This is a genomic window from Candidatus Pantoea communis, from assembly GCF_011752685.1.
GTDB lineage: Bacteria > Pseudomonadota > Gammaproteobacteria > Enterobacterales > Enterobacteriaceae > Pantoea > Pantoea communis.
Genome location: NZ_VWXC01000007.1, coordinates 1 through 230,686 on the forward strand (window position 1 = coordinate 1; position 230,686 = coordinate 230,686).

Here is a 230,686-nt window from a genome sequence, read left to right on the forward strand (position 1 = left end):
TGGCGATGGCGCCAGGGCTGGTGCTGCCGGAAAGAAGAGTGCGGCATTACCCAAGGGCGGTAAAAAAGAGGCCACAACGTTATCCGTTGCGGCCTCCATTAAGATCTTAACTGACAAGCATTACGCCCACTGGCGACCCTTTTTATGCACGCGGCAAACTTACGCCTCTGCCAGCTCACGCAGATACTGGAAGATCTGACGGGTGGCTTTCGGTGGTTTGTTAGCGGCTTTCTCTTTCTGCGCATTACGGATCATGGTACGCAGCTGCTGGCGATCGGCCTGCGGATAGAGGTTAATCACTTCTGCGATCGCATCATCGCCTTTCTCGATCATGCGATCGCGCAGTTGCTCGAGTTTATGGAACAGCGCCACCTGCTGGTTATGGCGGTTCTTCAGCTTATCCAGTGCCTGACGAATCGGATCTTCATCGCGCGCGCGCAACATCTTACCGATCAGCTGCAACTGGCGGCGACGGCCTTCCTTTTTAATACGCTGTGCCAGCTCAATGGCGGCACGCAGATCATCGTCGAGTGGAATTTTGTCGAGGGAGTTTTTCCCCAGATCAACTAACTCGGCGCCCAGGCGTTTCAGCTCTTCGGCGTCGCGTTTAATTTCGCTTTTGCTGACCCAGATAATCTCTTCGTCTTCATCTTCTTCGTTTTGATTATCTGGCACATCGTCGAGCCAGTCATCGGGCTGCTTGGTCATCTCTTGGCTCCCTAAAAAAAGAGGCTAATCCTACCAGTTTATCGGGCGACTGCGAAATTGTTCTCTGAGTCTGATAGACTCAATAAATTCATACTTAAGATTAGACGGCAGGTCGATGAACGTATCTACTCAGGTTGCAGAACAACGTAAAGTGTTAGAACAGGCTGTCGCGCAGGCGCTGGAACTGGCGAAAGCCAGCACTGATGGAGCAGAAGTCGCGGTGACCAAAACCACCGGCATCGGCGTCAGTACCCGCTATGGCGAAGTGGAAAACGTCGAATTCAACAGCGATGGTGCACTTGGCATCACCGTCTATCATCAGAACCGCAAAGGCAGTGCTTCTTCAACCGACCTCAGCCCGGATGCGATTAAACGCACCGTGCAGGCGGCGATCGACATTGCGCGTTACACCTCGGTTGATCCTTTTGGTGCCCCGGCTGATCCCGATCTGCTGGCATTTGAAGCGCCGGATCTCGATCTTTACCATCCGTGGGAGATCGATGCCGATCGCGCTATCGAATGGGCTGCACAGGCCGAACAGACGTCGCTGCAGGCTGACAAGCGCATTACCAATACCGAAGGCGGCAGCTTCAACAGCCACGTCGGCATCAAAGTGTTCGGTAACAGCCACGGCATGTTGCAGAGCTACTGCTCCAGCCGCCATTCGCTCTCCAGCTGTGTGATTGCCGAGCAGGATGGCAACATGGAGCGCGATTACGCCTACACCATCGGCCGTTCCATTGACGATCTGCAAACTGCGGATTGGGTGGGACAAGAGTGCGCACGTCGCGTGCTATCCCGTTTAGCGCCGCGCAAGCTGCCAACCATGAAAGCGCCGGTGATCTTCGCGCCGGAAGTGGCGACGGGTCTGTTTGGTCATCTGGTCGGCATGATCAGCGGCGGTAGCGTCTATCGCAAAGCGACCTTCCTGCTGGATTCACTCGGCAAACAGATTTTGCCTGAGTGGCTGACGATTGAAGAGAAGCCGCACCTGCTGAAAGGGCTGGCGTCTACGCCGTTCGACAGCGAAGGCGTGCGTACCCAGGCGCGTGACATCATCAAAGATGGCGTGCTGCAAAACTGGCTGCTGACCAGCTATTCGGCACGCAAGCTTGGCCTGCAGAGCACCGGCCATGCCGGCGGCATTCACAACTGGCGCATTGCAGGGCAGGGACATAGCTTTGAAGATATGCTGAAGCAGATGGGCCGTGGTTTAGTGGTCACCGAAATGATGGGCTCCAGTGTCAGCGCCATGACCGGTGATTACTCACGCGGTGCATCAGGCTTCTGGGTTGAGAACGGTGAAATCCAATATCCTGTGAGCGAGATCACAATTGCGGGCAACCTCAAGGATATGTGGCTCAATATGGTAACGCTCGGTAACGACATTGAAACGCGCAGCAATATACAATGCGGTTCGGTGCTGCTGCCGGAGATGAAAATCGCCGGACAATAAAGACATCGCTTCATGAAAGCAGCCCGCAAGGCTGCTTTTTTTTTAGCCCGACAATAATACCCCTAAATAATTTGCGTGACAGAAAGGCGGCAAGTGAATGAATCCTCAGGGCATTACATCAGTAAGTGACTGAGGTGAGTGAGCGTAGCCAACGTGTCTGGAACCTGAAATATGACGGGAAATAAGGAATATTTATGCGTAAGCATGTGATTGCAATGTTGTCTCTCTCACTGTTGTTCTCCTCGGCTAGCGTATTCGCCGCTGACCTGAAGAGTGATATGGATACCCTGAAAGATGGCCTGAGCGTGGTGAAGAAAACCTCTGATGCTCAGGAAATGCAAACCGCGCTCGGCAAGATGCGCCAGGCGGCGGAGGATGCTAAAAAATCCACGCCGGAAAAACTGGAAGGTCAGGCTGCCGATAGCGCCCAGATTAAGGATTATCACGCCGGTCTTGATTCTCTGATTGCGCAGATTGATGTCGTCGATCAGTTGGCGAAAGCCAACAAGCTCGACGAAGCCAAAACTGAAGCGAAGAAGTTGGAAGATATTCGTAACGCCAACCATAAGAAATTCCGCTGATAACCCGGCCAGCCCTGTGGCTGGCCTTATCTCCTCTCGCATTCCCTCCGTTTAAACGCATCGATTTCCGGCATAACCCCCATTTTTGTGACCTGTTTCGCACACTTCATGCGTAGTGCGATCTGGCGCACACACGCCCGTGGGATTTCCACTTTGAGGTGGAAAAGATGCGTCTCCACAGCCTGAAGCGGAAAGCGTAATTTCTTTCTAACGCGAATTATCTCTAATTATCCGCAGTAAACAGGAGTAGCAAGGTGAGGAGTGAAGCTGTCCCGCTGAAACCGAGTACGCCAGAAGCCATTCAGGCGTTGGCGGATAACACGTTGAAGCAGATTGCGGCGATCTACGCCGCGCACCACATCGAAGCCAATGCCGTGCAGCAGCAGATGCTGGCCTCGCATGTACGGGCGATGGCAGCGCGTTCCCTCACGGGAGAAGCCTTGCCGGAAGTGGAAGCCGAACTGTTTGAAGATATCTCGCCAGAAACCATGGCGCTGGCACAGCAGGTGGTCGATCTGTTTGGCAATCTGCCCAAAGAAGAAGCCTGGTTGTTATCGGTGCATATCGAAGTGGCGAAATCCAACGAAGCATAAATCGAGAGGAATTGAACATGGTAACAGTCGTGATTGGTGATCGTCTGGGTAAAGGTCAGAAAGTCGCAGCAGGGATTGAGAAAGCAGGCGGCCGTGCCGTGGTGGTGCCGGGCGTCGCAGCGGATATGAAGCTGGGCGATGTGATGAAAGCGGAAAACGCCGATTTCGGCATCTCCTTCTGCGGCAGCGGCGGCGCGGGTGCCATCACTGCACAGAACAAATATGGCTACAAAGCCAAACACGGTATGCGTTCGATTGATGAAGGCGTGACTGCCATTAACGAAGGCGCCACCGTGCTGGGCTTTGGCTTTATGGATAAAGAAGAGCTGGGTGAACGTCTGGTGCAGGCCTGGAATAAAAAACACGGCAGCTAAGCATGAAACAGCAATACGAGACGCAGGTCACGGTGCAGGGCAAAGGCGACAGCAAAGCGAAAGCCTTTTCCGATGCACTGAGCAAGGTGCAGCAGCAAGTGCTGCGCACCAGCCAAAAGATTCTGTTGCGCATTGAACCCATAGATGTGCGGGTGCTGCGCGCGCAGGAGAGCGTACGCACAGAGAAGTTCTTGTTCTTCTTTCTGGCGCGCGAACGACGGAATTACAGCGTCGAGCTGGAAATCACCGTCAGCGTCACCGTGATCGACACCGATAAGGTGGATTTCATCGCGACGAAATAAAAACGACAACAAAGGGTACAACAACATGTTTTTAATCATTTTGTTTAAGTCGTTGATCATTGGTGGATTGGTTGGCGTTGGGGTAGGAGCGGGCGCAGCGCGCATGTTCCACGCACCGACCACCCAGGGTATGGGCGCGTTTCGTACCTTGGGTGAACTCAATTCCTGTGAAGGCGATCCTGCATCGCACTTCTCCTTTGGTCTTGGCTTCTTCTTTAACGCCTGGGCATCGTCTGTGGCGGCAGGCTCCTTCACACAGGACGTTGACCACCGCATTCTGCCCAACTGGGGCGCGGCTGCGTTGATGGTGAAAAATCGTAACGTCGCGGAAACCCTGCACAACCCGAAACGCATGGCGATTGCCTGCGGCATCATCGGCATGATCGTGGTGGCGTTCCTCAACAGTACCGCTTCTGCGGTGCCAGCGGCATTACAGGTTACGGCGGTTAAAGTGCTGGTACCGGCGGCCAACCTGCTGGTGAACACCGTGATGCCGGTGATCTTCTGGCTGGCAGCGATTGATGCCGGTAAGAAATCCGGTTTCTGGGCGACCATCTTTGGTGGTCTGGCGCAGTTGATCATGGGCAATGCCGTACCGGGTCTGGTGCTGGGTATCCTGATTGGTAAAGGCGTGGAAGAGAGCGGCTGGAACAAAGTCACCAAAGTGATGATGTTCGCGATTGTGCTGCTGTTCGCTCTGAGCGGCTTCTTCCGTGGTTTCGACATGAAACTGCTGCAATCCTTCCAACTTGGCATTCCTGGCTGGCTGGACATGATTCACAACAGCCTGAGCGGCAAATAAGGAGCCTTGAGAATGAACGAGACCGAAAACAAAGGGTTCTGGTACGCCGACTGGTCTTTCCCGATCTTTGTTGGCCTGCTGTCCACCGGGGTGTTTGCCGGTACGCACATGTACTACCTGTACGGCATTGGCGCGTTTAACGAAGTGGCGTTTGTTTCAATGCTGCGTTCCGGCATGGAAACCGGCGTGTATGGCGCGGTGGCGGCGTTTGGTGCCAGCTTCCTGTTTGCTCGCATCATCGAGGGTTCGCTGGTCGGGATTCTGGATATTGGCGGTGCGATTCAAACCGGTGTCGGGCTGGGCGTTCCGGCTTTGCTGCTGGGCGCGGGCATTGTGTTCCCGGTGGCAAACTTTGCCGCATCACTGGCAACGGGTCTGGTGGTGGGTTTAGCGATCGGTTATCTGATTATCCTGGCGCGTAAGTTCACCATCAATCAGAGCGATTCCACCTACGGTGCGGACGTGATGATGGGCGCAGGTAATGCATCGGGTCGCTTCCTTGGGCCGTTGATTATCCTGTCTGCGATGGCGGCATCGATTCCGATTGGCATCGGTTCGCTGGTGGGTGCGTTGTTGTTTTATCTGTGGAACAAACCGATCACCGGTGGCGCGATTTTAGGTGCTATGGCGTTAGGCGCGATGTTCCCGGTTTCGCTGTAAAGCTGTTTCCGATTTAACGGTCGCCCTTCACGGCGACCCTACGATTGAACAGCGCATTCTGTGGGGGGGTATTGATGCCCCCGCACAGATGTGATGCAGATTCCGAAGGGTGCGTATTCATGTGCACCAGGCTGAATGCAGGTTGTTAAGGAGTAAATATGTTTGATCTGATTCTGCGCCGCGCGCGTTTGTGCGACGAACAGCTGGTGGATATCGCCATCCAGCACGGCAAGATTGCTGCGGTCGGCGACGTCAGCGGTTCAGCTCAGCAGGAGCGCGATTTAGCAGGGCGCTACTACGTCAGTGCGGGTTGGATCGACAGCCACGTGCACTGCTATCCCAAATCCCCGATTTATCACGATGAAGCCGATGCGATTGGGATGGCGCAGGGCGTCACTACCGTGGTTGATGCAGGCAGCACCGGCGCGGATCATATCGACGATTTCTATCAGCTCACCCGTTCCGCCACCACTGAAGTACGCGCGCTGATCAACATCTCACGCACCGGCATCATCACCCAGAACGAACTGGCGGATATGGCGCAAATCGACGGTGATGCGGTGGTGCAGGCGGTGAAACGTCGCCCGGACTTTATCGTGGGATTAAAAGCGCGCATGAGCAGCAGCGTGGTGGGTGAAAATGGCATTCAGCCGCTGATTCGCGCCAAAGCCATTCAACAGGCGGCGGGAAATCTGCCGCTGATGGTGCACATCGGCAACAACCCGCCGGTGCTGGAAGAGATCGCCGATTTGCTCACCTCCGGTGACATCATCACTCACTGCTTCAACGGCAAACCCAACCGCATTCTGTCGCCGCAGGGCGAACTGAAAGCCGCGGTGAAAAATGCCATCGCGCGCGGCGTGAAGCTGGATATCGGCCATGGTAGTGCCAGCTTCAGCTTTGAAGTGGCCCGTCAGGCCATCGCGCAGGGTATTCTGCCCGACACCATTAGCTCGGACATTTACTGTCGCAACCGCATCAACGGCCCGGTACATAGCCTGGCGCATGTGATGTCGAAATTCTTCAGCATTGGCATGACGCTGCCGCAGGTTATCGACTGCGTCACCGGTAATGCCGCTGCTGGCCTGCGCTTAGCGGGCAAAGGGCGCTTAACCGAAGGTTATGACGCCGACCTGACCATTTTTACCGTCAAAGAGGAAGCCCGCCCGTTCGTTGATGCTGAAGGCGAACGGGTTTTGGGTGAGCAACATTTGCTGCCGCTGGCCGTGGTTATCGCGGGTAAGTGGCATCTGACTGATGAAGGGAAAGCCAATCATGTCTTCGATTTATGAAAAATATGACCTGAAACAGGTCATCAATGCCTCCGGTCGTATGACCATTCTCGGTGTTTCAACCCCGTCTGCCGATGTGGTCGAGACCGTCAGCTACGGTTTGAATCACTATTTCGAGATCAAAGATCTGGTCAATAAAACCGGCGCGTATATCGCTAAACTGCTGGATGTCGAGAGCGCGGTGGTGGTCTCCTGCGCCTCTGCGGGCATCGCACAGAGCGTGGCGGCGGTGATCGTTAAAGATAACGACTGGCTGCTGGACAACCTGCATGCCGCGCCGCTGACCGTGCCGCACGATATCGTGGTGCCGAAAGGCCATAACGTGAACTTCGGTGCGCCGGTGGGGGCGATGGTGGCGCTGGGCGGCGGACGTCTGGTGGAAGCCGGCTACAGCAACGAATGTTCGCCAGAACAGCTGGCTGCGGCCATCACGCCAACCACGGCGGCGCTGCTTTACATCAAATCACACCACTGCGTGCAGAAGAGCCACCTGAGTGTGGAGCAGGCGGCGGTGGTCGCGCGTAAACACGGTATCCCGTTAATCGTGGATGCGGCAGCAGAAGAAGATCTGCAGTGCTACTACCAGATGGGCGCGGACCTGGTGATCTACAGCGGCGCCAAGGCGATCGAAGGGCCGACCAGCGGTCTGGTGATTGGCCGCACTCAGTACGTTGAGTGGGTAAAACGTCAGAGCAACGGCATTGGCCGCGCGATGAAAGTCGGTAAAGAGGGGATTCTCGGTCTGACGCAGGCGATTGAAAACTATCTGGTGCAGCCGAAAACCACCGGCGCTGAGATGGTCGCCAACATGACGCCGTTTATCGACAACCTCAATACGCTGAATGGTGTGTCCGCACGCGTGGTGTGGGATGCGGCGGGCCGCGATATCGCCCGTGCTGAGATCAAGTTCGATGAAGCCGTCACACAATGGCCAACCGGCGAGCTGGTGCAGGCGTTGAAAACCGGCGACATCGCTATCTACTTCCGTGGCTACAAGGCCAATGAAGGCATTATCGAAGCCGACGTGCGCAGCGTCAGCGCCGATCAGTTGCATATTATTTTTAGCCGTATCAAGGCGTTACTCAGCGGAGGAAAACGCGCATGAGTCTGAACCCGAATTTTTATCAGGGCCGTCTGTGCCTCAACGTGCTGGCCGGTTCTAAGCAAAACGCTAAAGAGATCTGGCAGGCCGCAGAAGGGCATGTGCTGGTGGGCGTCTTATCAAAAAATTACGCGAGCAATGAAGAAGCGATTGCCGATATGCGTGAGTACGCGGCACTGATCGACAACGCGCTGTCCGTCGGACTGGGCGCGGGCGATCCAAATCAGTCGGCGATGGTGAGTGAGATCTCAGCGGTGCTGCAACCGCAGCATGTTAACCAGGTATTTACCGGTGTCGCCACCAGCCGTGCCTTACTTGGTCAGAATCACACCGTGGTTAACGGCCTGATTTCACCAACCGGCACGCCGGGCCTGGTGAAAATCTCCACCGGACCGCGCAGCTCGCAACTGGAAGATGCGATTGTGCCGATCGACAGCGCCATCGCCATGCTGCAGGACATGGGCGGCAGCTCAGTGAAATACTTCCCGATGGGCGGCTTAAAAGCGGTGAATGAGTACCGTGCCGTTGCTGAAGCCTGTGCGCGTCACGACTTCTGGCTGGAACCGACCGGCGGCATCGATCTCAATAACTTCGAAGCCATTGTGCAGATTGCACTCGATGCGGGCGTCAGCAAAGTGATTCCACACGTCTATAGTTCGATCATCGACAGTGCCACTGGCGACACGCGCATTGACGATGTGCGTCAGCTTCTGGCAACGTGCAAGAAACTGCTGTAACAAACGAGTCACAGGTGAAGCTCCGTGAGATTTCCCAATCAGCGTCTGGCCCAACTTTTCGCTGCGCTGCAAAACGAAACGCTGCCGCAGGATGAGCTGGCGCGCCGCTTTTCTGTTTCAACGCGCACGGTGCGCACCGATATCACCGCGCTGAATGCGCTGCTGGAGCAACACGGCGCACAGTTCGTACTGGCGCGCGGCGCGGGATATCAGCTGAAGATCGACGATGTGGCGCTTTTTGACCGTCTGCAGGAAGAGAGCGCCGCGCCGCTGCGCGTGCCGCGCACTTCTCAGGATCGCGTACGCTATTTGCTCACGCGTTTTCTCACCGCCGCCTATTCACTCAAGCTGGAAGACCTGTCGGAAGAGTGGTTTGTCAGCCGCGCTACCCTGCAAAGTGATATGGCGGAAGTGCGCGAGTGGCTGGGCCGCTATCATCTGAATATCGAAACCAAGCCGCATTACGGCATGAAGTTGTTCGGCAGCGAAGCGGCGATCCGCACCTGCCTGACGGATTTGCTGTGGCAGATCGATCAGGAGATGCCGGACAGCCCGCTGTTGACGGTGGAAGCGCTGCACAGCGGTATCCTGACGCAGCTGGAGCCGCTGTTGCAGCACTGCTTTAATCAGTATGCGATTCGCCTGAGCGATGAGGGCGAGCGCTATCTGCAAATTTACTGTGCGGTGGCGGTGCGACGCATCAGTGAAGGTTTCCCGCTCAACGATCCCGGCGCAGAAGATGTCGGTGATGAGGTGCGCGAAGCCGCGCATCATCTGGTGAATCTGATGCAGCCGCTGGTCGGCAAACCGATCTCGCAGGCGGAAGAGAACTGGCTGCGCGTCAATATCGCCGCCCGGCAGATTCAGGCGCTGTCGCCCAGCACCATTAATGCTGATGACGCCGATGCGTTAGTCGATTACCTGCTGAACTACATCAACACCCATTACAACTACCGCTTGCAGCAGGATGAGCAGCTGCGGGCCGATCTGCTCACCCATATCAAAACTATGATTACCCGGGTGCGCTACCAGATTCACATCCCCAACCCGCTGCTGAGTAACATCAAACAGCACTATCCGATGGCCTATGACGTGACGCTGGCGGCGGTCACCAGCTGGGGAAAGTACACGCCGTACAGCATCAGCGAGAACGAAATCGGTTTTCTGGTGCTGCACATCGGTGTCGGGCTAGAGCGACATTACGATGTCGGCTATCAACGCCATCCGCAGGTGCTGCTGGTGTGCGACAGCGGCAACTCCACACTGCGCATGATTGAAGCGCTGCTGCTGCGTAAATACCCGCAGTTGGTGGTCACGGCACGTTTGTCGCAGCGTGATTACGAGATGCGCGAACACATTGACGAAGATTTCGTGATTTCCACCGTGCGCTTGAGTGAGAAGAATAAGCCGATTGCGGTGATGTCGCCGTTCCCGACCGAGTTCCAGCTGGAGCAGTTGGGTAAGCTGGTGCTGGTGGATCGCACACGGCCTTACATGCTGGAAAAATACTTCGATGCACAGCACTTTATGGTGCTGGATAAGCCGATGACGCAATCCGCGCTGTTCCGCGTGTTGTGCGATCAGCTGGAGTCAGAAGGCTGTGTGGATGCGGACTTTTATCCCTCCGTCGAAGAGCGAGAAGCGATTGTCAGCACCTTGCTCGGCGAAGGCATTGCGCTGCCACACTCACTGGGATTGCTGGCGAAGAAAACCGTGGTGTATACCGTGCTGGCGCCGCATGGCGTGAGCTGGGGTGATGAAACCGCTTCGGTGATTTTCCTGCTGGCGATCAGCAAAAGCGAATACGAAGAGGCGATGGCGATTTACGATCTGTTCGTCACCTTCCTGCGGGAGAGGGCGATGACCCGATTGCGCGATTGCGCGGATTTCGTCAGCTTTAAAGCGGTGGCGATCGATTGTCTGAGCCGGATGTGATCGTCAATCAGGGCGGCTTGAATATCGCCAAAACAATGTCCGGCATGAATTCCGCATTAAAATGTTTGGGATGAATGCCGCCATTACGATGTTCGGCGTTGGGGTGACATTTATCCCGTCCAGGTCTTAATCAACCGCGCTGCTTTGCCAGCAACCGCGGGATTTCACGCAGGCACCACGCCTTGGCTTCACCCATGCTATCGCGGCGCCACGCCATAATGATATCCACTTCACGGGTGTATTCGGCACTCACCACACGCAGACGGCCTTCGGCGATATCCTGTTCCACCATCGGATAAGGCATGGTAGCGACACCCAATCCTGCCAGCAGCGCTCGGCGTTTATCGTCCATGCTACTCACCGTCAGGCGTTGCTGTTTATCCAGCAGCTGCACCGTTAACACCGGGCGTTCGCGCGCGGTATCCGCCACCGCGATGCCGCGATACTTCACGCGCGTCACTTCAGACAGCGGCTCAGCTTCCTGATGAATCGGGTGATCCGGACTGGCCACGTAGACGCTCATAATGCTGTAGAGCTTACGGGTGTTGATCTCGGTTGATGCACGGAAATGCATATCAGGCGCTATCACGATGTCCGCGCGGCCCTGTTCAAGACGCTCCCAGGCACCGGCCAGCACTTCCGTCACCAGTGAAATCTGCGTGTTGGCTTTCTCCGCCAGCTTTTCAACGACAGGAAAAAGCAGATTGGTGGGGATCAGTGCTTCGGCCACAATGGTGAGATGGGTTTCCCAACCGCGAGCCAGCGCTTCGGCATCGGTGGTGAGTTTATCGGCCGCTTCCAGCAGCACGCGCCCACGCTCCAGTAGCATACGCCCGACATTGGTGAACTTGGTGCGATGGCCGGAGCGGTCAAACAGCACCACGTCCAGCTCTTCTTCCAGTTTCTGCATGGTGTAGCTCAATGCAGAGGGAACGCGGCCCAGTTCATCGGCTGCCGCAGCAAAGCTACCACGACGGTCGATAGCATCCATCACACGTAAAGCTTCGAGGGTTAACGCGCGGTCTTTTGCCATGCCGGTTCTCTGTCAGTAAATTTGAATATGCCAGGCAGATTAACTGGCTAACAATCCGGCGTCCAGCCTTTTACCATTAACGTATAAAGCCTGTGGTCGAATCTCACCGCAGTGCGTCGGAGGTAAATCATGATGACAACCCGCTGCGCGTCAGCATGTGGCCAGGCCGATTTCGGTTGGTTGCAGGCGCGATACAGTTTCTCTTTTGGCCACTATTTTGACCCGAAATTAATGGGCTACGCTTCATTGCGTGTGCTTAATCAGGAAGTGCTGGCACCCGGTGCGGCGTTCCAGCCACGCAGCTATCCGCAGGTGGATGTGCTGAACCTGGTGTTGCAGGGCGAAGCAGAGTACCGCGATAGCGAAGGTAACCACCTGATCGCGCGGGAAGGCGAAGCCATGCTGCTGTCGGCGCGGCAGGGCGTGAACTACAGTGAAATCAATATCAGCAAAGATCACCCGCTAACACGCATGCAACTGTGGCTGGCGGCCTGCCCGGATCGAGAGAATCCGCTGCTGCAGAAAATCACTGTGCCGCAGCAGACCCGTTTCTTGCTGGCCTCGCCAGACGGCGTTGATGGCAGCCTGCAACTGCGTCAGCAGGTGTGGGTGCATCAGGTCATCCTGGCACCGGGTGAACAGCATACGGTGAAGCTGAATGGCCCTCGCGCCTATCTGCAATCGATCCACGGTTCGTTGGATCTACAGGCAAGCAGCGCCAATCAGGAATTATTGAGCTGTGGTGACGGCGCGTTCTTAAGTGAAGAACAGCAGATTACGTTGCAGGCGAAAACGCCACTGCGTGCGCTGGTGATCGATTTACCGGCATAAAAAAGGCAGCCCGCTGAGGCTGCCCTTGTCTGTGGTCGGGGCGCAGCTGACTGCGCCCGTCAACTGCAGATTACTTCAGGATGGTGAACGCGGTCGTTACGTGTTTCACACCGCTCACACGACTGGCCACATCGGCCGCCGCAGTGGCTTCCTGTTGTGTCACCAGACCCAGCAGGAACACTTCACCGTTTTCCGTGGTCACTTTCACGTTCGATGATTTCACCTGATCGCTACCCAGCAGCTGTGAGCGGATTTTGGTGGTGATCCAGGTATCGGATGATGAGGTTCCGAGGCTCACTTTCTGGCCAGTGCGGATTTCGTTATACACCTCGGTGGCACCATCCACGCCCATGGCAATCTGCTTGGCGCGGCTCGCCAAATCAGCCGATGGTGATTGGCCGGTCAGCAGCACTTTGCCCTGATAAGCGGTGACCACGACGCGTGCCTGGTTTTTGATTTGTTCATCTTTAGCCAGTGCGTTACTGACACGCAGTTCCAGCGTACCATCATCCACTTGCGTACCTACGGTGCGCGGATCCGTTGCTGTTTTGGTCGCCACAGCGGCGCCGCCTGCCACAACGGCAACACAGCCTTGCAGCATCATGGCGGTTAAAAGAATGGCGACAGCGTTCAATGCTTTCATTTGAGCTCCTTCAGTCATTCCTGGTGTGGGAACAAAGTGTTATCAATCAAATCACACAGGCAGTTCAGCGTCAGCATATGCATCTCCTGAATGCGTGCGCTGCGATGTGACGGAATGCGAATTTCCACATCGTGCGGACCTAACAGGCCCGCCAGCTCACCGCCATCATGGCCGGTCAGCGCGACGATAGTCATATCGCGAGTCACCGCAGCTTCAACCGCTTTTACGATATCGCGGGTGTTGCCACGGGTTGAAATGGCCAGCAGCACATCACCGGCCTGACCAAGCGCGCGAACCTGCTTGGCATAAACTTCATCGTGGAGACGATCGTTGCCGATCGCCGTCAGCATGACATTATCGGCGCTCAGTGCCAGCGCAGGCAGGCTGGGGCGCTCGGTCTCAAAACGGTTAATCATACTGGCGGCAAAATGCTGAGCATTGGCCGATGAAGCACCGTTACCACAACTCAGGATTTTGTTACCGTTCAGCAGCGACTGCACCAGCGTCATAGCGGCGCGAGAAATCGCATCCGGCAGTGCCTCCGCAGCGGCGATTTGAGTCTGAATACTTTCGGTAAAACACGCTTTAATTCTGTCCTGCACAAGACCACCTGGTTCTATCCATCGGCATTAAAGGCATCGGGCAGCCATTCCAGCTCACGCCCGGTAATGGCAATGATGTCAAAACGGCAATTCACCGTATCAAAACTGCCGCCGCGTGCCAGCAACCACCATGCAGCGGTACGCAGCAGCTTTTGTTGTTTCTGGCGCGTCACGCTGGCGGCGGCACCGCCGTAGCGCGCATCGCGTCGATAGCGCACTTCGACAAACACCCAGCAATCGGCGTCTCGCATAATCAGGTCAATTTCCCCACTGCGGCAACGCACGTTGCTGGCAATCCATCGCAGCCCGGCGCGCTCCAGATAGCCACGCGCCTGCTGCTCCTGCTCAGCGCCAATGCGCTGGCGGTTTACTGCACCGGAACGATTTGTCCCTGACGATACTGGTTCCATGCCAACTTCCTGTTGATCACGCAATCCGTGTCGGCGCTCAGCTTGCCGGTGTTGCCGTCAATGGCAAAACCAGGCACCTGGCGCATCTGGTTAAAGTGATTCGCCAGCGTCCAGGCATCAATGCCCATCGCGTAGAGACGAACCAGCGAATAATCGTTGTTAAACGACTTCGCCGCCTGCTGCATCAGACCCGGATTGTTACCGGAGAGCAGCGGAATATCACTGAACTGCAGGCCATCCATTTCCAGACGGAAGTCTGGACCTGCACCCGCCTGCGCACTGCGGGAGCTGGCATACAGTGCGATATTGTTGCGGCTGCTGGTGCGCATCGCAATCATCGGCTTGATCAGTTGCAGCTCGTCCTGGCTGGCCACGATATACACCGCATCCACACTGCCACCGCTGGCATCGGCCGTTGGCGCTGGCGGGGTGGTTTGCGGCGCTGGAATGGTCAGGCCCGCAACAGCCACGCCGGCAGACTGCGGCTGTTCAACCGTCAGCGGCGTGCCACTCAATGCGATACCCGCTCCGCTATTAATACCTTGTTTCAGCTCAGAAACGCCACCGAAACGCTGTTGCAGTACGGTGGAACCGCCGAGTTGCTGCCACTCCTGTGCGAACGCCTTGCTGACGCGATCGCCATAGCTGCTACGCGGTACCAGCAGTAATGGCTGGCGTTTGCCTTGCTCGTAGATATGGTGCGCGGCATCGCGCGCTTCGTCTTCAGGAGAAAGCGCAAAATAACAAATATTCGGATGGTTCTGGATCTGTTCTGGCTCGTTCAGCGCCAGCACGTTGAGTGGCGTCTGGCTGTTCACCACCGATTCCACGTCGTTTTTCAACAGTGGGCCCACCACGATGGTCGCGCCATCATGCTGAGCCTGCTGCATTACCTGGGCAATCGGCTGACTGCTGGTGTCATAAACTTTAACCTGAGCGTTGCTGTCCGGCTGAGCCGCCGTAGTCGCCGGTTGTGCTGCGGGCTGCGGCTGTTCGGTCTGTGGCGGCATATTACCTGCCATGGCCGGGCTGACAACTGCGTTAGCGGCAGCGTTAGCATCGGCAGGCTGTTGTGCGTTCGCGTCGCCAGGTTGTTGTGCTGACGGCTGGCCATTGGCATCGGTTGCCGCGGTAGCAGCAGGGGCGGGTTGCGGGGCTGGTGCAGTTAACACGCCATTTTTGGCATCGTTAAAACCTTTCTGAATCGCATTGGCAAAAACCTGTGCCTGGCCATTCAGCGGCAGCAGTAGCGCGATGGTGCTGGTCGAGGCTTTGGTGAAGTTTTGCACCTGGCTAAGCTGCGTTGGTAATGTTTTCGCACCCGGGTTTTGCGGATAACGTGTCTGCCAGTCTTTGATCGCCGCTTTCAGCATCTGCGGATCCTGGCTGTTGGTGTGCCAGGTGTTGAGCAGATCCAGCCAGCCTTGCAGGGTGTTCTCATTGGCGTTAATCACCAGGCTGTTCAGCTGATCCTGCGTCATTTGCGTCAGAGCTTGCCAGGTGGCGTCAATATTGCTCTGGTGGTCGGCGCCTTGCAGCAACGGCTCCTGAGCAATATAGGCGCGTAAGAGCGCGAGTGAAGGGCGATTCTGCGCCGCAGCGATTTGCAGTGCGTAGTAGCGCACCTGCTGATCCTGAGACAGGCCATCAGTCTTCACCTGACCCAGCGTCTGCTGAGCGCCGCCGAAATCCTGCTGACCAATCTGCATCTGCGCGCGCAGTAATTGCAGCTCCTGCTGCTGCACTGCAGAGAGTTGCTGTGGCAGTTGCGAGATCTGATCGTTAGCCTGCGGATACTTTCCTTCCTTCAACAGGGCACGGATGGCAAGTAATTGCCAGTCGGTCTTGCTATCATCGCTGCTTTGCTGCACCTGCTGCAGATAATAGTCAGACCGGCCAGTAGCAGGCCCCTGAATATTGACGTTGGAGGTTTGCTGCGGTCCCTGGCCGCTACAGGCGGCTAAAATCAGTCCAGCGAGAAGAACAGGTACAAAGCGTCCTGCTTTATGACGTACGACTTTTGAAGGAAGCATACTGTATCCAGTGATGTTTTTTTCTAGATGCTCAATATTAAATCGGCAATTCGGATGAAACAATGAAACAACTCGATCGGGCAGAGATTTCTGCCAGCACGCTCTATATCGTTCCTACCCCGATCGGTAACCTGGGTGATATCACGCAGCGTGCGCTGACGGTGCTTGCGAGCGTCGATCTGGTCGCAGCGGAAGATACACGTCATACCGGGCTGTTGCTACAACATTTCGCCATCAATGCGCGACTGTTCGCACTTCACGACCACAACGAACAACAGAAAGCAGAAGTGTTGTTAGCCAAGCTGCAAGAAGGCCAGAGCATTGCGCTGGTCTCGGATGCGGGCACGCCATTAATCAACGATCCTGGCTATCATCTGGTACGTCGCTGCCGTGAAGCAGGTGTGCGCGTGGTTCCGTTGCCGGGTGCCTGCGCGGCGATTACAGCATTAAGTGCGGCGGGGTTACCGTCAGATCGTTTCTGTTACGAAGGATTTCTGCCCGCCAAGAGTAAAGGCCGCTGCGATGTGCTGCGCTCCCTTGAGAATGAACCACGTACCCTCATTTTTTATGAATCCACTCACCGTTTGATCGATAGCCTGCAAGATATGGTGAGCGTATGGGGTGCAGATCGCTATGTGGTGCTGGCGCGTGAAATCACCAAAACCTGGGAAACCATCCAGGGCGCGCCGGTGGGCGAACTGCTGGCCTGGGTACTGGAAGATGAAAACCGTCGCAAAGGCGAGATGGTGCTGATTGTTGAAGGGCACAAGGCCGATGAAGAAGCGCTGCCTGCCGAAGCGTTGCGCACCCTGGCGTTGCTGCAAACTGAGCTGCCGCTGAAAAAAGCCGCTGCGTTAACGGCGGAAATTCATGGCGTTAAGAAGAACGCCCTGTATAAGTACGCGCTGGAGCAGCAAGAGGCGTGACAAACGCGGGCGGATCGCCTATTATCCCGCGCCGAAGCTGACCAGACAGTCGCCGCTTTGTCGTCGTCCCTTTCGGGGGAGACGGGCAGAGGGGAGGAAAGTCCGGGCTCCATAGGGCAGGGTGCCAGGTAACGCCTGGGGGGCGCAAGCCTACGACCAGTGCAACAGAGAGCAAACCGCCGATGGCCCAGTAATGGGATCAGGTAAGGGTGAAAGGGTGCGGTAAGAGCGCACCGCGCGGCTGGCAACAGTTCGTGGCACGGTAAACTCCACCCGGAGCAAGGCCAAATAGGGGTTCACAAGGTACGGCCCGTACTGAACCCGGGTAGGCTGCTTGAGCCAGTGAGCGATTGCTGGCCTAGATGAATGACTGTCCACGACAGAACCCGGCTTATCGGTCAGTTTCGACTTTTTCATGTGAAAAACCCGCCTCGGCGGGTTTTTTGCTATCTGGCGTATGGCGGCGAGAGGAAGGACAACCCACTCTCAAAGAAAAGAGCGCGGCTTAGTGGAAATTAAAATAAATCTCATCCCGCGGGGAATAAATAAAGCCACAGCGTAAAGAAATGAAAATACTGGGGAACAAAATAATCCTTATGCCAGAATAGGCGCGTGTTTCACTACCGAGGACAATTTTTCATCCACATCGACGAAAAGCAACAGCGTGGATAAGTTGTAAAATTATGGATAAAATGCTCGCCCCAATGATGGCAACCTCTATTTATCTCTCTGAACACTTCCACTGCTCGATCTGCGACCAGCACTGGCGCTTCGCGCTTTAGCGTCACACTCTCCTTATTTAAAAATATTCTTAAAATTTCACATGCGTTTATTTCGCGTGATGGTTCTCTATTTCTCTTAAGGAGAGAAAGTATGCGCTATTGGCTTTTATTAGTTTTAGCTATCCTGGCTGAAATAACCGGCACGCTTTCTATGAAATGGGCCAGCGTCAATGACGACAACGCGGGTTTTATTTTTATGCTGGTGATGATCGCGCTCTCTTATATTTTCCTGTCTTTCGCCGTAAAACGTATCGCTTTAGGCGTGGCCTATGCGATGTGGGAAGGTATCGGCATTCTGTTTATCACCCTGTTCAGCGTCACGCTGTTCGATGAACCCTTATCGCTGATGAAGGTGGCGGGCTTAATCACGCTGGTGGCGGGAATTGCGCTAATCAAATCTGGCACGCTGACACGCAAGGAGCTGCAACATGGCCACGTTTAATGCGGTGCACGTTGCCTGGCTTGCACTGGCGATTGGGTTGGAGATCGTCGCGAATATCTTTCTCAAATACTCCGATGGTTTCCGCCGTGTCATTTACGGCCTGCTCTCACTGGTCGCGGTGCTGGGGGCATTCAGTGCGTTGTCACAAGCGGTGAAAGGGATCGATCTCTCAGTGGCTTATGCACTGTGGGGTGGTTTTGGTCTGGTGGCAACGGTAGCGGCTGGTTGGGTACTGTTTGGTCAACGTCTGAATCGCATCGGCTGGTTAGGGGTGGGATTGCTGATTGCTGGGATAGTGCTGATTAAGTTTGCTTAAAAGTGGGCACATCGGCCTGACTCTTAGCGGCTAACGCGCATGAAGAAATGGAGTGTCAGGCGGTTCACCTCGTATTCCACCTTTTAAAACCTGCACAACACACTCCTTAAAAAAGGAGTGTGTTGAACGCAATGATCCCCACTAACCTCAACCGCGGCCGTGTGGCTCATCCCAGTCAAACGCCGGGCCTAGCGAAATCACGCCGCTCGGGTTGATGGTCTTGTGGCTACAGTAATAGTGATGGCGAATATGTGGCAGATTCACCGTATCGGCGATGCCCGTCATCTGGTAGATATCACGCAGGAAGCCGCTCAAATTGCGGTAATCACTGATGCGGTGACGGTCGCACTTGAAATGCGTGACATACACCGGGTCGAAGCGGACTAAGGTGGTCCATAAACGCAAATCCGCTTCCGTCAGGCGATCGCCGGCCAGGTAGCGATGCTGCCCGAGGATCTGCTCAAGTCGCGCCAGCGAATGGAACAGCGCGGTGACTGATTCATCATAGGCCGCCTGCGAGGTCGCGAATCCGCTCTTATACACGCCATTGTTCACCGTGTCGTAAATCCAACCGTTCAGCTCATCGATCTTATCGCGCAACGCCGGCGGATAATAATCCCCAGCGCGGGCACCTTGTGCATCGAAGGCCGTGTTGAGCATACGGATGATATCAGCCGATTCATTACTGACGATGGTGTGCTGAGTTTTATCCCACAGCACCGGAACGGTCACGCGGCCTGTATATTGCGGGTCGGCGTGCAGGTAGAGCTGATAGAGGTATTCGTTTTGATACAGAGAGTCGCCGGTTGCGTCCGGGAAATCGTCGTCGAAGGTCCAGCCGTTTTCCAGCATCAATGGATGCACCACTGAGACGGAAATCATCTCTTCCAGCCCTTTAAGCTGGCGCATCAGCAGCGTGCGGTGTGCCCACGGACAGGCAAGAGAAACATAAAGATGATAGCGATCGCGCTCGGCAGCGAAACCCGCCTTGCCGGTGGGGCCAGCACTGCCATCTGCGGTGATCCAGTTGCGCCAGACTGCTTCTGTGCGTTTGAAGCGGCCACCGGTTGACTTCGTATCGTACCAGGTGTCATGCCATACACCGTCAATCAGTTGTCCCATAAGCCCTCCATAAAGAAAAAGGGCGAGGAAAATCCTCGCCCCTGCAAATCAGTATATGTGTTCTGGCAGCGCTTGTGTGCTTAGCGTGCGGCTGCTGGTGCGAAACGAGCACGAATCAGACGGTCGATGCTGTATGCACCCGGACCTACCAGACCCAGCACCAGGAAACCACCGGCGATGGACAGGTTCTTCATGAACATCAGCTGGTTAACGCCTTCAGCAAAGTTGCTGTGGAACAGGAACGCAGTCAGCACAGTGAAGCCCGCAGTGAACAGTGCGGTGAAACGCGTCAGGAAACCGAACAGAATTGCCAGACCGCCGCCGAACTCCAGCAGAATAACCAGCGGCAATAAGAAGCCCGGGACGCCCATCGCCTGCATGTATTGTGCGGTACCGGCATAACCGGTGATTTTGCCCCAGCCCGCAGTGATGAACAGAATGGTCATTAATACGCGTGCCAGCAACAGGCCTGAGTCTTCGAATTTTTTCATCATTTACTCCAACAAGAATTAAGAAGCAGGTTGTTGGCCTGCAAGGTTTTGATCCCGCAGAATCGCTGGTCGCAATTCGTTGGGCTGATGGAGGAAGATGATAGTCGCAGGTTGCAACAGTTGTAAGCGAGTTAAACTGTCAATGTTGTTCAGGGATTTTGATAAAGAAAAACCGAATCTTTTAGATCCGGTTTCAAATGAAGGCGTTAGCGAGGTTCGAGCGTGGATTTAATCATGCGCCAGGTACTCCAAAGCCCAAAACCGCGTTTTGCCCAACGCAAAATACGGTTAGGACTGCGGATTGACCAGATAGCCAGTGCGCTGCTGCCAATCGCCAGATAGCGGCGTAAGCTGAGAAACGTTAGCCAGCCGCGATCGTAGTGAGCGGTGCCATCCAGCCAGTCACGGCGTGCAGCACTGAGATCCAATCGCTGCTGCTGAACCTGATTCAACAGTTCATGAATGCGTGCTTCACGTTCACGACGGCTCATGAGCGATGCTCCTCCAGCAAGCTGCGATCGGTTTCCAGCTCCTTGCGGGTATGACGTAGCAACGTTGACTGGCGTGACTTATATAGCGTCCACACACCGAAGATCAGCGCCAGCGCAAACAGTACGGCGGTAGTAATGGCAATCGCCATCAGCCGATACTGCGCATCTACCGCCCAGATGATCAGCACCATCAGGCTCATTAAACCAAAAGCGGTAAACAGCATCGTCAGTCCAACCATCATCAGCATCTGAATCAGATTGGCTTTCTCCTCCTCCAGCTCGACAATCGCCAGACGGACGCGCGTTTCCACCATCCCGACCAGGGTGGTGACGATGCGCTGACCGATGTTGAAGACCCCTTTGCCTGGGCCGTGGCTCTGACTATCGCTCATATCAACGACGTGAGATCAGGATGCCGATCAGTACACCGACAGCTGCACCGATGCCTACGCCGTGCCACGGATTATCGCGCACATACTCGTCGGCCTTTTCTGCCGCTTCACGCGTGGATTGCGCGATGCGTTCACCGGAATCGCCCAGTCTCTCACGCGAACTTTCAATCGCGCCGCGCGCTTTGCTGCGCAGTTTGTCCAGTTCGGTTTTCGATTTATCCGCCGAGCTGCTCAGTACTTCTTCCAGGGTGTCAGCAAGGTTTTTCAGTTCCGCACGCAGATGTTCAGATGTGGTGTCTTTAGACATGAAGTTCTCCATTACATCATCTATTTAAGTCCGATTAGTAGGGCTCAGCCTCAAGCTTTTTCAGCTCGTGCTGTGCCTCTTCCAGCTTACGTTCGCGCTTCTCAATCTTATCTTTGTCGCCATCCTGACGCTCTTCCTTCAACTCACGCTCACGTTCCGCAATTTTGTGTTTTTGCTCTGCAATGCGTTCGCTGTGGGCTGACTTCAGTCTTTCATCAGTACAATTCGCACGTACTTCAGTGAGCGCGCGCTCCAGCCCGGTCACCCGGCGCTGGTTATCATGCTGTTTAGCCATGTCGATTTCGCGCTGAATGTCGTGCTCTTTTTGCTGACACAGCGACTCGGCTGCCATCAGAGATCCCGAGAGAGAGAACAGAATAGCACCCAGCAGTAATTGATGTTTCATCAGGTTTTACCTTCCATTGTTGATGACCTGCCGCAAACCGGGCAGGAGAAGCGTCCCAGCTTGTCTTAACTCGCGCTACCTTTAAGCATAGACAGCAGACGAAAAAATTCAACGAAGACGCGGGGATAGCGAGGATTGATTCACCGTCTTGCTTATCACCAGACGGCTAAAATCAGCTGTAAGTTGGGCGGTTGCTGTCAGGTACTTGCTGCGAAGCTTGCGGTCCGCTTGCGACGACAAAGCCCTGTGGCAGTAAGCGTTTCAGCACTTTTTGGGCGGCAAGGCTTTGTTCTTCATTTTCGAAATGAATCACCAGCGCATCGCCCGCAGGTGTAATGCTTTTGATACGCACACCTTGCGCACTAAGCTGCTGATACAGATAAAAGCCATCCGGCAGATTGGTGCCATTGTGGGCAACACGGATTTGCACCACGGTATCGTGCTGCAACATCGACGGCACAAAAATCACCGCCAGCAGCGCCAGCACAGCGCCAAGCGCCCAGGGCACGAAGCGCCTGGGGAATCCACGGAATCTGATCATGGCTGTGAATTCCCATTGCGTGAAGACTGACGTTTACGCCACAGCACCACCAGAGAGCCCACCAGACCAATCACCAGCAACACCAGCGGTAACAGCATCAGGCAGAACATCAGTTCATCTTCATAGCGGCGGAAAATCGGCGTTTTGCCCAGCGCGAAACCGAGCACCGTCAGAATCAGCACCCACAGGAAGCCGCTCATCCAGTTGAAGAACTGAAAGCGTGCATTACTCAGGCCAGAAAGCCCCGCGATGGTCGGCAGCAGGGTGCGCACAAAGGCAATGAACCGACCGATCAGCAAGGCCGAAAGACCATGGCGATGGAATAAGCTGTGCGCGCGTTGATGATATTGCGCCGGAAGGTGCGAGAGCCACTTCTGTACGGTAGGCGTATTCCCCAGCCATCGGCCCTGAATGTAGCTTACCCAGCAGCCCAGACTGGCGCCAGTGGTCAGAATCAGGATGGTCAGCGGGAAACCCATGGTGCCTTTGGCAATCAAAACACCGACTAAAATCAACAGACTATCGCCGGGCAGAAACGCGGCGGGTAGCAGGCCATTCTCAAGAAACAGGATCAAGAACAGCACGCCATAAATGGCCCAAACCAGTGTCGGGTCGGAGAGCATTTCGTAATCCTGCTGCCACAGGGCATGCAGCAATGCTTTCAAAATATCCATCAATCATTCCTGAACATCATTGTTAAACGTGCCCGTAAGGGGCTGAGGCGCAGGCTGGCTTGGTTATACATTTTTGGTATGCAGCCGTTGCGGGATTTCCGGATCCATCCAGAATTGATTGTTAAATCAGCGACTTTTTAAAGCCCTGTCGCAAAGGGTAAGAAAAGGGCGATAACTGTAACAAAAATCACGCAGGTCAGACAGTGTAAAGTGGCGCTCGCACAGGAGTTTTACCTTTTGACGCAGATGCTCAAAAGGAGCTTTACATGAGCTGACACTATTGCAGATTAACTGACTTATTCGCCTGGAAATGCAGCAGAATCAATAAGAATTATCATTACCTTCCGGCAGGATGACGGGATTTTCCGCAAACATGTAACGGTCGACATTAAATTCAAAATCGTCGGCGGTGGCGTTAAACAGCATCTGTTTAGTATTTTCCAGGTGCTGCCACATTGCCAGCTTACTGGCGGCGGGATCTTTGCGCATAAGTGCTTTCAGAATCTGGTCATGATCGTCGCACCAGCTGGTGATGTTGCGCGCATCAATATGTTCGTGCAGTTTGAGCCAATAAGGGTTGTGCAGGCGATGCAACCACATCTTCTCGACAATCGCGGCGAGCGCGCTATTTTGCGTGGATTGAGCGATGCGGACGTGGAAATGCATATCCCATTCTGAATCACGAGAATGGTCTTCCTGGCGGGCTTTTTCCTGAATCGCCATCAACGCCATGATGTCCTGGCGTGTGACCTGGGTGGCGGCAAACTCGGCCACGTTGCTTTCTATAAGCTGGCGCGCCTGTAACAGCTCAAACGGTCCGAAGCTGGCAAATTCCAGTTGGCTGGGGGTGGCCTCACGGTTTTGCTGTTGATTGCTGATGACATGGATGCCTGAGCCTTTACGTACTTCAACATACCCTTCCACTTCCAGCATAATGATGGCTTCGCGAACCACAGTGCGGCTGACTTCCATCTCTTCAGCGATCAGGCGTTCAGCAGGCAGCTTATCGCCCACGCGATAATCATCCGCCTCGATACGACGTTTGAGTTCACTGGCGAGTTGTTGGTAAAGACGACGGGATTCGTTCAGATCCATTGCGCGGTTCGCTGTGGCAGGGAAGGATGAGTTGTTATACCACTTTGACCGGGTGGAGGAAATGGGCTGACGTGCGCCAGCCCAAAGCGTGGAGATTAAGTGCGAGCTGTTGCCGGTTGTGCCACGTGCTGAACGTCCAGCTCCGATACCGGCTGATTTTTCAGCACGGTCCAGATTACACAGGCACCGAGCAGGTCAAATACTGCCAGCGCGGCAAACAGCGGACTGAAGCCCAGCGTATCAGCCAATGCACCCACCACCAGCGCAAAAAGGGTGCTGGCAGTCCACGCGGCCATGCCGGTCAGGCCATTTGCCGTGGCCACTTCATTACGGCCAAATACATCCGAGGAGAGGGTGATTAATGCACCGGACAGTGCCTGATGGGCGAAGCCACCGACGCACAGCAAACCAATCGCTACGTAAGGGCTGGTAAACAAACCAATGGTGCCCGGTGCAATCATCAGCACCGCGCCCATGGTCACCACCAGTTTGCGCGACACAATCAGGTTCACGCCAAACCAGCGCTGGAACAGCGGTGGCAGGTAACCACCGACGATACAGCCGAGGTCGGCAAACAGCATCGGCATCCAGGCGAACATGGCGATCTCTTTCAGGTTGAAGCCGTAGACCTTAAACATAAACAGCGGGATCCACGCGTTAAAGGTGCCCCATGCCGGTTCCGCGAGGAAACGTGGCAGGGCAATACCCCAGAACTGACGATTACGCAGAATCTGACGGGCTGACATTTTGCTGTTATTGCCGGTCTGATGCTGTACTTCCTGACCGGAAATAATGTAGTGACGCTCTTCATCGCTGAGCTTGGTTTGCTGTTTAGGATGTTTATAAAATATTAACCAGCACAACGCCCACGCCATGCTCAGCACGCCAGTAATGATAAAGGCCAGCTGCCAGCTGTGCGCCAGAATCGCCCATACCACCAGCGGTGGTGCCAGCATCGCACCAATCGATGAACCAACGTTGAAGTAGCCTACCGCGACGGAACGCTCTTTGGCCGGGAACCATTCGCTACTGGCTTTCAGGCCTGCAGGAATCATCGCCGCTTCGGCCGCGCCCACCGCGCCACGTGCCAGCGCAAAACCGCCCCAGCTGCCTGCCATGGCGGTGGCAGCACAGAAGATCGCCCAGAGGATGGCAAACACCGCGTAGCCAATTTTGGTGCCCAGCAAATCCAGCACATAACCCGCCACAGGTTGCATCACGGTGTAGCACGCCGAATAGGCGGCGACGATATAGGAATATTGTTGGGTGGTAATACCCAGCTGCGTTTCCAGCGTCGGCGCAGCCACGGCAATGGTATTACGCGTCAGGTAACCGAGTATGGTGCCCACTGTCACCAGCCCAATCATGTACCAGCGTAGCCCTTTGATCTTACGCATCATTAACCTCTTCCAGTCTGTCGTAACACTTGCCATTAAAGGTAGGGGAGCACTTGAGCACTCCCGCTGGCGGCGATGACGAATCAGACCTGCCGCCTTGTTGTTATGAGATGTGCCAGGAGGTTCGGCATCAACGAGGCGAGAGATTAACTTGTTATACAACTTTAAAAGTTGAATGCCATCACAAAAACCCTGCATGTGCTGTGTGATCCGCTAAACAGGCGTTATAACAGCAAGTTAGTGCAATATGGCTGACTATTTTGTCCATATACCCACAGGGAAACTGTCATTATTGTGAGGTCTATCGCAAACAATTTTGCCGATCGTCAAAATTGGTATGATAACTTTGAATCAGAAGCCAATTGGCCCCAAACATGAGGAAGCAGGTATGTCGCGTTTTATGAGTGAGGATTTTCTACTCGATAGCGAGTTCGCCCGTCGTCTGTACCATGACTACGCCAAAGACCAGCCGATTTTCGACTATCACTGCCATTTACCGCCGCAGCAGATTGCCGAAAATTACCGCTTCACCAATCTCTATGACATCTGGCTGAAGGGCGATCATTACAAATGGCGTGCGATGCGTGCTAATGGCGTACCCGAAGCGCTGTGCACCGGCGACGCCAGCGATCGCGAGAAATTCAACGCCTGGGCACGCACGGTGCCGCACACTATCGGCAATCCGCTGTATCACTGGACGCACCTTGAGCTGCGCCGTCCGTTTGGCATTACCGATGTATTGCTGAATGAGCAGAGCGCGGATCGCATCTGGCAGCAGTGCAATGAGCTGCTGGCGCAGGATGCCTTTAGCGCACGCGGCATCATGCAGCAGATGAAGGTGAAAATGGTCGGTACCACTGACGATCCACTTGACGATCTGCAACACCATCGCACGCTGGCGGACGATGCCAGCTTTAGCGTTAAAGTGCTGCCAAGCTGGCGTCCGGATAAAGCTTTCAACATTGAGCTGGATACCTTCCTGCCGTGGATTCAGCGCCTGGAACAGGTCGCCGATGTCAGCGTGCAACGTTTTGATGATCTGCGCCGCGCGTTGAGCCTGCGTCTCGATCATTTTGCCGCACACGGCTGTAAAATCTCCGACCATGCGCTGGACGTAGTGCTGTTTGCCGAGGCCGATGAAAGCACGCTGGATAGTATCCTGGCGCGTCGCCTGCAAGGTGCTGCACCGACGCAAGAAGAAGTGGCGCAGTTCAAAACAGCGGTGCTGGTGTGGCTTGGCAGCGAATATGCGCGTCGCGGCTGGGCGCAGCAGTATCACATTGGCGCGCTGCGTAATGCTAATCGTCGGCAGTTCGATATTCTCGGCCCGGATGTGGGCTTTGACTCCATTAATGATGCGCCGATGGCGATCCCTTTGGGTCGTTTGCTGGATGCGCAGAACCGTAACAACGCACTGCCGAAAACCATTCTTTACTGCGTTAACCCACGCGACAACGAAGTGCTGGCGACCATGGCGGGCAATTTCCAGGGCGAAGGTGAACCCGGCAAGATGCAGTTTGGTTCCGCATGGTGGTTTAACGATCAGCTTGATGGCATGCATCGTCAGATGACGCAGCTGGCGCAAATCGGCCTGTTGAGTCGCTTCGTCGGCATGCTCACCGACAGCCGTAGTTTCCTCTCCTATACCCGCCACGAGTATTTCCGCCGCCTGCTGTGCCAGATGATCGGCAACTGGGTTGAGCGCGGTGAAGCGCCAGCCGACGAAGCACTGCTGGGACAGATGGTGCAAAACATCTGCTTCAACAACGCGCGCGATTACTTCGGCATTGAGTTGGGAGCCTGATGATGCAGCGGCTAAACCGTCACGATTTCCCCGGCGCAAGCTATAGCGAGCGTGTGATCCAGTTTGGGGAAGGCAACTTCCTGCGGGCGTTTATTGACTGGCAGCTCGACTGGCTCAATGAGCATCAGGGCACCGATGCGGGCGTGGTGGTGGTGCGGCCGCGCAATCGCGTGGTGGAAGATTCACTGAATCAGCAGGACGGTTTGTATACCACGCTGATCCGTGGATTGAACGCGCAGGGTGAGCAGGTGAGTGAAACCCGGCTGATTCGTAGCCTCAATCGCGAGATCCAGCCCTATCAGCAGTTTGAGGATTTTCTCGCACTGGCCCGTGCGCCGCAGATGCGCTTTGTGTTCTCCAATACCACCGAAGCAGGCATTGCCTTTGTTGAGCAGGATCGGCTGGAGGATGCGCCAGCTTCCTCCTTCCCCGGCAAGTTGACACAACTGCTATGGGCGCGCTTCCGCCACTTTGCCGGTGCGGCAGAGAAAGGCTGGTTGATCGTGCCGTGCGAGTTAATCGATCACAACGGCGATGCACTGCGTGATTTGGTGCTGCGCTATATCAAGCACTGGCAGCTGCCGCCGGAATTTGCCCGCTGGGTGCTGGATCATTGTGCGTTCTATAACACGTTGGTGGATCGCATCGTTACTGGCTATCCAGCCGATGGCACCAATATCGCTGCACAACTGGGTTACGAAGATCGCTATCTGGTGGCTGGCGAAGTTTATTACCAGTTTGTGATTCAGGGACCCGATGCGCTGGCGCTGGAACTGAAGCTCGCCGCGCTGGCGCCGGAAGTGAAGTTCGTCGATGACATCACGCCCTACAAAGCCCAGAAGGTAGCGATCCTCAACGGTGCGCACACTGCGATGGTGCCGGTGGCGTTTCAGGCTGGACTGGAAAGCGTTGGCGAGGCGATGGATGACGCCGCCATTGCGAACTATGTTGATGCGCTGCTGCGTGAGGAAGTGATTCCGACGCTGGATCTGCCGCGCGATGAACTGCACGCCTTTGCCGATGCAGTACAGCGTCGCTTCCGCAATCCGTTTATCCGACATGCGCTGCTCTCCATTGCGCTCAACGGCATGACCAAATTCCGTACCCGTTTGCTGCCACAGCTGTTGTTGTCTCAGCAGCAAACCGGCCAATGGCCACCGCGCCTGACCTTCGCCTTTGCCGCGCTACTGGCGTTTTATCGCGGCAAGCAGGGCGACCAGCAGTGGCCTTTGCAAGACGACGACCACTGGTTGCAGCAGTTCGCGGAGCTATGGCCAGCGGTAAACCAGGACACATTGACCCCAGAACAGTTGGTGCAGGCGGTACTCTGCAACCGCTCACACTGGGGCGAAGATCTCACTCAGCGGCCCGGATTAGTGGCCGCAGTCAGCCAACACCTGCAAAACATCGTTGTCCACGGGATGCGGACAGCGCTGGTACAACTGAGATAACGCTATGCAAGATGCGATAAGAATCCATTCGCGCGACAACGTGGCGGTAGCGCTGCGCGATTTGCCTGCCGAAGCCAAAGTCGAAATTGATCGCCAGTTTATTACCTTGCAGCAAGAGGTTGGTCGGGGCCACAAGTTTGCGCTGGCGCCGCTGGCAACGGATGCGCTGGTGATCAAATACGGCTTGCCGATTGCCCATGCCACGCGCCCGATCGCCATTGGCGAAATCATTCACTCCAGCAACGCACGCACTAATCTGAGCGATGTGGATGAGTACGACTACCAGCCGGAGTTTCTCGATATCCCCGCTCAGGCCGGCGATCGCGAGGTGCAGATTTACCGCCGCGCCAGTGGTGAAGTCGGTATTCGTAATGAGCTGTGGATTCTGCCAACGGTGGGCTGTGTGAACGGCATCGCCCGGCAGATTCTGTCACGCTTCCTCAAGGAGACCAACGAGGCAGAAGGGATCGATGGGGTGCACCTGTTCAGCCATCCGTTTGGTTGTTCTCAGCTCGGTCAGGACCATGAAAACACCCGCACCATGCTGCAAAACATGGTGCGCCATCCCAATGCCGGTGCGGTGCTGGTGATTGGTCTGGGCTGTGAGAACAATCAGGTGGATGTGTTCCGCGAAACGCTGGGCGGCTTCGACAGTGACCGCGTGCACTTTATGGAGTGTCAGAAGCAGGACGACGAAGTCGAAGCCGGCCTTGAACGGCTGCATGCGCTGTACAACGTGATGCGTGGCGATCAGCGTCAACCGGGCAAGCTCAGCGAACTGAAGTTCGGACTGGAGTGCGGCGGATCTGACGGTTTCTCTGGCATCACCGCCAACCCGATGCTGGGCTGCTTCTCCGATCAGATGATTGCCAACGGCGGCACTACGGTGCTGACCGAAGTACCGGAAATGTTTGGCGCAGAGCGCATTTTGATGAGCCGCTGCCGTGACGAAGCTACCTTCGATAAAACCGTGGCGATGATCAACGACTTCAAGCGTTACTTTATCGACCATCAGCAGCCAATTTATGAAAACCCATCGCCGGGTAACAAGGCGGGCGGCATCACCACGCTGGAGGAGAAATCCCTCGGCTGCACGCAGAAAGCGGGGCAGAGTCAGGTGGTGGATGTACTGAAATATGGCGAGCGTCTGGTCACGCCTGGCCTCAATCTGCTGAGCGCGCCAGGAAACGATGCGGTGGCCACCAGCGCGCTGGCGGGCGCAGGTTGTCATATGGTGTTGTTCACCACCGGACGCGGCACGCCTTATGGCGGATTCGTGCCTACCGTGAAGATTGCCACCAACTCGCAGCTGGCAGAGAAGAAACCGCACTGGATTGATTTTAATGCCGGGCGTTTGATTGAGGGCATGAGTATGCCGGAGATGCTGGCCGATTTCGTCGATATGATTGTGGCGATTGCCAACGGCCAACCGGCGCGTAACGAAGCCAATGATTTCCGCGAGTTAGCGATATTTAAGAGTGGTGTCACGCTGTAAACATCAGGTGCGATCGATGTGCATCTGACAACAATCACACCTGCTTATCTTAAGGGCGGCATGAATGCCGCCCTGTGCAATGCCAATTTATTCTGTTTCAGACACCGTACGCGGTTCGCGCTCGGCTTCCGCCTGGCACACCGCTGCCGTAAACAGAATGTCGGTTGAAGAGTTCAGCGCCGTCTCGGCGGAATCCTGCAATACGCTGATGATAAAGCCGATGGCCACCACCTGCATCGCCAGGTCATTCGGAATCCCGAACATGTTACAGGCGACCGGAATCAACAGCAGCGAACCGCCGGCCACACCCGAGGCGCCACAGGCACAAATCGAGGCCACAAAACTCAGCAGGATTGCCGTCGGCACATCCACGGAAATGCCCAGCGTGTGTACCGCCGCCAGTGTCAGCACCGTGATGGTGGTCGACGCGCCCGCCATACTGATCGTCGCGCCAAGCGGAATAGACACAGAATAAGTATCTTCATCAAGATTCAGGCGTTTGGCGATCGCCATATTTACTGGAATATTTGCGGCAGAGCTGCGGGTAAAGAAGGCGGTCACGCCACTTTCACGGATGCAGGTAAACACCAGCGGATAAGGGTTACGACGAATCTTTTGGAACACCAGAATCGGATTCACCACCAATGCCATGATGGCCATGCATCCCAGCAGCAGCGCCAGCAGCGTTGCGTACTCCTCAAGTGCACCAAAGCCGGTTGAGGCCAGAATCGAGGCCACCAGACCAAAAATCCCCAGCGGCGCACAGCGAATCACGCAACGCACCACCCACGTCGCCGCATGCGAAGCATCGGTAAGAAACGCCTTGCTGCTTGGGCTGGCATGGCGGAAAGCCAGACCGAGGCCGATGGCCCACACCAAAATGCCGATGTAATTGGCGTTGAGTAACGCGTCAATCGGGTTAGCCACCATGCTCATCAACAGACCGTGCAGCACTTCGGTAATGCCAGACGGCGGTGAAATTTCGGTTGCGCCCACGTTCATTGACAGAGTTTGCGGGAACAGATGGCTCAAGGTGACCGCGACCACAGCGGCAAAGAAGGTGCTCAACAGATAGAGCATGATGATGGGACGGATGTTGGTTTTCTGCCCTTGTTGATGATTAGCAATCGAAGAAATCACCAAAACCAACACCAGCAGCGGGGCCACCGCCTTCAGGGCGCGAACGAACAGTTCACCCAGCAGACCTACGGCCAGAGCGGCATCACGTGAGAACCACGCCAGCGCTACGCCGGCAATCAGGCCAATCATGATTTGTTTTACCAGGCTTCCTGCGAACAGCGCGCCCAGACGTCCAATAAAGTTATTTAGCATAGTTCGGTCTTTTTATAGCGGTATGAGTGTTGTGCGCGGTTGCTCCGCGCCAAACGGTTTGCCCGGCGGAGTATAAGGAAAAGTCCTGGTGAGGGAAGAGATAATTCTGGACGTGCGGCGCAGATCGGTTTTTTGATCTGCTGACGATATGAAATGTGACAGAGCTATGAAAGGTGAAATTTGCAGCTGGCGAAACAAAGCAGGGGCGATTACCGCCCCTGCAGAAGATTATGATGAGATGCGTTTCTGGTCGTTTCTGTGGTTAACCCAGGCGTTAATCAGCAGGGTACCGCCCAGAATCACGCCCACCACCGACAGTGAGATGCCCACCGGGATATGGTAGAACTCGACGATCAGCATCTTGATACCGATAAACACCAGCACAATCGCCAGGCCATATTTCAGCATCGAGAAGCGCTCAGCCACGTTCGCCAGCAGGAAGTACATGGCGCGCAGACCGAGAATCGCGAACAGGTTCGAGGTCAGGACGATAAAGGGATCGGTCGTCACTGCGAAGATCGCCGGAATACTATCAACCGCGAAAATCACATCGCTTAGCTCCACCATGATCAGCACCAGCAGTAGCGGGGTGGCAAACAGCACCCCGTTTTTGCGGGTGAAGAACTTCTCGCCTTCGAGATTATCCGTCATGCGCAGATGTTTACGCAGCCAGCGCACCACCGGTTTGTCGCCCACCGCCACGTCATCGCCTTCTTTGGCAAACGCCATTTTCAGGCCGGTGAACAGCAGGAAAGCGCCGAACACGTAGAGGATCCAGCTGAACTGCGTCACCAGATAGCTGCCGGCGAAGATCATGATGGTACGCAATACGATCGCGCCCAGCACGCCATACACCAGCACGCGGCGTTGCAGGTTTGCCGGAATAGCGAAGTAGCTGAACAGCATCAGCCAGACGAAGACGTTGTCCACCGCCAGCGCTTTTTCCAGCACGTAGCCGGTGAGGAAAGCGAGGGTTTGTGCGGTCGCCACTTCTCGGCCGGCGGTGCCTTCGAGGTACCACCAGAACGCGGCGCTGAACAGCAGGGAAACGGAGATCCACACCAGCGACCAAACGGCGGCCTGCTTAAATGACATGGTTTGTGCGCCGCGACGTCCCTGTAAGAAGAGATCGATCGCCAGCATGATGAGCACAACAACAGCGAAGCTGCCCCAGAGTAACGGTGTGCCTACAGTGTGCATAGTTGTAATCCTGTCCGGAAAATAAAAAAGCGGCTAAGTCAGAAGACGTTAGCCGCTTTGATCAAGCTGCAAGCAAACCTCGCCTTCCGGCAAGGTCTCACTTACAACTCAGAATAGATTCCGGGTTGCCTGACGACCGGATGCGTTTAGCATCGTAATGACGATCAATCAGCTTACAAGTTACTCCCCTTTGCAGCGGTCAAGATACGTCCAACGGCTGAGGTATTCAATGGGGAGTTTGAAATATTCTGCAATATTTACACTTAAGCCTGGTCTGCCGGGAACACCACGCCAGTCTGGCGGCGGATTTCCGTCAGCAGTTTTGCTGTGATGCGCGAGGCTTCCAGTGCCGGATGCTCGACCTGGCGCTGCTCAACCCGTTGGGCAAAGGCCTCGGCTTCATACAGCATGGTGTTGATATGCTGCGGTTGCGTCAGATTCTGGCTCTCGCCACCGCGTGGGATAAAGCGTAACTGCTGGCATTCCGAGATTTTCTCAATCACCAGTGAGCCGGCCTCGCCCTGAATTTCGCTCGGGATCAGTGAATCGCTCACCTTGGAGTGCAGCAGCGTGACATCAAAATCGCCGTAGCTCAGCACCACCACACCGTGCGCATCAACGCCACTCTCCAGCAGCGAAGCCTGCGCTTTCACCTGCTGCGGTTCGCCCCACAATGTGACGGCAGCAGCCAGGCAGTAAAAGCCAATGTCCATAATCGAGCCGTTCGACCAGCGCGGATTAAAGGTATTGGGATTTTCGCCGTCGAGATAACGCTGATAGCGTGAGGAGTACTGGCAGTAGTTAATCAACGCTTTACGCAGCTTGCCAAGTTGCGGCAGGGTGTTCTGCAGTTGCAGGAAGGTCGGCAGGCTGGCAGTTTTAAACGCCTCGAACAGTACTACCTGATGCTGGCGCGCGCAGGCGATCATCGCCTCGGCCTCACGCAGATTCGATGCCATCGGCTTTTCGCAAATCACATGTTTGCCGTGCGACATAAACAACATCGCTTGCTCAGCGTGTAACGCATTCGGGCTGGCGATATACACCGCATCGATTTCCGGGCTGGCCGCCAAATCGTCGAGGGAAGTGAAGGTAAGTTTGCAGGGATAGTCAGCGATAAAGGCATCCGCCTGTGACTGCTGGCGCGAATAGACACCGCTTAACTTCATTTTGCCGGTCTCATGCGCGGCGTCGATAAACTGGCGGGTTATCCAGTTGGTTCCCACAATGGCAAAACGAATCACGGCTTTGTACTCCTGCAACAGTAAAGCGGCAGAGTAGCATGTTCAGCGGATCGTTCGTCAGACGAAATTTGATCATGCGATCCGCATTCCAATATGATGATGCGGCACATTTTTTTAACCAGCTAGCGGGGACGCGCGGGTGAGTGGAAGTAAACATGCATTGAACTGGACCACACTGCTGATTGCTATCCCCGTGGGATTCGTCGCGTCGCTGGTGACCTTAGCCTTTCGCGGCGTCATTGATCTGATTAACCGCCTGCTGTTTAACAGCGACAGCGAAATCACTGTGGCGATGCACGTCTGGCCATGGATCTTCTGGCCGCTGCTGGTGGGCGCGGGCGGTGTGCTGGCGGGGTTCTTCCTGCGCTATGCGGTGGCGATTGAGAAACAGGAAACGGTTAAAACCGACTATCTCGAAGTGATCAACGCGCGCCTGGATGCGGTGCCGACCAAAACTTCGCTGTTCCGCGCACTCTCCTCGATTGCCAGTATCGGCAGCGGTGCTTCGATTGGTAAAGAGGGGCCGATGGTGCAGCTCTCCGCGCTGAGTGGCAGCCTGATGGGCCGCTGGTTTCCGCAGATGCGTAACAGCGATATTGTGGCGATGGCGGCAGCGGCCGGGCTCTCTTCGGTGTACCACGCACCGCTGGCCTCGGCGATATTTGTCGCTGAGATTGCCTTTGGTATCTCAGCGCTACAGCGGCTGATCCCGCTAATTGTCGCCTCGGCGGTGGCGGTGATGACCATGTGGTCACTTGGCTTTCGTAGTGCGCTCTATCCGCTCTCCGAAGCCTTGTTCCAGATGGATATCAGCAGTTTGTTGATGACCATCGTGATTGGTTTGGTAGCCGGTTTAGCCGGTTGGTTGCTGATCAAGTTGATTGCCCGCAGCAAAATGCTATTTGGTCGTGTAAAGTCATTGCCTGCGCGTCTGGGACTTGGTGGCTTAGCGGTGGGTTTGCTGGCATTGATCTCCACCGATATTCTGGGCAACGGCTACGAAGTGATCGTGAAGATCATCGATGGTCACTATGTACTGGCCGGATTGATTGGCCTGCTGGTGCTCAAAACCCTGGCCACCACGCTGTCGGTGGGATCGAACGCGGTGGGCGGTCTGTTTACCCCTTCGCTACTGATTGGTGCGCTGCTCGGCGTGGCGCTGGCGCAGATGGGCGGGGCACTTCATCTGCCGGTTGGCGATACCCTGCTTTACGCGGCGATTGGTATGGCGGCGGTATTAGCGGCCGTGAGTCAGGCGCCGTTAATGGCGATGCTGATGGTGCTGGAGATGACGCTCAACAGCAGCCTGTTATTCCCGATCATGATCGCCTCGGTGCTGGCTTCCATGGTGGTGTACCGACTGCAATCGGCCAGCACCTATCCGGTGGTGAGCAACCACTTTAGCCGCTCAGAAGCCAAATTCGATTTCGATAATATGCGCGTAGATCAGCTGATCATTCCTGGTGCGGCGCTCCAGCCGGAAGAGTCTGTGGGGCAGGCGCTGGCTGTGAGTTCGCTGAAGCGCGAACGCTATGTGTATGTGATCAACAGTGCGGGGCAGTTTCTGGGGGTAGTATCGATCCATGACATCTCGCGCAAAGTGTTATCGCAGGAGATCACCCTGGATTCCCCGGTCAGCAGCGTGATGGATGATAACTTCCCGTGCATTTATCATAACCAGAGTATGCGTGAAGGCTGGGAGGCCTTTGCCCGCGTGACGCTGGAGCGTTTACCGGTGCTCAACAACCCGCAGGAGCGCCGCTTTATGGGCGCCTTGACCAAAACCAGTTTGATTCAGAAGGCGCAGGAGTTTCTTTAAGCCGCGTTACCGCGCATCGCCTGATCCGTCATCCACAGGCGCGCATCGAACTCCAGCTGGTGGTAATCCGGTTCCATATGGCAGCAGAGTTGGTAGAACGCTTTGTCGTGATCTTTCTCTTTCAGGTGTGCCAGTTCGTGCACCACGATCATGCGCAGGAACGGTTCCGGTGCCAGACGGAAGAAGGTGGAGATGCGAATCTCGGCTTTGGCTTTGAGATTGCCACCCTGCACGCGCGAGATGGCGGTGTGCAGGCCAAGCGCATGTTTCATCACCTTGATTTTGTTATCCCAGATCACTTTGCTCACTGGCGGCGCGCTGCGCATATAGCGGCTTTTCATTGCCTGGGTGTAATCATACAGCGCACGGTCACTGACAATATTGTGCGTGTCAGGATAGCGTTCCTGCAAAAAGCTGCCCAATCGCTGATTATCGATCAGCAACTGCACCTGTTCGAGGATGTTTTCAGGATAACCCTGCAGATAGATTAATGACATTGGGATTCCCGACGAAAGACAGTATACTGCGCCCCCTTTTTAGGGCGAAAATCGCGCAAAGTGTACCACGCCGGAGATTCCATGAGCCAACTTGAACTGACCAATCGCACGCTGACCTTGCAGCGCTTCCCGCCGATGCGTGAAGAAAGCCCGTTACAGGCGTGGGATTCCGCCGATGAATATCTGTTGCAGCAAGAACTGCCAGAAGGACCGGTGCTGGTGTTCAACGACAGCTTTGGTGCGCTGACCTGCGGACTGAACGGCCGTGAAGTGTGGCACGTCAGCGACTCGCTGCTGAGCGAGCAGGCGGCGAAGCAGAACCTGCGTCTCAATGAGATGGATGAAGATCAGGTGCACTTTATCGATAGCCTGGCGCCGCTGCCTGCTGCGCCTGCCGTCGTGCTGATTAAAATCCCGAAAGCGCTGGCCCTGCTGGAGCACCAGTTGCGCGCGCTGCGTAAAGTGGTGACGCCAGACACACTGATCCTCGGCGCGGCAAAAGCCAAAGACATCCACAACTCCACGCAGCAGTTGTTCGATCGCATTCTCGGTGAGAGCAAAACCTCACTGGCGTGGAAGAAATCGCGCCTGATTTACTGCACTTACAGCGCGCCCAAACTGCCGGAGGTGTCAGAGACCACGGTGTGGCCGCTGGACGATTCCTCTTACCAGATTCACAACCACGCTAACGTGTTCTCTCGCGGATCGCTGGACGTGGGTGCGCGTTTCTTTATGCAGCATCTGCCGTCAGATATTGAAGGGGAAATCCTCGATCTTGGCTGCGGCAACGGCGTGATTGGTTTATTGGCGCTGGAACAGAACCCGCAGGCGGACGTGCTGTTCTATGACGAATCCTACATGGCCGTGGCGTCCAGCAAGTTGAACGTGGAAGTAAACCGTCCGCAGGATCTGGCGCGCTGTCAGTTCCGCGTCAACAACGTGCTGAGTGGCTTCCCGTCGGATCGTCTGCACGCGGTACTGTGCAACCCGCCGTTCCATCAGCAGCACGCGGTGACCGATCATCTGGCCTGGCAAATGCTGCGTGATGCCAAACGTTGTCTGCAGTACGGCGGCGAGTTGCGTATTGTCGGCAACCGCCACCTCGGTTATCACGTCAAAATGAAAAAGCTGTTTGGCAACTGTGAGCTGGTGGCGTCTAACGCCAAGTTCGTGGTGCTGCGTTCGGTCAAACTGCGTTAATCACACGCTGAGCGCCAGCTCAGTGGCCTGTGCGATGGCGCGGCGAGCATCCAGCTCCTGCGCCACATCGGCTCCACCAATTATTTTTACCGCTTTGCCGCGTGCGGCTAGCTCGTCCGCCAGCTCACGCAGCGGCTCCTGCCCGGCACAAATCACCACGTTATCCACCGCCAGAGTGACGGCTTCGCCCTGATGGCGCAGGTGCAATCCTGCATCATCAATCTTCAGATACTCCACGTCGCCCCACATCTGCACGCCGTGTGCCTGCAAACTGGCGCGATGGATCCAACCAGTGGTTTTCGCCAGCCCGGCGCCGGGCTTGCCCGATTTACGCTGTAACAGCCAGATTTGCCGATCCGCTGCCAGCGGCTGTGGGCGCACTAATCCGCCGCGCGCCTGTAAGCTCTGATCGATGCCCCAGCTCTGATAGAAATCTTCGTGCGCGTTTTGATGCAGCAAAAACTCGGCGGTATCAAAGCCAATACCGCCCGCACCGATAATGGCCACGCGCTGGCCGACCGGCTTTTTATCGCGAATCACATCGAGGTAGCTGAGTACGCTGGCATGGTCGATGCCGGGAATCGATAGCTGACGCGGCGCAATCCCGGTGGCGATCACCACTTCATCCACACTTTCCAGCTCGTCAGCGCTCACGCGATGCCCGGTGCGAATCGCCACGCCCTGTGTCTCCAGCTGATGGCGGAAGTAGCGCAGCGTCTCGTTAAACTCCTCTTTACCGGGAATCTGACGCGCAATATTAAACTGGCCGCCAATCTGCGCATCGGCTTCATACAGCGTGACCTGATGGCCGCGCTCGGCTGCCTGTAGCGCGAACGCCATACCCGCCGGGCCGGCACCGACCACCGCAATCTGTTTAGGCTGTTCAGCAGGGATCACCGGCATCAGGGTTTCATGGCAGGCGCGGGGATTGACCAGACAGGAAGTGACCTTGCCGACAAAGATCTGATCGAGACAGGCCTGATTGCAGGCGATGCAGGTGTTGATGGCCTCCGGCTGCCCGGCCTGTGCTTTGCGCACAAAGGCGGCATCGGCAAGAAACGGGCGCGCCATCGACACCATATCGGCAATGCCATCGCGCAGCAGCGATTCCGCCACCTGCGGATGGTTGATACGGTTGGTGGCGATCACTGGCACTGACACCGCCTCGCGCAGATGCTGCGTCACCCACGCAAAACCGGCACGCGGAACGCAGGTGGCGATGGTGGGAATGCGCGCTTCGTGCCAGCCAATGCCGCTGTTGAACAGGGTGACGCCGCGCTGCTCCAGCGCCTTTGCCAGCGTCAGCGTCTCTTCCAGCGAACTGCCGTTGTTCACCAGATCGAGCATCGACAGGCGGAAGATGATGATAAACGCCGGGCCGACCGCTTCGCGCACCGCCTGCGTGACTTCCAGCGCAAAGCGACGACGGCGCTGCACATCGCCGCCCCACTCATCGTCGCGATGATTGGTGTGCGCTACCAGGAACTGATTAATCAGATAACCTTCGGAGCCCATGATCTCGACGCCGTCATAACCGGCCTGCTGGGCCAACCTGGCGCACCGGGCAAAGTCCGCAATGGTCTGACGAATCTCGCCATCGCTCAGTTCGCGCGGCGTGAATGGGTTAATCGGTGCCTGCAACGCTGAAGGCGCAACCAAATCGCGTTGATAGCTGTAACGCCCGGCATGCAGAATTTGCAGCGCGATTTTGCCGCCTTCTGCATGCACCGCATCGGTCAGGGTGCGATGCCAGTCGCACTGGCTCTCCTGATTGAGGATGGCGCCGCCGTGTGCCACCACGCCCTGTGGGTTGGGTGCGATGCCGCCAGTGACAATCAGTGCCACGCCTCCCCGCGCGCGTTCCGCATAAAACGCGGCTAATCGAGTGGCGCCATCAGTGTGTTCTTCCAGCCCGGTGTGCATGGAGCCCATCAGAAAGCGGTTCTTTAATTGGGTAAATCCCAGATCCAGCGGGGCAAACAGGTGGGCGTAATGCTCAGTCATGAACACAGTCTCGGAAAGTGGTCGGATGAGTTAACTTTAGCGGGAATTGGTTGGGATGGAAATTCGCGGTGTTCAGGCTGTGAGAAACCTCAAAAAAAGCAGGGCGACAGGTCGCAGGCGAAAGGTTCGGACTCCTTCGCCCGGCACGGGAAGAGACCTGTGCACCCTGAAACAGCTTGAAGATGAGGGCTAATGATTTAGCTCTATAGTTATGACTCCTGTCAGACTCAATCCAGACGACTTTCCCGGGTGAGGGTGCGGCGATAATGACATAGCTCACTGCGGTTAATCCCCAAGACGAGTCTTGGTTTTCCCCAGCAAACAGTGATCCCGCTTCCATCTTCTGTACGAGCAGTTCACGTTCCAGGTAACAGCTATTTCGTAACATGATTTAGAGTGATCTGGTTCACAGTTTTCAGCCTCTGATCCCGCTTTGATAGCCCCCATTGCAACAGCAACAAATGGGGAAACCATGAATATCGAAACGCAATCCTGCGTGATTACCGGGAAAAAACAGGTCAGCGTCGCACCGCAACAGGTGAAATGGGACGGCACAGGCACGCTGGTGCGTATTACGCGCGGCGGCATTTGTGGATCTGACCTGCATTACTATCAGGAAGGCAAAGTCGGCAGCTTCGAAGTCAAAATGCCGATGATCCTCGGTCATGAAGTGATTGGTCATGTGGTGGAGAGCGACAACCCGGACCTGAAGCCGAATCAGAAAGTGGCGGTCAATCCCTCCAAACCGTGCGGCGAGTGCAAATACTGCCAGCACGATCAGGAAAACCAGTGCACCTCCATGCGCTTCTTCGGCAGTGCGATGTATGTGCCGCATGTCGACGGCGGTTTCACCCAGTACAAAGTGGTGGACAGCAAACAGTGCGTGCCTTTCCCACAGGATGCCGATGAAACCGTGATGGTGTTTGCCGAGCCGCTGGCGGTGTGCATTCACGCCACCCATCAGGCGGGCGATCTTACCGGCAAGCACGTGTTCATTTCCGGCGTCGGTCCGATTGGCTGCTTAATTGCGGCGGCAGCGAAAGCGCGCGGTGCCGCCTCTGTGGTGTGCAGCGACATTAGCGAGCGTTCGCTGGAGATGGCGCAGCAGATGGGCGCGACCGATGTGATCCATGCCGCCGAGGGCGATTTCACGCCGTATCTGGCTGACAAAGGCTTTTTCGATGTGGCGTTTGAGGCCTCTGGCCATCCTTCCTCACTGCAGCGCTGCCTTGATGTGGTGTGCGCCAAAGGCACGCTGGTACAGGTCGGCATGGGCGGCACCATCCCGAACTTCCCGATCATGGCGCTGATTGCCAAAGAGATTCAGCTGGTCGGTTCTTTCCGCTTTACCCATGAATTCAACACCGCCGTCGAGTGGCTGGCGAACGGTGTGGTCAACCCGCTGCCGCTGTTCAGCGGTGAATACGATTTGCAGGACATCGACGCGGCCTTGCAGTTTGCTGGCGATAAAACTCGTGCGGCGAAAGTCCAGTTAACCTTTTAAGGAGCAGTGATGAGTCAGTTATTTTCCCTCGAAGGCAAGCGTGTATTACTCACCGGTTCGGCGCGCGGTATTGGTTTTCTGCTGGCGCGTGGCCTGGGTGAAGCCGGCGCAGAAGTGATCGTCAACGCCACCACCAAAGAGGGGGCAGAGCAGGGCGCGGCGAAACTGCGCGAGCTGGGCCTGCGCGCCCATGCCAAAGCCTTTGATGTGACGCAGTCTGCGCAGGTGCAGCAGGCGGTGGATGAGATTGAAGCCGAATGGGGACCGATTGATATTCTGGTCAATAACGCCGGGATCCAGCGCCGCCGTCCGTTCCTCGAATTCCCGGAGCAGGACTGGAATGACGTGATTGCCGTTAACCAGACCGCCGTGTTCCTGGTCTCTCAAACCGTGGCGAAAAGAATGGTCGATCGCCAGCGCGGTAAAATCATCAATATCGGTTCGATGCAAAGCGAACTGGGCCGCGACACCATCACGCCGTACGCCGCTTCCAAAGGCGCCGTCACCATGCTGACGCGCGGTATGTGCGTCGAGCTGGCGCGCCATAACATCCAGGTGAACGCCATCGCACCGGGCTACTTCGTCACGGAGATGACCCAGGCGCTGGCGGACGATCCGGCCTTTACCGGCTGGCTCACCAAACGCACGCCTGCCGCTCGCTGGGGTAAACCGGAAGAGCTGATTGGTGCTGCGGTGTTCCTCGCCTCGGGCGCTTCTGATTTTGTGAATGGTCACTTGCTGTTTGTTGATGGCGGTATGCGCGTCGCCGTGTAATGCCATGGCGCGGCTGGCATTTTCGCCGGGCCGCGCCTAAACCTTAATCACCCCTCTGTATTCCTAAGGATAATAAAAAATGCCAATAACCATTATTGTGCTGGGTGTGATACTGCTGCTGGTATTGATGATTGTATTTAAGGTCAACGGCTTTATTGCGTTGGTGTTTGTCTCGGCAGTGGTCGGTATTGCCGAAGGCATGACGCCGCTCAACGTGATGGCCTCAATCCAGAAAGGTATCGGTTCGACGCTCGGTGGATTAGCGATGATCCTCGGCTTCGGTGCCATGCTCGGGCGATTAGTTTCGGACACTGGTGCGGCACAACGCGTCGCCACCACCCTGATTGCCGCCTTTGGTAAAGAGCGGCTGCAATGGGCGCTGGTGGTCACCGGACTGATCGTCGGTCTGGCGATGTTCTATGAAGTGGGCTTTGTACTGTTGCTGCCGCTGGTGTTCACCATCGTCGCGGCGGCCGGTTTACCGCTGCTGTACGTCGGCGTGCCAATGGTGGCTGCACTCTCGGTGACGCACTGCTTCCTGCCGCCGCATCCCGGCCCAACCGCGATCGCCACCATCTTTGGCGCCAACCTCGGCACCACGCTGCTGTACGGCATGATCATCACCATTCCGACGGTGATCGTGGCCGGTCCGATCTTCTCGAAATTCCTTAAAAGCTTTGAGAAGTCACCGCCAGAAGGCTTGTACAACCCGAAGATCTTCACTGAAGAAGAGATGCCAGGTTTCGGTATCAGTATTTTTGCCGCCATCATCCCGGTGGTGCTGATGGCGATTGCGGCGGTGTTTGAGCTGACCACGCCAAAAGAGAACCCGCTGCGTCAGTTCTTTGAGTTCATCGGTAACCCGGCGGTGGCGCTGTTTATTGCCGTGGTGATCGCGGTGCTGACGCTGGGACTGCGCAACGGTCGCAAGATGGAAGAAGTGATGGATATGTGCGGCGAGTCGATTGCCGCCATCGCCATGATCGTCTTCATTATTGCCGGTGGTGGTGCGTTCAAGCAGGTGCTGGTGGACAGCGGCGTGGGCAACTATATCGCGGACATGATGAAGGGATCGTCACTGTCTCCGCTGCTGATGTGCTGGACAGTGGCAGCGATGCTGCGTATCGCGCTGGGATCGGCCACGGTTGCGGCGATCACCACCGCTGGGATCGTCACGCCGATCATCGCGGTGACCCATGCCGATCCGGCATTGATGGTGCTGGCGGTAGGTTCGGGCAGCGTGATCGCCTCACACGTCAACGATCCGGGCTTCTGGCTGTTTAAGGGCTACTTCAACCTGAGCGTGGTGGAGACCCTGAAAACCTGGACGGTGATGGAGACGCTGATCTCGATCCTCGGCCTGGCCGGTGTGCTGGCACTCAACGCCATCATTCACTGATGCAATCGGCTGCACAAGGACGTGCAGCCATTCAGTCGCGACGACGAATCCACGAAAATCGCGATTGATAGCCGCTGTCAAAATGGGTGTTGTAGCGATAGCTCGATCCCGACTCCGCCATGCAATAAGTGCAGACGTTTAACACCTCTATCTGTTCGGCAGGAATGCCACGCTGTAGCAGCAACCCTCGCGCCAGATGCGGCAAATCAAACCACACGCCCTGATGATGCGCTCGCGCTTGCGGACGAATCGCCGCGCTATTATGCGGTTGCTCGCTCGCCCACTGCAGCGCAGGTAAATCTGCACGTTGCTGCATCTGCGTCACCAAATCTTTGCCCAGCTCATAACAGCACGGACCAATCGCCGGTCCGATGGCGACATGCAGCGTTTCAGTGCGGGCGCCACGATTAAGCAAGCCGTCAATGGCACTGTTCAGCACTCCACTCAGCGTGCCTTTTAATCCGGCGTGCACTGCCGCCACCTGATGCTGCTCGCTATCAGCGAACAGTACCGGCAAACAGTCAGCGGTATACACCGCCACCGGCAGCTGGTTTTCCCCAATCACGCCATCGGACTCGCAGCTTTTCGGCGGCAGGTTTTGGGTTGCCAGTACCACCTGGGCGCTATGGCGCTGCTGGCCATAGGCGGCATCCGTGGGCACCGGTTGGCCCGCAGGCTGAAAGGCATAATCGAGCCACGGCAGGGCATCAAGCAGCGTTGAACGCGGTCCGGCATGTGACATAAGTGTCTCCTTTGACAGGGCGGCAGCTTTCTTCTGCCCACAGCTTACGTTAACTGCTACATTTTTAAAGCTTTACACAAACTGACCATAATCACTTAAGGATGATCTGATGAAAAACACCTCTTTGCTGGCAGCGTCCAGCATTCTTGCGTTGCTGCTAACAGGATGCGCGCAACCGGCCAAACAGCAGGCGCAGCAGCAGCTCGGCCAGCAATCGGTATTGGCAGTGAACTGGTTCCAGCAGTCCGGTGAGTATCAGGCATTAAGCTGGCAGGCATTTAACACTGCGCGCATGGCGTTTGATGCTGCGCCATCGCTGGCGGGCAAGCCGAAAGCGGTGATCGTCGATCTCGATGAAACCATGATCGATAACAGTGCCTATAGCGCATGGCAGGCGAAAAACGGCCAGCCGTTCTCTGGCAAAACCTGGTCAGCCTGGACTCAGGCGCGTCAGGCCACCGCCGTGCCGGGCGCGGTGGAGTTCGCCAACTACGTCAACAGCCACGGCGGCACCCTGTTCTACGTCTCGAACCGCGACCAGAAGGATTACGCCGCCACGGTGGACAACCTCAACAAGCTGGGCTTCAGCGGCGTGAGCGATAAAACCGTGCGTCTCAGCACCGGGAACTCCAATAAACAGGATCGCTTCGATGCGATTAAAAACGCCGGATATAACGTGGTGTTGTACGTGGGCGATAACCTGAATGATTTTGGTGGCGCGACCTGGCATCAGGGCAATGCACAGCGTCAGCAGTTCGTTAAGCTCAATCATCAGCATTTTGGTACGCAGTTTATCGTGCTGCCTAATCCGCTATACGGCGACTGGGAAAGCGGCATGGCGGAGAACTACAACAAACTGACGCCGGAACAGCAGCTTCAGGTACGTGAAGCGCGTATGAAAGCGTGGAACGGTAAATAATTCGTCAAGCGAATTAGCGCCTGTTGCGGCAGGCGCGGTGATTTTAATTCAGGACCAGTGATATTTACTTTTCATCGTCATTATTATTCTCCTTATTATTTTCCTGATCTCTTGCTTAATTACCGGTAAGTGATTGGCGGAAAATATCGTCATTCTGCTATTTACCCAGTGCATGACTCCAATCATAAACTTTATAATTAAGATTTTTCTCAACTCAAATCGTTCAATTCACCATACTAGTGCAATGGCATGAAAAGACTGCGTGTATATTTTTGTCGATTCATTCCAGATGCATAATTTAATATTCCAATTAATTGTATGATTTATATAACAAACAGTGTTTTTTAGTCAATTCTCTCTGCTTGCATTAAATTACTTTCAATCGACAATTCCTGACGTTTATTTTACAGGGAGTACGATTTTGTTGTGTGCGGAAATATTGATTGTGCAACCACAAGCATTAGCAGCTATAAACAATTTATGTGAGGAAGCTCTGCTTTCATCCTCCATCGATCGTCTTAGCGGCGTTTAAAACCCTGTGACTTAGCCTGAAATCGATATTTCTGGACGTAGAGAGAAGATAATTGTGACGACACTTAAACCCTTATTAGCGAAAAATCGCAGTTGGGCATTACAGCGCCGCGAGCGTAATCCAGATTATTTCGAACAATATCTGCATCAACAAAAACCGCATTCGCTGTGGATTGGCTGTTCCGATAGCCGCGTACCTGCCGAAGTGCTGACTGGCTCGCATCCCGGCGAACTGTTTGTGCATCGCAACATCGCCAATATGGTGGTGCCCGATGACGATAACCTGATGAGCGTGCTGCAATACGCGATTTTCTACATCGGCGTGGAGCGCATTGTCCTGTGTGGCCACTACGGCTGCGGCGGCGTGCAGGCCGCACTGGGGTTGCCCGCCAGCCCGCTGGCAAAAGAGGATTCGGCGCTGGCAAGACGCATCGCCGCGTTGCGCAGTGGTCTGCAGCAAGGATTGGTGGAATATCACGCCAGTGCTGAGGAAGAGGAGAGCAGCAAGCTCAACCGCTTAGTCGAAGCCAACGTCATCGCCCAGTTTGCTCAGTTAGTGACGTGTGAGCCAGTGCGACAGGCCTGGCAAGCCGGGCAAGCGCTGGAAGTGTTTGGTTGCGTGTATGACCTGCAGTCGGGTCATCTGAAAGAGCTTACTCAGCAATCTGCAGAGGAATCGGTGCCATGAATCTGAACACGCTGCGTCAGGATATTCCCGCCGGTCTGGTGGTGTTTTTGGTGGCGCTGCCGCTGTGCCTTGGCATCGCGCAGGCCAGCGGTTTACCGCCGTTTGCCGGATTGCTCACCGGGGTGATCGGCGGCCTGCTGGTCACTTCACTAAGTCCCTCGCGTTTTGCCGTCAGCGGCCCGGCGGCAGGTTTGGTGACTATTGTGGTGGCCTCGATCCAGACGCTTGGCAGCTTCTCCGCTTTCCTCACCGCGCTGATTCTGGCGGGCGTGTTGCAGTGCCTGCTTGGTTTGCTGCGAGCCGGTCGCTTCATTTCGCTGGTGCCGGGCAGTGTCATCAAAGGGATGCTGGCGGCGATCGGTATTTTGCTGATTATGCAGCAGATCCCGGTGGCCTTCGGTACCGCAGGTGATGCTGAGCTGGTGTCGCTGGTGAATGGCGAATTTCAGTTTTCGCTGAGTGCGATGCTGGTGGCGGGCATCGGTCTGCTGATTCTCTGGCTGTGGACTACGCCGATAGTGAAATCGGTCAAGCTGCTTGGTTGGATTCCGGGCCCACTGGTGGCGGTGTTGCTCGGCTGCATGGCGACGGTGTTTGGCGATCGCCTGTTCCCGAGCCTGGCGGAAGAGCTACCGCGCATTGCGTTACCGGCCTTTGATAGCCTGTCAGCGCTGGCGGCGGAACTGGAAACCCCGGACTGGCTGGCGTGGCAAAATCCTTCAGTCTGGGTGGTTGCCGTGACGCTGGCGCTGGTGGCAAGCCTGGAAACGTTGCTCAGTCAGGAAGCGCTGAAAAAACTGCGTCCGCAACATCCGGCACCTTCGCCAAATAAAGAGATGTTCGCACAGGGCATCGGCAACCTGACTGCTGGTTTCCTCGGTGCGATGCCGATTACGGCGGTGATCGTGCGCAGCTCGGTAAACGTTAGCGTCGGGGCGCAGACCAAACTGTCGATTCTGATCCACGGCGCGCTGTTGCTGATCTGCGGCTTGTGGTTCAGCGATCTGCTCAACGCCATTCCTTTAGCCAGCCTCGCCGCCGTCTTGCTGTATACCGGCTATAAGCTGGCAACACCGCGTCTGTTCATTGAACAGTTCCGCATGGGCGCTCAGCAGTACGTGCCGTTCCTCGCCACCATCGGCGGCATTATTGTGTTTGGCATGCTGGCGGGGATTGGTATCGGTATCGCCACACAGATTCTGTATAGCATCTACAAAAGCCACCGCAACGCGCTGCAGCTCACGCGCTATGACGATCACTACGTGCTGCGCTTCCAGCAAAACCTCACCTTTATGCACAACCCGAAACTGCAGGGGTTACTGGCGGAGATCCCGGAGAACAGCACGGTGATTGTCGATCACGATAACGCCGAGTACCTGGATCCGGACGTCAAAGCGGTGCTACAGGATTTCGGCGAAAACGCGCGCGATCGTGGTATTCGTCTGAGTCAGTGGCCCGTTGCGGTTAAATAGCAATAACGCTTTGCTGAAAAACTGGTTTTTCGCGTAAAAATCGGATATCTCGGATATCCGATTTTTTTATTTGCAGGGCATAATTGCAGCAGCTCTCATCCTTGTTTCTCGGGTTTCAACCCTGCTAGTGCGCTCACATCTCGCCGATCCGGCGCATTGAGTGCTGCCCAGTCGCAGAGTAGGATGACGAACACTCGCTTAATTGCCGAATCATCGCACAGTTATTTCAGGTTAAATGCTTGCTGATGCCCGTGGGCAAGAGGCAGCGATTTCCAGGTTACAGGGTTCAGACGTATGCGCGTTAAGCTGTTTGCTGAGAATAATTTAAAAAAGAATGCACTCTCGCTGTTCCTGATTACGCTTTTCTTCTGCTTTATTGGCAGTCATCTGCGCATTCCGGAGGAGTTCTCCCTGTTTTGGCCGGTGAACGCGCTGATTGCCGGTTTAATGGTGCGAAATCCTTTCCTGCATACCACGTCCAGCTATCTGGTGTGCTTTGCCGCGATGATTTTTAACGACACGGTGTTCTCCGGCTGGGCGCTGCCTGCGGTGACCGTGAACTTCGCCAATATCCTGTTTATCCTCGTTTCGGTCAGCATGTTGATCAAACACCTGCAGCCGCCTTCGGCCAACAGCCAGGTGTTCAACGCCATGCGCATCTTCCCGGCCTGTTTCCTCGGTGCCGCCGCCTGTGCCACTTGGGGCGCATGGGCGCAGGATATCGATTTCAATGCGCGCTTTGTGGTGGCGTGGGGCGACTGGTTTAGCGAGCAATTCTCGACTTCCCTGATGCTGTTGCCGGTGATGCTGGCGCGCTCCTTGCGCAACGTCTCACCGCGCACCTTGCTGCATCCGGGCAAGCTGTTGCCGCTGGCGGCAGTGGTGCTGTCATTGACCGTGGGAGCGATGATTGGCGGGGCAGGTAGCTTAACCTTCCCGGTACCGGCGCTGATCTGGTGCGCCATCGTGTTACCGATTCCTGTTACAAGCCTGGTGATCCTGATTACCGGCATCACTGAGATCGTTCTCGTTTCCCACGGCGTAATGAATATTCAGGGCGATGACGCACTGCTGCCGATCAGCCATCTCACCTCGGCGCGACTGGGTGTGGCAACGGTGGCCCTCAGCCCGATGCTGGTGGCAGTGAGTATGGATGCGATTCGTCAGCTCAATCATCGTCTGGCGCTGCGGGCGAACTTCGATTTCCTCACCCAGTTGCTGTCGCGTTCTGGCCTGTATGAAAGCCTGAAACAGGAGCCGTTCTCCTTACAGCGCGAAGCGGGCGTAGTGATGCTGGATGTCGACTATTTCAAAGCCATTAACGACAACTTTGGCCACGACGCCGGTGATGGCGTGCTGGAAGAGATTGCGCGCCGCATGCAACGCGTGGTGGGCAATCGCGGCATGGTGTGTCGCTTTGGTGGCGAAGAGTTTGTGGTGGTGGTGTTCGACTACAGCCATCTGCAACTTTACCAGCTGGCCGAAGCGATACGTCAGGCGATGGTCAAAGAGAAGTTCTGGATTCAGGGCAACACGGTGACGGTAACCGCCAGTTTAGGCCTGGCGCGCGGCAGTGCGCAGAGTGAGCGGGAATGGCCGGGCGTGATTAACCGTCTGGTGTCGGCAGCGGATAAAAATCTCTACCTCTCGAAACGCAATGGCCGTAACCAAACTTCTCCAGCGATGGAGCCGCGCAGCATGGTGAATGACGTGGCGTGAAGTGCGTGATGGTCGCCATGAGTGGCGACCATAGGATGGCTTGATGCTGGGTTGTTTTGGTCGCCGTGAATGGCGACCTTACGATGGCTTGGTGCTGGTTTTTTCGGTCGCCATTGATGACAACCTCACAACTGCCTGACGCTAATTTGTTTCGATCGCCATCAATGACAAACCTGTTTAACCGTTGTAGGGTGCGCATTCATGCGCACCCGGAACGTGAAGATTAAACGCTGCTTTTCAGCTGGCTGCTCTGCTGATGGCGTTGCTGCGCCAGCTCAATCAAGCGCGTAATCAAATCGCTGTAGCTTAATCCTGCCGCCTGCCACAACTTCGGATACATGCTGATATTGGTAAAGCCCGGCAGGGTATTCACCTCGTTCACCACGATCTCGCCGCTCTCGGTCAGGAACACATCGACGCGTGCCATACCAAAGCACTCCAGCGCCTGGAACGCGCGAATCGCCACGGCCCGAATTGCTTCGCTGGCTTGCTCGCTGATGGCGGCGGGCACCACCACTTGTGCACCGTCGGCGCTGATGTATTTGGTGTCGTACGAGTAGAAGGCATCATGCACCACCACTTCGCCACACGGGCTGGCTTCGGGTTCATCATTACCCAGCACCGCACACTCAATCTCGCGGCCTTTGATGCCTTGCTCAATCAGCACTTTACGATCGAAGGTAAAGGCCAGATCCAGCGCAGCCGCCAGATCGTCGATATGATCCACTTTGCTGACACCGACAGACGATCCCTGGTTGGCGGGCTTGATAAACAGCGGTAATCCGAACTGATCGATCACGGCTTGCGCATCCAGACGCGCACGCTGTGCCTGCGTCACGCTGATCCACGGCGCGACTTTTAAGCCTGCATCGCGCAGCAAACGCTTGGTGAAATCTTTGTCCATGCTCACTGCTGAGCCCAGCACATCCGATCCGACAAACGGCAGGTTCGCCATGCGCAACAAGCCCTGCAGCGATCCGTCTTCACCCAGGGTGCCGTGCACGATCGGGAAGATCACATCCAGCTGTGACAGCGGCTGTGCCTGCTGGCGAGTGATCAACTGCTGCGAAGCACTGCCCGGCACCAGCGCGACGTTTTCACCTGAGCGATTCAGGGCAATCAACGCCGGATTATCGGCATTGAGCAGGAAACCGGAAGCATCATTCAGATGCCACTCACCTTGTTTATCGATGCCCAGCAGCACCACCTCGTATTTGCTCTTATCGATGGCTTCGAGGATGTTTTTCGCTGATTGTAACGACACTTCATGCTCGGCCGATTTGCCACCAAACACGATTCCTACACGTTGTTTTGCCATTGGTCTTGATCCGATTGCGGTATAGCGAGTGGGTAAGATAGCACGGTCAGATTCAGCTCAGACAGCCTGAGTTTTACATGGCAATCAGGAGGTGATATTTTCGCCAACGGCTAATGATGGCCAACGAATTAAGGATGATTTGATGGGTATTTACGTATTCGATATTGATGGCACCATCTCAAAAGTTGGCTTAAAAGTGGAGCCTGAACTCTGCCAGAGCCTTGCCAGATTACAGCAACAACATCAGTTAATTTTTGCCTCCGCCAGACCCGTGCGCGATATGCTACCGATGCTCTCTGAAGAACTGCATACGGCAACCTTTATTGGCTGCAATGGCGGCATGGCGTATCAGGCGGGTGAAATTAAAACCAGTCATACGCTCAATCCCGCGTTTGTGAAGCAGGTTGTGCACCATCTGGTCGCTCTGGAGATCCCTTATGTGCTGGATGGCGAATGGAGTTTTTCGTTCTCCAGTCGAACGCATCCATTCCATGAATACATCCGCTCGCTCAGCAGTGAAGAGATCAGCGAACAAGCGTTGATGGAAGAGGGCGTGACGAAAATCCTGATGCTTTCAGACGCGCACAAAGCATCAGTCATGGCATTGATTGAAGCTGAAGATGTCAGTGTGCACACCCATCGTAGCGATGGTTTCTACGACATCACGCCACAGGGGAATAATAAACACCGCGCCCTGAGCGAACTGATTGGCAGCGAGAAATATACCGCGTTTGGTAACGATCAAAATGATTTCATCATGCTTAGCCATGCGGAAGTCGCCGTATTTATCGGCGAGGAAAAGGATTTTCCTCACGCCACGCATTACATCGAAATTGAGGCGATTCCTGAGCTGTTAATGCAGCTTGAGAGCGATGCAATTGCGTAAACATTTGATAAACAGAAGCGCAGTTGGATAGCAATTAACCGGCGCGAGGTTTACAATCGCGCCGAATTTTACCCAAGAGGATAACTGCATTGGACACCTGTCCCGAACGATTACAAAAGGTCCCTGCGGTAAGATAGCCCTCAACGCTGTCTTAACCGTGCGTTAAGACGGTGGATTTCCTTCCAGAATCTCCCCCTGTTTTTTTGCGTGATGCTGCTGAGTTTCAGCGGTAGCGGCACCGGCTGTAATCCATTTATTACCCCCTGAATTTCCGCCTGCCTGAAGCAGCGGAGTGAGGTTTATGATGGATTGGAAAATCTTTTTACTGCGCGTCACCGTCGCGCTGGTTCTGGGCGCGCTGATTGGCAGCGAGCGCCAGCTTCGCCAGCGTATGACCGGTTTGCGCACTAATGCGCTGGTCAGCACTGGCGCCTGTTTATTTGTCTTGATGACGCAAAGCGTACCCGGCATCGCCACTGATGCCTCCCGCGTGGCGGCCTATGTGGTCTCAGGCATCGGCTTCCTCGGCGGCGGGGTGATCATGCGCGACGGCCTCAACGTCCGTGGCCTGAATACTGCCGCAACGCTTTGGTGCACCGCCGCCGTGGGCGTGCTGTGCAGCATGGGATTGCTGCTGGAAGCGGCGATTGGTTGCATGGTGATTCTGTGTGCCAATATTCTGCTGCGCGATTTGGCGCAGGGGATTAATCGCCAGAGCCTGGTGCCTGCGGAAGAAGTGGTGCAGCACTATAAAGTGCAGATTATCTGTCTGGCGCAAGATGAAGTGCAGGTGCGCAGCCTGATGTTACACAGCCTCGGCGGTAGCGGATTGCGCCTGCAATCACTGCACAGCGAGGATATGAACCCGCCGCATCGCATGGAAGTGAATGCGGAAGTGCTGGGGAAACCGAGCATGACGGATCAGCTGGAGAGTCTTGTGGGACGGATTAGCCTGGAGAAGGGCGTCAGTTCGGTGCGGTGGCAGGTTTGCGGGTTGGAAGGGGAGTGATGGGTTAGGTTGCGACTTCGCGGCCTTCTCAAGTTGAGTGGTTTTAACATCGATGATTTAAGTTGGATGTTATAAGAGAATGCTGACAGATGGTGTTGGAAATATTCAATACCATCTGTTGTATTTGATGTAGATGAAGGAAACAACGATCACCCAGGATATGCTAAGGAAAGCCGCGTAATTTGGCATAAAGCGGACAAAAATGTAGATCCCTGCTACAACAGCTACGAGGGGAATGAGGTAGATAAATGACTGAATTAACCATAAAAGTGCTTTTTTCATTTTTTAGAAATCTTGTATAAAGCATCCGTAATTAAGGTGGTTTATCAGAAGGTACTTGTCGGGAGTTAGCCCACCATTGAGATGGGCCCAGCAGCTTAGTCTTGGTGTCTGGCTCTTGCTCTCATTTCCTGAATGTTCATTCCGTGATGTGTACGCTGATGTCCGCATATCCAGCATGAACAGGGGCATGGCGTATGGTAGACCTTCCCAATGTTCACGATAGTGGTACCTTCAGGCCAGCTGTAAGCCGCATTATTATAACGACCGCGCTTAGCTTTGAACCTTTTCATATGATGGCGGCGAAACGCTCGAGTTCTTGATTGCATGGGTAACCCCCGAAATAACCGTCGGGGCAGCCACACCTTCGTGTGACTGCCGGAACGTGTATTCGGAGTGGAGGATTTTACGCATCGTTAAGCCCTCTGATTCACTGCTTTACTGATTTATTCCAGAAAATTTAGTCCGGCTTCAACAATCCATTCCCGACCGTAAGTTACTGATTTCATTTCAAGCTGGCTGATTATAAAACTAGCTGAATATTATGAGAGCGGGATTAGGACGTCGCTATGCAACTATATCTATTGAAAGACTATAAATTATTATGAGTTATTGATTGGAATGGAGTATTTGGTGGCCCCTGCTGGGTTTGAACCAGCGACCAAGCGATTATGAGTCCCAATTTGAAGTGAGTGAAATCAGTAAGTTACTGATTTTCATGTTTTCTTTAGGCCGAATAGTGATGAAAAGTGGCACATAGCGTTGAGCTCTGCTGCCACTTTGCTGCCATTTTAATCCAACCAAAATGTAGATGACTGACGGTATAATTTCGTTGACAGTCAAAAAAACATTAAACTCCGGTTGAAATTTGCCGATATTATTATTTTACTAAGTCGTATTTAGGTATATTAGTCAAAATTGGAATTAAATAAAAGGAGTAATTATGTCAAGCCTTAGGGATATGGAAGAACTTATTAGTGATATAGTTGATGTTGAGTTGAAAGAATACATGCGGGAAGCATTAACTTGCTATATGACCGGAGCACATCGAGCATGTGTCGTACTTTCATTTATTGCTATTTTTGAAGATCTATTCAAAAAGTTAGACGGGATGGCTACAACAAATAGAGTAGCTAGAGCAATTTTCATAGAAATCTCTAAAAAAAGAGATGAGCAAAAAGTTTATGAAAGTGATTTGCTTAATAAATTGAAGGCTGAAAAAATAATTACAGAAATTGATGCGGATTTCCTTTCAGTACTAAGAACGCTCAGAAATAAAGCAGCACATCCTTCAGGCCATAAGCCCACTGCTGAAGAAGCTCGATACGTATATTCTAAAACTATACATAGATTTCTATCTAAGCCAGTTTTATCAACAACTCAGGTTGCCGACCAAATCCTATCTAAGTTGACTAACTCATATTTATTTCCGACGTCAAACATTCAAGATCATGCTACAGTAGTAAATGAAGGTGTTAAAAACCTGCATCATGATGGGTATTCATATCTCCTAAAAAAACTAATCGAGTCACTCGACAATGCAAATGAACAAATAAAATTAAATGCGAAAAGATATCTCTTGGGTTTATCCATTAAACCTCTAAATGATGATGTCCTTGAGCAGATAAAAAAGCAGCTTTTAATTGAATGTAGTACTGATGAAAGTAAAAGGCAATGCTTGATGGAGTGTATCTCAACCAATGGTAATCTACTCAAGAATATAGATGACATTGTTTATTTGAGATTGAATAAAATGTTTGAGGACACTATTTCAGCTACAAAACCCTCTGATCAACATACATACTTAAGGCATCCTGTCCAAATTGCTAATAGTATTATTGGCTTGGATGCGATGGTCATTGATAGATGCTTTAAGTCTAGCCTTGCCGAAGTTTTTGAGACATACAAATTAAGCCCCGTATTAATGAAACATGTTAAAGGGCATGTATGGGCTAAAGATAAAGTTATACAATCAATTTTTGACCAGGCAGGCTCTTCGACTTTCTCCGAGGCAAACTCTTTTGCACAGAGTGCAAGCTCATATGATGGTGATATCTCAATTTTAATGGATGATTTAAATTGTTTTGAACTTATAATTCACATCTGTACAGCAGGCGACTGGGGAGCGTTTGGGGCTGAAGGGATGATGAAAGGGAAATTTAATAATATTCCAAAAATTAAGGAAAAGGCAATTAAAGCTTTGAAAGATAATAATGATAATTGCCAGCAGGTGATTGATAGAATCAGGCCATCAATTGGTAAAGCAGGAGATTTTGAGGGGAGTTATTTTTAATTTATGCGTCAAAAACAGAGAGCGTGATTAACGCTCTCTGTTCGAAAATTAAGGTCTATTTAATTTAGAGTTTGCTGTGCTATTGAGTTTAAATAATCTGACATTAACCGTTTTTTCGCGAAAATTAATTCCATTTTTACTTTCAAGGCTTCATTTTCTAATTCGCTTATTTTAGTTTTACATTCGTAGTCAATATTTATTTTTTTAAAGCTATCCTTGTAATCATCGGTTGCTTTTTTGGATTCACACTTTTGGTTGGCAAGGGTGATTCTGTCATTTATTTTATTTAATGTATAATCATGCGCCTCTTTTTTATTAGAGTAATCTATAAATAACTTAGGGCTTTCCTTTTTGATGTTTTTCTTAAGGTTACCTTTATCTTTGATGTTGAGCTCTCGTAGGTTGTACGATTCAGCTATTTTATTAAAACACTGTGATATATTGTTGGCGCTAGACAGTGATTTATAACATTCGGAGTAAGACAGTGATGTAAATTGTGATAGTAGGTGTACTCTTAATTCTGAGTATTGTTCGGAGAATTTACCTTGTACTATTTTAAGATTTGATTTAGCTGTGAGAGCTTCGTCCTTTGCTTGGTTAACGTCCTTCGAAAGCTGACTTAGTTCCATCGTCTTCTCATTCAAAGTTTCGTTAAGCTCTAAGAGCTTTTTGTCTTTTTTTTCAAGTTCAAGAGTCTTTTTTGCTATTTCTTCATCAAGTAGTGATTTCTGATAAACAGGAAGTACGGTATAAAAATAACCAAAGGCTGCTAGTGCTAGAACTCCTATTTGTGAAAAGTTCGCAATTCTTGTTGACCAGACATCTAACTTTGACATGTAACAATCCTGATTTTTGAGAAAATTAAACTTTAAACAATGTTAATTAGTGGATTAAGATTCTTAGCTTCATATAAATGTTCTGGAGCAAAATGTGCATAACGCATAGTCACTTTGATATCCGTATGTCCCAAAATTCGCTGAAGCACGAGAATGTTGCCGCCGTTCATCATGAAATGAGAAGCGAAGGTATGTCTTAAGACATGCGTCAGTTGTCCAGCGGGTGTTTTGATCCCGGCGCGTTGCATGGCCTTTCTGAAAGCTGAATAACATGGTTTAAAGAGCACCTGCGCTTTCCTGCTGGATGGTAGATCAGCCTGTAATTTTTCTGTTATCGGCACCGCTCGGTTTTTCTTGCCTTAAGTTTTCACGTAGATGATCTGACCGGTGCGGATTTGGTTTCCCTTTAAGCCTTCTGCCTCACTCCATCTTGCGCCAGTTGCCAAGCAAATTTTCACAATGGTCGTCAGATCTTTAGATCTGCTGTTCTCACATTCGGCGAGGAGGGTTCTGATTTTGTAAGCAGACCCGTTTTAGTTCCACACACTTTTTGAGATTTCCGGTTTCTCAGCCATCAGCCGATATTCTTCCGGCGTCAGGTTATTCAGGGATTCATGAGGCCGCTCGCTGTTGTATTCCGTCACCCAGCGCTCCGTGATTTCCCGTGCTTCGTTCAGCGTTCTGAACAGGTAAAAATCCAGGATTTCTGTCCGGTACGTTCGGTTAAACCGTTCAATAAAGGCGTTCTGCGTTGGTTTACCCGGCTTAATAAATTCCAGCATCACACCGTGGTCTTCAGCCCATTGTGCCAGCGCCAGTGATATCAGTTCTGGCCCGTTATCCATCCGCATTTTCAGTGGATATCCACGGTTTGCCACTATCCTGTCCAGCACCCGAACGACCCGCTGCGCCGGGATATTCAGGTCAATTTCTATCGCCAGAGCCTCGCGGTTAAAATCATCCACGACGTTGAAAGTCCGAAAACGTCGGCCACATGTCAGGGCGTCGTGCATGAAGTCAATCGACCAGCTCTGGTTGAGTGCTTCCGGCGTGGCCAGCGGAGCCGGATTTCGCACCGGCAGACGTTGTTTACCCTTACGCCGAAAATTCAGTTTCAGCAGGCGGTAAATCCGGTGCACACGCTTGTGGTTCCAGACGTGGCCCTGCCTGCGAAGCACCTGAAACAGCTTCTTAAAGCCGTAGCGGGGATAGCGTTCAGCCAGTTCAGTCAAAGCCTGGATCACCGGTTCATCACGTCGTGTGTCCGGTTGATAGCGAAAAACCGTCCTGCTCAGCGATAACGTCCTGCATGCCTGGCGTATGCTCATCGTAAACTGCGCGATCAGATAGCTGACGAGCTCACGCTTTATCGCTGGTTTTAAAGCTTTTTTTCGATTACGTCTTTCATCGCCCGGCATTCCAGACTAAGGTCGGCAAACATCTGCTTCAGGCGGCGATTTTCGTCTTCCAGATCTTTCATCTTTTTGATATCAGAGGCTTCCATCCCACCAAACTTCGCTTTCCAGTTGTAATACGAGGCCTCGGATATTCCCGCTTCGCGACAAACATCTTTGACTGTACGTCCAGCTTCTACGGACTTCAGAACGGCAATGATCTGGTGTTCGGTGAATCGGGCTTTGCGCATGGTGATCTCCTCCGGGGACATAGTCAGTATGTCGGAAGATCTCTAAATGTGAATGGTCCGCTTTACAGTGATGCTTACACTGTGGCCGCGCGGTGAATACTGGGACGTAAGATTGAAGAAGCTCACCAATGGCAAGCTGGAATGAGAACCCATAGCAAAAGAGCCCTTCGCAAATGAAAATGCGGCATGGCATGCCGCATATCAGGATTGGGAGTACAAGCTTAAAAAACTTGGGTGGTATTCTAAATATTAAGCTGATTTCGTTTTTAAGATAAATCAGCCAAGGTATTTAAATCAGTTGTTGTCAATCATCTTTGAATGCAAGATTTGCATGATAACTACATAGGCCATTGAATTCCTGTTCATCAATGCTTAGGTAATTATGGCATACAGCGCATTCTTCATGTGTTCTAGTGTATTCACACCAGAAGCAGACGTCTTCTTCCGGTACATATGATTCAAGACCACATTCTATACATTCTAGAACTCTTGGTTCATCACCATTAAATGGGTTTATAGCATAATCATTATCGAGTGCTTCTAATAATAATGTGGATATTAATGCAGTAAAATTACACTCAAGGCATGAATATCTAAATTCTCTGTAATCTTCTGATACATTCAGCTCTAGAGGCAGTATCTCTGGTGATGGTGTTATCAAGGTAGACCCACAGACACCACAAGATGCCTCTTCAATGTATGGCATCATTCTGGCTGGGATACCGTATTTTTCCCATCTGGTAATGCAGGTTTTTTTAGTGTCTTGATAAAAGTTGCTTACTTCCAGCATTATCAACCAAGTGTCGCCAAGAAGCTGTGTTGGTGTCTGATACAAATGCTGTTCAATAAAATCGCGGATAACGGGAAATAGTTCAGCAATGATGGTTGTAAGTTCGCCCAGTGTATTACTAGGGTGTAAATGCTCTAATTCGTTTCTTCGCTCTTTTATCTTTGTAATAACCGCCCAATCAATTTCAATACCAAGCATCTGTAGCCGAGATTGAATTGCGGTTGTTTCAATAGTGTTCTTGGTTAATTGAGGTGTCCATTTAACATCGCCACTATCAAGAACTATTGGCTTAACTTCATGAGGGACATATATCAAAGCTGCTGCATCTTCAGCAGATTTTACAGATGTAGATATTCTATATTTGAAAAGTAAAAGAACACCAGAGAGTAAATTTCTAAATGAAGATAAAGCACGGGCAGGGTCGCCGTTTGGCTGAGTCGCAAACTTGTAGTCTTCAATCCCTAAGCGAACCGAGGAAAGAGCATTATCAAGCAATCTCTCTCTGTTAAGAATTTTCGGTTGGGTAACCTTTACCTGTCTGTTCTTAGCCATCCACTAACTCCGCAAGCAATCTGACTGATCTTTGAGAAGTAAGCACCGACAAAGTTTGTGCGACACTTTTGCGACACTTGTTGATTTTTACAAAAAAGCCACCTTGCTGGAGGTGGCTTAACTTAATGATTATAAAAAATAAATTTGGTGGCCCCTGCTGGGTTTGAACCAGCGACCAAGCGATTATGAGTCGCCTGCTCTAACCACTGAGCTAAGGGGCCAGCGGAGCGGGGATTATAAAGTATCTCGTAGGGGTGATCCAGCGTTCGCCAATCGGTTGGTGAAAATTAGAACAATCTCTGACTCCTTGATCTCCAAGCAAAAATCCCTTCCCACCCCCTAAGATCGCTCAATCAACCCTCAACCTCCGCAGGTTTTTGAGACAAGGCCATCCTTCTACCTCATCTCAATCATCACTCACATCTCACAAATAACGCGAAGCCGGTTTATTCAACGAGATATACGGCAGGATGGCGAAGCGCGCGCTCTCCATGCTCTGCCATAGTCCCAAATCTTCCACCGAAGGAATGGTGATCAGCTCGCCGCTATCCAGCCCGTGCAGCGCCGCTGCGACTAAATCCTCAACCTCCATCACGCTTTCTGGCGGAAGGTCATCAACCGATTTCCCTGAGCGTTCGAAGATCTCAGTACGGGTTAAGCCAGGCAATACCGCCTGAATACGCACGCCACTCTCCGCCAGCTCACGCTGCATATTGCGCGTCAGCGAGAGCACAAAGGCTTTACTGGCGTTATACGCGCCATTCGCCATTTCATTCACCAGTGCCAGTACGGAAGCGATATTCACAATCGTGCCTTCACCACGACGGCGGAATGCTTGCGCGGCTGCATGTGCCAGCTGCGTCAGAGCCACAATGTTTAACGTCAGCATGGTTTGTATTTGCGAGATATCTCCCGCGACGAACTCGCCTTCAACTGCCATCCCGGCATTGTTCACCAGCATCGTAATCCGCTCGTTGTCCGCAAGGGTTTGCGCCACGCGTTGCAAATCTTCAGTACGCGTCAGATCGGCGGCCAGCACACTCACTTCCACGCCGTGCGCGTCACGCAGCGACTGCGCCAGCTGGTTAAGACGCGATTCATCACGCGCCACCAGAATCAAATTGCTGCCGAGCGCGGCCAGCTGTTTCGCGTAAGTTGCACCAATGCCGCTGGATGCGCCGGTAATCAATGCCAGTTGTTGTGTCATGGTCGGTTCCTGTAAATGATGGTTGTCATATCTGATGGAGATTAATATGACGATCATCATATTTTTCGTCAAGCTGGAATATGATGATCGTAATAATTACACTGATTGCCATTAACGATGAGCAGGATGGTGAGAGATGGAAAAGCTGAGCCACAAGGCGCGCACGCGGCAGCGCATACTGGATGAGGCAGCAGTGGTGATGCGTGAATGCGGCACTGAAGGCATTGGCGTAGCGGCGCTGATGAAGCGCGCGGGATTAACTCACGGCGGCTTCTACGCGCACTTTGATTCGCGGGAAGCGCTGGTTGAAGCGGTGATTGCCGAGATGTTTGCCGATTCGGCACAGCGCTTTGCCGCCATCACCCAACTCGAAGATCCAGCCGAGCGATTGGCCCAACTGATCGACAACTATCTTTCTGAGCATCATCGCAATACGCCGGGAGAAGGCTGCCCGATACCTGCCCTGGTGAGTGAGATTGCCCATCTGCCGATTGAAACACGCACGCTGTTCTCGCAACGTCGTGATGCGGTGCGGCAACGGCTGGCGCAGGCACTCAATGAAATGCACCATCCTCAGGCTGATGATGTCGCCGCCAGTATGCTGGCCGAAATGGTCGGTGCGGTGGCGCTGGCGCGCGCCTGTCCGGATGATGAGGAAGCGCGCAATATGCTGGCGGTTAGCCGTCGCTCGGTGAAACAGCGCGCAGGATTGGAGAGTGCATGAGCGAGCACGATATTCAGGACATTATTGCACCGGATTTGCAGGTGCTGTTTTGTGGCATCAATCCGGGCAAGTCATCGGCGCACACCGGCTTCCACTTTGCTCATCCGGGGAATCGCTTCTGGAAGGTGATCCATCAGGCCGGTTTTACCCGCGAATTGCTGAAACCGGAACAGGAGCAGCGGCTGCTGGAAACCGGTTGTGGCATCACCATGCTGGTTGAGCGTCCGACCATTCAGGCTAACGAGTTGGCGGGTGATGAGCTGCGCGATGGCGGGGCGCGTTTGCAGGAGAAGATCTTGCGCTATCAGCCGCGTGCGCTGGCGGTGCTGGGTAAAGATGCGTTCCAGAAAGCGTTCCGACAGCGCAAAGTGGAGTGGGGCGAGCAGCCGCAAACCTTGGGCGAAACGCGTTTGTGGGTGCTGCCCAATCCCAGCGGGTTGAACCGCGCGACGATAGAGGAGATGGCGACAGCTTATCGCCAACTTCATGATTGGTTACAGAATAACGCGTGAGCGTGCTCCGCTTAACGCGGCCCTAAAGTTGTTCAATTTGCGTTTTCTGACTAAACCCAAATCTTTATGGCAAATAAAGAGAGGGAAGATGAAACGCACAATCGCGTTAGCGGCGCTGCTGGTGATGGCGCAACAGACGGCACAGGCAGAGACGCTGAAAGTATTTAGCTCCGGTGGCATGTATCCGGTGATTGAGAGCCTGAAGCAGGATTATCAGCAGCAAACTGGCAATACCCTGCAGCTGGAAGCGGCGCCCTCGATGGGCGATACGCCGCAGGCGATCCCTAATCGTCTGAAACGTCAGGATAATGCCGATGTGCTGGTGATGGTCGATTACGCCATCAAGCCGCTGGAGCAGGCCAAATTTGTGGATAGCAGCAGCCATAAGGTGCTGGCGCACTCTTATATCGCGATGGCGGTGAAGCAGGGCATGACGCCGCCTGATATCAGTACGGTAGCGAAATTCAAACAGGTTCTCACGGAAGCCTCCAGCATCGCGATATCAGACAGTGCCAGCGGCAAATATATTCAAGGCAAGATGCTGAGTAAGCTGAAGTTGGGGCCGAAGACCGCCAGCAAAGTGTCAGTGATCCCCGCCACACCGGTGGGTGAAGCGGTGGCACAAGGTAAAGCGGAGCTGGGCTTCCAGCAGAACAGTGAGCTGCAGGCGGTGAAGGGGATTACCATTGTCGGGCTGATTCCGCCAACGGTGCAGCAGGATACGCTATACGGCGCGGTGATTACGCGCAGCACCCAGCAGAAGCAGGCGGCAGCGCAGTTTGTGAAGTATTTGCAGAGCGATAACGCGCGCAAAATGATGCAGGAAAAAGGGCTAACGCCGTTTTGAAGGCAATAAAAAACCCCGGCGAGCCGGGGTTTTTCGTCTTAACGAGGATTAATCGTCAAGGAAGCTACGCAGTACTTCGGAGCGGCTTGGGTGACGCAGCTTGCGCAGCGCCTTGGCTTCGATCTGACGAATACGCTCACGGGTAACGTCAAACTGTTTGCCAACCTCTTCCAGCGTGTGGTCGGTGTTCATATCGATACCGAAACGCATACGCAGGACTTTCGCTTCACGCGCAGTCAGACCCGCCAGCACGTCGTGGGTGGCTGAACGCAGGCTTTCTGAGGTAGCAGAATCCAGCGGCAGCTCCAGCGTGGTGTCTTCGATAAAATCGCCCAGATGCGAATCTTCATCATCACCAATCGGCGTCTCCATGGAGATCGGCTCTTTAGCGATTTTCAGCACTTTGCGAATCTTATCTTCTGGCATCAGCATACGCTCAGCCAGTTCTTCCGGCGTTGGCTCACGGCCCATCTCTTGCAGCATCTGGCGCGAAATACGGTTGAGTTTGTTGATGGTCTCAATCATATGCACCGGAATACGGATGGTACGTGCCTGGTCGGCGATAGAACGGGTGATAGCCTGACGAATCCACCAGGTCGCATAAGTTGAGAACTTATAACCACGACGGTATTCAAACTTATCAACCGCTTTCATCAGGCCGATGTTACCTTCCTGAATCAGATCGAGGAACTGCAGACCACGGTTGGTGTATTTCTTCGCGATAGAAATAACCAGACGCAAGTTCGCTTCAACCATCTCTTTCTTCGCACGACGCGCTTTGGCTTCGCCGATCGACATGCGACGGTTGATGTCTTTAACCTGCTCGATGGTCAGGCCGGTCTCTTCTTCAATCTGCTGCAATTTCTGCAGTGAACGCGTCACATCATCTTCAACTTCAAGCAGTTTCTCTGACCAGGGTTTATTCATGGCCAGCGCCGCTTTGAACCAGCTTGGGCTGGTTTCATTGCCAGTGAACAGGGTGATGAAGTTCTTCTTCGGCATTTTGCAGATTTCAATACACAGCTTCATGATCAGGCGCTCTTGCGTACGCACGCGCTCCATCATGACGCGCATACTGTTCACCAGGTAGTCGAATTGCTTCGGCACCAGGCGGAACTGTTTGAACACTTCAGACAGGTTATTGATTTCTGCAACGGCATCAGCGTGGCTGCGGCCTTTAGCTTTGATCACGGTACGGGTGGTTTCGTACTGGGTGCGCAGATCGTTGAACTTCTCGCGCGCCAGTTCTGGATCGATGGAGTTATCATCGTCAGAGCTGTCGTCGTCGCCATCTTCGTCTTCTTCATCGTCGTCGTTACGGTCTTCTTCAGACAGTTCAGAACCCACGTGAGTGGCGGTTGGTGCGATATCTTCTTCCGCGTTCGGGTCAACAAAGCCGGTGATCAGGTCAGACAGGCGAGATTCGCCCGCTTCCACACGATCGTACTGATCGAGCAGATAGGTGATGGCTTCCGGGTATTCGGCAACTGAGCACTGAACCTGGTTGATACCGTCTTCGATACGCTTAGCGATGTCGATTTCGCCTTCGCGCGTCAGCAGCTCGACGGTACCCATTTCGCGCATATACATACGCACAGGGTCAGTAGTACGGCCAATTTCAGATTCAACGCTAGAGAGTACCTGCGCGGCAGCTTCTGCGGCATCTTCGTCAGTATCAGTACTGTTCTCATTCAGCATCAGATCATCGGCATCAGGTGCTTCTTCAACAACCTGAATACCCATGTCGTTAATCATCTGGATGATGTCTTCGATCTGATCGGAGTCGACGATATCTTCCGGCAGATGGTCATTGACCTCAGCATAGGTCAGATAGCCCTGCTCCTTACCACGGGTGACAAGCAGCTTAAGCTGTGACTGCGGGTTTTGCTCCATAAGACGGTATCCACACTTCTGTTAATTAGATTGGTGTCGGTCGGCAGCGAGCCAACTATAACAGTGAAGGCGTTGTTCTTTTGCCGCTGCCTTCAACGCGGCCAGGGTATCGACCCTTCATATATCGGCACTTAAGCCGCTTGAGTTCTGTTCGGGCCTGGCTTCGACGCCGACGGCCCTCGTACGGTGTGCTTAAAAAAGCGAAAACCGTACACCCAAGTCAGAATGTGTGCTTTCACAGCCTTCACAGTTCTGACCCGGTAATAATCTTATTTTTTCGCTAATGCCTGGCTTAAGGCCCAGAACTCGCGGCGTTCGGCGGCGCTCAGGCCTTCGGTACGGTCGCGTGCGATAAGCGCTTCAAGGCGCTGTTCAAGGGCTGAGTCGTAAAGACTCGCCAGTGAATCCTGGAACACGGCTTCTGCTTCTTCATCCACTATCATGTGGTTCCAGGTGGCCAGCGTTTCAAGGGGCTGGCTAAATTCTGTCCCGCGATATAACTCTAGTAGCTGTCCGGTCGTCAGGCCAGGATTCTCCGTACAACGACTGACTAACTCCACAAACAGCGGTAAACCCGCCATTTTTGACTGCTCAAGCCCGTCCAGCGTAGGAACGATGGCGGCAAATTGCGGATTCTGCACCAATAACGCAATCAACACGCGCATGGTGGTGCGCTTCAACGGGGGAGCCGTTGGCGCAGTGCCGCTTTCTGCCTGCTTTGGCATCAGCTTGTCTAACTGGTTATCGTCCAGAATGCCGAGTTTATTACCCAGATTCTGACGCATATAAATGCGTAAAGTTTCACCGGGGATCTGGCTAATCAACGGCAGCGCCAGCGTGGCCAGCTTGGTTTTACCGTCACGCGTGCTCAGATCGACCTGCGGCATCAGGCTGTCGAATAAAAACGTGGAGAGCGGTAAAGCCTGCTCCATCCGCGCTTCAAACGCCTCTTTGCCTTCTTTACGCACCAGCGTGTCCGGGTCCTCGCCATCTGGCAAAAACATAAAGCGTAGCTGACGACCGTCATTCATGTAAGGCAATGCGGTTTCCAGTGCACGCCATGCGGCTTCGCGCCCCGCGCGATCACCGTCGTAACAGCAAATCACCGTGTCGGTAGAGCGGAACAGCAGCTGAATGTGCTCAGCGGTGGTCGAGGTGCCCAGCGAGGCAACGGCATAATCAATGCCAAATTGCGCCAGCGCCACCACGTCCATATAGCCTTCTACAACCAGTAAACGCGCTGGCTGCGGATGATTCTTTTGCGCTTCATACAGGCCATATAGCTGACGGCCTTTATGGAAAATCGGTGTTTCCGGCGAGTTAAGGTACTTCGGCGTATCATTGCCCAGTACACGTCCACCAAAGCCAATGACGCGCCCACGCTTATCGCGAATCGGGAACATCACGCGATCGCGGAAACGATCATAAGTGCGGCCGGAATCGTTACTGACCAGCATGCCCGCTTCCATCAAGGATTCGCGGTCCTCTTTCTGCTGACCAAAACGTTTCAGCACGTTATCCCAGCCTGCTGGCGCATAACCAATCGCGAAGTGATCGATCACTTGCTGGCTGAGACCGCGTGTGGCGAGATAATTTTGTGCAGATGTCGCTTGCGGGTTACGCAGGCTTTGCTGATAGAAACCGTCGAGGCCTTCCAGCAGCTGATACAGACTTTGACGCTGATGACGTTCCATCGGGCTGGGGCCGTTGCCCGCTTCATACGGCACTTCTAAGCCGTGTTGCGTGGCCAGCTCCTCAACGCTTTCAACGAAATCCAGACGATCGTGATTCATCAGGAAGTCGATGGCGTTACCCTTGGCGCCACAGCCGAAGCAGTAATAGAACTGCTTCTCACCGCTTACGGTGAAAGAGGGGGTTTTCTCGTTATGAAAAGGACAGCACGCGTGATAGTTCTTACCCTGCTTTTTCAGCTTAACGCGGGCATCGATAAGATCCACGATATCCGTGCGGGCAAGTAAGTCATTGATAAATACGCGTGGAATTCGTCCAGCCATAAGCCCCGGTTTTTCAGCTCATAAACGGCAACAAGCCGCGCTTCCTTTCGGAAAGCACGGCCTCTTACTTGACTCTGTCTGCGTTTAACACGCGGCGGAAGCGAACTTCCGAAAGAAATTAGTACAGACGAGTGCGGCGTGCGTTTTCGCGAGCCAGTTTCTTGGCGTGACGCTTAACAGCAGACGCTTTAGCGCGCTTACGCTCAGTCGTTGGTTTTTCATAAAACTCACGACGACGAACTTCCGCCAGAACACCTGCTTTCTCGCAAGAACGCTTGAAGCGACGCAGTGCTACGTCGAAAGGCTCGTTTTCACGTACTTTAATTACCGGCATGTAACTCTTACCTCGATAAATTCGGTTTTGCTGCTGACTGCGGCGCCAGCACTTTTAAAATGGTGCAGCATTTTACTCCAGCCGTAGCCGAGTTGTAAAGCACCATGAACAATTTAGAACCAACAGAGACATATGCCATCGCGGCTGCCGGTTTTTTCAGGCCGTGGAGTATAGCGCACTCTTTGTGCGACAGAAACACACTTTTTCCTGGCAAAGTCGTCCAGCGTGTGATTCGCCTGTGCTACACTGCGCGCCGCAAGAAGAGGGTGATGAAAGCTATGCGAGTTCTGGGTATTGAAACGTCCTGCGATGAAACCGGCATCGCGATTTATGACGATGCGTCCGGTCTGTTGGCGAATCAATTATATAGCCAGGTCAAACTGCACGCCGATTACGGTGGCGTAGTGCCCGAACTGGCCTCACGTGACCACGTGCGTAAAACCGTTCCGCTGATTCAGGCTGCGCTGAAAGAAGCCGGATTAGCCGCAAAAGACATTGATGCCGTGGCCTATACCGCCGGTCCAGGTTTGGTCGGTGCGCTTTTAGTGGGCGCCACTATCGGCCGTGCACTGGCGTTTGCGTGGAATGTGCCTGCGGTGCCTGTGCATCATATGGAAGGCCATCTGCTGGCGCCGATGCTGGAAGAGAATCCACCGGAATTCCCGTTTGTGGCATTGCTGGTTTCGGGTGGTCACACGCAGTTGATCAGCGTCACGGGTATTGGTGAATACACTTTGCTGGGTGAATCGATTGACGATGCGGCTGGCGAAGCTTTCGATAAAACCGCCAAACTGCTCGGTCTGGATTATCCAGGCGGACCGATGCTGTCGCGCATGGCGCAGCAGGGCACGCCGGGTCGCTTCAAATTCCCGCGCCCGATGACCGATCGCCCAGGGTTGGATTTCAGCTTCTCGGGTTTGAAAACCTTCGCCGCCAACACCATTCGTGAACATAACGGCGATGAGCAGGCGCGTGCCGATATCGCGCGTGCGTTTGAGGATGCAGTGGTGGATACGCTGATGATCAAGTGCAAACGCGCGCTGGAGCAGACCGGCTTTAAACGCCTGGTGATTGCCGGTGGTGTCAGCGCCAACCGCACGTTGCGTGAGCGTATGGCCGAGATGATGCAAAAGCGCGGTGGCGAGGTGTTTTATGCACGCCCGGAGTTCTGTACTGATAACGGCGCGATGATTGCCTACGCTGGCATGGTGCGGCTGAAAGGCGGCACACGCGGTGGATTGGGCGTCAGTGTCCGGCCACGTTGGCCACTGGCCGAATTGCCCGCCATCTAAAACGAAAAAACCGGCATCGCGCCGGTTTTTTTATTTCTTCTTTTTCCGCTTCCAGATCTTATTTTCCTGCCCGCGCCACAGGCGCTGGATGTTGTCGTGATGACGCAACAGAATCAAACAGGAGAGCATCGAAACCGGGAAGGTAAACTGCGGTTTGAACCACCACACGTAGAACGGGGCAATCAGCGCACTGACAATCGCGCCCAGCGAGGAGTAGCCGCTCAGCAGCACCGTCAGCAGCCAGGTGCCGGTCATCAATCCCGTCAAATCCCAGCCAATGGGTGCGATCGCACCGAATGCGGTTGCCACGCCTTTACCACCACGAAAACGGAAAAACACCGGATAGATATGGCCGAGACAGGCGGCAATCGCGGTTAAGCCGAGATACATCGGCGTAACGTGCAGCAGATAGGCGATCCACACCGGAATCATCCCTTTTGCCACATCGAAGATCAGTACCGCAGCCGCAGCGGCTTTGCCACCAATGCGCAACACGTTGGTCGCACCAGGGTTGCCGGAGCCAGCAGTACGCGGATCGGGTAAACGCGCGAGTTTACAAACCAGGATCGCACTGGAAATCGAGCCGCAAAGATACGCGAAAATAATCATACCAAGCGCGATAGCACTCATAGCCTCGTACCGTTCCTTTTGGGTCGTTTTGTTCTCGATAAGCGTGGATAATACGTATAATCCGCCGGAAGTGGTATCCGGCTTAGCCAAAAACAGAGACTGACATCATGGATATCGTATTTATAGAACAACTCACCGTGTTCACCACCATTGGCGTTTACGACTGGGAACAGGGCATGCAGCAGAAGCTGGTGCTCGATGTCGAAATGGCGTGGGACAACCGTCGTGCTGCGGTGAGTGACGATGTGAACGACTGTCTGAGCTACGCCGATGTCACCGAGGTTATCCTCAATCATCTGCAGGGCCAGCGCTTTGCCCTGGTCGAACGCGTGGCGGAAGAAATTGCCGATCTGTTGATGAATCGTTTCAAAACGCCCGGTGTGCGCATCAAGGTCGGGAAACCTGGCGCGGTGGCCCAGGCAGCGACCGTTGGCGTGCGTATCGAGCGCGGGACTATTCCTAAATAAATCATCCGTGATTGCCATCACAATGAAACCAAACCAAATTATGGTGTGTCTCACTTGAGGCCGTTGCGCTAACGGACGCGAAGTTGCCGATTTTCTTAAGGTTTCCTTCAGCGTGGCGCAGGCATAATTTTAGGCGGTAGCACCTTGCGACCGCCTTTTTACTGTTTAAAACGGATAGAGGAAAAATTTTGATGGCAGATATTCACCAGCTTTGGGTTGCTGCAATCCTGGGGGTTGTGGAAGGCCTCACGGAATTCCTGCCGGTCTCTTCTACGGGCCATATGATCATCGTTGGCCATCTGTTGGGCTTCGAGGGCGATAAAGCTGAAACCTTTGAAGTCGTCATTCAGCTGGGTTCAATTTTAGCGGTAGTGGTGATGTTCTGGCGTCGCCTGTTCGGACTGATTGGTATTCACTTCGGTAAAGAGCCGCATGAAGGCACTGGAACCGGGAAACTGACCCTGATTCACATTTTGTTAGGTATGGTTCCGGCGGTGGTGATTGGCTTGCTGCTGCACGATCAAATCAAAAGCCTGTTTAATCCGATTAACGTGATGTACGCACTGGTCGTCGGCGGCGTGTTGCTGTTGGTGGCTGAGTACTTCAAACCTAAACAGCCTAAAGCGGTAGGTATCGATGATATCACTTACCGCCAGGCGTTTATGATTGGTTGCTTCCAGTGTCTGGCGCTGTGGCCGGGCTTCTCGCGCTCGGGTGCCACCATTTCTGGCGGTATGCTGATGGGCGTGAGCCGTTATGCTGCATCAGAGTTCTCATTCATCCTTGCGGTGCCGATGATGATTGGTGCCACCGGATTAGATCTCTACAAGAGCATGGGCTTCCTGACCATGCAGGATTTCCCAATGTTCGCCGTCGGCTTCGTGACCGCCTTTATCGTTGCTCTGCTGGCGATCAAAGTGTTCCTGGAACTGATTAAACGTATTTCGTTTGTTTCGTTCGCTATCTATCGCTTTATTGTGGCGGCAGCGGTTTACGCCATCTTCATGTAAGCGCGGCGTGCGGCCGGTTATGCTGGCCGCACGTTGATCAACCCATCCTGCACTGCCATCACCCGACGACGCGTCAACTCTTCCCGCACGGCTGGTCCTTTGAAACCTGCTGCAACCACATCCTTCGTTGGTACCGCCTGAGCCAGCGCAAACGCCTGACGCAGATAATCGCCTTGTGGATAGGCCATGCTTTCCATTCCGGTGCGACCACGCGCATCGGCTTCGCTGGTCAGTGCCATCTTCTCTACGCGATCGGGCTTGCGCCATGCATCAATGCGATCGAACAGGGCAACCAGTGATTCCGCTGACTGGCGTTCAATGGTGTGGACGATATCGTGGAATTCGGTGACCACCAGTGCCAGATCGCGCACCTGATTGGGCACGCGCAGCCGCTGGCACAGTGCTTCAACAATCGGCACGCCGGCTAAACCGTGACCATGGTGGCTCGGCCATTTTTCCGGCGGCGTCAGCGCCTTACCGACATCGTGGAACAGCGTGGCGAAGCGCACGTCCAATTCCTCTGACAGCGCGGCAGACATCGTCAGCGTCATTAACGCGTGCACGCCGGTATCAATTTCGGGATGCCATTTGATCGGCGCCGGAATGCCGTACAGGCTATCCAGCTCCGGGAACAGCACCTGCAATGCGCCGCAGTCACGCAATACCTGAAAATAGACCTGCGGATTGCGGGTCAGCAGCGCCTTCTCGGTCTCTTTCCACACGCGTTCGGCCGTGAGGTCAGCTAATTCGCCGCTCTCCGCCATCTCGCGCATTAAGGCCAGCGTTTCATCCGCGACACGGAAATTGAGGTGGGCAAAACGGGCAGCGAAACGCGCCACGCGCAGCACGCGCAGTGGATCTTCGTTAAAAGCGGATGAGACATGGCGCAGGGTGCGTTTCGCCAAATCCTGCTGTCCGCGATAAGGGTCGATTAAGCTGCCGTCGTCGGCCTGCGCAATGGCATTGATGGTGAGATCACGGCGCTGCAAATCCTGCTCCAGCGTCACGTCTGGGGCGAATTGTGTGACAAAACCGGTGTAGCCTTTGCCATTTTTGCGTTCGGTACGCGCCAGTGCATACTCTTCACGACTGCGTGGGTGCAAAAAAACCGGAAAATCCCGGCCCACCTGCTGATAACCTTGTGCCAGCATCGCTTCAGGTGTGGCACCGACCACCACCCAATCTCTATCTTTTACCGGCAAACGCAGTAAGGCATCACGCACCGCGCCACCGACCAGAAACGTCTTCACTCAACCACTCCAGAGGCAATGTATTCTGCGCGCCGTGCACGCATGTTGCGTTATTGTTGCATACTTTGGCTAAATATCGGGCACGCCAAAAGGGGCATCTTACGATCCCCTTGAAGAAAAGAACAAATCGGCGTGGCGGTTTTAGTTCATCCAGCGATCGTTTTTCTTGCGGCGCGGCACCATGTGCGGCAGCACCAAACCAAGCAGTAAGCCAACACCTAACACGCCGCCGCCATACATAAACCACTGCATGATGATGGTGCGCTGTTTGTCATCCAACTGGACGTTCGCGGCGCTGACTTTTTTCTGCGCGACAATCAGCTCATTTTTCAGCTTTTGATTTTCCGCTTTCAGGCCGTCAATGGTGCCGTCGCTGTTCGCCACTTTACTCTGCATTTCAGAAGTACGCTGATTCCAGCTGTTGTCGATATTCGCCAGCTTAGCGGTGAGATCTTTGACCTGTTGCTCCAGCTGCGGCACGCGAGTGCGCAGGCTTGGTTCGGCACTCAACTGGGACAGTGGGATCCAGTTGGTTTTCCCTTCGGCATCACGAATCTGGCCATATTGGGAATCGTTGTTGACCTGCAACAGGGTGACTTCCTCTCCGGCATTCAGCTTGCCAATCAGGCGATATTGATCGCCCGGGCCGCTGCGTACCCAAGTAGATAATTCATCGGAGATATAACGCTTTTCGTCAGCAGCATGAACGGGGGCGATGGCGCTAAATGCCAGCAAAGAAAGGGCAGCAAGTGTGATTTTTTTCATTCGATGTCGTTTTTTCTTAATGGCGTAAAATTACCGGCACAGTCTGGAGACGCTTCTCAAAAATCTGAATGAGAACTATCCTGGTCTCAATCTGGTGCGAAAAGGGTCGTAAAAGCACAAGAAAGCGGAGACAGCGGGCTTCCGGTGCATTACTCTTCGCCAGATTAAACTCGTAAGTGCCAGCAGCGTATTGAATAAAAAATTATGACCATCGAAATCGAATTAAAGTTCATTGCCACACCACAAGCCGCCGAAAAACTCGGTGAAACCCTTGCCGCGTGGCCACATCAGCACTTCGCCGCACGCGAGCTGACCAACATCTATTTTGAGACCGATGACAATCAGCTACGTCGTTGGGACATGGGCCTGCGCATCCGCGGTGTCGATCAGCGTTATGAGATGACGCTGAAGGCCGCCGGAAAAACCGTGGGCGGTCTGCATCAGCGCCCGGAATATAACGTCGACCTCACCGAGCCAACGCTGGATATCGCCCAGCTGCCGGCTGAAATCTGGCCAGAAGGCACCGATGTGGCGGCATTACAGCAGCGCCTGCAACCGCTGTTCAGCACCCATTTCCAGCGTGAAGCCTGGCTGGTGCAGTTTGGTGAGAGCGAAATTGAAGTGGCGTTTGATCGTGGAGACGTTGCCGCAGGTGAATTGAGCGAGCCGCTGTACGAAGTGGAGCTGGAGCTGAAAAGCGGCCAGCGCGCCGACATGCTGAAGTTCGCTGAAGCCTTGATCACCGCAGGCGGCCTGCGCCTGGGCAGCTTGAGCAAAGCCGCGCGCGGTTATCAGCTGGCTCAGGGCAATCCTGCCCGTCCGCTGCGTGCATTAGCGCTACAAAAAATCGGCGCTAAAGCCACGGTAGAGCAGGGCATGATCAACGCGATGACCGCCGGTCTTAACCAGTGGCAGTACCATGAAGAAGTGTGGCTGCGTGGAAATGCCGATGCCAAAGAAGCGGTGATGGATGCGCTGGAAACCCTGCGACAGGCGTTCTCGCTATTTGGTGCGCTGGTGCCGCGCAAGGCGAGCAGCGATCTGCGTCAGAAGCTGACGCGTCTCGATGAGCTGTTAGCAGATGCAGAAATTGATGCGGAAACCGCCTGTTTTTCTACGGTCTCTGTTGATGCCCAGTTAGCACTTACTCACTGGCTGGTGGAGTCACAATGGCAGAACTGGCTGGATGATAAGAGCAAAACCAAGCTGCAGGGGTCGTTCAAACGCTTCAGCGACATCATGCTCAGCCGTATTGCTGCCGATCTGCGTGAGACCTTTGTCGACGTGCAGCTGTTTAACGAATTTCAGGACAAATCCACGCGCCTGAATCGCCAGCTTTTAGCGGTGCATCTGCTGGCAGGGGCTTATCCAGCGGAAGAGGTGAATGTCTGGCTGGCAGGCTGGCAGGAGCTGCAGCATGCGATTCGCATCCAGCAGGAGCGCGGGTTGATTCAACTGGTTAATCTGGCCATTCGGCCATCGCCGTTCTGGCTGAATAGCGGAGTGAAACGCTAAGTCGGACGCACAATCGAATCAGGGAGGGAAGATGTTGTTACCGTTACCGGCGCTGATGCAGGCGCAGTTAGCTATCGTGGCCGAGCGCCTGAATATGCCGCCTTCCGCCTTTACGGCAGAGCAGGCGGGCGCGCTGACCTTTAGTGACTTTATCGTTGATAACCTGCAGCAGCATCCGGAGTGGTGGCAACAGCTCCAGCAGCAACCGCCTCTACCAGATGAGTGGCAACACTACAGTGCCTGGCTAAATCAGGCGCTGGCGGGCGTGGAAAATGAAACTTCCCTGATGCGCGAACTGCGCCTGTTCCGCCGCCATATGTTGGTGCGTATAGCGTGGATGCAGGCGCTGCAACACGCCAGTACCGAACAGAGCCTGACACAACTCAGCACGCTGGCGGAGATCCTCATCGCTGCCGCTCGTGATTGGGTGTGGCAGGATTGCAGCCGCGATTTCGGCACGCCGTGCAATGAAGCCGGTGAAGCGCAGCCCATGCTGATCCTTGGCATGGGCAAACTGGGCGGCGGCGAACTCAACTTCTCTTCCGATATCGACCTGATTTTTGCCTGGCCGGAAAACGGTGTGACGCAAGGTGGCCGTCGCGAACTCGATAACGCCCAATTCTTTACCCGCATGGGCCAGCGCCTGATAAAAGTGCTGGATCAGCCCACCGTGGATGGGTTCGTCTACCGCGTGGATATGCGCCTGCGCCCGTTTGGTGACAGTGGACCGCTGGTGCTGAGTTTTGCTGCGCTGGAAGACTATTACCAGGAGCAGGGGCGTGACTGGGAGCGCTATGCGATGGTTAAAGCGCGCCTGATGGGCGACGATCAAGGCCACTGGAGCCAGGAACTGCAGCAGATGCTGCGTCCGTTCGTCTATCGCCGCTACATCGATTTCAGTGTGATTCAGTCACTGCGTAACATGAAAGGCATGATTGCACGTGAAGTACGGCGTCGTGGCCTGAAAGACAACATCAAACTCGGCGCGGGTGGCATTCGCGAAACCGAATTTATCGTGCAGGTGTTCCAGCTCATTCGTGGTGGACGTGAGCGTTCACTTCAGCTCCGTTCCCTGCTGCCAACGCTGCAGGCCATCGGTGAACTGGCTTTGCTGAGTACGGCGCAGGTGGAACATTTGCGTGAGGCCTATCTGTTCCTGCGTCGTCTGGAAAATCTGCTGCAAAGCATCAACGATGAGCAGACGCAAACGCTGCCGGAAAACCCACTCGATCGCCAGCGTTTAGCCTGGGCGATGGGCGCGGCGGACTGGGATGCGCTGATGGCGCAGCTTGAGCAGCAGATGGCAGGCGTGCGCAGTATCTTTGATGAACTGATTGGTGATGATGCGCCAGACGTTGACGATCAACCGCAGCTGGCTGAATTCGCAGGCCTGTGGCAGGACACGCTGGAGGAGAGCGATCTCATTCCTGCTGTGCCACAGCTGAACGAAGCGCAACGTCATGCGCTGTACGAGTCGCTCAACAGTTTCCGCCAGGATGTCAGTCGTCGCACCATCGGCCCGCGTGGGCGTTTAGCGCTTGATCAACTGATGCCGCGTCTGCTGAGTGAGGTTTGTCCGCGCGAAGACGCTGATGTGGTACTGGGGCGTCTGACACCGCTGCTGCTGGGGGTGCTGACGCGTAGCACCTATCTGGAGTTGCTGACGGAATATCACGGCGCACTGCGCCATCTGATTCGCTTGTGTGCCGCCTCGCCAATGGTCGCCAGCCAGCTGGCACGTTATCCGCTGTTGCTGGATGAACTGCTCGATCCCGCCACGCTTTATCAGGCGACAGCCACCGATGCGTATCGCGATGAATTGCGCCAGTACCTGCTGCGCATTCCTACCGATGATGAAGAACAGCAGCTGGAAGCGCTGCGACAGTTCAAGCAGGCGCAGCATCTGCGTATTGCCGCCGCCGACATCGCCGAAACGCTGCCGGTAATGAAAGTGAGCGATCACTTAACCTGGCTGGCAGAAGCCATCATCGAATCGGTGGTGCAGCAAGCATGGCAGATGATGGTGCAGCGCTATGGGCGTCCTTCGCACCTCACCAGCGACAGCGAGCGTGGTTTTGCCGTGGTTGGCTACGGCAAACTGGGTGGCTGGGAGTTGGGTTACAGCTCCGATCTGGATTTGGTGTTCCTGCACGACTGCCCGGACGATGCGGAAACTGATGGCGAACGCGTGATTGATGGCCGCCAGTTTTACCTGCGGCTGGCGCAGCGCGTGATGCATCTGTTCAGCACGCGCACCTCCTCAGGCATCTTGTATGAAGTCGATGCGCGGCTGCGTCCGTCTGGCGCGGCGGGCATGCTGGTGAGTACCTTTGCCGCCTTCGATGATTATCAGCGTAATGAAGCCTGGACCTGGGAACATCAGGCGCTGGTGCGTGCGCGTATTGTGTTTGGTGAGACGTCGCTCTGCGATCGCTTCAATGACATCCGTCGCGGTATTCTTTGCCTGCCGCGTGAGCGTCCTGCACTGCAAAAAGAAGTGCGTGAAATGCGCGAGAAAATGCGTGCCCACCTCAGCAACAAACACAAAGGACGCTGGGAGATCAAAACTGATGAAGGCGGCATCACCGATATTGAATTCATCGCGCAATATCTTGTCTTAGGCTACGCGGCAGAGCAGCCTGCGTTGACGCGCTGGTCAGACAATGTGCGTATTTTTGAGCTGATGGCGCGTCAGGAGATCATGGATGCAGAAGAAGCGCAGGCGCTGACTCACGCGTACGTCACGCTGCGTGATGCATTGCACCATCTGGCATTGCAGGAGTTGCCGGGGCACGTCGCACCGGAATCTTTTGCTACTGAGCGGGCTGCCGTGCATCGCAGTTGGCAACGCTGGCTGGCTGCCACCGAATCTGATAGCGCGGAAACGTAAAATAACGCTTCGCCCCTTAGTGACCCGGCCTACAGGAAGGCGCGCTGCCCATGCACCTGTGGCTCGAAGTCTCATCGGGGTATGTTATTATCCGCGCATAATTTTGACCGTAGTCTGGAGTCTTTGGAATGAAAGTAACACTGCCCGCTTTTGGCAAAGCCGCTGTGCTGGTTGTTGGCGATGTCATGTTAGATCGCTACTGGTATGGCCCAACCAGCCGTATCTCGCCTGAAGCCCCGGTACCGGTGGTGAAAGTCGATACCATCGAAGAGCGTCCAGGCGGCGCGGCCAACGTGGCGATGAACATTGCTGCACTCGGCGCTGGCTCGCGTTTGATTGGCCTGACCGGTGAAGATGATGCGGCACGTGTGCTGAGTGAGACGCTGGAAAAGGTCAAAGTCGATTGTGATTTTGTCGCGGTGAAAAGCCATCCCACCATCACCAAACTGCGCGTGCTTTCTCGCAACCAGCAGCTGATCCGCCTCGATTTCGAAGAGGGTTTCGAGCAGGTTGATCCACAGCCTATTCACGATCGTATGCGTCAATCGCTGGCGCAGGCCGGTGCACTGGTGCTGTCAGATTACGCCAAAGGCGCGTTGAGCAGCGTGCAAACCATGATTCAGCTGGCGCGTGAAGCCAACGTGCCGGTGTTGATCGACCCGAAAGGCACGGATTTTGAGCGCTATCGCGGTGCGACTCTGCTGACGCCAAACCTGTCTGAATTCGAAGCTGTGGTGGGTAAATGCAAAACCGTGGAAGAGATTGTCAGCCGCGGCATGCAGCTCATCGCCGATTATGAGCTCTCCGCGCTGCTGGTCACCCGCTCTGAAAACGGCATGACGTTGCTGCAACCGGGCAAAGCGCCGCTGCATCTGCCGACGCAGGCGCAGGAAGTGTTTGACGTCACCGGTGCAGGTGACACGGTGATTGGCGTGCTGGCCGCCGTGCTGGCGGCCGGAGACAGTCTGGAAGAAGCCTGTTTCCTCGCCAATGCCGCAGCGGGCGTGGTCGTGGGCAAACTCGGCACATCAACCGTGAGCACCGTTGAGCTGGAAAACGCTATTCATGCACGTCCCGACAGCGGGTTTGGTGTGATGACCGAGGCCGAGCTTAAAGCAGCGGTGGCGCTGGCGCGTCAGCGCGGTGAGAAAGTGGTGATGACCAACGGCGTGTTCGACATCTTGCATGCGGGCCACGTTTCCTATCTTGCCAATGCACGTAAGCTGGGTGACCGTCTGATTGTTGCGGTAAACAGTGATGCTTCCACCAAACGTCTGAAAGGTGAAACCCGTCCGGTTAACCCGCAGGAAAACCGTATGATCGTGCTCGGTGCGCTGGAAGCGGTGGATTGGGTGGTGCTGTTTGAAGAAGATACGCCACAGCGTTTGATTGCAGGTGTGTTACCGGATCTGCTGGTGAAGGGCGGCGATTATAAGCCGGAAGATATTGCGGGCAGTAAAGAGGTCTGGGCTAACGGCGGTGACGTGCGCGTGCTGAACTTTGAAGACGGTATCTCCACTTCTAACATCATCAAGACGATTCGCAGTCACTCATGATGAGCATTGAGATCCCAGATGATTCGCTGTCATTAAAAGCGAGATCTGGGATTTTCAATGATTCGCAGCCACTCACGGCGAGCACTGAGATCTCAGGCGATTCGCAGTCGCCAACGGCGAGCGAAAAAGCAAAGGTATTCTGACTAAACAGGCGGCCAAAAGGCCGCCTGTTGTTGTTTGCGAGCAATGTACGCTCAGCAAGTGCTTGCGAGTGATATACGCCGCCGAGTCAGCTACTTACTGCGGAGTGTCGATCTTACCCGCCGGGTCCGGTGTCACCACCGCAGGTGCCGGTGCGGCTGGGCTCTCACTCTCCAGTTTTGCCAGGCGCTGTTCCAGTGCGGCCAACTTCTCGCGCGTGCGCAGCAGTACCTGCGTCTGCACATCAAACTCTTCACGATTAACTAAATCCATGCGGGTTAACTGCGCCTGCAATACCTGACGAATTTTCTTTTCGACATCGTCACCAAAGTCGCGAATCCCTTTTGGCATGGCTTCATGGACCTGGCGAGCCAGTTGTTCAATTTTTTTCGTGTCGATCATGATGATTTCCTGGTTGCGGTGGCTGATAACAGCACGTGTTCCGACTCAACAAAGGTTAAGTGTAATGCCTGAAACGAAAAGGTTAAACCTGAATTCCGCATCGCAGTAAATGCAAAAGCATTTGCGCTTTTGTCGATTGCCCGTCCAGATGATTGGCGTTATAGTGACCTCGCTTATTCTCAGGGCGGGGCGAAATTCCCCACCGGCGGTAAATCAGCTTCGGCTGAAAGCCCGCGAGCGCTTTCACTGCAAAGTGAAAGGTCAGCAGATCCGGTGTAATTCCGGGGCCGACGGTTAGAGTCCGGATGGGAGAGGGTAACGACATCAGCCGGGCTTACGCCCGCGTCACGTTTTTGCCATGTGTATTATTTGCGCACTCCTAAGCACGCCCTGGTTCTGGTAACTCATATATTTTTTATAAGGTTTTTTACCATGAATCAGACGCTTCTTTCTGAATTTGGCACGCCGGAACAGCGTGTAGAACGCGCCATCGATGCGCTGCGCAACGGTCGCGGTGTGATGGTGCTCGACGATGAAAATCGTGAAAACGAAGGTGACATGATCTTTGCCGCCGAAACCATGACCGTAGAGCAAATGGCGCTGACCATTCGCCACGGCAGCGGCATTGTCTGCCTGTGCATCACCGAAGAACGCCGCCAGCAGTTGGATCTGCCGATGATGGTCGAAACCAACACCAGCTCCTATGGCACCGGCTTCACCGTCACCATCGAAGCAGCGGAAGGCGTTACCACTGGCGTTTCTGCCGCTGACCGCGTCACCACCATTCGTGCCGCGGTTGCAGATGGCGCGAAGCCGAGCGATCTTAACCGTCCCGGCCATGTCTTCCCGCTGCGCGCGCGCGAAGGCGGTGTGCTGACTCGCGGTGGTCACACTGAAGCCACCATCGATTTGGTGACATTAGCAGGCTTCAAACCCGCCGGTGTGCTATGTGAATTGACCAATGACGACGGCAGCATGGCGCATGCGCCAGAAGCGATTGTGTTTGCCAAACAACACGATATGCCGGTCGTAACGATTGAAGATCTGGTGGCTTATCGCCGCGAGCGTGAAACGCGCCAGGCAAGCTAAACCTCAGTTATCGTCATCAAAAGATCCGCAGCTTTCCAGGCTGCGGATTTTTTATAGCGCATAAGTACATCTTAAAACCCCATTTTCACCGTCCATCCACTCCGCCATTTCTTATTCAAATTCCCTGATAGAGATCATCACAGTTATCAGCGTTAATCCCGGCACGAAAGCGCGTATCGTAGCGGCTAATAAAGCGACACTTCGTCAGAGGAACCATCATGAGCTACAACCGTATGCCCGCCCTGTTTTTAGGTCACGGCAGTCCGATGAACGTATTGGAAGACAATACCTATACCCGCGCATGGCAGCATCTGGGTGCAACATTGCCACGTCCGCGCGCCATTCTCGCGGTGTCGGCACACTGGTACACACGCGGTACGGCGGTAACGGCCATGCATAATCCTCGCACCATCCATGATTTTGGTGGCTTCCCGCAGGCGCTGTTTGATGTGCGTTATCCAGCACCGGGCTCGCCAGAACTGGCACAGCAAGTGATCGATTTGCTGGCACCGATTGACGTTCATGCCGACCAGGAGTGGGGATTTGATCACGGCTCATGGGGCGTGCTGGCAAAAATGTATCCGCAAGCCGATATCCCGGTGGTGCAGTTAAGTATCGATGGGACGCAATCGGCGCAATGGCACTTCGAATTAGGTCGCAAACTGGCGTCGCTGCGTAACGAAGGCGTGATGATCGTCGCCAGCGGTAACGTGGTGCATAACCTGCGGATGCTGCGCTGGCAGGGTGCCGCCACAAGCTATCCATGGGCTGAAAGCTTCAATGAATTCGTGCGTGAGAATTTGAGCTTTGCCGGTGAAGCAGCAGATCATCCGTTGGTGAATTATTTGCAGCACGAAGGTGCAGAGATGTCCAACCCAACGCCAGAACATTATCTGCCGTTGCTCTATATCCTCGGCGCGCGTGCAGCTGAGGAGTCGATCAGTATTCCGGTGGAAGGGATGGAGATGGGCGCAATCAGTATGCTTTCGGTGCAGGTCAGTTAATGCACTGGCCGCCCGCGTCTGACGGGCGGCACTGCATTTATTCGATAAAGGTATGCGGGTAGAAGCGTGACAGATCCTGAGTGATCAGCGCGCGATCTTCACGAATGCCGATACCAGCAGGTTGATCGTCAATCAGCCAGCTACCGATCAAGGTGTAGCTGTCGCCGAACTTTGGCAACGGATGGAATTGCTGGATGATCATTCCCTCTTCGCCGTACGGACCTTCAGCACGGGCGATCTCCTGGCCGTTTTCAATGATGCGAATATTGGCGCCTTCACGTGAAAACAGCGGTTTCACCACGTACTTGTCCATCTGCGGGGCATTTTTGTCGTAGGCAAAGTAGGCGGGCAGCAGATTGGGATGGTCAGGAAACATTTCCCACAGCAGCGGCAGCAGCGCTTTATTCGAGATAATGCTTTTCCACGCCGGTTCTAACCAACGCACACCGGCATCTGCCAGCTTGGTGGAGAACACTTCACGCAGCATAAATTCCCACGGATAAAGCTTAAACAGGTTGCTGATCACCTGATCATGCTGATCGGTAAACTGGCCTCTTTCACCCAACCCAATTTCATCGATATACAGGAATTCATTCGGCAGGCCGGCTTCGGTGGCGCAATCCTGCATGTACTGTACTGTGGCACGATCTTCTTCGGTGTCACGGCAGCAGGCAAAGTGCAGCCAGTTAAAACCGTGCTCCTGATGCAACGCGGCAAAGCGCTCAATCAACTTTTCCTGCAGGCTATTAAACTGGTCACTGCCTTGTGGCAGGTTGCCCGCATTGACTTGATCTTCCAGCCAGATCCACTGGAAAAAGGCGGCTTCATACAGAGAGGTCGGCGTGTCGGCGTTATTCTCCAGCAGCTTGGCATCGCCTTTACCGTCCCAGGCTAAATCCAGACGGGAATAGAGCGACGGCTGACGCAGCTTCCACGAGTCTCGTACGAAGTCCCAGGTGTGTTTGGGAATGCAGAAGCGGGTGAGCAGTTCATCACTGTTCACCACTTTTTCCACCGCCTGCAGACACATCTGATGCAGTTCAGCGGTGGTATCTTCTAATTGCTCAACCTGTGCGAGGGTGAACTGGTAGTAAGCGTCTTCACACCAATAAGGTTCACCGTACATGGTGTGAAACTGGAAGCCATATTCGTTGGCTTTTTCGCGCCAGTCCGGACGTTCGCTGATAGCAATACGTTGCATACTGCGGCTTAGCCTCCCATCGAGCGGCTGCTGCCAGTGCTGCTGCGATTGGTGCTGGTGGCATTGCTGCGCTGCAGGGTGTTTTGTTTCGCAACGCTCTCACCGAAGCCACCACGCGTGATGGTGGAGGTGGTCGCTGGCTTAGGTGCCATGGCGGTTTTCGGCACGTTCATGCTGCGGCCTGAGGTCGCTGCACCATAGTTTTTGCCGGAAGCATCGACAAATTGACCGTTAGCCGGGCTGTTCGGGGTTTTCGGTGAGAACAAGGGTTGCTGCGCAAAGCCCGCGCCGCCGCCCATCATGCGACCCATCATGTAACCGGCCATCAGCGGCATCCAGAAGCTACCGCTCTGCTGCGCTTCGGCATTGTTGGTGCTACCGACACCGGCCTGGGCAGGTGTTTGCTGGCACTGATTCTCACCGAACTCTGCGACGCAATCTTCGCGCGTGGCGTATTTCGGTGCGGTGCGTTCGGCTTCTTTCTTCGCATTGTTATACGCAGTGGTACATTGCGCGCTCTGGCTAGGGTTAGCTTTCGCACAATCATCCGCGTTTTGGTACAGCGATACTGTCTCATCGCTTTGTTCGCAGCCAGCCAGCATAAACACTGCGGTAACCGCGAGTGCCACTGGCGTTAAATGGCGTGCCTGCCAGCTTTTACGAAAAGCGGCATGACGAATATGTTTAGTCCGTTTCATTATTTTCATCCTGTGCCCAAAGGTGGGGCTTAGGATAGGTGATGAGTGGTGGAAAATGAAGCGAGAAGCCGGATGGCTGGGGGATCTTTACGTTGTTATACGTTTGAATGCGAAAGGGGCCGCAAGCGGCCCCTTAAGGGATTAATTACCGAAAGGATTTCCGCTGCTGTGCGCGGCAGCCGGGCGCGCTTTCGCGGCGGCTGAAGGTGCCGAAGTTTTCGGACCATTATCGACACGTGAAGCCTGCTGGCTGTTTTCCGGTGCCACCACTTCAGGTGCGGTGGTGATTTCCTTGCCCAGCGTGCTGTTCAGCTGCTGCAGGTCCTGCTCATTCAACGTACCCAGCGCATATTTGATGTTCAGCTGGTTAATCAGGTAGCTGTAACGCGCATCAGAAAGTTGCTGTTTAGAGTTGAACAGGGTTGTGGTCGCATCCAGCACATCAACGATGGTACGGGTACCCACCTGATAACCGGCTTCCATCGCATCCAATGAGCTCTGAGCAGACACAACGGCCTGTTTGTAAGCATCGATGCTGCTGATAGACGCATTGACGTTGTTGAAGGACGAACGCACGGTCTGAATCGCACTACGATGTGCGCCTTCCAGCTGTTCGCTGGCGGCAACAAAGTTGTACTGCGCTTGTTTCACCTGCGAGGTCACCGAACCACCGCTGTACAGCGGCAGGGAGAAGCTCAGGCCAACCTGGTTGGAACCCGTGATGGAGTCAGTGGTGCCAGAACTCTGGTTAGCACGGCTGCCGCCATATTTGCTGTTAGACACACCAGTAGAGGCAGTCAGATCCAGCGTTGGCATATGACCAGATTCAGCAGAGCGAATTTGCTCGCGCGCCAGGTCCTGGCTCAAACGTGCAGATAACAGGCTGAGATTGCGGCTTTCAGCCTGCTTCAGCAAGGAAGCAACGGCATCCGGGCGTGCGGTTTTGAAACGATCGATATTCAGTGAAGCCAGTGCCAGATAATCCATACCGGTAATCTGACGCAGCGATTCCACCGCGTTATCAAGGTTGTTACGCGCGGTCACTTCGCTGGCCAGCACGCTGTCGTACTGCGCACGGGCGTTCTGCACGTCAGTGATCGCCACCAGACCCACGTTGAAGCGTTGGGTGGTTTGATCCAATTCGCGGTAGATCGACTGTTTCTGCGCTTCTGTGTAAGAAAGGGTATCAATCGCCTTCAACACGTTGAAATACGCCGTAGCGGTATTCAGAATCAGATCCTGCTGTGCAACCTGATAAGTCACATCCTGAATCCCGGCGGTTTTTTCCTGCAGCGACAGCGCACGCCATTTCGACATATCGAAAATGGTTTGTGTTAATTGCAGAGAAGCGCTGGTCGTGTTGGAATGAAGACCGCTGCTGTCACGGTAACCGTTGTTATAGGTATAATCTGCGCCCAGACCGAGCTGTGGCAATAAGGGGCTACGCGCTTCGTTAATTTTCTCAAAGGCTGCATCACGGTCAGCGGCTGAAGCACGCAGATCCGGGTTGCTAAGGCGCGCCTGCTGGTAAACCTGCAACAGGTTCTCTGCCTGGCTGGCAAGGCTAAATCCGCCCAGGCTCAACCCAATAAAAAGTGGGAGCAGTTTTTTCATTTGCATTCCTTTTGTTGCAGCAAATTGCACTGGTAGTGCTGCAGGTAAGCCAAAAAATAATCGCCGATTCTACAGAGGCGGCGTCAGAGATAAGTTGGCTGAACGTGCCTTCTTCCCCTAATTTACGTAAATAATTCAGAAAGAACCACTCGGACGGAGCACAAGGGTTGGCTTTTCTTCGCTCCATCCCAATCTGCATAAGGAACCAGATGATGGCGGGTGAAAAAAAATCCCCTGTGACTTTCACAAAAAACGATGTAGAAATTATTGCACGCGATACACGCTACGATGGTTTTTTTTCCATTGTCCGCTACCGTTTCCGCCATCGCCGCTTTAATGGCGAGATGAGCGGTGAGGTGGTACGCGAAGTTTTTGAGCGCGGACACGCCGCCGTGCTGCTACCCTATGATCCCTTACGTGACGAAGTGGTGCTAATCGAACAGATTCGCATCCCGGCTTATGATTCCAGCCCAACACCCTGGCTGCTGGAAATGGTGGCCGGTATCATTGAACCCGGTGAAACGCCGGAAGATGTGGCGCGTCGCGAAGCCGTAGAAGAAGCAGGCCTCAAGGTCGGGCGTGTGAAACCGATAGTGAATTACTTAGCCAGCCCAGGCGGAACGTCTGAACGTTTGTCGGTGCTGGTGGGCGAAGTGGATGCCAGCCTGGCAGAGGGAAATCACGGGCTGGAGGAAGAGAATGAGGATATTCTTGTCCATGTGGTGAGCCGCGAACAGGCTTATCGCTGGGTGGAAGAGGGGATTATTGATAACGCGGCATCTGTCATCGCCCTGCAATGGCTGGCGTTGCACCATGAAAAACTACGACAAGAGTGGAAGCTAAAATGAAACAGCGCTATACCCCTGACTTTCCCGAAATGATGCGATTGTGCGAAACCAATTTCGCCCAACTGCGTCGCCTGCTGCCGCGTGATGACGAGGCAGGCGCGTCGGTGATCTATCAGGTGAGCGGCGCCCGTTATCAGCTGACTATTCAAGAGTCGACGCGTTATACCACGCTGGTGGAGATTCGCCAGGTGGCCCCGGCAGTAAGTTACTGGAGCCTGCCATCCATGTCCGTTCGGCTGTACCATGATGCGATGGTCGCTGAAGTGTGTTCCACTCAGCAGATCTATCGCTTCAAAGCGCGCTATGATTACCCTAATAAAAAACTGCATCAGCGCGATGAAAAACATCAGATTAACCAGTTTCTTGCAGATTGGTTGCGCTATTGTCTGGCGCACGGTGCTGTAGCAGTGCCGGTCTGCTGATAGCATACAACTATGGCGTGGAGAGAAAGGAAACGCTTTGGATAGCCTGCTTACTCTTCCTGCGGCAAATGGGGCCGATATCAGGATTTTACAAATCACGGACACCCATTTATTTGCAGGAAAACATCAATCGCTGCTTGGGGTAAATACCTGGTCGAGTTTTGATGCGGTGCTGGACGCCATCATGGCACAACAGCGCGATTATGATTTGATTATCGCCACCGGCGATCTCGCCCAGGATCACACCGTCGAAGCTTATCAACACTTTGTAGCGGGCATTTCACGCCTGCCAAAGCCGTGTGTCTGGCTGCCGGGGAATCACGATTTTCAGCCCGCGATGGTCAATACACTTGCCGATGCCGGAATCGCTTCCGATAAACATGTGCTGTTGGGTGAGCACTGGCAGTTGGTGCTGCTGGATAGTCAGGTCTTTGGTGTGCCGCATGGCATGTTAAGCGAGTACCAACTGGAGTGGCTGGATAAGGCGCTGCGCCTGCATCCTGAGCGCCATACGCTGGTGCTGCTGCACCATCATCCGCTCGCTTCCGGCTGTACCTGGCTGGATCAGCATAGCTTGCGCAATCCCCATCAATTAGAAGCGGTGCTGCAACACTTCCCGCGTGCGCGTAATCTGGTGTGTGGCCACATTCATCAGGAATTAGATCTCGACTGGCATGGTCGTCGCGTGCTGGCTTCTCCTTCGACCTGCGTGCAGTTCAAACCGCATTGCACCAACTTCACCATCGATAACGTCGCGCCAGGTTGGCGCTGGTTAACCCTGAAGGCAGATGGCGTACTGGAAACCGAAGTGAATCGTCTGCAAAGCGATCTGTTCCGCCCCGATTTAGATTCCGAGGGCTACTAAGCGATGGCGGCGCTGATCTATCTGCACGGATTCAACAGCTCTCCGCAATCGGCCAAAGCCACACAACTGCAGCAGTGGGTAGCCCAACATCATCCGCACATTAATGTTCTGGTGCCGCAACTGCCCACGTTCCCCGCCGAAGCCGCCAGCATGCTGGAAGAGCTGGTGATGCAGTATGCCGGTGAACCGCTCGGCCTGGTGGGATCTTCGCTCGGGGGCTACTTCGCGACCTGGCTCTCGCAATGCTTTATGCTGCCTGCGGTGGTGGTCAATCCAGCGGTGCGCCCGTTTGAGCTGCTGGTGGATTATCTCGGCGAGAACCGTAATCCCTACACCGGCCAGCAATATGTGTTAGAGTCACGCCACATTTACGATCTGAAAGTCATGCAGATTGACCCTCTCGAAGCGCCCGATTTACTCTGGCTGCTGCAACAGACCGGCGATGAAGTACTCGATTACCGCCAGGCGCTGGAATACTACAGCGCATGCCGCCAAACGGTCGAAGAGGGTGGCAATCATGCTTATATCGGATTCGAACGCCATTTTGCGCAGATCATTGATTTTCTGGGATTAAATGCTCCCTGATTGCTGCGAGATGGACCCCTATTCCTATTGCTAATCAGACAGTTACGATGAGCCAATCAAGTTATAATGCCGATGCCATTGAGGTCTTAACCGGCCTTGAACCGGTGCGTCGTCGTCCGGGGATGTACACCGATACTACGCGCCCAAACCATCTGGGCCAGGAAGTGATCGATAACAGTGTCGATGAGGCGCTGGCGGGTCACGCCAAGCGCGTGGAAGTGATCCTGCATGCGGATCAGTCACTGGAAGTCATCGATGACGGTCGCGGCATGCCGGTAGATATCCATCCGGAAGAGGGGGTGCCAGCGGTTGAGCTGATTCTTTGCCGTCTGCATGCGGGCGGTAAATTCTCCAACAAAAACTACCAGTTCTCCGGCGGCTTGCATGGCGTGGGGATTTCGGTGGTCAACGCCCTGTCAAAACGCGTAGAAGTCACCGTGCGCCGCAATGGCGAGATCTACGATATTGCCTTCGAAAATGGCGATAAAGTGCAGGATCTGACGGTGACCGGCACGGTCGGCAAACGTAACACTGGCACGCGCGTGCATTTCTGGCCGGATGAGAGTTTCTTCGACAGTCCACGCTTCTCAGTGTCGCGCCTGACGCATGTGTTGAAAGCCAAAGCGGTACTGTGTCCGGGCGTGGAGATCGTGTTTAAAGACAAGGTCAATGATACCGAGCAGACATGGCTCTATCATGGCGGACTCTCTGATTACTTATCAGAAGCAGTCAACGGCCTCCCCACCTTGCCGGAAAAACCCTTTGTCGGCAGCTTCGCCGGTGATGTGGAAGCGGTGGATTGGGCGTTACTATGGCTGCCAGAAGGCGGCGAACTGCTGACCGAAAGCTACGTCAACCTGATTCCCACTATGCAAGGCGGGACGCACGTCAACGGTCTGCGTCAGGGCTTGCTGGATGCGATGCGTGAGTTCTGCGAGTTCCGCAATATCCTGCCACGCGGCGTAAAACTGTCTGCGGAAGATATTTGGGATCGCTGCGCCTACGTGCTGTCGGTGAAAATGCAGGATCCGCAGTTCGCCGGTCAAACCAAAGAGCGTCTCTCTTCGCGTCAGTGTGCGGCATTTGTCTCGGCTATCGTGAAAGATGCCTTCAGCTTGTGGTTGAACCAGAACGTGCAAGCCGCCGAAATGCTGGCCGAACTGGCGATCTCCAGTGCTCAGCGTCGTATGCGCGCGGCCAAGAAAGTGGTGCGTAAAAAGCTCACCAGCGGACCGGCACTACCGGGCAAACTGGCAGACTGTAGTGCACAGGATCTGAATCGCACCGAACTCTTCCTGGTGGAAGGGGACTCCGCAGGTGGATCGGCCAAGCAGGCGCGCGATCGTGATTATCAGGCGATCATGCCGCTTAAAGGTAAGATCCTGAACACCTGGGAAGTCTCATCGGACGAAGTGCTGGCCTCGCAGGAAGTTCATGATATTTCTGTGGCGATCGGTATCGATCCCGACAGTGAAGATCTGAGCCAGCTGCGTTACGGCAAGATCTGTATCCTTGCGGATGCGGACTCCGATGGCTTACACATCGCCACCTTGTTGTGTGCGCTGTTTGTGAAGCACTTCCGCTCGCTGGTGCAACATGGCCATGTTTATGTCGCCATGCCACCGCTGTATCGCATCGATCTCGGCAAAGAAGTCTTTTACGCGTTGGATGAAGACGAGAAAGAGGGCGTGCTGGAGCAGCTGAAGCGCAAGAAAGGCAAACCGAACGTACAGCGCTTCAAAGGTCTGGGTGAGATGAACCCGCTGCAGCTGCGTGAAACCACGCTCGACCCGAACACCCGTCGACTGGTGCAGCTGACAGTCAGCGATGATGATGTCGAGCAGACGCTGCGCGTGATGGACATGCTGCTGGCGAAGAAACGTTCTGAAGATCGCCGTAACTGGCTACAGGAAAAAGGCGACCTCGCCGACCTGGAAGCTTGATGTCCCAGACTTTTATCATGGGCTCGGATTATCGGGCCCCTAATTTCCCTGCCTCAGTCCTTCGCAAAAAAAGTTTCTCCCCGTAAGGAATAAAGTGTTCTGCTGATGCTCTTATGCATCAGAACACTCACCATTAGACAAAAGTTGCTTTATGTCCAGGAACGACATTGACCATCAAATAAAGGAACTGATCCCCCGGCTGCGCCGCTTTGCTTATTGGCTGACGCGTGACGTTCACGAGGCCGATGATCTGGTGCAATCAGCGCTGGTGCGTGCGTTGACGAAGTGGTCGATGCGACGCGAAGAGGCATCGCTGAAAAGCTGGTTATTCACCATCCTTTACCGACAATTTTTGGCGGATAAACGGCGTAAGGCACGTTATTGGGGATTACTGAGCAAGTTTAAGCATGAAGAAGCTGAGTACTGGCCATCAGCGGAAGATGAAGTGGCAACACAAGGAATGCTGGCTGCTTTTAACCACCTCTCTCAAGAGCAACGAGGCTTGCTACTTCTCATCGTCATTGAGGGGTTTAGCTATCAGGAGGCGGCAGTCATGCTAGATGTGCCGATTGGCACGGTGATGTCCCGTCTGTCACGGGCACGAAAAGCCATGCACCATCTTTGTGAGGGTAACGTCCCACGAACGACGTTGAGAGTAATGAAATGAGAATTCCGCCGAACGAACACGACTTGCATGCATATGTGGACAATCAGCTTAACGATCATGAGCGTGCCATCATTGAACGTTATATTGCCCAGCAACCGCAAATTGCCAGGCAAGTTCAGACCTGGCAGTGGGAGGCGCGACACCTGCGAACTGCACTCTCTGAATTTCAGTTGCCCCTTTTGCCTGAGAGGCTTGATCCAGCATTTATTCGGGCACGTCACGTCCAGCGATCGCGCTTACGCCTTAAACTGGCCGCCTGCTTTGTGCTCTGCGTTGGGCTAAGTTCAGCGGGGGGATGGCAAATGCATGACTGGCGAAATCAAAATGTTGCGCCAATGGGTGATGCGATAGAAGCCTATAAACTGATGGTTGTCGATGGAAGTATTGGCGCTGATGTTGTTCAGCATCAGCCAGATACACTAAATAATTGGTTGAATCAGCACGTGGGCTCAGACGCACGCTTACCTGATTTACAATCGGCCGGCTTTAGTCCGGTGAGCGGACGTTTATTCGCAACTGAGCAAGGTGCAGCAGCCATGGTGCTATACCAGGATACATCAGGACACACCATCAGCTTCTATCTTCGCCAACCGGATTCACGTCATCCCTTGCTGAAAAGTGGTCAGCGCACTGATCACGGACTTCAGGCGCGATATGGATCTTGTCACGGTTTGAATTATGCAATGGTCGGCACGGTGAAAAATCTAAGTAATCCGAAGTTGGAACTAATAATTAATACGCTGACCTGAATTTTTTAAATTTAAATGAAGCATCAGGGAATAATGCATTATGTGAAGCATCTTATCATCAACGTCATCCATGAAGGTTGATGATTTACAGGAGTGAAATGAGATGCGAATTCTTCGCTATTCAACGACGGCAGTGATATTGGCTGGGGTGATATCTTTTTATTTTCCGAGCACACTTTATGCTAAGAATGACAACAAGCATGAAGTGCACAGGGTAACTTTTGATGGAGCGATAAAAAATAATACCCTCGCCATGAATCCGAATGAAAAAATGGCAGTGGTTGCCAGCAGTGAGAATTCTGAAGTTGTCATTTATGATTTAGTCAATGGCAAGGTTCAGGGCGTGTTAAAAAATTACGTGACGCCACGCAATATCATCTTTGCACCGGATGGGAAAAGTTTTTATATCTCAGACAGCAGCAAAGGTGTTGTGGATCGTATTGATAGTGAATCTTTCCAGACAATTAACCAATACGCTATTGGGCCCGGAGCGTTTGGTACGGCGCTGAACTCTGACGGTAAAGCTTTGTACGTGAACAATCAATCCAGCGACTCGGTGACAGTGATGAACACTGAAACGGGTGTTGCGCAGGCTGTGATTAAAGGTTTTGCCCAACCGAGACAAGGTGTGCAACTGAGCCCTGATGGACATCGTTTGTATGTGACGAATTTCCTCGGGGATAAGATCACTATAGTGGATACCGCAGGAAATAAAATTATTGGAGAGATTAGCGGATTCAATAAAATCCGCGCCATTTCGGTCACGGATGATGGTAAAACACTGTTCGCTGCTAATAGCGGAAGTAATACGGTGGCCGTTGTCGATATTGCAAGTCAAAAGATCATGCTTTCAATTCCCGTGGGGGAGCAACCCTATGGCGCTGCACTCTCTCCCGATGGGGGGTTTGTTTACAGTGGCAATCTCATTGATAATAGCGTCTCAGTCATTGATGTTAAGAAACTGAGTGTTATTACCACTATTACAGGCTTTGACCACCCTCGTCAGGCTCTGGTGTTCACTCGCGATAATAAATATGCCTATGTATTGAACCAGGATTTGAGTCTTTCAAAGGTAGAACGTGCTACACAAAAAATTATTGATACCCTCAAGCTGTAAAAGATAAATAATAAAACCAAGGAGCTATATATGTTGAAACTTAAACCATTATTGATTTCCACTGTATTATTCACTTTGTCAGCGGGACAAAGTTTTGCCGCTGATGCAGATAATGCGCGAGCGCATTTTCAGGCGATTGCTGCGGGTAATATGGCTGAGATAATGGCGCATTATGCCGATAACGCGCATCTGGAGTGGGTTGGAGGACCGCTGGATGGGGCCTATAACTCCAGCGATGCCATTCAGCAGGTATGGAGCAAATTCAGCACTGCCCAGGGAAATTTGCAATACACCGTGAATAACCTCACTGAAGCGAGCAATCCTAAAGGCAGCACGGTTTCAGCACAGGTGCACTTTAACGGTAAAAATGCGTTGAACGTGAGCTACATCTTGACCTACCGCGCGGGTAAAATTGTTTCTGAAATTTGGCAGGTCACGCCTAATCCCGCAAAATAATCACCATAAGTGCTGTCCTGCCGTGAGTGGCGGGGCAGCAATGGCAATTGTGTTATCCTGCCGCCTAAAACCGTACCACTGTGCCAGACGGTGCAATGCGAAAGGATAGAATGCGTGAAAATCACACTGGAAGAGCTACGCGCCTGGGTGGCGGTGGTGGATACCGGCTCAATCACGGCGGCGGCCGAGCAGCTCGATCAAACCAGTTCTGGTATCAGCCGGGCGTTGAGTCGGCTGGAAAGCAAATTACAAACCACGCTAATGCACCGCACCACGCGGCGTCTCGCGCTCACCGAAGAAGGCTTGATCTTCCTCGATCATGCGCGCCAGATCCTTTCGTCGGTAGAAAGGGCGGAAGAGCAGATCGCCCAACGTCGCGATATCCCCTCTGGCAGATTGCGCATCAATGCCAACGCACCCTTTATGCTGCATGTGATCGTGCCGCTGGTGGCGGAATTTCGACAGCGTTACCCGCTGATCCAGCTGGAGTTGAATACCGACGACATCATGATCGATCTGCTGGAACAGCAAACCGATATCGCGATCCGCGTCGGCGAGTTACGTGACTCCACATTGCGCGCCCGCGTGTTGGGCAGCAGCGCTACGCGTTTGGTGGCGAGCCCGGCTTATTTGCAACAGCATGGCGAGCCTGCCACGGTAGAGGCGTTAGCAGCTCATCAGCTGCTCGGCTTCAGTCAGTTGGATGCACACAATGTCTGGCCCGTATGGCAGCGTGAAGGTGAGTTTTTGCAAATTAAACCCACGCTGTCGGCTTCCAGCGGAGAAACCCTACGTCAGCTGGCGCTGGCAGGCCAGGGTATTGCACGTTTGTCTGATTTTGTCAGCCGTAAGGATCGTGAGCGGGGTGATTTAGTGCAGGTGCTGGAGCAGGAAACGCGTGAATGGCGTCTGCCGGTTCATGCTGTGTATTACCGCAACCAGTCACTCACCTCGCGCATTACCTGTTTTCTCGATTTTCTGCGCGAGAAGATTGAACAAGATCGCCTGCTATAAAAAAGCCCCTGCACAGGCAGAGGCTTAGACGATTAACGAACCGGCTCTAATACCAGGATCTTCACATCCACCACATCGTCTTTAATCGTGGCGCGATGCGCATCCATATGCGGCATTTGCTGATGCTGCTCAAGATGGCGCAGCGATTCCCACTGCTCCAGCATGAAAATGGAATCTGGGGAATTTTGCTTCCACGGCACCTGCGCCTGATGGTCAACCAGCGCGTCATACTGATGGCAACCCTCTTCTTCCAGCACGGTGGGGATCAGTTTATTGATGGCATCCAGCACCACATGACGGCGGCCTGGCTTGACGCAAATTTCTGCAACGACGGTTAACATAGCGCTTCCTCTTTTCCCGGTGTGCTTACAGTTAAGCAAAGATCTGGCTGAGATGAGTCCGATAACGTTCGATATCGCGTGGCACGTCCGGCATCTTGATCACATCGTTACAGATAAAGGTCGGTAAACCTTCCATGCCAAGGAACTGGTTGGCTTTGTGGAAGTGCAGATAGAGACCGTCCACGCCCACGCCTTCGAAGAACTGCTCAGGATCATTAAACGCTTCCAGCGGTGCGTTCCACGTCAGCGATAACATGTATTTTTTGCCCTGAATCAGACCGCCTGAACCGTACTTTTTGCCCGCATCGCTGCGCGTACGACCATCGCTGGCATACAGTGAACCGTGGCCTTCGGTGAACACGTCATCAATGTATTTTTTCACCGTCCACGGCTCGCCCATCCACCAGCCAGGCATCTGATAAATCACCACATCGCTGTCGAGATATTTCTGCACTTCTTCCGCCACGTTGTAATCGCTGTCTGCAAGGGTGACAACTACGTTATGGCCCAGATCGCGCAGTTGGCTGGCTGCCACGTCAGTGAGGGTGTGATTCAGTTCGCCTTTCGAGTGGGCAAAAGTTTTACCGCCGTCGATGATTAAAATATTGCTCATGGATGATTCGCTCCGTTTCCCGTTGATGGCGCACACTGTACGCGCGCAGGCGAAGCAAAAAAATGCGTGATTGATCACAAGACTTTTGCTAATAAAGCAACAATGCGCAGGGCTATGCAACAATCCGCGCGCAAACCAACATCAACATAAAAAAGAAGAAACCATGAAAACCGCGATACTGAGTGCATTACTTCTGGTGAGTGGCGCTGCGTCGGCGCAATCCCACCTCGACGAGATTCGTAGCAGTAAAACCCTGAAAGTCTGTACCACGGGAGACTACAAGCCTTACAGCTATCTGCGCAGCGATGGGCAGTATGAAGGGCTGGATATCAGCATGGCGAAGTCACTGGCGGCAAGTCTGGGCGCCAAAGTGCTGTGGGTGCCGACCACCTGGAAAACCATGAGTGACGATTTCGTGGCGAAGCAGTGTGATATCGCGCTGGGTGGCGTGTCCGTTACCTTAAAACGCCAGCAGATAGCCTGGTTTGCCGAGCCGCTGGGTGTGGATGGCAAAATCCCGCTGGTGCGCTGTGATGATAAAGACAAATACCAAACCGTCGCGCAGATCAACAAGCCGAGCGTGCGGGTGATTGAACCGGCTGGCGGCACCAATGAAGCCTTTGTGCACAGCCACTTACCGCAGTCGACGCTGCAACTGGCCGATAACGTCGGTATTTTCCAGCAGCTGGTGGATAAGAAAGCCGATGTGATGATCACGGATGCGTCCGAAGCGCTGTTCCAGATGAAGCATTACCCCACGCTGTGTGCCATCAATCCGGATAAGCCGATGCAATACGGTGAGAAAGCCTACATGATTCCGCGTGATGATATGAGCTGGAAACTGTATGTCGATCAGTGGCTACATCTCAGCACCGCCACCGGCGAATATGCGCAGATCGCCTCGCAGTGGCTGGGTGTGATTAAGTAAACTCAGGCCTGATGCATCGCGCCGCTACTGGAGCGGCGCGATTATTGCGTGGCTTAAAAGGGGCAACGTGGCCCCATTCGGGTACTCAGCGATACAAACTCGCTTTACCCAATCCACCAAACAGATTCATCTTGTAGCGGATCACTGCTTTGGCGGCGGTAATCGCTTCCGGATAAATCACATTGGGATCCCACCAGGTTTCACGTGCCAGAATCTCGCGCAGTTTGGCGAAGTAGGCGTACTTCATATCGCTGGAAATATTGATTTTGCCCACGCCGAGGGTCACCGCCTCAGCAATCTCCGCATCCGGGTTAGCAGAACCCCCGTGCAGCACCAGCGGAATATCGGTGCGTTGAGCAATATCCTTCAGAATATGCATCTGCAGTTCCGGCTTCATATCTTTTGGATAGATACCGTGCGCGGTGCCAATTGCCACTGCCAGAGTATCGACGCCGGTGCGCTGGATAAAATCTTCTGCCTGCGCCGGTTCGGTATAGATCACCTTGCTAACGCCACCTTCCACGGTGGTGCCGGTATCGCCAATGGTGCCGAGTTCACCTTCCACCGACACGCCCACCGAATGCGCCAGCTTCACCACCTCTTTGGTCAGCGCCACGTTCTCTTCGTACGGCAGCAGTGATCCATCGATCATCACCGACGTAAATCCACATTGGATGGCGCGCAGCACCTGCGCAATCGATGCACCGTGGTCGAGGTGAATGGTGAAGGGCACTTTGCTCTTCAGCGTGCGTTCCCGCACATAGCCAAAGAATTCATCGGTCACAAACTCCAGCTCACTCGGGTGAATCGAGATGATCGCCGGGGTGTTAGTGGCTTCGGCTTCCTCCACCACGGCACGGATAAAGCAGCTGTCTGCTACGTTAAATGCGCCGATGGCGTAGCGGTGTTCACGAGTCGGTGCCAACATCTCTTTCATTGAAATCAACATGTTAATATTTCCTCAACGTGAGTTTTACCAGAGCCGACGCGTGCGCCGACCCGATGATGGATAAAAGGGAAATGCTTCTGATTCCTGTCGCTGCGCGACTTATCGCGCTTTATCTTGCCGCTGCTTTAAATCGCGATGAGCAAAGCGGCGTTTCAGGTGCGTATTAATGCGTCAAATCACGTGTATTCTTTTCAACGCTATGCATAAATCCGTCTCCTACGGGGCCCCGTAGGGGTGACATTTATGGCGATCTGGCGCGTCCGCGAACTACGCTTTGCCAGCCGATCCCGACCAGCTCAGATACTCAATCACCACTTCACGGCAGGCGGATTCCATCAGCCCAAGCAGATCGGCCAGTTCCGCGTGCGGATGCTGTTTCAGCGCCTGCTCAACCGCGTTTTTACCGGCATCAAACACGGCGGCACCGACGTTAATCTTCGCCACACCATGCTGACTAACGCGGCGAATATCCTCGGCGGGTGTGCCCGAACCGCCATGCAGTGCCAATGGTCGTGTTGAGACCGCATGCAGCTCCTGCAAGCGCTGGAAATCAATCTTCGGCTTCACGCCTGCCGGATAAAGGCCGTGCGCGGTGCCCACTGAAATCGCCAGCAAATCGATATCGGTTTGCTCGATAAACGGCAGCACGTCGGCAACCTGCGTCATCTTCACGGAGGCATCGGCTAACTCGTAGGTCGGCGCATCGGCGATATGTCCCAGCTCGCCTTCAACGCAAACGCCAGCGGTGTGCGCCATCTTCACTACCGCTGCGGTCTGGCGAATATTTTCGGCCAGCGGATCGGCGGACGCATCGATCATCAGCCCGGTGAACCCGGCGCGGAATGCCTGACCAATCAGCGGAAAGGCCTTGCCGTGGTCCAGCGCCAGGGCAACCGGTACCGTGGCGTCTTTCGCCAGCGCCTGCACCAGCGGCACGGCCACAGCAGGAGGGAAGTGCGTGCTGTGACCCTGATAGACATTCAATATCAGCGGTGCACGCTGCTGTTCGGCGGCCTGAATCGCCGCCCGCGCGGTTTCAAGGTTGAAGCAGTTTATCGCCAGCACGGCATACTGCTGCTTAGCGGCGGCCTGAATCAGGTCATTCATCATGGCAAACATGGTGGCTCCTTATTCCAGTGTGAATTTGATCTCTTCGTCGCGGACGCCAGGGGCTTCCACGTCATCGAACTCTTCATCTGCCTGCGTCACTGGCTTCTTCATCAGCGACAGCATCACGCCACACACCACGGTGCCGATGCCCAGCGCCAGACAGAACATCAGCGGTTTGGTGAACAGCGGCACCACAAACATGCCGCCGTGCGGCACCGGTGCTTCCACGCCCCACACCATAATCAGCCCACCGGCGATGGCAGAGGCCACCACGCAGCTGCCGACCACACGCAGCAGGTCACGCGCCGCAATCGGAATCACCCCTTCGGTAATCATGCAGATACCCATCGGGAAGGCGGCTTTCAGCGCCTCTTTCTCCGCTTTGGTGTACTTATGGCGCGTCAGCAGATACGACAGCGTGATGCCAAACGGCGGAATCATTGAGCCGACAAACTTCACTGCTTCCGGGCCATAAATCCCGTCGACCAGCATGCCGTCGGCGAACAGCGACATGGTTTTGTTGATGGGGCCGCCGAAGTCAAAAGTCGCCATCGCACCCAGCACCGCACCCAGCACAAACTTCGATCCGCCCTGCATCGATTCCAGCAGATGAATCAGCGCCTTCTGCAGCCAGACAATCGGCTGGCCAATAAAGGTCATCATCAACAGACCGGCGATAATGGTGCTCAACACCGGCAGCACCATAATCGGCATCAACCCCTGCATCGACTGCGGCAGCTTAATGGTGCGGCGCAACAGCAATACCGTGTAACCCACCAGGAAGCCGCCGAGCATACCGCCGATAAAACCGGTGCCGATCTGCCCGCAGATAAAACCGACGATCAAACCGGGCGCAAAGCCGGGACGATCGGCGATGGAGTAGGCGATGGCCGCGCTGATCAGCGGCACGATCAAGCCCATGCCCCAGCCGCCGATCTGATTCAACATCCAGGCGATAGTGCCGGTTTGCTTGCCGACATCCGGCCCGCCAATCACCTGGCCGAGCGCGATACAGATCCCGGCGGCGACGATTAGCGGGATCATCCAGGATATCCCGGTGAGCAGATGGCCTTTGATCTCTTGTCCGTACTGACGTTTGTTGTCGTTCATGATGGATCTCCTCAGGCACGCGCCAGTGAATCCGCCACTTTTTCGAGGAATTTCACCGGTGACTTGATCACCACTTCGGTTTTCACTCGTACGATGGGTTTGCCCTGAAAGCGTTCTTCACCGTTGATCTTCACATCAATGGCGAGGATCACCACGTCAGCGGCAGCGATGTCTTCACGCGTCAACGCGGTTTCAGTGCCGATGGTGCCCTGGGTTTCAACGTGGATGGTGTGGCCCAGTGCATGAGCGCCTTTGATCAGTTTTTCACGCGCAATATAGGTATGCGCGATGCCTGCCGTGCAGGCCGCTACACAGACGATATTCATGTGTCACCTCAAAGAGTTAGGGGATTAACAGAGGTCGGTTTCGGCGTACTGGCTAAACAGCCGGATGATATTGCTGGGGTCGTTTTCCACCAGCAGTTGGGCTATCACCTCATCATCGGCCAGCGCGCTGGCCACCTGCGACAACAGGCGAATATGGGTAGTGTTCTGATCTTCCAGTCGCACCGCGAACAGGATGATGCAGCGCACCTGGCTGCCATCGAGCGTTTCCCAGGGGATATCCTGTTGGGTACGCCCAATGGCTAATGTGGTGTGTTGGACGGCGGAAGACTTGCCGTGCGGAATGGCAACGTGGTTTTCGAACCCGGTTGAGCCCTCAGCTTCACGCAGCCAGACATCTTCAATAAAGGCTGCACGATCGGTGATGGCGCCGTCCTGATACAGCAGATCGGTCAGTTCGTTGATCACTTCTTCTTTGGTGGTGGCAGTGAGTGCCAGGTTAACGCGGCGTGGCGTCAGAATGCGGGAAATGTCCATGGGTTTTACCTCATTCAATTAATGTTCAGCCAACGCGCAGTGCGCGCCGTCCGGCAGCTGGCTGCCAATCATGGCGTCAGTGACCCGCCGGATATCGTCATCGTTAAAAAATGCACTCACATACACTGCCGGAATAGGCCCGGCGTTGAGATGGATAGTGGTGATCACTAAATCCACTGTCTGGTTCTGACAAAACGCGGCGTGATTGCTGGCGGAGACCACACCCGCGATTTCCCAGTCAGGGAATGCCCGCAAGATGCGGCTTTTCAGCAGATGCGACGTCCCCACGCCGCTGGAACACACCACCAGAATGCGTTTATGGGCAATTTGCCGCTCCAGCGCGGCCTGGAAATGCACGCAGAGATAACCGATTTCATCGTCAGCCACTGGCGAAAGCCCGTAAGTGCGAGCGGTTAATTGCATCGCCTGGTGCGTTAACGAAAATATGCCTTTCATTTCCTGCTGAATATCCTCCAGCAGCGGATTGCGAATATGAATATGATATTTGAGTCGATTTAATAGTGGCTTTATATGCACCAGTAAGCCGTCAAATAATAATCGGTCCTGCGCTAAATCTTGCTGAATAAAGGCTGCGAAACGATCAATTAATTCACAGGTTATTTTTACGGACTCTGCGGTGCAGAATTGATTATGCATCGGCGCATTATCGCCGCGCTCTTCCACCACAATGCCGGATGACACGATATATTGATAAATAAAACCCACTTCATCGGCGGGCAGGGCACAGCACATCCGCTGTTCAATCTGCGTCACCATTTGCTGGGCAATCAGTAAAATGCGCTGATCGAGATCCTGCATTGTGGCCAGAGTTGCCAGTGCCAGCGCATTCCCCTGCGCCATCCGGTGCATCATGATCAGAATATGGGTGCAGAGATTCAGATACCAGGCATCGCCCAGCGGGTAACTGAGTTGCTGCTCCATCTGTTGCAGCAGTGTCTGCACAAAAGCCACATCCTCATCGCCAAAATAATGCACCAGTGCCTGCTGGCTGCCGGGATCGAGACGTGGCAACAGCGGCGTTCCAGCAACGTTTTGCTGCATCACATCATTGATCAGGGAGACCATTGCCTGACGCAGCGCCTGTTCGTTACCTTCGATATGGGTGCCACCTGGCCCACGTTGCAGCGTCAAACCCAACGGTTGTAGCCACTCTTCAATCACTTTCAGGTCATTCACAATCGAGGCGTGGCTGATAAAATAGCGTTCCGACAGCTTACTGATGGAGGTTGCACGCGGCGCGTCACTCAGCAACTGCGAGGCAATTTTTACTCGGCGGCTGTTTTGCCCCAGCGCATCGGCACTGCTTTCATCGCCGTTGAGTTGCTGCTCCAGTTGCAGGCGCTGCTGGATATCATCAACCCGCAAACGCACGCCGCGGCCTGGGGTTTTCTCCAGCGTCAGTGACCAGCTACCAAGCCAGCTTTCCAGCCACTGCAAGTCGCGCTGAATCGTCTTTTCTGACACGCCCAACTGTAGGGCTAATTCTCTGATCGGCTGCGGTGCAGCATGTTGCAACAGCAGTTTGACTAAACGGTGTTGTCGCGAAGTCAGTATTTGCATTCGGTCACCCTTTATTTTGGCAAAGCGTTTTTAAGATTATTTCCTCGTTATCTATTTCTTCATGCCAGAAATCAGGAGCGCAATATTGATGTCTTATGGAGTATAAATTTAGGAAAGGACGGTGTAAGCAACAATACTAAATGTTGTCCATGATTACGGACAGCTTTAATACACCTGAAATAGTTAATAATTAATTGCGATCATGCTCACATATTAATGGGGATATTCATTGTGATATTGATCTCATTCCTTTTTCATTTTCCAACCGATATCACGTTATTTAATGCCATACGATTCTGCCTGCGGTCATTGGCTTCCCTGTGACTAACTCGCACGAATAAGGTACTATCCTCGCCAAATGAGCGCCGGATGCCCCGCCGTTGCGGGCCACGAAGTGAGGATGCGAGCTTAATGAGCGAATTGACGCAGGATGGTGCAGAGCGTCTTGCCCTGCACAAATTTACGGAAAACGCGTACCTGAACTACTCCATGTACGTGATCATGGACCGCGCACTGCCGTATATCGGCGATGGCCTCAAGCCGGTGCAGCGCCGAATTGTATACGCGATGTCGGAACTGGGCCTCAATGCCAGCGCCAAATTCAAAAAATCTGCCCGTACCGTCGGTGACGTATTAGGTAAATACCATCCGCATGGCGACAGCGCCTGTTATGAAGCGATGGTGTTGATGGCACAGCCGTTCTCCTATCGCTACCCGCTGGTGGATGGTCAGGGCAACTGGGGTGCGCCGGACGATCCCAAATCCTTCGCCGCGATGCGTTACACCGAGTCACGCCTCTCCAAATATGCCGAGATTTTGCTGGGTGAGTTGGGACAAGGCACGGTCGATTACATCCCGAACTTTGACGGCACCATGCAGGAGCCGAAGATGTTGCCGGCACGTCTGCCGAATATCCTGCTGAACGGCACCACCGGTATCGCCGTGGGCATGGCCACCGATATCCCACCGCACAACCTGCGTGAAGTGGCGGAAGCGGCGGTGAAGCTGATCGACAAACCCAACACCACGCTGGATGAGTTGCTGGATATTGTGCAGGGCCCGGATTATCCGACCGAAGCCGAGATCATCACGCCGCGCAGCGAGATCCGTAAAATCTACCAAAGCGGGCGCGGTTCGATCCGTCAGCGCGCGGTGTGGAAGAAAGAAGATGGCGATGTGGTGATCACTGCACTGCCGCACCAGGTTTCCGGTGCGCGCGTGCTGGAGCAGATCGCTAACCAGATGCGCAATAAAAAGCTGCCGATGGTGGAAGATCTGCGTGATGAATCCAACCACGAGAACCCAACGCGTCTGGTGATTGTGCCACGCTCGAATCGTGTGGATGTGGAGCAGGTGATGAATCATCTGTTTGCCACCACCGATCTGGAAAAGAGCTATCGCGTTAACCTGAATATGATTGGGCTGGATAGCCGTCCGGCGGTGAAAAACCTGCTGGAGATCCTGTCTGAATGGCTGGTGTACCGTCGCGATACCGTGACGCGCCGCCTGAACTATCGTTTAGAGCGCGTGCTGCGCCGCCTGCATATCCTCGAAGGTTTGCTGGTGGCGTTCCTCAACATTGATGAAGTGATTCACATCATCCGTACCGAGGACGAGCCTAAGCAAGTGCTGATGTCGCGCTTTGAACTCAGCGATACGCAAGCCGAATCCATTCTGGAACTGAAACTGCGCCATCTCGCCAAACTGGAAGAGATGAAGATTCGTGGTGAGCAGGCGGAGCTGGAGAAAGAGCGCGATCAACTGCAGGCGATTCTGGCGTCCGAACGCAAGATGAGCAACCTGCTGAAGAAAGAATTGCTGGCAGATAGCCAGACCTACGGTGACGATCGCCGTTCGCCGCTGCATGAGCGTGAAGAAGCTAAAGCGCTCAGCGAAACCGAGCTGGTGAGTGCCGAGCCGGTGACGATTGTGCTGTCGCAGATGGGCTGGGTGCGCAGCGCCAAAGGCCACGATATCGATCCAACCGGTCTCAGTTACAAAGCCGGTGACAGTTACCTCGCCGCCGCACGCGGTAAGAGCAATCAGCCAGTGGCCTTTATCGACTCCACCGGCCGTAGTTATACGCTGGATCCAACCTCGTTGCCGTCGGCGCGCGGGCAGGGCGAGCCGCTGACCGGCAAACTGACGCCACCGCCAGGTGCCGCGTTTGAACAGGTGCTGATGGAAGCGGACGACCAAAAACTGTTGATGGCCTCCGATGCGGGTTACGGCTTTATCTGTACCTTTGCCGATTTGATTTCGCGCAACCGCGCCGGTAAAGCGCTGCTAACGTTGCCAGACAATGCCAAAGTGATGACGCCAATGGCGGTGCATTCGGGCGATGATATGCTGCTGGCGATTACCCAGGCCGGACGTATGTTGATGTTCCCGGTGGGCGATCTGCCACAGATGTCGAAAGGCAAAGGTAATAAAATCATCTCTATTCCATCAGCGGATGCCGCTGCGGGCGTGGATAAGCTGCAGTGGTTGCTGATTCTGCCGCCGGGCAGCTCGATTACCCTGTATGTCGGCAAACGTAAGCTGATTATGCGCGATGAAGATCTGCAAAAAGTGCGTGCCGATCGCGGTCGTCGTGGCAGCGTGTCGCGTGGCCTGCAGCGCATTGATAGCGTGGAAGTGAACGCGCCAGCGCGCCCGAAAAGTGACGCCAGTAGCGAAGAATAAGACTGACCAGGCAATGGATTGCCCAACTTGAGGAAGCTATGTTACTAATTTTACGCACGATTATTGTTATCGTTTATTCGATTTTGGTGTGCATCTTCGGCAGTATCTGGTGTTTGTTCTCACCGCGTAATCCTCGCCATGTGGCGACGTTCGGCCACATGTTTGGTCGCCTGTCGACGGTGTTTGGCGTCAAAGTCGAGCTGCGCAAACCCGCCGACGCGGAGAGCTATGGCAATGCGATTTACATTGCCAACCATCAGAACAATTACGACATGATCACGGCGGCGAAGATCGTGCAGCCGACCACGGTCACCGTCGGCAAAAAGAGCCTGCTGTGGATCCCATTCTTTGGTCAACTCTACTGGCTGACCGGTAATTTGCTGATTGACCGTGATAACCGCGCAAAAGCGCATGGCACCATCGGTGAACTGGTCGAGCAGTTTAATAAAAAGAAGATTTCATTCTGGATGTTCCCGGAAGGTACCCGCAGCCGTGGCCGTGGTTTACTGCCGTTTAAAACCGGTGCGTTTCATGCTGCAGTGGCAGCAGGTGTGCCGATCATCCCTGTGGTGGTGTCGAATACCCACGGCAAAGTGAAACTTAATCGCTGGAACAACGGCCTGGTGATTGTTGAAATGCTGCCGCCAGTGGATACCAAACAGTTTGAAACCACCTCGGTGCGCAAATTAGCCACCCACTGCCGCGAATTAATGTCTGCTAAGCTGGAAGAATTGAACGCCGAAGTCGCCGAACGCGAAAAAAACGGTAAACTCTAGCCATCCACGGGGTAGAAACGCTGCCCCGTGCTCATCACAGCAAAAACTCACTAACAAGAACAACATGGACACGGCGTCTTCACGCCCCGCTCAAAAGGTCTGAAGTTTTATGTCTTGCAGCAGACGTCAGTTTATTCAGCTTTCCGCCGGTGTTGCGCTGGCGACCAGTAGCATGCCTTATGCCGCCTACGCTGCGGCTCCGATGGGCGATGTGCCGCTTCCTGTTCCGCCACTGCTTGAGTCTCGCCGTGGCCAACCGCTCTTTCTGACGCTGCAACGCAGCCATTGGTCATTTAGCGGTAATAACAATAAAGTGCCGGTCTGGGGTATTAATGGCCTGTACCTCGGTCCCACGGTGCGCGTCTACAGCGGCGATGACGTGAAGTTGATTTACAGCAACCGTCTCAACGAACCGGTGGCGATGACGGTAAGTGGATTGCAGGTGCCGGGTGCCTTAATGGGCGGTGCACCGCGCATGATGTCAGCCGGCGTTGACTGGGCGCCGGTATTGCCGGTACGTCAGGGCGCATCGACCTTGTGGTATCACGCCAATACGCCAAATCGTATGGCGCCACACGTCTACAACGGTCTGGCGGGCATGTGGCTGATTGAAGATGACGTCAGCAAAGCGCTGCCGCTGCCCAAACACTATGGCGTTGATGACTTCCCGCTGATTATCCAGGACAAGCGTCTCGATAACTTTGCCACGCCGGTTTATAACCCACCATCAGACGGCGGTTTCCTCGGAGATACGTTGCTGGTTAACGGCGTGCAGAATCCGTATGTCGAGGTGTCGCGTGGTTGGGTGCGTCTGCGCCTGTTGAATGCTTCGAACGCGCGTCGCTTTGATTTGAGCTTCTCGGATAATCGTCCGTTTACCGTGATTGCCAGCGATCAAGGCTTCCTGCCTGCGCCCGTTGCGGTGCAAACGCTGTCGCTGGCACCCGGTGAACGCCGTGAAGTGCTGGTGGATATGTCGCAGGGCGATGAAGTCTCGATTACGGCAGGAACTGCGGCGGGCCTGATGGATCGCCTGCGTGGTCTGTTTGAACCTTCCTCCATCCTCGCCAACACGCTGGTTCTGAGCCTGCGGCCAACCGGCTTACTGCCGCTGGTTACCGACAATCTGCCGATGCGTTTATTAGCGGATCAGATTCTGGATGGCGTGGCGGTACGCACGCGCGAATTCCGCATTGGCGACAGTGTGCCGGGCATCAATGGCGCACTGTGGGACATGAGCCGCATCGACACCACGGTGCAGCAGGGCACCTTTGAACGCTGGATTATCCATGCCGATCGCCCGCAATCGCTGCATATTCAGGGCGTGATGTTCCTGATCAAAAGCGTCAATGGCGCACAGCCGATGGGCGAAGATCGCGGCTGGAAAGATACGGTATGGGTGGATGGTGATGTGGAGTTGCTGGTGAGCTTCCCGCAGAGTTCGTCGGATCACTTCCCGTTTGTCTACTACAGCCAGACGCTGGAATTAGCCGACCGCGGCACGGCGGGGCAGTTGCAGGTCAATCCGGTGCCATAAGAAAAAAGGTGCGCAGCGATGCGCACCTTACAACAGATCGTCAAATCGACAGGGTCACGATTCATAGCAACCCGCGCATGACCGCATGGCTGTTGTGAAGCCAATACAGGCGAGCACGCATTGACCGTATCCGCCTGGCGGTTAAACGGTGCCGACTTAGCCGTTAAAGCTCTCCGGATCCGGCCCCAAACGATTTCCTTTATCCAGCTTAGTGATCTCGCTGATCTCGGGTTTTTCCAGTCTGAAGTCGAACACCTGGAAGTTTTCACGAATACGTTCCGGCGTCACCGATTTTGGAATCACCACTAATCCGCTATCCAGATGCCAGCGAATGACAATCTGCGCTGGCGTCTTACCGTATTTCTTCGCCAGTTCGCGGATGATCTCCTGATCGAATACTCCTTTACCGCCTTGCGCCAGCGGGCTCCAGGATTCGGTTTGGATCTGATGCAGTGCGTTCCAGGCATGCAGGGTGCGCTGTTGCAGCATCGGGTGCAGCTCAATCTGGTTCACCACCGGCGAGACGCCTGTTTCATCGATCAGGCGTTTGAGATGGGCTTCATGGAAGTTACAGACGCCAATGCTTTTGGTTAAGCCCTGCTGTTGCAGCTCAATCATCTTTTTCCAGGCTTCAACGTAGTGATCTTTTTCCGGGCACGGCCAGTGCATCAGATAGAGATCGACGCTCTTCAGTTGCAGCTTCTTCAGGCTGGTCTCAATCGCCTGCTGACCGTTCTGCTGGTCGTCATTCCACAGTTTGGTGGTAATGAATATATCTTCGCGTGCGACATCGGTGTCCTGCAGTGCCTGACCGACGGCTTCCTCATTTTTGTAGATGGCGGCGGTATCAATCGAGCGATAGCCTACTTTTAGGGCCTCGACAATCGCCGCCCGGGCATCCTCGATACTCGCTTGCCAGACACCGAGTCCGAGTTGCGGCATCATATTGCCGTCGTGCAGTTTGATAATGGGTTGCTCTGCCATAGTTGCTCCTTATCTGTCGCAGTGACTTACCGTAAAAGCGCTGTGGTTAAGTCTAGTCAACAAACTCAACCGCAGGATCATTGTGGCAATCACCTCGCCCTTTTACCCTGGTCATTTCTGCCAGAATCTTGCCTGATTCTGCTGAAGGGTGGAGCTTTGAGCAGCATTGCGGCACACTGATTTTTTTGCTGCCTGAGAGTGATCCATGCCGAACGATGCCCTTTGCCGCCAGCTGGCGCAGCGCGTAACCGCGCTAATGAATGATGCGCGTAAGCCGCTGTGCGCTGTGGAAAACGTCAAGCTCATCTACGCCTGCGAAACGCTTCCGCGCACGCCGATGATGTATCAACCCGGCATTGTGATTCTTTTTCAGGGACGTAAAACCGGTTATCTCGGCAGCACGGTGTTTCATTACGACGCCACGAAGTATTTGATGCTGACCGTACCGCTGCCGGTGGAATGCGAAACCGAAGCCACTCCGGAAGAGCCGCTGGCCGGCATGTGCCTGAGCGTGGATATCGCCAGCTTGCAGGATCTGTTGATGGATATTGGCGACGACGAACAATTTCAGCCGCAGTTGCAGACTTCCGGTATCCATTCGGCGTTTATGAGTGAAGAGATGCTGTGCGCTGCCGAGCGTTTGCTGGATGCGATGAGCCATCCGCGTGATGCGCGCGTGCTGGGCCCACAGCTGGTGCGGGAAATTATCTACTATGTGCTCACCGGCCCGATTGGCGGTGCGCTGCTGTCGCTGGTGAATCGTCAGACCCAGTTCAGCCAGATTGCGCGCGCCTTGCGACGCATCGAAAGCCATTTCGCCGAAAGTCTCAGCGTCGATATGCTGGCAGCCGAAGTGAACATGAGCGTTTCGGCGTTTCATCACAACTTTAAAGCCGTCACCCAAACCTCGCCGCTGCAATATCTGAAGCGCTATCGTCTGCATCAGGCACGATTAATGATGTTGCAGGATGGGATGAAAGCCAGTGCGGCAGCGGTACGTGTAGGCTATGAAAGCCCTTCGCAATTCTCGCGGGAGTTTAAGCGCTATTTCGGCGTGACGCCGGGAGAGGAAGCCAGCCGCGTGCGCCAAACGTTGCCGTTTGACGCCGCGTCTTAATCATATTTTCTGGCGGCGTTTTTTCCAGATCACCACGATGCTGCCGGTCAGACCGACAAACAGCAACACCATCGGCAGCACCATCAGCACCGCCATCACCTGATCTTCGTGACGCTTGATAAACGGCACCTGACTGATGCCATAGCCCATGGCGACCACAATCCCGACCCACAGCGCGCCGCTCAGCCAGTTAAACAGCTGGAAGCGCCCATTCTGTAAACCCGAAATGCCCGCCATGGTCGGCAGCAAGGTACGAACAAACGCCAGGAAACGCCCGACCAGCAGCGCCATCAAACCGTGGCGGTTAAACAGATTCCAGGCGCGCTGATGATATTGCGCCGGCAAATGCATCAACCAGCTTTTGACCATCCGCGTATTGCCCAGCCATCGCCCCTGTAAATAACTCAACCAGCAACCCAGGCTAGCGGCAGTGGTCAGAATCACCATGGTGGGCACGAAATCCATCACGCCTTTGGCAATCATGGCGCCTGCGAGCAGCAACAGGCTGTCACCCGGCAGAAAAGAGGCAGGCAACAAACCGTTTTCCAGAAACAGCGTTAAAAACATCACGCCGTAGACAATCCACACGACATCCGGATTGGCCAGCGCGGCAAAATCCTGATGCCAGAGCGCGTGAACAATCTCATGTAAAACACCCATCTGCTATCCCATCGAGTCACAAGGATTCTATTTTAACCATCTGTGGCATCGCAGACGTTGATCTCACCGATGCGGCACGAAATGGTTTAGGTTTTGTTTAAATATTTACTGTTTTAAGCGCGCAAAGCCCGCTTTCAGGTCGTTCAGCAGGTCATCAACGTGTTCAAGACCAATATGCAAACGCACCAGCGTACCGTCGAAATCGACGCCGCCTGCCGGACGAATCTCCGCCAGCTCTTCCGGTTGGTTGGCCAGAATCAGGGATTCATAGCCACCCCAGGAATAAGCCATGCTGAAATGGTGGAAGTGATCGAGGTAATTCGCCAGCTGCTCACGACTCAGTTTTTCATGCAGAATGAAGGAAAACAGTCCGCTGCTGCCGTTGAAATCGCGCTGCCAGAATTCATGACCTTTACTCTGCGCCAGCGCCGGATGGTTAACGCGCGCCACTTCCGGTTGTGCCGCCAGCCATTCGGCAACCTGCAAACCGCTCTCTTCATGCTGGCGCAAACGCGTACCGAGCGTGCGCAAGCCGCGACTGGCCATATACGCTGTATCGGCATCCACCATCTGGCCCATCAGGTACGAGTTTTCACGCAGCTGCGGCCAGCAACGTTCATTGGCGACGGCGGTGCCAATCATCGCATCGCTGTGACCAATAATGTATTTGGTGCCCGCCTGAATCGAAATATCGATGCCATGCTCCAGCGCGTTAAACAACACGCCCGCCGCCCAGGTATTATCAATCATGATGATCGCGTCGGGCGCTTTCGCACGCACGGCGGCGACGATGGCGGGAATGTCCTGCACTTCCATGGTGATGGAGGCGGGAGATTCGAGGAATACCACGCGCGTGTTCGGCTGAATCAGTTCACTGATTTCGCTGCCGATGCAGTGATCAAAGAACGTGGTGGTGACATTCAGCTTACTGAGAATTTTGGTGCAGAAATCTTGCGTCGGTTCATACACCGCGCCGCTCACCAGAATGTGATCGCCCGCTTCGACAAAAGAGATAATCGCATTGGATACTGCCGCTGCACCGCACGGATACAGCGCGCAACCCGCGCCGCCTTCCAGTTCGGTCATGGCGTCTTGCAGCGAGAAGTGGGTGAGGGTGCCACGGCGACCATAAAAAAGCTCGCCCGATGCACGACCTGCCGTCGCCCGTTTTTTGTCAGCAACCGTGTCAAAAACCAGTGAAGATGCGCGCTGAATGACGCTGTTAACTGAGCCCTGAGTGTAACGTTTGCTTCGTCCCGCGCTAACCAGCGTGGTATCAATTTTATTCGTTGCCATCACTGCCTTTCCTGACACTTACCACAAAACATTCACGTTACCACGAAACACCGCAGTGGGTTGACCCTGATTGCGGATTATCGGAGTCAGTCGATGAATTGGCCGGGCAAAAGCGCGTCCCTGCGATTTCGCGTTACATCACACCCATGACATGCGGCAGCCAGAGCGATAGCGCGGGCACGTAAGTGATCAGCATCAGGATGAAAAACAGCGTGACGTAGAAGGGCAGCATGGCCGTCACCACTTGCTCAATTTTCTGTTTACTGACGGCGCTGGCAACGAACAACACGGTACCGACCGGCGGGGTGATCAGACCGATACCCAGGTTGGTCATCATAATCATGCCAAAATGCACAGGATCGATGCCCAGACTGGTGGCAACGGGCAGCAAGACAGGGGTTAAAATCAGAATAATAGGGGCCATGTCCATCAAGGTGCCGATCACCAGCAGTAACACGTTGATGCACATCAGAATCACGTATTTGTTATCAGAGATGCTGGTGAAGGCATCGGTGATCATGGTCGGCAGTTGCATAAAGGTCATCACTGCGCCAAAGCCCGCCGCAAAGGCAATCAATACCATCACAATGGTGACGGTTTTGATGGTACGAAACACCAGAATATGCAGCTGATTCCATTTGAAATCGCGATAAATAAACATCGTGACAAAAAACGCCCACAGGCAGGCGATCGCAGCGGATTCCGAGGCGGTAAAAATGCCGGAAAGAATGCCGCCCAAAATAATGACGATGGTAAAGAGTCCCCAGAACGCATCGAAGAAGATTTTCACCGCCTGACGCAACGGAATGGCTTCACCTTTGGGATAACCGCGCTTGCGTGCGAACGCAAGGCACATCACCATCAAACAGAATCCCAGCATCAGCCCGGGGATAATACCCGCAACAAACAATGAGGATATGGTAACGACGCCACCGGTGGCCAGCGAGTAGATCACGGAGTTATGGCTGGGCGGCGTTAATACCGCCTGCACTGAACCGCTGGCGGTCACGGCGGCGGCAAAATCTCGCGGATAACCTTTTTGCTCCATTTGCGGGATCATCACCGACCCGATCGAGGCGGTATCGGCCACTGACGATCCTGAAATCGCGCCAAAAAATGTCGATGCCACGATATTCACTAACGACAAGCCCCCGCGGATAAAACCGACGAAGATATAGGCAAAGTTCACCAGACGTCGGGCAATCCCTCCCTCGGCCATGATCGCCCCGGCCAAAATGAAGAACGGAATGGTGAGGAGTGAAAATTTGTTTACCCCGTTGGTGATCTGAATCACCACGGCTTCCAGTGGCAAATCAATCCACCAGGCGCCAATAAAAGCGGCAAACCCCACGGCAAACGCCACCGGGAAGCCGACCAACAGCAGCAACACCAAACTACCAACCAGAATGAAAGCATCCATTTTAGTGCTCCGAATTTAGTGTGTGCCGCCCAGCGTCACTAGCGGACGCTGACTTTGATCGCCATTCAGTATTCGCTCGATCACAAACAGCAGCGTAAACAGCGCGCCGATAGGAATGGGCAGATACATTTCGCCATACGTCACAGCAGGCAAGGCCGCCAGCGGTTGAATCCACATGGCCTCGCACAAGCTGTAGCTGGCCTGCAGCAGGATGAGACACACCACGATCAGCAGCAGGTTGCACAGCCGTTGCGCCCATTTTTGCCCGGTTTCGGAAAGGCGATCGGTCACCATCGACACACAAATGTGTGTGCCTGCCCGCAATCCGACGGGCGCACCAATAAAGGTAAAGATGATCATGCAGACGATAGCGACCGGCTCCGGCCATGAGAGGGCACCGTTCAGCACATAGCGCGCGAAAATACCGATGGGTATCACCGTGACCATGATCAACAGGGCTACCGCCGCGATGCCCATGCACAACAGATAGAGCCCATCCATTAAACGGGAATATGCATTCATGCTTCGTTACCTGAGCAAGGCGCCACGCGGTCGCGCGGCGCTGAGAGGGTTATTTCACATCCGCAATCTGTTTCATCAGATCCTGATAATTGCCGCCAAACTGGTCGCGCACCGGTTGCGTGGCTTTCATAAAGTAATCGCGGTTGGTGTCCTGGAATGTCACGCCGCCGGCTTTCATTTTCTCCACTGACTGGGCGGTGTAAGTGGCCCACAGCTGGCGCTCTTCATCCTGCGCTTCCTTGCCGAGTTTCTTCAGTAGCGCCTGATCTTCAGCGGAGAGCCGTCCCCATGAGGCTTTAGAGAACAGGATCATCTCCGGCTGAATAAAGTGGCCGCTCAGGGTGTAGTACTTCGCCACGGGCAGATAGTTGTGGGCGACAAACGTCGGTGGATTGTTCTCTGTGCCATCGACCACGCCAGTTTGCATGGCGCTAAACACTTCGCTGACGCCCATTGCCACAGGATTGGCACCCATCGCTTTCAGCGTGGCCAGTGAAATGGCACTGTTCTGCACGCGAATTTTCATCCCCTGCAAATCTTCGGGTTTGGTGATGGGTTTTTTGGTGATCATGTTGCGTGTGCCCGCGTCGGTCCAGCCGAGGAACACCATGCGCGTGCGGGGATCGTTATCGAATTTCTCGACAATCTGTTTGCCGACATCGCCATCCAGCACCTTGTGCATGTGGTCTTCATCGCGGAACACATAGGGCAGGGTTAGCACACTGGTTTCAGGGGCGATAGTGGTGACAGGAGCCAGCGAGACGCGAATCATGTCAATCGCGCCGAGCTGAACCTGCTGCAGCGTTTGATCCTCATCGCCCAGCACGCCGCCAGCGTAGACCTTCAACTCTAATCGTCCTTGCGTCGCTTCTTTTAACTTATCGCCCATATGCTGCAGCGCGACCACAGTGGGATAACCGGCGGGCTGTACTTCCGCGACTTTTAACACTTTGGCGTGAGCACCACTCGCCAGCAGCATAACCAGAGAAGAGATTGCAATCGTGAGTCGTTTTTTAGATGTCATTATTATTGCTCCAGCTTGATGATCATTTGCGGTGTCAGGCACACCACAATCGGGAAGGGCTGGCTCAGAATAGTGAAATTGCGCTGGCGAAAAAGTGGTCAAATGTTGATTGGATGAAATACATCACATTTTGAAACGATGTTTTAATAAATTTTCAGTTTAGGTCACATTTGTAAAACATCAGCCAGCGCATCCATAAAAACCACATAGATTGTTGGAAATTGAAGCATTAATCGTTTGTAAATAGTAATGAGAACTACTATCACTTCGGTCAATTTTTTTGCTATGATCCGCGCTTCAATCGTGAACTGTGCAACAGAAGTTGGAGACGCAGCGTGGTAGCCAGTGATTTGATGCAAACGGACCTCTCCGTTTGGGGCATGTATCAGCATGCCGATATCGTGGTAAAAGTGGTGATGATTGGCCTGTTACTGGCCTCGGTTGTCACCTGGGCGATTTTCTTCGGCAAGTTTGCTGAGCTGAGCGGGGCGAAACGTCGCCTGAAACGCGAACAGCAGGCGCTGGGCGAAGCGCGTTCGCTTAATGATGCTTACCGCGCCGCTGAAAGCTTTAAAAGTCACAGCCACAGTGCGGTGTTGCTGAACGATGCGCAGAACGAGCTGGAGCTCTCTGCAGGTACCGAAGACCTTGATGGCATTAAGGAACGTACCAGCTTCCGCCTTGATCGTCGCGTTGCGGCATTCAGCCGTCATGCCGGTCGCGGTAACGGCTTCCTCGCTACCATCGGTTCTGTTGCACCCTTCATCGGTCTGTTTGGTACCGTTTGGGGCATCATGAACAGCTTTATCGGTATCGCTAAAACCCAGACCACCAACCTCGCTGTTGTGGCGCCGGGCATCGCAGAAGCGTTGCTGGCGACCGCGATTGGTCTGGTTGCTGCTATTCCTGCTGTGGTTATCTACAACGTCTTCGCGCGCATGATTGCCAGCTACAAAGCCTCATTGGGTGATGTTGCGGCGCAGGTGATGCTGCTGCAGAGCCGTGATCTGGATCTCGGCAATGTGGACACCGCGAAAGAAGCGACCCGTCCGGCAGCGGCACAGAAACTGCGTGTAGGATAAGTATTATGGCGATGCGTTTAAACGATGACTCGGTAGGCGATGGCGAAATGCATGAAATCAACGTGACGCCGTTTATCGACGTTATGCTGGTTCTGCTGATCATCTTTATGGTCGCCGCGCCATTAGCCACGGTGGATGTGCGCGTTAACCTGCCTGCCTCCACCAGCGCACCGCAGCCGCGTCCGGAAAAACCGGTTTACCTTTCTATTAAGGAAGATAAGCAGATCTATATCGGCAACGATGCGGTCACCAAAGAGACGCTGGTGAATGCGCTGACGGCGCAGACCGAAGGCAAGAAAGACACCACCATCTTCTTCCAGGCGGATAAGTCTGTGGATTATGAAACCCTGATGAGCGTGATGGATCAGTTACGCGAAGCGGGTTATCTGAAGATTGGTTTGATGGGCATGGAGACGGTGAAGAAATAAATCACCCCATCTTATCGCTCACAAGGGCCGCTATCGATAGCGGCCCTTTTTATTTGCTCCCGCCGTCAATGTTAATTTCTTGTTACTTTTGGTCTCACTTTTGTAAACTGCAATGGTGAAGCCGATCACATCTATTCCTGGCGCAACCCGCTACAACGGAAGAAAAACCCAGGAAGGACAATATGAGCGCGAGTCAATCTTTACAAAAGCCATCGCAAGGCGGTGCCAAAACCATCTTTAGCGTTACCAGTGGTAACTTTCTTGAGATGTACGATTTCATGGTGTTTGGCTATTACGCTACGGCGATCGCCAAAACCTTTTTCCCCGGAGATGATCCCTTTGCTTCATTGATGCTCACGCTGATGACCTTTGGTGCGGGCTTCCTGATGCGTCCGCTCGGCGCGATTATTCTCGGTGCCTACATCGACCATCACGGACGCCGTAAAGGGCTGTTGCTGACATTGGGCTTGATGGCGTTGGGCACACTCACCATCGCCCTGGTTCCGGGCTATGCCACGCTGGGCGCTGCCGCGCCGATTATGATCCTGCTGGGTCGTTTGCTGCAGGGCTTCTCTGCGGGCGTGGAGTTGGGCGGTGTGTCGGTTTATCTGTCTGAAGTGGCGCCAAAAGGACGCAAAGGATTCTATGTCAGCTGGCAGTCCGGTAGTCAGCAGGTCGCGGTGATCTTCGCTGCGCTGCTTGGCCTCGGTCTTAATCATCTGCTGGCGAAGGAAGCGGTCACCGAGTGGGGCTGGCGTATTCCGTTCGTTGTCGGTTGTATGATTGTGCCGTTCCTGTTCTGGATCCGTCGCATGCTGGAAGAAACCGAAGCGTTCAGCAAACGTAAACAACATCCTTCCATGGGACAGATCATGCGCTCGGTCGGTGAGAACTGGGCATTGGTGTTGGCGGGTATGCTGATGGTGGTGACCACCACGGTGATGTTCTACATGATCACCGCCTTCACCCCGACCTTCGGTAAAACCGTGCTGATGATGAGCGATGAGCAGAGTTTTATGGTGACGCTTTTTGTCGGTATCTCTAACCTGATTTGGTTGCCGGTGATGGGTTCGCTGTCGGATCGCATAGGACGTCGTCCGCTGCTGATCATCTTTACTATCCTGATGATTCTCACCACCTGGCCGGTGCTGCACTGGCTGGTGGGATCGCCCACCTTTGCGCATCTGGTGGAAGCGGAATTGTGGTTATCGTTCCTGTATGCCAGCTATAACGGTGCGATGGTGGTCTATCTGGCGGAAATTATGCCGGCTGAAGTGCGCGCCACCGGCTTCTCACTGGCGTATAGCCTGGCGACCGCGCTGTTTGGTGGCTTCACGCCAGCGGTTTCAAGCTACCTGATCCATGCCACGGGTGATAAAGCGATGCCCGGCGTGTGGTTGTCATTCGCGGCGGTGTGCGGATTGATCGGCACGCTGCTGATTGGCCGCATGGTGAAACAGTATCAGGCGCGCCATGGCGGCACGCCGGTGGGAGCTTCACTGTAACGCCCTGGCTGACAGCGGGCCTCATGTCAGCCTGTTAAGAAGCTATTCGAATAAAGCAGCCCCTTGTTGAAGGGGCTGCTTTTTTGTTTATGCAGATGTGTGGGTATGGTGCAGTGAAACGCAATCATCGGGCCTACAAACGACATCGTCGACCATGCCCTGCCTAAAACGACAGATCCACCACCACACTATCCGTATAACTTCCCGCCGCTGGCGTATTCTGCGTCGTCAGAATCTGCGCTGTATAGGTGAAGTTGCGCGTCACCAGATCCGCGTTCAGGGAGGTGGCGCTGGCGCTACTCCAGCGGTCGGTGCCAGTGGGTCCCCAGCGTGTCGTGGTGGTGGTGCCTTTATAAATGTCATAAGCCAGCCGGTTGGTACCGCTCGCCATCTGGCGCGTGGTGCCGCTGTAGTAGCTGCCATTGCTCAACCCCACAGTGAAGGTGCTGCCTTTAGAACACACCACGTTGATCGTCTGCTGCACCGTGGAGAAACTCCCCACCAGCGGTGCGCTGCCAAAACTCACGTTAGGCGCGGTGATGGTGGTGCAGTCGTTGGTGACAACAAGATTGACGGTAATCGGCATGGGGGTGCCGGTGCTGGTTTGTACTGTACCTACGCATAAACCTGCTACGTTCAACCCGGCACATACCGTATAGCTCACCGTGAGCGTAATCGTCGTCGTGTAACTACCTGCGGCAATCACCTGTCCAGGCACTGTGCGGAAATAAAGCGGAATATTGAAATTGAGCGTGCTGCCCAGTGTTAACAATGCCGATGAACTATAAACGTGGTTAGACCCCTGCGTGAGTTCGCTGGCACAAGCGCTGTCGATACACATCTGAATCGGAATGCTGTCCGTGCCGGTGCTGGCGGTTTTCAACACGGCACGCGTGCCGCTGAGATAGGTGGCAGTGGTAAAGGCGTAGGTGACATTATCGGTACCCAACAGCGAAAGCGTGCCTGTTCCACAGTTAACGTTGGTGATGCTGGAAGTGGCTTGCGCGGTAGACCCCACCGCAAAGGTGGTCACGGAACCAAAGGTTGCCGTCGGCGCTGAAAGCGTACAGGCCGCATAACTCATACCAGGCAGCAGAAACAGCGCCAGCAGCAAAAGAAACTTTCTCATGGTGAGATTCCTGACTGTGAATTATTGGCCGTGCTGACCGCCGAACCCGGCGACGGCGGCGGCAGATCGCACGTCAGCGGACCGTAGGTCTCCAGCGCTTTTGGCTGGCCGTCCGCAATGGTCAGCGTGGTATCACAACTGCGCCCATCAGGCGTCACGACATGAATCGGGTTTTCTGCGCTCAGATTCTCCATCCAGACAATGCCATCCCATCCGATATATTCCGTACCCTGATTCGGGCGCAACACCTGGCTGGAGATCGGCAACGGTTGCCCCTGTTTATCCTGTAGCACCACGCTGGCGGCACGCAGGCGCTCCACCGGGAAGTTCAGCAGGTAACCGCTTTTCCGTTTCACCGCGAAACGCTGTTCCACCTTCGGTGCGGTACGATCGGCAGGTAAATCCAGGGTATCGATATCGTATTTTGCGCCGTAGTAACTGCTGATCGATGGCACCAGCAAATAGCCCTGATTATCGGTGCGTCCCATTGCCTGGTTTTCATAGCGCACCGTGACATCCGGGTAATCGGTTTTCACCACCACAAATGCATCATTGATGTCGTTGGCGGCAAACACGCGGTTATCCATCAGCACCAGCGAACCGGTGAAATCGGCCCACTGCGTGGTGTTATCGTTATCGCCGTAGAACCCGGCAGAGGTGTCGATTTTGTTATTGCGATAGCGCAGGCTTGCCTGGCGGTAATCACCGCTGTCGCCACCCTGATTGGCCCAGGCCGCATCATACGCAAAGCCACCATCGGTCGGCATGGCGCGTGACACGTAGAGGCGCTGATTGTTGTTGCCCTGCTGATCGCGCTCGTAGCTCACCGAAGCACTGCTCTGCTCGCCGAATGGGATCACCAAAGAGATGGCACCGCTCCAGTCGCCCTGTTCCTGATCGCGGCTGGCGGAGATATACAGGCTGCTGTTACCCCACAGGTTTTTACTCCAGGACAGGTTCCATAAACGGGTGCGATCGCCCGATCCGCCGGCAATATCAAAGTAGGCCAGTCCCAGACTGCCGTATTGATTGAGTGACACGCTGGCGGTGTACTGCGCACTGCGTCGCGCCAGTGAGTAGCTGGTGTTGGCGCTGTCGCCCCGGCTGCCGACCAGCGCCAGATTGCCGTAATCGGCGGTGCGTAATACATGCTGGGTGCCGAGGCTAAACCAGCTGTTGTTATATTGATAACCCCAGCTGTATTGCGTGCCGGGTTTACCTTCCATCTGACTTTGTGCCAGCGCACCATTGACCACGCCCCAGCTGCCGAGCTTCACCAATCCCCCAGCGCCGCCGGTGGCCACGCTGTCGCTGCCTTCCGCATGGCTCTCCAGCGTCAGCCAGTCGGTTAACCCATAACGATAAGAACCGCTGGCTGCTGCTGCGCCATAGTCAAAGTTCTCCAGTCCGTAGTTTTCACGAATAGCACCGGCCGAGAAGGAGTAATCCGACAAACCCTGTCGCAGCAGGCTGCTGGAGACATAAAACGGCAGCGTGGTAGTGACCTGGCGCCCCACGGCATCGGTGGTGGTGATCACCGCATCGCCCGCGCCATTGACGAACGGCACATTGGTCAGCGACCACGGACCCGGCTGCACATTGGCTTGCGTGCTGCGATAACCGTTAATAAACAGATCGACGGAAGAGGGCACTGCGGCCTGGCCGGAAAACGCCGGTAGCGGGTAAGTGACCAAATCCGGTCGCACGCTGAAATCACGCGCGATCTGCACGCCGCCCAGACGCACGCTGTTACTCCAGCTCAGCGCATCGGTGACCAGATCCCCGGCGCGCCAGCTAATTGCATCGTTCTCATCTTCATTGCTGAACCAGGTATCGTAGCGAATGTATCCCTCTTGCTGGCCGCTGACACCGCCTTCAAGCTGTTGGGTATACACGCCATTAGTGGAGAATTGCCCGCTGGGGCCAAACACGCGCAGCTCATTCCAGCTCGACAGGCGGGAACCGGCATTATCGGTACGCGTGGCGTAAAAGTCGTAATTGAGCAGCGCACCGTTACTGGCTCGCCCCGGATAGCGAGGGCCGCGCTGATCTTTACCGATCACCTGGCCGGGCAGCCAGGCGGGCGGAACGGTGAGCAACAGGCGCTGACGGCGCTCGTCATATTCTGCTTTCACCTCCGCAAGTTGATTCACATCGATTTGCTCGCCCTGGAGTTTCTCCGCAGGGATACCGGCACGCTTTAAATCGCCACTGCGCAGCCAAAAGTCGCCGTTTTTACGCTCCACCGGCACGATATCGCCGCGCGCGTTCTGATTCACCACCAGCTCCAGCATGTACTGCTGACCGCTGGCGTTGTTCTCCAGCGCAGGGGGCGGTGGTAGTTCGGAAAAGGTCTCCGCGCTACTGATTTGAGGTAACAGGCATAGCACGCTAGCCACTGCCAACGTGCAGGGATGCAGCGAAAACGTCATCAACGCGCGGCCGCGCTGCTCCAGTGCCCTTTATTCACTTCTGCGGACAGCTCACCGCTCACGCTGCTGGTTAATGGCCAGCGGTTGCTGCTGTTTGCCAGTACGTAGCCAAACAGGCCATTGCCCAGGCGGCGACCACCAATGGTGACGTTACTCAGCCGCGCATGGCCATTGCCACGGTTGGTGAGTTCCAGCCAGCGTTTTCCACCACTGTCCACCTGTTGCCAGCTGAGTTGCGGCTTCGCACTGTCGCTGGTGACGCCGTTACCATAAACAAACAGCGGAACCGAATAGCGCATCTGGAAGGTTAATCCCGCCTGATTTTCGCCGGGCGTGCGTGGCGTAGGGATTTCATCCAGCACCACGCGGTAGGACATTTCGCGTCCCGCTTCCGGCGCGCCCTGCTTAATGAGTCGCACCAGCTGTTTCTGACCCGGTTCGAGGCGCACCATCGGCGGGCTGGCGACCACTTGCTGCTGAGTTTGATACTGTTCCTGACCGCCCACTTGCAGCCAGCTAAAGATGCGCACCTGCATCATGGTGGTGGCATTCCCACGGTTTTCCAGCCAAAGCTCACTGGCTTTATCATCGGGATTGATGGTGGGATCGATGGGCCAAATCATCAGCGAATTGGCAGCGTGGGCAGCAGGCATTAGTGCCATGATAAACAACAGTAACAGGGCGCGCAGGTTCATGATTTTTCATCCTTCTTTATCACTTCCGTCACCAGCTAAGCGTAACGGTTAAGGTGTCGGTATAAGTGCCGGCGCGCGTGGGGCCGGGCAGCGTTAACAGGCCATAAATCGGCAAAGTAATGTTATTGGCGTTGCTGTAACTCAGCGCCACGGCACTGTTCACCGGAATCGCCGTGGTGTGCGCCGCATTGGTATAGAGGTAATAGGGCACGGTATTGGTATTGCCCGAGACCTTAAGATTGCGGGTGGAGGTGTAGTTGGAGCCGCCATTAATGCTCATGCTGACGGCAGTGCCTGGCGTGCAGGCAAGGGTGATGGTGGTGCTTTGCACATAGCTGGCGCTCACGCTGCTGGACGATACGCCAGATTGCGTACCGAAATTAAGCGTGCCAAAGACCCCGGTATTGGTACCGGAGACAACACAGCCTGCCACTACTGATGCAGAGACCTGAAAGGCTGCGGTTGGCAACCCCCAGGCAGAGACGCTCCCTATCAGCAGGGCGAGGCCGCCTGCAATGTGCACCCAACGCTGCACTACGGCCACCCTGATTACCCTACAACTGACCTCAGTAGTTCACCGCAACGTTAATGGTGTCGGTATAAGTCCCTGCCGGAATCAGCGGGTTAAACCCGCCGCCCACCACACGACCATAAATGGCGTAGTTAGTGCCTAAGGTCGGGTCCGTGGTGCCGCTGGCGGCAATGTTGGTGTTATTGGCGATGGCGGTGGTGAATGCCGCATCGCTATACAGGGTATAGGCAATGCCTTGGGTGTTATTGGAACCGAGGATCAGATAGCGAGGCTGTCCGCTGACGGTGCCGTAAATGGTCGCCGGTGCAGCATTACTGCTGGTGACCTGCACGTTGAAAGTCTGGCCGGTGGTGCAGCGAACATAAATACCGTTGCCCGATGCGCCGACCAGCGTGGCATTCAGGGTATCGAAGGTTGCGGCGCTGCTACCAAAGTTCAGGGTACCGAAGTTGACGCCTGTGGTGGCAGACTGACCATTCACCAGACAACCGGTGGTCAGGGTCAGGGTCGCATTAATGGTTCCCGTTGTGGTGGCGGCAAAAGCCGCATGAGGGGCGAGCACTACGCTCAGGCTGGACGCCAAAAGAAAAAGCTTGAGTTTCATAATCATTCCTTACTGATTATCCAAGGTCAGTGCTTTTTCACCTGGTGATTTATTTATGTAACGAATCCGAAGTCAAACAAGAGCCACGATCGGCTTTACTGCGTAAGTGCCCGACATCTAGGAATATTCTTAGGTGGTGGGTTTATGATTTATATCAGTTTTCTTTACTATAGATCAGCAAATCAACACTGGGAGCGTTGCGCTTAGATTTTTCATTAATCAATTCACACTTATCGCCGATAACGTAGTAATCGCAAGGGGTGACAACCGGTTAAAAAAACTAAACAGCGAGTGATTTAACCCTCTACCGCGATTAACCGTTCAATGCTATGTTCGTGCATTAATCAGATATTATTAATTTTTCTGACTGCGACTGAAGATGAAAAACCAAAAACATAGCGCGGTGTTTCCAGAATTGTCTGGATCGGCTCCCCCCTCTGCCTCACTGCGTGCGGTCATTACTCACCCTTAATCAATGTTTCGACCTTTTGATCATTTTTGACGATACAGCTCCTGCTCAGCAGCGGGCTGATTTTAGGAGCGCACATGCTGCTAGTTACCTGGGATAGCGTTCTGGTCACGGTTTCATTGATCGTGGCCTTCATTGCTGCGTTTACCGCACTGGATACGGCTGGACGCGTCGCGGTTTCACGCGGCTGCCTGGCGAAAATGTGGCTGATTGGCGGTGGCACCGCGATGGGCATTGGCATCTGGGCGATGCACTTCATTGGCATGCTGGCGATGATGATGCCGATGACCATGCGTTATGACATTACCCTCACCACGGTTTCCCTGCTGGTGGCGATCCTCTCTGCCATCTTCGCCTTCGCCCAGGGTGTTCAGGGCAGCCATCTGACCCCGCGTCGGCTGATAAGTGGCACCCTGATACTCGGCAGCGGCGTGGTGGCGATGCATTACATCGGCATGAATGCCCTGATGATTGAACCGGCGATTCGCTGGGACATGCCATTGGTCGCGCTCTCCGTGGTGATTGCCTATGCCGCCTCGGGGGCGGCACTGTGGCTGGCGTTTCATCTGCGCCAGGGCGAGAGCGTGTGGATTATGCGTGTCTGTGCCGCGCTGGTGATGGGTATTGCCATCGCCGGGATGCACTACACCGGCATGGCGGCGGCGGAGTACAGCATGCCGAGCACCATGCAGCAGCATCATGGCATCAGTGAGGATGGACTGGCGGTGTGGGTGACCATTATCACGCTGTCCATCCTTGGCCTCACGCTGTTAGTTTCCATGCTGGATGCTCAGCTGCGCGCCGCGCGTCTGGCGGCCAAGCTCAAGCGTGCCAATAGCGAACTGCGCCAGCTGGCGATGCATGACAATCTCACCTCGCTCCCTAACCGCGTGTTATTGGAGCAGCAGCTGACGGCACAGATCAAGCAAGCCACCTTGCAGGATGAAAGCTTTGCACTGATGTTTATGGATCTCGACGGCTTCAAAGCCGTCAACGATACCTGGGGCCATCACGTGGGCGATCGCCTGCTTATCGCGGTCGCCGAACGTCTGCGCGTGCAGCTGGGCGAGGGCGTGCTGCTGGCGCGACTGGGTGGCGATGAGTTTGTGCTGCTGTGTCCACAATACAATGATTTGCAAGCCTCGGCGCTGGCGCAGCAGCTGGTAAATGCGATTGATGCGCCGTTTGAACTGGATCGTTATTCACTGCGGGTGTCGTTGAGTATTGGCATCGTGGTGTTCCCGCAGCACGGTCGTAGTCAGCAGGAAATGATGTTCAACGCCGACTCCGCCATGTATCACACCAAACACAGCGGCCGAAACGGCTGGTGTCTGTTTGAACCGATGATGAGCGCCGTGGCACAGCATCAGCTGGCGCTGGCGAATGACCTGTGGAATGCGCTGGAATACCAGGAAATGTGCCTGTTTTATCAGCCAAAATTCCGCGCAGGCGGCACGGTGCTCATGGGCTTCGAAGCGCTGCTGCGCTGGCAACATCCGCGTCGCGGATTACTGATGCCGGATATGTTCCTGCCGCGTGCGGAGAAAACCGGGCAAATCGTGGCGCTGGGCAATTGGGTGATCAACGAAGCGTGCCGTCAGTTAAAACAGTGGCACGATGAAGGCAACCGCGACTGGAGCGTGTCAGTTAACCTTTCGGCGTTGCAATTCCATCAGCGCGATCTCATCGACAGCTTACGTCATGCACTGCTGCGCTATCAGCTGCCGGAGGGGGCGCTGATGCTGGAGATTACCGAGAATATCGCGATGCGCGACCCGCAGTTCAGCCAGCAGCGCATTGCAGAATTGCATCAGCTCGGCGTGAAAGTGGCGATCGATAACTTCGGTATTGGTTATGCCAATTTACTGCATCTGAAACATCTGGAAGCCACCGAACTGAAAATCGACCGCGCCTTTATTAACAGCCTGCGTGCCGACAGCGAGGACGCCACCGTCGTGAGCGCGATGCTGACACTGGCACAAAGTCTCAATCTGCGCATGGTGGCCGAAGGGGTAGAAACCGAGGAACAGCAGCGTCTGCTGACCGGGCTCGGTTTTGACACGCTGCAGGGCTATCTGCTGGGCAAACCAACACCGGCGGAGCGTATCGGTGAATTTACCGCTGTGTTTAATGCACCGCCGCTGTTTGCTGAGCACCCGCTGCCCTTAACCAGCGCCTGATAAATCATTTTTATTTTCTTCCGCATCGGAAGGTTTCATCGTTCAAAGACTCAAATCGGCAGTGTTCCTGCCGATAAAACACACAATAAAACCTATAGCCTTGACTTTTTTTCATAACACCACAGCTGATTGATAACGGCTTTAACTTGGGAAATCACTATGTTAGTGACTTCGTACGATTCGTTTACTGTCATCGTTTCCATTCTGGTGGCGATGCTGGCCTCGTTTACCGCGCTGGATATGGCGGGACGCGTGGCTTCTTCAACTGGCAAGGTGGCGCTGGTTTGGTTATTAGGCGGTGGATTCGCCATGGGCGTGGGCGTCTGGGCGATGCATTTCATCGGCATGCTGTCGATGAGCCTGGATATGGTGATGAGCTACGATCCGCTGCTGACCGCCACCTCAATGGCGGTGGCGATCCTGGCGTCGATTTTTGCTTTGTGGCTGGTGTGCTCATCGCATGATTTATCCTGGCGACGCTTAACGGGCGGGGCCTTGGTGCTTGGTTCCGGCGTGGTCGCCATGCACTACATGGGCATGGCTGCGCTGATGTTTTCGCCGGGCATCGTCTGGAATTGGGGCTGGGTTGCCGCTTCAGTGATGATTGCGCTGGTGGCATCGGGCGCGGCACTGTGGCTCGCCTTTAACCTGCGCGAAGGACATGGCCGCGTGACCATTCTGCGTCTCGGTGCTTCGGTGGTGATGGGCTGCGCCATTGCTGGTATGCACTACACCGGTATGGCCGCTGCCAGCTTCCCGATGATGAGTCATGCCACGCACATGGGCGTTAACAGCAACTGGTTGGCGATTGTGGTCACCGTGGTAACGCTGGCGATCCTCGGCATTACGTTGCTGGTTTCGATGCTGGATGCACGCCTGCAAGCGCGCACCTCCATCCTTGCGCACTCGCTGGCGGAAGCCAATCGCGAGCTGGCGCAACTGGCCCTGCACGATAACCTGACACGCCTGCCAAACCGTATTTTGCTGGAAGATCGTCTGGAGCAATCCATCAACAAAGCCAATCGCGAGAAGTCGCAGTTTGCGCTGATGTTTATGGATCTGGATGGCTTCAAAGCGGTCAATGACGCCTTTGGTCACCATGTGGGTGACAACCTGCTGATTGCCGTGGCCGAGCGCATGATCAGTCAGATGAAAGGGCACTACACCCTGGCACGCATGGGTGGCGACGAGTTCGTGCTGCTGATCGAAATCGATGAGCCCAATGACGCCGCAGCGGTAGCGGATGCGTTGGTGAAAGCGGTCGATCGTCCGTTTGATATTTCACGCTATGAGCTGGTGGTGTCACTGAGTATTGGCATCGCGGTCTATCCAGGCGACGGCAAAGATGAGCGTGAATTGATGTTTAACGCCGATGCCGCGATGTATCACACCAAGAACAACGGCCGTAACGGTTACAACTTCTTCCAGCCGTCGATGAACACTCTGGCGCAGTCGCAGTTACAGCTCAATAACGACCTGTGGCAAGCGCTGGATAATGAAGAGTTACGTCTGTTCTACCAGCCAAAATATTGTGCGCCGAGCGGCCCGATTATTGGATTTGAAGCGTTGCTACGCTGGGAACATCCGACACGCGGTTTGCTGGCACCGGACAAATTCCTGCCGATTGCCGAGAAGACCGGCATGATCATCAACATCGGCAACTGGGTGATCAACGAAGCCTGCCGTCAATTGCACTGCTGGCATCTGCAGGGCCATCCACACTGGTCGGTGGCGGTGAATCTCTCCGCGCTGCAGTTTGAGCAGAGCAACCTGGTGGAAACCGTGACGCAGGCGCTGGCGAAGCATCAGATCCCTGCCGAGTTGCTGACGCTGGAAGTGACGGAAACCACCGCGATGCGCGATCCGGAAGAGAGTGTACGTATTCTGACGCAACTGACAGATATGGGCGTGAAAGCCTCGATCGATGATTTCGGCACGGGTTACTCCAGCCTGCTGTATCTCAAACGTTTGCCCGCCAGTGAGTTGAAGATCGACCGCGCCTTCGTCAATGAACTGCAGGCGAAATCTGAAGATGCCACCATTGTCTCTGCGATTGTGGCACTGGCGCAGTCGCTCGATCTCAAAGTGGTGGCGGAAGGGGTGGAAACGCAGGATCAACAAGCGTTCCTCACCGGCCTGGGTTGCGATACCTTGCAGGGTTATTTGCTGGGCAAACCGGTGCCGCCAGAACGCATCCACGAACTGCCGAATTTTGTCGAAAACGAGCAGCAGCTGGTGCAGTTGCCGTAAGGGTATTTGTGCGGTGATGGCCTCATCCCAACCATCCCCTCTCGCGCTTGCGGGAAGGGGCCAGGGTGAGGGAAAATAGCCGCACTCATTTCCCATATCGGAGCCAGGGTGGCGAAATATCAGCAGTTGGTGGATCAACTTCGGACGCAGATCGAAGCGCGCATCTGGCCGCCGGGTGAAAAGTTGCCGTCATTACGTCAGCAGGCTGAACAGAGCGGCCTTAGCCTGATGACGGTGATGCACGCTTATGAAGTGCTGGAAAGTCAGGGCTGGATCCTGTCAAAACCGCAATCCGGATACTACGTTGCGCCACGAGCTGCCGAAAGCCGCCCACGTTTGCCGACACAGGCGATTGCCAAAACCGAGCAGGCGGACACCAACAGTTTCGTTTTTGATGTGCTGCAAGCCACGCGTGACCCTGGCATCATGCCGTTTGGCTCTGCCTTTCCCGATCCCGAACTCTTTCCGCAGCGTCAGCTGATGCGCTCGCTGGTTAAGGTCTCACACAATCTGAAACCCAGCGATGCCCTGAATAACCTGCCGCCCGGCAACGAAGCGCTGCGGAAAATTCTGGCGCAACGTTATGCCCAGCAGGGCATCACCTTGTCGCCGGACGATATCGTCATCACCAACGGCGCGATGGAAGCGCTCAACCTCAGCCTGCAAGCGGTGACCGAACCCGGTGATTGGGTGGTGATTGAAAATCCTTCTTTCTACGGTGCCTTGCAGGTGATTGAGCGGCTGAAACTGAATGCGATTGCCATCGCCAGCGATGTTGAGCAGGGCATCGATCTCGACGAGCTGGAGCAGGCATTGCAACGCTGGCCGGTCAAAGCCTGCTGGCTGATGACCAACCGACAAAACCCGCTGGGCTTTACCCTGAGCGCTGAACGAAAACAACAGTTGGTCACTCTGCTGGCACGCTACCAGGTCGCGATGATTGAGGATGACGTTTACAGCGATCTCTACAGCGGCCACGACAAGCCCTTGCCCGCCAAAGCTTTTGATCGCGAGGGGAATGTGCTGCATTGCGGCAGTTTTTCCAAGAATCTGGTCGCGGGATTTCGCGTCGGTTGGGTGGCAGCCGGGTGCTATGCACAGCGCGTACAGCGTATTCAGCTCATGAGCACGCTCTCCACCAGCGCGCCGATGCAGCTGGCATTGGCCGACTTCCTCAGCACCCGTAGTTACGACACGCACTTAAAGAAGTTGCGCCAGACGCTGGCAAAACGTAAGCAGCTGGCGCAGCAGGCTTTACGTCGGGTGCTGCCTGTTGACGCGCAGATCAGTGATACGCCAGGCGGCTATTTCTTGTGGATTGCGCTGCCGCAGCAGATCAACACCACGCAGCTGTATCATCTGGCGTTAAAAGAAGGCATCAGTATCGCGCCCGGTCAGCTGTTCTCGGGCAGTGAAGGGTTCAGCCACTGTTTCCGCTTCAACACCGCCTGGCCGTGGGATGCGCGCGCCGAGGCGGCGGTGGAGACGTTAGGGAAATTGATTGCTCAGTTGGCGTCGCCATAATTTGCGACCAATAAATGCCGCTGCCGTATCTGGCGAACCAACCTAACTGCCTCAATTTTGCAGGGTGCGCATTATTGCGCACCTCCAATAAATGGCAATGAATCAGATGGTTGCCGCCTGTTTATTTCCCCATGTCAGGTAATAAACATCATAAAAATCCACTTCGCCTTTTTGCTTCATCAGGCGATCGATGCCGCTGCGCACGCGGTCGGGCGTGCCGGGATTTTCCACGATCTTATCCAGCGCCTGCTGAGACACCGGTTGCACGTAATACCATTCACCGTTGTAGCACACGCGCAGATCCAGCGTGTCGATATCCTCAAAGCGGTATTTGGGGTTGATATCCATCAGCATCAGGAAGCTCATCACCAATACAAAGGCGGTGGCGAACCAGAACGCGGGCCAGCCGAGCATCTCAGTGGAGAAGATCAGCGCCACGCACAGCGCGTAGCACAGGTACATGATCGCCCACAGCCCCGGATGGGTTTTGAGGAATGAAAAGCTAAAGCGTGGCAGATTATCGCGCTGGCCTTCACGGTTCAGCGTGGCGATTTCATCGAGCAGAATTTGTTTGATCGCTTCCATAGTTCACCTCTAAATGTTACTGCCTGCCAGTAAATCACATAACAGTGAAGCGAATCAGATACAGAATTGAGGTGTTTTTTTATAACAGTTTATTGGCGGCTTTTCCGGTCCCACAAAATGTTAAATATGTTGCCAACTAATTTGGCTTTAGTAAGGTAAATCATTCTTTTATGTGAATTTTGTCGGCGGGCGCACATTGCAATGCCGTCGGGGTTTGCCACAATTAAGTAACGTGGCTTCCCGGAGAAAGAGTATGACTGCCAACACTTCCAGCCTGCTGTTACTGATGTCTTTCGCCGCCGGTACCTTTTCTGCAGGTTCATCAAATAATCCGCAGCATTTGATGCTGTCGCAGCCCTCAGGCGGTGTGCCTAACAATCTGCTGCCGCTGATCATCTGGCCAGGCATTGCGCCTGACTATGATGAGGAGCTGCAAAGCAACAGCGCCGAGTGGTTTGAAAAAACCTTCTCGGCTAACGGCTGGCCGGCCGCGTGGCGCGCGCCGATCTTCCCTTACACCCATTACCATCCCAACACCCATGAAATTCTGGGCGTCGCGTCGGGCTGGGCGGAAGTGCTGTTTGGCGGCGATAGCGGCCGCATGGTGACGCTACGTGAGGGTGATGCGGTGCTGATCCCCGCCGGTGTCGGCCATAAACAGGTGTTCGCCTCAGACGATTTTTTCGCCGTTGGCGCCTATCCTGAAGGAATGTCCCCGGAAACCGTGCGTGATGAACCTTCTCGTTTACGCGCGGCGAAAGATCAGATCGCGCGCGTACCTTTGCCGCATCGCGATCCTTTCACGGGGGGCGATGGAGCGATGACGGATATCTGGCTGCCAATTGCGCAGCAGTTAATGCACCAGTAAGGTGCAATCTGAGTGTTATTCGGCGCTGCTCCGCTATCGGGGCGCGTGTGCCGTTTGGGGCGTGAGCCTCTGGCACACTTTGTGCAGGAGAGGATCCAGGTCCTCTGACAAGCGCCGGGTAAATCATGAAAGAAAGCTACCAGATAGCGTCACACTTCTATGATGAGATGTTATTGAGCAACGGCGAACACCGTGCGCACTATCAGCATTACTGGGAGTGGTTACAACAGGCGGACAAAGAGGCGGTGGCGCGTAAGCGCGAAGAAGCGGAACTGTTGTTTCATCGTGTGGGCATCACCTTCAATGTCTATGGTGACGATGGCGGCGCAGAACGGCTCATCCCGTTCGACAGCGTACCGCGTATTATTCCGGCGGGTGAATGGGCGATGCTCGATCGCGGCATCCGCCAGCGCGTGCAGGCGCTGAATGCCTTCCTGCATGATATCTACCATCAACAACACATCCTCAAGGCGGGGATCGTGCCTGCCGAGCAGGTGCTGGTAAACGATCAATATCAGCCCTGCATGCAAGGTGTCGATCTGCACCGCAACATCTATGCGCACATCACCGGTGTCGATATGGTGCGCAACAACGACGGCGAGTACTACGTACTGGAGGACAATCTGCGTACGCCTTCTGGTGTCTCCTACATGCTGGAGAACCGCAAGATGATGATGCGCCTCTACCCGGAACTGTTCGTCGAGCAGCATATTGCCCCGGTAGAACGCTATCCTTCACACCTGCTGCAAACCCTGCGCGAAAGCTCACCGGTCAACGATCCGGTGGTAGTGGTGCTGACGCCGGGCCGCTTCAACAGCGCTTACTTCGAACACAGTTTCCTTGCGCAGCAGATGGGCGTTGAGCTGGTGGAAAGTGCCGATCTGTTTGTCAAAGACGGTGCGGTGATGATGCGCACCACCGCCGGGCCGTGCAAAGTTGATGTGATCTATCGCCGTGTTGATGATGCGTTCCTCGATCCGCTGGCGTTCCGTCCCGATTCGATGCTCGGCGTGCCGGGCCTGCTGTCGGTGTATCGATCCGGTAACGTGGTGTTGGCCAATGCCATTGGCACTGGCGTGGCCGATGACAAATCGATCTATCCCTACGTGCCCGACATGATCCGCTTCTATCTGGATGAAGATCCGATCCTCAACAACGTGCCGACCTGGCAGTGCCGCAAGCCGCAGGATCTGACTTACGTCCTCGCCAATCTCAGCAAAATGGTGGTGAAAGAGGTACACGGCGCTGGCGGTTACGGCATGTTGATTGGTCCGGTGGCCAGCCAGCAGGAGCTGAGTGATTTTCGCGATCGTTTGAAAGCACGCCCGGAAAACTATATCGCGCAGGACACGCTGTCGCTCTCCACCTGTCCGACGTTTATCGACAACGGCCTGGCGCCGCGTCATATCGATTTGCGTCCCTTTGCCTTATGTGGTGCGGATATTCGTTTAGTGCCGGGTGGCTTAACCCGCGTGGCGCTGACCGAAGGTTCGCTGGTGGTGAACTCATCGCAGGGCGGTGGCACCAAGGACACCTGGGTTCTGGAGGATGACGCATCATGCTAAGCCGCACGGCCAGTGGCCTCTATTGGATGGCGCGCTATCTGGAGCGCGCAGAACAACTTGCCCGGGTGCTGGATGTCACCAACCGGCTTTCGCTGATGCCGGTGCGTAACAGCCAAACCGATGAGCTGTTGTTGCCGCTCAATCTCACCGGTACGCGTCAGCTGTTTGAAACCCTCAACGGGCGTTTCACCATGCCGCAGCTGTTTAACTTTTTCGCTCTTGATGATCGTAACCCCAGCAGCATTTTTAGCTGCTGGCAGGAGGCGTGGAACAATGCGCACGCGGTGCGCGGCAGTCTGTCGTCTGAAGTGTGGGAGAGCATCAACTCGACGTGGATTGAGATGCGTAACATGCGGCGACGCGGCATCACCAGCGCCAACGCTGACAGCTTTTTTGACTGGGTTAAAGAGCGTTCTCACCTGTTTCGTGGCGCGATGTTCGGCACTTTGCTGCGCGGCGATGCAATGTGCTTTATCCGCATCGGCACCCTAATGGAGCGCAGTGACGGCACCGCGCGTTTGTTGAGCGTCAACCAGCAACTGCTGGAGCAGAACCCCGATTCGGTGCGGGAATACTACTGCCTCGATACCTTGCTGCGAGCGGTGTCGGCGCGTGAAGCCTATAACGCGATCTTTAAGCAGCAGCTGATGCCGGATCTGGTGAATGAGATGCTGATCCTGCGTAACGAAAGCCCGCGTTCGCTGCACTCCTGCATCGAGGAGATCGCCAACCAGTTAGAACAGATCGGCAGCAGCGGTGAGGATCGTCCACGCTATCTGGTGACGGTGCTGTTGGCCGAAATGCGCTTCAGCACCTGGGAAAGTCTGACGCGTGACGGGTTGTACAGCTGGCTTAATCACTTTCTCTCGCAGACCAATGCGCTGGCAGAAAGCATCAATCAGACCTATCTGGAGGCGAAATGAGACTGAATATCGAGCACAAAACCTGGTATGCCTATGAGCATCAGGTCAAACTCAGCACCCAGTATCTGCGCCTGACGCCGCAGAACTCGGTGCACCAGCAGATTCTGTCATGGGATCTCGATTTACCGTGCGAAGCCACGCGCACCCTGGATGCTTACGGCAACGTGTTGCATGTGCTGACGCTGGATACGCCACATCAGCAACTGGAGATTGCCGCGCGCGGGGTGGTGGAAATTCTGGATGATGGGGAGTATTCCCCCGACCCTGAATCGATCCTTTCGCCATTGGTGTTTCTGCGTGCCACGCCATTAACCTTGCCCGATGCGGCGATACGCGATTTCGCACAGCGCTACTGGCACGCAGAAAAACCGCTCGCCAGCCTGGAAAAACTGATGGATGAGCTGCTGTTAAAAATGCCGTACCAGCCTGGCAGCACCCAGGTGAGTGATACCGCAGCGAAAGTATTTGCGGCGGGCAGCGGCGTTTGCCAGGATCACAGCCATGTGTTTCTGGCTTGTTGTCGCAGTCTCGGGATCCCGGCGCGCTATGTCAGCGGCTATCTTTATACGGACAATGTAGAACACGTTGCTACTCACGCCTGGGTTGAAGCCTGGCTGGATGGCAGTTGGCACAGCTTTGATATCACCAACAATACGCGCAGTACGCGCCAGCATTTACGTCTGGCGGTGGGTGTGGATTATCTCGATGCTTGTCCGGTGCGCGGTATGCGGCTGGGTGGCGGCGGTGAGGATATGCTGGCGATGGCCGCGGTGCAGCAGGTACATGCGCAGCAGTGATATTTTTTTGCAGGCGTGACTATGACTTATTGTGTGGCAATGCGTTTATCGTCAGGGATGATTTTTGTATCGGATTCACGCACCAACGCGGGCGTCGATCATATTTCCTCGTTCCGTAAATTACACGTGTTTCAGGTGGATGATGAACGCACGCTGGTGCTGCAAAGCGCCGGTAATCTGGCGACCACGCAAAGCGTGATGAGTTTGCTACGGCGTAATAACCACGACAGCGATCAGCCCAATCTGCTGAATGGGCGCTCGCTGTATGACATTGCGCTGCTGGTGGGGGAAACCCTGCGTGAAGTGATCAAACGTGATGGCGAAGAGTTTGGTGGCACGCTGCTATTAGGGGGGCAGATTCGTGGTGAAGAGCCGCGCCTGTTCCAGATCTATCCGCAGGGCAACTTCATTGAAGCCAGTGTGGATACGCCTTATTTCCAGATTGGTGAAAGCAAGTACGGCAAGCCGATTATTGATCGCGTATTGCGTTATGAAACCCCGCTCAGCCAGGCGATGCAGTGTGCGCTGATTTCCATGGACTCGACGCTGGCGAGTAATATTTCGGTGGGCCTGCCGCTGGATGTGATGGTGTATCACACCGACAGCTTCAGCGACAACGAGCAGCATCATATTACCGATCAACACCCATACTTTTCGCAGATTCGTCAGTTGTGGAGTAAAGGCTTGTTGAGCGTGTTCTCACAATTGCCGCCGTTAAAACTTTAACCGCTCACGCACGATGAATCGGGCGGTGCCACACCATCGATAAGTGGTTGTCTTTTCAGGGGCGGCTTCTGCCGCTCGCTGGCTCGACAATCCTCTATACGGTTCGCTAGCGGTGCCATTACTGGCTAACGCCCTGCGTTTCCCCCCGTTATTTCCGTTTCGCTTTCTCACTGGTCATAAATCTGAAAACAAGCCTGTTTAACTTCGGTGCCATAAACCTCTGCGCACAAAAGGTGAATGATGTTTTCTGTTGATCAGCTTCTCGATACTTACTGGCCAGGCCATCACCCCGCGAACTGGCAAAAAAGCCTGTTGAAATGGGCGGTTCGCGAACATGAATTCCAATCTTTTGCTGACCGTTATCGCCACCTGAAAGGGGTGGATATGGTCGAGCAAGTGCTGGAGCACCTGGATGTGCGCTGTGAATTAAGTGAACGCGATTTGGAGCAGATCCCGACCAGCGGTCCGGTGGTGATTGTCGCCAACCATCCGCTCGGTGCGCTGGACGGACTGGCGCTGCTGGCGGCCGTGTCTCAGGTGCGTCGTGATGTGAAAATCGTGGCAAACCGCATGCTGATGATGCTGGAGCCGATCAACAATCTGATGTTGCCGGTGGATAACATGGGCAACCGCACCAGTCGCGAACAGCTGACGCGCATGCAGCAGCATCTCGACAATCAGGGCGCACTGATTATCTTCCCGGCGGGTGAAGTGTCGCGCCTTTCGAGCCGTGGTGTGCGGGATAACCGCTGGCATCACAGCTTCCTGCGCCTGGCCGCCCGTGCTCGTGCGCCGATTGTTCCGGCACACGTCGTCGGACGTAATAGCCTTGCGTTCTATGCCGCCGCCAAAATCGCCTCACCGCTGGCGCTGCTGATGCTGGTGCGCGAGATGTTCCGCCAGCGTGGATCGCGCATCAAGCTGCACATTGGCGAGCAGATCCCGTTTGCCAACTGGCACGATGGCCACACGCCGGGCAAAGAGCTGGCGAAACGGCTGCGCAAGCACTTATATCGCATTGGTCAGGGCCGTCGTGGTCTGTTCCAGACTGAAGCGGCGATTGCGCGCCCGGAAGATCGTGCCGAACTGAAAAAAGCGCTGATGGAGAGTGAGCGTCTCGGCTCGCTGCCGGATGGCAAACAGATTTACCTGTGGCGTCGTAACGGCGCGACCTGGGTGCCGCTGCTGCGTGAACTCGGACGCCTGCGTGAAATCGCCTTCCGCGCCGTGGGCGAGGGCAGCGGTCGCCGTCGTGACCTCGATAAATACGATGACGATTACTATCACCTGATTCTGTGGGATGACGATGCGCTGGAGATTGTGGGCGCTTATCGCTTTATTCCGGGAGCCGAGCAGCTGGAGCGTCGTGGTCTGGAAGGCATCTACAGCGACAGCCTGTTCCACTACGACGAGCGCATGCTGCCGATCATCAATCAGGGCCTGGAGCTGGGTCGCAGCTTTATCCAGCCTGCCTACTGGGGCAAACGCGGCCTGGATTATCTGTGGATGGGCATTGGTGCCTATATCGCCAAATACCCGGAGACCCGTTACCTGTTCGGTCCGGTATCGATCTCCGGCGGTATGCCGCTGGCGGCGCGCGATCTGCTGGTGGCGTTCTACCGCATGTACTTCCCGACTGAATTGCCGCTGGCAAAATCGCGCCGTCCTTATCCGGCCTCGCTGCCGGAGGTGCTGGCGCAGTTTACCGGTGATAACTATGCGGAAGACTTGCGTCGTCTGAAGCATCTGCTGGCGAACCTCGGCACCGCGATTCCCACGCTCTACAAGCAGTACTCGGAAGTGTGTGAACCGGGCGGCGTGCAGTTTATCGATTTCGGCAGCGATCCTGATTTCAACAACTGTATCGATGGGCTGGTGCTGGTGGATCTGTCACGCGTGAAACCATCACGCTATGAGCGCTACATCGGCATGCATCTGCAGGCTGAAAGCGTCGAATAAGTAGCAGGGAGGCTTTAGGGCCTCCCGTTTTGTTTGAGCACGGAAACGTCAAATCGATGTCACGGGATCGTCATCTGATTGTCGTAGGGTCTTAGCCGGACTGTCAGATAAAGGCCAGAAACATGGCAACGATCACACTTCGCGGGTTAAGCAAAGCCTTTGCTGCCCAGCCGGTACTTCAGGATATCTCGCTGCAGATTGCGCAGGGAGAGTTCATCGCCGTTCTGGGCCCTTCGGGCTGCGGCAAAACCACCTTATTACGTCTGCTGGCGGGCTTTGAAACCGCTGATGCCGGTGAAATCCACGTCGGTGAGCGCTGCTTTGCTGCGCCGGGCGTGCACCTGCCGCCGGAAGATCGCCAGCTCGGCGTGGTGTTCCAGAGCTATGCGCTGTGGCCACATATGACGGTGGCGGAAAACGTCGCCTACAGCCTGAAAGTCAACGGCGTGGCGCGCCATGAGCGTGACAGCCGCACGCAGCAGGCGCTGGAACTGGTGGGATTAGAAAACTTTGCTTCGCGCCGTCCCGCCGATCTTTCCGGTGGACAGCGTCAGCGTGTGGCGTTAGCCCGCTGTCTGGTCGCTAAACCGACGCTGGTGCTGCTCGATGAGCCATTGGCCAACCTTGATGTGCACCTGCGCGCTACCATGGAAGAGGAGTTTCGACGCTTCCATCGCCACAGCCACGCCACCTTGCTCTACATCACCCACGATCAGCACGAAGCGATGGCGCTGGCCGACCGCATTGTCGTGATGGACAGCGGCCGCGTGATGCAGTTCGCCACGCCGCAAACCCTCTGGCGTGAACCGGCGAATGCAATGGTGGCGGGATTTATCGATGACGGCAAAGTGCTGCCGGTCAGCGATATCGAACCTACCGGCGAGGGCAAAGCACTTGCCACGCTGTGTGGTCTGCGCGTCACCTTGCGCTGTGCGGCCGAACAACGCCCGATGCCTCACGGCAAAGCCAGTTTTCATGCGGTGGATTTCCGTCTCGCTGAACCGGGTGAACCGCAGTTTGCGGCACGCGTGCAGCGGGTGATCTATCGCGGCAGCCATTACCAAATTGATGTTGCACCCATCGAGGCACCAGACCACAGCATCACGCTGCAGCTGGCCGATGCCGCTTTACCCGTTGTTGACGCGACCCTTGGGGTGGCGCTGCGCGACGGTTGGATTCTTCCTTCATAACATTCAGATACTTAGGGAAATTGCTATGCGCACGTCTTTTAACGCTTTGATGTTAGCCAGTGGATTAGTGTTTGCCGCCGCCAGCCACGCTGAAGAGGCCCCGTCCGGCAAGCTGGTGATTTACACCTCACAGGCACCGGAAATCGCGCAGCAAACCGTGGACGCGTTCAAAGCCGCGTACCCGAAAGTCGAAGTGGAGTGGACGCGTAACGGCACCACGCAGCTGATGAACGTATTGCAGACCGAGATGATGAGCGGCGGCGCCAAGCCGGATGTGCTGCTGATTGCTGATGCCATCAACCTTGGCGCGTTGAAGAATCAGAACCAGCTCTACAGCTACAAAGATGCGCCACTGAGCCACATCAATCCGTCGTTCTACGACAAAGACAAAACCTTCTTTGGCACCAAAATCATCGCCACGGTGATTGCTTATAACACCCAGCACGCACAGCCGATTGACAGCTGGAACGCGCTGGCGGTAGAGGCCAATAAAGGTCAGATCGCCATGCCAAGCCCGCTCTACTCTGGTGCGGCGCTGTACAAGCTGCACACCGATATCAACACGCCAACCATCGGCTGGAACTTCTACAAGAAGCTGGCAGCGATTGGTGTGGCTCCGCAGGGCGGCAATGGCCCGGCGCTGAAAGCGGTGGCCAGCGGACTGGATAAGTACGGCATTATCACTGATGCTGACGTGATTCTGGCGAAGAAAAAAGGCTCGCCAGTCGATCTGGTGTACCCGAAAGAGGGCGTCTCTTACGTGACGGAGCCGGTAGCGATCATGAAGTCGGTGCACAACCTGCCCGCCGCCAAAGCTTTCGTGAACTTTATGCTGTCTGAGCAAGGCCAGAAGCTGGTGGTCGAGCAGGGTAACCGTCCGGTGGACGATCGTGTTTCTGCACCGGCCGGCTTTACGCCCATCAACAAAATCAAACTGCTGACCCCTGACGTGGCGAAAGCCATCAAGGAAGATGCCACGGTGCGCGATCAGTTCACCGCAATGTTTGGCGGCTAAGCATGAGCGTGGTGAGCAACGAATGGCGTAACGCGACGCGTGGCGGTCAACGCTGGCGTCTCAACAGTGAAAAGCTGATCCTGACACTGATGGTGCTGCTGATTGGCTTGCTGTCGGTAGCGCCGCTGCTGCGACTGGTGTGGACGGCGATTGCCCCTCAGGGCGTGCCGGATATGGCTCGGTTAACGCGCCTGATAGCCAGCGACCGCGTGCTGATTGCCAGTGGCAATACGTTGCTCATCGCCTTTAGCTCGACCCTGATTTCGGTGCTGCTCGGCACCGCCGCCGCCTGGCTGGTGGCGCTGAGCGATTTGCGCGCCAAAACCGCCTGGGTGTTTGCCTTTATCCTGCCGCTGATGATTCCGCCGCAGGTCACGGCGCTGGCGTGGCTTCAGGCGCTGGCACCGTCCAGCCCATTAGCACTGCTGTTTGGTTCGCTCGGCTTGCCGTGGTTTGCGCCCGGCGAACAGCCACTCTATTCGCTGAGCGGCATCGTGCTGCTGCTCGGTACACACAACGCGCCACTGGTGTTTCTCACCGTGCGCGCGGGTTTACGTCGCTTACCGGCCGATTTAGTCGAAGCGGCGCAGATCAGCGGCGCCTCCAGGATGCGCGTGCTGTTCACCATCATTCTGCCGCTGGCGCGTCCGGCGATCTTTGCCGGGGCCGCGCTGACCTTTGTCGCCGCTGCCGGTAACTTCGGTATTCAGGCGATGCTGGGTATTCCCGCCCGCGTGCCGACGCTGATCACGCTGGTCTATCAGCAGCTCAACGGCATTGGTCCGAGCGCCTTACCCAATACCGCCGTTTACGCGCTGCTGATTGCCGTGATCACGCTGGCGGGTATGGCGGCCAGCGCCTGGCTCGGTGGGCGTCATGATGTGCGCGTCAACGGTGCGCCGCGCCTGTGGCAGCAAACGCTAGGGCGCGGGCGCATGGCGATTGAAGGTACCGCCTGGCTGTGGATGGTGCTGACGCTGCTGCTGCCGGTCAGTGCGCTGCTGATCACTGCACTCACCAGCGGATATGGTCAGGCACTCACCTGGCAAACGCTGACGCTGGAGAACTTCCGCAGCGCGCTATGGGGCTATCCGGCGGTGCGCCATGCCTTTATGACCAGCCTAGGGCTGACTACGCTGGCGGCGATGATTCTGACGTCCACCGCGCTGTTCCTGGCGTATTTCCTCAGCTGGCGACGGACCAAACTGGTGCGCGGCCTGTGGCTGGCCAGTGAACTCACCTATGCCTTGCCTGGCATTGTTACCGGTGTCGCCGCGATGCTGTTCTTCCTGCGCCCGCTGCCGATAATCAATGTGTCGCTGTATGGCACGGTGTGGATCATCCTCGCCGCGTATCTGGCGAACTTCCTTGCGCTGGTGCTGCGCCCAACGCTGGCAGGCTTCGCGCAACTGGAACCGGCGCTGGATGAGGCGGCACGCTTGTGCGGTGCCAGCTTTATGCGCCGCATGCGCGATATTTTACTGCCGCTGGCTGCGCCTTCTGCGCTGGCGGGCACGGTGCTGGTGTTCCTCACCGCACTGAATGAAATCCAGGTTTCGGTATTGCTGGTCACCTCGCAAACCCAAACCATCGGACCCACCATCGTGTTCCTCGACGAAGGGGGCTCCGCCTCGCTGGCGGCCGCGGTAGGCTGCCTGATGATTCTGGTCGTGTGTTTGCTGATGGGATTGGCAACGCGGCTGGCGCGGCGTCTGCCGCAAGGGGTTTTACCATGGCAAGCTTAACGGTTATCAGCGGTGTGGGCGGCAAGCTGCCCGCGGCCTTTTTGGTTGAGATGGAAGGCTATCGCCTGCTGTGGGATCTCGGCGCTGGTCCGCAACCCGGCGTGCGCCCGGATATCCGCGCCATTGGCCGGGTTGATGCGTTGTGTTTGACCCACTCGCACATTGATCACGCCGCCTCGCTCGACTGCTGGGCGCAAATCGGCTCACCGCCGGTGTACGCCACCGAGCAAACCTGGTTGCAGTTGGCTAACGTGGCGGTGCCGATGTATGCGCGACGTTTGTTACCGCTACGCGGGCAAACGGCCATTGGCCCGTTAAATCTGTTTACCGGCCGCAGCGGCCATTCACCGGGTTCGGTATGGTTCCATCTGCCGATTGCCGGTGGCATCACCTATATGGGCGACTGGAGCCGCGAAGCGCTGCTGTTGCCGTTTGACTGCCCGCCGTCGGCAAAACTATTAATCACGGATGCTTCTTACGGCGACCGCACGAAGCGGTTGTGCGAACAAATGGATGCACTGGCGATGGCCGCCACCCACGGCGCGGTGGTTGCCGTGCCAGAGCATGGTCGCGGCCCGGAAGTGGCTTTACAGCTCACCGCACGGGGGCTGGCGGTTCAGCTCTGCCCGCAAATTCGCAGTGAGGTCGCGCAACTGCTGGCGATGGACAAACTGCCCGCCACCACGGCGCTGGGATTGGTGCGCTTGTTGAAACAGCCGCAGCCGGAACAATGGCGGCCTGCAGATGTCATTGTGGCGGCCGATGCGGTGGCCGACAGCGGCTTAGCCGCGCAGCTCAGTGCTCAGCCAGGCTTTAAGCTGATTTTCAGCAGTCACGTTGCGCCCGGCACACGCGCTGCGCGACTGCTGGCCGAGCAGCAGGCACGCTGGCTGCCGTGGAACGTCCATCCGCCGCTTGACGATCAGCTATGGTTAATTGAGAAAACCGCTGCCCAGCGCGTGATCCCGGCCTTTATTGCGGCGGCAGAGTGCCCGATTTTAGCGACACGCGCGCCATTATGCTGGCAAGCGCATCTCCCCCTGCAATGCCATCTGGATAGTCCGCGTTTTCCCCAGGAGCAGCGTCAACGTAGCAGAATATATTGAGTATCCCGCTGAATGTTTTTTCGCCATTGCCGATAACCTGACTACCAACTTTTGTCTGTGGACGATTAACGCTTGTCAGCGCTGCGCTTTTGCGTTTAAGTCTCCACGGTAATTAAGATTTTTCTTAAGAAGCAATTAATACCAGGCCAGCAATAGGCGAACAACAATGAATAATAACTCTGACGTCATGTACCGGCTGCTGGTGCAGAGCGTGGTGGATTATGCCATTTACATGCTCAAACCCGATGGCACCGTCGCCAACTGGAATGCAGGAGCGCAACGCGCCAAAGGTTATACGCCGGACGAAATCGTCGGCAAAAATTTTGCGCTGTTCTATAGCGAAGAAGATCGTAAAAACGGGGCGCCGCAGCGCGGGCTTTCAATAGCGACAGCGGTGGGGCGCTTCGAAACCGAAGGCTGGCGTTATCGTAAAGATGGCAGCGCCTTCTGGGCACATGTGGTGATTGATGCGATTCGCGACGACTTCGGCGAACTGCTGGGCTTTGCCAAAATCACCCGCGACTGCACGGTTCAGCAAGAACAGCAGCGCAAACAGCAGGAACAGGAGCAACGTTTCCGTTTATTAGTTGAAGGCGTAACGGACTACGCCATCTACATGCTTGATCTCGACGGTAACGTCGAAAACTGGAATGCCGGCGCGCAGCGTGCCAAAGGTTATGTGGCCGAAGAGATTGTTGGTCAGAACTTCTCACGCTTCTACAGTGCGCAGGACCGCAAAAATCATATCCCAGAGAAAAACCTCAGCACCGCTTTCAAAACCGGGCGCTTTGAGGATGAAGGCTGGCGCTATCGCAAAGATGGCAGCGCGTTCTGGGCACATGTGATCATCGATGCGATTCGTGATGATGCGGGCAAGCTGATTGGCTACGCCAAAATCACCCGTGACTGCACCGAGCAGCGCGAGCTGCAACGCAAACAGCAGGAATACGAGAAAACCTTCCGACTGCTGGTGGAAGGTGTGACTGATTACGCTATCTACATGCTGGATCTGCAGGGCCGTGTAGTGAACTGGAACGCCGGGGCACAGCGTGCCAAAGGCTATCTTTCCGAGGAGATTGTCGGCCAGCATTTTTCAGTGTTTTACGGTTCTCAGGAGCGCATCGCCAACACGCCGGAAGCCAACCTGGGTATCGCGCTGAAAACCGGTCGCTTCGAAGATGAAGGCTGGCGCTATCGTAAAGATGGCTCGGCGTTCTGGGCGCATGTGGTGATCGATGCTATCCACAATGAAGATGGCAAGATGATCGGCTTCGCCAAAATCACGCGTGATGTCACCGAGCGTCGTGAGAATGAACAGCAACTGCTGCGCGCGCGGGATCTGGCGCAGGCGCAGAGCGCTAAGATGTCTGAGCTGTCTGGTTTCCTGGACACCATTATCAGCAATATCCCTTCGTGCGTGATTGTGGAAGACGCCATCAGCCGCGAAATTTTGATGGTTAATGACAAAGCCGAGCAGCTGTTTGGCGTCAGTAAATCTTTGATTATGCACAAGCGTCCGCACGAGTGTATGTCGGCGGAGCTGAGCGACTATTTCAACAGCCTGGCGGATATCGCGCTGCGCAGCGAAGGTATCCATTCACGCGAGCAGCTGCTGCTGACCGCAGGCGGTGATCGTATTCTGCAAACCCGCGCCACCACCATCAGTGGCAAAGATATGCGTCAGAACTACGTGATGCTGATTGTTGAGGACGTTACCGATCAGCGTGAAGCCGATGCGCGTATTCACCATATGGCGCACCACGATAATCTCACCAGCCTGCCAAACCGTATTCTGTTCCGGCAGAAGCTGAGTGAAGCGCTGCGCCAGGATAATCAACACCATGCGCTGAGCGCCACGCTGTGTCTCGATCTCGATAACTTCAAGAACGTTAACGATGCGCTGGGCCATCAGATTGGTGACGATCTGCTGCGCGTGGTGGCAAAACGCTTGCGCAGTGCGCTGCGCGACCATGACACGCTGGCGCGTATTGGCGGCGATGAGTTTGCTATCGTGCTGCCGAATATCAATAACGCGCAGGAAGCGGCGGTGGTGGCACAGCGCCTGATTGAAGCGATCCGTCCGCCTATCAACGTTGAAGGGCACAACCTTTCCGTGGGCTTAAGCGTGGGCATTGCGTTGACGTCACAGGTCACCAACACGCCGGAGCACATGCTGCGCTGTGCGGATATGGCGTTGTACGAAGCCAAACGCAACGGACGTAACCGCTATGAACACTTCACCATGGAAATGGATGATGTGGCGCGCAGTCGCCGCGTGATTGAAAACGATCTGCGTGAGGCCATCACCGGGCGTCAGCTGAAACTCTACTATCAGCCGATCACCAATGAGGACGAAATCATTGGGTATGAGGCGCTGATGCGCTGGCACCATCCGGTTAAGGGTTTGATCATGCCGAATGATTTTATCTCGATTGCCGAAGAGACCGGGCTTATCCATATGCTGGGCGCTTATGCGCTGTATGAAGCCTGCCGCGAGGCACAGAGTTGGGGCACCGAGCAGTCTGTGTCGGTTAACCTGTCGCCGCTGCAGTTCAAGAACAGCTCGCTGGTGTCGGTGGTGGAAGGCGCGTTGCGTGAATCCGGGCTGGCTCCGCATCGCCTCGAAGTGGAGATCACGGAATCGGTACTGCTTGATGACACGCTGGGCAATATCCGCACCCTGCAAAGCCTGAAGGCGATTGGCGTGCAGATTGCACTGGATGATTTCGGTACCGGCTATTCATCGCTGAGTTATCTGCGATCCTTCCCGTTCGACAAGATCAAAATCGACAAGTCGTTTATCAACGATATGGGTGACAGTCGCGAAGCGCTGGCGATTATCCGGGCGATCACCGGCATGAGCCGCAGTCTGGATATTCAGATCACTGCCGAAGGGGTGGAGAGCAGCGAGCAATTCGCCAGGCTGCGTGAAGAGGGTTGTACCTTATTCCAGGGCTATTTCTTTGGCCGCCCGCAGCCTTCAGAACTGCGTCTGAAAGAGCTGGAGTAAGCGGTCGCCATGTATGGCGATGCGACAACGTAGGTGGTGCATTGATGCGCTCCTTGTTGAGTCTATGTTCCTGATCGTTTGTACGCTCGTCGCCATCTAAGCGTACGATTTCAGCATAAAAAACGCCCGGCATTGCCGGGCGTTGTGTTTTCAGCTGTGTGTCGTCTTTATTATGACTGGCCGTGGCCTTCGACGTTCATGCGGCCCAGGTCTTTGTCCACCAGGAACAAGCCTTCGCCTTTGTTGCCCACCATCGCCAGTTTATCCAGTACGGTTTTGAACAGCTTCTCTTCTTCGTGCTGCTCAGCCACATACCACTGCAGGAAGTTGAAGGTTGAGTAGTCCTGAGACATCAACGCGGTGTGTACCAGGTCGTTGATGCGCTGCGTGATCAACTGCTCATGCTTCAGCGCTTCTTCCAGCACGTCATTCAGTGAGTTCCAGCTAACGGCAGGGGCGGCAATGCTGCCCAGCACCGGCAGAGAACCGGCATCGCTAACGTAATCGAACAGGCGCTGCATGTGCTCCATCTCTTCGCGAGAATGCATCTTCAGGAAAGAGGCAGCACCTTCAAAACCTTTGTCGCTGCACCATGCGCTCATCTGCAGATACAGGTTGGCTGAGAAGAATTCGAGGTTCAGTTGATCGTTCAGGCGAGAGGTCATTTCAGCAGTTAACATGGCTGAGTCCTTTTTAATTTGTCAGGTGAAGTACGGTGAATTATGCATCAATCTATACTTTTTTGTGAAGGCTTTTTCGACAAAAAGTTGAAATTATCTTATTGATTGTAAATGGAATTATTTCATTTATTGAATGCGAGGAGTTCTCAGTTTTGACTCATTTTCATTCACGCTGGATTGATTATAGCCGTACATCGGCGGATGCTGTGATGAGCCTTTACTTGTCAGGAGCTTAGCGGTGTCGAACGTATTAGATCATTACCATTACCTGCATGAAATCCCGGAACTGGGATTCGAAGAATTCAAAACTTCCGCCTATATCGCCGACCAGCTTGAGCAGGCTGGCATCAGCGTGACGCGCGGCATTAATCACACCACCGGCATCGTGGCGGAAATTGACAGCGGCGTGCCGGGTCCGGTACTGGCGCTACGTGCAGATATGGATGCACTCGGCCACATCATTAACGGCGTCGCCTGTGCGCGCCACACCTGCGGCCATGATGGGCACTCTTCGGTGGTGCTGACGGCGGCGCAGGAACTGCTGAAAGAGGGCGCGATCAAGCGCGGCAAGCTTAAGCTGCTGTTCCAGCCTGCGGAAGAACTCGGTGCGGGTGCGTTATCGATGATTGAGGGCGGTGCGCTGGAGGATGTCGAGATGATCCTCGGTTTCCATGTGCGTCCACTGGAAGAGTGCCATGTCGGACAAGCCACGCCAGCCGTGCTTTATTCGGCGTGCAGCACGCTGGAAGCGACGATCAAAGGTGTGCCTGCGCATGCCGCGCGCCCACATTTGGGCGTGAATGCGCTGGATGCCGCAGTACAAGCGGTGCAGGCGGTGAACAGTATCCATCTGGCGCCGGGTCTGACATGGAGCGTGAAAGCCACGCGCTTCTTGTGTGATGCCGGTGTCACCAACTCGGTGCCGGATGAGGCGCGCGTGGTGTGGGATCTGCGTTCGCAGGAGAACGCACCGATGGAGGTGCTGAAACAGAAAGTGACGCAGGCGATTCAGCACAGCGTGGCTGCATTGGGTGCGAGCGCTGAAGTGGTGGTACTGAAAGAGATGCCGGCGGCGGAGATTCACGAAGAGGCCACTGCGGTGATCCGGGCAGCGATCGTCGATGTACTGGGGGAAGAAGGGCTGCTCGACACCAAATCCACGCCAGGCAGTGAAGACTTCTTCTACTACCCGGTGAAAAGACCGCAGGTGAAAGCCGGTTTCTGGGGGCTGGGTACCAATCTGGTGCCGGGCCTGCATCATCCTGATATGCGTTTTGAACTGAGTTCGCTGGAGATCGGGGTGAAGATCTTTAAGGCGGCAGTGGTGCGCGTATTGGGTTAGTCGTGTGTCGTTTCCCACACCCCAGCCTCTCCCGCAAATGGGCGAGGCTGTAACCCTGAATGAAAGCCTCGCTCGAGCAGTCTCTTCTTCTCGCTTGCAGGAAAGCGGCAGGGCGAGGGTGTACACAGGTTCCATCCCACGATTTCCCCGCCTGCTGAAATATTGTATGCTATGCCGCCTTAATGCTGACTGGATAACCGGACTGCCGCCAATGTAGATCGCGCACATCTTGCTGTGAACTGACGCCACTGCGTCACCATTGGTTCCGTTATCCCCCGGCTTTGCCCGGAACGATTTATTCGCAGCGCGCCGCCCGCGCGTTGCCCTTGAAGAAGAATTCACACATGTCTATTGCTTCCTTTTTAGATGAAGTGGCGCGCCGCCGTACGTTTGCGATCATCTCGCACCCGGATGCCGGTAAAACCACCATTACCGAAAAAGTGCTGCTGTTCGGGCAGGCGATCCAAACCGCCGGTACCGTCAAAGGCCGCGGCTCCAGCCAGCATGCTAAATCTGACTGGATGGAGATGGAGAAACAACGTGGTATCTCCATTACCACTTCGGTGATGCAATTCCCGTATCGTGACAGTCTGGTGAACCTGCTGGATACCCCAGGGCACGAAGACTTCTCTGAAGATACCTACCGTACGCTGACGGCGGTTGACTGCTGTTTGATGGTGATCGATGCCGCGAAAGGTGTTGAAGATCGTACCCGTAAGCTGATGGAAGTGACCCGTCTGCGCGATACGCCGATCATCACCTTTATGAACAAACTTGACCGTGACATCCGCGATCCGATGGAACTGCTGGATGAAGTTGAGAGCGAGCTGAAGATTGCCTGCGCGCCAATCACCTGGCCGATTGGCTGCGGTAAGCTGTTCAAGGGCGTGTATCACCTCTACAAAGATGAAACTTACCTGTATCAAACCGGTAAGGGCCATACCATTCAGGATGTGCGCATTGTCAAAGGTCTGGCGAACCCGGATCTCGACGCGGCAGTGGGTGAAGACCTGGCACAGCAACTGCGTGATGAGCTGGAACTGGTGCAGGGCGCGTCCCACGAGTTCGATCAGGAGCTGTTCCTGAGCGGTGAAATTACCCCGGTGTTCTTCGGCACCGCACTGGGTAACTTCGGCGTCGATCATATGCTCGATGGCTTAGTGGCCTGGGCACCGACGCCGATGCCACGTAAAACCGATGCGCGTCTGGTGGAATCCAGCGAGGAGAAATTCAGCGGCTTCGTGTTTAAGATCCAGGCGAATATGGATCCGAAACACCGTGACCGTGTTGCTTTCATGCGTGTGGTTTCTGGCAAGTACGAGAAAGGCATGAAGCTGCGCCAGGTGCGTACTGGCAAAGACGTGGTGATCTCGGATGCGTTGACCTTTATGGCCGGCGACCGTTCGCACGTAGAAGAAGCTTTCCCTGGCGATATCATCGGCTTGCACAACCACGGCACCATTCAGATCGGCGACACCTTTACCCAGGGTGAAACCATGAAGTTCACCGGTATTCCGAACTTCGCCCCGGAGCTGTTCCGTCGTATTCGTCTGCGCGATCCACTGAAGCAGAAACAGTTGCTGAAAGGTCTGGTTCAACTGTCGGAAGAGGGGGCGGTGCAGGTGTTCCGCCCGGTGCACAACAACGATCTGATCGTGGGTGCGGTCGGTGTGCTGCAGTTTGAAGTGGTTGTGGCGCGTCTGAAAAGCGAATACAACGTTGAAGCGATTTATGAAGCCATCAACGTCGCGACTGCCCGCTGGGTTGAGTGCAACGATGCGAAGAAATTCGACGATTTCCAGCGCAAAAACGAAGTGAACCTGGCGCTGGATGGCGGTGATAACCTCACTTACATCGCCCCGACCATGGTGAACCTCAACATCACCCAGGAACGCTATCCTGACGTGACGTTCCGCAAAACGCGCGAACATTAATCCCGCCTCACAACCAGGGTCAGTGATTTTCACTGGCCCTGTTTTTATCCTACAGACTGTTCCTATTTACGCTGCGTTTATCGCTTTTTGGCGAGATATCAACCACAAAAGCCAGCAAAACCTGTAATCCCTACTATGATTATCCTGTCGGACGAGAAAAGAGACCTCTGGTTTCATTACGTCCATCAATGCAGCAACGCCGTTTGTTGCTGGCGCATTCGCAGTTGCGAGTGAGTTAACTGATAGAAGGATGATATCGATGAATAAGACTAAGATTGCCAAAACCCTGATTGCTGCACTGGCCACTACGGCTCTGATGGGCGGCGCAGCCTATGCTGCGGATACCAGCAGCACGGGTTCTAAAATCGATAGTTCTATGAAAAAAGTCGATGGTTTTATGGATGACAGCGGCATCACCGCCAAGGCCAAAGCGGCACTGGTGGATGATGAAGCGATTAAAAGTACGGATATCTCAGTGAAAACGCATCAGGGCGTGGTCACGCTGAGCGGCTTTGTCGCTTCGCAGGATCAGGCGGAAAAAGCCGTGGCGCTGGTGCAAAAAGTTGAGGGTGTGAAATCCGTCAGTGACAAACTGCACGTTAAAGACAGCAAAGAGACCACACTGAAAGGTTATGCGGGGGATACCGCAACCACCAGTGAAATCAAAGCTAAGCTTTTAGCAGATGACATTGTGCCATCGCGCAACGTGAAGGTGGAAACCACCGATGGCGTGGTGCAGTTATCAGGAGAAGTGGCGAACCAGGCACAGTCCGATCGTGCTGAGAAAATCGCCAAAGCCATTGAAGGCGTCAAAAGCGTGAAGAATGACCTGAAGGTGAAATCTTAACGCGAGCGAGCGGCACTGCTTCGGTGCTGTTTCGTAATAAAAACAATGTTGTATGAATAAGCAGTTCGATTTTCACTACGGTAAGGAGAGGCTTATGTTTCGTTGGGGTATTATCTTTCTGGTCATCGCTCTGATTGCTGCAGCGTTAGGTTTCGGCGGTCTGGCGGGTACGGCAGCATGGGCAGCTAAAATTGTCTTCATTGTCGGTATTATTCTGTTCCTCGTAAGCCTGTTTACCGGGCGTAAACGACCCTGACCGATTGCGTTAACACAACGCTAACCCGCGAGTCACTAAAGCGGAGACCAGTCATTTGCGGCATAATAGGCAGCCGCACCGATTGCACGATGCAATAGGTCAGGGAATGACAATGACTGGTTCTCCGGGATGCTGCCGTCAGCGGCTCCCTCAGAGCAGGAAAACTGAGGGACATCCATTGGGAATACGCATCCCGGTGTCACTGGACACCTTTGAGCCCCTGGCGCTCACCCCATTTAAATCCAAAAAAATTGCCCTGGTCTGCGAAGGCGGCGGTCAACGCGGCATCTTCACCGCAGGCGTCCTTGATGAGTTTCAGCGCGCCGATTTTAACCCGTTTCAATTGATGCTGGGCACCTCCGCAGGGGCACAAAACCTGTCTGCGTTTGTTTGCGCCCAACCGGGCTACGCGCGCCGCGTCATCACGCGTTATACCACCAGCAAACTGTTTTTTGATCCGTTGCGCTTTGTGCGCGGTGGCCATCTGATCGATCTCGACTGGCTGATCGACATCACCAAACAAGAATTTCCCTTGTCGCTCAGCAATGCCGAAGGACTGTTTGCCAAAGGCAGCGAGTTCTATATGTGCGCCTGTCGCGGTGACGATTACCGCGCCGAATATTTCAATCCCACCAGCCTGAACTGGCACGACGTGATCAAAGCTTCCAGCGCCATTCCGGGGTTCTATCGCAGCGGCGTACTGATGGATGGGGTGAACTATCTGGATGGCGGCATTAGCGATGCCATTCCGGTGCGTGAAGCGGCACGACGCGGTGCCGATACCATTGTGGTGATCCGCACCGTGCCATCACAAATGTCTTACACGCCCAAATGGTTCAAACGTATGGAGCGCTGGCTGGGTGACAGCGCACTGCAGCCGATGATCAACATCCTGCATCACCATGAAGAGAGCTATCGTGAGATTCAGCAGTTTATCGAACAGCCGCCAGACGACCTGCGCATCATTGAAATTTACCCGCCGAAACCGCTGGCGAGTATGGCGCTGGGTAGCCGTTTGGCTTCACTGAATCAGGATTACCTTTTAGGACGCCGCAGCGGCCGCTATTTCCTCGCGACGCTAGGTCAATGGCTGAGCGATGCCGAACCGTTCCTGCGCCAGACTACCGTGACACCACCGGCCGCCGTGGCGAATGCACCAGACAATCGCGCCGTGCATACGCCGCCGCTGGCGGATAATGATGCCGATTTTGATGCAGGATCGCTGGCATGAGATTTATCGACACCCACTGTCATTTCGATTTCCCGCCTTTTGTCGATGACGCCGCAGGCAGCATCGCCCGTGCGGCGCAGTCGGGTGTGGAACGCATCATTGTACCGAGCGTGGATGCCAGCCGCTTTGCGTTGGTCAGCCAACTGGCGAAGCAGCATGACGCGCTGTACGCCGCATTGGGCCTGCATCCGATCAATATTGCCGTGCACCAGGATGCGCATCTGGATCAGCTGGAGCAGTGGCTGCAAACGCCGGATAGCAAGCGCGTGGCGATCGGCGAGATCGGCCTCGATCTCTATATGCAGGACGCGCAGTTTGATAAGCAAACGCGTTTACTGGATGCACAGCTTAAACTGGCGAAAAAATACGATTTGCCGGTGATCCTGCATTCGCGTCGCACCCACGATCAGCTGGCGCTGCATTTGCGTCGCCATGATTTACCGCGCCGTGGCGTGGTACACGGTTTTGCTGGCAGCCAGCAGCAGGCGGAACGTTTTATCCAGCTTGGCTATGCGATCGGCGTGGGCGGCACCATCACCTATGAACGCGCCAGTAAAACCCGCAACACTATTGCTAATCTGCCTCTCACCTCACTGTTACTGGAAACCGATGCGCCTGATATGCCGTTGCAGGGTTATCAGGGGCAGCCCAACCGTCCTGAGCGCGCGCGTAACGTGTTTGATGTGCTGTGTCAGTTGCGCAGTGAATCGCCCGATATCATTGCCGATATGCTGTGGCAGAACAGCCTGCGCGTGTTTGCCCTGCCTGCCTGACCTCCTCCCGACACAATCTGGATTTGCCGCGGTTTTGGCGGGTATTGGCTACAGTAATAAAATCGGCATTACCCTTTTCTGCCCTTTTTTGTGATAATATTCACAACCTGTATTGCGCCTGAAAACGGGTGTGCTGGCGGTTATTTGTGACTTGAATCACTAAATAATTGTATTCATATGACGAATTTTCTTTTTTCATGTGACATGAAGCGCAATTCATTCAGGTGTGGTTTGTTAGAATTATCACATTATCCGGTGGGCGTCGTCTGCCGGTCACCTTTTGGAGAGCATCATGACCGATCTTAAAGCGGCCGCACAACGCGCCCTGCAACTGATGGATTTGACCACCCTGAACGAAGATGACACCGATGAGAAGGTGATCGCGCTGTGTCATCAGGCGAAGTCGCCAGCCGGTAACACTGCGGCCATTTGCATCTATCCGCGTTTCATCCCTGCGGCACGTAAAGCACTGCGCGAGCAGGGCACGCCTGATATTCGCATCGCCACGGTCACCAACTTCCCGCACGGCAACGATGACGTTGAGATCGCGCTGGCAGAAACCCGTGCGGCGATTGCATACGGTGCAGACGAAGTGGACGTGGTCTTCCCGTATCGCGCGCTGATTGCCGGCAATCGCGACATCGGTTTTGCGCTGGTGAAAGCCTGTAAAGAAGCCTGCGCCGCTGCCAACGTGCTGCTGAAAGTGATCATCGAAACCGGTGAACTGAAAGAAGAAGCGCTGATTCGCGCCGCTTCTGAAATCGCTATCGATGCCGGTGCGGATTTCATCAAAACCTCAACCGGTAAAGTGCCGGTTAACGCCACGCCAGAAGTGGCGGCGATCATGATGCAGGTGATTCACGATAAAGGCGTGCAGCAGCAGGTGGGCTTCAAGCCTGCGGGCGGCGTGCGCACGGCGGAAGATGCCGCGATCTATCTGAAGCTGGCGGATGACATTCTGGGCGAAGGCTGGGCGGATGCGCGCCACTTCCGCTTTGGCGCTTCAAGCCTGCTGGCGAGCCTGCTGAATACGCTGGGCCACGCGACAGCGACCAGCAAAGCGGGCTACTGATCCCAGCCTCAGGGTCGCCATCAATGGCGACCCAAATAATGTTTGGTGCATTTCACAGCAATCTCCCGGGGAGGCAACCTTGTTCCTGCCACAAGAAATTATTCGAAAAAAACGCGACGGCCAGCCACTGAGCGAAGCGGAGATCCGTTTCTTTATCAATGGCGTGCGCGACAACAGCGTATCAGAAGGTCAGATTGCCGCGCTGGCAATGACCATCTACTTCCACGATATGAATCTTGAAGAGCGCGTGGCGCTGACCATGGCGATGCGCGATTCTGGCTCGGTGCTCAACTGGAAGTCGTTGAACCTCAACGGCCCGATTGTTGATAAGCACTCCACCGGCGGCGTGGGCGATGTGACTTCGCTGATGCTCGGCCCGATGGTGGCAGCGTGTGGCGGTTATGTCCCGATGATCTCCGGGCGCGGCCTCGGCCACACCGGCGGCACGCTGGATAAGCTGGAAGCCATCCCCGGTTTCGATATCTTCCCGATCGACGATCGTTTCCGCCAGATCATCAAAGATGTCGGTATCGCGATTATCGGCCAGACCAACTCACTGGCCCCCGCCGATAAACGTTTCTACGCCACGCGTGATATCACCGCTACCGTTGACTCGATCCCACTGATTACCGCCTCGATCCTCGCCAAGAAACTGGCGGAAGGACTGGATGCGCTGGTGATGGATGTGAAAGTCGGCTCCGGTGCTTTTATGCCGACCTTTGAAGCCTCGGAAAATCTGGCGCAAGCGATTGTTGGCGTGGCGAACGGCGCGGGCTGCAAAACCACTGCGCTGCTCACTGACATGAATCAGGTGCTGGCATCCACCGCCGGTAATGCGCTGGAAGTCCGCGAAGCAGTGCAGTTCCTCACCGGCGAGGCGCGCAACCCGCGCTTGCTGGAAGTGACCATGGCGCTGTGCTCGGAAATGCTGATCTCCGGCAAGCTGGCCGACAACGACGCCGAAGCACGACAGAAATTGCAGAACGTGCTGGATAACGGTAAAGCGGCGGAAGTGTTCGCGCGCATGGTGGCGGCGCAGAATGGTCCGGTGGATTTCATCGAGCGGATGGACAGCTATCTGCCTGCACCGACCCTGAGCAAAGCGGTGTATGCCGATCGCGACGGGATTGTCAGCGCCATGGATACCCGTGCGCTGGGCATGGCGGTGGTGTCGCTGGGTGGGGGGCGTCAGCGTGCCAGCGACAGCATTGATTACAGCGTGGGCTTAAGTGAGATGACCACGCTCGGCACGCAGGTTGATGCACAGCGCCCGCTGGCGGTGATTCATGCCGCGTCGGAAGCGCAGTGGCAGCAGGCTGCGGAAGCGGTCAAAGCAGCTATCACGTTGAGTGATAGCGCGCCTGCGGAAACGCCGGTGGTCTATCGCCGCGTCAGCGAGTAACGCTTCTTCGTGCCAGGCAGCGGCCATTCGGGTATACTGATCTGATCGCTTTTTTTTGACTTGTCATCGCGCCATTGCGCAGGAGACTTGCATGAAACGTGCTTTTATTATGGTTCTCGACTCCTTCGGGATCGGCTCCAGCAAAGACGCCGATAAATTCGGTGATGAAGGATCGGATACGCTCGGCCATATCGCCGAAGCGTGCTTCGAAGGCCGCGCCAATGAAGGTCGCGAAGGCCCGTTGCATCTGCCCAACCTGACCGCGCTCGGTCTGGGTAAAGCCGCTGAACTCTCTACCGGCCGCTTCCCGCCAGGCCTCGACGCCAATGCTGAAATCATTGGTGCCTACGCTTACGCCAGCGAACTGTCATCCGGTAAAGATACGCCGTCAGGCCACTGGGAAATCGCCGGCGTGCCGGTACTGTTTGACTGGGGCTACTTCAGCGACAAAGAGAACAGCTTCCCGCAGGAGCTGCTTGACGTGCTGGTAAAACGCGCCGATTTGCCGGGTTATCTTGGTAACTGCCATTCGTCCGGTACGGTGATCCTCGACCAGTTGGGCGAAGAACACATGAAGTCCGGCAAGCCGATTTTCTACACCTCGGCGGACTCGGTATTCCAGATTGCCTGTCACGAAGAGACCTTTGGTCTGGATCGTCTGTACGAACTGTGCGAAATCGCGCGTGAAGAACTGACCAACGGTGGCTACAACATCGGCCGTGTAATTGCGCGTCCGTTTGTCGGCGACAAAGCGGGCAACTTTGAGCGTACCGGTAACCGTCACGATCTCGCCGTGGAACCCCCTGCGCCAACCATGCTGAAAAAGCTGGTGGACGAGAAGGGCGGCGAAGTGATCTCCGTGGGTAAAATTGCGGATATCTACGCCGAGCAGGGCATCACCCAGAAAGTGAAAGCTACCGGGCTGGATGCACTGTTTAACGCCACCATCGAGCAGATGAAAAAGGCGCCGGACAATTCCATCGTCTTCACCAACTTCGTTGATTTTGACTCCACCTGGGGCCATCGTCGCGATATCGCCGGATATGCGGGGGGTTTAGAGTTCTTCGACCGTCGTTTGCCGGAGCTGATGGCGCTAGTGAAAGAGGGTGATATTCTGATCCTCACCGCCGACCACGGTTGTGACCCAAGCTGGAAGGGCACCGAGCACACGCGCGAGCACATCCCGATTTTGATTTACGGTCCAAAAGTGAAGCCGGGATCGCTGGGTTATCGCGATACCTTTGCGGATATCGGCCAGACCATTGCGAAGTATTTTGGCCTGTCCAGCATGGACTACGGCAAAAGCCTGCTGTAAAACAGCCCACCAATTTTAAAAAGGAAAATAACCATGGCAACGCCTCATATTAATGCAGAAATGGGTGACTTCGCGGACGTGGTGCTGATGCCGGGCGATCCGCTGCGCGCTAAGCACATCGCAGAAACCTTCCTGGAAGATGCGGTTGAAGTGAACAACGTGCGCGGCATGCTGGGTTACACCGGGACGTACAAAGGCCGTAAGATTTCGGTCATGGGCCACGGTATGGGTATTCCATCCTGCTCGATCTACACCAAAGAGCTGATCACCGATTTCGGCGTGAAGAAAATCATCCGTGTCGGTTCCTGCGGCGCGGTGCGTGCCGATGTGAAACTGCGTGACGTGGTGATTGGTCTGGGTGCCTGCACCGACTCCAAAGTGAACCGTATGCGTTTCAAGGATCACGACTTCGCGGCGATTGCGGACTTCGACATGGTGCGTAACGCGGTTGATGCCGCCAAAGCGCTGGGTGTGGACGCACGCGTGGGCAATATCTTCTCTGCTGACCTGTTCTATACGCCAGATCCGCAGATGTTCGACGTAATGGAGAAGTACGGCATCCTCGGTGTGGAAATGGAAGCGGCCGGTATTTACGGCGTGGCGGCGGAGTTCGGGGCGAAAGCGCTGACCATCTGCACCGTGTCGGATCATATCCGCACGCACGAGCAGACCACGGCGGCTGAGCGCCAGACCACCTTCAACGATATGATCAAGATCGCGCTGGAGTCGGTGCTGCTGGGGGATTAATCCCGTCTGTTTTGTTCGGTGCGCTTCAACGCGCACCTGACGAAACCCACCCGCGCACAGGGTCGTCATGGGTGGCGACCTTGTTCTTCTTCGCGCGAAATGAATCCTGCCATTTATCACCACCTCGTTACTCACCGCTCGGAATCATCGATACCACTCAGGGTGACCTGAACCTCTCCTCGTAAACATCTGACACACTTTTACCCAGGCTTGTGCATCTTCGTGCTGGCTCTAAAGCCATCTCTGCTTATCATTAGCGTGATAACAAAGAGACTAAGCCCCCCTGATGAATTTCCGTAATTTCGAAGCTGAAGAAAAACTGTTTGTCCGCCGTGCGCTTGTCGCTTTTGCTCTGGTCGTCATCTGTTTCATTATCCTTGGCGTTAACCTGTATCGTCTGCAGGTGGATCAGCACAGCTATTACCAGACGCGGTCCAACGAAAACGACATCAAAATGATCCCCATCGCGCCGACGCGAGGGTTGATCTACGATCGCAACGGTATTCCGCTGGTGCGTAACGTCACCTGGTACGACATCCTCGTGACGCCTTACAAAATCGACAATATGCAGGAAACGCTGAAGCAGCTGACGCCCATTGTTGACCTGACGCCGGAAGAAATTGAAACCTTCGAGCACGAACTCAAACAGAACAGCCGCTATAAGCCGGTCGAGTTAAAAGCAGAACTCACCGATGAGCAGGTGGCGCGCTTCTCCGTCAATCAGTTCCGTTTCACCGGCGTGGCCATCGACACTTATGAGGACCGTGAGTATCCCTATGGCGCCGATTTAGCTCATGTGGTGGGCTATGTTTCTAAGATCAACGATAACGATTTCAAACGCCTGAATGCCGAAGGCGTCGGCGAAAACTATGCTGCTGACCACAACATCGGTAAGCAGGGCATTGAAGGCTATTACGAGTCCATTTTGCACGGCAAAACCGGTTATCAGGAAGTGGAAGTGGATAACCACGGTCGTATTGTGCGCGTGCTGAAAGAAGTGCCGCCGGTTGCCGGCCAGAACGTCTATCTGACGCTGGATTTGCATCTGCAGCAGTACGTTGAGAGCCAGCTCGCCGGCCAGCGTGCGGCGGCGCTGATTGAAGATCCGCGCGATGGCAGCGTGCTGGCGATGGTATCTGCGCCGAGCTATGACCCGAATCCGTTTGTAAAAGGCATCAGCTACAAAGCCTACAAAACGTTGCTGCAGGACAAAAATCTGCCGTTGATCAACCGTGTCACGCAAGGCCTGTATCCACCGGCCTCGACAGTTAAACCCTATATGGCGATGTCCGCGCTGCTGACCAAGGTGATCACCCCAAGCTTTACTATTTTTGGCGCGCCGACCTGGACCCTGCCAGGCACCGATCGTAAATATCGTGACTGGAAAAAGTCAGGGCATGGCACGCTGGATGTCACCAAGGCGATTGAGGAGTCGGCGGACAGCTTCTTCTATCAGGTGGCGTTTATGATGGGCATCGATCGTATTCACACCATGCTGAGCCAGTTTGGCTACGGCAAACCCACCGGCATCGATCTCAATGAAGAGTATTCAGGATTGCTGCCAAGTCGTGAGTGGAAGCAGAAAGTGCATAAACACGCGTGGTATCAGGGTGATACGGTGTCGGTGGGAATTGGGCAGGGTTACTGGATTGCGACGCCGATTCAGATGGTGAAAGCGCTGGTGGCACTGCTCAATAATGGCCGGGTGATTAATCCGCACCTGCTGGAAAAATCGCAGCGTGGTAAGGAACAACAGCTTTATCAACCTAAATTGCCGCAACCGCAAATTGGCGATCCAAAATCACCGTATTGGTCGCTGGTGCGTCATGCGATGTTCGGTATGGCCAATGCACCGAACGGCACCGGTTATAAGTATTTCCACACCGCGCCTTACGGCATTGCGGCGAAGTCGGGGACGTCTCAGGTGTTCAGTCTGAAGCAGAACCAGGTTTACAACGCGAAAATGATCCCGACGCGCCTGCGTGACCACATCTTCTATACCGCGTTCGCACCGTTTAATGATCCGAAAGTCGCAGTGGCGTTGATTCTGGAAAACGGGGGAAGTGAAGGGGTGACGGCAGCACCGTTGATGCGCAATATTCTCGATCACATCTTCCTGCCGCCACCGTCTGAGCCGCCGGTAGAAACGGCGCAGAAAAATTAATTTGCGCGAGATCGCACCCAACGTCGCGGTGCGATTTATCGCGCGATCCTGAGTGGTAATGCTGATCTCTGCGCTATAAATGCTGTCGCGACAAGGCTCTTCTAGCGGAAGAAAACCCGGTTGCGACCGTGGTTTTTCGCATCATATAGCGCGGCATCAGCATTGTTATACAGGGTTTCAAAATCAGAACCCGGTTTGCCGTAGCTCACGCCGAGGCTGGCCGTCACTAACTGACCCGGCAGCACCGCCAGTGGCGAGGCGTTCAGGGAGGCGTGAATCGCGCCCGCGACAATCACCGCGTCCGATAAACGGTAGTGCGGCAGCAGCACGGTAAACTCTTCACCGCCAATACGGCCAATGCTGGCATCTTCCGGACAGTGCGTCTGAATACGCGACACCAGGCCGCAAATCACCTTATCGCCCATCGGATGTCCGAACTCATCGTTGATCTTCTTGAAGTGGTCGATATCGAGAATGATCAGCGCCGCCGGGCCATTGCTCAACGTATTCGTAATACGCTGAATGATGGCACCGCGGTTCCAGACAGCAGTGAGTGGGTCGTGGCTGGCTTTGTATTCCAGCTCCTGAGCCAGTTGATGCAGCTGCTCATTGACGCGGTTCAGCTCGCGTTCAGCACGGTCACTGCGCGAGATCATGCGATAGGTCTCGCGCATCAGGCGCTGATAGTGGCGATTAACGTTCAGCAACGCATTACGATAATCGTCTGCACTGAGCGAGGTCTGAGCCGCAACATCCTGAGCGCGCGTTAGCACCTCGCTCTCTTCGCGAAACAGCTCATTCAGGTCCATCATGAGGCCATTTCCGCTCGCAGATTCACCTGCAGATCGGTAAAGTCCAGCGCCAGTTCCTGGCCGAACTCTTCAGACACATCATCTTCTTCATCAAAGAACCAGTTGAGTTCAACCTTCTGGCCTTTCTGCGCCAGCTGATTGAACAGATCAAACAGGCTGAACAGCATTTTGGTGCTGGAACTGTTGAAATAGCGCAGGGCGATATTGGCTTCGATCTGGCCGCTTTGTGCGGGCTGCCAGCTTTCCAGCGCATCCAGCAACGGACGGTAGAAGGCGGCGGCGTTTTCCGGCCAGGATTCTCCGCGCAGGGAAAACTGACCGCTTTCGAAGTCAAAATTGACCTCGGGAGTGCTTTCTGTGGCAGCAATAACAAGGTTTTGCATAAACAATTCAATCCTGGTGAATGGTGGCTTTGAGCCAAAACGTGGCGTAACCACTGGACTCCAGCGGACGCAGTTCATACTCCAGCGGTTCACTGACATCACGGGCAAGTGTCAGTAATCCTATGTTGGCCCCTTTGCTTGTGGCAGGGCTCTCAGCTCGCAGACCTACGCGGTATGCTTGTTTGATCTCTTCATTGCTCATGGTACGCAGCAAATCCAGCCAGTAACGCAGCTGCTCACAGGCGACTTCATCAACCTGATTGCTGCTCTCCAGCACGTAGGTGTCGCCATCTACGCGCAGCGTAACGGTGCCGAAGCGAAAATCCTGCTCGGCGTGGTTCATGACGCGGCTATCCTGCGAATAACGCAGGATATTCTGTACGATTTCAACAAAGCTGGAGAACAAGCGGCGGCGCACTTTCACCGGCGCCTGCTGGTTCTCCAGAAAGACCTTAATCACCTCGCCCATGGCGGTGATGTTCTGCGGCGAGAAGAAGCCAGTATAGTGCAGTGCAACGCTTTCTGGCGGTACGCGGCTAAGGGTTGAACCTGAGTTCATAAGGTGCTCATTAATAACGGAAGCCAAACCAGGTGACGTCATCGCGTCGCGGCTGGTTGCCTTGCCAGTTGAGAAATTCCCGCTCAAAGGTCGCTGACAACTCGTCCATCGGCAGGGTTTGATATTGTGTTACCAGCGTCTGAATGCGCTTTTTGCCAAACATAATATGGCGTTCACCGCCGGGCTGATCGGTTACGCCATCGGTCATCACCAACAACATATCGCCGGGATGCAGCGTGCGTTGATGTTCCGGCCAGATGTAATCCTGCGGCGTATCGGTGTAACCCACACCGACGCGATCGGCCTTGAGCGATTCCGCTTCGCCAGCGGCCGGATGTAACAGCGCATGCATGCGTGCGCTGGCCCAGCTGAGTTGATGTTGGTGAGTATCAAGGCGTAGCGCGATAGCATCACAGCCGTCATTGGAGAGCGACGTTTGCTGCGTGGCATTGAGCTGCCCAAGGGTTTGTTTAATATGACGATTCAGTGATTGCAGCAGATCGGACGGTGCCCGACGGTTTTTCTGCAGCGCGTTTTCCAGCGCGGATTGCAGGATCACCGTCATAAAGGCACCCGGAATGCCATGGCCGGTGCAGTCGGCAATCAATGCCAGCCAGCCGTGTTCATCCTGATGGAATGCATAATAGTCGCCGCCCACGCCATCGCGCGGCTGCCAGTGCAGGCACCAGTCATTGAGCTGCTGGGCCATTTGCTGTTTTGAGCGATCAAGCATCGCGTCCTGAATCACGCGCGCATAATCGATACTCTGCAAAATTTGTTGGTGCTGCTGCGCCTGCAAATCGGAGACGGTGCGGATCAAATCGATCCCCAAACCGATGCCGATATAGCGGCCTTGTTCGGTCAAAATAAATCCGTCGGTGACCGATTTATCACCGGTTGCCACCACCTGATGCGCCACCTGATCCAACTCGGTATCGGCATCAATCACCAGCGGCTCTTTGTCCATAAAAGCGATACAGCTTTTGCGGTCATAGAGTTCGCGGAAGAACGGGCGCGTCATCTGTGACAGGAAGATATGGCGGTTGATCATGCCAAACGGCGTGCCGTTCTCGATCACTGGCAAACCGATCAAATCTTTGTGTTCGGTAAACAGAGCCATGACCGCTGTGTTGTCCATGGCTGGACTGACAAACGGCACCTCAATGCACAGCGAACGCGCACGGGAACGGCTCGACAGGGAGTTTAATCCTGCGCGTAAATCAGGCAGCTGCATAAGAATTATTCTGGCATTGATTAGGATTTATCCTAGATTACTGCACTGCCATGACAGTTTTATGTCACAGCAGTGCAATAGAAGAAGAGAAAGCAGGAAAAATTACTCTTCTTTCAAGGCCTCAGCCACATGACTGATGGCGCGCACCACTTCGCTGGAGCTGCCGCGAATCTCAGAGATCACGCCACCCGCTTCTTTGGCTAACACTACGCCATGATCGGCACGTTTCAGGTTCGATTCGATGCCTTTTAACGCTTTTTCGGCGAGAGTGTGGTTATGCTGAACCATATTCTCGATCTCGGTAGTCGCGCGGTTGATGTTTGCCGCCAGCGTGCGCACCTCGTTAGCCACCACGGCAAAACTACGACCGTGCTGACCCGCTCGCGCGGCTTCCACTGCTGCATTGAGCGCCAGCAGATTAGTCTGATCGGCAATGCGGCGAATGCTCTCGACAATCGCACCAATGCGGTCTGAGGATTCGCTGAGGTTACTGATATCGCCGGAAATACCGTGCAATTCACCCGCCAGTTCATTGATGGTTTGCACACTGTTTTCAATCACCGTGGCACCGAGGCGCGTGCTTTCGCTGGTTTGCAGCGCCGTTTGATATGCCTGTTGTGCCGCCTCGCGCTCCAGATGGTTCTTCTCCACCTGTGCGGTAACATCAGTGGCGAATTTCACCACTTTGTACAGTTCGCCGGCTTCGTTGAACACTGGGTTATAAGTGGCACGCAGCCACACGGTGCGACCCAGCTTGTTGACGCGCTCAAACTGGCCGGAGATAAATTCACCCTGATTCAGCTTATGCCAGAAGCGGCGATACTCTTCACTGTTGCGCATCTGCGGCGGGCAGAACTGACTGTGATGGACGCCAATCACCTCATCGCTGCGATAACCCATGGTTTTGAGGAAATTGTCATTGGTCATCAGCACTTCGCCTTTGAGGTTAAAGGCGATGACCGCCATCGAACGCTCAATGGCGGTGGTCATGGCGCGCTGCTCTTGCGCATCAATAATCCGTGCGGTGATATCACTCGCCAGCTTAACGATTTTGATTACTCGACCGCTGCGATCCTGCACCGGCACATAGTTAGCCTCCAGCCAGATGGGACGGCTGTGCTTGGCAACGCGCAGGAATTTATCGCTGAAGCCTTCGCCCCGATTCAGGCGGCGCCAGAAATCGCGATACTGCGGGGATTGGACTAAATCAGCCGTACAGAACATGCTGTGATGCTGGCCGGCAATCTCCTTCAGCGTGTATCCCATGCGCTCCAGAAACAGTTCATTGGCGGTGAGAATGTGGCCTTCCGGCGTAAACTCAACCATTGCAATCGCCTCCTGCAACGAACTGAGCGTGGCGCTGCTGCGAGCGCGCTTCTGCCACGCCAGGCGTGACATTATTCCCGATGTAATAGTGCTAAACATGGTGGACCTTATAATTGGAATTTGTCGTCACATCGGTTATCGGCGGGTGCGGTTAAAAATTCACCACTAAAGTTGGTAGTTGCAGAAATTTTTTACCGGATGGTCTGAAGGTTGCTGTAAAAGCCAGCAGTCAGCGGATTTTTGCTGAAAAGCGTTTGACGGTGCGGCCTGAGTAGGGTTTAATGCGCCCCGTTGCCCGGATAGCTCAGTCGGTAGAGCAGGGGATTGAAAATCCCCGTGTCCGTGGTTCGATTCCGCGTCCGGGCACCACTAACATCGAAGCACACTGGTTAGAAGTGAGATCTCTAACGGGTGTCTAAACGAAGGTGGTGTTCAAGCAACGGTGACTGCATGTGTAGATGCATCATCCAAGGTTGAACGTTAAAGCCTTCAAGAAAGGGTACCAGTTGCTGCTGGTGCCCTTTTCTCGTTGGGTTAAAATCATTGCAGTGCTGATGTGTTATGTCAACTTTTGATTGCCAGAACCGCCTGCAAATTATTGCATTGGAAAACACCCAGGCCAACTACCCCATCAACAGTCAGTGCAATGACTTCTCCACTGTATGATCATCAATCCTTGATGGTGATACTTAGAAAGCTGATGTGATCATAATATCTTCTGCTATCCTCTAATGTTTATTTGTGAATGTCAGCATCGCCGAATAATTTATTATTACCATATGCTGCGATAATTTTAAAATAGGTTGTGCCATCTTTAGTTTTCTTTTTTTCAATTTAATGACGAGATCATGTAAATAGAGTTCTCTAGCAGCAGAGATAACTCATGTTTTTTGTTTGCAAATTGTATTTTCAATTTTAGTTGCGGCTGTCGCAGCATTGTCAACCATTTAGAGATATTGCTAAAAATGTTCGACGTCATGCTTTCATAATAACTTCTCAGATTATTCCCATTAAACTCAAACCAACGAATATTCGACACTTTTGATGCTATCTCCCAAACGATATTGTTATCAACATAAGAATTGCTAATTAATTATGATAACATTGCATCTTGGTAATAAATCTCTTGGAAAAAATCACTCCTTTTACTCAGATAGTTTTTATGCAGATCCTCTAACGTTGAGATCCTGAACGACGATAGGTGCTAGCTGGAAGGTTTTAATGAAACCGGCAGATCACCCTTCATGCCAATCATTCTGAGGATAGGGCTTCCCGTCGGTAGGTGCTATTGCAGTTGCTACCGCAGGAAATGAAAAAGAAACCAGGTTTTTACCTGGTTTCTTTTTTTGGAGCTTCAAATTTTAACAACGATCTCAGATGACGACTGAATGAACGGTTGTCAGGTTTGCATTAGCCAAGTCGGGTATTATGAGAGTGGTTAAAGCCTTCACTATCCGCGTCTTTGCCAAGATTCTGAACATTATCGGATGAGTCAGCAAATTGAGTCAGATCAAGATTATATGTTTCACGAGCGCTGGCGACCGCAATTAAGGTGATCAGACTCATTCCCATAGCAAGGCATGCCACCGGCCATGTTTGCCCGCCAGTCATTCCGGAGAAGATCACTGCTGCCAGAGGCGCGATACCTCCCGATGCTGCCGCACTGATTTCTCTGCCCAGTGACAAACCGCTGAAGCGAACTTTGGAAGGAAATACCTCAGAGAAGAATGCTCCCTGAGTGCCAAGCATGGATGCCACACCCACTCCAACTCCCAGAGTCATTGCAGTGATAACCCCCCACGTAGTCCCGGTATTGACCAGCCAGAAAAACGGGAAGGCAAAAAGTGCTGAAAAGATAGCACCAAAGAGATAAACCGCCCGGCGACCAACACGATCTGAGAGCGCACCAAACATTGGGGTAGTAAACATCGCTACTGCGGCAGCTACAGCTACTGCAAGTGGCCCAACGGACGGAGCCATATGCAAAGTGCCTACAATGTAAGCAATCACGAAAGTCTGATACACATAGGCTACTCCACTCTGTGCAACTTGAGCACCAGCAACGATAAACAGACTGCGCCTCTCAGTACGGACCAGATCGCGAAGCGGGCTTTTGCTGACACTTTCAGTTTCAGAGAGTTTTTCAAACGCTTCTGTTTCAGAAATACGAAGGCGAATGACCAGTGCTACCACAACCAAAAGTGCACTAAAAAGAAATGGTATGCGCCATGCCCAGCCGAAGAATATTTCTTTTGGCAACTGAGTCAAAATGGTAAATGTGGCAGCTGACAGAAGCAGGCCAATATAAACTCCAACTCCCGGAAAAGATGAGTAAAAGCCACGACGATTTGCTGGTGCGCTTTCTGCACTCAGAATTGCAGCTCCACCAAATTCGGCTCCGGCTCCGAATCCCTGAATCAGGCGAAGCACGACCAGCATAATTGGTGCCCATACACCTACCGATTCATACGTCGGCACTAATCCAATGAGCGTTGTGGCAAACCCCATTATCAGTAACGTAATAACGAGAACTTTTTTGCGGCCAATTTTATCACCCAGCTGCCCGAAATAAATTGCGCCGAACGGGCGAACCACGAAGCCGAGTGCCAGAGTAGAAAACGCAAGTAAAGTGGATACGAATTCATGTCCTTTAGGGAACATGATTTCATTAAATACGAGTGCGGCAGCGGTGCCGTACAGGAAGTAGTCAAACCACTCCAAAGCTGAACCGACCAGGGTTGCAGCTGCTACTGTTTTCATTGAACGCCTGGTATTTTGTTTTTTCGTACTCATAGGGTTTTCCCCTTTTTATGGCTGTAGAGGGTCCTCATCACCGATGATGATTAGGGTGTCGGATAATAAGATGGTACGTGTTGTGATTTGCAGGGAGGGGGAGTGAACCAGACTCCCTGCGGGGGTATTATTCGCCGCGGAAGTGCGGCGAACGTTTTTCTTTAAAGGCGGCTTTGCCTTCGCGGGCATCGTCAGTGTAGAAGCAGATTGTGCGGAGATCGCGCTCATAGCGGACGGCCTGATCCAGCGGCATATTGACGGCTGCACGCATGTTTAGCTTGGCAGTCTGCGCGGCGATCGGCGGACGCGATGCAATTGTTGCTGCCAACTCTTTTACTGAGGTCAGCATCATATCTGCAGAATCAAACACTTCATCCACGATGCCCCACTCAAGGCCTTTAGCTGCATCGATGGGATCACCGGTGTACAGCATGCGAGACGCGCGTGAAGCTCCAATCGTTTTGTTGAGGTATACAGCCATACCACCGCCACCAACCCAACCCAGCTTGATCTCCGGAGCGCCAAATAACGCATTGGCAGTGCTGACGCGGATATCACAGCAAAGTGCAAGCTCAAGGCCGCCGCCCAGTGCATATCCATTGATTGCGCAAACTGTCGGCTTGTTGATCTCGGCGATTGCATCACAATGGTCATGCTTCATGCGATGCGCCCACGGAGACTGATAGCTGTCCAGTTCTTTAATATCACTGCCGCAGCAAAAAGCCTTTGGGCCATTCGCGGTCAGTATCACCGCGCGAACGTCAGCTGATTCATTACAGAATGCTGCAAGGCGCGTGATGCTGACGGACATCGCCGGCGTCACTGCATTCAGCTTTTCGGGTCGATTCAGCGTAATGGTGGCGACATAGTTATCCAGTGAAAACTGGACGTTGTCGTCGATTTCAAAATTCAGGTCAGCCATTGAGTTTTTCCCCATTTGTACGGGTGACTGTATTTGTTTCTTTCAGGGCTGCGATCTGCTGGTCGGAATAACCCAGCTCGGACAGGATCTCATCCGTGTGCTGGCCAACGAACGGCGTAGGGCGCTGGATGGAACAAGGAGTTTTGCTGAATTTAATCGCAAATCCTGGCGTTTTAACTCTGCCTTCGCTTGGATGGTCATACTCGACAAATGTCTCGTTATGAATAACCTGAGGATCTTTTACGACCTCTTCATAACCATTTACTTCGCTGCTCCACAATCCCTCAGCATCGAAGACATCGCGCCATTCCTTGGTTGTGCGCTCAAGCAGCTTCTCGCGAGTCACCCGGAAGATGAAATCACGCTGCGGAAGCGTGTGGCCATCCACCTCGTCCTCCATGGTTTCAAATTCAGGCACGTTCAGAATTTTTCCAAGCGTAGGAAGATGCGGCGTGACCAGCGTGATGTAGCTGTCGGCCGTTTTAAACACGCCATAAGGTGCACGAATATAGCAGTGACCATGTGGTTCTTCGCTGCGGCGCTGAGGTTTCAGGCCTTGTGTGAATACCGTCATTTCCTGCATCTGATTGGCAATGATCGCATCGAGCATGTTGATCTGCACCAGCTGACCTTCACCGGTACGTTCACGGTGAAGCAGAGCAGCAAGAGCACCCTCGAACGCAGTGTAAGCAGTGATAGCGTCAACCAGATACTGACCCGCTGGTTGCGGTGGAGTACCCGCAGCACCAGTGCTCATCATTGCCCCACTCAGGGACTGCAGCAGTAGATCCTGACCTGGGCGTTTGGAATATGGGCCTGTTTCGCCGTAACCAGACATGGATACATAAACCAGGTCAGGCTTAATTTGCTTCAGTGTTTCATAGTCGACACCGAGACGAGCCGCCACACCGGGACGGTAGTTCTGAATGAAAACATCAGCAGTCTCGACCAGCTTATAAAGCAGAGCCTTACCTTCTTCATCTTTAAGGTTTACAGCCAGACTCCGCTTGTTGCGGTTAAGCGACAGGAAAGAGGTGTTGATCACATTGCCATAAGCCGCACCCGCTGAGGTATGGCGTTGCCATTCACCCGTAGTCGGCTCCACTTTAATGACGTCTGCTCCCATGTCCCCCATGCGCAGGGCGGCAAATGGTCCGGCCATAGCGATTGAACAATCTAACACCCGATAACCTTTAAGAATTGACATATTTCTACCTCTTGCTCTCCGAGACATCGCCATCGTCTGTGGCGAAGGTTGATGGACACAATCTAAGCCTAAATTTTTCGATATTATATATAATATTTAAAAATCTGTGAGAGAGATCGTAATTTGGATCGGGTTGAATAGTTAGTATTGACGCAGTTATTGGCTATCTGGTTGAAATCTAAGGATTTAAAAATGAAGGTTTTCAAAGGCTTAACATGGGACCACCCACGTGGTTACAAACCGCTTCAGGCATGGGCTGAAGCAGATAAGAGCGCGACTGTTGAGTGGAGTATCCAGAAGCTTGAAGGATTTGAATCTCATCCGATCAATGAACTGGCCGAGACGTATGATCTGCTCATCGTTGATAATCCGGGGATAGGAGAAGCGGCTGAAGAGAAGTGTCTGCGTCCACTGGAGGATTTTCTGAGTGCAGAACAGATGCGTTTCCTGAAGCAGAGTTCCATGGGATCTTCGTTCGAAAGTTACTGCTACAAGGGTCAGCATTGGGCGATCCCGATTGACGCCGCTTCACAGGTCTGCGCTGTCGCAGGGGATGCTTCAGATGCCATCCCGCTGACCTGGAATGCCGTTCAGCTTTATGCGTGGTCAAATCCGGGACGTGTGGCACTGTCACTGGGTGGACCACATGCATTACTGACGTTTTACTCCATCTGTCAGTCGCTGGGTGGAACGCTTTTTGAGGGAAATGAGTTTGTTCTGGAGCCGCAAATCGGGATCAGGGCGCTGGATATGATGAATGATATTTTCCTGAGGCAGCAAAAAGACCTCATCGATCTGAACCCTATCGGGTTACTTGATGAAATGGCGAAAGGAACCTTCGATCTTTGCCCGGCAATCTTTGGATATGTGAATTACTCTTCCCCAACCACAGGGCGTATGGTGCTGTTCACCGACATCCCACATTGTGGTAACCCGGCACTGAGAGGTTCAGTACTGGGAGGGACTGGACTCGCAGTGTCAGTCAATTGTGAACCTGAACCGGCTCTCATCGAGCACATTATGCGTTATGTGTCTGACGAGGTTCAGCGCTCACTGGTCGTTGAAAGCGGAGGGCAACCATCAAATGCTGCCGCCTGGCAGTACGACAGAGCCAATGACCTTACCCAAGGCTTCTTCAGTAACACATTTGACACTGTCTCAAATGCTTATGTACGTCCCAAATATCATGGATACATACCTTTCCAGGATACCTCATCAGCGATTATTCGCCGTGGCCTGGCGGAAAACAGGCAATCTTCAGAAATTCTGTCAGATGTGAAAAATAACCACGCCAGGTATCGTCCATAACGTTATGAACAGTCTGCTTGATCGGAGACTGTTCAAGTCTAATGCAGGAAAGAATGATGAAGATTGCTGTGATCGGCGAATGCATGGTCGAATTGTCCAGCCAGAACGGGGGGATCAGCCAGGATTTTGGCGGAGATACGCTCAATACGGCCGTCTATCTTTCAAGGCTGCTGGAACCTGAACAGGTAACCATAAGCTATGTGACGGGCCTGGGAACTGACCCTTTCAGTCAGGCAATGATTAAATTCTGGCAGTCAGAGGGACTCGATACGTCGAAAGTTCTGGTCTCGGATAGCCACCTGCCCGGGATGTATTACATTGAAACTGATGCAAAGGGCGAACGAACTTTCCACTACTGGCGGGGAGAGTCAGCTGCAAGATACTGGCTCAAAACTGCTGAAGGTGAGGCGATTGCCCGTAGCCTGTCTGATTATGACGTCATTTACCTGAGCGGAATTACTCTGGCCATACTGGATCCGGAATCCAGGGAGAAGCTGTTTTCAGTTCTGGGGAAATGCCGGCGCTCAGGAGGAAAAATCTGTTTCGATAATAATTATCGCCCTCGCCTGTGGCCTTCCTCACATCAGGCTCAAACCGCTTACACCCAGATGCTTTCGCTAACCGATATAGCATTTCTGACTTTTGACGATGAAATAGCGCTGTGGGGAACAAGCAGCCTTAATGAACTGGAGAAACGTTGCCTGCAGGCGGGTGTCAGTGAAGTGGTTATTAAACGCGGTAGCGAGTCATGCCTTATAACAAAAGGGAAGATTAGCACTGAAGTTCCCGCTTTGAAAATCGCCACCGAAGACATTGTTGATACAACTGCAGCTGGCGACTCATTCAGTGCTGGATACCTGGCACAGCGGCTAATCGGTAGCAATTCAGAGCGTTCTGCGAAGAAAGGGCATCAGCTGGCCGGGACCGTCATTCGGCACCGGGGCGCCATTATTCCCAGATCCGCGATGCCTGTTTAATTCATGATTGAAGGACAAAATATGACAAGCGCAAAATTAAGTGCACTGCAGGTATTGCAGTGCGGGCCGGTGATCCCTGTTCTGGTTATTAATGATGTAAATGATGCAGTTCCACTTGCGAAAGCGCTGGTCTCAGGAGGTGTCAGAGTGCTGGAGGTGACGCTTCGTACACATTGTGCGCTGGACGCTATTGCCCGGATCAGTGCCGCTGTACCGGATGCAATTGTCGGTGCCGGAACCGTGACAAATAAGCAACAGTTTGCTGATGCTCAACTTGCAGGATCTCAGTTTATTATCAGTCCTGGATTGACGCTGGCCTTACTCGATCGCGCTGTAGAATCGGATCTCCCGTACATCCCGGGTATCAGCACGGTATCAGAACTGATGATGGGCAAGGATGCCGGGTTAAGTGAATTTAAGTTCTTTCCGGCCGAGGCCAGTGGGGGGGTGAAAGCGATCAGCGCAGTTGGCGGACCTTTTGCGGGTATACGTTTCTGTCCTACCGGGGGGATCACACCTGAGAGCGCAGGGCGTTATCTTGCGCTGCCCAACGTCGTGTGTGTGGGTGGTTCGTGGCTGGCAACGCCTGCTTTACTGAAGGCGGGAAATTATGAAAAAATTACGCAGTTAGCTCGTGAAGCCAGCCAGCTGCGCTAATTAAATTGAAAAAAGGGCTTTTGTTTAATCAACTGCCCTTTGATGAGGTGCTATAGGTTATCTGTCGGTCAAAGCCCATGATAATATGGTCCGCCGATTTCTTCTGATACAACGCCGCATCCTTCTGTTCAATGGACGCGATAATTTCATCGTGTTCATCACACAAAAGCTGTAAATCCGGGACACCCCTTTCTTCATGGAAGCGACCAACCTGTGGACCGTAATTCAGTGTGCCGTACATTTCGATAATGAGCTGATTACGTGTTGCCACAACGATCTGGCGATGAAATTCTGCGTTGAGGTTGATAAAGTAACTGTACTGCTCATAATGGGGACCGTACTGATGTGAGCGCATCGCTACATTTAAATCGCGCAGTGATGCAATTTCTTTATCGGTAATGTTCTGCAGAACCATATCTGCGATAGCGGGTTCAATCAATAAACGTGCCTGCTGCCACTGGACGATGTCCTGTGGATCGGGTTTTTCGGCGACCCGAAAGCCTTTATTATGCTCAAGTAAAATAAGCTTTTCCGCAGCCAGCCGGAACAGTGCTTCACGAACAGGAATGCTGCTGACCCCATACTTTTTACTCAGGGGACTGACAACCAGCCTGGCTCCTGGCTCAAGCTGGTTTGAAATAATTTCCTGCTTCAGCAGATCGTAGACTTTGTGGCTGATACTTTCATGCTGCAGCATATGGGGCATCCAGAATTGAACAAAATATATAATATTCTATCATCCCACGGCGATATGAACAATTTTGTCAGACGCCGCAGAATGTCATTTTTCGATTACCACTTGTCGCTGAATATCGCCGGTTTGCAATAATCCTTAATCGAGAACCAGTTTTCTTTAGGCGCGGGGAAGCGTACTTCAGGTTGAGGAATAATGGCTTTTATCAGTTCGGCCTCGGTCTGAATTGCTGAAGCGCGATGAATCACCTCGATCTCCAGGTCGTAGCTGAAGCTTTCCCTGTATTCCAGCCAACGTATTTCATCACGCTGGCGGGCAAAATTTTTCCCAAGTACGTGATGGGTACTGGGTTCAATTCCAATCGCATAGCATCCTTCGCTAAGGGCCTGCCATTCGAACTGGCACGGGAATTGGGATTTGTGAGTGGTAATTTTCACCGCAAGCCCGTTGTCGCCGTTAAGTCCACGGTTAATCAGCATAACCGGAACTTTGCCTTCGGCATTTGCGCGCATGTCATGCTCGTAGACCTGTTCACTGAAGTTCTTGAGCGGACCAGACTGTACGCGGTAGCCCACGCCCTGGTTTTCATACTGTTCGCTGTGCGACGCCCAGATGATGTCAGCAACAGGTGCGACATATTCTGTTTCCGCATCAAGTAGAGGGAAACCGAAATTGAGGTGATACAGGAACATGTGTGTGGTTTTGCTGAAACCCATGTTCACGACTTCGTCATGCAGGCGGATGCGATCGGTGCCCATATCAACTTCAACAGAGCGATAAAGCCAGAGGTTTTCTGCAAATACAGAAACCTGTTTAACCAGTCCCCGGGCCCAAAGCGTGCAACTGCCATCTTCATTCCAGCGTTCTCCGTAGCCCAGCAATCTGGCGGGAGAGTTGGCAATCCGTCCATGAAGCGGTTGTGTCATTTCTTTGCGCGGAGGGTAGTTGTAGTGACTTACATCGTCAGTGGCAGGAAAGAGATTCTGATCAAGTCCGCAGGTGGCATTCATACCTGAAAATGAGCGCAGCCAGCCGAATCCACCCTCTCCATCATGTTCATGCAGCGCCGGGTTTCGGGTCCCAGTTGCTGAAACCCACCCAAGGTTGTAGCTGCCCCAGGAACATTCACCCAAATCGAATCCACGGTCAATGTTGATGGTGAAGCTAAGACCGGAACCGGATCTGAATTCAAGTACACGCACCCCTTGCTCCGGCCCGTTCTGAAGAGTTACCTCGCGAATGCCTGCAATCTGGGCCAGTTGGCCGGTTCGCTTTTCAAGATCTTCCCGTGACCAGAGTTTCCCATAAAGTTCGATCATCTGTAGCTCCCTTAATGATGTAAATACATCATTTTATGTGTGATGGAAACGCCATCCTATGCAGAATACGACCTGGAATATGCGATTAAGATCACATTAGCGTCAAATGCAGGTTGTTGAGTGACCATGTTTTGGGGTCAATTTGAATCATGCAAAGCATGTTTTAATGATTTAAATACATCATTTAGTGTCTATGGCTTCTTACATGAATTGATGCTGGGGAAATAAAATGTCTCTTAAAGGTAAAACGTACATTGTCACAGGTTCATATTCTGGTATTGGCTATGCCAGCGCAGAAGAAATCATCCGCCAGGGAGGGAAGGTTATCCTGACCGCCACTGAACGGCATTCAAGACTGCTACAGGAATCCGCTCAGCGACTTGGAGAAGAGAGTACCCGCTGGATTGCGGCTGATCTCTCCGATAAAGCAGCAACCACTGAAATAGTGAACTTTGCATTTGCGCAGTTTGGCGCGGTGCATGGTCTCGTCAATAACGCCGCCTATTTTCCCCGTAATGACCTTAGCAACGTGGACTTCGATTCGTTTGATACGATGATGGCCGTTAATGTGCGGGCGCCACTTTTCCTGATCAAAGACCTTATGGCAAAAACTCAGGTTGCAGGGAATGACTTAACGGTGGTGAACATCGGTTCCATTAATGCCTATTGTGGACAGCCTGATCTGCTGTGTTACTCCATCTCCAAGGGGGCTTTGCAGACTATGACGCGTAATCTCGCAGATGCCCATGCGGGAAAGGGACTTCGTATCAATCAGCTTAATGTTGGCTGGACTTTGACCCAAAGCGAGATTGATCTGCAGAAAAATCTGGGCCGTCCTGACGACTGGCATCAGCATATTTCACCCGTTTTTGCTCCGCGCGGCTCCATTCTTTCCCCACTGGAAATTGCCTCCCACGTTGCCTTCTGGTTATCGGATAACTCCAATCCGGTAAACGGTTCGATCTGTGACCTGGAGCAGTATCCCGTGATCGGGCGAAATAAAATTGCTGATAACTGATTAGCCGTTAACTCTGTTCCCTACTAACGCTTTATCTACTTCGCCCTGACAGCGAATGTGAGAAAAATCATGAATAAAGTAAATCTCCGGTTAGCGCTGATTGCTTCGATTGGCGGGCTTCTTTTTGGCTATGAAACCGCTGTGATAGCCGGTGCGATTAAGCATTTAACGACCTATTTCAGTCTTACCTCTGCTGAGGTTGGCTGGGCCGTATCGAGCGCCCTCGCTGGATGCATGGTGGGTGCAGTTGCGGGCGGATTTGTTATTAACAAGTTCGGCAGAAAAAAAGCCCTGATTGTGGCGGCCCTCTTCATTCTTATCTCTGCCATAGGCACTGCTCTTCCGCCTAACTTTACGATGTTCTGGATGTTCCGAATCGTTGGCGGTCTTGGCGTAGGGCTGGCTTCACTTACGGTTCCGGTTTACATCAGCGAAATATCAGCGCATGAGGTCCGCGGACGCATGACGGGGATCTATCAGCTGATGATCGCAGGTGGCATCATGGTGGTTTACATCGTCAATACGGTGATTGCGCTGTCTAACACGGACCCTGTCTGGGCGCTTGATTCATCCTGGCGCTGGATGTTTGCTTCAATGGGCATACCGGCCGCGTTCTTCTTCATCGCGCTTTTTACCATCCCCGAAACACCACACTGGCTTATCCGTAATAATCGTATCGAGGAAGCCCGTGAAGTTATTGCCCGCGTTCATGGTGGAAACAATGAAACGCTGAATGTTGTCAGCGGTATAATTTCGTCGTTCAGTCAGAATGGCAAACGCAAGAAGAGCGTAAACATTCTGAGCAAAGAGAACAGATTCCTGACAATGATCGTGTTTGGCACAGCTGTACTGGTCAACTCTACGGGCATAAATGCAGTGCTCTATTACGGGAATGTGTTACTGGAGAGCATTGGCCTGGCTAGCGGTGAGAATGCGTTCTGGCAGCAAATCGCAATCGGCGTCATGCTGTTTTCTTCTACCTTTATCGCTCTACGATACGTAGAGCAGTCAGGCAGACGTAAACTACTGCTGATAGGAACAGCCGGCTGCGGTGCAAGTATCTGCCTGCTGGGAGTGCTCATTTACCTGCACATGACGTCACTCTGGATGCTTGTGCTGATCCTGGCCTATATCGTTTTCTTCAGCGCGTTTGTGGGCCCGATATTCTGGATCATGCTTCCCGAGATGGCCCCGAACCATCTTCGTGACCGGCTGGTCTCCGCTGCGGTCTTAATCGTCTGGGTATCAAACTTCATGGTGGCGCAGACTTTCCCGATGATGAACGACAGCCCTGTGTTGAGGCAGTTGTTTAACGGCAGCTTCCCGTTCTTTATCTATGCGGTGTTCTGCGGCCTGTATTTCCTGCTGACCCTGAAATACCTGCCAGAAACACGCAATCGTACGCTGGAAGAGATCAGCCTGGAACTGACGTCAGGAAAGAAACAAGCAGCAAAAGAAGCTATTACAGACTGAAGCCTGCCTGTGGCTTTAGTAGTCGCTGCTGTAAATATTCTCTGTGGTGACAATGTTGATTCGAACAGGAAGAGAGCCAGTTAATGGCTCTTTTCCCCAATATATGTTGCTGATGACATTTATGAAGTTAGTGGCTTCTACAAAGAGATCCTGGTGAATAATGTAGTCGACCTTTCCAGCAAAAAGTTTATGCATAACGCTTTCGGTCATGTCATGGCAGACGATCACCGGGCGAGGGCTCAGTGCAATGCTATCGCAGGCATCAACAATCTCAGCTGCGCCGCTACCGATCACATAAATTCCGGTGATTTCTTTGTCAGATTTGAGCTGGCCAAGCGCTACTTCGGTTGTGTGGCTTCGGTCTTCGCGAGTTTCAAAACTCTCGGCAACCCGGACATTAATGCCGGATTCACGAAGTATTCCTCTGAAACCTATCTCGCGCTGAAGATGCCCCTGGTATTGCGTACTGCCTGTAAAAACCACTACGGTTCCGGCAGGATCAGGCTTCGCCTTCATCATCAACAGCCCAGCTGTTCTGCCCGCAGCATTATCATTAATGCCGATGTGTGTAAGCGGAGTAATACTGCTTATCACGCTCAGCAGAGTAATGACCTTCACGCCGTTCCTGATAATCCTGTTTATCAGATGTGCGACTTTGGGGTCATCCACCCCCACAAGACCTATCGCATCAAAACCAAGCTCGCTGATTTTTGTCAGGACATTTACCAGGTCCTGGCTATCCAGATTTTTGTAGCGAAACTCCTCAACTACAAGATACGGTTCACCAGTAGCTTTGGCCGATATGGTAGCGCTGAGTTTATTGATAAGCTCGTTATCGGTTTCGGGGATAATGACAGCAGTTTTAATCACTCTCCCGGATGCGTCATCGGGCAAGCGTACAGCAACGTTTTTATAAGACAATTCTCTGGCGGCCAGCAGAATTGTCTTACGCGTGTTATCTTTAACGCCATCACGGCCATTAATTACACGATCAACTGTCGCTGTAGAAAATCCCGTTATTGCAGCAATCTCTTTGATAGTTTTTCTGCTTCGCATCCCAGTCTTCCCGAATACCGTTTATGCTCAGATATTACCATGAATAATCATTCCGATTCAGCAACACATCACAATAAAAAATCTATACCCCGTGGATTATACTTGTTCTCTACTTACCAAAATCGAAATCATCATGTGGTCGTCTTTAAACTTACTATGGCAGGGTTAACATGAATCAATATTCTTTGATTGCATCCGATCTGGACGGCACATTGTTGTCACCAGAGCACACAATACGTCCTTACACGCGTGACACATTGAAAATGCTTGATAAAAAAGGTAATCATTTCGTGTTTGCAACCGGCCGGCACCATGTTGATGTCGGGCAAATAAAAAAAGGTTTAGATTTAGATGCCTTCATGATCACGTCAAATGGTGCACGTGTACACGATATCGATGGCAATTTGATATTTAGTCGTAACATCAAGGGTGACATCGCGAGAAGTCTCTTTAAAATAGCAGACTCCGATCCCAATATATATACGAACGTTTATTCAGATAATGAGTGGTTTATTAACAGAGAAAATCCAGAACAAAAGGAATTTTTCCAGGAGTCGGTGTTCAATTATAAATTATTCAAAGCCGATCATCTGACGACAGAGGGAGTGTCCAAAGTTTACTTTACCTGTAAAGATCATGACCATCTTGTCCTGTTAGAAGATGAGATAAAAAAACGTTGGGGGAACAGAGTAAATGTCACTTTTTCGCTTCCCACCACACTTGAAGTCATGGATGGAAAAGTGTCTAAAGGGGATGCGCTAAGTAATGTCGCCGCAATGCTGGGAATTCCGCTGGAAAAGTGCATAGCATTTGGCGATGGAATGAATGATTTAGAAATGCTGCAGGTGGCAGGAAAAGGATGCCTGATGCGTAATGCACATCAGCGTATTAAAGATGCTCTTCCAGAGATGGAAATCATTGGATCCAATGATGAAGAGGGCGTTGCGCTCTATCTAAAAGAAAACTTTGAATTATAAAAGTAATGCCCCTTTGTATTAAGGGGCATTTTCTCGGCAACAAACATTCAGACGGTATTTTTGGATAAGTCATAGAGGATAGCGGCGCTCGTCAAACCGCCATCAATGACCAGGTCATGACCAGTTATAAAACTGGCTTCATCACTTGCCAGAAATGCCACTGCGCCTGATATTTCTTCGGAACGGGCATAACGAGCCATCGGCGTGTTACTGATGATTTTGTCTTTGATGATTTCGCCATGAGCAGCTGCCGTCAGTGGCGTTTCGACTGGTCCTGGGGATACGGAGTTCACTGTAATGCCATAAGGGGCCAGATCGATGGCACAGGATTTCATCAGTCCGATCACGCCACTTTTTGATGAGCAATATGCCGCGCGGCCTGACCAGACCTGCTGACCCGATATGGAGGCGAGGAAGATGATTCTCCCTTTTTTCCGTTTAACCATGCTTTGCGCAACGGACTGAGTTGTATAGAAAAAACCATTCAGATTGGTATTGATAACTTTGTTCCAGGCATCAGCCGAGGTATCAAGTATCGTACCCTGATGGCTCACGCCTGCGCTGTTTACGAATACGTCAATTTTATGAAGGTCGGCGAGTAGCTGTGAAACCGCACTTGAAATGCTTTCTCTGTCAGTTACATCAAGCTGATAAGTATGAACATTTTCATTGTTAAGTTCACGTTTTGCCGCTAATAACTTGTCAGAATTTGAGCCGGATATTGCCACTGTCGCGCCAAGGGAAAGAAACTTTTTAGCTATTTCAAATCCGATTCCACTGGACCCACCCACGACAAAAACAGTCTGTCGATCATCATTATTCGTCAAATCGCTATCTTTCATGAAGTTACCTTACTCAAGATAAACCAGGCACTGGCGGATGGATGCCATATCCCACACCGGTCAATTGTCGGGAGGTGTGAGGCCGCGCTATCGTGACTGGCAGGGATATGTGTTTCTGCCCGGGGATTCACGTCATAGTGTGACGCAAATCCTGCCTGACATCAGGCAGGCCAGCACTGGCCAGCACCATCAACACGAAGTACCTGACCGCTGACGAAGTCCCCAAGCGATGAAACAAAAAATTCGACTACGCGGCTGACTTCACCAACCTGAGCCACACGATCAAGTGTCCCGTTTTCAAGTCGTTCACTCGGTACATCGCGGGTGGCAAGATATCGCGCGGTTCGGGTATCACCTGGAGCGATGGAGTTGACCGTTATGTTATAGGGACGCAGTTGGCTGGCAAGCGATCTGGTGTAGTGAACGACCGCGGCTTTTGAGGCGGAGTAAATGGCGGCATGTTCCTGGCTTACAAATGCAGCTGTCGAACTGATGGTAATGATGCCGCCTGCGCGGCGCTCAATCATTCCCCGGGCAACTGCCTGACAGGTGTAAACCGTCGAGAGGAAATTATTATTCATCACGGCTTGTACGTCTTCAGGCGGAATTCCTACACAATCATTTGGGCTGGGCTTACCGCCTTGAGCGCCAATATCGCCACCGGCGTTGAGAATAGCGAAGTCCAGTGGGCCCAGCTTCTCTTCAATATTCGCAATCAGTCTTGTTGTTTCTAAGGGATCAATGAGGTCCGCACGAAAACTCTCGACGTTCACCCCGTAGGTCTCTTTAAGTTCGGATGCCACATCCTGCAGGGTCCCGCCTTCTCCATATTCGGACGGACCATTTTCCCTCCGGCCATGGATGGCAATGGAGCAGCCAAGGCTCGCCAGGTGTTCTGCGATGGCTCTTCCGATGCCACGACCGCTGCCCGTTACCAGAGCGATTTTTCCTGACAACAATTGTTCTTTCATCATTACTTCCTCTTTTTACATGGTGATCCACGCTTTTCGAGTTGTAAGCAATATCTGTAGGGTTAACTCGAAAGATGAACGTCTGAAAGTATTACTTCATTGATTTTGATAACTGTCTCTTTTATTTCTGTAATTGTGCTTCTTAAACATCCTGGATGAATAAGCCTATTTTTCTGCGAGTGTTCGACTAATACTTGTTCAGCTTCTTTGCGCAAATTCAATAGCTTTTCAATGGAGGTGGTGGGGAGTTCATCACTTTTATGAACCAGAAAATTAAGAAGTGTGGTAGTGATTTTATTTGATGCGAATATCTCGTCGAAAATCATTTTGTGCGCAGCCATACGCTTTACGCTTCGTGCGTCAGGACAATAATCATCTATTTCAAGTGACAGTGAATGAATAATGGTATTTTGCTGCTCTTCGAAAATAGTCCTGTCATTTACTGATGAATAAATTCTCATCAAAAACATGTCCAAATAGCGTTCGATGTTTATGAGCGAATGAATCCTAAAGATCAGGAATTCATTGAAAATTTTCACTGATTGCATCACAAAGATGCGTTGCACCATGAGGGGAGTCGTTTTGTCGGAAAGTGGTAGCAAGTCATCCAGCAGGCGCAGGGATAGTGCGCACACATCAGGCAATGCATGAACTGAAGATTCAAATGCTGCGTCGTAATAATTTTCTGATATTTCAGAGTGTTTACACTGGATGTCAGATGATAGTGGCGAAGCCTGAATAGCGCTAGAAGCCGTATTTGATGCTGAAATCATTTATACATTTTTCCTTCTGACTCAATAAATTCTGCATCAGTACATAACTTGATAATTACAATAATATATTATATATAATTTGGTGCAGCAACAAAAAGTAGATGTCCGTAAGGTTCAGGCAATTCATACGTGATGGTAAGTGTTGCGTAATCCTTTAGATAAAAATCAACTTGTTGTTAAGTATGGTATTTATTTCACATACTGTGTTTTAACATTGAATCGACAGGTTCATAAGCGGGTTATGTGAGTTGCATGGAGAGCAGATAAGGGCGTCATAGCTGATGAACTTAATGTTACCCCAGATGAAGTCAGAGGGGCCCTGGGTGTATGCTGCCACGTCATGCTGAGTTCAGGCGAAGAAGCGCTTTGTATGAATGGCCGCCTTATTGAAGAGGCTAATACATGATCGGGGGAACGTTCAGTATTGAGCCTTGCGCGTCGCATCGCTCATGCCTCAGGCTTTACGTTGAGTTGCTACGTTATGCCTCTACTGGACGATGAAGCATGGAAATGGAACGACGTCATTTTAGTGACAGGCTTACACAACCAAGCTCTCCAAGGCAGCATTGCACCGCTGCCTTGCGTTAGAGGCTTAAAGAGATTTATCGGTATAAAGCCCTACTTCGGATTCCAAAGTCCGGCCAGTAACTTCAAGATTGATATCGATATATTCCATTGTGGTTGTGATACTTCGATGCCCCAGCAATCCTTTGACCATTTGCAAGTTACGATCGGGAGACTTCATCAGTTCTGTCGCGAGCGTATGCCGAAAACGATGCGGGGAAACAGCAAAGCCGCACTCCTTAGACAAACGACGGAAAAACGATTTAACCGGTTGTAATGTAGCAACGGGAGGCAAATTCTCCCTTTCAAATTCGGTCCAAAGAAATCTATTAACGTCAAAAATAGCGTCTGCAGATTCTGCACCATTCTGTACCGCCCGACTTACCAGGTTTTGAAGATGTGGCTTCAATGGGCCTACAATTGGAACACGCCATTCTCTATGTGTTTTACTACCATCGAGACGTAATTCAATCCAATTCTCGTCAAGATTAATATCCATTAATCTTATGTGTATTAATTGGTTTACGCGCATTCCGGTATAGCGCAACGTATCTAAAACGGCTATCCAAAACCAAGCTGGATGCAGTGCGCAGCGCTTCATCTCTGCTATTGAAAGTTGATGATCCAAGTCAGCATACTGCTGCATCAAAAGATAAACGCGTGTCAATTGGGGCCGTGAAAGCGTCTTTTTGCGCTTCTTGTTCGCCGGAACCACAACCTCATTGAACGGGTTTTCAGTTTGAGGAACGTGGTTAGCTTTCATTGCGTAGTTCATAATCGCACGCATATGGGCCACCTTATTATTCCAGGTGTTAGCCGATGAACCCTCAACGTTAATAACATGCCGCCGCCACTGCTGAACGTCTCGGCGAGTTATTTCACATGGCTTGCGTTCCATCCCATAATATTTTCTGAAAACATTAACTACTTTTCGGTAACTCCACTCCGTTTGAGGACGGAGATACTTTACGAAAAAATATTCATCCAGCAAGAATTCCCAGCTTGTATTGGTATCAACCTGACTCATAACCTTTCCTTCGATCAGCAATTAAAATGCCACCCAATGGGCAGCAGCTCTCCTCCATACACCTTCCAGAAAAGCGTCAGGGAACCACGAGGAACTGACTGTCATCCGGTACATCAGAACTACGGATGATCATCGTGGATTTGACCAGATAGCCTTTCACGCGTTTATAAGGGCCGTTACGGTCGGCACTGTTGTAAAGAGTGGCAAATGTAAATCTCTTGCCGTTGTTACGCCGATGTCGGTTAAGTCTTTCAAACCCTGCCTGAACGTTTTCACGTTCATCAGCAGACTGACCGGTTTGCTTCAGATATCGATAAAATATGCCCGGTACAAGCAGGAAAACGAAACCAGCGACCAGTTGCACGCGTGAATCTGCTTGATTGCACGCTATCGTTCCTTTTTCGAGACCCTCAACCAGCCAGGACCAAAATGCCTCGCCGATTTGTTTCTTAGAAATCTGTGAGGTGTTCTCAGGTGTGACGGGGATCGATTCTGGATCAAGCCGCTGCGTTAGGTAAACTTTGCTGACGTATTTTTCATCACTTTCAGAAGATCCGCAGGCTTGGTTTTGTGCATTATCAGAATTATTCGCACTAACTCGACTACTACTCTGGATGTAAAATTCATCTATATCAGAACCATGATCGATATTCTCAGAGTTATAGGGGCTATTTTCTATTTCAGCAGTAGCTAAATAGCCACTTTCAATAACATCACCCTGATTAATGTATTCGTCATAATTAGCGTCTCCATACCATTCCACGGGGATTTCAGCGGGTTGATCGTTAATTTTTCTCGCATATGTATCCGAACCATGTTTTTGCACTTTTTTTACGGCATTTAATTTATCTGGCACTGAATTCGGCTGCGATTTATCCAGTAAAAAATGGATCTGCTTTTCTGCGGAATTAATTCCGGCCAGTTCAAGAAACAGGCAGTCGCGCGCATTGGGTTGTTTTTCCAGCCACTTTAATGCGCTTTTTGGTAGCATTGAGACAGTAAATGCCAGCCTGATAACGCTATCTTTTGCTGATGCCTCGATATGCCGCTGTAATTTGAAACGAAATTGCATACCAGGGGCGTTTGATAATGGATGCCAGATTTGGCCATCTTCCAGTTCTGCTTCAATGCAAAGTAACTCGGGAACGTGCCGGTAAAGAGCCAGCCAAAATACGACGCAGTTCCAATGGCTGGATTGCGCGGCCTGATCTTCAGGTGCAGCACTGGCAGGAAACACCATGCCTTTCGATAACTGCAGCGTGGTAACGATTTGCTGCAGAGTGAGATCCAGTAATCCACCTTCGATATTCCAGTCTGCGATACGCACTGCAGGCAAATTTTGAAAACGCTCGGCCAAAGTTTGCAGCGGTTGCAGGCAAAATTCGTCATAGGCGGATTTGGACAGCAACGAGTTCTGCCAGATTTTTTTCAGCAGAGCCTGGCGCGATGACGTGCCCAGCAGCAGCTGATGGTTTTGCGGTGTAAAGTAGCCTTCTCGTTTAACCGGCAACGATGGCTGAAAGGTGCTGCGTCTGAATCTATTTTGTAGTTTTAGGAACATGTTTCACCTCCAGATCGGAGGCACTATCGTTCCAGACTGCAAGTAATCACAGCCTAAAATCATTTTTGGAAAATGCGATTTAATTGCCGCTTAAAAAAGAAACCATCCTCAGAAGAGGATGGTTTGGTTTCAGGCTGCGTCTTCTTCAACTTGTTCGCCAAGCGGCTGAAGCAAATATTCCGATGCCTCGCGAGCCTGACGACAAGCGCGGAACAGCGCCTTCTTGTCCGACTTCAATATCTTCAACCAGTGATCGATATAGCTGTCGTGCTGCACTTCGCCATACACACCAAGCTGAGCGCAGAGAAAAGCACTACCCAATTCAGCAATCAGTTCCTCAAACGCATAGGTGGGATCGCCAAACTTACGCGTTGTCGAAGTAATGCCTTCCCGGTTAAGGCGCTTGTGGTGCCCGCTTGAATGCACCAGTTCATGCAGCAGAGTTGACCAGTAATCTGCGCTGGTAAAGAACTGCGACGTTTTCGGCAACACAATTCGATCAGCTGCAGAATTGTAATACGCGCGGTACTGCTCTAGTGAAGTGATCTTAACGCCGGTTGCATTGAGGATTTCAATCATTTGCCCATGTGTATCGGCATCTAACTCGTCATCCTCCTGGTAGTCGAGTGCGACGGTTGGTACTGAAAAGGACTCGGGCAAATCATCACACTGCTGCACATTGAATAGCGGGATGCTACGCAACATGATGCGTTGTTCCATCACGGTTTCGCCTTGTGCATTTACACGCTTCTGGCCAGCTTTGTCTGTAGATTCGACTTCAAATGGCTTGAAGAAAACTGCGATGGTCGATTTCTCACCCTTGCGAACATGGCCGCCAAGCGCCTGTGCCTGCTTCCATGTTAGCCAGCGGTTGGACTGAAAGCCTTGCTCCTCAGCCGAAAGCCACAGTAGCATGATGTTCACGCCATTGTAGTGTCGATGAGTCGCAGCGTTGGATGGTATAGGTGACTCTGATGATCTCTGACTGTCGCGCCAGGGCTTGCGCCAGGGCTTGCGCCAGGGCAACACACCTCGCTCGATGGAGCCAACGATTCTGTCAGTAACCTGCTGGTATAGATCAACGTGATTGGTTTGGGATTTACGGGGTTTGCGTTTGGTAGGCATAAGATACTCCTCGAAAGGCGCATCTCTTCCCCTAATGGCGAAGAAATACGCCACAGGGTGGTAGGTGAATTGAAAACGAAATTATTCGTCTTGTTGTGCGATGGGATCAGGGATTGGCCACTTACCGCCTAAGTTGAGCGTTAGCCAAACCTGAACGTTGGTCCACTCATCCAGCGTGCCGTCTGAGTTTATGTTGTAGCAGCCCGGACAGAAGCGGTGTGCTATCAGCAACGTTGCTTTGACCAAGAAATCGTATGGTCTGCATGGTTTTCAAAGGAACGTGGTTTTACAGAAACCGCAGCCTGATGAATGCTGGCCGAGGTGAAAAGTTTCATAGGACGAGTCCAGGCGCTCCTCACCGTTGAACGAGATCGCCGGTTGGCCATCGAGTCCTTCAACGAGAAGTTCGCTGGGTTTAAGTAACGGATATTTGCCGTCAGCAGTGCAAATGACCATTGGGTCTAAAAAACCGGGTACATAGTGGTTTTGAGCGAGCAAAAAGACGTTAGCGACCATCGTGGTCAACAGCAGCCATTGATCGTTGGGTACAGACTTCACTTGGTGATATGAGTGAACATAGCCCATGAATAAATCCTCCAGATTGTTTGCATTGGGATTTATCCACTAACGGGAATAAACCCCCGTCAGGGTGGGTAATGTGAGCCTTGCGGCTGTGTGATGAGAGAACCTTCACCATCCTAGATGGCACCCGCTCTAAAGGTGTGCGAGTATTGGGACCGCCAGTTGGCGCTTCTTTCAGGTCCGTGAAGTTTTTCTTTTCAAATATATACTCTTATTAAAAAGCTTTGCATTCAAGAGAAAAGTTCAACTTTTATTTTTTTGATATTCACTGTCTATGCGTTCAATTTCATCTGGTGATGGCTCAAAAGAATAATATGAGTCATCATTTTGATAAAAACGATGGAATTGATCGTATGATAACAAAAGATCTATATCTATCAAACTTGCAGCATACATACGCAAGTCAGAAACTTGTCCGGTGAGATCTACTTTTGATTTTCTCATGTGGTGAATTGTAGATCCTGCACGAGCTAAGCTAGTTAATTGCGGGCGAAAATGGGTGTTAAGCTTCATCAGGACATTAAATCGTTTATCTTCGGTATCTAAGCTAACGTATAGCTCCAATAAACCTTGAAACTCCACGAGTTTTGTTTTTTCAATTTTTGCACACTGAGCCCCTGCCAAAGTAATATATGATTCACATTTTGAATTGGCATCTCGAATGAAATCTGCATCCATTTTTTGCTTATGGCTTTCCTCATTAAACTGTTGCTGTCGGAATAATAATAATAGAGTTGTGAAAGCAATTAGTGGACTGTAAATCCCGCCTAAAGCACTTCCCATTTTTGCCCAGTCATCATGCGATTTCCAGATACCAATACCAAAAACACTTGCATAAAAAACTATGGGTAGCAAATAAACAAAAACAACCAAAATCCAAAATGTTCTTTTCAACTCAATCTCCTTACCCTATGCAATTATATTATATCTACAGCTATACTTTATCATTTTATAAATTATAAATTCTAGAAACATAACTTCCTCGCCCATCTCCATGCCCCAAATCCATTGAAACCATCGCCTCGGCTTCTTTCCTGCTGAGGCCGTGTTTAATATGCCACTCTGTTGCCTCTCGCGAATATGCATATCTCAGACTGTGAGGCGCATATTTCCCAGTTAAATCTGCATCCTTAGCCACATTTCGGTAGCGATCGATCGCGATCCTTAGCCCAGCTTTATCAACCAACTTGCCGTCATGTTCTGACGAATAAGCTACAGCGGCATTCAAGCTGCGCACCAGTTCATCGCGCCTGACGACCGTTGTATCTCTCGGTCTGCCGCCTTTAGTACCGAACACTACGCGCAAACGCTCATCTCCACGCGCCAGCGCCTGCTGCCAAGTTCTGAGCGATTTCGCCGACTGCACCGCTTCTTCCGTTCGCAATCCAAGATAACGTGCAATCTCCATCGCCAACGCGACACCTTCGTCTTTACTCCGTACGAGGGCGAGCGCCTCGTGAAAGCGCTCGTCCGTAATGGCCGTCTTTGATCCTGCTCGACTGGCACCAGACAGGTTGAGTGCATCGTTACTCAACTTTTCATGCTTCGGATCAGCCAGTTTGGTTCTGCCTGCAGTGTTTAGAATCGCGCGCAGCGCCGCCATTTCGTTCTGTAGCGTGCGTTTTGAAATATCATGCGCCAGGCGGCTACGGACGTAATGCTCGATGTGATGAGACTTGATATGGTTCACGTCTCTGATCTGGATGTTGAGTTTAAGCATCTGCTCAGCCAGCCGTGCTGCTATACGCGAACGGTCGGCAACGGTTTTGTAACTGCCACCAGATTGTCTGGCCAACGTCACCAGCTGTTTGCTGAACTGCTTGTTTCCTCGCGACATACATTCTCCAAATAAACATCTCTACCCCGACGGCACGGTTTCAGGTTGCGCTTCCTGCGTCTCAGCGGATATCTGTGCATCGGGGCGGCGAAATGTTGAGTTGTTGCGAGGTCTCCACAGCTCTCAGAGCTGATCGCGGCTAATGCCGGTTTCTGATTTCTCAGGACGCCTCCTTCCGTCAGGTTCGCTGACGTCGCCTTGATTTCCTCCTCAGATAAGTTGTCAACGTTCACTGAATATTGGGGCGGTTGATGGTTGTAATGACGGACTACGTGTTGGTCAGACGGTATCTACAGTTAGATCCATACACCGGCAGGTTAATGCCGTGGCTCATGCCGATAATTTCATGCTGCCTTCACGATCCTGAACATCGACAGATCCTTGAATATCTGCTCCACCACCGTCTTTTAGCCACATATACGGAGGGATTGGCATTTTACTTGCTCCTTGTTTTTTTAATTAACTTCGCGATTGTTAAGTAAACAGCTGTAGTGATGGACATCACGATGGAAAAATCAATATAGAAATAGGCATCATAGAGAGTTTCAATATTGGATTCACCGCTGATAAATACTGCGATCTTATCGGCGAAATCCTGAGAGATATACGTTTCAGCGCAACCGATCGATCTGCCAACAACAAGCGACAACAGTATAAAGAAAACGCATTTTGCGATTCTACGGGCAAGTACTTGAGCCATTGGCCACGACCTCAATTAATTCTCGGGCCATAAGTGAAGGCTTGCCTGGTACGGATACCATTGAAGTATTCATAAACGCCTGGCGGGTAAACGCACAGATTTCACTGTTTAAAGCCAACTTTCTCTGAAGTGCCATTACCTATCCCTAATTAACATTCATGCAGTAACTGTAGGTAATGTTACATATGATAATTTTTTGAGCCAGTAAGAATAATGATGTGTTTTCAAATTTGTGTAGTCGCCAACATTATATGATCGTCTGAAGGCCATATTTGGTATGGATGCTGATTAATCCTTCACAACGAAATAACCAGTTTAAACACTAGTGTAGTCATTTTCCTAAAATTCCTGCTAACTCTTTAATTGATGATTAATATTATCAACCTGAAGGGTTTTCTGACATTAATGGAAGTTGTCAGGTTTTTACTACAAAAGTTTAATCAAAAAATGATAACCATGAGATGGTTCGTCATGTTGTCTTTAGTTATATATTTAATTAATAATTTATCGCATAAGCGCTGTAAGGTTCTTATGTCCTGTTACTTGCTATTCTCAGCGATTTCTTGATTTTTAAATGCATGAGAACAGTAATTCAACATCTTCAAAAACACTTTTAACAAATGGACGCGTTATTATGAATAAGCTCATTAAGTTTTCAATTGCCGCTGCGGTAGTGGCTCTGCTGTCTGGATGTACTGGAAGCGTGTACAACAAAGAAAAGAACTGTGATTACGATTACTTGCTTCATCCGGCAGTATCTATATCTAAAATCATCGGTGGTTGTGGGCCGGTAGATAAATAAAATTTTGTGTCATGCGCGGCTGGTTTGAAATCCATACCAGCCGCGATATTGATAATCTTGTTCGGTTTACTCGTCTTAATTTCACTTCAACTACAACGCTAATGCTCAAACGCATAAGCATTACGTATGTCGCTAATAATAATAAACCTCAAGGTAAGCATTATGCGTACCTGTGGCGGGCATACGATGTAACGTCAGTTGGCCGTGGGTTTCACCGGGTTTACCCCTGGTAGCGGTCATGTCGATCTTCGCTCCATCAGGTGTATAAGCCTGGCGTAATACCGCATTATTTCCCGGCTGACACTGAAACGTATAAGGCGTACTGAGTGATGATGCCGAAAGTGTTGGCTGAATGACCTGCGTTTCGCAACCTGACGGTTGAATGACGCCCGTGACGCGTAATTCAACACTTTGCGCGATGGTCAGCCCGCTCGTGCACATGGATAGTAGTAAAATCAGTGGTTGAATGCGCATCGTACTGCTCCGATTCAGGTGATGATTCTGTTATCGGTTACTGTGCGTTATGACTTTAATTTGAATGTCGGGCAGCCTCGCACACTCCTAAATATCCAGATGAATCTCGTCAACGTCCCCATCCTGCTGTGCCGGAACCGCGCAGCAGATCAGCACCTCATCCTCAGCCACACTGGCACTCGGGCGGGTTGTATAAGTGACTGCACCTCGCAGCAACCGGGTTTTGCAACTGCCGCAATGCCCTTCACGACAGCTGTATTCCGGGCTGAGGCCACGCGCTTCGGCCAGTTCCAGCAGTGAACCACTTTGCTGTGTCCAGCGGGCCTCTTTCAGCGACGTCATAAATTTAATCGGCACGTCATGAGTGGCTATCGCAGGCAGCGCCAGTTCGGATTCAGCTTCATCTTTGTGACGCTGCAGCGAGGACGGGCCAAAGGCTTCGGCGTGAATACGGCTATCCGCTATGTTGTAGCTGCGCAGCCCGTCATATATTGCCTGCGTAAACTGCGGCGGGCCGCACAGGTAAAAGTCATAGTCGTTAAAGGGCAGCACCTGGGAGAGCAGCGCCATATCGATGCGTCCTACGACATCGTAATCGAATCCTGATTCTGCATCCTCTGGCTGGCTCAACACGCGCACCATTTTGCATGCGCCCTGTGAGGCCGCCAGCAAGGCATCCAGTTCTCGTACAAAAGGGCGTTCTGCTTTGTTGCGCGCAGACTGGAAAAAGTAGGTCGGGCGCATGCGCTGTTTGCGGCGTCCTTCATAAACCAGATGGCGCAGCATCGCCAGCATTGGGGTGATGCCGACACCTGCCGCCATCAACACCGCTGGGCGTGTCTCTTGCGCGTCGATAGTGAAATCACCGGCTGGCGCACGGGTATCAATTCGATCACCAACCCGAAGATGATCGTGCAGATAGCACGAGACCACGCCATCGCGTTTGACGCTGATGCGATAAAAACCGTCCGACGGCGCAACCGACAGGGTGTAGTGACGAATCAGCGGTTTGTCTGTACCTGGCAACTGCACGCGAATCGGCAAGTGCTGTCCTGCCTGATGTGGCAGCAAACCGGCGCCATCATCTGGCATCAGATGAAAAGAACGAATCGACGCGCTCTCATCGACAATCTTCGTCACCCTAAAAGGCCGCCAACGTCGCGCCAGTTCGCTGGCACGCAGGCGTTCGGCAGCCGATTGCCAGTCACCCGTCATTTCTGATGCCGGTGAGATACCGCCTGCTTCCGTTTCCCAGCGCAAGGCGAGGGCGGCATGACGACGCACGATGCGGCGCGGGCGGAATGTCCACAACCGTTCGGCGCCCTGGAATGCAGCGATCTCCGGCGAGTCGAGGATCACGCTGGCATCGCCGGTCATTTGCAGCGTATCGCCGCTGTGGTATTCGACAAACAGCAGCCCGGCTTTCCCGTTCTGGTGGATGTTGCCGAGCGTGGAGAAGAAGAGGTTGCCGTTAAAATCGGGAATGGTCAGCAGGCCATCGTCATCCACACGCACAAAACCAGGTTTGCCGCCGCGATGCGAGGCATCAACCTGATGATTGGCGTAAGTCGCGACGTAAAACGTATCGGTGGTGGCGATGGTGTTGCGGGCCGCCTCATCGAGCGTGCTGAGCACTTCAACCTCACCAATAGCCGGCTCATCGGGCGAACGAGCAAAGCGGAAATCGCGCAGCTGAATATAGCGCGGACAGTTGCCGAAACTCTGCTCCACCTGTACCCGAAAGCCACCGCCAATCGCGCTCAACACGCCGTTCATGCGGTTACGGCGACGGGTGTGCAACTCAATGCCGAGCAGGCCAACCGGATCGCCATCGGTGAACCCGGCTGCAGCCGGATCGCGGGGATCCGGCTGGGCGGCAATATCCAGCGTGGTGGCGTTGGGCGAGAAGATAAAACCGGGCTGGCCTTCCAGCAGCGTAACCCAGGCATCGCCTCGCGGGTCCACGCTGCCTACCACGATAAACGGTAGCTGTGCGTAGAAGTCACGATGCTGATCGGGCATGTAGTCGCGAATCACGCGCTGGCCGACTTCTGCCATGCGTTCGGCTACGCCCGCCTGTTGTTGCAGGGCTATTTCACCTGCATGCCATACCGGAAGTTTCTCGCCCATGATAGTTAACTCACGCGATGCTGCGCAGACCGGCAGCGGTTTGCGGGAAGGGAACAAAGCCCGGCAACGCTTCAATACGGCGTAACAGCGCATTGACCGCCGGATAGTCAGAGAGATCCACATTGCCTTCCGGCGCGCCGATCAGGTAGCTGTACTGTGCGATATCCGCGATGGTCGGGCGATCGCCGACCAGCCATTCACGCCCGGTAAGATGTTGATCCATTAACGCCAAAATGGTGTGCGCACGGGCGATTACTTCGTCAGGGTTGAACGGGCGACCAAACACGGTAATCAAGCGTGCCGCACAAGGGCCATAGGCCAGTTCACCTGCCGCGACAGACAACCAGCGCTGCACCTGCGCCGCACCCAGTGCATCTTCAGGCAACCACTCACTGCGGCCTGATTTTTTCGCCAGATAAACCAGGATGGCGTTGGAGTCGGAGATATACAGGCCGTCATCTTCCAGCACCGGCACCTGGCCGAACGGGTTGATGGCGAGAAACGCCGGGGATTTGTGTTCACCGTTAGCGAGGTCAACATCAATCACCTCGTGTGGCAGGTCGAGCAGGGACAGAAACAGACGTGCACGGTGCGCATGACCAGAAAGCGGGAAGTGGTAGAGTTTCATCATCAATGTCCTTTAGTGGCGGCCGGGATGATCCCGAACCCTGTCTAAAGGTTGGCACAGCCTGTGGCGCGGCAGAATAGCCGGGTTTGCGAAGTCATTATTGCGGAAAATGGAAGAATGATGGGCGGGGTTGATGTACGGCGGCCCTGCAAAAGCGTTGAAACTCTTTTGCAGGGCCGCCGTGCATGACGATTGGCGCGCATGGGCTAGCCGGGATCTATGAAACCACTGCACTCCCTGTCACAGCCTGATCCTGCTGCTCGCTTTGCTGCTCTTCACGATGCTTCAGACGATCCCAGATGCGGAAGAACGGATAATAAATCACCATCGAGATCGCCAGGTTAACCACCTGTAACACCGTGCCGGAAATGTGCCCCCCAGTTGCCAGATAGCCGCTGACAAATATCGGCGTGGTAAACGGCAATGCGATCCCGGCGGGTGGCGCGACGAATCCGGTCGTCATGGCCGCCCAGGAGACAATCACCAACACCACCGGCGTCAGAATAAACGGCAGGAACAGGTACGGGTTCATCACCAGCGGAATGCCAAACACCAGGGGTTCGCTGATGTTGAACAGCGCGGCGGGTCCTGCGATCTTACCCAGCTGTTTCATCTGGCGGCTGCGAGAGCGGATCAGCATAAAGATCACCAGCCCTAGCAACGCGCCGGTGCCGCCAGGCGCTATCCACAGATCATAAAACTGCTGCGTGAAGATGTGCGGAATCGGCTGGTTGTGCTGGAACGCTTCGAGGTTTTCACTCATGTTTGAGAGCCAGACCGGCTGGATAAACACCAGCACAATGGCATCGCCGTGCAATCCCAGCGTCCAGAGAATGCCGATCAGCAGCACCGAGAAGATCATGCCCGGCAGCGTGCCGCCAACATGATGCATCGGCAATCCAATCACGGTGGCGATCAGGTTGTTGATGTCGCCAAACGGCGAGGCTTCTACTGCCAGACGGATGATCAGCACCACCGCCAGCACGCAGAAGCCGGGCACCAGTGCGAGGAAGGATTTTGCCACTGCAGGCGGCACGCCTTCCGGCATCTTAATCACCAGATTGCGGCTGTGGACGAAGCGATAAATCTCCGTCGACATCAACGCAATCACAATGGCCACGAACAAGCCCTGGCTGCCAATCATCGAGATCGGCAGGACGCCGGTCACCATCTGTGCGGGCGCATTTTCGACTGGGGCAAATAGCGTCTGCTGCGGAATGGTCATCACAAAGGCCACTAACGCCATGGCACCGCTGGTGAGCGGGTCCAGTGTGCGGTACTTCTCCGCCAGACGATAGGCGATACCGAAGCTGGAAATCAGCGCCATGATGTCGTAGGTGGCGCGCACCGGATAGAGCAATTTGTTGCGCCAGGTGTCGCCAAACAGATCCGCCATCAAATGGCCCCACGCCGGAATCGGCAGGTAAGCGAAGATCAGGAAGAAACTGCCAATCAGCATAAACGGCATGTTGAGAATGATGCCGTCACGCACCGAGAGCACATGCTTTTGTCCGGCGACTTTCAGCGCTGCGGGCAACACATAACGTTCAATAAGAGTACGGTTGGACACAGGGCCTCCTCAGGCTCAATGGCGCAACAAAATGATAATAAGCGGTCCATTTGCACCAACGCTAGCGGCGGATAATTCGCGCTGCGAGCGTTGGTGCAGGTGACCTGACATTGCCAGATGCCCTCAATTGTGCAGCGGCACGGTTTATCGGGCATATCTGGAGCCGCATTCTCGCGATTGCACCGTTACGGCGCTATCGAGCCGATGAGAACTGCGGCAACCAAGGCTTGTTCAGGGTTAACACTTCGTCCAGCAGGGCTTCCGCTGTTGCGACATCGCCGACCAGTGGGTTGCCCAGCAGCGCCAGCAATGCCTGATTACGATCGCCATGTACCGCCGCTTCGATGGTTAAGCGCTCAAAAGCTTTAATCTGCTGTGTCAGGCCGTTCATCAACGGCGGCAACTTACCGAACACCAACGGATGCGCGCCCTGGGCATCCACCAGGCAGTTCACTTCCACCACCGCGTCATCGGGCAGGCCGTGAATCGAGCCGTTATTGCGGCAGTTCACCACCAGATTCTTGCCGCTGTTGTTGTGAATCGCGCTGATCAGCTCAACCGCCACTTCAGAGTAATAAGCACCACCGCGGAAACTCAGTTGCTCCGGTTTATGCGCCAGATGCGGATCGGCATACAGCGCGAACAGCTCCGCTTCGACCTTCATCACTTGCTCAGCGCGGGTGCCTTCATGACCGTTTTTGGCTTTCTCCTGCTCTTCGGCCAGCATCTGTGGCGTCTGCCAGTAGTAGCGATGATACGGGCAGGGAATGGCATTCAGCGCCCGCAGGAACTGCGGTGACCACGGCATATCTTTAATATTGTTCATGGTCAGCGACTGGCCATCACACAGTTGGTCAATCACCTGTTTGGTGACATCTTCGCCACGGCAAGTGACCTGATGCACCCACACCAGATGATTGAGCCCGGCAAAGCGCAACTGCACATCATCCCATGGCGCGTCGAGCATACCGGCAATCATATGATGCATATTCACCGGTACGTTACACAGGCCGATGATTTTGGCGTTGCTGTAACGCGATACCGCTTCAGTGACGATCCCGGCGGGATTGGTGAAGTTAATGATAAAGGCATCGGGCGCCAGCTCTTCCACTTTCCGCGCCACGTTCAGCATCACCGGAATGGTGCGCAGGGCTTTGGCAAAACCGCCCACGCCCGTGGTTTCCTGGCCGAGACGACCGTATTTCAGGCCAAGGCGTTCATCAGCTGCGCGCGCAGCCAGTTGGCCGACACGCAGCTGGGTTAGCACGAAGCTGGCACCACGGATGGCATCATCCAGCTCAAAGTGCACGCTGACGTTGACCTGCTCTAATCCCTTCTTCTTCAGCATGCGGCGGGTGAGGTCGGCAATAATATTCACTTTCTCCCGACCCGATTCCACATCCACCAGCGCCAGTTCAGTCACCGGCAACTGCGCGTAACGGTTGATGATTCCTTCGACCAGTTCCGGTGAGTAGCTGCTGCCACCACCAATAATGGCTATCTTAAGCATCGGTTCCTCCTGCCGCAGTGCGGCGGTAGAGTTCAATGATTTCGCCCGCCAGATCCTGCACCAGCATGGCGTTCATCAGGTGATCCTGGGCATGTACCAAAATCAGGGTGACGGGCAGTTTGCCGCTGCCTTCATCGAGACTGATCAACGCCGTCTGCTGTTGGTGTGCGCCATTGACGCTCTCTTTCGCCGCCATGAGCTGTTGCTCGGCAGCAGCAAACTGGCCCTCGCGCGCCAATCGCAGGGCGCTCAGTGCTGCACTGCGAGCGGCACCAGCCTGTACCAGCAGCAGCATGATTTGTTCTTCAAACTCGATAACCACTTCTTCGGACATGCAGAATCCCCCACAGCACAAGGCCGTGTTTATTTCGGTCAGTATGGGTAAAACGGAGGTATTACGAGGTGTGCAACGCCAGGGCGGTATCCAGCACCTGTTCGCCACGCATCATGCCGTAATCCATCATGTCGATGACGGCGACAGCTTTGCCTTGCGGCTCGGCGATGGCCGTCAGGCGGGCGGCTTCAAACTTCACTTGCGGGCCGAGCAGCACCACGTCGGCATCCGGCAGGATGCGTTCGAATTCCGCTACCGGCACCGCTTTGATATCTATCGTTAGCCCGCGCCCCTGGGCAGCGCTCTGCATTTTGTTGACCAGCATGCTGGTGGACATCCCTGCAGCACAGCAAAGTACGATACGCATATGATTTCCTCCTGTGATTTGTCGGGGCCATTTAAGACCTGTGTTATAGGTGGTGTAAATACCCTCCGGACAGACGATTTTCTGATGAATGGATAATTACATATTTTAAATCAATTGGTTATGTTGTGATTGTTTGTGAAAATATTTTTCATGACTGTGATCGGTGCTGTAATTTATCGTTAACATAAGTGGTTTTTGACGTCGCTAGCGCTGAAATCACTGAAAAAAAACTCACACTGAAAAATATTTTCATGCATGATGGGCGTTCGCAACGAGAGGATGTGGTGAGCGGATGGATATTGTCTGGCAACTGCGGCAGCAATCGGCACGCGCGGATGCGCCGGAATCTAAGCTGGCGCGTTTTATTCTGGAAAACCTGCACGTCAGCACGCAGGCGACAATGGAAAGTCTGGCAACGCAGGCAGGGGTGAGTCCTGAAGTCCTGCGCCGCTTTGCGGTATCGGCAGGCTGTCGCGATCTGGATGATTTCCTGCATCAGGTGCGCAAAGCAGGACAGCAGGAAGGGGCATTTCTCGATGTCATCCGGCAGCGCCAGTCATCGCTGAGCCAGCAGGAAAACCGTGTGGCGCTGGCAATTCTTAACGATATCGCGTTTGCCGCCTCGGCCACCATCGAGCAATTAGCCGGACGCGCCGAAGTCAGTGCGGCCACCATCACCCGTTTTGCGCGTTCTGTGGGTTGTGAAGATATTCGCGAATTGCGTATGCGACTGGCGCGTGCCAGTTCTGTGCCTTCAACCCCAACCGCGCAGGGTATTCCGCAACTGGAGGCGATTCATCAGGCGTTAGCCCAGCAGTGGTCATTGGCTGAAACCGCGACCTGGGAGCGGGCGGCGCGAATGCTACTTAAAGCTCGCAGCGTGCTGTTGATTGGTGCGGCAGGGCAGACCACGCCGCTGGTGGCCGAAGTACACCAGCGATTGACGGCGACAGGTCTGGCGCTGGCATGGATTCAGGACGATAACCTGCTGCGTATGACACTGAGCCGATTACAGCCGGATGATCTACTGCTAATCCTCGCGCCGGATGTGGTGAACAGCAGCGTGCTCAGCGCGGTGCATCATGCTCATATCCAAAAAACGCCAGTGATTGCCGTATGTCCAACGAAGCTGGATCTGGCGAGTCAGGCTGATATTTGGTTACCGTTGCCGGATGATCAGCAGGCGCGCAGCTATGGCATTCTCTGCGCACTGGATCGGCTGGAAACGGCGCTTACGTCATTTTAGTGCGTAGATTTCTGACATAAGAATGCTGCGATTATGCAGCATTCCTTGAAGCGGACCGAGTTAATGCTCCTCACCACTGAATAAAATTTATTGATATTCAACTGTCAGCATTGCTGTCGCAGAGAATGATCCCAGGCTAATCCCACCCGTACTGTTTCTCACTAAGACAGCTGTTAAAACAGGTTGGTCAGGATAGGTAAAGTTGAACCAATCATTAACGGGCACCTTAACGCCGTCATATTTGATCTCAATGCCCAGGTTATTCTTGCTGGTACTCAATAGGGTCGAGTTAAATGCAGCACCCGTGCCTGAAAACTGCATTTTTAGCAGTTTTGACACCGTTGCAGGGCATTCAAGTGTGTAGGATAGCGTTCTTTCATAATTTTTCCCGTTAATCGTCGAGGCGAGAATTCCTTTGCCGAAATCGACAGCAATGTCGTTTCCTTTGTTGAGATCACAGGGCGGCGCGAGGACTTTAACTTTAACGGTGGCTCCCACAGAAAAAGCATATACAGACTTAGTCGGAGCCAGACTCATTAAGCATATGGCAGCACAAGTGTATGCAAGTGCAGAGACCTGACTATTCATAGCTTAACCTGAAGTTTATATTGGCAGAGTAATTGCCAGCACTTAATTCACCTCGGGTACGTTCCGTAGTAATATAATATACGATCTGGCTATCATCAGGTTGCAATAACACTGGTTTGCCTTGTTGACCAATAATAACGTTATTGAATGATGCGTCTTTCAAACGCAAACCAATACCCTTAACGCCCTGAGCCTGGAAAAGCTGCGGGTTAGCAGCATCCTCTACGCCAGTGAAAGAAAATGACACCGCCGGTTGATGTGCGCTCCAGGCGACATTATCCCTTTCCCGTTGAGGGTCTGAAGCAGGACGCAAACAATCATGTAATTTTAGTGACACAGGAATTAATGGCCCCTGATCACCAACATTATGGAAGTTTGCGGTCGTAATATTACCTAAATTAATCGACTGATCGGCCGAATGCATATCTAAATAGCATGCGCTTTCAGTCAACGTCCCATAAACACGTAATACACCAAAGTGGCTCTCAAGTGCGCCATTTTTAAATACCGCGATGGCCAGTGGTGAAAATAACCAGGCCACGACGGAAATGCATATGTGCAATGTTATGCATTTTAGAGCGGGTTTCTTCATCATTAATTTTATTCTCTTGTTCAGCGTGCCCGGTTATCCGTTGTGCTGCGGATCCACATGACATTCATTTCCCTTACAGCTAAATATCAGCGAGGGCTGGCCACCGTAATCATTCACGTAAACTAACACCGGGTTCTTGCCCAATGATGATGCACTTCCTCCCAATGGAGCCTGACTGAAAGGAGGGATCATGATAGATTCGAATCCTTTAATAACGTTGCCTTCTTTTTTTGCGCTCGCACCAATCAAGGTAATGTAATAAGGAGTAGGGTTTTTAACTGTATATTTTTCCCCTGATTTTAGTAATGTCATTTTTTCCTGAAAAGGTGTTGCATGCTGAGCAGCCGCTGCTTCGGCCAAATCTGCCGGGCGATAGAAAAATTTGATCCGTGTCTGTAATGCAATCTGCAGGACATTAGGTTTGTCACTTTTAGGGGGGATCTCTCTCAAATTAAAATAAAAGAGCGACTCACGATCTTTAGGAAGGTGTTTAAAGGCCTCAGATGAGGTTAAAGCCTGGATTTTAACCTGGCTTTCTTCTTTCGGTTCGATGCGTTGAATGGGTGGAACGACGATAAAAGGACTGTTATTTTCAAGTTTTTCGTCTTTATCATTCTCAAGCCATCCCTGGGCGAGATAAGGCAGCGATTCATTTTTGTTACTGACCGTTAAGCTGACTGATTTTTCTGAACCCGGATAGATGACTCGCGTTCGGTCAAGAGAGACAGCTGCCACGGCAGATTGGATGCCAGTATTGAGTATTAATGTGATAACGGCTGCTTTTTTCAATGTTATTTTTTTCATGAGAGTTCATCTCTTAATTATTAAATGTAATATTTATAAGTGATTTTTTGATTAAACTTTAATGCAAGGAAGCAGTAAGTTTGTGGTTATTTCATTGGTTAGATTCAGTGGAGGCGTTATCGTGCACTGATCGGCATTGTTCCAGCGCACCGTCATCGCTTCGCCAGGCTGAATACCGCTCAGATAAACATTGCCATCATCATTGATAATGCCGGTTTCCTGATTTTTTAGATTAAATACGCTTGCGCCAAATGGCGGTGCTGAACCATCTTCAAGACGGACCGTAGCGATGGCTTTTCCACCATGGGTGACATTGAACGCGCGGTAGCCAATGGCACCTTCAGTTAAAGTACCTTGTGAAACGGATTTCGTTACCTCAATGTCATCAGCTAATTTATCGAGGTTGATTCGGATGCTATTACGATAATAACTATTGATATCCGTAATAACGGCTTTACCAAAATAGTTGGTATTGATCGAGTGACCGTAGCCAGAAACAGGCACACCTGCAACGCCATCGGTATCAACTAACATGCGTGTTCTACCCGCAACGCTGCTACTGTGAAATGCGCCACCATTTGGAGTGAGGGTTGCACCGCCTTGCAGTGACACACCTAATGCTTGATATTGACTCTCACGGTAACTCACTGACGTGTTTAATTGGGCGAGGCTGCCTTTGTGCGTGTAGTAACCTCCGATATCAGTATCACTGTTAGCCACGCCAGCACTAATCTGATAGGAATCAGCATCACCAATACGATCATAATAACTCACGCTATTGAGGTTATTACCTTTTGAGTAAGAGTTATTGTAACTGGCGGTGCCAGATTGTCCCCATGGTAGTGAAAATGACATATATACGCCTTTGTCATTGTTTTGACCCAATGCGCTTCGATATGCAGTTAATGACAAGCTGACATTTTTAAACTTCATCAAATCCATGTTTTTTGATAATGAGAAGTCATAGCGGTCATTTGCCTGCTGATTCCAATACGTCTGATGGTTGTAATTGAGATAAGTGGTAAGGTTTAGCGATTCGAATTGCTGGTTCAAAGAAACCGTGTACATTTCTTTGCTACGCCCGTTATCGACATTACCTTTTAAACCATTGAGGTAATCACCCATCGAACGAAAACCATCATCCGAAAAACGATAGCCAGCGAATGATACCTGGCTACCTGTATCCTCGAATCGTTTGGCATAACTTGCGCGCCAGGCATTGCCTCTCTGCGTGTCACGGTTATGGTCTTTTAAATTTGAGACAGTGACATCCGTGGATATTGCGCCCAGTGCCAGTAAGTCCCGGCCGACGCCAAGAGACAGGGCATGGTAGTCACCACCGCCCATTCCACCGGTGTACAGGGACCAGCCATTACTGATTCCCCATGAAAGTTCGCCCGTCGCGAAGAGTGGCCCCTCAGTGTGATGTGCGAAATTTGAAGGTCTGCCTATTGAGGACTTGTATCTAATCTGTCCTGGACGGGTCAGGTAAGGGATAGTGGCTGTATTGACCTGAAATTGTTCAATATTGCCATCCTGTTCTTCAATACGAACATCCAGATTGCCGGAAACGGCGCTATCGAGGTCCTGAATGCGGTAAGGTCCTGCCGCTACTTGCACCTCTTTAATGACGCGACCCTGCTGGCTGATAATGACTTTAGCGTTACTTTTCGCCACACCACTGATCTCAGGAGCATAGCCGCGTAGGTTCGGGGGCAGCATGTTGTCATCTGTCGCCAGACTTAATCCCGTGAAACGAAAGCCATCGAAAATCGATGAGTTCAGGTAGTCTTCGCCCAGCGTTAATTTGGCTCCCATTTTTTTTAATGCGCGATATGCATAGAACCGATTCCAATCCCAACTCTGCGGGGATTGTGTACCACCACCTGCAGTTTGGTGGTCATATCGACCCTGCCAATCCGCACGTACGCGCCAGGCACCCAGATTGGCACCGGTCGTACCATTACCCGATAAATTGGTATTGCTTTTGCTGCCTACCGAATTTTGCTTAATGGTCTGAAAGTTAAAGTTGTAGTCAAATAGCGCACCCGCTATGCCTTCTTCCCATCGGGCGGGGGGATCCCATGAAGAACTGCTGTATTCCAAAAAGGCTTGAGGAATGCTGATCAGTAACGTTGATTTGCCCAAATCTGCTCGCGTTGACATCCCTGCAACACTGTTCAGGTTTAAGCATTCGCCGTTATGCCACCATTCAAGCTGCGAAGAGAACTTATCCTTCAATCCCAGAAGAGGAATGAGTTCCTGAGTGATACAGGCTAAGGTTTCATTTTCGTTTTCTTCAGAGGCATAGAAATTGACCACGCGTTCTGGCAGCGTGATTGAATTGATGTTTATTGCGAGAGTGTATGCACCTGGTAAAATAAATCCCTTACGTGCAAACTGGCTAATGTCGATATTGCTACGATCTTTAAGATCCAGCACATCAGTATTGAACTGAATGTCTGAGCCAGCGAGCGTGATTCTCGCTCCCAGGATGCAGGAAAAAAACACTAATATGCTTATTAATAAAATGGCAAATGCATGCCAAAAAAAACGCATCAGCATAATAGTTTCCCTTTTTAATTGTAATCTATTCTAAATCGAAGTGTTAAATGTAGATCGCCTGAGCGAATGGTTTCTTTATTACCAACCAGGTTTAGTTGGTAGTTAAATTGCATATCACTGTCTAATTTGCTCTGATTGAGATGCTTTCCGGGAAAGGCTAAATTTCCATGGTGATCGCTAATCATCATTGCTATACCGTTTGCAGTTCCTGATACTTTAAAATGCCCCCCGTCTTCCTCACCATCGAACATGAGTTTAATCGTGGTTATTTCAGTTTGCTGTGTGTCATTTTCAAACAACATGCAACCTAACAAAGCGATTGAGAAGAAGTGGTTTGGCCCACGACCTACTTTTATTATTTCGCTAACGGGATGGTTTCCGATATTTATCGTCTGGTCGGGCGAACCTAAACTAATACTGCAAGCAGCTCCAACAATGGACCCTGTAATGTGCAACTGTGAAATGCTTTCATCCGAGGCAAAGGCACATTTCGCCAGCATCGATATATGTATGATGGTCAGTAGAATCACGGATTTAAAACTACTTGAAATCATACGCTCCAATGATTCGCTCCCAGTTTATCCAGTTGAAAAAAACTGCGACAACATCGCCGCAGGTTAAGGGGGGAGAAATGGCTGATTAGTTGTAGCTCAGCACGAAGTTAGCAGGTACCTGGAATGTGCCGGGAACGATGGTTGCAGTAGATCCACCACCCTTAACATTGGCGGTGAAGGTCAGGGTATTGCTGCCGTTAAAGACTTGCTGTGCGGCAGTTGGGGTATTAATTTTCACTTTCTCACCGTCATTGGTGAACATCTGAATTGATGCGCCTCGCGCTGTGCCACCTGTCAAAGCAAGGCTTTCTGGGTCATAAGAAGAGGTTGCGCCTGTAAAGCGTGCTGTGACTTTATCGTTAGTACCGGCAGTTGCGATAACACAATCTTCCAGTTCGATTTTAAAAATCTGAGGGGTTGAGCTACCCGTGTTGCCACTGTCTGCCAGCAGCACGTTAGAAATGGCACCCAGCGATACAGTTTGATCTAATGATCCTGGGGCAATAGAACACGGAGAATCAATGATAGAACCGGTGAAAGTCACTTTACCTGTGTTTCCTGCAGCGTAGACAGAGGAAGCAGTAAACAGGCTTAATACGGACAGGGCGATAATACACTTTTTCATTTAATATCTTCCATTTGGTTTGCCGATGTTTTTATATTTAAAACATGGTGTTCACTGATGCTTCATCAGAGGTGTAAGCGATGCATTACGCCTTTATATTGACGAAGTATCAGTATTTGCACACTGCTATCAGGTGCTCCTTGAATATGCAGGTTAGAAACTGCACGATTCATTTTCGCTCAGCCTTATGATTCTTTTTATTGGCGTCGTTGGAAGATATTATGAATAGCGAGCAAGCTGATGAAAATAAGATTTATTTTCTGATGATGTAGTGAGTGAATGGGCTATTTGTCAGGGATGTATTACAAATGAAGTGATAAGAGGATAGAAGAAACAGGATGTCGAAATTTTAATCTGAATGACCTATCGGTCCAATTGCTAAAAACTATAACATCGTAAGGTAGCGGTTAATGTGAGCAGCGTCGTAAATATTACGAGAACAGTTAATGATACTTATTAATAAGCCATGATTCTCCTGATGAGCTAACCATGAATAAAGCCGCCCACGCATTATCCGCGCAGGCAGTTTTATTGTTAACGGCTCAGCACCTGTGCTCCGGCATTTTTCTCCAGCCGCCAGACATCAAACAGTGACATCAGCACCAGCAAAGCTACACCCGCGAAAGCGATACGAATGTCACTCTGCTCAATGGCTGCATGATCATGCCACAGCATCGCCCCGCGCAAGAACAGGGCGGCAAGTGCAATGCCAGCGCTCATGCTGAACTGGAAGAAGATACTGAACACCACGGAGGCATCACTCATTTTGGCCTGTGGCACATCGGCAAAACCTAAACTGTTGTAGCAGCTGAACTGAAGCGAGCGCGACAAGCCGCCAATAAACAGAATGGCAGCAATCGCGAAGTAGCCAAGTGAAGGGCTAAGCAGCAGGCAACCCAACATTGCGACCAGGCTGATTAAGCCGTTCACCATTAGCACCTGACGAAAGCCAAATCGCTTCATTAGCCAGGTGGTGGCCGGTTTCATCGCCAGATTACCGGCAAATACCCACAGCACCATGGCGCCTGCCTGCGCAGCACTCCAGCCAAAGCCAAGCTGGAATAGCAGAGGAAGCAGAAACGGCGCGGCGTTTATCGAAGCACGAAAAAGTGAACCGCCCACAACGGCATTTCGGAAGGTATTAATGGTCATCGCACCGAACGGCAGCAGCGGTTGTGGATGGCTGAAGCTATGGCGATAGGCCAGAACGCTACTCAACACACCAATTAACAACAACGGAATACCGAGGCTGAGATGCATTTGCCCGAGCGCCTCCAAAGAGATAATCAGCGCGGTGCAGGCCGTGGCGGTCAGCAAAAAACCTCGTACATCAAAGGCTCTTCGTTGCTCTGCTTTAAATTGAGGCACCAGATAGGCGGTGGCGATGAGGGCGATAATCCCGAGCGGAATATTAAGCCAGAAGATCCACGGCCAGTGGCCATAAGTGACAATCAAGCCACCGAGTGGCGGGCCGAGGACGGGCGCAATCAAACCCGGCCAGGTAATAAAGGCGATGGTTTTCACCATGTCCTTTTTTTCGGTCACACGCAGCACCACCATGCGACCGACTGGCACCATCATGGCACCGCCAATCCCTTGCAAAACGCGGCTTAACGTGAACATAGGCAGGGTTTCACTGAGTCCACACAGTATCGACGCAATCGTAAAAATCAGAATCGCACAGGCAAACACCGTACGTGCACCATAACTTTCCGCCAGCCAGCCGCTCATGGGAATACCCACCGCCACTGCTAATAAATAAGCGCTGACGCCAACGTTAAGCGCTACCGGGCTGGCAGCGAAATCGCGTGCCATTTGGGGAATGGCGGTGGTGATGACGGTGGCGTCGAGGTTTTCCATAAAGAAGGTAACTGCGACCAGCAGTGCAAGCAGCAAAGTGCGGTTGCCTGAGATGCCATTTTGCGTCATAGCGCCATTCCTTTCTCTTCCGTGCGAATCAGGATTAGGGAGAGAATAGTTTCGGGCGCAATCGTTTTCTATGCAAGTTTAACGATAAAAACCCGGCAATTGCCGGGCAGTGAGAATAGGGGGCTAGATGCAGTTTTCATAAAAGCGACATTAAGGAAGGTTGATCACTATGGTGCCGCTGCCGCTCTTATCTCCGGGTGTTGGATTGGTTGCTTTTAATGTAGAGGCCACGGTGTGAGTGGAGGTGCCGCTGGGCAGGGAAATGGAGCCCGAACTACGGCCATCAAAGGTGAGTGTTGAAGTGACTCCGCCACCCAAATTTATAGTGCCACCCAGACTGGCGATAGTGGCTGATGTGGCGCGGTTGCAGTTCACATTGATGGAAACACTGTCCTCCTTGCCATTGACCTTGTCAGCCTGAAGCGTGCCGTGATCAATGTTCGGTGAGCCTGAGAAAGAACAACTGGTGGGTATAGGCGGGGCCGAGGCCGTGCGGCAAACCGTGCCAGGCTGATTTTGATAGTCAATGCCGGGAAAATATCCGGCGAGTGCACCGTTACCACCAACACACACTGTATAGGGTGCTCGCCCAGAGGAACGATAAGTCACAGTGCCACTTGCAGGGTGAGTTCTTAAAAATACATTATTTGCCTCTGACCATGTCGCTCTGGTAGAGACGGAAACATATCGTGTTGCCACTATAGCAGTCCCCGTACCGTCACTGTTGTCTGTTACCCAAATGCCAAACCAACAACTCGATCCTCCCGTTCTGCAGACAGGACCCGTGGTGGGATTTCCACCCGATGCACTGTAGCTATAGGTAATGTTTCTACTTAAATCATATTGTGCACTTGTAATACTGATTACTGCATGGGTATTAGATGAAAAGGTGAGAAAGAGTATGGCAAGTAAATAAAATGACTTTTTCATTTTCTTCCTGAAAAATTTCTGGCCGATTGTAAGGAAAACAAGATTGGATTTTGAATTTTAAGGTGTTTTTAGCGCTGTTTATTTTGATCTCTTTTAGATCAATGAATCTATCAGTCTAAGATTTTGATGAGGTAATAACTTTCTTCATATTATGTAATCACTCCCCTACAGCTCACTAGAGCTTAGACTGATTTTAAAAGTAAGAGAATGATATCGGTTCTGGTAGGGTACTAACTTTCATTCATTAAAAGAGATCCCGAAGGATCTCCCTATATTCCCATTCCCAACTTTATACCGTCTCGGCCACCTTTGCTCTGGCTTCAATAAACTGCACCACGGCGCGGGTCACATCAGCGGTATTAGCCGTACCACCGACATCCGGCGTCAAAATCCCTTTCTCACACACGTATTCAATCCCAGCCATGATCAACGCTGCCGCATTATGTTCGCCCAGATGTTCCAGCATCTGCACCGCTGTCCAGAAGGTCGCAATCGGGTTGGCGATGCCTTTGCCGGTAATATCAAATGCTGAGCCATGAATCGGTTCGAACATCGACGGGAAGCGGCGTTCCGGATCGATGTTAGCCGTCGGGGCCACGCCCAGACTGCCCGCCAGTGCACCGGCCAAATCGGAGAGGATGTCGGCATGCAGGTTGGTGGCAACGATGGTATCCAGCGTCTGCGGATGCAGCGTCATGCGGTGCGTCATCGCATCGACCAGCATTTTGTCCCACTGCACATCCGGGAACTCCAGCGCCACTTCAGCGGCAATCTCATCCCACATCACCATGCCGTGACGCTGGGCGTTGGATTTGGTCACCACGGTCAGCAGTTTACGCGGACGCGACTGCGCCAGTTTAAAGGCATAACGCATGATGCGGGTGACACCAACGCGCGTGAAGATCGCCACTTCAGTGCCCACTTCTTCCGGCAAGCCACGATGCGCACGGCCGCCGTTGCCAGAGTATTCGCCCTCAGAGTTTTCACGCACAATAACCCAATCGAGATCGCCCGGGCCGCGATTGCGCAGCGGCGAGGTCACGCCCGGCAGGATCTTAGTTGGACGCACGTTGGCGTACTGGTCGAAGCCCTGGCAAATCGGCAGACGCAGGCCCCACAAGGTGATGTGGTCTGGCACATCCGGTGCACCTACCGCGCCGAAGTAAATCGCATCGAATTTTTTCAGCGTGTTCAGGCCATCTTCGGGCATCATCACGCCATGCTGTTTGTAGTAATCCGAACCCCAGTCAAAAGTTTCAATATCAAACTTCAGTTGTTCATCATGACGCGCCACAGCGTGCAACACTTCCACGCCTGCCGAAATCACTTCCGGACCGATACCGTCAGCGGGAATAGCGGCAATTTTGTAATTACGCATGGTTACTTCTCCAGTCAATGAGTGTGAGGATGAGGAATCTCTGCCGTTTGCGGCTTATTCGCCCCGGCAGAAAGAATCAGGACAATCAGGGCGGAAAGCGCCAGTAACCCGGCGACAAAATAGAGGCCCCAGGTGTAGCTGCCGGTTTGCTGGCGGATGATGCCTATCACCATTGGGCCGGCAAAACCGCCGAGGTTGCCGATAGAGTTAATGGTGGCGATGCCCGCTGCCGCTGCCGGGCCACTGAGGAACAGCGTTGGCATGCTCCATAACGGCGGTTTCGAGGCGCTGATTCCCACGGTCACCAGCGTCAGGGCGACGATCACGGCAAACAGCGTGCTGACGTTACCGGCATAAATCAGTCCTGCCGCCGCCAGCAAGCAGGCACCAATTACATGCCAACTGCGCTCTTTGGTGTGGTCGGAATGACGTGCCCACAGGATCATGGCGATGACGCCGATCACGGCCGGGAAGGCGTTGAGGAAACCGATCTCCAGCGAGGAAGCGCCAAAGCTGCGAATGATTTGCGGTGACCAAATGCCGAGCGTATACAACCCGGCGGAGGTGCCGAAGTAGACCAGCGCCAGAGCCAGCACACGCTTATCGGCCAGCCCACGCCATGCGCTGCTGTGACTCTGTTTAGCCGCCCGCGCATGCTCTTCAGCCTGCATGGTGTTCTCCAGCCACGCGCGCTCTTCGTCAGTCAGCCATTTGGCTTTAGCCGGGCGGTCAGTAAGGAAGAACAGGACCACCACGCCGAGCACCAGGGCGGGAATCGCCTCCAGCACAAACATCCACTGCCAGCCTGCATAGCCGAGCCAGCCGTGCATCTCCAGCAAGGCGGCAGAGAGGGGCGATCCCAGTGCGGTCGAGAGTGGCGCCGCGGCCATGAAAATGGCCGTGACCTGCGCCCGTTTTGCTGCCGGGAACCAGTAGCTGAGATAGAGGATGATACCGGGGAAGAAACCGGCTTCTGCCACACCGAGCAGGAATCGCAGGGTGTAGAAACTGGTGGTGCCTTGCACGAAGGCCATGCAGCCGGAGACCAATCCCCAGGTGATCATCACACGGGCAATCCAGATACGCGCACCCACTTTATGCAGAATTAAGTTCGAGGGGACTTCAAATAAAAAATAACCGAGGAAAAAGATCCCGGCGCCCAAACCAAATACCGTGGGCGAGAATCCTAAATCCTGATTCATGGTTAACGCGGCAAAACCAATGTTGACGCGATCGAGAAAAGCGATGAAATAGAGCAGCATGATGAAGGGCACAATGCGTAACGTCACTTTACGCATCACCCTTTTTTCGAGGTGAGAGTTCATATTAAAGTGCTCCAGATTGTGTAGGGTAGTGTTATTTTTTTGTCATCGAGTTCAGTATGCAGTTTTGACTTGGCGAATCATTAATCGTGGATTATATAAAGTATTTGAATAATCGAATGGCGAGGAAAATGTGGATATAAATCAACTGCGTTGTTTTGTGACAGTGGGTAAAGAACTCCATTTCGGCCGGGCGGCCCAAAGACTGGAAATGATGCCTGCGTCACTTTCTCGCTTCATCCGAATACTCGAAGAGGACCTGGGCGTGCGCTTATTGAACCGATCAACGCGCAATGTTTCATTAACAGCGGAAGGGGCGATATTTTTTGATGAAGCCAGTAAACTTATCGATCAATTTGATGCCCTGGCGCGTAGATTTAAATCAGGATTAAAAGATGAGCGTCGTACATTACGTATTGGCGCAATTGATAGTGCGGCGCGTGGATTAGTGCCCGCCTTGTTAAACTTATTTGTTCCCCTTTATCCCACCAGTGATATTCATATTATTGAAGATAAGACCATTAATCTGATTCCGAAGTTAAAATCAGGCTGGCTGGATATGATTATAATTCGTGCGCCACAGGTGATGGATGCATCATTGGCCATCCGTTTTATCACGCGCGAAAGCTGCGTACTGGCAGTGCCGTTGAATCATCCACTGGCCAGCCGATCGCACGTGGCCGTCGAGGATTTTCAGCATGAAGCGATGATTATTCCCGACCGACGTACCCGACCACACAGTCACGATCTCACCATGAGTTTGTTTAAACTGGCGGGATTAACGCCTCACATCGCGCAGTTTGCTGAAGAGAAGCAGACCATTTTGAGTCTGGTCAGCGCGGGATTGGGCCTGGCGGTGGTGCCAGCATCCTATCGCACCATGAACAGCGACAGCGTCAGCTATATCCCGCTGGAGCTGCCAGAGCAAATAAAGGGCCTGCCGCTGAGTATTGCCTGGCAAAAAGGCAATGAAGATGATTATTTACGTGAGATGCTGCGCCTGTTAAATGACAATAAGCGCGAACTTACGCAAAAACTTTAATTGTTAGTTAACTAAACTCCGATTCCGGCGGGCAGTTCTCGCGAATATAAATATTAAACGGCGTATAGCTCCCAGGGGATTTATCGCTTTCCAGCCGATTAAAATGCACCGCAATAATCTCCAGCGCACGTCGCGCTTCTTCGTGCGGATTCTGATCGATAATCACATCAATCACCCCTTCGCGCAGCATGCGGCGACGTTCAGTGGTGAGTTCATGGGTGATCAACACCATCTGTTGCTCCAGTCCGAGAGATCTTATTGCCTGGGTAATATTGGTGTTGCCCGCTGAAACATTATAAATGCCACGAATATTCGGATTGTTTTGCAATGCGCGGCGCACCACTTCGCCCGCCCGCGTTTGGTCCTCGCCGCTTTCCAGCGTCTCGCTGATGGCAAACTGCGGGAAGCGTTCTCGCAGCACCGAGCGGAATCCCATCTCTCGCTCCTCGTGCCCGATCATGTGCTGCATCCCCAATACCACCAGCACTTCACCGCCCTGGCTGCCGCAAAATCGGCCCATTAATTCCCCGGCGGCGCGGCCCATCTGACGGTTGTCCGGCCCTACATAGGCAATGCGCCCGCTGGTTGGGATGTCCGTAACCAGCGTTACCACCGGCGTTTTGGTGGAAATCTGTCGTAGCGCCTCTGCGACATCAGGATCATTAGGGCACACCACAATCATCGCGTCATTCACCGAAGCAATCTGATGAATCTGTTTGATGGTGCCCTGTGGTTTAGTCAGGTCGAGATAGTGAATAAAGCAGTTGAGGCGCATATCCGACAGAGTGGCGCCAATATCGGCGAACGCATTGCGCAGCCCGCGATAAAACGGATTCTTCGGTGATTGCATCAATACCGCCACGCGCAGCATCGGCAAATAGCCGCGAAACAGCACGCGATCGACGTTGAGCTTGTTGGCCCACTCCAGCACTTTGGCTTCCCTGGCGGGCGAGACGCCGCCACGTCGATTCATCACCCTGTCCACGGTACTCAAACTGACGCCCGCTGCTGCAGCGATCTGATCCAACGTGGTTTTCTTGATATCGCTCACATTAACCGTCCATTTTGATGGGAACCCCTCATTGAGTGAATGTTTACCGCCAATTCTGCATTTGATCAAGATTTCAGCATCAATTAATTTCAAAGGGTGATGTGCGTAGAGTTTATTTAAAGATTCAGTGAATTTTTAAGGCTAATAATCAGCGCAGCAACCTGTATTTATTTAAAGAGTAAAGATAAAAGCGCGTTAATTATTCAGCCAATGCCACCCTTTTTATTTCAGGAGTTAAACATGACGCAATTAACAGGTATTGCGCTGCTCGGTGCTGGCCGCATGGCGAAAGTCCATGCCAGCGCCATTCGCCAGGCGGGCGGGCAAATTGTGGCAGTGTACGATCCGGTTAGCGCAGCCGCTGACGCGATGGCGGCAGAAACCGGTGCTGCGGTGGCATCCAGTGCTGCTGCGGCTATCAACCATCCTCAGGTGGATGCGGTCGTCATCGCCACTTCATCGGATACCCACGTGGAGCTGATCATCGCAGCCTCCCATGCCGGTAAACCGGTGCTGTGTGAAAAGCCGTTAGCCAGCAGCCTGGCGGATGCGCGGCGTTGCATTGAGATCATTGGCAGTGAGGCGGCTCAGCGGGTGTTTCTCGGCTTCAATCGCCGCTTTGACCGTGGGCATGCCTCGGTGCGCCATGCGGTACAGGCCGGTGAGATTGGTCGTCTTGAGCAACTGACCATCACCAGTCGCGATCCCTTCCCGCCACCGCTGGAATACATTCCACGCTCCGGCGGCCTGTTCCGCGACATGATGATCCACGATTTCGATATGGCGCGCGGAATCGTCGGCAAAGAGTTTGTCAGTATCACCGCGCACGGATCGTCGATTATCGATCCCGAAATCGGTCGATTGGGGGATGTGGACACGGCCAGCGTGACGCTACTGGCGGAAGACGGCACGCTCGTCACTATCCTCAACTCCCGTCGCTGCAGCTACGGCTTCGACCAACGCATTGAAGCCTTTGGTTCCTCAGGGATGGTGATGTCCGACAACCCGCGCCAGTCAGGCTTTACGCGCTATTCACCCAACGCGCCGGGCTGCGCCGCACCAATTCTGGAATTCTTTATGGAGCGCTACGGGCCCAGCTATGTGGAAGAGATGCGGCTGTTCCTGGCGTGTGCACAGAGCGGCAAACCGATGCCGGTCAATGCATTGGACGGACTGAAAGCCGCACTGCTGGCGGAAGCCGCCACGGAGTCACTCAGACTCGGCAAAACCCTGCACCTCACTGGATTAGATCAGGAGTTCCATCATGCATAACACTGCGGGCCGACATACGAATACCATTGCCATCGTGACTGGTGGCGCACAGGGCGTGGGTTTTGCCATCGCACGTCAACTGGTACGGGAGGGTTGCACACGATTGATCCTTGCCGGGCGTGATGCAGAGAAGGGCGTGCGTGCCAGTGCCGAACTGGCTGAACTGGGCGCCACCGCGCAGTTCGTCGCACTGGATTTGCAGGATGTGGAAGCGTGCCTGGCATTAACCGAGCGGGCGGTCGCAGCCTTTGGCGACGTGAACGTGCTGGTCAATGCTGCTGCACTGGGCGCTCGCGGCACGCTGGTGGATACACCCGTTGAACTCTGGGATCAGATGTTCAATACCAACGCGCGTGCGCCTTTCTTTCTGATGCAGGGCTTTGTGCGCCATCGGCTGACTCAGGGCGGCGGCGGGGCGATCGTCAATATCCTGTCTCAATGCGCGCACTGTGGACAATCTTATCTGGCACCTTATTCCGCCTCCAAAGGTGCACTCGCCACGCTGACTAAAAACGTGGCCAATGCCTATCGCGGCAACCGTATTCGCTGCAATGCCATTTTGCCCGGCTGGATGGACACGCCTGGCGAGGATCTCACCCAACGAAAATATCACGGCGCGACGGATGGCTGGCTGGAACGCGCCGAGGCGTCACAGCCGATGGGACAGCTTTGTAAGCCGCAGCAGTTGGCAGGCCTTGCCAGCTATCTGCTCAGTCAGGAAGCCGGTGTGATGACCGGTGCATTAATCGATTACGACCAGAATGTTGCCGGTGCCTATCCCGAGTAAGGATGCGCCGATTCTGCCCCCTACAGATCAATACAATAAGGTCAGATTATGCAATTGAAAAAACAGCTTACCGCGCTGGCACTGCTGTGCGCGCTACCCGTGTGCGTGATGGCGAAAGACCTCAGCATTGGCGTTAGCATGGATCATTTCGATGATAATTTTCAGACCATCCTGCGCCAGGCGATGGCGAGCAAAATGAAACAACTCGGCGATGTAAAAGGGCAGTTTGAGGATGCAAAAGGGGATTCTGCACAGCAGTTGCAGCAGGTGGAATCCTTTATTGGTCAGGGGGTTGACGCCATCATTGTCACGCCCACCGATACCCAGGCAATGAAACCGATTATCGCACTGGCACAGCGATCTAACGTGCCGCTGGTGTTCGTTAACCGTCGGCCAGAAACACCGTTGAGTGATCGCATGGCCTATATTGGATCGGATCCACGTCTGGCCGGAAAAATGCAGATGGAAGCACTGGCGAAGACGATGGGGGATAAAGGCAATGTGATGATCCTGATGGGCAATCTGTCGGGCGAAGATACCCGCGAACGCACCAAAGGGGTCGAAGAGGTGATCGCGCAGCATCCGGGCATGAAGGTGCTGGATAAGCAATCCGCACTGTTCTTCCGCAAAGAAGCCAATGATGTCACCACCAATTGGCTACTGACCGGTCAGGATATCAACGCCATCGTCGCCAACAATGATGAGATGGCGATCGGTGCCATTCTGGCGCTGAAGCAGGCGGGGGCGAAAAATGTGCAGGTAGCGGGCATTGATGGCACGCCAGATGCGCTGCAGTTCATCAAGAGCGGAGAGATGAGCCTGACGGTGTTTCAGGACGCCAAAGGGCAGGGCGATGGCGCAGTGCAATCGGCGGTTGCGCTGGTGAAAGGCGATAAGGTGGCGAAGGATACCTTTATTCCTTATCAACTGATTACCAGAGAGAATTACAGCGATTTTGCGCAGAATAAGGTGCGCTGAATATTAAGGTGCTGCTTCCGGTGCGCATTAATGCGCACCCTGGAATGAACGGTAACTGCCAATGCGCATCCTGAAATTATGAGCGCTATTGATGTGCCCCCTGCACTGTAGAGTCGCCTTTAATGGCGACCAACACGCAGTTTTCCCGTAGTGGCTAATTCGCGTAACTCTCTCTATGATGGATTTTTTCCCGGATGATTGTCGGGAACGATCAATGACTTAGGGAAGTAACCACGCGATGACTCTGTTAAACGACCTCGATCTGCGTCAGCTGGAAGCCTTCTCGGCGGTAATTTCAGCCGGCAGCGTGACGGCGGCCGCCAAAGCACTAAACCGCTCGCAGCCCGCCGTTTCCCGCCTGATTCAGGAGCTGGAGCAGTCGCTGGGTTATCCGCTGTTTATCCGCAACGGCCCACGTATTCATCCCTCGGAAGAGGCGCTGCAGCTGCATCAGTATGTGCAGAAAGCGCTGCTGTCGCTGCAACAGATCCGACTCCGCGCACAAGAGATCGCCCATCAGCAGCATCGTCCGCTCAGTATTGCCGCCACGCCAGCACTGGCCGCCGGGTTATTGCCGCAGGCACTGGCCGCACTCAATCTGCAGAACAAAGTGCAAATCATCAGTGAGTCCGCCGTACAGACGGCACATGCGGTGATTACCGCTGAAGCAGACATCGGTTTGTGCAGCTTGCCGCTGGAGCATCATGCGGTGGAGTTGCACTGGATTGGGCAATCACAGTGCGTAATTGCGCTACCGGAAGAGGATGAACTGGCGGCACACAGCGCGCTTTCGCTGAGCCAGCTTGCTGGCCGCCGTTTGATTGCACCGTGGAGTCCGCAACGCCTGCGTAGTCGTTACGAAAAAGCACTGAAGAAAGTCAAAGCGCCGCTGCTGGAAACTATCGAAACCAACTCATCGGCAAATATTCTGGGCTGCGTGCGTGCCGGATTGGGCGTGGCGATCCTCGAACCGGTCACCGGCTGGGGCATGCCGCTGGCCGGAGTGGCGATCCGTCCGATTCAGGAAGACATCCCTTACTTCTTTGGCGTGATCACGCCGCAAGGCCGCCAGATTTCCAGCGCTGCGCAGGCACTGGTGGAAGCGCTGGCAGACGCCGCTACTCAGCTGCTGCCAGGGTTTGAACGTCTGCCTGCCAGTGAACATCCGCGCATCATGCGAGTGATAAACCAGGAGTCATAGCGGGGCAATTGAGTTCATCCAACAGCATTAGCGCTTCAATTAGAGATGAAGCGCATCGCTACGCATCTGAACCGAATGCATTAGGCACGCAATAGCCTTATTACACTACAGCGGCAGGATAAAGTACCTCGGCTTCCTGACTTATCAGGCGCGATGAATCCCTTCATTTTCAACGCTTATAACTTTTTCGGCATAAGATATAAGAAATCCATTGGTCAAATCCTGAGCGAAAATCTTGACTCACATTTAGGGCAAGAGGATTATGCGAAAACTTAACTCCTATTATGCGTATTGATGATTGTTAGCTACCTATTATACGTTTTATAGATAATTAAAAGGGTAGGATCATCGGCGTGTTTTCATCGTTTTCGCTCGCTCTCAACGCGATCGCTGACACCAGGGAAATCTCTCTATGACGTATGCCGCCAAAGGTCTTGCTGCATTAGAAGCTCAGCTTCAGCAGGATCTGGAATTTCTGGAACTGCCCGCCAAATCCTGGGTACCGGAACGCACCTTTCAGAGTGCGCCGGTACGCGATGTAGTGGTGATTGGAGCGGGCATGTGCGGTCTGGCGGCACTCGCCAAATTACAGTTCACCGGCATCAGCAATGTGGTGGCTTATGACGCCGCACCCGCTGGGCTGGAGGGGCCGTGGATCACTTTTGCGCGTATGGAAACCCTGCGCTCACCAAAAACGCTGCACGGCCCGGCTCTTGGCCTCGCGCAACTGACCTTCCGCGCCTGGTTCACGGCGCAGTGGGGCAAAGAGGCGTGGCAGGCGCTGGACAAAATCCCTAAAGCGCAGTGGATGGATTACCTGATTTGGTACCGCAAGGTATTGAATCTGCCTGTACAGAACAACGTGCGTGTCACCAGCATTGCACAGGCCGGGGATTTGATTGCGCTGGATTTGGAGGGTGCCGAAACCGAGCGTGTTTACACGCGCCGTTTGGTGCTGGCCACCGGACGTTCTGGCCTCGGTGGCTTCGCCGTGCCGGATTTCCTGCAGGGCATTGATCGTCAGTTCTGGGCACACTCCGCTGATGACATCGATTTCACGGCCTTAAAAGGCAAGCGCATTGCGGTGATTGGTGCAGGCGCCTCGTCGATGGATAACGCGGCCACCGCGCTGGAACAGGGCGCTGCTGCCGTCGATCTGCTGATTCGCCGCAAAGAAATGCCGCGTATCAACAAGATGACCGGCATTGGCAGTCAGGGCGTGGTGCACGGCATGCATCAGTTGCCGGATGCGTGGAAATGGAAATTTGTCGATTACACCGCCGCGACGCAAACGCCACCGCCGCGCTCTTCCACTCTGCGCGTATCACGTCATGAGAACGCGCGCTTCTTCCTCGATTGCGGCATTAACGCCGTTAAACAGGAAGAAAACGGCCTGCTGATTGAAACCACCCAGGGCGCACTGCACTACGACTTTTTGATCGCCGCCACCGGCTTCACCAACGATTTCCACGGCCGCCCGGAGTTTGCCGCCATTGCGCCGCATATTCGCAGCTGGTCTGACGGTCGCTATCAACCTGAGATGGGCAATCCGCGCCGCAGCCTGCTGGAAGCGCCGGATCTCGGCCCTTCATTCGAGTTCCGCGAACTGACGCCTGATGCCTGCCCGATGCTGGCACACATCCACTGCTTCAACGATGCCGCCATGCTGACGCACGGCAAAGTCTCCGGCGACATTCCTGCGGTAAGCGCCGGTGCCGATCGCCTGGTGCGCGGTATTACCGCCTCGCTGTTTGCCGAGGACGTCGAGCAGCACTACGCCAACTTACAAGCTTTTGACACCCCTGAATTACAGGGCGATGAATGGGTGGATTCAACCCCGTTACTAAAACAGGAGAACGCGTTGTGAGCGACGCTATTGATCAAGCAGCCGGATTAACACCAGAAGAGGCGTTGTATCAGACGCGCCGCCTGCGTCCCGAATTTGTTGAGGGCGCAGAAGCGTGCCGTGTGTCAGTACTCGCGCCGGAAGAGGATCAGGGTTTACCTGCGGATCTGCGTCTGGCACTGGCGCAGCGTATGGCGGTGTTGAACTACGATGCGCCGCTGCAACGTGATTACCAGGCGCAGCTGGCGGCGTTGAATCCGTCTGAAGCCCTGCTGGCGCTGGCCTCGGGTTGCGCCGTAGCGGAAGAGCCACTGGCCACGATTGCGCGCCATGCTGACATGGTCACGCAGCAGCCCATTCAGGCTACCGAACAGCATATTCGCTTGCTGGAGCAGGCTGGTTTGAGCAACCCACAAATTGTTGCGCTCTCTGAGCTGATCGCCTTTGTTAACTTCCAGACGCGCGTGGCGGCTGGCTTACGTTTGATGAGGTCCGCATGATTCCGTCGGTAAATCTCAAGCCGCTGCACTGGCATCCGTACATCACGCCAGTCGATGTAGAACAGGCGACACCGGCGCAGCTCGATGCGATGAAAGTCACGCCGTCCAACAAGAAGATCTCCGAGTACGTGCGCACGCTGGTGCACGATCCCGAGAGTTACACCGCACGTACCGGGCTGTTCAACGCCATTATGTATGTCGAAGGTGGCCTCGATCGTGCCGATCGTGAGCTGGGCGCGCTGGGGGCTTCGATCGTCAACGGCTGCCGTTATTGCGCGGTGGTGCATGCGCGACGTCATGCACAGTTAGCTGACAGTGACGCCGTGGTCAGTGCCATCTATTTTGATAGAGCGGATGTATTAGGTGAACGCGATGCGGCGATCTACCGCTTTGCCCGCCGTTTATCGGTTACGCCTTCTGAGGCCACACCGGAAGATGTGGCGGCACTGCGTGCCGTCGGCATGAACGATCAGGAGATTATCGATCTGATCCACGCCATCGCCATCTTTGGCTGGGCCAACCGTCTGATGCATGTGCTCGGCCATGCTGACCTGAACAAATAAGGGCTGCACCGGATGTTAGAACTCAACAATATTACGCTCTCTTACGGCAGCAATCCGATCCTCAAAGGGGTTGATCTGTCGGTAAAACGCGGCGATGTGGTGTCGATCATCGGGCCAAGCGGCACCGGGAAAACCACGCTGCTGCGCTGCATTAACTATCTGGCGAAGCCATCAGCCGGGACGATTCAGCTGGATCAGATCCGCATGGATTATCAGTCACCGGATAAAGCGGCGATCCAGGCGATCCGTCTGCGCACCGCCATGGTGTTCCAGCAGTTTAACGTGTTCAAAAACATGACGGTGCTGGAAAACGTGATGGATCCGCTGATTGTCATCCAGCGTAAAACCAAACAGCAAGCGCGCGACATTGCCGTGCAGGAGCTGGAGCGTGTGGGTCTGGGTGCCAAGCTCGATCACTATCCGTCGCAGCTGTCTGGCGGCCAGTTACAGCGTACCGGTATCGCCCGTGCTTTGGCGGTGCGTCCGGATGTGATGCTGTTTGATGAACCGACCTCATCGCTCGATCCTGAGCTGGTGGGTGAAGTGCTGAAAGTGATTAAAGACGTGGCGTCATCCGGCATTACCTCGCTGCTGGTGACGCATGAGATGCAGTTCGCGAAAAGCATTTCGAATCGCATCGTGTTTATGGATCAGGGTGTCGTGGCCGCGCAGGGCAGTCCGACAGAGATGTTTGATAACCCAACCCTGCCGCGCCTTGCACAGTTCCTCAGTTCAGAACGAGCATTCTAATAATTAAAGGAATCAAAGACATGCCTGCAATCAAAACCACATTACGTCGCCTGGCCGCGCCTGGCATCATCGCCCTGGCTCTGATCAGCGGTAACAGCTTTGCTGACGCGGTACGCACCATCAAAATCGCCACCGCTGCGGAATCCAAACCGCTGTCATGGGGCGCCATCGGCCACGAACCTGAGGGTTACGAGCCGGACGTGCTGAAAGCCATCAACGCCAAACTGCCACAGTACAAGTTTGTGATGGAAGGCGCGGCGGATATCGCACAGGAAACGGGCCTGGTGACCGGCAAGTACGACATGGCGACCGGCGGTTACTATAAAGCGCCAGCGCGCAGCAAACAGTTCCTGATTCCGGATGCACCGATCGGTGCCAGCCTGATGAAGATCTACAGCCGCAGCGATAGCAATATCAACGGCATGAAGGATCTGGTCGGCAAGAATATCGTGCCGGTGACCGCAGGCGGCGGCGTGTATAAATTCGTCACTCAGTGGCAGCAGGATAACCCGAACGACAAAATCACCATCAAAGCGTCCAGCGCGGGCGTGCCTTACCCGGATCGCCTGAAAGAAGTGCAGAACGGGAAATACGATGCGCTGATCCTGCCTTCAAACCTCGGTGAGCAGACGGTGATCGACAACCAGAAGCTGGCGATCAAAGCCAGTGAGCCAGTGGTGATCAACAATACCTATGTACTGATCCACCGCTCTGCCGAAAACCAGGCCCTGAACGATGACGTGAACAAAGCGCTGAAAGAACTGAAAGACGACGGCACGCTGGATAAGCTGGCGCAGAAGTGGTTTGGCGAAGAAGTCACTAAGTACATGAAGTAATAGATTCACTGCGCCCGGTGCTGAGCCGGGCGCATGCTGTCCTTTTTAGCAGGAGTGTTTCACCGTGAATCTATCCTCCATGATTCCAGAACTGCTGTCGGCGCTGCCACTGACGCTCGGCATCATGTTTGTCGCGATGATTGCCGGGTTCTTTCTGGCGCTGATCGCCACCGTTTTTCGCGTGCGCCGTATTCCCGTGATCAGCCAGCTGGCCGATCTCTATGTTTCCTATGCGCGCAGCGTGCCCGTGGTGCTGCAGCTGTTTGTGGCTTTCTACGGCATGCCGCTGATCACCGATAATTTCGGCTTTGGTGACTTCTTTACCGCCAATGTGGCGGCGATGATCGGCCTGAGCCTGTATCACGGCGGTTATTTGTCGGAAGTGATGCGCCCGGCATACCTTGCGGTGGAACGGGGTCAGCACGATGCCACCGACAGCCTTGGCTACAGCTTCCGCCAGAAAATGCTGCGGGTGATTGGCCCGCAGGCGGTGCACTTTGCGCTGCCGGGTTACGGCAATGCGATTATCTATCTGATTCACAACGTGGCGCTGGTGATGTACATCGGTGCGGCAGATGTGATGGCGACCGCGCACCTGATTATGGAACGCGATTACAACCAGTATCAGTTCGGCACCTATCTGGTGTTGGCCGTTCTCTATTCACTGCTGTGCGGTGTGGCGTGGCTGGTTATCCGCTTCTTTGAACAACGTCATGCGAAGTACAGCTCTAAGTCTGCACCGCGCGTGAAGTTCACCACCAGCGTCTGAGTCGGGGAGACAAACCATGTTTGATGCTGAGGTTTTGCTGCCGGACTTCTGGAGCATTCTCGATGCGGTACCGGTGACGCTGCTAATGGCGGTCACGGTGTTTATCTGTTCGACGCTGTTGGGCGGGTTGTTTGCCTTTATCGAACATCGCCGCATTCCAGTGCTGCGCCAGCTGGTGATCACTTACAAAATCGCCTTCAAAGGCGTGCCGATGGTGGTGGTGATTTTCCTCGCCTATTACGGCTTGCCACCGGCGCTGCACTTTGTTGCCACGCTGTTTGGCGTCGAGGTGAATGCCCATTCACTGCCGAACTGGGTGATCATCATTGTGGCACTGAGTGCCTGTGTCGCGGCATTCCAGGCCGAAGTGTGGAAAGGCGCGCTGAACTCGTTCGACAGTGGACAATCCGATGCCGCTTTGTCGCTCGGCTACAGCGGTGGACAGCTGTTCCGTCGGGTGATGTTCCCGCAGATTATCGTGGCGGCAATCCCCGATCTGGCGAATGCGTTTATGGTGATCATGAAAGCCCTGTCGCTGGCGTTTGCGATTGAAGTGGTGGATATCTTTGCCCAGGCGCAGTTGACGGCGGCGCTGAATTTCTACTACCTCGAAGCCTTCCTGATTGCGGTGGTGTTCTACATGGTGATTGCTTATGTGGTCACTAAGATCGCCGACAAGATCGAGGCGGCGCTGCGCGTGCGCACCTAGAGATGGCTAAATTGTGATGAAACGGCAGCCCAGTGTGGCTGCCGTTTTTTTTGGCAAATTTGCGCGATAAATCGTGCTGTTACAGGGCCTGCACGGGTTGGGTAGCGGCGCAATTCATTGCTCTTCACAATGAACACTCCTTGCTTTCATTATGCAAGTCACTTGCAAAATGATAGTCACTCTGCAACAGTATGCCGCATCAGATCCTCTGCGGAATACCCACCATGAAAAACGAACCGCTCTATCAAATGGCCTGCCCGATTGCGCGCAGCCTTGGCCGTATCGGCGATGGCTGGAGCATGCTAATCATGCGCGATGCGCTGGCCGGTTTTACCCGTTTTGACGAATTCCAGAAAAACAGCGGCGTGGCGCCGAATATCCTGTCGCGCCGCCTGAAAGAGCTGGTGGAAGACGGTTTGCTGGAAAAGGTGTGTTACAGCACCACGCCGATGCGCTTCGAATATCACCTTACGCCAGCCGGACGTGATTTGCGTGGCGTTATCCTGGCGCTGGCCGAGTGGGGCAGCACCCACTTCTCGCCGGAAGGAAGGCAGATGCAGCTGGTGGAAACCGCCACCCAGCGTCTTGTGAAACCGCAGCTGGTCGATAGCGAAAACGGCCAACCACTCACCAGCGATAAATACCAAATGGTGCCCGGCCCGGCAGCGGCGCCGATCATGCACTATCGCCATGATTATTTGCAGAAAAAACGCGCGGGTGACAGCACGCTGAAATTCTCTCCGCCTGTTACAGAGAAACAGCCATGACCCGCACGCGCAAAAAATCCGCTCTGCTGCTGGCAGTGGCAATCGGCGGTTTAGAGGCGGCAGGTTATGGCTACTATTGGTGGCACACCGCGCGCTTTATGCCTTCCACCGATGATGCCTATGTTGGTGCAGATATCAGCGCCATCTCTGCCAAAGTGCCGGGCTACATCCACACGCTGGCGGTGCAGGACAACGCACAGGTGAAAAAAGGCGATCTGCTGGTGCAGTTGGATAACCGTGATTATCTGGCGGCGGTGGATCAGGCAACGGGTGAAGTGGCAGCACAGCAAGCTGCGTTAAGCGATATCGCCGCCACGCGCCAGCTGCAACTTGCCACTATTGCGGGCACGCACGCCTCTCTGCTGGCAGCGCAGGCGGTAACACTGAAAACCACCTCCGATCAGCGCCGCTACAGTGCGCTGGCCAGCAGCTCTGCGGTATCCCAGCAGATCCGCGATCATGCTCAGGCCGATTACCATCAGGCGATGGCGGAAGAGAGCAAAACCCGCGCCGACAAAACCGTTGCCGAGCGCCAGTTGCAGGTACTGGATGCCCGTGAGCAGCAGGCCAAAGCCGCCTTGACTCAGGCTCAAGCGGGGCTGGCGATGGCGAAGCTCAATCTTGAATACACTGAAATCCGCGCCCCCTTTGATGGCGTGGTTGGCAACCGTCGCGCCTGGTCAGGTTCTTATGTCAGCAGCGGCACGCAGCTACTGTCGCTGGTGCCTGTTCAAGGGCTGTGGATCGATGCCAACTTCAAAGAGAGCCAGCTGGCCAATATGAAGCCGGGGCAGTTGGCTCGCATCGTCGCGGACGTGTTACCCGGTCGCACCTTTAATGGCCACGTTGGCAGCCTGTCGCCAGCCACCGGTTCACGCTTCAGCATTCTTCCGGCAGAAAACGCCACTGGCAACTTCACCAAAATTGTCCAGCGCGTGCCGGTGCGCATTGTGCTGGACGGCGACGCGGCGGTGCTGGGTCTGTTACGCCCTGGTCTTTCCGTCACGGTGACGGTGGATGAGAGAAGCGCGCGATGAGCAGCGTGGCTGCACCGCTGATGGCACCGGCGGAGATGCCGGTCAGCAAGAAGGTGTTCGCCTTTGCCACCCTGTGCATCGGCATGTTTATCGCCTTACTGGATATCCAGATTGTCTCCGCCTCATTGCGGGATATCGGCGGAGGGCTCTCGGCGGGTGACGACGAAACCGTGTGGGTGCAAACCAGCTACCTGATCGCGGAAATCATCATTATCCCGCTTTCCGGCTGGCTGGCGAGCGTGATGTCTACACGATGGCTGTTTGCCGTCTCCGCCTGCGGCTTCACGGTAATGAGCTTGCTGTGCGCCTGGGCGTGGAATATTCAGAGCATGATCGCCTTTCGCGCCTTGCAAGGATTGGCGGGCGGCTCGATGATTCCGCTGGTGTTCACTACCGCCTTTGCCTTTTTCCAGGGCAAGCAGCGGGTGATTGCGGCCGCCACCGTGGGTGCGCTGGCCTCATTAGCCCCGACGCTAGGGCCCACGGTCGGCGGTTGGATTACCGATAACTTCAGCTGGCACTGGCTGTTTTACATCAACATCATTCCCGGTATTTACATCACCATTGCGGTGCCGCTGCTGGTCAGGATCGATTCGCCGAATCCCGAGTTACTGCGCGGTGCGGATTACTTCAGCATTGTCTTGCTGGCGCTATCATTGGGCTGTCTGGAGTACACCCTGGAAGAGGGGCCGCGCTGGGGTTGGTTTGACGATAGCACCATCACCACCACAGGCTGGATCGCATTGCTGTGCGGCGTGCTGTTTATCTTCCGCACGCTAAACCACGCCAAGCCGATCATGGATCTGCGCGCGTTAAAAGATCCAGGCTTTAGCCTCGGCTGTTATTTCTCGTTTATGGCTGGCGTGGGGATCTTCGCCACCATCTATCTCACGCCGCTGTTTCTCAGCCAGGTGCGCGGCTTTAGTGCGCTGGAGATCGGGTTAGCGATCTTCTCCACCGGCATTTTTCAGATCCTGTCGATCCCGCTTTATGCCTGGCTGGCGAACCGCGTCGATCTGCGCATTTTGCTGGCGTTTGGCCTGACGAGTTTTGGTGTATCGATGTTTTTCTTTGTGCCGATTACCCATGACTGGGGTGCCAAAGAGCTGCTGTTTCCGCAGGCGTTTCGCGGCATGGCGCAGCAGTTTGCGGTGGCGCCCACCGTGACGCTGACGCTCGGCAGCTTGCCACCCGCGCGACTAAAATTAGCCTCAGGACTGTTTAATCTGATGCGTAATCTCGGTGGCGCTATCGGCATTGCGCTGTGCGGCACCGTGCTGAATGACCGCACCAATCTGCACTTCAGCCGCCTGGCCGATCACCTCAACAGCGCCAGTTTGTCGCTCGGCGACTATCTGCAATCGCGCACCGCAGCCCTGATGTTTAACGGATTAAGCCTGGATGCGGCGCACACGGCGGCGCTGCAATCGCTGGCTTCACTCACCCTGCGCGAGGCGCGCACGCAGGCTTTTTCGGACGCATTCTGGCTGATCATGGTCGGATTTTGTATCGCTGCGCTGCTGGTGCCTTTGATGAAAAAGCCCGCAGCTTAAGGAGTTATCGATGAAACGTATTGTGATTACTGGTATGGGGATGGTTTCCCCGCTCGGCTGCGGTACAGAAGCGGTGTGGCAATCACTGCTGGCAGGGAAATCCGGCATCAGCGCCTTACCGGACGAGATGGTGCAGGACATCAGCTGCAAAGTGGCGGGTCAAGTGCCCACGCTGGAACAAGATCCACAGCATGGCTTCGATCCCGAGCGCGTGATCGCGCCAAAAGATCGCAAGAAAATGGATCGCTTTATTGAGTTTGCGCTGGTGGCGGCGCATGAAGCGCTGACGCAAGCTAACTGGTTCCCACAGGATGAGGCGGATCGCCAGCGCACCGCGACGGTGATCGCCACTGGCATTGGTGGTTTCAACGAGATCGCCAACGCGGTTGTAACCACCGCCAATCGGGGTCCGCGCCGCTTATCGCCGTTTACCATTCCCTCCTTCCTTGCCAATCTGGCGGCAGGACATGTGTCGATTGCCCACGGTTTTCGCGGCCCGATTGGCGCCCCTGTCACGGCGTGCGCGGCGGGTGCGCAGGCGATTGGCGATGCGGCACGATTGATCCGCAGCGGCGAGGCAGACATCGCGCTGTGCGGCGGCACCGAGGCGGCGATCCATCGCGTCAGTCTGGCGGGCTTTGCGGCTGCGAAAGCGATGTCAGGCGGATTTAACGATCATCCTGAACAGGCATCTCGTCCGTTTGATCGTGACCGCGATGGCTTTGTAATGGGTGAGGGCGCGGGTCTGCTGGTGATTGAATCTCTGGAACATGCACAGGCACGCGGTGCGACACCGCTGGCGGAGCTGGTCGGCTATGGCACCAGTGCCGATGCCTATCATCTCACCGCCGGACCGGAAACCGGTGAGGGCGCTCGCCGTGCGATGGAAACCGCGCTGGCGCAGGCGGGCATCACCCCAGCAGAGGTGCAGCATATCAACGCTCATGCCACCTCCACGCCGGTGGGTGACAAAGGCGAGCTGGCGGCCATTCGCACGCTGTTTGCGGACAGCGATGTGGCGATCACCTCGACCAAATCCGCCACCGGGCATCTGCTGGGTGCCGCGGGCGGCGTGGAGGCGATCTTCTCGATCCTGGCACTGCGCGATCAAATCGCGCCGCCAACGCTCAATCTGCTGCATCCCGATGAAGCCGCAGCGGGGCTCAATCTGGTGGCGCTGAAACCACAGCCGATGGCGATGCAGTATGTGCTGTCGAACGGGTTTGGCTTCGGCGGTGTCAATGCCAGCTTGCTGTTTAAGGGTTGGGATGAGGTTTTCCGTTAACGTGCTGGGAAGACTGACGGCAATAAAAAAGGCCGCTGTTATCAGCGGCCTGGAGGGCAGGGTGAATTAGCGCTTTTCCAGCGCTTCCCACAGACCCATAAGGTAAGTGGTGCCGAGTGCGCGGTCATACAGACCGTAGCCCGGACGTCCGGTTTCGCCCCAGATAAAGCGGCCATGATCGGAACGAATGTAGCCATCGAAGCCGTTGTCGTGCATCGATTGCAGCACCTTGTACATATCTAGCGAGCCATACTCAGTAGGATGTGCGCACTCGTAGAAATCTTTGTCCTGAATAATCTTGATGTTACGCACGTGCGCAAACGGAATACGTTTGCGGCGTGAGAACTCGGCCAGAATACCGTACACATCATTCTGCGGATCTTCCGCAATCGATCCGGTACACAGCGTGATGCCGTTAGCCTCCGAATCCACCACGTTACAGATCCAATCGAGGTCTTCGCGATTCTTCACAATGCGTGGCAGACCGAAGATCGAGTACGGTGGATCGTCAGGATGGATCGCCATCTTCACGCCCACTTCTTCACATACCGGGATCACCGCTTTCAGGAAGTAAGCGAGGTTTTCACGCAGCTTGTTGTCGTCAACGTCTTTGTATTGCGCAAACAGATCCTGCACTTTCGCCAGACGCTCTGGCTCCCAGCCTGGCAACGCGAAACCGTTTGAGTTGCCCAACACTTCCTGCACCACTTCGTCGAGGCTCTTATCGATGCCTTTCTTCTCGAACGCCATGGTGAGTGAGCCGTCTGGCAGCACGTAGTTCATGTCGGTCTTCATCCAGTCAAATACCGGCATGAAGTTGTAGCAGATCACTTTCACGCCGACTTCAGCGAGGTGACGAATGCTCTGCTTGTAGTTCTCAATATATTGATCGCGGCTCGGCAGGCCGATCTTGATGTCGTCATGAATGTTGACGCTCTCGATCACTTCCACCGTCAGACCGGCGGCATGTACCTGATCAACCAATGCTTTAATCTTATCTTTCGGCCAGGTTTCCCCGACCGGCACGTCATACAGTGCGCCGACTACGCCACGCACACCCGGCACCTGGCGAATATATTCCAGCGAAACTTTATCTTCTTTGGGACCAAACCAACGCATTGTCAGTTGCATAATCTCATCCACCGTCATCGTGTTGCTGCGATAACTGCTAAACTACCATTCTAGTAAACATGATCATAGCATCGACTAACGAATATCTCTTGATCCGCGTCACAGAACACAATTTCTCCATCGGAAGTACAGTGCACAGATTTCAAGTGAGATACAGATCACACTTTATTGTCACAGATCCGGTACGCGAAAACGTGACTGTCCTCGATCCCTCGCCAGACGCAATTCCCTACTATAAGCCTCGAAGTTGTACATGATTGTCCATAGACAACTCTGAATGTTCAGGTGCGCGCCATGAAAACATTGAGTAAGAGTTCGCAGGTTCCGCTCTATCAACAGGTGGTGGAGTGGATTCGCGAGAGTATCTATACCGGCGATCTGGTGGAGGATGACCGCATTCCTTCGGAGTTCCAGATCATGGATATGCTTGACGTCAGTCGCGGTACGGTGAAAAAAGCCGTGGCGCAGTTAGTCAAAGAAGGTGTGCTGGTACAAGTGCAGGGCAAAGGCACCTTCGTTAAGAAAGAAAACATTCGCTATCCATTGGGGGAAGGGTTGCTCTCTTTCGCCGAGTCACTGGAAAGCCAGCAAATTAATTTCAGCACGCAGGTGATCGCCACGCGGGTTGAACCGGCCAACCGTTATATTGCCGAAAAATTACGCATTAAACCGGGGCAGGAAATTCTTTATCTGGAGCGGTTACGTTATATCGATGATGAAAGAGTGATGCTGATTGAGAATCGCATCAATATGGAACTGGTACCCGGCATTGCCGAGGTGGATTTTAATCATAATAACCTGTTTCCCACCATCGAACGATTATCGCAACAGAAAATACGTTATTCCGAAAGTCGCTATGCCGCGCGTTTAATCGGTAATGAACGCGGACATTTTTTGGATATCAGTGAGGATGCGCCGGTACTGCATTTAGAACAGTTGGTGTTTTTCTCACGTGAATTGCCGGTGGAATTCGGCAATGTCTGGTTAAAAGGGAATAAATATTATTTGGGCACCGTTCTGCAACGAAGAGAGGTAAGCTGACATGCCATTAGTCAACGGTCATCAATTTATTCGTCAACTGGAAAATAAGCGCGTGCTGGCCGGCGCCTTTAATACCACCAATCTGGAAACCACGCTCGGCATATTAAATGCGATTGAACGCAGTAACGTGCCGAATTTTATTCAAATCGCGCCCACCAATGCGCGTCTGTCTGGCTATGACTACATCTATGAAATGGTGCAGCGTCGCGCCGCACAGATGGATGTGGCGATCAGCCTGCATCTCGATCACGGCCGCAATATGGATGATATCCGCCAGGCGGTGCGTGCCGGATTTACTTCGGTAATGATCGATGGGGCTGCGCTGCCGTTTGAAGAGAACATCAAGCTGACGCGTCAAGCCGTGGAATTCTGCCAGAACTACAACGTGCCGGTGGAAGCTGAGCTGGGTGCGATTCTGGGTAAAGAAGACGATCACGTCAGCGAAGCGGATTGCAAAACCGACCCGCAGCAGGTGGTGGAGTTTGTGCGCGAAACCGGCTGTGACCTGCTGGCGATTTCGGTCGGTAATGTGCATGGACTGGATGATATTCCGCGTATCGATCTGCCGTTACTGACGGAAATTGCGCAGATCACGCCCATCCCGCTGGTCATCCACGGCGGTTCCGGTATCGCAGACAGCATCTTGCAGCAGTTTGTTAATCATCGGGTGGTGAAAGTGAACATCGCCAGCGACCTGCGCCGTTCCTTCATCACCAGCGTCGGTCACGCATGGCAGAAGAATCACAATGAAGCCAATCTGGCGGCGGTGATGGCTGATGCACGGCAGGCGGTGGAACATGAGGTCTACGCGAAGATTCTGCGTTTGAATGATATTAGCGAGGCCGCGTATGCAGGGGATCCAGTTTAAGCCGCACTACGTGCAGCACCTCAATGAGGGGCTGAGTGTCGATCAGGTGATTCGCCAACTGGCACAGCCGCTGGTGGAGGAAGCGCTGGTGGTCGCGGATTTTGCCGAGCATGTGCTGGCGCGTGAGCAGGATTTCCCCACCGGATTACCGACGGAACCGGTAGGCGTAGCGATTCCTCATACCGACCATCGCCATGTGCGCCACAACGCCATCAGTATCGGCATTCTGCCGCAGCCGGTGACGTTTGCCGATATGGGCGGCGAGCCAGAACCGGTGCCGGTACGCGTGGTGTTTCTGCTGGCACTGAGTGAAAGTAACAAGCAATTAAATGTGTTGGGCTGGATTATGGAACTGATTCAGGATAGCGATTTTATGCAGCAGTTATTGCAGCTTAACGATCAGCAAATTTATCAACGCATCACAGAAACCATGACCGAACGAGGTGAAGTATGAGCCAGACGATTTTATTTGTATGCGCTACCGGCATTGCCACATCCACTGCCGTGACAGAGAAAGTCATGGAATATTGCCAGGAGCACGGTCTTAATGTGAATTACTCGCAAACCAACGTCGCTTCTTTGCCCAATAATACCGACGGTGTCGCTCTGGTGGTGTCCACCACTAAAGTGCCTTATGAATTAGATATCCCGGTGGTTAACGGCTTACCGATTATTACCGGTGTCGGCGAAGAAAAAGTGCTGGAAAAAATTGTCGAAATTTTGAAAAACCAATAATTACTTATTTATTTAATCCGATTGCCATAATAGGGCGCTAACGCCAGGTACGTTTACGCCCGTCATAAGGGGTCTGCCATGAATGAAATCGCTCATAGCCTCTACACCGTGGTGCAATATATATTGGGTTTTGGCCCAACCGTATTATTACCGCTGGTGCTGTTTATTCTTGCACTGTGCTTTAAGGTCAAACCGGCTAAAGCCTTGCGCTCATCGTTAACCGTAGGCATTGGCTTCGTCGGGATCTACGCCATCTTCGATATTCTCACCAGTAATGTTGGCCCGGCTGCGCAGGCAATGGTAGAGCGCACCAATATTAACCTGCCAGTAGTGGATCTCGGCTGGCCGCCGCTTTCTGCTATTACCTGGGGATCGCCGATTGCACCGTTCGTCATTCCGCTGACGATTCTAATCAACGTAGCGATGCTGGCATTAAACCGCACTCGCACCGTCGATGTGGATATGTGGAACTACTGGCACTTCGCGCTGGCTGGGACGCTGGTTTACTACAGCACAGGCAGTTTCTTCTTCGGATTACTGGCCGCTGCCATTGCCGCCATTGTGGTACTGAAGCTGGCAGACTGGTCCGCGCCGATGGTGCAGAAATATTTCGGCCTGGAAGGGATTTCACTGCCGACGCTGTCCGCCGTGGTGTTCTTCCCGGTGGGCTTGCTGGTGGACAAAATCATCGACAAGATTCCGGGTCTCAACCGTATCCACATCGATCCACAAACCGTGCAGAAGAAGCTGGGCATCTTTGGTGAGCCGATGATGGTCGGCACCATTCTGGGCCTGCTGCTGGGGGTTATCGCCGGGTATGACTTCAAGCATATCCTGCTGCTCGGTATCAGCATTGGCGGCGTGATGTTTATTCTGCCGCGCATGGTGCGCATCCTGATGGAAGGCCTGTTGCCGCTGTCGGAAGCGATCAAGAAGTACCTCAACACCAAATACCCAGGCCGTGACGATCTCTATATCGGGCTGGATATCGCGGTGGCAGTGGGCAACCCGGCGATCATCTCTTCCGCGCTGCTGCTGACGCCGATTTCCGTGTTCATCGCCTTTATCCTGCCAGGCAACCAGGTGCTGCCGCTGGGCGATTTGGCGAACCTCGCGGTGATGGCGTCGATGATCGCGCTGGCCAGTCGTGGCAACATCTTCCGCACCGTGCTGGCGGCGATTCCCGTGATCGTGGCCGACCTATGGATTGCCACCAAAATCGCCCCCTTTATTACCGGCATGGCGAAAGACGTGAACTTCAAGTTTGCCGAAGGCTCTAGCGGCCAGGTCTCCAGCTTCCTTGACGGCGGCAACCCGTTCCGCTTCTGGCTGCTGGAAATCTTCAACGGCAACGTGATAGCGATTGGCCTGGTGCCAGTGGTGGGTCTGGTGCTGTGGGGCATCTTCCGCCTGACACGAGGTGCCGTGTATGCCTGAGAACGCTGCGGCCATCGTCATTGATATCGGTACGACTAACTGTAAAGTCGCCTGTTTTTCTCGTCGGGATGCGTCCCGACTGGATGAGCGTAAGTTCGTCACACCCAAAATCACTTCGCCCACGGGTAACGTCGATTTCGATATCGATGCGCTGTGGCAGCAGGTGGTGGCGACGATGCGCAGCCTGATCGCGGCAACGGATTGCCCGGTGACACATATCAGTATTGCCAGCTTTGGTGAGTCCGGCGTGTTTCTCGACGAGGCTGGCAATATCCTGACGCCGATGCTGGCCTGGTATGATCGTCGGGGCGAAGAGTATCTCGCCACCTTAACCGAAGCGGACAGCCAGCGGTTGTATCAAATCACCGGTTTGCCGCTGCACAGTAATTATTCGGCCTTCAAGATGCGCTGGCTACTGGATAACTATGCGCTGCGCGGGCGTCACGGTTTGCGCTGGCTGCATGCGCCGGAGGTGCTGTTGTGGCGCTTAACCGGCGCACAGCGCACTGACACCACGCTCGCCAGCCGCACGCTGTGTCTCGATCTCCAGCAGGGAAGCTGGTCGGCGCAGGCCGCCGATATTTTGCAACTGCCGCTGGATGCTTTTGCGCCCCTGCTGGCACCAGGGGAAGTGGCGGGATGGGTGACACCCGCGTGCCGTGAGGCACTGGGGTTAAACCAGCCGGTGTGCGTCACGCTCGCTGGGCACGATCATATGGTGGGCGCGCGGGCATTACAGCTGCAAACCGGCGAGGTACTGAACTCTACCGGCACCACCGAAGGCATTTTGCTGCTGCAACCACAGCCTTTGCTCAATGAGCAAGCCCGGCGCGACAAACTCGCCAACGGGCGGTATTCGCGGGATAACCATTTCACGCTATTCGCCTCACTGCCGGTGGGGGGCTTTGCGCTGGAGTGGGTGAGCAGCACTTTTCGGCTGTCGCGCGAGGAGATCGATGCCGCACTGGTACAAGCCACGCAGCGTTATCTGGCTGATGAGTGGCAGCCGGAAGGATTACCGCTGTTTATCCCGCATTTACGTGGATCCGGCTCGCCTTACAAAAACCGCCATACGCGCGGGTTGATGTACGGTCTGAGCGATACGTTGCCGCACGATGAATTGCTGCTCACTGTGCTACTTGGGTTAACCATGGAGTTTGCCAACTGCTTTACCTGTTTTGCGGTGCCGGCTGGCCCCGCACTGAAAGTGATTGGCCCGGCCACGCGCAATCCGCTGTGGCTCCAGCTCAAAGCTGACAGTCTGGCGCGAACGGTAGAAGCCATTGCCTTTGATGAAGCGGTGTCCGTGGGTGCGCTGCTGATTGCCTGCACGGATGTGCCTCCGCCGGAAGTGCGTGTGGCGCAGCGCTATCAACCCGACCCACAACGCAGCCGCGCCTTGCAACGTTATCAGCAGCGCTGGCAGGCGTTCTATCAATTTAAATTGCAGCAGGAAGGCGTTATTTCCCCCATTAACCAGGAGAACTGTCATGTTGAGTCAAACCGTTACCGTGAAAAATAGTACTGGTATCCATGCACGCCCGGCGGCACAGCTGGCCAAAGCGTTAAAAGGCCATGACTGCCGCGTCACGCTGCGCTACGAAGGCAAAGACGTCAATGCCAGCAGTATGATGAACATCATGCGCGCTGGCATCAAAGCGGGTGGCAGCGTGGAAGTGGTATGTGAAGGAGGCGATGAGGCGGGTGTGCTGCATCAGGTTGTCACGATGTTTGATCAGCGCTTTGGCGAATCGGAGTAGACCTACAGGGCGCTGGCCCAGGCGGCTGGCGCGTTTTCCACTGCTTTGCAGGAATAAAGAAAGTTTTGTTTGCTGAAATAACCTCAATGCTTCGCCGTTCCCTCTGAGCTTGATGCAATTTTCCGCTACTGATCGGCTTTTCATTTGTTTTATTTATCAGAAACTTCCTGGCAGGCAGAATAACCCTTATTTCCTCTCCGTCAGCCATCATGTCCGAAGAAGCGCTGCGTCAGCAGATTCAGAACCTGAAAAAGCATAATGCGCGCTTAAAGCGCATAGCGCATGACGCGCGAAACAAGCTGAGTGCGGCGCTGGACGGAACCGGTTTATGTTTGTGGCAGCTGGATATTCCCAGCGGCAAGCTGGTGATTTTCAATCGACGCTGGGGTTCGATGCTGGGTTTTCAGCCGAAAGAGACCAAAGCGCAGTTTGAAGTCTGGCGCGAACGCCTGCACCCCGAGGACGCCGATGAAGTGCTCAAGGCGTTTTACGATCATATCGAAGGGCGTGCGCCTTACTATGAGGCGCTGCATCGCATGCTGGGTAAGAACGACAAAATTACCTGGGTGCTGGATCGTGGGCGTGTGACCGAGTGGGACGAAGAAGGCAATCCGCTTAAAGTCACCGGCACGCATATCGATATGACCAAAGAGAAGCAGTATGAAGCGCAACTCTCTTCATTGGCGCATCACGATCCGCTGACCGGCCTGACCAACCGCCACGCGCTGCAAACGCATTTCAGCAAAATGAAAGCGCAGGGGCCGCTGTGCGTGGCATTTATCGATCTCGATAATTTTAAGCATGTTAACGATACGCTGGGCCATCGCAGTGGCGATGAAGTGCTGATTCAACTCAGCCAGCGCATTCTTGACCAGGTGCCACCGAACGTGGTGGTGGGCCGTTTAGGTGGTGATGAGTTTGTGTTGCTGATGCCGTTCCTGATCGATTTCCCAAAAGTGCGCATCATGATGCAGGCGGTGCTGGATGCCGCACTGACGCCGTTTGATGTTGATAACGGCCATGCGCAGATTGGTGCTTCTATTGGTGTGGCGACGGTGCAGCCGCACTTTAGTTTTGATGAGGCGCTGACGCGTGCCGATGAAGCGATGTACCAGATTAAGAAGAACGGCAAGCAAGGGTTTGGCCTGGCGGGGTAATCTTTTGCGGTTGCGGAAACAGACCCGCGCCACCGCCAAAGTCTGTGTTCCCATTTGCAGCAAAGCCCTCTCACCAGGAGAGGGCCATAAACCGCCTTTAACTCAAAACGCGAAGCAAGAACAGCCCAGCGCACCCCAGAAGGCATGGTTATCCGACACCGGCACCGAAGACTGGCGTGCCACATCGTGCGAGTGGCTGTGTACCCCACAAGGGCCGCTGCACTGGTGCACTTTCGGCATCATCGCCGCACGACCACTGGCTTGCGGTGGCGCGCTACGGTAGTGGCCCGGCACGGTGACCACCGGAGACCATTCTGGTAACACTGGCACCGGTGGCGGTGACAGCGGCGTGAAGCCGCCTGCGGCATACACCACTTCGCCATCGACCAGCGTCAACACCGATTCAATCC

215 protein-coding genes, 2 tRNA genes, 1 other RNA gene, 2 pseudogenes and 1 riboswitch (1 of these 221 cut by a window edge) are annotated in these 230,686 nt (G+C 53.7%); of the genes and pseudogenes, 118 read left to right on the forward strand and 102 right to left on the reverse strand.

Features of this window, described 5'->3' with window-relative positions:
* Positions 1–159: 159 nt before the first annotated feature.
* The gene (yjgA, locus tag F3J37_RS10890; protein WP_034829237.1) at positions 160–708 is read right to left on the reverse strand and encodes a ribosome biogenesis factor YjgA; all 549 of its coding nucleotides are present in this window, start codon (positions 706–708) and stop codon (positions 160–162) included.
* A gap of 115 nt (positions 709–823) precedes the next feature.
* Here yjgA and pmbA point away from each other — a divergent pair, with 115 nt between their 5' ends.
* From pmbA to F3J37_RS10945, 11 genes are all read left to right on the forward strand, one after another.
* Complete coding sequence (gene pmbA / locus F3J37_RS10895; protein ID WP_166933391.1) at positions 824–2,164, forward strand: metalloprotease PmbA; 1,341 nt, start codon at positions 824–826, stop codon at positions 2,162–2,164.
* 194 nt (positions 2,165–2,358) lie between these two features.
* Entirely contained in the window at positions 2,359–2,745 is a 387-nt protein-coding gene (cybC, locus tag F3J37_RS10900) for a cytochrome b562 (protein WP_038644492.1), read from the forward strand.
* Between the two features lie 254 nt (positions 2,746–2,999).
* A complete protein-coding gene (locus F3J37_RS10905) occupies positions 3,000–3,338 on the forward strand; it encodes a glycine dehydrogenase (protein WP_034829231.1) in 339 nt (112 codons plus the stop codon).
* Between the two features lie 17 nt (positions 3,339–3,355).
* Positions 3,356–3,712: an SFCGS family glycine-rich protein gene (locus F3J37_RS10910; protein WP_009087404.1), complete on the forward strand. Its 357-nt coding sequence runs from the start codon at positions 3,356–3,358 to the stop codon at positions 3,710–3,712.
* Positions 3,713–3,714: 2 nt separating this feature from the next.
* Positions 3,715–4,014 carry a DUF4312 family protein gene (locus tag F3J37_RS10915; RefSeq protein ID WP_034829228.1) on the forward strand — a complete coding sequence of 100 codons (300 nt, stop codon included), beginning with the start codon at positions 3,715–3,717 and terminating at the stop codon, positions 4,012–4,014.
* 25 nt (positions 4,015–4,039) lie between these two features.
* A complete protein-coding gene (locus F3J37_RS10920; protein WP_034829226.1) occupies positions 4,040–4,816 on the forward strand; it encodes a DUF4311 domain-containing protein in 777 nt (258 codons plus the stop codon).
* Positions 4,817–4,828: 12 nt separating this feature from the next.
* On the forward strand, positions 4,829–5,476 hold the full coding sequence (locus tag F3J37_RS10925) for a DUF4310 family protein (RefSeq protein ID WP_166933393.1): 648 nt from the start codon (positions 4,829–4,831) through the stop codon (positions 5,474–5,476).
* 158 nt (positions 5,477–5,634) lie between these two features.
* Positions 5,635–6,768, forward strand: a complete 1,134-nt coding sequence (locus F3J37_RS10930; protein ID WP_166933395.1) for an amidohydrolase/deacetylase family metallohydrolase — start codon at positions 5,635–5,637, stop codon at positions 6,766–6,768.
* Positions 6,752–7,873, forward strand: a complete 1,122-nt coding sequence (locus tag F3J37_RS10935; protein ID WP_166933396.1) for a DgaE family pyridoxal phosphate-dependent ammonia lyase — start codon at positions 6,752–6,754, stop codon at positions 7,871–7,873. The genes F3J37_RS10930 and F3J37_RS10935 overlap by 17 nt, the downstream gene beginning before the upstream one ends.
* Positions 7,870–8,607, forward strand: coding sequence for a 2-dehydro-3-deoxy-phosphogluconate aldolase (dagF, locus tag F3J37_RS10940; protein WP_038644502.1), 738 nt, complete (start codon positions 7,870–7,872; stop codon positions 8,605–8,607). Before F3J37_RS10935 ends, dagF begins: the two co-directional genes overlap by 4 nt.
* A gap of 24 nt (positions 8,608–8,631) precedes the next feature.
* A complete protein-coding gene (locus F3J37_RS10945; protein ID WP_166933398.1) occupies positions 8,632–10,542 on the forward strand; it encodes a BglG family transcription antiterminator in 1,911 nt (636 codons plus the stop codon).
* Between the two features lie 130 nt (positions 10,543–10,672).
* On the opposite strand, the gene F3J37_RS10950 is transcribed toward F3J37_RS10945, so the two are convergent.
* On the reverse strand, positions 10,673–11,575 hold the full coding sequence (locus tag F3J37_RS10950) for a LysR family transcriptional regulator (RefSeq protein WP_034829216.1): 903 nt from the start codon (positions 11,573–11,575) through the stop codon (positions 10,673–10,675).
* A 129-nt stretch (positions 11,576–11,704) separates the two neighbouring features.
* Here F3J37_RS10950 and F3J37_RS10955 point away from each other — a divergent pair, with 129 nt between their 5' ends.
* Positions 11,705–12,406 carry a pirin family protein gene (locus F3J37_RS10955; RefSeq protein ID WP_166933400.1) on the forward strand — a complete coding sequence of 234 codons (702 nt, stop codon included), beginning with the start codon at positions 11,705–11,707 and terminating at the stop codon, positions 12,404–12,406.
* 70 nt (positions 12,407–12,476) lie between these two features.
* Here F3J37_RS10955 and dolP read toward each other — a convergent pair whose 3' ends face one another.
* Genes dolP through F3J37_RS10975 form a run of 4 tightly spaced genes read right to left on the reverse strand, consistent with a single transcriptional unit; the run spans position 12,477 to position 16,094 of the window.
* Positions 12,477–13,049 (reverse strand): division/outer membrane stress-associated lipid-binding lipoprotein, encoded by a 573-nt coding sequence (gene dolP / locus F3J37_RS10960; RefSeq protein WP_034829213.1) that lies wholly within the window; start codon positions 13,047–13,049, stop codon positions 12,477–12,479.
* Between the two features lie 14 nt (positions 13,050–13,063).
* Complete coding sequence (diaA, locus tag F3J37_RS10965; protein ID WP_034829211.1) at positions 13,064–13,651, reverse strand: DnaA initiator-associating protein DiaA; 588 nt, start codon at positions 13,649–13,651, stop codon at positions 13,064–13,066.
* Between the two features lie 14 nt (positions 13,652–13,665).
* Positions 13,666–14,061 carry a YraN family protein gene (locus F3J37_RS10970; protein WP_166933401.1) on the reverse strand — a complete coding sequence of 132 codons (396 nt, stop codon included), beginning with the start codon at positions 14,059–14,061 and terminating at the stop codon, positions 13,666–13,668.
* Positions 14,019–16,094 (reverse strand): penicillin-binding protein activator, encoded by a 2,076-nt coding sequence (locus tag F3J37_RS10975; RefSeq protein WP_166933403.1) that lies wholly within the window; start codon positions 16,092–16,094, stop codon positions 14,019–14,021. The genes F3J37_RS10970 and F3J37_RS10975 overlap by 43 nt, the downstream gene beginning before the upstream one ends.
* 62 nt (positions 16,095–16,156) lie before the next feature.
* On the opposite strand from F3J37_RS10975, the gene rsmI reads away from it, so the two are divergent.
* The 4 genes from rsmI to mdtI all read left to right on the forward strand — a co-directional run bounded on the left by rsmI (position 16,157) and on the right by mdtI (position 18,560).
* Positions 16,157–17,020 carry a 16S rRNA (cytidine(1402)-2'-O)-methyltransferase gene (gene rsmI, locus F3J37_RS10980; RefSeq protein ID WP_034829205.1) on the forward strand — a complete coding sequence of 288 codons (864 nt, stop codon included), beginning with the start codon at positions 16,157–16,159 and terminating at the stop codon, positions 17,018–17,020.
* A 33-nt stretch (positions 17,021–17,053) separates the two neighbouring features.
* An RNA gene (rnpB, locus tag F3J37_RS10985) (RNase P RNA component class A) lies at positions 17,054–17,430 on the forward strand.
* Positions 17,431–17,893: 463 nt separating this feature from the next.
* Complete coding sequence (gene mdtJ / locus F3J37_RS10990) at positions 17,894–18,244, forward strand: multidrug/spermidine efflux SMR transporter subunit MdtJ (protein ID WP_034829204.1); 351 nt, start codon at positions 17,894–17,896, stop codon at positions 18,242–18,244.
* Positions 18,231–18,560 (forward strand): multidrug/spermidine efflux SMR transporter subunit MdtI, encoded by a 330-nt coding sequence (gene mdtI, locus F3J37_RS10995; protein ID WP_166933404.1) that lies wholly within the window; start codon positions 18,231–18,233, stop codon positions 18,558–18,560. The genes mdtJ and mdtI overlap by 14 nt, the downstream gene beginning before the upstream one ends.
* A gap of 147 nt (positions 18,561–18,707) precedes the next feature.
* On the opposite strand, the gene F3J37_RS11000 is transcribed toward mdtI, so the two are convergent.
* The 10 genes from F3J37_RS11000 to F3J37_RS11045 all read right to left on the reverse strand — a co-directional run bounded on the left by F3J37_RS11000 (position 18,708) and on the right by F3J37_RS11045 (position 25,476).
* A complete protein-coding gene (locus tag F3J37_RS11000; protein ID WP_166933406.1) occupies positions 18,708–19,682 on the reverse strand; it encodes a glutathione S-transferase family protein in 975 nt (324 codons plus the stop codon).
* An 80-nt stretch (positions 19,683–19,762) separates the two neighbouring features.
* Positions 19,763–20,173 (reverse strand): DoxX family protein, encoded by a 411-nt coding sequence (locus F3J37_RS11005; protein ID WP_058959530.1) that lies wholly within the window; start codon positions 20,171–20,173, stop codon positions 19,763–19,765.
* Between the two features lie 206 nt (positions 20,174–20,379).
* Positions 20,380–20,664, reverse strand: coding sequence for a YqjK-like family protein (locus tag F3J37_RS11010; RefSeq protein ID WP_038644523.1), 285 nt, complete (start codon positions 20,662–20,664; stop codon positions 20,380–20,382).
* Positions 20,661–21,056, reverse strand: coding sequence for a phage holin family protein (locus tag F3J37_RS11015; protein WP_034829196.1), 396 nt, complete (start codon positions 21,054–21,056; stop codon positions 20,661–20,663). Before F3J37_RS11015 ends, F3J37_RS11010 begins: the two co-directional genes overlap by 4 nt.
* A 1-nt stretch (position 21,057) precedes the next feature.
* Positions 21,058–21,363, reverse strand: a complete 306-nt coding sequence (locus F3J37_RS11020; RefSeq protein ID WP_034829194.1) for an ElaB/YgaM/YqjD family protein — start codon at positions 21,361–21,363, stop codon at positions 21,058–21,060.
* A 34-nt stretch (positions 21,364–21,397) separates the two neighbouring features.
* Entirely contained in the window at positions 21,398–21,769 is a 372-nt protein-coding gene (locus F3J37_RS11025) for a DUF1090 domain-containing protein (RefSeq protein ID WP_034829192.1), read from the reverse strand.
* 172 nt (positions 21,770–21,941) lie between these two features.
* Positions 21,942–22,310 carry an EnvZ/OmpR regulon moderator MzrA gene (gene mzrA / locus F3J37_RS11030; RefSeq protein ID WP_034829191.1) on the reverse strand — a complete coding sequence of 123 codons (369 nt, stop codon included), beginning with the start codon at positions 22,308–22,310 and terminating at the stop codon, positions 21,942–21,944.
* A complete protein-coding gene (locus tag F3J37_RS11035; RefSeq protein ID WP_034829190.1) occupies positions 22,307–22,984 on the reverse strand; it encodes a DedA family protein in 678 nt (225 codons plus the stop codon). Before F3J37_RS11035 ends, mzrA begins: the two co-directional genes overlap by 4 nt.
* A 321-nt stretch (positions 22,985–23,305) precedes the next feature.
* The gene (gene exuR, locus F3J37_RS11040) at positions 23,306–24,079 is read right to left on the reverse strand and encodes a transcriptional regulator ExuR (RefSeq protein WP_166933407.1); all 774 of its coding nucleotides are present in this window, start codon (positions 24,077–24,079) and stop codon (positions 23,306–23,308) included.
* Between the two features lie 95 nt (positions 24,080–24,174).
* A complete protein-coding gene (locus F3J37_RS11045; RefSeq protein ID WP_097119559.1) occupies positions 24,175–25,476 on the reverse strand; it encodes an MFS transporter in 1,302 nt (433 codons plus the stop codon).
* Between the two features lie 388 nt (positions 25,477–25,864).
* On the opposite strand from F3J37_RS11045, the gene uxaC reads away from it, so the two are divergent.
* The 3 genes from uxaC to F3J37_RS11060 are packed head-to-tail and all read left to right on the forward strand — an operon-like array spanning position 25,865 to position 30,226.
* Positions 25,865–27,280, forward strand: a complete 1,416-nt coding sequence (gene uxaC, locus F3J37_RS11050) for a glucuronate isomerase (RefSeq protein WP_160868602.1) — start codon at positions 25,865–25,867, stop codon at positions 27,278–27,280.
* 2 nt (positions 27,281–27,282) lie between these two features.
* Entirely contained in the window at positions 27,283–28,731 is a 1,449-nt protein-coding gene (locus tag F3J37_RS11055; protein ID WP_166933597.1) for a tagaturonate reductase, read from the forward strand.
* Between the two features lie 4 nt (positions 28,732–28,735).
* Entirely contained in the window at positions 28,736–30,226 is a 1,491-nt protein-coding gene (locus F3J37_RS11060) for a UxaA family hydrolase (RefSeq protein ID WP_166933408.1), read from the forward strand.
* Between the two features lie 87 nt (positions 30,227–30,313).
* Here F3J37_RS11060 and sstT read toward each other — a convergent pair whose 3' ends face one another.
* The 3 genes from sstT to F3J37_RS11075 all read right to left on the reverse strand — a co-directional run bounded on the left by sstT (position 30,314) and on the right by F3J37_RS11075 (position 34,002).
* Positions 30,314–31,558, reverse strand: a complete 1,245-nt coding sequence (gene sstT, locus F3J37_RS11065; RefSeq protein WP_166933409.1) for a serine/threonine transporter SstT — start codon at positions 31,556–31,558, stop codon at positions 30,314–30,316.
* A gap of 228 nt (positions 31,559–31,786) precedes the next feature.
* Positions 31,787–32,758, reverse strand: coding sequence for a TerC family protein (locus tag F3J37_RS11070; RefSeq protein WP_166933410.1), 972 nt, complete (start codon positions 32,756–32,758; stop codon positions 31,787–31,789).
* Between the two features lie 263 nt (positions 32,759–33,021).
* Positions 33,022–34,002, reverse strand: coding sequence for a Gfo/Idh/MocA family protein (locus F3J37_RS11075; RefSeq protein ID WP_058959522.1), 981 nt, complete (start codon positions 34,000–34,002; stop codon positions 33,022–33,024).
* Between the two features lie 139 nt (positions 34,003–34,141).
* Here F3J37_RS11075 and F3J37_RS11080 point away from each other — a divergent pair, with 139 nt between their 5' ends.
* On the forward strand, positions 34,142–35,821 hold the full coding sequence (locus tag F3J37_RS11080; RefSeq protein ID WP_166933411.1) for a chloride channel protein: 1,680 nt from the start codon (positions 34,142–34,144) through the stop codon (positions 35,819–35,821).
* On the opposite strand, the gene F3J37_RS11085 is transcribed toward F3J37_RS11080, so the two are convergent.
* Positions 35,818–36,318: a M48 family metallopeptidase gene (locus F3J37_RS11085; RefSeq protein ID WP_166933412.1), complete on the reverse strand. Its 501-nt coding sequence runs from the start codon at positions 36,316–36,318 to the stop codon at positions 35,818–35,820. The genes F3J37_RS11080 and F3J37_RS11085 overlap by 4 nt on opposite strands.
* An 81-nt stretch (positions 36,319–36,399) precedes the next feature.
* Here F3J37_RS11085 and rlmG point away from each other — a divergent pair, with 81 nt between their 5' ends.
* Positions 36,400–37,518, forward strand: a complete 1,119-nt coding sequence (gene rlmG, locus F3J37_RS11090; RefSeq protein ID WP_166933413.1) for a 23S rRNA (guanine(1835)-N(2))-methyltransferase RlmG — start codon at positions 36,400–36,402, stop codon at positions 37,516–37,518.
* Here the strand turns inward: rlmG and F3J37_RS11095 are convergent, their stop codons facing one another.
* Complete coding sequence (locus F3J37_RS11095) at positions 37,519–39,522, reverse strand: NADPH-dependent 2,4-dienoyl-CoA reductase (RefSeq protein ID WP_166933414.1); 2,004 nt, start codon at positions 39,520–39,522, stop codon at positions 37,519–37,521.
* A gap of 472 nt (positions 39,523–39,994) precedes the next feature.
* Between F3J37_RS11095 and idnD the strand changes: the two genes are divergently transcribed.
* The 3 genes from idnD (at position 39,995) to F3J37_RS11110 (ending at position 43,199) form a co-directional block, all read left to right on the forward strand.
* Complete coding sequence (gene idnD / locus F3J37_RS11100) at positions 39,995–41,026, forward strand: L-idonate 5-dehydrogenase (protein ID WP_166933415.1); 1,032 nt, start codon at positions 39,995–39,997, stop codon at positions 41,024–41,026.
* A gap of 9 nt (positions 41,027–41,035) precedes the next feature.
* The gene (gene idnO, locus F3J37_RS11105) at positions 41,036–41,800 is read left to right on the forward strand and encodes a gluconate 5-dehydrogenase (RefSeq protein ID WP_166933417.1); all 765 of its coding nucleotides are present in this window, start codon (positions 41,036–41,038) and stop codon (positions 41,798–41,800) included.
* Positions 41,801–41,879: 79 nt separating this feature from the next.
* Positions 41,880–43,199, forward strand: a complete 1,320-nt coding sequence (locus F3J37_RS11110; RefSeq protein ID WP_045831845.1) for a gluconate:H+ symporter — start codon at positions 41,880–41,882, stop codon at positions 43,197–43,199.
* A 31-nt stretch (positions 43,200–43,230) separates the two neighbouring features.
* On the opposite strand, the gene F3J37_RS11115 is transcribed toward F3J37_RS11110, so the two are convergent.
* Positions 43,231–43,941: a purine nucleoside phosphorylase YfiH/LACC1 family protein gene (locus tag F3J37_RS11115; protein WP_166933418.1), complete on the reverse strand. Its 711-nt coding sequence runs from the start codon at positions 43,939–43,941 to the stop codon at positions 43,231–43,233.
* 109 nt (positions 43,942–44,050) lie between these two features.
* Between F3J37_RS11115 and F3J37_RS11120 the strand changes: the two genes are divergently transcribed.
* The 4 genes from F3J37_RS11120 to F3J37_RS11135 all read left to right on the forward strand — a co-directional run bounded on the left by F3J37_RS11120 (position 44,051) and on the right by F3J37_RS11135 (position 49,270).
* Positions 44,051–44,860 carry a 5'-nucleotidase, lipoprotein e(P4) family gene (locus F3J37_RS11120; protein WP_166933419.1) on the forward strand — a complete coding sequence of 270 codons (810 nt, stop codon included), beginning with the start codon at positions 44,051–44,053 and terminating at the stop codon, positions 44,858–44,860.
* A 580-nt stretch (positions 44,861–45,440) separates the two neighbouring features.
* The gene (locus F3J37_RS11125) at positions 45,441–46,079 is read left to right on the forward strand and encodes a carbonic anhydrase (RefSeq protein ID WP_166933598.1); all 639 of its coding nucleotides are present in this window, start codon (positions 45,441–45,443) and stop codon (positions 46,077–46,079) included.
* Complete coding sequence (locus tag F3J37_RS11130; RefSeq protein ID WP_166933421.1) at positions 46,076–47,551, forward strand: SulP family inorganic anion transporter; 1,476 nt, start codon at positions 46,076–46,078, stop codon at positions 47,549–47,551. The genes F3J37_RS11125 and F3J37_RS11130 overlap by 4 nt, the downstream gene beginning before the upstream one ends.
* A gap of 294 nt (positions 47,552–47,845) precedes the next feature.
* A complete protein-coding gene (locus tag F3J37_RS11135; RefSeq protein WP_166933423.1) occupies positions 47,846–49,270 on the forward strand; it encodes a GGDEF domain-containing protein in 1,425 nt (474 codons plus the stop codon).
* A 223-nt stretch (positions 49,271–49,493) separates the two neighbouring features.
* Here the strand turns inward: F3J37_RS11135 and ddlA are convergent, their stop codons facing one another.
* Positions 49,494–50,588: a D-alanine--D-alanine ligase gene (gene ddlA, locus F3J37_RS11140; protein WP_166933425.1), complete on the reverse strand. Its 1,095-nt coding sequence runs from the start codon at positions 50,586–50,588 to the stop codon at positions 49,494–49,496.
* A gap of 142 nt (positions 50,589–50,730) precedes the next feature.
* Here ddlA and F3J37_RS11145 point away from each other — a divergent pair, with 142 nt between their 5' ends.
* From F3J37_RS11145 to F3J37_RS11155, 3 genes are all read left to right on the forward strand, one after another.
* Positions 50,731–51,474 carry an HAD-IIB family hydrolase gene (locus F3J37_RS11145; protein ID WP_166933427.1) on the forward strand — a complete coding sequence of 248 codons (744 nt, stop codon included), beginning with the start codon at positions 50,731–50,733 and terminating at the stop codon, positions 51,472–51,474.
* A 304-nt stretch (positions 51,475–51,778) separates the two neighbouring features.
* The gene (locus F3J37_RS11150; protein ID WP_034828565.1) at positions 51,779–52,483 is read left to right on the forward strand and encodes an MgtC/SapB family protein; all 705 of its coding nucleotides are present in this window, start codon (positions 51,779–51,781) and stop codon (positions 52,481–52,483) included.
* A gap of 1,222 nt (positions 52,484–53,705) precedes the next feature.
* Positions 53,706–55,055 carry a DUF4145 domain-containing protein gene (locus F3J37_RS11155; RefSeq protein WP_166933428.1) on the forward strand — a complete coding sequence of 450 codons (1,350 nt, stop codon included), beginning with the start codon at positions 53,706–53,708 and terminating at the stop codon, positions 55,053–55,055.
* 59 nt (positions 55,056–55,114) lie between these two features.
* On the opposite strand, the gene F3J37_RS11160 is transcribed toward F3J37_RS11155, so the two are convergent.
* The 6 genes and pseudogenes from F3J37_RS11160 to F3J37_RS11185 form a co-directional block, all read right to left on the reverse strand.
* Positions 55,115–55,891: a hypothetical protein gene (locus tag F3J37_RS11160; RefSeq protein ID WP_166933429.1), complete on the reverse strand. Its 777-nt coding sequence runs from the start codon at positions 55,889–55,891 to the stop codon at positions 55,115–55,117.
* Positions 55,892–55,923: 32 nt separating this feature from the next.
* Positions 55,924–56,409: pseudogene (locus tag F3J37_RS11165) on the reverse strand (tyrosine-type recombinase/integrase); the annotation flags it as partial.
* A gap of 15 nt (positions 56,410–56,424) precedes the next feature.
* A protein-coding gene (locus F3J37_RS11170; protein ID WP_166933431.1) for an IS3 family transposase occupies positions 56,425–57,536 on the reverse strand; the annotation gives its coding sequence in 2 pieces (ribosomal slippage) (positions 56,425–57,275 and positions 57,275–57,536; 1,113 coding nt in all).
* A 304-nt stretch (positions 57,537–57,840) separates the two neighbouring features.
* Positions 57,841–58,878 (reverse strand): hypothetical protein, encoded by a 1,038-nt coding sequence (locus F3J37_RS11175; RefSeq protein ID WP_166933432.1) that lies wholly within the window; start codon positions 58,876–58,878, stop codon positions 57,841–57,843.
* Between the two features lie 145 nt (positions 58,879–59,023).
* Positions 59,024–59,099 (reverse strand) — tRNA-Ile (locus F3J37_RS11180).
* A gap of 203 nt (positions 59,100–59,302) precedes the next feature.
* Positions 59,303–60,085, reverse strand: coding sequence for an SDR family NAD(P)-dependent oxidoreductase (locus tag F3J37_RS11185; RefSeq protein ID WP_166933434.1), 783 nt, complete (start codon positions 60,083–60,085; stop codon positions 59,303–59,305).
* Positions 60,086–60,221: 136 nt separating this feature from the next.
* Between F3J37_RS11185 and F3J37_RS11190 the strand changes: the two genes are divergently transcribed.
* From F3J37_RS11190 to F3J37_RS11200, 3 genes are all read left to right on the forward strand, one after another.
* A complete protein-coding gene (locus F3J37_RS11190) occupies positions 60,222–60,809 on the forward strand; it encodes a TetR/AcrR family transcriptional regulator (protein ID WP_166933435.1) in 588 nt (195 codons plus the stop codon).
* Complete coding sequence (gene mug, locus F3J37_RS11195; RefSeq protein WP_166933437.1) at positions 60,806–61,321, forward strand: G/U mismatch-specific DNA glycosylase; 516 nt, start codon at positions 60,806–60,808, stop codon at positions 61,319–61,321. Before F3J37_RS11190 ends, mug begins: the two co-directional genes overlap by 4 nt.
* An 88-nt stretch (positions 61,322–61,409) precedes the next feature.
* Entirely contained in the window at positions 61,410–62,168 is a 759-nt protein-coding gene (locus F3J37_RS11200) for a substrate-binding domain-containing protein (protein WP_166933439.1), read from the forward strand.
* A gap of 48 nt (positions 62,169–62,216) precedes the next feature.
* On the opposite strand, the gene rpoD is transcribed toward F3J37_RS11200, so the two are convergent.
* From rpoD to rpsU, 3 genes are all read right to left on the reverse strand, one after another.
* On the reverse strand, positions 62,217–64,061 hold the full coding sequence (rpoD, locus tag F3J37_RS11205) for an RNA polymerase sigma factor RpoD (RefSeq protein WP_034828348.1): 1,845 nt from the start codon (positions 64,059–64,061) through the stop codon (positions 62,217–62,219).
* Between the two features lie 269 nt (positions 64,062–64,330).
* Positions 64,331–66,076 (reverse strand): DNA primase, encoded by a 1,746-nt coding sequence (gene dnaG / locus F3J37_RS11210; RefSeq protein ID WP_045814813.1) that lies wholly within the window; start codon positions 66,074–66,076, stop codon positions 64,331–64,333.
* A 118-nt stretch (positions 66,077–66,194) separates the two neighbouring features.
* Positions 66,195–66,410 carry a 30S ribosomal protein S21 gene (gene rpsU, locus F3J37_RS11215; RefSeq protein ID WP_001144069.1) on the reverse strand — a complete coding sequence of 72 codons (216 nt, stop codon included), beginning with the start codon at positions 66,408–66,410 and terminating at the stop codon, positions 66,195–66,197.
* Positions 66,411–66,688: 278 nt separating this feature from the next.
* Here rpsU and tsaD point away from each other — a divergent pair, with 278 nt between their 5' ends.
* Entirely contained in the window at positions 66,689–67,702 is a 1,014-nt protein-coding gene (gene tsaD, locus F3J37_RS11220) for a tRNA (adenosine(37)-N6)-threonylcarbamoyltransferase complex transferase subunit TsaD (RefSeq protein ID WP_160868628.1), read from the forward strand.
* 30 nt (positions 67,703–67,732) lie between these two features.
* On the opposite strand, the gene plsY is transcribed toward tsaD, so the two are convergent.
* Entirely contained in the window at positions 67,733–68,332 is a 600-nt protein-coding gene (gene plsY, locus F3J37_RS11225) for a glycerol-3-phosphate 1-O-acyltransferase PlsY (protein WP_034828352.1), read from the reverse strand.
* Positions 68,333–68,439: 107 nt separating this feature from the next.
* Between plsY and folB the strand changes: the two genes are divergently transcribed.
* Complete coding sequence (gene folB, locus F3J37_RS11230; protein WP_034828354.1) at positions 68,440–68,799, forward strand: bifunctional dihydroneopterin aldolase/7,8-dihydroneopterin epimerase; 360 nt, start codon at positions 68,440–68,442, stop codon at positions 68,797–68,799.
* A 191-nt stretch (positions 68,800–68,990) separates the two neighbouring features.
* A complete protein-coding gene (gene bacA / locus F3J37_RS11235) occupies positions 68,991–69,809 on the forward strand; it encodes an undecaprenyl-diphosphate phosphatase (RefSeq protein ID WP_058959467.1) in 819 nt (272 codons plus the stop codon).
* A 17-nt stretch (positions 69,810–69,826) separates the two neighbouring features.
* Here the strand turns inward: bacA and F3J37_RS11240 are convergent, their stop codons facing one another.
* Positions 69,827–71,059 (reverse strand): multifunctional CCA addition/repair protein, encoded by a 1,233-nt coding sequence (locus F3J37_RS11240; RefSeq protein WP_166933441.1) that lies wholly within the window; start codon positions 71,057–71,059, stop codon positions 69,827–69,829.
* Positions 71,060–71,200: 141 nt separating this feature from the next.
* Positions 71,201–71,824 carry a TIGR04211 family SH3 domain-containing protein gene (locus F3J37_RS11245; protein ID WP_034828360.1) on the reverse strand — a complete coding sequence of 208 codons (624 nt, stop codon included), beginning with the start codon at positions 71,822–71,824 and terminating at the stop codon, positions 71,201–71,203.
* A gap of 204 nt (positions 71,825–72,028) precedes the next feature.
* Here F3J37_RS11245 and F3J37_RS11250 point away from each other — a divergent pair, with 204 nt between their 5' ends.
* The 3 genes from F3J37_RS11250 to hldE all read left to right on the forward strand — a co-directional run bounded on the left by F3J37_RS11250 (position 72,029) and on the right by hldE (position 77,785).
* Positions 72,029–73,339 carry a CYTH domain-containing protein gene (locus F3J37_RS11250; RefSeq protein WP_166933443.1) on the forward strand — a complete coding sequence of 437 codons (1,311 nt, stop codon included), beginning with the start codon at positions 72,029–72,031 and terminating at the stop codon, positions 73,337–73,339.
* 31 nt (positions 73,340–73,370) lie between these two features.
* Positions 73,371–76,229: a bifunctional [glutamate--ammonia ligase]-adenylyl-L-tyrosine phosphorylase/[glutamate--ammonia-ligase] adenylyltransferase gene (gene glnE / locus F3J37_RS11255; RefSeq protein ID WP_166933444.1), complete on the forward strand. Its 2,859-nt coding sequence runs from the start codon at positions 73,371–73,373 to the stop codon at positions 76,227–76,229.
* Positions 76,230–76,357: 128 nt separating this feature from the next.
* Positions 76,358–77,785, forward strand: a complete 1,428-nt coding sequence (gene hldE / locus F3J37_RS11260; protein ID WP_166933445.1) for a bifunctional D-glycero-beta-D-manno-heptose-7-phosphate kinase/D-glycero-beta-D-manno-heptose 1-phosphate adenylyltransferase HldE — start codon at positions 76,358–76,360, stop codon at positions 77,783–77,785.
* Between the two features lie 237 nt (positions 77,786–78,022).
* Here hldE and ubiK read toward each other — a convergent pair whose 3' ends face one another.
* Positions 78,023–78,328, reverse strand: coding sequence for a ubiquinone biosynthesis accessory factor UbiK (ubiK, locus tag F3J37_RS11265; RefSeq protein ID WP_034828368.1), 306 nt, complete (start codon positions 78,326–78,328; stop codon positions 78,023–78,025).
* Positions 78,329–78,499: 171 nt separating this feature from the next.
* Positions 78,500–78,649, forward strand: a riboswitch (FMN riboswitch).
* Positions 78,650–78,760: 111 nt separating this feature from the next.
* On the opposite strand from ubiK, the gene ribB reads away from it, so the two are divergent.
* Both ribB and ygiD read left to right on the forward strand, forming a co-directional pair.
* Complete coding sequence (ribB, locus tag F3J37_RS11270) at positions 78,761–79,417, forward strand: 3,4-dihydroxy-2-butanone-4-phosphate synthase (RefSeq protein ID WP_034828370.1); 657 nt, start codon at positions 78,761–78,763, stop codon at positions 79,415–79,417.
* A 218-nt stretch (positions 79,418–79,635) separates the two neighbouring features.
* Positions 79,636–80,421 carry a 4,5-DOPA-extradiol-dioxygenase gene (ygiD, locus tag F3J37_RS11275; RefSeq protein ID WP_166933447.1) on the forward strand — a complete coding sequence of 262 codons (786 nt, stop codon included), beginning with the start codon at positions 79,636–79,638 and terminating at the stop codon, positions 80,419–80,421.
* Positions 80,422–80,458: 37 nt separating this feature from the next.
* On the opposite strand, the gene F3J37_RS11280 is transcribed toward ygiD, so the two are convergent.
* The 3 genes from F3J37_RS11280 to tolC all read right to left on the reverse strand — a co-directional run bounded on the left by F3J37_RS11280 (position 80,459) and on the right by tolC (position 83,934).
* Entirely contained in the window at positions 80,459–81,622 is a 1,164-nt protein-coding gene (locus F3J37_RS11280) for a glutathionylspermidine synthase family protein (protein ID WP_166933449.1), read from the reverse strand.
* Between the two features lie 8 nt (positions 81,623–81,630).
* Entirely contained in the window at positions 81,631–82,320 is a 690-nt protein-coding gene (locus F3J37_RS11285) for a DUF1190 family protein (protein ID WP_097118143.1), read from the reverse strand.
* A 141-nt stretch (positions 82,321–82,461) separates the two neighbouring features.
* Positions 82,462–83,934: an outer membrane channel protein TolC gene (tolC, locus tag F3J37_RS11290; RefSeq protein ID WP_160868635.1), complete on the reverse strand. Its 1,473-nt coding sequence runs from the start codon at positions 83,932–83,934 to the stop codon at positions 82,462–82,464.
* Positions 83,935–84,146: 212 nt separating this feature from the next.
* On the opposite strand from tolC, the gene nudF reads away from it, so the two are divergent.
* The 10 genes from nudF to F3J37_RS11345 all read left to right on the forward strand — a co-directional run bounded on the left by nudF (position 84,147) and on the right by F3J37_RS11345 (position 92,600).
* Entirely contained in the window at positions 84,147–84,782 is a 636-nt protein-coding gene (gene nudF / locus F3J37_RS11300; RefSeq protein ID WP_034828380.1) for an ADP-ribose diphosphatase, read from the forward strand.
* Positions 84,779–85,204: a DUF1249 family protein gene (locus F3J37_RS11305; protein WP_034828381.1), complete on the forward strand. Its 426-nt coding sequence runs from the start codon at positions 84,779–84,781 to the stop codon at positions 85,202–85,204. The genes nudF and F3J37_RS11305 overlap by 4 nt, the downstream gene beginning before the upstream one ends.
* 37 nt (positions 85,205–85,241) lie before the next feature.
* Entirely contained in the window at positions 85,242–86,069 is an 828-nt protein-coding gene (gene cpdA, locus F3J37_RS11310; RefSeq protein ID WP_034828383.1) for a 3',5'-cyclic-AMP phosphodiesterase, read from the forward strand.
* A gap of 3 nt (positions 86,070–86,072) precedes the next feature.
* Positions 86,073–86,654 (forward strand): esterase YqiA, encoded by a 582-nt coding sequence (gene yqiA, locus F3J37_RS11315; protein WP_058961936.1) that lies wholly within the window; start codon positions 86,073–86,075, stop codon positions 86,652–86,654.
* Between the two features lie 47 nt (positions 86,655–86,701).
* Positions 86,702–88,597: a DNA topoisomerase IV subunit B gene (gene parE / locus F3J37_RS11320; protein WP_160833686.1), complete on the forward strand. Its 1,896-nt coding sequence runs from the start codon at positions 86,702–86,704 to the stop codon at positions 88,595–88,597.
* 151 nt (positions 88,598–88,748) lie between these two features.
* Complete coding sequence (locus F3J37_RS11325; protein ID WP_034828390.1) at positions 88,749–89,264, forward strand: sigma-70 family RNA polymerase sigma factor; 516 nt, start codon at positions 88,749–88,751, stop codon at positions 89,262–89,264.
* Positions 89,261–90,013, forward strand: a complete 753-nt coding sequence (locus F3J37_RS11330; RefSeq protein ID WP_166933451.1) for an anti-sigma factor family protein — start codon at positions 89,261–89,263, stop codon at positions 90,011–90,013. The genes F3J37_RS11325 and F3J37_RS11330 overlap by 4 nt, the downstream gene beginning before the upstream one ends.
* A gap of 103 nt (positions 90,014–90,116) precedes the next feature.
* The gene (locus tag F3J37_RS11335) at positions 90,117–91,130 is read left to right on the forward strand and encodes a beta-propeller fold lactonase family protein (protein ID WP_166933453.1); all 1,014 of its coding nucleotides are present in this window, start codon (positions 90,117–90,119) and stop codon (positions 91,128–91,130) included.
* Positions 91,131–91,160: 30 nt separating this feature from the next.
* Positions 91,161–91,586: a nuclear transport factor 2 family protein gene (locus F3J37_RS11340; RefSeq protein WP_052127544.1), complete on the forward strand. Its 426-nt coding sequence runs from the start codon at positions 91,161–91,163 to the stop codon at positions 91,584–91,586.
* Between the two features lie 114 nt (positions 91,587–91,700).
* Positions 91,701–92,600, forward strand: coding sequence for a LysR substrate-binding domain-containing protein (locus tag F3J37_RS11345; RefSeq protein WP_166933455.1), 900 nt, complete (start codon positions 91,701–91,703; stop codon positions 92,598–92,600).
* A 32-nt stretch (positions 92,601–92,632) separates the two neighbouring features.
* Here F3J37_RS11345 and F3J37_RS11350 read toward each other — a convergent pair whose 3' ends face one another.
* Both F3J37_RS11350 and F3J37_RS11355 read right to left on the reverse strand, forming a co-directional pair.
* Entirely contained in the window at positions 92,633–92,941 is a 309-nt protein-coding gene (locus F3J37_RS11350; protein ID WP_058961933.1) for a putative quinol monooxygenase, read from the reverse strand.
* Between the two features lie 31 nt (positions 92,942–92,972).
* Entirely contained in the window at positions 92,973–93,554 is a 582-nt protein-coding gene (locus F3J37_RS11355; RefSeq protein WP_034828398.1) for an NAD(P)H-dependent oxidoreductase, read from the reverse strand.
* 163 nt (positions 93,555–93,717) lie between these two features.
* Here F3J37_RS11355 and F3J37_RS11360 point away from each other — a divergent pair, with 163 nt between their 5' ends.
* Positions 93,718–94,482 (forward strand): transporter substrate-binding domain-containing protein, encoded by a 765-nt coding sequence (locus F3J37_RS11360; RefSeq protein ID WP_166933457.1) that lies wholly within the window; start codon positions 93,718–93,720, stop codon positions 94,480–94,482.
* A gap of 85 nt (positions 94,483–94,567) precedes the next feature.
* Here F3J37_RS11360 and F3J37_RS11365 read toward each other — a convergent pair whose 3' ends face one another.
* From F3J37_RS11365 to F3J37_RS11390, 6 genes are all read right to left on the reverse strand, one after another.
* A complete protein-coding gene (locus F3J37_RS11365) occupies positions 94,568–95,431 on the reverse strand; it encodes a ketose-bisphosphate aldolase (protein WP_034828403.1) in 864 nt (287 codons plus the stop codon).
* A gap of 267 nt (positions 95,432–95,698) precedes the next feature.
* Entirely contained in the window at positions 95,699–96,550 is an 852-nt protein-coding gene (locus F3J37_RS11370; RefSeq protein WP_160868638.1) for a class II fructose-bisphosphate aldolase, read from the reverse strand.
* 9 nt (positions 96,551–96,559) lie between these two features.
* Positions 96,560–97,651: a PTS fructose transporter subunit IIC gene (locus F3J37_RS11375; RefSeq protein ID WP_034828408.1), complete on the reverse strand. Its 1,092-nt coding sequence runs from the start codon at positions 97,649–97,651 to the stop codon at positions 96,560–96,562.
* 11 nt (positions 97,652–97,662) lie between these two features.
* On the reverse strand, positions 97,663–97,977 hold the full coding sequence (locus F3J37_RS11380; protein ID WP_034828411.1) for a PTS fructose transporter subunit IIB: 315 nt from the start codon (positions 97,975–97,977) through the stop codon (positions 97,663–97,665).
* A gap of 24 nt (positions 97,978–98,001) precedes the next feature.
* Positions 98,002–98,472: a PTS sugar transporter subunit IIA gene (locus F3J37_RS11385; RefSeq protein ID WP_034828413.1), complete on the reverse strand. Its 471-nt coding sequence runs from the start codon at positions 98,470–98,472 to the stop codon at positions 98,002–98,004.
* Positions 98,473–98,490: 18 nt separating this feature from the next.
* A complete protein-coding gene (locus F3J37_RS11390; protein ID WP_097118136.1) occupies positions 98,491–100,053 on the reverse strand; it encodes a BglG family transcription antiterminator in 1,563 nt (520 codons plus the stop codon).
* Positions 100,054–100,464: 411 nt separating this feature from the next.
* Here F3J37_RS11390 and parC point away from each other — a divergent pair, with 411 nt between their 5' ends.
* From parC to ftsP, 3 genes are all read left to right on the forward strand, one after another.
* Positions 100,465–102,738 (forward strand): DNA topoisomerase IV subunit A, encoded by a 2,274-nt coding sequence (gene parC, locus F3J37_RS11395; protein WP_166933459.1) that lies wholly within the window; start codon positions 100,465–100,467, stop codon positions 102,736–102,738.
* A 38-nt stretch (positions 102,739–102,776) separates the two neighbouring features.
* The gene (locus F3J37_RS11400; RefSeq protein ID WP_058961927.1) at positions 102,777–103,514 is read left to right on the forward strand and encodes a 1-acylglycerol-3-phosphate O-acyltransferase; all 738 of its coding nucleotides are present in this window, start codon (positions 102,777–102,779) and stop codon (positions 103,512–103,514) included.
* Between the two features lie 109 nt (positions 103,515–103,623).
* Complete coding sequence (ftsP, locus tag F3J37_RS11405; RefSeq protein WP_058961926.1) at positions 103,624–105,051, forward strand: cell division protein FtsP; 1,428 nt, start codon at positions 103,624–103,626, stop codon at positions 105,049–105,051.
* A 156-nt stretch (positions 105,052–105,207) separates the two neighbouring features.
* On the opposite strand, the gene dkgA is transcribed toward ftsP, so the two are convergent.
* Positions 105,208–106,035: a 2,5-didehydrogluconate reductase DkgA gene (gene dkgA, locus F3J37_RS11410; protein ID WP_166933461.1), complete on the reverse strand. Its 828-nt coding sequence runs from the start codon at positions 106,033–106,035 to the stop codon at positions 105,208–105,210.
* A gap of 205 nt (positions 106,036–106,240) precedes the next feature.
* Here dkgA and F3J37_RS11415 point away from each other — a divergent pair, with 205 nt between their 5' ends.
* Positions 106,241–107,152 (forward strand): AraC family transcriptional regulator, encoded by a 912-nt coding sequence (locus F3J37_RS11415; protein WP_034828421.1) that lies wholly within the window; start codon positions 106,241–106,243, stop codon positions 107,150–107,152.
* Here F3J37_RS11415 and F3J37_RS11420 read toward each other — a convergent pair whose 3' ends face one another.
* From F3J37_RS11420 to F3J37_RS11440, 5 genes are all read right to left on the reverse strand, one after another.
* Positions 107,153–107,812 carry a DedA family protein gene (locus F3J37_RS11420; RefSeq protein ID WP_034828422.1) on the reverse strand — a complete coding sequence of 220 codons (660 nt, stop codon included), beginning with the start codon at positions 107,810–107,812 and terminating at the stop codon, positions 107,153–107,155.
* Between the two features lie 105 nt (positions 107,813–107,917).
* Positions 107,918–109,108, reverse strand: a complete 1,191-nt coding sequence (metC, locus tag F3J37_RS11425) for a cystathionine beta-lyase (protein ID WP_034828423.1) — start codon at positions 109,106–109,108, stop codon at positions 107,918–107,920.
* Positions 109,109–109,241: 133 nt separating this feature from the next.
* Entirely contained in the window at positions 109,242–110,528 is a 1,287-nt protein-coding gene (locus tag F3J37_RS11430) for a TRAP transporter large permease (RefSeq protein ID WP_034828425.1), read from the reverse strand.
* Positions 110,529–110,543: 15 nt separating this feature from the next.
* Positions 110,544–111,050 carry a TRAP transporter small permease gene (locus tag F3J37_RS11435; protein WP_166933462.1) on the reverse strand — a complete coding sequence of 169 codons (507 nt, stop codon included), beginning with the start codon at positions 111,048–111,050 and terminating at the stop codon, positions 110,544–110,546.
* Positions 111,051–111,099: 49 nt separating this feature from the next.
* Positions 111,100–112,074 (reverse strand): TRAP transporter substrate-binding protein, encoded by a 975-nt coding sequence (locus tag F3J37_RS11440; RefSeq protein WP_097118131.1) that lies wholly within the window; start codon positions 112,072–112,074, stop codon positions 111,100–111,102.
* A gap of 353 nt (positions 112,075–112,427) precedes the next feature.
* Here F3J37_RS11440 and exbB point away from each other — a divergent pair, with 353 nt between their 5' ends.
* From exbB to F3J37_RS11455, 3 genes are all read left to right on the forward strand, one after another.
* Positions 112,428–113,156 carry a tol-pal system-associated acyl-CoA thioesterase gene (exbB, locus tag F3J37_RS11445; protein ID WP_205298925.1) on the forward strand — a complete coding sequence of 243 codons (729 nt, stop codon included), beginning with the start codon at positions 112,428–112,430 and terminating at the stop codon, positions 113,154–113,156.
* A gap of 5 nt (positions 113,157–113,161) precedes the next feature.
* Positions 113,162–113,584, forward strand: a complete 423-nt coding sequence (gene exbD, locus F3J37_RS11450; protein ID WP_034828432.1) for a TonB system transport protein ExbD — start codon at positions 113,162–113,164, stop codon at positions 113,582–113,584.
* Positions 113,585–113,766: 182 nt separating this feature from the next.
* Entirely contained in the window at positions 113,767–115,089 is a 1,323-nt protein-coding gene (locus F3J37_RS11455; RefSeq protein ID WP_166933466.1) for an MFS transporter, read from the forward strand.
* A gap of 163 nt (positions 115,090–115,252) precedes the next feature.
* Here F3J37_RS11455 and F3J37_RS11460 read toward each other — a convergent pair whose 3' ends face one another.
* From F3J37_RS11460 to F3J37_RS11480, 5 genes are read right to left on the reverse strand one after another with little or no spacing between them, the layout of a single operon-like run.
* Positions 115,253–116,218 (reverse strand): Csu type fimbrial protein, encoded by a 966-nt coding sequence (locus F3J37_RS11460; RefSeq protein WP_166933467.1) that lies wholly within the window; start codon positions 116,216–116,218, stop codon positions 115,253–115,255.
* The gene (locus F3J37_RS11465) at positions 116,215–118,653 is read right to left on the reverse strand and encodes a fimbria/pilus outer membrane usher protein (protein WP_205298917.1); all 2,439 of its coding nucleotides are present in this window, start codon (positions 118,651–118,653) and stop codon (positions 116,215–116,217) included. The genes F3J37_RS11460 and F3J37_RS11465 overlap by 4 nt, the downstream gene beginning before the upstream one ends.
* Positions 118,650–119,348, reverse strand: a complete 699-nt coding sequence (locus tag F3J37_RS11470; RefSeq protein WP_337023451.1) for a fimbrial biogenesis chaperone — start codon at positions 119,346–119,348, stop codon at positions 118,650–118,652. Before F3J37_RS11470 ends, F3J37_RS11465 begins: the two co-directional genes overlap by 4 nt.
* 25 nt (positions 119,349–119,373) lie before the next feature.
* Positions 119,374–119,889, reverse strand: a complete 516-nt coding sequence (locus tag F3J37_RS11475; RefSeq protein WP_166933471.1) for a Csu type fimbrial protein — start codon at positions 119,887–119,889, stop codon at positions 119,374–119,376.
* Between the two features lie 22 nt (positions 119,890–119,911).
* Positions 119,912–120,481: a spore coat protein U domain-containing protein gene (locus F3J37_RS11480; protein ID WP_045814784.1), complete on the reverse strand. Its 570-nt coding sequence runs from the start codon at positions 120,479–120,481 to the stop codon at positions 119,912–119,914.
* Positions 120,482–121,027: 546 nt separating this feature from the next.
* On the opposite strand from F3J37_RS11480, the gene F3J37_RS11485 reads away from it, so the two are divergent.
* From F3J37_RS11485 to F3J37_RS11495, 3 genes are all read left to right on the forward strand, one after another.
* On the forward strand, positions 121,028–123,130 hold the full coding sequence (locus F3J37_RS11485; protein WP_166933472.1) for a putative bifunctional diguanylate cyclase/phosphodiesterase: 2,103 nt from the start codon (positions 121,028–121,030) through the stop codon (positions 123,128–123,130).
* A gap of 159 nt (positions 123,131–123,289) precedes the next feature.
* Positions 123,290–125,380, forward strand: a complete 2,091-nt coding sequence (locus F3J37_RS11490; RefSeq protein ID WP_166933474.1) for a putative bifunctional diguanylate cyclase/phosphodiesterase — start codon at positions 123,290–123,292, stop codon at positions 125,378–125,380.
* Between the two features lie 108 nt (positions 125,381–125,488).
* Positions 125,489–126,904 carry an aminotransferase-like domain-containing protein gene (locus tag F3J37_RS11495; RefSeq protein WP_166933476.1) on the forward strand — a complete coding sequence of 472 codons (1,416 nt, stop codon included), beginning with the start codon at positions 125,489–125,491 and terminating at the stop codon, positions 126,902–126,904.
* A gap of 102 nt (positions 126,905–127,006) precedes the next feature.
* Here F3J37_RS11495 and F3J37_RS11500 read toward each other — a convergent pair whose 3' ends face one another.
* On the reverse strand, positions 127,007–127,489 hold the full coding sequence (locus tag F3J37_RS11500) for a YlaC family protein (protein WP_034828452.1): 483 nt from the start codon (positions 127,487–127,489) through the stop codon (positions 127,007–127,009).
* A gap of 253 nt (positions 127,490–127,742) precedes the next feature.
* On the opposite strand from F3J37_RS11500, the gene F3J37_RS11505 reads away from it, so the two are divergent.
* From F3J37_RS11505 to F3J37_RS11555, 11 genes are all read left to right on the forward strand, one after another.
* The gene (locus tag F3J37_RS11505; protein ID WP_166933478.1) at positions 127,743–128,357 is read left to right on the forward strand and encodes a cupin domain-containing protein; all 615 of its coding nucleotides are present in this window, start codon (positions 127,743–127,745) and stop codon (positions 128,355–128,357) included.
* Positions 128,358–128,482: 125 nt separating this feature from the next.
* Positions 128,483–129,922, forward strand: a complete 1,440-nt coding sequence (locus F3J37_RS11510) for a circularly permuted type 2 ATP-grasp protein (protein WP_166933480.1) — start codon at positions 128,483–128,485, stop codon at positions 129,920–129,922.
* Entirely contained in the window at positions 129,916–130,845 is a 930-nt protein-coding gene (locus tag F3J37_RS11515) for an alpha-E domain-containing protein (protein WP_038644735.1), read from the forward strand. The genes F3J37_RS11510 and F3J37_RS11515 overlap by 7 nt, the downstream gene beginning before the upstream one ends.
* Positions 130,842–131,642: a transglutaminase family protein gene (locus F3J37_RS11520; protein WP_166933482.1), complete on the forward strand. Its 801-nt coding sequence runs from the start codon at positions 130,842–130,844 to the stop codon at positions 131,640–131,642. Before F3J37_RS11515 ends, F3J37_RS11520 begins: the two co-directional genes overlap by 4 nt.
* Positions 131,643–131,663: 21 nt before the next feature.
* The gene (locus F3J37_RS11525; protein WP_166933484.1) at positions 131,664–132,368 is read left to right on the forward strand and encodes a proteasome-type protease; all 705 of its coding nucleotides are present in this window, start codon (positions 131,664–131,666) and stop codon (positions 132,366–132,368) included.
* Between the two features lie 240 nt (positions 132,369–132,608).
* Positions 132,609–134,327, forward strand: a complete 1,719-nt coding sequence (gene olsF, locus F3J37_RS11530; protein ID WP_034828463.1) for a bifunctional ornithine lipid synthase OlsF — start codon at positions 132,609–132,611, stop codon at positions 134,325–134,327.
* 122 nt (positions 134,328–134,449) lie between these two features.
* On the forward strand, positions 134,450–135,517 hold the full coding sequence (locus F3J37_RS11535) for an ABC transporter ATP-binding protein (protein WP_166933486.1): 1,068 nt from the start codon (positions 134,450–134,452) through the stop codon (positions 135,515–135,517).
* A gap of 25 nt (positions 135,518–135,542) precedes the next feature.
* Positions 135,543–136,532 (forward strand): ABC transporter substrate-binding protein, encoded by a 990-nt coding sequence (locus F3J37_RS11540; protein ID WP_166933488.1) that lies wholly within the window; start codon positions 135,543–135,545, stop codon positions 136,530–136,532.
* A 2-nt stretch (positions 136,533–136,534) separates the two neighbouring features.
* Positions 136,535–138,277: an ABC transporter permease gene (locus tag F3J37_RS11545; RefSeq protein ID WP_166933490.1), complete on the forward strand. Its 1,743-nt coding sequence runs from the start codon at positions 136,535–136,537 to the stop codon at positions 138,275–138,277.
* A complete protein-coding gene (locus F3J37_RS11550; RefSeq protein ID WP_166933492.1) occupies positions 138,265–139,383 on the forward strand; it encodes an MBL fold metallo-hydrolase in 1,119 nt (372 codons plus the stop codon). The genes F3J37_RS11545 and F3J37_RS11550 overlap by 13 nt, the downstream gene beginning before the upstream one ends.
* 166 nt (positions 139,384–139,549) lie before the next feature.
* Positions 139,550–142,393 carry a sensor domain-containing protein gene (locus F3J37_RS11555; RefSeq protein ID WP_166933493.1) on the forward strand — a complete coding sequence of 948 codons (2,844 nt, stop codon included), beginning with the start codon at positions 139,550–139,552 and terminating at the stop codon, positions 142,391–142,393.
* 170 nt (positions 142,394–142,563) lie between these two features.
* On the opposite strand, the gene ftnA is transcribed toward F3J37_RS11555, so the two are convergent.
* Positions 142,564–143,073, reverse strand: a complete 510-nt coding sequence (ftnA, locus tag F3J37_RS11560; protein ID WP_166933494.1) for a non-heme ferritin — start codon at positions 143,071–143,073, stop codon at positions 142,564–142,566.
* 238 nt (positions 143,074–143,311) lie between these two features.
* Here ftnA and F3J37_RS11565 point away from each other — a divergent pair, with 238 nt between their 5' ends.
* The 11 genes from F3J37_RS11565 (at position 143,312) to mrdA2 (ending at position 156,156) form a co-directional block, all read left to right on the forward strand.
* Positions 143,312–144,415 carry a M20 peptidase aminoacylase family protein gene (locus F3J37_RS11565; protein ID WP_166933495.1) on the forward strand — a complete coding sequence of 368 codons (1,104 nt, stop codon included), beginning with the start codon at positions 143,312–143,314 and terminating at the stop codon, positions 144,413–144,415.
* A 344-nt stretch (positions 144,416–144,759) separates the two neighbouring features.
* Positions 144,760–146,349, forward strand: a complete 1,590-nt coding sequence (prfC, locus tag F3J37_RS11570) for a peptide chain release factor 3 (protein ID WP_166933496.1) — start codon at positions 144,760–144,762, stop codon at positions 146,347–146,349.
* Between the two features lie 259 nt (positions 146,350–146,608).
* On the forward strand, positions 146,609–147,196 hold the full coding sequence (gene osmY, locus F3J37_RS11575) for a molecular chaperone OsmY (RefSeq protein ID WP_166933497.1): 588 nt from the start codon (positions 146,609–146,611) through the stop codon (positions 147,194–147,196).
* Between the two features lie 94 nt (positions 147,197–147,290).
* Complete coding sequence (locus F3J37_RS11580; RefSeq protein ID WP_007893192.1) at positions 147,291–147,452, forward strand: DUF1328 domain-containing protein; 162 nt, start codon at positions 147,291–147,293, stop codon at positions 147,450–147,452.
* Positions 147,453–147,630: 178 nt separating this feature from the next.
* On the forward strand, positions 147,631–148,683 hold the full coding sequence (locus F3J37_RS11585; RefSeq protein ID WP_166933498.1) for a patatin-like phospholipase family protein: 1,053 nt from the start codon (positions 147,631–147,633) through the stop codon (positions 148,681–148,683).
* Positions 148,680–149,456: a TatD family hydrolase gene (locus F3J37_RS11590; protein WP_166933499.1), complete on the forward strand. Its 777-nt coding sequence runs from the start codon at positions 148,680–148,682 to the stop codon at positions 149,454–149,456. The genes F3J37_RS11585 and F3J37_RS11590 overlap by 4 nt, the downstream gene beginning before the upstream one ends.
* A 292-nt stretch (positions 149,457–149,748) precedes the next feature.
* Positions 149,749–150,528 (forward strand): deoxyribose-phosphate aldolase, encoded by a 780-nt coding sequence (deoC, locus tag F3J37_RS11595; RefSeq protein WP_166933501.1) that lies wholly within the window; start codon positions 149,749–149,751, stop codon positions 150,526–150,528.
* 79 nt (positions 150,529–150,607) lie between these two features.
* Positions 150,608–151,930: a thymidine phosphorylase gene (gene deoA / locus F3J37_RS11600; protein ID WP_166933502.1), complete on the forward strand. Its 1,323-nt coding sequence runs from the start codon at positions 150,608–150,610 to the stop codon at positions 151,928–151,930.
* 91 nt (positions 151,931–152,021) lie between these two features.
* Positions 152,022–153,245, forward strand: coding sequence for a phosphopentomutase (gene deoB, locus F3J37_RS11605; RefSeq protein ID WP_034828490.1), 1,224 nt, complete (start codon positions 152,022–152,024; stop codon positions 153,243–153,245).
* A 33-nt stretch (positions 153,246–153,278) separates the two neighbouring features.
* A complete protein-coding gene (gene deoD, locus F3J37_RS11610) occupies positions 153,279–153,992 on the forward strand; it encodes a purine-nucleoside phosphorylase (protein ID WP_034828492.1) in 714 nt (237 codons plus the stop codon).
* A 286-nt stretch (positions 153,993–154,278) separates the two neighbouring features.
* Positions 154,279–156,156, forward strand: a complete 1,878-nt coding sequence (gene mrdA2 / locus F3J37_RS11615) for a peptidoglycan DD-transpeptidase MrdA2 (RefSeq protein WP_166933504.1) — start codon at positions 154,279–154,281, stop codon at positions 156,154–156,156.
* A 101-nt stretch (positions 156,157–156,257) separates the two neighbouring features.
* Here mrdA2 and F3J37_RS11620 read toward each other — a convergent pair whose 3' ends face one another.
* The 5 genes from F3J37_RS11620 to F3J37_RS11640 form a co-directional block, all read right to left on the reverse strand.
* Positions 156,258–156,968 carry a GGDEF domain-containing protein gene (locus F3J37_RS11620; protein ID WP_080748190.1) on the reverse strand — a complete coding sequence of 237 codons (711 nt, stop codon included), beginning with the start codon at positions 156,966–156,968 and terminating at the stop codon, positions 156,258–156,260.
* Positions 156,965–157,351 carry a DUF1987 domain-containing protein gene (locus F3J37_RS11625; RefSeq protein ID WP_034828496.1) on the reverse strand — a complete coding sequence of 129 codons (387 nt, stop codon included), beginning with the start codon at positions 157,349–157,351 and terminating at the stop codon, positions 156,965–156,967. Before F3J37_RS11625 ends, F3J37_RS11620 begins: the two co-directional genes overlap by 4 nt.
* Before the next feature lie 7 nt (positions 157,352–157,358).
* Positions 157,359–157,910, reverse strand: a complete 552-nt coding sequence (locus F3J37_RS11630; protein ID WP_097118104.1) for a SiaB family protein kinase — start codon at positions 157,908–157,910, stop codon at positions 157,359–157,361.
* A gap of 10 nt (positions 157,911–157,920) precedes the next feature.
* Positions 157,921–159,144, reverse strand: coding sequence for a SpoIIE family protein phosphatase (locus F3J37_RS11635; RefSeq protein ID WP_034828500.1), 1,224 nt, complete (start codon positions 159,142–159,144; stop codon positions 157,921–157,923).
* Between the two features lie 102 nt (positions 159,145–159,246).
* Complete coding sequence (locus F3J37_RS11640) at positions 159,247–160,569, reverse strand: methyl-accepting chemotaxis protein (protein ID WP_166933506.1); 1,323 nt, start codon at positions 160,567–160,569, stop codon at positions 159,247–159,249.
* A gap of 194 nt (positions 160,570–160,763) precedes the next feature.
* Here F3J37_RS11640 and F3J37_RS11645 point away from each other — a divergent pair.
* Positions 160,764–160,839, forward strand: a tRNA-Phe gene (locus F3J37_RS11645).
* A 1,041-nt stretch (positions 160,840–161,880) separates the two neighbouring features.
* On the opposite strand, the gene F3J37_RS11650 is transcribed toward F3J37_RS11645, so the two are convergent.
* The 3 genes from F3J37_RS11650 to F3J37_RS11660 form a co-directional block, all read right to left on the reverse strand.
* The gene (locus F3J37_RS11650) at positions 161,881–163,263 is read right to left on the reverse strand and encodes an MFS transporter (protein ID WP_166933508.1); all 1,383 of its coding nucleotides are present in this window, start codon (positions 163,261–163,263) and stop codon (positions 161,881–161,883) included.
* A gap of 127 nt (positions 163,264–163,390) precedes the next feature.
* Entirely contained in the window at positions 163,391–164,185 is a 795-nt protein-coding gene (locus F3J37_RS11655; protein ID WP_205298918.1) for an enoyl-CoA hydratase/isomerase family protein, read from the reverse strand.
* A complete protein-coding gene (locus F3J37_RS11660; protein WP_166933510.1) occupies positions 164,178–165,392 on the reverse strand; it encodes a CaiB/BaiF CoA transferase family protein in 1,215 nt (404 codons plus the stop codon). Before F3J37_RS11660 ends, F3J37_RS11655 begins: the two co-directional genes overlap by 8 nt.
* Before the next feature lie 192 nt (positions 165,393–165,584).
* Here F3J37_RS11660 and F3J37_RS11665 point away from each other — a divergent pair, with 192 nt between their 5' ends.
* The 3 genes from F3J37_RS11665 to F3J37_RS11675 are packed head-to-tail and all read left to right on the forward strand — an operon-like array spanning position 165,585 to position 168,334.
* Complete coding sequence (locus F3J37_RS11665) at positions 165,585–166,700, forward strand: type 2 periplasmic-binding domain-containing protein (protein WP_166933512.1); 1,116 nt, start codon at positions 165,585–165,587, stop codon at positions 166,698–166,700.
* 56 nt (positions 166,701–166,756) lie between these two features.
* On the forward strand, positions 166,757–167,677 hold the full coding sequence (gene kdgK, locus F3J37_RS11670; RefSeq protein ID WP_304623230.1) for a 2-dehydro-3-deoxygluconokinase: 921 nt from the start codon (positions 166,757–166,759) through the stop codon (positions 167,675–167,677).
* A 21-nt stretch (positions 167,678–167,698) separates the two neighbouring features.
* Positions 167,699–168,334, forward strand: coding sequence for a bifunctional 4-hydroxy-2-oxoglutarate aldolase/2-dehydro-3-deoxy-phosphogluconate aldolase (locus tag F3J37_RS11675; RefSeq protein ID WP_166933516.1), 636 nt, complete (start codon positions 167,699–167,701; stop codon positions 168,332–168,334).
* Positions 168,335–168,362: 28 nt separating this feature from the next.
* Here the strand turns inward: F3J37_RS11675 and F3J37_RS11680 are convergent, their stop codons facing one another.
* On the reverse strand, positions 168,363–169,031 hold the full coding sequence (locus tag F3J37_RS11680; protein ID WP_166933518.1) for a GntR family transcriptional regulator: 669 nt from the start codon (positions 169,029–169,031) through the stop codon (positions 168,363–168,365).
* Positions 169,032–169,126: 95 nt separating this feature from the next.
* The gene (locus F3J37_RS11685; protein ID WP_166933520.1) at positions 169,127–170,347 is read right to left on the reverse strand and encodes an aldose 1-epimerase family protein; all 1,221 of its coding nucleotides are present in this window, start codon (positions 170,345–170,347) and stop codon (positions 169,127–169,129) included.
* A gap of 229 nt (positions 170,348–170,576) precedes the next feature.
* Between F3J37_RS11685 and F3J37_RS11690 the strand changes: the two genes are divergently transcribed.
* Both F3J37_RS11690 and F3J37_RS11695 read left to right on the forward strand, forming a co-directional pair.
* Positions 170,577–171,365, forward strand: coding sequence for an SDR family oxidoreductase (locus tag F3J37_RS11690; RefSeq protein ID WP_166933522.1), 789 nt, complete (start codon positions 170,577–170,579; stop codon positions 171,363–171,365).
* A gap of 69 nt (positions 171,366–171,434) precedes the next feature.
* Positions 171,435–172,838 carry a sugar porter family MFS transporter gene (locus tag F3J37_RS11695; RefSeq protein ID WP_166933524.1) on the forward strand — a complete coding sequence of 468 codons (1,404 nt, stop codon included), beginning with the start codon at positions 171,435–171,437 and terminating at the stop codon, positions 172,836–172,838.
* A gap of 15 nt (positions 172,839–172,853) precedes the next feature.
* Here F3J37_RS11695 and F3J37_RS11700 read toward each other — a convergent pair whose 3' ends face one another.
* Positions 172,854–173,894: a LacI family DNA-binding transcriptional regulator gene (locus F3J37_RS11700; protein WP_166933526.1), complete on the reverse strand. Its 1,041-nt coding sequence runs from the start codon at positions 173,892–173,894 to the stop codon at positions 172,854–172,856.
* 170 nt (positions 173,895–174,064) lie between these two features.
* Here F3J37_RS11700 and yigL point away from each other — a divergent pair, with 170 nt between their 5' ends.
* Positions 174,065–174,871: a sugar/pyridoxal phosphate phosphatase YigL gene (gene yigL / locus F3J37_RS11705; protein WP_166933528.1), complete on the forward strand. Its 807-nt coding sequence runs from the start codon at positions 174,065–174,067 to the stop codon at positions 174,869–174,871.
* A gap of 47 nt (positions 174,872–174,918) precedes the next feature.
* Here the strand turns inward: yigL and F3J37_RS11710 are convergent, their stop codons facing one another.
* The 11 genes and pseudogenes from F3J37_RS11710 to F3J37_RS11760 form a co-directional block, all read right to left on the reverse strand.
* A complete protein-coding gene (locus tag F3J37_RS11710; RefSeq protein WP_166933530.1) occupies positions 174,919–175,713 on the reverse strand; it encodes an SDR family NAD(P)-dependent oxidoreductase in 795 nt (264 codons plus the stop codon).
* Between the two features lie 161 nt (positions 175,714–175,874).
* On the reverse strand, positions 175,875–176,684 hold the full coding sequence (locus tag F3J37_RS11715; protein WP_205298919.1) for an SDR family NAD(P)-dependent oxidoreductase: 810 nt from the start codon (positions 176,682–176,684) through the stop codon (positions 175,875–175,877).
* Positions 176,685–176,746: 62 nt separating this feature from the next.
* The gene (locus tag F3J37_RS11720; protein WP_166933534.1) at positions 176,747–177,457 is read right to left on the reverse strand and encodes a hypothetical protein; all 711 of its coding nucleotides are present in this window, start codon (positions 177,455–177,457) and stop codon (positions 176,747–176,749) included.
* A gap of 592 nt (positions 177,458–178,049) precedes the next feature.
* Positions 178,050–179,048 carry a tyrosine-type recombinase/integrase gene (locus F3J37_RS11725; protein ID WP_166933536.1) on the reverse strand — a complete coding sequence of 333 codons (999 nt, stop codon included), beginning with the start codon at positions 179,046–179,048 and terminating at the stop codon, positions 178,050–178,052.
* A gap of 76 nt (positions 179,049–179,124) precedes the next feature.
* Positions 179,125–180,609 carry a TraI domain-containing protein gene (locus F3J37_RS11730; protein WP_166933537.1) on the reverse strand — a complete coding sequence of 495 codons (1,485 nt, stop codon included), beginning with the start codon at positions 180,607–180,609 and terminating at the stop codon, positions 179,125–179,127.
* Between the two features lie 129 nt (positions 180,610–180,738).
* Positions 180,739–181,734, reverse strand: a complete 996-nt coding sequence (locus F3J37_RS11735) for an ArdC family protein (RefSeq protein ID WP_166933539.1) — start codon at positions 181,732–181,734, stop codon at positions 180,739–180,741.
* Positions 181,735–182,004: 270 nt separating this feature from the next.
* Positions 182,005–182,319 (reverse strand): hypothetical protein, encoded by a 315-nt coding sequence (locus tag F3J37_RS11740; protein WP_166933541.1) that lies wholly within the window; start codon positions 182,317–182,319, stop codon positions 182,005–182,007.
* Positions 182,320–182,559: 240 nt separating this feature from the next.
* Positions 182,560–183,210: a hypothetical protein gene (locus tag F3J37_RS11745; protein ID WP_166933542.1), complete on the reverse strand. Its 651-nt coding sequence runs from the start codon at positions 183,208–183,210 to the stop codon at positions 182,560–182,562.
* Between the two features lie 55 nt (positions 183,211–183,265).
* Positions 183,266–184,153, reverse strand: a complete 888-nt coding sequence (locus F3J37_RS11750) for an integrase domain-containing protein (protein ID WP_166933544.1) — start codon at positions 184,151–184,153, stop codon at positions 183,266–183,268.
* 295 nt (positions 184,154–184,448) lie between these two features.
* Positions 184,449–184,588 (reverse strand): annotated as a pseudogene (locus F3J37_RS11755) (type VI secretion system tube protein Hcp); the annotation flags it as partial.
* Position 184,589: 1 nt separating this feature from the next.
* On the reverse strand, positions 184,590–184,853 hold the full coding sequence (locus tag F3J37_RS11760) for a hypothetical protein (protein ID WP_237449406.1): 264 nt from the start codon (positions 184,851–184,853) through the stop codon (positions 184,590–184,592).
* A 634-nt stretch (positions 184,854–185,487) separates the two neighbouring features.
* Here F3J37_RS11760 and F3J37_RS11765 point away from each other — a divergent pair.
* Positions 185,488–185,655 carry a YhfL family protein gene (locus tag F3J37_RS11765; RefSeq protein ID WP_064511320.1) on the forward strand — a complete coding sequence of 56 codons (168 nt, stop codon included), beginning with the start codon at positions 185,488–185,490 and terminating at the stop codon, positions 185,653–185,655.
* 132 nt (positions 185,656–185,787) lie between these two features.
* Here the strand turns inward: F3J37_RS11765 and F3J37_RS11770 are convergent, their stop codons facing one another.
* From F3J37_RS11770 to F3J37_RS11800, 7 genes are all read right to left on the reverse strand, one after another.
* Entirely contained in the window at positions 185,788–186,129 is a 342-nt protein-coding gene (locus F3J37_RS11770) for a hypothetical protein (RefSeq protein WP_166933546.1), read from the reverse strand.
* Between the two features lie 87 nt (positions 186,130–186,216).
* Positions 186,217–188,259, reverse strand: coding sequence for a 2Fe-2S iron-sulfur cluster-binding protein (locus F3J37_RS11775; protein ID WP_166933547.1), 2,043 nt, complete (start codon positions 188,257–188,259; stop codon positions 186,217–186,219).
* A 10-nt stretch (positions 188,260–188,269) separates the two neighbouring features.
* On the reverse strand, positions 188,270–188,887 hold the full coding sequence (locus tag F3J37_RS11780) for a glutathione S-transferase family protein (RefSeq protein ID WP_166933601.1): 618 nt from the start codon (positions 188,885–188,887) through the stop codon (positions 188,270–188,272).
* 217 nt (positions 188,888–189,104) lie between these two features.
* Positions 189,105–190,457, reverse strand: a complete 1,353-nt coding sequence (celB, locus tag F3J37_RS11785) for a PTS cellobiose transporter subunit IIC (RefSeq protein ID WP_166933549.1) — start codon at positions 190,455–190,457, stop codon at positions 189,105–189,107.
* A gap of 193 nt (positions 190,458–190,650) precedes the next feature.
* A complete protein-coding gene (locus F3J37_RS11790; protein ID WP_166933551.1) occupies positions 190,651–191,967 on the reverse strand; it encodes a 6-phospho-beta-glucosidase in 1,317 nt (438 codons plus the stop codon).
* The gene (locus F3J37_RS11795; protein WP_034823342.1) at positions 191,960–192,301 is read right to left on the reverse strand and encodes a PTS lactose/cellobiose transporter subunit IIA; all 342 of its coding nucleotides are present in this window, start codon (positions 192,299–192,301) and stop codon (positions 191,960–191,962) included. Before F3J37_RS11795 ends, F3J37_RS11790 begins: the two co-directional genes overlap by 8 nt.
* 61 nt (positions 192,302–192,362) lie before the next feature.
* Positions 192,363–192,668, reverse strand: a complete 306-nt coding sequence (locus F3J37_RS11800; RefSeq protein ID WP_160832993.1) for a PTS sugar transporter subunit IIB — start codon at positions 192,666–192,668, stop codon at positions 192,363–192,365.
* A 292-nt stretch (positions 192,669–192,960) separates the two neighbouring features.
* Between F3J37_RS11800 and F3J37_RS11805 the strand changes: the two genes are divergently transcribed.
* Positions 192,961–193,914, forward strand: coding sequence for a MurR/RpiR family transcriptional regulator (locus F3J37_RS11805; protein WP_166933553.1), 954 nt, complete (start codon positions 192,961–192,963; stop codon positions 193,912–193,914).
* Between the two features lie 87 nt (positions 193,915–194,001).
* Here the strand turns inward: F3J37_RS11805 and F3J37_RS11810 are convergent, their stop codons facing one another.
* The 10 genes from F3J37_RS11810 to F3J37_RS11855 all read right to left on the reverse strand — a co-directional run bounded on the left by F3J37_RS11810 (position 194,002) and on the right by F3J37_RS11855 (position 205,204).
* Entirely contained in the window at positions 194,002–194,502 is a 501-nt protein-coding gene (locus F3J37_RS11810) for a fimbrial protein (protein ID WP_166933555.1), read from the reverse strand.
* A complete protein-coding gene (locus F3J37_RS11815) occupies positions 194,495–195,097 on the reverse strand; it encodes a fimbrial protein (protein ID WP_166933557.1) in 603 nt (200 codons plus the stop codon). The genes F3J37_RS11810 and F3J37_RS11815 overlap by 8 nt, the downstream gene beginning before the upstream one ends.
* A 30-nt stretch (positions 195,098–195,127) precedes the next feature.
* Positions 195,128–195,898: a fimbria/pilus periplasmic chaperone gene (locus tag F3J37_RS11820; RefSeq protein ID WP_166933558.1), complete on the reverse strand. Its 771-nt coding sequence runs from the start codon at positions 195,896–195,898 to the stop codon at positions 195,128–195,130.
* A gap of 51 nt (positions 195,899–195,949) precedes the next feature.
* A complete protein-coding gene (locus tag F3J37_RS11825; protein ID WP_166933560.1) occupies positions 195,950–198,463 on the reverse strand; it encodes an outer membrane usher protein in 2,514 nt (837 codons plus the stop codon).
* A gap of 14 nt (positions 198,464–198,477) precedes the next feature.
* Positions 198,478–199,026, reverse strand: a complete 549-nt coding sequence (locus F3J37_RS11830; RefSeq protein WP_166933562.1) for a fimbrial protein — start codon at positions 199,024–199,026, stop codon at positions 198,478–198,480.
* A 76-nt stretch (positions 199,027–199,102) separates the two neighbouring features.
* The gene (locus F3J37_RS11835) at positions 199,103–199,642 is read right to left on the reverse strand and encodes a fimbrial protein (protein WP_034823335.1); all 540 of its coding nucleotides are present in this window, start codon (positions 199,640–199,642) and stop codon (positions 199,103–199,105) included.
* 534 nt (positions 199,643–200,176) lie between these two features.
* Positions 200,177–201,571: an MFS transporter gene (locus F3J37_RS11840; protein ID WP_166933564.1), complete on the reverse strand. Its 1,395-nt coding sequence runs from the start codon at positions 201,569–201,571 to the stop codon at positions 200,177–200,179.
* A gap of 150 nt (positions 201,572–201,721) precedes the next feature.
* Positions 201,722–202,501, reverse strand: a complete 780-nt coding sequence (locus F3J37_RS11845; RefSeq protein ID WP_166933565.1) for an MrpH family fimbial adhesin — start codon at positions 202,499–202,501, stop codon at positions 201,722–201,724.
* A 289-nt stretch (positions 202,502–202,790) separates the two neighbouring features.
* A complete protein-coding gene (locus F3J37_RS11850) occupies positions 202,791–203,879 on the reverse strand; it encodes a tartrate dehydrogenase (RefSeq protein ID WP_166933567.1) in 1,089 nt (362 codons plus the stop codon).
* Between the two features lie 14 nt (positions 203,880–203,893).
* Positions 203,894–205,204, reverse strand: a complete 1,311-nt coding sequence (locus F3J37_RS11855; protein WP_166933569.1) for an MFS transporter — start codon at positions 205,202–205,204, stop codon at positions 203,894–203,896.
* Between the two features lie 130 nt (positions 205,205–205,334).
* Between F3J37_RS11855 and F3J37_RS11860 the strand changes: the two genes are divergently transcribed.
* Entirely contained in the window at positions 205,335–206,243 is a 909-nt protein-coding gene (locus F3J37_RS11860) for a LysR family transcriptional regulator (protein ID WP_166933570.1), read from the forward strand.
* 7 nt (positions 206,244–206,250) lie between these two features.
* Here the strand turns inward: F3J37_RS11860 and F3J37_RS11865 are convergent, their stop codons facing one another.
* A complete protein-coding gene (locus tag F3J37_RS11865; RefSeq protein WP_166933571.1) occupies positions 206,251–207,294 on the reverse strand; it encodes a LacI family DNA-binding transcriptional regulator in 1,044 nt (347 codons plus the stop codon).
* 240 nt (positions 207,295–207,534) lie between these two features.
* Between F3J37_RS11865 and iolG the strand changes: the two genes are divergently transcribed.
* The 15 genes from iolG (at position 207,535) to fabF (ending at position 222,147) form a co-directional block, all read left to right on the forward strand.
* Complete coding sequence (gene iolG, locus F3J37_RS11870) at positions 207,535–208,566, forward strand: inositol 2-dehydrogenase (protein WP_166933572.1); 1,032 nt, start codon at positions 207,535–207,537, stop codon at positions 208,564–208,566.
* On the forward strand, positions 208,559–209,353 hold the full coding sequence (locus F3J37_RS11875) for an SDR family oxidoreductase (protein ID WP_166933574.1): 795 nt from the start codon (positions 208,559–208,561) through the stop codon (positions 209,351–209,353). The genes iolG and F3J37_RS11875 overlap by 8 nt, the downstream gene beginning before the upstream one ends.
* A gap of 48 nt (positions 209,354–209,401) precedes the next feature.
* The gene (locus tag F3J37_RS11880) at positions 209,402–210,331 is read left to right on the forward strand and encodes a sugar ABC transporter substrate-binding protein (protein WP_166933575.1); all 930 of its coding nucleotides are present in this window, start codon (positions 209,402–209,404) and stop codon (positions 210,329–210,331) included.
* 238 nt (positions 210,332–210,569) lie between these two features.
* Positions 210,570–211,532 (forward strand): LysR family transcriptional regulator, encoded by a 963-nt coding sequence (locus F3J37_RS11885; RefSeq protein ID WP_034823330.1) that lies wholly within the window; start codon positions 210,570–210,572, stop codon positions 211,530–211,532.
* 412 nt (positions 211,533–211,944) lie between these two features.
* Complete coding sequence (locus tag F3J37_RS11890) at positions 211,945–213,399, forward strand: NAD(P)-binding domain-containing protein (RefSeq protein ID WP_166933576.1); 1,455 nt, start codon at positions 211,945–211,947, stop codon at positions 213,397–213,399.
* The gene (locus F3J37_RS11895) at positions 213,396–213,878 is read left to right on the forward strand and encodes a CMD domain-containing protein (protein ID WP_166933578.1); all 483 of its coding nucleotides are present in this window, start codon (positions 213,396–213,398) and stop codon (positions 213,876–213,878) included. Before F3J37_RS11890 ends, F3J37_RS11895 begins: the two co-directional genes overlap by 4 nt.
* On the forward strand, positions 213,875–214,441 hold the full coding sequence (locus F3J37_RS11900) for a peroxidase-related enzyme (RefSeq protein ID WP_045814738.1): 567 nt from the start codon (positions 213,875–213,877) through the stop codon (positions 214,439–214,441). The genes F3J37_RS11895 and F3J37_RS11900 overlap by 4 nt, the downstream gene beginning before the upstream one ends.
* A 12-nt stretch (positions 214,442–214,453) precedes the next feature.
* Positions 214,454–215,191 (forward strand): amino acid ABC transporter ATP-binding protein, encoded by a 738-nt coding sequence (locus tag F3J37_RS11905; protein WP_160833014.1) that lies wholly within the window; start codon positions 214,454–214,456, stop codon positions 215,189–215,191.
* A gap of 20 nt (positions 215,192–215,211) precedes the next feature.
* Positions 215,212–216,027 carry a transporter substrate-binding domain-containing protein gene (locus F3J37_RS11910; RefSeq protein ID WP_034823325.1) on the forward strand — a complete coding sequence of 272 codons (816 nt, stop codon included), beginning with the start codon at positions 215,212–215,214 and terminating at the stop codon, positions 216,025–216,027.
* Positions 216,028–216,106: 79 nt separating this feature from the next.
* Complete coding sequence (locus F3J37_RS11915) at positions 216,107–216,796, forward strand: amino acid ABC transporter permease (RefSeq protein ID WP_197080186.1); 690 nt, start codon at positions 216,107–216,109, stop codon at positions 216,794–216,796.
* A gap of 16 nt (positions 216,797–216,812) precedes the next feature.
* Positions 216,813–217,505 carry an amino acid ABC transporter permease gene (locus F3J37_RS11920; RefSeq protein ID WP_034823323.1) on the forward strand — a complete coding sequence of 231 codons (693 nt, stop codon included), beginning with the start codon at positions 216,813–216,815 and terminating at the stop codon, positions 217,503–217,505.
* A 224-nt stretch (positions 217,506–217,729) separates the two neighbouring features.
* Complete coding sequence (locus F3J37_RS11925) at positions 217,730–218,272, forward strand: winged helix-turn-helix transcriptional regulator (RefSeq protein WP_166933579.1); 543 nt, start codon at positions 217,730–217,732, stop codon at positions 218,270–218,272.
* A complete protein-coding gene (locus F3J37_RS11930; protein ID WP_166933580.1) occupies positions 218,269–219,309 on the forward strand; it encodes an HlyD family secretion protein in 1,041 nt (346 codons plus the stop codon). Before F3J37_RS11925 ends, F3J37_RS11930 begins: the two co-directional genes overlap by 4 nt.
* The gene (locus F3J37_RS11935; protein ID WP_240154095.1) at positions 219,306–220,862 is read left to right on the forward strand and encodes a DHA2 family efflux MFS transporter permease subunit; all 1,557 of its coding nucleotides are present in this window, start codon (positions 219,306–219,308) and stop codon (positions 220,860–220,862) included. Before F3J37_RS11930 ends, F3J37_RS11935 begins: the two co-directional genes overlap by 4 nt.
* A 10-nt stretch (positions 220,863–220,872) precedes the next feature.
* Positions 220,873–222,147 (forward strand): beta-ketoacyl-ACP synthase II, encoded by a 1,275-nt coding sequence (gene fabF, locus F3J37_RS11940; RefSeq protein WP_166933582.1) that lies wholly within the window; start codon positions 220,873–220,875, stop codon positions 222,145–222,147.
* 66 nt (positions 222,148–222,213) lie between these two features.
* On the opposite strand, the gene uxuA is transcribed toward fabF, so the two are convergent.
* Complete coding sequence (uxuA, locus tag F3J37_RS11945) at positions 222,214–223,278, reverse strand: mannonate dehydratase (protein WP_034823371.1); 1,065 nt, start codon at positions 223,276–223,278, stop codon at positions 222,214–222,216.
* 294 nt (positions 223,279–223,572) lie between these two features.
* Here uxuA and F3J37_RS11950 point away from each other — a divergent pair, with 294 nt between their 5' ends.
* The 8 genes from F3J37_RS11950 (at position 223,573) to F3J37_RS11985 (ending at position 230,276) form a co-directional block, all read left to right on the forward strand.
* A complete protein-coding gene (locus F3J37_RS11950; RefSeq protein ID WP_160868822.1) occupies positions 223,573–224,319 on the forward strand; it encodes a GntR family transcriptional regulator in 747 nt (248 codons plus the stop codon).
* Position 224,320: 1 nt separating this feature from the next.
* Positions 224,321–225,187, forward strand: a complete 867-nt coding sequence (locus F3J37_RS11955) for a class II aldolase (RefSeq protein WP_166933584.1) — start codon at positions 224,321–224,323, stop codon at positions 225,185–225,187.
* On the forward strand, positions 225,168–225,641 hold the full coding sequence (locus tag F3J37_RS11960; RefSeq protein ID WP_160868820.1) for a PTS sugar transporter subunit IIA: 474 nt from the start codon (positions 225,168–225,170) through the stop codon (positions 225,639–225,641). The genes F3J37_RS11955 and F3J37_RS11960 overlap by 20 nt, the downstream gene beginning before the upstream one ends.
* Positions 225,638–225,922: a PTS sugar transporter subunit IIB gene (locus tag F3J37_RS11965; RefSeq protein WP_034823315.1), complete on the forward strand. Its 285-nt coding sequence runs from the start codon at positions 225,638–225,640 to the stop codon at positions 225,920–225,922. The genes F3J37_RS11960 and F3J37_RS11965 overlap by 4 nt, the downstream gene beginning before the upstream one ends.
* A gap of 78 nt (positions 225,923–226,000) precedes the next feature.
* Positions 226,001–227,359: a PTS galactitol transporter subunit IIC gene (locus tag F3J37_RS11970; protein WP_034823314.1), complete on the forward strand. Its 1,359-nt coding sequence runs from the start codon at positions 226,001–226,003 to the stop codon at positions 227,357–227,359.
* Entirely contained in the window at positions 227,352–228,881 is a 1,530-nt protein-coding gene (locus F3J37_RS11975; protein WP_166933585.1) for an FGGY-family carbohydrate kinase, read from the forward strand. The genes F3J37_RS11970 and F3J37_RS11975 overlap by 8 nt, the downstream gene beginning before the upstream one ends.
* Positions 228,850–229,119 carry an HPr family phosphocarrier protein gene (locus tag F3J37_RS11980; RefSeq protein WP_166933587.1) on the forward strand — a complete coding sequence of 90 codons (270 nt, stop codon included), beginning with the start codon at positions 228,850–228,852 and terminating at the stop codon, positions 229,117–229,119. The genes F3J37_RS11975 and F3J37_RS11980 overlap by 32 nt, the downstream gene beginning before the upstream one ends.
* A gap of 209 nt (positions 229,120–229,328) precedes the next feature.
* Positions 229,329–230,276 carry a sensor domain-containing diguanylate cyclase gene (locus F3J37_RS11985; protein ID WP_166933588.1) on the forward strand — a complete coding sequence of 316 codons (948 nt, stop codon included), beginning with the start codon at positions 229,329–229,331 and terminating at the stop codon, positions 230,274–230,276.
* Positions 230,277–230,378: 102 nt separating this feature from the next.
* Here F3J37_RS11985 and F3J37_RS11990 read toward each other — a convergent pair whose 3' ends face one another.
* Positions 230,379–230,686, reverse strand: the end of a protein-coding gene (locus F3J37_RS11990; protein ID WP_370529950.1) for an amidohydrolase. 1,561 nt of this gene lie beyond the right edge of the window; the window shows 308 of its 1,869 coding nt (coding positions 1,562–1,869); its start codon lies beyond the right edge, outside the window — the gene reads right to left on this strand; its stop codon occupies positions 230,379–230,381.

Coding starts and splice junctions, on each gene's coding strand:
- yjgA (WP_034829237.1), bottom strand. CDS start 708: ATGACCAAGCAGCCCGATGACTGGCTCGACGATGTGCCAGATAATCAA.
- pmbA (WP_166933391.1), top strand. CDS start 824: ATGAACGTATCTACTCAGGTTGCAGAACAACGTAAAGTGTTAGAACAG.
- cybC (WP_038644492.1), top strand. CDS start 2,359: ATGCGTAAGCATGTGATTGCAATGTTGTCTCTCTCACTGTTGTTCTCC.
- F3J37_RS10910 (WP_009087404.1), top strand. CDS start 3,356: ATGGTAACAGTCGTGATTGGTGATCGTCTGGGTAAAGGTCAGAAAGTC.
- F3J37_RS10915 (WP_034829228.1), top strand. CDS start 3,715: ATGAAACAGCAATACGAGACGCAGGTCACGGTGCAGGGCAAAGGCGAC.
- F3J37_RS10920 (WP_034829226.1), top strand. CDS start 4,040: ATGTTTTTAATCATTTTGTTTAAGTCGTTGATCATTGGTGGATTGGTT.
- F3J37_RS10925 (WP_166933393.1), top strand. CDS start 4,829: ATGAACGAGACCGAAAACAAAGGGTTCTGGTACGCCGACTGGTCTTTC.
- F3J37_RS10930 (WP_166933395.1), top strand. CDS start 5,635: ATGTTTGATCTGATTCTGCGCCGCGCGCGTTTGTGCGACGAACAGCTG.
- F3J37_RS10935 (WP_166933396.1), top strand. CDS start 6,752: ATGTCTTCGATTTATGAAAAATATGACCTGAAACAGGTCATCAATGCC.
- dagF (WP_038644502.1), top strand. CDS start 7,870: ATGAGTCTGAACCCGAATTTTTATCAGGGCCGTCTGTGCCTCAACGTG.
- F3J37_RS10950 (WP_034829216.1), bottom strand. CDS start 11,575: ATGGCAAAAGACCGCGCGTTAACCCTCGAAGCTTTACGTGTGATGGAT.
- F3J37_RS10955 (WP_166933400.1), top strand. CDS start 11,705: ATGATGACAACCCGCTGCGCGTCAGCATGTGGCCAGGCCGATTTCGGT.
- dolP (WP_034829213.1), bottom strand. CDS start 13,049: ATGAAAGCATTGAACGCTGTCGCCATTCTTTTAACCGCCATGATGCTG.
- F3J37_RS10970 (WP_166933401.1), bottom strand. CDS start 14,061: ATGGAACCAGTATCGTCAGGGACAAATCGTTCCGGTGCAGTAAACCGC.
- F3J37_RS10975 (WP_166933403.1), bottom strand. CDS start 16,094: ATGCTTCCTTCAAAAGTCGTACGTCATAAAGCAGGACGCTTTGTACCT.
- rsmI (WP_034829205.1), top strand. CDS start 16,157: ATGAAACAACTCGATCGGGCAGAGATTTCTGCCAGCACGCTCTATATC.
- mdtJ (WP_034829204.1), top strand. CDS start 17,894: ATGCGCTATTGGCTTTTATTAGTTTTAGCTATCCTGGCTGAAATAACC.
- mdtI (WP_166933404.1), top strand. CDS start 18,231: ATGGCCACGTTTAATGCGGTGCACGTTGCCTGGCTTGCACTGGCGATT.
- F3J37_RS11000 (WP_166933406.1), bottom strand. CDS start 19,682: ATGGGACAACTGATTGACGGTGTATGGCATGACACCTGGTACGATACG.
- F3J37_RS11005 (WP_058959530.1), bottom strand. CDS start 20,173: ATGAAAAAATTCGAAGACTCAGGCCTGTTGCTGGCACGCGTATTAATG.
- F3J37_RS11010 (WP_038644523.1), bottom strand. CDS start 20,664: ATGAGCCGTCGTGAACGTGAAGCACGCATTCATGAACTGTTGAATCAG.
- F3J37_RS11015 (WP_034829196.1), bottom strand. CDS start 21,056: ATGAGCGATAGTCAGAGCCACGGCCCAGGCAAAGGGGTCTTCAACATC.
- F3J37_RS11020 (WP_034829194.1), bottom strand. CDS start 21,363: ATGTCTAAAGACACCACATCTGAACATCTGCGTGCGGAACTGAAAAAC.
- F3J37_RS11025 (WP_034829192.1), bottom strand. CDS start 21,769: ATGAAACATCAATTACTGCTGGGTGCTATTCTGTTCTCTCTCTCGGGA.
- mzrA (WP_034829191.1), bottom strand. CDS start 22,310: ATGATCAGATTCCGTGGATTCCCCAGGCGCTTCGTGCCCTGGGCGCTT.
- F3J37_RS11035 (WP_034829190.1), bottom strand. CDS start 22,984: ATGGATATTTTGAAAGCATTGCTGCATGCCCTGTGGCAGCAGGATTAC.
- exuR (WP_166933407.1), bottom strand. CDS start 24,079: ATGGATCTGAACGAATCCCGTCGTCTTTACCAACAACTCGCCAGTGAA.
- F3J37_RS11045 (WP_097119559.1), bottom strand. CDS start 25,476: ATGCGTAAGATCAAAGGGCTACGCTGGTACATGATTGGGCTGGTGACA.
- uxaC (WP_160868602.1), top strand. CDS start 25,865: ATGTCGCGTTTTATGAGTGAGGATTTTCTACTCGATAGCGAGTTCGCC.
- F3J37_RS11055 (WP_166933597.1), top strand. CDS start 27,283: ATGCAGCGGCTAAACCGTCACGATTTCCCCGGCGCAAGCTATAGCGAG.
- F3J37_RS11060 (WP_166933408.1), top strand. CDS start 28,736: ATGCAAGATGCGATAAGAATCCATTCGCGCGACAACGTGGCGGTAGCG.
- sstT (WP_166933409.1), bottom strand. CDS start 31,558: ATGCTAAATAACTTTATTGGACGTCTGGGCGCGCTGTTCGCAGGAAGC.
- F3J37_RS11070 (WP_166933410.1), bottom strand. CDS start 32,758: ATGCACACTGTAGGCACACCGTTACTCTGGGGCAGCTTCGCTGTTGTT.
- F3J37_RS11085 (WP_166933412.1), bottom strand. CDS start 36,318: ATGTCATTAATCTATCTGCAGGGTTATCCTGAAAACATCCTCGAACAG.
- rlmG (WP_166933413.1), top strand. CDS start 36,400: ATGAGCCAACTTGAACTGACCAATCGCACGCTGACCTTGCAGCGCTTC.
- F3J37_RS11095 (WP_166933414.1), bottom strand. CDS start 39,522: ATGACTGAGCATTACGCCCACCTGTTTGCCCCGCTGGATCTGGGATTT.
- idnD (WP_166933415.1), top strand. CDS start 39,995: ATGAATATCGAAACGCAATCCTGCGTGATTACCGGGAAAAAACAGGTC.
- idnO (WP_166933417.1), top strand. CDS start 41,036: ATGAGTCAGTTATTTTCCCTCGAAGGCAAGCGTGTATTACTCACCGGT.
- F3J37_RS11110 (WP_045831845.1), top strand. CDS start 41,880: ATGCCAATAACCATTATTGTGCTGGGTGTGATACTGCTGCTGGTATTG.
- F3J37_RS11115 (WP_166933418.1), bottom strand. CDS start 43,941: ATGTCACATGCCGGACCGCGTTCAACGCTGCTTGATGCCCTGCCGTGG.
- F3J37_RS11120 (WP_166933419.1), top strand. CDS start 44,051: ATGAAAAACACCTCTTTGCTGGCAGCGTCCAGCATTCTTGCGTTGCTG.
- F3J37_RS11130 (WP_166933421.1), top strand. CDS start 46,076: ATGAATCTGAACACGCTGCGTCAGGATATTCCCGCCGGTCTGGTGGTG.
- F3J37_RS11135 (WP_166933423.1), top strand. CDS start 47,846: ATGCGCGTTAAGCTGTTTGCTGAGAATAATTTAAAAAAGAATGCACTC.
- ddlA (WP_166933425.1), bottom strand. CDS start 50,588: ATGGCAAAACAACGTGTAGGAATCGTGTTTGGTGGCAAATCGGCCGAG.
- F3J37_RS11145 (WP_166933427.1), top strand. CDS start 50,731: ATGGGTATTTACGTATTCGATATTGATGGCACCATCTCAAAAGTTGGC.
- F3J37_RS11150 (WP_034828565.1), top strand. CDS start 51,779: ATGGATTGGAAAATCTTTTTACTGCGCGTCACCGTCGCGCTGGTTCTG.
- F3J37_RS11155 (WP_166933428.1), top strand. CDS start 53,706: ATGTCAAGCCTTAGGGATATGGAAGAACTTATTAGTGATATAGTTGAT.
- F3J37_RS11160 (WP_166933429.1), bottom strand. CDS start 55,891: ATGTCAAAGTTAGATGTCTGGTCAACAAGAATTGCGAACTTTTCACAA.
- F3J37_RS11175 (WP_166933432.1), bottom strand. CDS start 58,878: ATGGCTAAGAACAGACAGGTAAAGGTTACCCAACCGAAAATTCTTAAC.
- F3J37_RS11185 (WP_166933434.1), bottom strand. CDS start 60,085: ATGACACAACAACTGGCATTGATTACCGGCGCATCCAGCGGCATTGGT.
- F3J37_RS11190 (WP_166933435.1), top strand. CDS start 60,222: ATGGAAAAGCTGAGCCACAAGGCGCGCACGCGGCAGCGCATACTGGAT.
- mug (WP_166933437.1), top strand. CDS start 60,806: ATGAGCGAGCACGATATTCAGGACATTATTGCACCGGATTTGCAGGTG.
- F3J37_RS11200 (WP_166933439.1), top strand. CDS start 61,410: ATGAAACGCACAATCGCGTTAGCGGCGCTGCTGGTGATGGCGCAACAG.
- rpoD (WP_034828348.1), bottom strand. CDS start 64,061: ATGGAGCAAAACCCGCAGTCACAGCTTAAGCTGCTTGTCACCCGTGGT.
- dnaG (WP_045814813.1), bottom strand. CDS start 66,076: ATGGCTGGACGAATTCCACGCGTATTTATCAATGACTTACTTGCCCGC.
- rpsU (WP_001144069.1), bottom strand. CDS start 66,410: ATGCCGGTAATTAAAGTACGTGAAAACGAGCCTTTCGACGTAGCACTG.
- tsaD (WP_160868628.1), top strand. CDS start 66,689: ATGCGAGTTCTGGGTATTGAAACGTCCTGCGATGAAACCGGCATCGCG.
- plsY (WP_034828352.1), bottom strand. CDS start 68,332: ATGAGTGCTATCGCGCTTGGTATGATTATTTTCGCGTATCTTTGCGGC.
- folB (WP_034828354.1), top strand. CDS start 68,440: ATGGATATCGTATTTATAGAACAACTCACCGTGTTCACCACCATTGGC.
- bacA (WP_058959467.1), top strand. CDS start 68,991: ATGGCAGATATTCACCAGCTTTGGGTTGCTGCAATCCTGGGGGTTGTG.
- F3J37_RS11245 (WP_034828360.1), bottom strand. CDS start 71,824: ATGAAAAAAATCACACTTGCTGCCCTTTCTTTGCTGGCATTTAGCGCC.
- F3J37_RS11250 (WP_166933443.1), top strand. CDS start 72,029: ATGACCATCGAAATCGAATTAAAGTTCATTGCCACACCACAAGCCGCC.
- glnE (WP_166933444.1), top strand. CDS start 73,371: ATGTTGTTACCGTTACCGGCGCTGATGCAGGCGCAGTTAGCTATCGTG.
- hldE (WP_166933445.1), top strand. CDS start 76,358: ATGAAAGTAACACTGCCCGCTTTTGGCAAAGCCGCTGTGCTGGTTGTT.
- ubiK (WP_034828368.1), bottom strand. CDS start 78,328: ATGATCGACACGAAAAAAATTGAACAACTGGCTCGCCAGGTCCATGAA.
- ribB (WP_034828370.1), top strand. CDS start 78,761: ATGAATCAGACGCTTCTTTCTGAATTTGGCACGCCGGAACAGCGTGTA.
- ygiD (WP_166933447.1), top strand. CDS start 79,636: ATGAGCTACAACCGTATGCCCGCCCTGTTTTTAGGTCACGGCAGTCCG.
- F3J37_RS11280 (WP_166933449.1), bottom strand. CDS start 81,622: ATGCAACGTATTGCTATCAGCGAACGTCCGGACTGGCGCGAAAAAGCC.
- F3J37_RS11285 (WP_097118143.1), bottom strand. CDS start 82,320: ATGAAACGGACTAAACATATTCGTCATGCCGCTTTTCGTAAAAGCTGG.
- tolC (WP_160868635.1), bottom strand. CDS start 83,934: ATGAAAAAACTGCTCCCACTTTTTATTGGGTTGAGCCTGGGCGGATTT.
- nudF (WP_034828380.1), top strand. CDS start 84,147: ATGGCGGGTGAAAAAAAATCCCCTGTGACTTTCACAAAAAACGATGTA.
- F3J37_RS11305 (WP_034828381.1), top strand. CDS start 84,779: ATGAAACAGCGCTATACCCCTGACTTTCCCGAAATGATGCGATTGTGC.
- yqiA (WP_058961936.1), top strand. CDS start 86,073: ATGGCGGCGCTGATCTATCTGCACGGATTCAACAGCTCTCCGCAATCG.
- parE (WP_160833686.1), top strand. CDS start 86,702: ATGAGCCAATCAAGTTATAATGCCGATGCCATTGAGGTCTTAACCGGC.
- F3J37_RS11325 (WP_034828390.1), top strand. CDS start 88,749: ATGTCCAGGAACGACATTGACCATCAAATAAAGGAACTGATCCCCCGG.
- F3J37_RS11330 (WP_166933451.1), top strand. CDS start 89,261: ATGAGAATTCCGCCGAACGAACACGACTTGCATGCATATGTGGACAAT.
- F3J37_RS11335 (WP_166933453.1), top strand. CDS start 90,117: ATGCGAATTCTTCGCTATTCAACGACGGCAGTGATATTGGCTGGGGTG.
- F3J37_RS11340 (WP_052127544.1), top strand. CDS start 91,161: ATGTTGAAACTTAAACCATTATTGATTTCCACTGTATTATTCACTTTG.
- F3J37_RS11350 (WP_058961933.1), bottom strand. CDS start 92,941: ATGTTAACCGTCGTTGCAGAAATTTGCGTCAAGCCAGGCCGCCGTCAT.
- F3J37_RS11355 (WP_034828398.1), bottom strand. CDS start 93,554: ATGAGCAATATTTTAATCATCGACGGCGGTAAAACTTTTGCCCACTCG.
- F3J37_RS11360 (WP_166933457.1), top strand. CDS start 93,718: ATGAAAACCGCGATACTGAGTGCATTACTTCTGGTGAGTGGCGCTGCG.
- F3J37_RS11365 (WP_034828403.1), bottom strand. CDS start 95,431: ATGTTGATTTCAATGAAAGAGATGTTGGCACCGACTCGTGAACACCGC.
- F3J37_RS11370 (WP_160868638.1), bottom strand. CDS start 96,550: ATGTTTGCCATGATGAATGACCTGATTCAGGCCGCCGCTAAGCAGCAG.
- F3J37_RS11375 (WP_034828408.1), bottom strand. CDS start 97,651: ATGAACGACAACAAACGTCAGTACGGACAAGAGATCAAAGGCCATCTG.
- F3J37_RS11380 (WP_034828411.1), bottom strand. CDS start 97,977: ATGAATATCGTCTGTGTAGCGGCCTGCACGGCAGGCATCGCGCATACC.
- F3J37_RS11385 (WP_034828413.1), bottom strand. CDS start 98,472: ATGGACATTTCCCGCATTCTGACGCCACGCCGCGTTAACCTGGCACTC.
- F3J37_RS11390 (WP_097118136.1), bottom strand. CDS start 100,053: ATGCAAATACTGACTTCGCGACAACACCGTTTAGTCAAACTGCTGTTG.
- parC (WP_166933459.1), top strand. CDS start 100,465: ATGAGCGAATTGACGCAGGATGGTGCAGAGCGTCTTGCCCTGCACAAA.
- F3J37_RS11400 (WP_058961927.1), top strand. CDS start 102,777: ATGTTACTAATTTTACGCACGATTATTGTTATCGTTTATTCGATTTTG.
- ftsP (WP_058961926.1), top strand. CDS start 103,624: ATGTCTTGCAGCAGACGTCAGTTTATTCAGCTTTCCGCCGGTGTTGCG.
- dkgA (WP_166933461.1), bottom strand. CDS start 106,035: ATGGCAGAGCAACCCATTATCAAACTGCACGACGGCAATATGATGCCG.
- F3J37_RS11415 (WP_034828421.1), top strand. CDS start 106,241: ATGCCGAACGATGCCCTTTGCCGCCAGCTGGCGCAGCGCGTAACCGCG.
- F3J37_RS11420 (WP_034828422.1), bottom strand. CDS start 107,812: ATGGGTGTTTTACATGAGATTGTTCACGCGCTCTGGCATCAGGATTTT.
- metC (WP_034828423.1), bottom strand. CDS start 109,108: ATGGCAACGAATAAAATTGATACCACGCTGGTTAGCGCGGGACGAAGC.
- F3J37_RS11430 (WP_034828425.1), bottom strand. CDS start 110,528: ATGGATGCTTTCATTCTGGTTGGTAGTTTGGTGTTGCTGCTGTTGGTC.
- F3J37_RS11435 (WP_166933462.1), bottom strand. CDS start 111,050: ATGAATGCATATTCCCGTTTAATGGATGGGCTCTATCTGTTGTGCATG.
- F3J37_RS11440 (WP_097118131.1), bottom strand. CDS start 112,074: ATGACATCTAAAAAACGACTCACGATTGCAATCTCTTCTCTGGTTATG.
- exbB (WP_205298925.1), top strand. CDS start 112,428: ATGCAAACGGACCTCTCCGTTTGGGGCATGTATCAGCATGCCGATATC.
- exbD (WP_034828432.1), top strand. CDS start 113,162: ATGGCGATGCGTTTAAACGATGACTCGGTAGGCGATGGCGAAATGCAT.
- F3J37_RS11455 (WP_166933466.1), top strand. CDS start 113,767: ATGAGCGCGAGTCAATCTTTACAAAAGCCATCGCAAGGCGGTGCCAAA.
- F3J37_RS11460 (WP_166933467.1), bottom strand. CDS start 116,218: ATGAGAAAGTTTCTTTTGCTGCTGGCGCTGTTTCTGCTGCCTGGTATG.
- F3J37_RS11480 (WP_045814784.1), bottom strand. CDS start 120,481: ATGAAACTCAAGCTTTTTCTTTTGGCGTCCAGCCTGAGCGTAGTGCTC.
- F3J37_RS11485 (WP_166933472.1), top strand. CDS start 121,028: ATGCTGCTAGTTACCTGGGATAGCGTTCTGGTCACGGTTTCATTGATC.
- F3J37_RS11490 (WP_166933474.1), top strand. CDS start 123,290: ATGTTAGTGACTTCGTACGATTCGTTTACTGTCATCGTTTCCATTCTG.
- F3J37_RS11500 (WP_034828452.1), bottom strand. CDS start 127,489: ATGGAAGCGATCAAACAAATTCTGCTCGATGAAATCGCCACGCTGAAC.
- F3J37_RS11505 (WP_166933478.1), top strand. CDS start 127,743: ATGACTGCCAACACTTCCAGCCTGCTGTTACTGATGTCTTTCGCCGCC.
- F3J37_RS11510 (WP_166933480.1), top strand. CDS start 128,483: ATGAAAGAAAGCTACCAGATAGCGTCACACTTCTATGATGAGATGTTA.
- F3J37_RS11515 (WP_038644735.1), top strand. CDS start 129,916: ATGCTAAGCCGCACGGCCAGTGGCCTCTATTGGATGGCGCGCTATCTG.
- F3J37_RS11520 (WP_166933482.1), top strand. CDS start 130,842: ATGAGACTGAATATCGAGCACAAAACCTGGTATGCCTATGAGCATCAG.
- F3J37_RS11525 (WP_166933484.1), top strand. CDS start 131,664: ATGACTTATTGTGTGGCAATGCGTTTATCGTCAGGGATGATTTTTGTA.
- olsF (WP_034828463.1), top strand. CDS start 132,609: ATGTTTTCTGTTGATCAGCTTCTCGATACTTACTGGCCAGGCCATCAC.
- F3J37_RS11535 (WP_166933486.1), top strand. CDS start 134,450: ATGGCAACGATCACACTTCGCGGGTTAAGCAAAGCCTTTGCTGCCCAG.
- F3J37_RS11540 (WP_166933488.1), top strand. CDS start 135,543: ATGCGCACGTCTTTTAACGCTTTGATGTTAGCCAGTGGATTAGTGTTT.
- F3J37_RS11545 (WP_166933490.1), top strand. CDS start 136,535: ATGAGCGTGGTGAGCAACGAATGGCGTAACGCGACGCGTGGCGGTCAA.
- F3J37_RS11550 (WP_166933492.1), top strand. CDS start 138,265: ATGGCAAGCTTAACGGTTATCAGCGGTGTGGGCGGCAAGCTGCCCGCG.
- F3J37_RS11555 (WP_166933493.1), top strand. CDS start 139,550: ATGAATAATAACTCTGACGTCATGTACCGGCTGCTGGTGCAGAGCGTG.
- ftnA (WP_166933494.1), bottom strand. CDS start 143,073: ATGTTAACTGCTGAAATGACCTCTCGCCTGAACGATCAACTGAACCTC.
- prfC (WP_166933496.1), top strand. CDS start 144,760: ATGTCTATTGCTTCCTTTTTAGATGAAGTGGCGCGCCGCCGTACGTTT.
- osmY (WP_166933497.1), top strand. CDS start 146,609: ATGAATAAGACTAAGATTGCCAAAACCCTGATTGCTGCACTGGCCACT.
- F3J37_RS11580 (WP_007893192.1), top strand. CDS start 147,291: ATGTTTCGTTGGGGTATTATCTTTCTGGTCATCGCTCTGATTGCTGCA.
- F3J37_RS11590 (WP_166933499.1), top strand. CDS start 148,680: ATGAGATTTATCGACACCCACTGTCATTTCGATTTCCCGCCTTTTGTC.
- deoC (WP_166933501.1), top strand. CDS start 149,749: ATGACCGATCTTAAAGCGGCCGCACAACGCGCCCTGCAACTGATGGAT.
- deoB (WP_034828490.1), top strand. CDS start 152,022: ATGAAACGTGCTTTTATTATGGTTCTCGACTCCTTCGGGATCGGCTCC.
- deoD (WP_034828492.1), top strand. CDS start 153,279: ATGGCAACGCCTCATATTAATGCAGAAATGGGTGACTTCGCGGACGTG.
- mrdA2 (WP_166933504.1), top strand. CDS start 154,279: ATGAATTTCCGTAATTTCGAAGCTGAAGAAAAACTGTTTGTCCGCCGT.
- F3J37_RS11620 (WP_080748190.1), bottom strand. CDS start 156,968: ATGATGGACCTGAATGAGCTGTTTCGCGAAGAGAGCGAGGTGCTAACG.
- F3J37_RS11625 (WP_034828496.1), bottom strand. CDS start 157,351: ATGCAAAACCTTGTTATTGCTGCCACAGAAAGCACTCCCGAGGTCAAT.
- F3J37_RS11630 (WP_097118104.1), bottom strand. CDS start 157,910: ATGAACTCAGGTTCAACCCTTAGCCGCGTACCGCCAGAAAGCGTTGCA.
- F3J37_RS11635 (WP_034828500.1), bottom strand. CDS start 159,144: ATGCAGCTGCCTGATTTACGCGCAGGATTAAACTCCCTGTCGAGCCGT.
- F3J37_RS11640 (WP_166933506.1), bottom strand. CDS start 160,569: ATGTTTAGCACTATTACATCGGGAATAATGTCACGCCTGGCGTGGCAG.
- F3J37_RS11650 (WP_166933508.1), bottom strand. CDS start 163,263: ATGAGTACGAAAAAACAAAATACCAGGCGTTCAATGAAAACAGTAGCA.
- F3J37_RS11655 (WP_205298918.1), bottom strand. CDS start 164,185: ATGGCTGACCTGAATTTTGAAATCGACGACAACGTCCAGTTTTCACTG.
- F3J37_RS11660 (WP_166933510.1), bottom strand. CDS start 165,392: ATGTCAATTCTTAAAGGTTATCGGGTGTTAGATTGTTCAATCGCTATG.
- F3J37_RS11665 (WP_166933512.1), top strand. CDS start 165,585: ATGAAGGTTTTCAAAGGCTTAACATGGGACCACCCACGTGGTTACAAA.
- kdgK (WP_304623230.1), top strand. CDS start 166,757: ATGAAGATTGCTGTGATCGGCGAATGCATGGTCGAATTGTCCAGCCAG.
- F3J37_RS11675 (WP_166933516.1), top strand. CDS start 167,699: ATGACAAGCGCAAAATTAAGTGCACTGCAGGTATTGCAGTGCGGGCCG.
- F3J37_RS11680 (WP_166933518.1), bottom strand. CDS start 169,031: ATGCTGCAGCATGAAAGTATCAGCCACAAAGTCTACGATCTGCTGAAG.
- F3J37_RS11685 (WP_166933520.1), bottom strand. CDS start 170,347: ATGATCGAACTTTATGGGAAACTCTGGTCACGGGAAGATCTTGAAAAG.
- F3J37_RS11690 (WP_166933522.1), top strand. CDS start 170,577: ATGTCTCTTAAAGGTAAAACGTACATTGTCACAGGTTCATATTCTGGT.
- F3J37_RS11695 (WP_166933524.1), top strand. CDS start 171,435: ATGAATAAAGTAAATCTCCGGTTAGCGCTGATTGCTTCGATTGGCGGG.
- F3J37_RS11700 (WP_166933526.1), bottom strand. CDS start 173,894: ATGCGAAGCAGAAAAACTATCAAAGAGATTGCTGCAATAACGGGATTT.
- yigL (WP_166933528.1), top strand. CDS start 174,065: ATGAATCAATATTCTTTGATTGCATCCGATCTGGACGGCACATTGTTG.
- F3J37_RS11710 (WP_166933530.1), bottom strand. CDS start 175,713: ATGAAAGATAGCGATTTGACGAATAATGATGATCGACAGACTGTTTTT.
- F3J37_RS11715 (WP_205298919.1), bottom strand. CDS start 176,684: ATGAAAGAACAATTGTTGTCAGGAAAAATCGCTCTGGTAACGGGCAGC.
- F3J37_RS11720 (WP_166933534.1), bottom strand. CDS start 177,457: ATGATTTCAGCATCAAATACGGCTTCTAGCGCTATTCAGGCTTCGCCA.
- F3J37_RS11725 (WP_166933536.1), bottom strand. CDS start 179,048: ATGAGTCAGGTTGATACCAATACAAGCTGGGAATTCTTGCTGGATGAA.
- F3J37_RS11730 (WP_166933537.1), bottom strand. CDS start 180,609: ATGTTCCTAAAACTACAAAATAGATTCAGACGCAGCACCTTTCAGCCA.
- F3J37_RS11735 (WP_166933539.1), bottom strand. CDS start 181,734: ATGCCTACCAAACGCAAACCCCGTAAATCCCAAACCAATCACGTTGAT.
- F3J37_RS11740 (WP_166933541.1), bottom strand. CDS start 182,319: ATGGGCTATGTTCACTCATATCACCAAGTGAAGTCTGTACCCAACGAT.
- F3J37_RS11750 (WP_166933544.1), bottom strand. CDS start 184,153: ATGTCGCGAGGAAACAAGCAGTTCAGCAAACAGCTGGTGACGTTGGCC.
- F3J37_RS11760 (WP_237449406.1), bottom strand. CDS start 184,853: ATGGCTCAAGTACTTGCCCGTAGAATCGCAAAATGCGTTTTCTTTATA.
- F3J37_RS11765 (WP_064511320.1), top strand. CDS start 185,488: ATGAATAAGCTCATTAAGTTTTCAATTGCCGCTGCGGTAGTGGCTCTG.
- F3J37_RS11770 (WP_166933546.1), bottom strand. CDS start 186,129: ATGCGCATTCAACCACTGATTTTACTACTATCCATGTGCACGAGCGGG.
- F3J37_RS11775 (WP_166933547.1), bottom strand. CDS start 188,259: ATGGGCGAGAAACTTCCGGTATGGCATGCAGGTGAAATAGCCCTGCAA.
- F3J37_RS11780 (WP_166933601.1), bottom strand. CDS start 188,887: ATGAAACTCTACCACTTCCCGCTTTCTGGTCATGCGCACCGTGCACGT.
- F3J37_RS11790 (WP_166933551.1), bottom strand. CDS start 191,967: ATGCTTAAGATAGCCATTATTGGTGGTGGCAGCAGCTACTCACCGGAA.
- F3J37_RS11795 (WP_034823342.1), bottom strand. CDS start 192,301: ATGTCCGAAGAAGTGGTTATCGAGTTTGAAGAACAAATCATGCTGCTG.
- F3J37_RS11800 (WP_160832993.1), bottom strand. CDS start 192,668: ATGCGTATCGTACTTTGCTGTGCTGCAGGGATGTCCACCAGCATGCTG.
- F3J37_RS11805 (WP_166933553.1), top strand. CDS start 192,961: ATGGATATTGTCTGGCAACTGCGGCAGCAATCGGCACGCGCGGATGCG.
- F3J37_RS11810 (WP_166933555.1), bottom strand. CDS start 194,502: ATGAATAGTCAGGTCTCTGCACTTGCATACACTTGTGCTGCCATATGC.
- F3J37_RS11815 (WP_166933557.1), bottom strand. CDS start 195,097: ATGATGAAGAAACCCGCTCTAAAATGCATAACATTGCACATATGCATT.
- F3J37_RS11820 (WP_166933558.1), bottom strand. CDS start 195,898: ATGAAAAAAATAACATTGAAAAAAGCAGCCGTTATCACATTAATACTC.
- F3J37_RS11825 (WP_166933560.1), bottom strand. CDS start 198,463: ATGCTGATGCGTTTTTTTTGGCATGCATTTGCCATTTTATTAATAAGC.
- F3J37_RS11835 (WP_034823335.1), bottom strand. CDS start 199,642: ATGAAAAAGTGTATTATCGCCCTGTCCGTATTAAGCCTGTTTACTGCT.
- F3J37_RS11840 (WP_166933564.1), bottom strand. CDS start 201,571: ATGACGCAAAATGGCATCTCAGGCAACCGCACTTTGCTGCTTGCACTG.
- F3J37_RS11845 (WP_166933565.1), bottom strand. CDS start 202,501: ATGAAAAAGTCATTTTATTTACTTGCCATACTCTTTCTCACCTTTTCA.
- F3J37_RS11850 (WP_166933567.1), bottom strand. CDS start 203,879: ATGCGTAATTACAAAATTGCCGCTATTCCCGCTGACGGTATCGGTCCG.
- F3J37_RS11855 (WP_166933569.1), bottom strand. CDS start 205,204: ATGAACTCTCACCTCGAAAAAAGGGTGATGCGTAAAGTGACGTTACGC.
- iolG (WP_166933572.1), top strand. CDS start 207,535: ATGACGCAATTAACAGGTATTGCGCTGCTCGGTGCTGGCCGCATGGCG.
- F3J37_RS11875 (WP_166933574.1), top strand. CDS start 208,559: ATGCATAACACTGCGGGCCGACATACGAATACCATTGCCATCGTGACT.
- F3J37_RS11880 (WP_166933575.1), top strand. CDS start 209,402: ATGCAATTGAAAAAACAGCTTACCGCGCTGGCACTGCTGTGCGCGCTA.
- F3J37_RS11885 (WP_034823330.1), top strand. CDS start 210,570: ATGACTCTGTTAAACGACCTCGATCTGCGTCAGCTGGAAGCCTTCTCG.
- F3J37_RS11890 (WP_166933576.1), top strand. CDS start 211,945: ATGACGTATGCCGCCAAAGGTCTTGCTGCATTAGAAGCTCAGCTTCAG.
- F3J37_RS11900 (WP_045814738.1), top strand. CDS start 213,875: ATGATTCCGTCGGTAAATCTCAAGCCGCTGCACTGGCATCCGTACATC.
- F3J37_RS11905 (WP_160833014.1), top strand. CDS start 214,454: ATGTTAGAACTCAACAATATTACGCTCTCTTACGGCAGCAATCCGATC.
- F3J37_RS11910 (WP_034823325.1), top strand. CDS start 215,212: ATGCCTGCAATCAAAACCACATTACGTCGCCTGGCCGCGCCTGGCATC.
- F3J37_RS11915 (WP_197080186.1), top strand. CDS start 216,107: ATGATTCCAGAACTGCTGTCGGCGCTGCCACTGACGCTCGGCATCATG.
- F3J37_RS11920 (WP_034823323.1), top strand. CDS start 216,813: ATGTTTGATGCTGAGGTTTTGCTGCCGGACTTCTGGAGCATTCTCGAT.
- F3J37_RS11925 (WP_166933579.1), top strand. CDS start 217,730: ATGAAAAACGAACCGCTCTATCAAATGGCCTGCCCGATTGCGCGCAGC.
- F3J37_RS11930 (WP_166933580.1), top strand. CDS start 218,269: ATGACCCGCACGCGCAAAAAATCCGCTCTGCTGCTGGCAGTGGCAATC.
- F3J37_RS11935 (WP_240154095.1), top strand. CDS start 219,306: ATGAGCAGCGTGGCTGCACCGCTGATGGCACCGGCGGAGATGCCGGTC.
- fabF (WP_166933582.1), top strand. CDS start 220,873: ATGAAACGTATTGTGATTACTGGTATGGGGATGGTTTCCCCGCTCGGC.
- uxuA (WP_034823371.1), bottom strand. CDS start 223,278: ATGCAACTGACAATGCGTTGGTTTGGTCCCAAAGAAGATAAAGTTTCG.
- F3J37_RS11950 (WP_160868822.1), top strand. CDS start 223,573: ATGAAAACATTGAGTAAGAGTTCGCAGGTTCCGCTCTATCAACAGGTG.
- F3J37_RS11955 (WP_166933584.1), top strand. CDS start 224,321: ATGCCATTAGTCAACGGTCATCAATTTATTCGTCAACTGGAAAATAAG.
- F3J37_RS11960 (WP_160868820.1), top strand. CDS start 225,168: ATGCAGGGGATCCAGTTTAAGCCGCACTACGTGCAGCACCTCAATGAG.
- F3J37_RS11965 (WP_034823315.1), top strand. CDS start 225,638: ATGAGCCAGACGATTTTATTTGTATGCGCTACCGGCATTGCCACATCC.
- F3J37_RS11970 (WP_034823314.1), top strand. CDS start 226,001: ATGAATGAAATCGCTCATAGCCTCTACACCGTGGTGCAATATATATTG.
- F3J37_RS11975 (WP_166933585.1), top strand. CDS start 227,352: ATGCCTGAGAACGCTGCGGCCATCGTCATTGATATCGGTACGACTAAC.
- F3J37_RS11980 (WP_166933587.1), top strand. CDS start 228,850: ATGTTGAGTCAAACCGTTACCGTGAAAAATAGTACTGGTATCCATGCA.
- F3J37_RS11985 (WP_166933588.1), top strand. CDS start 229,329: ATGTCCGAAGAAGCGCTGCGTCAGCAGATTCAGAACCTGAAAAAGCAT.